This window comes from Chryseobacterium sp. AC405b (assembly GCF_979258685.1).
Genome location: NZ_OZ409877.1, coordinates 1,614,804 through 1,845,489 on the forward strand (window position 1 = coordinate 1,614,804; position 230,686 = coordinate 1,845,489).

General features: G+C 34.6%; 205 protein-coding genes, 5 tRNA genes and 14 pseudogenes (2 of these 224 only partly in view). 102 read left to right on the top strand and 122 right to left on the bottom strand.

Features of this window, described 5'->3' with window-relative positions; translation table 11 throughout:
- From ACZZZA_RS07840 to ACZZZA_RS07860, 5 genes are all read right to left on the bottom strand, one after another.
- Positions 1-403, bottom strand: partial view of a monovalent cation:proton antiporter-2 (CPA2) family protein gene (locus ACZZZA_RS07840; protein ID WP_463430667.1) — the 5' portion only. Its footprint begins 1,484 nt before the window's first position; only the first 403 of its 1,887 coding nucleotides appear in the window; the start codon lies at positions 401-403; its stop codon lies off the left edge, out of view.
- Complete coding sequence (locus ACZZZA_RS07845; RefSeq protein ID WP_463430669.1) at positions 404-925, bottom strand: NAD(P)H-dependent oxidoreductase; 522 nt, start codon at positions 923-925, stop codon at positions 404-406. It abuts the gene before it with no gap.
- 253 nt (positions 926-1,178) lie between these two features.
- Positions 1,179-1,976, bottom strand: coding sequence for a TPM domain-containing protein (locus tag ACZZZA_RS07850; RefSeq protein ID WP_463430671.1), 798 nt, complete (start codon positions 1,974-1,976; stop codon positions 1,179-1,181).
- Entirely contained in the window at positions 1,957-2,385 is a 429-nt protein-coding gene (locus tag ACZZZA_RS07855; RefSeq protein ID WP_463430673.1) for a TPM domain-containing protein, read from the bottom strand. Before ACZZZA_RS07855 ends, ACZZZA_RS07850 begins: the two co-directional genes overlap by 20 nt.
- Positions 2,385-2,993, bottom strand: coding sequence for a LemA family protein (locus ACZZZA_RS07860; protein ID WP_463430675.1), 609 nt, complete (start codon positions 2,991-2,993; stop codon positions 2,385-2,387). Before ACZZZA_RS07860 ends, ACZZZA_RS07855 begins: the two co-directional genes overlap by 1 nt.
- Before the next feature lie 169 nt (positions 2,994-3,162).
- On the opposite strand from ACZZZA_RS07860, the gene ACZZZA_RS07865 reads away from it, so the two are divergent.
- Complete coding sequence (locus tag ACZZZA_RS07865; protein ID WP_463430677.1) at positions 3,163-3,663, top strand: dihydrofolate reductase; 501 nt, start codon at positions 3,163-3,165, stop codon at positions 3,661-3,663.
- Positions 3,664-3,732: 69 nt separating this feature from the next.
- Positions 3,733-4,299, top strand: coding sequence for a DUF2892 domain-containing protein (locus tag ACZZZA_RS07870; RefSeq protein ID WP_463430679.1), 567 nt, complete (start codon positions 3,733-3,735; stop codon positions 4,297-4,299).
- A gap of 62 nt (positions 4,300-4,361) precedes the next feature.
- On the opposite strand, the gene ACZZZA_RS07875 is transcribed toward ACZZZA_RS07870, so the two are convergent.
- The 3 genes from ACZZZA_RS07875 to ACZZZA_RS07885 form a co-directional block, all read right to left on the bottom strand.
- Positions 4,362-4,994 carry a trimeric intracellular cation channel family protein gene (locus tag ACZZZA_RS07875; protein ID WP_463430681.1) on the bottom strand — a complete coding sequence of 211 codons (633 nt, stop codon included), beginning with the start codon at positions 4,992-4,994 and terminating at the stop codon, positions 4,362-4,364.
- Between the two features lie 161 nt (positions 4,995-5,155).
- A complete protein-coding gene (gene coaD / locus ACZZZA_RS07880; RefSeq protein ID WP_463430683.1) occupies positions 5,156-5,623 on the bottom strand; it encodes a pantetheine-phosphate adenylyltransferase in 468 nt (155 codons plus the stop codon).
- 72 nt (positions 5,624-5,695) lie between these two features.
- Positions 5,696-6,685 (bottom strand): D-alanine--D-alanine ligase, encoded by a 990-nt coding sequence (locus tag ACZZZA_RS07885; protein ID WP_463430685.1) that lies wholly within the window; start codon positions 6,683-6,685, stop codon positions 5,696-5,698.
- Between the two features lie 155 nt (positions 6,686-6,840).
- On the opposite strand from ACZZZA_RS07885, the gene ACZZZA_RS07890 reads away from it, so the two are divergent.
- From ACZZZA_RS07890 to murI, 5 genes are all read left to right on the top strand, one after another.
- On the top strand, positions 6,841-7,902 hold the full coding sequence (locus ACZZZA_RS07890) for a PASTA domain-containing protein (protein WP_463430687.1): 1,062 nt from the start codon (positions 6,841-6,843) through the stop codon (positions 7,900-7,902).
- A 70-nt stretch (positions 7,903-7,972) separates the two neighbouring features.
- On the top strand, positions 7,973-9,037 hold the full coding sequence (locus tag ACZZZA_RS07895) for an RluA family pseudouridine synthase (RefSeq protein ID WP_463430689.1): 1,065 nt from the start codon (positions 7,973-7,975) through the stop codon (positions 9,035-9,037).
- 51 nt (positions 9,038-9,088) lie between these two features.
- Complete coding sequence (locus tag ACZZZA_RS07900; protein ID WP_463430691.1) at positions 9,089-10,039, top strand: PorP/SprF family type IX secretion system membrane protein; 951 nt, start codon at positions 9,089-9,091, stop codon at positions 10,037-10,039.
- Positions 10,040-10,090: 51 nt separating this feature from the next.
- Positions 10,091-11,215, top strand: a complete 1,125-nt coding sequence (hemW, locus tag ACZZZA_RS07905; protein WP_463430693.1) for a radical SAM family heme chaperone HemW — start codon at positions 10,091-10,093, stop codon at positions 11,213-11,215.
- 65 nt (positions 11,216-11,280) lie between these two features.
- Positions 11,281-12,111 carry a glutamate racemase gene (gene murI / locus ACZZZA_RS07910; RefSeq protein WP_463430695.1) on the top strand — a complete coding sequence of 277 codons (831 nt, stop codon included), beginning with the start codon at positions 11,281-11,283 and terminating at the stop codon, positions 12,109-12,111.
- A gap of 57 nt (positions 12,112-12,168) precedes the next feature.
- Here the strand turns inward: murI and ACZZZA_RS07915 are convergent, their stop codons facing one another.
- The 4 genes from ACZZZA_RS07915 to ACZZZA_RS07930 all read right to left on the bottom strand — a co-directional run bounded on the left by ACZZZA_RS07915 (position 12,169) and on the right by ACZZZA_RS07930 (position 14,646).
- On the bottom strand, positions 12,169-12,765 hold the full coding sequence (locus ACZZZA_RS07915; protein WP_463430697.1) for an RsmD family RNA methyltransferase: 597 nt from the start codon (positions 12,763-12,765) through the stop codon (positions 12,169-12,171).
- 58 nt (positions 12,766-12,823) lie between these two features.
- Positions 12,824-13,540: a DUF3822 family protein gene (locus ACZZZA_RS07920; protein WP_463430699.1), complete on the bottom strand. Its 717-nt coding sequence runs from the start codon at positions 13,538-13,540 to the stop codon at positions 12,824-12,826.
- A 16-nt stretch (positions 13,541-13,556) separates the two neighbouring features.
- Entirely contained in the window at positions 13,557-14,051 is a 495-nt protein-coding gene (locus ACZZZA_RS07925; RefSeq protein ID WP_463430701.1) for a Smr/MutS family protein, read from the bottom strand.
- A 97-nt stretch (positions 14,052-14,148) separates the two neighbouring features.
- On the bottom strand, positions 14,149-14,646 hold the full coding sequence (locus ACZZZA_RS07930) for a metallophosphoesterase family protein (protein ID WP_463430703.1): 498 nt from the start codon (positions 14,644-14,646) through the stop codon (positions 14,149-14,151).
- 82 nt (positions 14,647-14,728) lie between these two features.
- Here ACZZZA_RS07930 and ACZZZA_RS07935 point away from each other — a divergent pair, with 82 nt between their 5' ends.
- Together ACZZZA_RS07935 and ACZZZA_RS07940 are read left to right on the top strand one after the other, a co-directional pair.
- On the top strand, positions 14,729-16,270 hold the full coding sequence (locus ACZZZA_RS07935; protein ID WP_463430705.1) for a serine hydrolase: 1,542 nt from the start codon (positions 14,729-14,731) through the stop codon (positions 16,268-16,270).
- Between the two features lie 44 nt (positions 16,271-16,314).
- Complete coding sequence (locus tag ACZZZA_RS07940) at positions 16,315-16,809, top strand: hypothetical protein (RefSeq protein ID WP_463430707.1); 495 nt, start codon at positions 16,315-16,317, stop codon at positions 16,807-16,809.
- 55 nt (positions 16,810-16,864) lie between these two features.
- On the opposite strand, the gene ACZZZA_RS07945 is transcribed toward ACZZZA_RS07940, so the two are convergent.
- Positions 16,865-17,347 carry a SixA phosphatase family protein gene (locus ACZZZA_RS07945; RefSeq protein ID WP_463430709.1) on the bottom strand — a complete coding sequence of 161 codons (483 nt, stop codon included), beginning with the start codon at positions 17,345-17,347 and terminating at the stop codon, positions 16,865-16,867.
- A gap of 114 nt (positions 17,348-17,461) precedes the next feature.
- Between ACZZZA_RS07945 and ruvX the strand changes: the two genes are divergently transcribed.
- From ruvX to ACZZZA_RS07970, 5 genes are all read left to right on the top strand, one after another.
- The gene (ruvX, locus tag ACZZZA_RS07950) at positions 17,462-17,878 is read left to right on the top strand and encodes a Holliday junction resolvase RuvX (protein ID WP_463430711.1); all 417 of its coding nucleotides are present in this window, start codon (positions 17,462-17,464) and stop codon (positions 17,876-17,878) included.
- Positions 17,875-18,447: a peptide deformylase gene (gene def / locus ACZZZA_RS07955; RefSeq protein ID WP_463430713.1), complete on the top strand. Its 573-nt coding sequence runs from the start codon at positions 17,875-17,877 to the stop codon at positions 18,445-18,447. Before ruvX ends, def begins: the two co-directional genes overlap by 4 nt.
- 76 nt (positions 18,448-18,523) lie before the next feature.
- Positions 18,524-19,087, top strand: a complete 564-nt coding sequence (locus ACZZZA_RS07960; RefSeq protein ID WP_463430715.1) for a DUF5606 family protein — start codon at positions 18,524-18,526, stop codon at positions 19,085-19,087.
- Between the two features lie 248 nt (positions 19,088-19,335).
- Positions 19,336-20,115, top strand: a complete 780-nt coding sequence (mazG, locus tag ACZZZA_RS07965) for a nucleoside triphosphate pyrophosphohydrolase (protein WP_463430717.1) — start codon at positions 19,336-19,338, stop codon at positions 20,113-20,115.
- Positions 20,112-20,990 (top strand): hypothetical protein, encoded by an 879-nt coding sequence (locus ACZZZA_RS07970; RefSeq protein ID WP_463430719.1) that lies wholly within the window; start codon positions 20,112-20,114, stop codon positions 20,988-20,990. The genes mazG and ACZZZA_RS07970 overlap by 4 nt, the downstream gene beginning before the upstream one ends.
- 122 nt (positions 20,991-21,112) lie before the next feature.
- On the opposite strand, the gene ACZZZA_RS07975 is transcribed toward ACZZZA_RS07970, so the two are convergent.
- Positions 21,113-24,823 carry a metallophosphoesterase gene (locus tag ACZZZA_RS07975; protein ID WP_463430721.1) on the bottom strand — a complete coding sequence of 1,237 codons (3,711 nt, stop codon included), beginning with the start codon at positions 24,821-24,823 and terminating at the stop codon, positions 21,113-21,115.
- Between the two features lie 26 nt (positions 24,824-24,849).
- Between ACZZZA_RS07975 and ACZZZA_RS07980 the strand changes: the two genes are divergently transcribed.
- The gene (locus tag ACZZZA_RS07980; protein ID WP_463430723.1) at positions 24,850-26,022 is read left to right on the top strand and encodes a Pycsar system effector family protein; all 1,173 of its coding nucleotides are present in this window, start codon (positions 24,850-24,852) and stop codon (positions 26,020-26,022) included.
- Here the strand turns inward: ACZZZA_RS07980 and ACZZZA_RS07985 are convergent.
- The gene (locus tag ACZZZA_RS07985) at positions 26,012-26,248 is read right to left on the bottom strand and encodes a helix-turn-helix domain-containing protein (RefSeq protein WP_463430725.1); all 237 of its coding nucleotides are present in this window, start codon (positions 26,246-26,248) and stop codon (positions 26,012-26,014) included. The genes ACZZZA_RS07980 and ACZZZA_RS07985 overlap by 11 nt on opposite strands.
- A gap of 118 nt (positions 26,249-26,366) precedes the next feature.
- On the opposite strand from ACZZZA_RS07985, the gene ACZZZA_RS07990 reads away from it, so the two are divergent.
- Positions 26,367-27,764 carry a hypothetical protein gene (locus ACZZZA_RS07990; RefSeq protein WP_463430727.1) on the top strand — a complete coding sequence of 466 codons (1,398 nt, stop codon included), beginning with the start codon at positions 26,367-26,369 and terminating at the stop codon, positions 27,762-27,764.
- Between the two features lie 35 nt (positions 27,765-27,799).
- A complete protein-coding gene (locus tag ACZZZA_RS07995; RefSeq protein WP_463430729.1) occupies positions 27,800-27,955 on the top strand; it encodes a hypothetical protein in 156 nt (51 codons plus the stop codon).
- Positions 27,956-28,031: 76 nt separating this feature from the next.
- On the opposite strand, the gene ACZZZA_RS08000 is transcribed toward ACZZZA_RS07995, so the two are convergent.
- The gene (locus tag ACZZZA_RS08000) at positions 28,032-28,259 is read right to left on the bottom strand and encodes a hypothetical protein (RefSeq protein ID WP_463430731.1); all 228 of its coding nucleotides are present in this window, start codon (positions 28,257-28,259) and stop codon (positions 28,032-28,034) included.
- A 138-nt stretch (positions 28,260-28,397) separates the two neighbouring features.
- On the opposite strand from ACZZZA_RS08000, the gene ACZZZA_RS08005 reads away from it, so the two are divergent.
- Positions 28,398-28,670, top strand: coding sequence for a hypothetical protein (locus ACZZZA_RS08005; protein WP_463430733.1), 273 nt, complete (start codon positions 28,398-28,400; stop codon positions 28,668-28,670).
- On the opposite strand, the gene ACZZZA_RS08010 is transcribed toward ACZZZA_RS08005, so the two are convergent.
- From ACZZZA_RS08010 to ACZZZA_RS08020, 3 genes are all read right to left on the bottom strand, one after another.
- Entirely contained in the window at positions 28,663-28,806 is a 144-nt protein-coding gene (locus ACZZZA_RS08010) for a hypothetical protein (RefSeq protein WP_463430734.1), read from the bottom strand. The two genes, ACZZZA_RS08005 and ACZZZA_RS08010, sit on opposite strands and share 8 nt — an antisense overlap.
- Before the next feature lie 138 nt (positions 28,807-28,944).
- Positions 28,945-29,577, bottom strand: coding sequence for a hypothetical protein (locus ACZZZA_RS08015; RefSeq protein WP_463430736.1), 633 nt, complete (start codon positions 29,575-29,577; stop codon positions 28,945-28,947).
- Positions 29,577-29,951 carry a hypothetical protein gene (locus ACZZZA_RS08020; RefSeq protein ID WP_463430738.1) on the bottom strand — a complete coding sequence of 125 codons (375 nt, stop codon included), beginning with the start codon at positions 29,949-29,951 and terminating at the stop codon, positions 29,577-29,579. Before ACZZZA_RS08020 ends, ACZZZA_RS08015 begins: the two co-directional genes overlap by 1 nt.
- Before the next feature lie 312 nt (positions 29,952-30,263).
- Here ACZZZA_RS08020 and ACZZZA_RS08025 point away from each other — a divergent pair, with 312 nt between their 5' ends.
- Positions 30,264-31,190 (top strand): IS1595 family transposase, encoded by a 927-nt coding sequence (locus tag ACZZZA_RS08025; protein WP_463430740.1) that lies wholly within the window; start codon positions 30,264-30,266, stop codon positions 31,188-31,190.
- A gap of 32 nt (positions 31,191-31,222) precedes the next feature.
- Positions 31,223-31,414, top strand: a complete 192-nt coding sequence (locus tag ACZZZA_RS08030; protein WP_463430742.1) for a hypothetical protein — start codon at positions 31,223-31,225, stop codon at positions 31,412-31,414.
- Positions 31,415-31,593: 179 nt separating this feature from the next.
- On the opposite strand, the gene ACZZZA_RS08035 is transcribed toward ACZZZA_RS08030, so the two are convergent.
- On the bottom strand, positions 31,594-32,340 hold the full coding sequence (locus ACZZZA_RS08035; RefSeq protein WP_463430744.1) for a DUF3825 domain-containing protein: 747 nt from the start codon (positions 32,338-32,340) through the stop codon (positions 31,594-31,596).
- A 105-nt stretch (positions 32,341-32,445) separates the two neighbouring features.
- Between ACZZZA_RS08035 and ACZZZA_RS08040 the strand changes: the two genes are divergently transcribed.
- Together ACZZZA_RS08040 and ACZZZA_RS08045 are read left to right on the top strand one after the other, a co-directional pair.
- Positions 32,446-32,985, top strand: coding sequence for a DUF6705 family protein (locus ACZZZA_RS08040; RefSeq protein ID WP_463430746.1), 540 nt, complete (start codon positions 32,446-32,448; stop codon positions 32,983-32,985).
- Entirely contained in the window at positions 32,985-33,803 is an 819-nt protein-coding gene (locus tag ACZZZA_RS08045) for a hypothetical protein (RefSeq protein WP_463430748.1), read from the top strand. Before ACZZZA_RS08040 ends, ACZZZA_RS08045 begins: the two co-directional genes overlap by 1 nt.
- A gap of 195 nt (positions 33,804-33,998) precedes the next feature.
- On the opposite strand, the gene ACZZZA_RS08050 is transcribed toward ACZZZA_RS08045, so the two are convergent.
- From ACZZZA_RS08050 to ACZZZA_RS08180, 27 genes and pseudogenes are all read right to left on the bottom strand, one after another.
- The gene (locus ACZZZA_RS08050; RefSeq protein ID WP_463430750.1) at positions 33,999-36,302 is read right to left on the bottom strand and encodes a GAF domain-containing protein; all 2,304 of its coding nucleotides are present in this window, start codon (positions 36,300-36,302) and stop codon (positions 33,999-34,001) included.
- 168 nt (positions 36,303-36,470) lie between these two features.
- Entirely contained in the window at positions 36,471-36,998 is a 528-nt protein-coding gene (locus ACZZZA_RS08055) for a hypothetical protein (RefSeq protein WP_463430752.1), read from the bottom strand.
- Positions 36,999-37,132: 134 nt separating this feature from the next.
- A pseudogene (locus ACZZZA_RS08060) lies at positions 37,133-37,257 on the bottom strand (IS1 family transposase); the annotation flags it as partial.
- A 155-nt stretch (positions 37,258-37,412) separates the two neighbouring features.
- On the bottom strand, positions 37,413-37,862 hold the full coding sequence (locus ACZZZA_RS08065) for a hypothetical protein (protein ID WP_463430754.1): 450 nt from the start codon (positions 37,860-37,862) through the stop codon (positions 37,413-37,415).
- A gap of 2 nt (positions 37,863-37,864) precedes the next feature.
- On the bottom strand, positions 37,865-38,875 hold the full coding sequence (locus tag ACZZZA_RS08070; RefSeq protein WP_463430756.1) for an RHS repeat domain-containing protein: 1,011 nt from the start codon (positions 38,873-38,875) through the stop codon (positions 37,865-37,867).
- Positions 38,876-38,971: 96 nt separating this feature from the next.
- Entirely contained in the window at positions 38,972-39,427 is a 456-nt protein-coding gene (locus tag ACZZZA_RS08075; protein ID WP_463430758.1) for a hypothetical protein, read from the bottom strand.
- An 89-nt stretch (positions 39,428-39,516) separates the two neighbouring features.
- Positions 39,517-42,753: a DUF6443 domain-containing protein gene (locus tag ACZZZA_RS08080; protein ID WP_463430760.1), complete on the bottom strand. Its 3,237-nt coding sequence runs from the start codon at positions 42,751-42,753 to the stop codon at positions 39,517-39,519.
- 6 nt (positions 42,754-42,759) lie between these two features.
- On the bottom strand, positions 42,760-44,265 hold the full coding sequence (locus tag ACZZZA_RS08085; protein WP_463430762.1) for a hypothetical protein: 1,506 nt from the start codon (positions 44,263-44,265) through the stop codon (positions 42,760-42,762).
- Between the two features lie 49 nt (positions 44,266-44,314).
- Positions 44,315-46,192 (bottom strand): hypothetical protein, encoded by a 1,878-nt coding sequence (locus tag ACZZZA_RS08090; protein WP_463430764.1) that lies wholly within the window; start codon positions 46,190-46,192, stop codon positions 44,315-44,317.
- A 5-nt stretch (positions 46,193-46,197) separates the two neighbouring features.
- Positions 46,198-47,754 (bottom strand): T9SS type A sorting domain-containing protein, encoded by a 1,557-nt coding sequence (locus tag ACZZZA_RS08095; protein ID WP_463430766.1) that lies wholly within the window; start codon positions 47,752-47,754, stop codon positions 46,198-46,200.
- A 684-nt stretch (positions 47,755-48,438) separates the two neighbouring features.
- The gene (locus tag ACZZZA_RS08100; RefSeq protein ID WP_463430767.1) at positions 48,439-49,824 is read right to left on the bottom strand and encodes an NADH-quinone oxidoreductase subunit N; all 1,386 of its coding nucleotides are present in this window, start codon (positions 49,822-49,824) and stop codon (positions 48,439-48,441) included.
- A gap of 159 nt (positions 49,825-49,983) precedes the next feature.
- Complete coding sequence (locus ACZZZA_RS08105; RefSeq protein WP_463430768.1) at positions 49,984-51,480, bottom strand: complex I subunit 4 family protein; 1,497 nt, start codon at positions 51,478-51,480, stop codon at positions 49,984-49,986.
- A pseudogene (nuoL, locus tag ACZZZA_RS08110) lies at positions 51,480-53,394 on the bottom strand (NADH-quinone oxidoreductase subunit L). Before nuoL ends, ACZZZA_RS08105 begins: the two are co-directional and overlap by 1 nt.
- A 3-nt stretch (positions 53,395-53,397) precedes the next feature.
- Entirely contained in the window at positions 53,398-53,727 is a 330-nt protein-coding gene (nuoK, locus tag ACZZZA_RS08115) for an NADH-quinone oxidoreductase subunit NuoK (RefSeq protein ID WP_047447237.1), read from the bottom strand.
- 3 nt (positions 53,728-53,730) lie between these two features.
- Positions 53,731-54,228, bottom strand: coding sequence for an NADH-quinone oxidoreductase subunit J family protein (locus tag ACZZZA_RS08120; protein WP_242804485.1), 498 nt, complete (start codon positions 54,226-54,228; stop codon positions 53,731-53,733).
- Complete coding sequence (locus ACZZZA_RS08125) at positions 54,228-54,785, bottom strand: NuoI/complex I 23 kDa subunit family protein (protein ID WP_463430769.1); 558 nt, start codon at positions 54,783-54,785, stop codon at positions 54,228-54,230. Before ACZZZA_RS08125 ends, ACZZZA_RS08120 begins: the two co-directional genes overlap by 1 nt.
- Positions 54,786-54,862: 77 nt before the next feature.
- Positions 54,863-55,924, bottom strand: coding sequence for an NADH-quinone oxidoreductase subunit NuoH (nuoH, locus tag ACZZZA_RS08130; protein ID WP_463430770.1), 1,062 nt, complete (start codon positions 55,922-55,924; stop codon positions 54,863-54,865).
- Between the two features lie 89 nt (positions 55,925-56,013).
- A complete protein-coding gene (locus tag ACZZZA_RS08135) occupies positions 56,014-57,012 on the bottom strand; it encodes an NADH-quinone oxidoreductase subunit G (protein WP_463430771.1) in 999 nt (332 codons plus the stop codon).
- Positions 57,013-57,067: 55 nt separating this feature from the next.
- Positions 57,068-57,889, bottom strand: coding sequence for a hypothetical protein (locus tag ACZZZA_RS08140; protein ID WP_463430773.1), 822 nt, complete (start codon positions 57,887-57,889; stop codon positions 57,068-57,070).
- Between the two features lie 29 nt (positions 57,890-57,918).
- The gene (gene nuoF / locus ACZZZA_RS08145) at positions 57,919-59,274 is read right to left on the bottom strand and encodes an NADH-quinone oxidoreductase subunit NuoF (protein WP_463430775.1); all 1,356 of its coding nucleotides are present in this window, start codon (positions 59,272-59,274) and stop codon (positions 57,919-57,921) included.
- Between the two features lie 86 nt (positions 59,275-59,360).
- Positions 59,361-59,870 carry an NADH-quinone oxidoreductase subunit NuoE family protein gene (locus ACZZZA_RS08150; RefSeq protein ID WP_162087288.1) on the bottom strand — a complete coding sequence of 170 codons (510 nt, stop codon included), beginning with the start codon at positions 59,868-59,870 and terminating at the stop codon, positions 59,361-59,363.
- Positions 59,871-59,992: 122 nt separating this feature from the next.
- Positions 59,993-61,216: an NADH-quinone oxidoreductase subunit D gene (locus ACZZZA_RS08155; protein WP_463430778.1), complete on the bottom strand. Its 1,224-nt coding sequence runs from the start codon at positions 61,214-61,216 to the stop codon at positions 59,993-59,995.
- 60 nt (positions 61,217-61,276) lie between these two features.
- Positions 61,277-61,771: an NADH-quinone oxidoreductase subunit C gene (locus tag ACZZZA_RS08160; protein WP_463430780.1), complete on the bottom strand. Its 495-nt coding sequence runs from the start codon at positions 61,769-61,771 to the stop codon at positions 61,277-61,279.
- A gap of 4 nt (positions 61,772-61,775) precedes the next feature.
- Positions 61,776-62,336: an NADH-quinone oxidoreductase subunit B gene (locus ACZZZA_RS08165; protein ID WP_229985859.1), complete on the bottom strand. Its 561-nt coding sequence runs from the start codon at positions 62,334-62,336 to the stop codon at positions 61,776-61,778.
- A 101-nt stretch (positions 62,337-62,437) separates the two neighbouring features.
- Positions 62,438-62,809: an NADH-quinone oxidoreductase subunit A gene (locus tag ACZZZA_RS08170; RefSeq protein ID WP_047447213.1), complete on the bottom strand. Its 372-nt coding sequence runs from the start codon at positions 62,807-62,809 to the stop codon at positions 62,438-62,440.
- Positions 62,810-62,930: 121 nt separating this feature from the next.
- Positions 62,931-63,107, bottom strand: a complete 177-nt coding sequence (locus ACZZZA_RS08175) for a hypothetical protein (protein ID WP_463430785.1) — start codon at positions 63,105-63,107, stop codon at positions 62,931-62,933.
- A 1-nt stretch (position 63,108) separates the two neighbouring features.
- The gene (locus ACZZZA_RS08180) at positions 63,109-64,233 is read right to left on the bottom strand and encodes a GNAT family N-acetyltransferase (RefSeq protein WP_463430787.1); all 1,125 of its coding nucleotides are present in this window, start codon (positions 64,231-64,233) and stop codon (positions 63,109-63,111) included.
- Positions 64,234-64,338: 105 nt separating this feature from the next.
- Between ACZZZA_RS08180 and ACZZZA_RS08185 the strand changes: the two genes are divergently transcribed.
- Positions 64,339-65,028 (top strand): zinc metallopeptidase, encoded by a 690-nt coding sequence (locus tag ACZZZA_RS08185; RefSeq protein ID WP_463430789.1) that lies wholly within the window; start codon positions 64,339-64,341, stop codon positions 65,026-65,028.
- Position 65,029: 1 nt separating this feature from the next.
- On the opposite strand, the gene ACZZZA_RS08190 is transcribed toward ACZZZA_RS08185, so the two are convergent.
- From ACZZZA_RS08190 to rbfA, 7 genes are all read right to left on the bottom strand, one after another.
- Positions 65,030-65,635: an IMPACT family protein gene (locus tag ACZZZA_RS08190; RefSeq protein ID WP_463430791.1), complete on the bottom strand. Its 606-nt coding sequence runs from the start codon at positions 65,633-65,635 to the stop codon at positions 65,030-65,032.
- Positions 65,636-65,645: 10 nt separating this feature from the next.
- The gene (gene ribD / locus ACZZZA_RS08195) at positions 65,646-66,671 is read right to left on the bottom strand and encodes a bifunctional diaminohydroxyphosphoribosylaminopyrimidine deaminase/5-amino-6-(5-phosphoribosylamino)uracil reductase RibD (protein WP_463430793.1); all 1,026 of its coding nucleotides are present in this window, start codon (positions 66,669-66,671) and stop codon (positions 65,646-65,648) included.
- 59 nt (positions 66,672-66,730) lie between these two features.
- On the bottom strand, positions 66,731-68,536 hold the full coding sequence (locus tag ACZZZA_RS08200; protein WP_463430795.1) for a DUF349 domain-containing protein: 1,806 nt from the start codon (positions 68,534-68,536) through the stop codon (positions 66,731-66,733).
- Positions 68,537-68,607: 71 nt separating this feature from the next.
- On the bottom strand, positions 68,608-69,345 hold the full coding sequence (locus ACZZZA_RS08205; protein WP_463430797.1) for a shikimate dehydrogenase family protein: 738 nt from the start codon (positions 69,343-69,345) through the stop codon (positions 68,608-68,610).
- Between the two features lie 60 nt (positions 69,346-69,405).
- Positions 69,406-71,181 carry an endonuclease gene (locus ACZZZA_RS08210; RefSeq protein ID WP_463430799.1) on the bottom strand — a complete coding sequence of 592 codons (1,776 nt, stop codon included), beginning with the start codon at positions 71,179-71,181 and terminating at the stop codon, positions 69,406-69,408.
- A gap of 49 nt (positions 71,182-71,230) precedes the next feature.
- The gene (locus tag ACZZZA_RS08215; protein ID WP_463430801.1) at positions 71,231-72,436 is read right to left on the bottom strand and encodes an ABC transporter permease; all 1,206 of its coding nucleotides are present in this window, start codon (positions 72,434-72,436) and stop codon (positions 71,231-71,233) included.
- Positions 72,437-72,442: 6 nt separating this feature from the next.
- Entirely contained in the window at positions 72,443-72,802 is a 360-nt protein-coding gene (rbfA, locus tag ACZZZA_RS08220; RefSeq protein ID WP_463430803.1) for a 30S ribosome-binding factor RbfA, read from the bottom strand.
- 92 nt (positions 72,803-72,894) lie between these two features.
- Between rbfA and mce the strand changes: the two genes are divergently transcribed.
- The 18 genes from mce to pelA all read left to right on the top strand — a co-directional run bounded on the left by mce (position 72,895) and on the right by pelA (position 95,045).
- On the top strand, positions 72,895-73,293 hold the full coding sequence (gene mce, locus ACZZZA_RS08225) for a methylmalonyl-CoA epimerase (protein ID WP_463430805.1): 399 nt from the start codon (positions 72,895-72,897) through the stop codon (positions 73,291-73,293).
- A gap of 62 nt (positions 73,294-73,355) precedes the next feature.
- Positions 73,356-73,429, top strand: a tRNA-Ile gene (locus ACZZZA_RS08230).
- Positions 73,430-73,636: 207 nt separating this feature from the next.
- Positions 73,637-75,643: a GmrSD restriction endonuclease domain-containing protein gene (locus tag ACZZZA_RS08235; protein ID WP_463430807.1), complete on the top strand. Its 2,007-nt coding sequence runs from the start codon at positions 73,637-73,639 to the stop codon at positions 75,641-75,643.
- A 154-nt stretch (positions 75,644-75,797) separates the two neighbouring features.
- A complete protein-coding gene (locus tag ACZZZA_RS08240) occupies positions 75,798-76,952 on the top strand; it encodes a tyrosine-type recombinase/integrase (RefSeq protein WP_463430809.1) in 1,155 nt (384 codons plus the stop codon).
- A gap of 268 nt (positions 76,953-77,220) precedes the next feature.
- Positions 77,221-78,174, top strand: a complete 954-nt coding sequence (locus ACZZZA_RS08245) for a TM2 domain-containing protein (RefSeq protein WP_463430811.1) — start codon at positions 77,221-77,223, stop codon at positions 78,172-78,174.
- Between the two features lie 2 nt (positions 78,175-78,176).
- Complete coding sequence (locus ACZZZA_RS08250; RefSeq protein WP_463430813.1) at positions 78,177-79,175, top strand: hypothetical protein; 999 nt, start codon at positions 78,177-78,179, stop codon at positions 79,173-79,175.
- Between the two features lie 166 nt (positions 79,176-79,341).
- A complete protein-coding gene (locus ACZZZA_RS08255; protein WP_463430815.1) occupies positions 79,342-79,629 on the top strand; it encodes a helix-turn-helix domain-containing protein in 288 nt (95 codons plus the stop codon).
- Positions 79,613-80,746 carry a hypothetical protein gene (locus tag ACZZZA_RS08260; RefSeq protein WP_463430817.1) on the top strand — a complete coding sequence of 378 codons (1,134 nt, stop codon included), beginning with the start codon at positions 79,613-79,615 and terminating at the stop codon, positions 80,744-80,746. Before ACZZZA_RS08255 ends, ACZZZA_RS08260 begins: the two co-directional genes overlap by 17 nt.
- Before the next feature lie 274 nt (positions 80,747-81,020).
- Positions 81,021-81,653, top strand: a complete 633-nt coding sequence (locus tag ACZZZA_RS08265) for a hypothetical protein (protein WP_463430819.1) — start codon at positions 81,021-81,023, stop codon at positions 81,651-81,653.
- Between the two features lie 89 nt (positions 81,654-81,742).
- Complete coding sequence (locus ACZZZA_RS08270; protein ID WP_463430821.1) at positions 81,743-83,413, top strand: restriction endonuclease subunit S; 1,671 nt, start codon at positions 81,743-81,745, stop codon at positions 83,411-83,413.
- Positions 83,410-85,017 carry an AAA family ATPase gene (locus ACZZZA_RS08275; protein WP_463430823.1) on the top strand — a complete coding sequence of 536 codons (1,608 nt, stop codon included), beginning with the start codon at positions 83,410-83,412 and terminating at the stop codon, positions 85,015-85,017. Before ACZZZA_RS08270 ends, ACZZZA_RS08275 begins: the two co-directional genes overlap by 4 nt.
- Complete coding sequence (locus ACZZZA_RS08280) at positions 85,014-85,976, top strand: hypothetical protein (RefSeq protein ID WP_463430825.1); 963 nt, start codon at positions 85,014-85,016, stop codon at positions 85,974-85,976. Before ACZZZA_RS08275 ends, ACZZZA_RS08280 begins: the two co-directional genes overlap by 4 nt.
- A gap of 5 nt (positions 85,977-85,981) precedes the next feature.
- Positions 85,982-87,460, top strand: coding sequence for a type I restriction-modification system subunit M (locus ACZZZA_RS08285; protein WP_463430827.1), 1,479 nt, complete (start codon positions 85,982-85,984; stop codon positions 87,458-87,460).
- A gap of 237 nt (positions 87,461-87,697) precedes the next feature.
- Positions 87,698-88,201: a VIT domain-containing protein gene (locus ACZZZA_RS08290; protein ID WP_463430829.1), complete on the top strand. Its 504-nt coding sequence runs from the start codon at positions 87,698-87,700 to the stop codon at positions 88,199-88,201.
- A gap of 38 nt (positions 88,202-88,239) precedes the next feature.
- On the top strand, positions 88,240-90,723 hold the full coding sequence (locus ACZZZA_RS08295; RefSeq protein WP_463430831.1) for a DUF2135 domain-containing protein: 2,484 nt from the start codon (positions 88,240-88,242) through the stop codon (positions 90,721-90,723).
- 189 nt (positions 90,724-90,912) lie between these two features.
- On the top strand, positions 90,913-92,670 hold the full coding sequence (locus ACZZZA_RS08300) for a metallophosphoesterase family protein (RefSeq protein ID WP_463430833.1): 1,758 nt from the start codon (positions 90,913-90,915) through the stop codon (positions 92,668-92,670).
- Positions 92,671-92,827: 157 nt separating this feature from the next.
- A complete protein-coding gene (locus ACZZZA_RS08305; RefSeq protein WP_463430835.1) occupies positions 92,828-94,015 on the top strand; it encodes a DUF4861 domain-containing protein in 1,188 nt (395 codons plus the stop codon).
- 7 nt (positions 94,016-94,022) lie between these two features.
- On the top strand, positions 94,023-95,045 hold the full coding sequence (pelA, locus tag ACZZZA_RS08310) for a pectate lyase (RefSeq protein WP_463430837.1): 1,023 nt from the start codon (positions 94,023-94,025) through the stop codon (positions 95,043-95,045).
- Positions 95,046-95,269: 224 nt separating this feature from the next.
- Here the strand turns inward: pelA and ACZZZA_RS08315 are convergent, their stop codons facing one another.
- The 16 genes from ACZZZA_RS08315 to ACZZZA_RS08390 all read right to left on the bottom strand — a co-directional run bounded on the left by ACZZZA_RS08315 (position 95,270) and on the right by ACZZZA_RS08390 (position 116,132).
- Entirely contained in the window at positions 95,270-97,744 is a 2,475-nt protein-coding gene (locus ACZZZA_RS08315; protein WP_463430839.1) for a glycoside hydrolase family 95 protein, read from the bottom strand.
- Positions 97,745-97,777: 33 nt separating this feature from the next.
- Entirely contained in the window at positions 97,778-98,680 is a 903-nt protein-coding gene (locus ACZZZA_RS08320; protein ID WP_463430841.1) for an alpha/beta hydrolase, read from the bottom strand.
- Between the two features lie 45 nt (positions 98,681-98,725).
- Positions 98,726-99,067 (bottom strand): cupin domain-containing protein, encoded by a 342-nt coding sequence (locus tag ACZZZA_RS08325; RefSeq protein ID WP_463430843.1) that lies wholly within the window; start codon positions 99,065-99,067, stop codon positions 98,726-98,728.
- A 16-nt stretch (positions 99,068-99,083) separates the two neighbouring features.
- Positions 99,084-99,821, bottom strand: coding sequence for a rhamnogalacturonan acetylesterase (locus ACZZZA_RS08330; RefSeq protein WP_463430845.1), 738 nt, complete (start codon positions 99,819-99,821; stop codon positions 99,084-99,086).
- A gap of 207 nt (positions 99,822-100,028) precedes the next feature.
- Positions 100,029-101,006 carry a pectinesterase family protein gene (locus ACZZZA_RS08335; RefSeq protein ID WP_463430847.1) on the bottom strand — a complete coding sequence of 326 codons (978 nt, stop codon included), beginning with the start codon at positions 101,004-101,006 and terminating at the stop codon, positions 100,029-100,031.
- 41 nt (positions 101,007-101,047) lie between these two features.
- Positions 101,048-101,950: an alpha/beta hydrolase gene (locus ACZZZA_RS08340; protein ID WP_463430849.1), complete on the bottom strand. Its 903-nt coding sequence runs from the start codon at positions 101,948-101,950 to the stop codon at positions 101,048-101,050.
- Positions 101,951-101,962: 12 nt separating this feature from the next.
- Entirely contained in the window at positions 101,963-103,624 is a 1,662-nt protein-coding gene (locus tag ACZZZA_RS08345) for a glycoside hydrolase family 28 protein (RefSeq protein ID WP_463430851.1), read from the bottom strand.
- On the bottom strand, positions 103,624-104,457 hold the full coding sequence (locus ACZZZA_RS08350; RefSeq protein WP_463430853.1) for a rhamnogalacturonan acetylesterase: 834 nt from the start codon (positions 104,455-104,457) through the stop codon (positions 103,624-103,626). The genes ACZZZA_RS08345 and ACZZZA_RS08350 overlap by 1 nt, the downstream gene beginning before the upstream one ends.
- A gap of 149 nt (positions 104,458-104,606) precedes the next feature.
- Entirely contained in the window at positions 104,607-106,247 is a 1,641-nt protein-coding gene (locus ACZZZA_RS08355; protein WP_463430855.1) for a glycoside hydrolase family 43 protein, read from the bottom strand.
- A 139-nt stretch (positions 106,248-106,386) separates the two neighbouring features.
- The gene (locus ACZZZA_RS08360) at positions 106,387-107,646 is read right to left on the bottom strand and encodes a glycoside hydrolase family 88/105 protein (protein WP_463430857.1); all 1,260 of its coding nucleotides are present in this window, start codon (positions 107,644-107,646) and stop codon (positions 106,387-106,389) included.
- 11 nt (positions 107,647-107,657) lie between these two features.
- Positions 107,658-108,668: a DUF4861 family protein gene (locus tag ACZZZA_RS08365; protein WP_463430859.1), complete on the bottom strand. Its 1,011-nt coding sequence runs from the start codon at positions 108,666-108,668 to the stop codon at positions 107,658-107,660.
- A 47-nt stretch (positions 108,669-108,715) separates the two neighbouring features.
- Positions 108,716-109,741, bottom strand: coding sequence for a pectate lyase (locus ACZZZA_RS08370; protein WP_463430861.1), 1,026 nt, complete (start codon positions 109,739-109,741; stop codon positions 108,716-108,718).
- A 157-nt stretch (positions 109,742-109,898) separates the two neighbouring features.
- Positions 109,899-110,135 carry a hypothetical protein gene (locus tag ACZZZA_RS08375; protein ID WP_463430863.1) on the bottom strand — a complete coding sequence of 79 codons (237 nt, stop codon included), beginning with the start codon at positions 110,133-110,135 and terminating at the stop codon, positions 109,899-109,901.
- A 28-nt stretch (positions 110,136-110,163) separates the two neighbouring features.
- Positions 110,164-111,189, bottom strand: a complete 1,026-nt coding sequence (locus ACZZZA_RS08380; protein WP_463430865.1) for a pectinesterase family protein — start codon at positions 111,187-111,189, stop codon at positions 110,164-110,166.
- A gap of 85 nt (positions 111,190-111,274) precedes the next feature.
- Positions 111,275-113,113 carry a RagB/SusD family nutrient uptake outer membrane protein gene (locus ACZZZA_RS08385; protein ID WP_463430867.1) on the bottom strand — a complete coding sequence of 613 codons (1,839 nt, stop codon included), beginning with the start codon at positions 113,111-113,113 and terminating at the stop codon, positions 111,275-111,277.
- 10 nt (positions 113,114-113,123) lie between these two features.
- Positions 113,124-116,132: a SusC/RagA family TonB-linked outer membrane protein gene (locus ACZZZA_RS08390; protein ID WP_463430869.1), complete on the bottom strand. Its 3,009-nt coding sequence runs from the start codon at positions 116,130-116,132 to the stop codon at positions 113,124-113,126.
- An 860-nt stretch (positions 116,133-116,992) separates the two neighbouring features.
- Between ACZZZA_RS08390 and kduI the strand changes: the two genes are divergently transcribed.
- From kduI to ACZZZA_RS08430, 8 genes are all read left to right on the top strand, one after another.
- Positions 116,993-117,829: a 5-dehydro-4-deoxy-D-glucuronate isomerase gene (gene kduI, locus ACZZZA_RS08395; RefSeq protein ID WP_463430871.1), complete on the top strand. Its 837-nt coding sequence runs from the start codon at positions 116,993-116,995 to the stop codon at positions 117,827-117,829.
- 10 nt (positions 117,830-117,839) lie between these two features.
- Positions 117,840-118,622 (top strand): gluconate 5-dehydrogenase, encoded by a 783-nt coding sequence (locus ACZZZA_RS08400; RefSeq protein ID WP_463430873.1) that lies wholly within the window; start codon positions 117,840-117,842, stop codon positions 118,620-118,622.
- A gap of 18 nt (positions 118,623-118,640) precedes the next feature.
- On the top strand, positions 118,641-120,038 hold the full coding sequence (gene uxaC / locus ACZZZA_RS08405) for a glucuronate isomerase (protein ID WP_463430875.1): 1,398 nt from the start codon (positions 118,641-118,643) through the stop codon (positions 120,036-120,038).
- A gap of 208 nt (positions 120,039-120,246) precedes the next feature.
- On the top strand, positions 120,247-121,254 hold the full coding sequence (locus ACZZZA_RS08410) for a sugar kinase (protein ID WP_463430877.1): 1,008 nt from the start codon (positions 120,247-120,249) through the stop codon (positions 121,252-121,254).
- 219 nt (positions 121,255-121,473) lie between these two features.
- Complete coding sequence (locus ACZZZA_RS08415) at positions 121,474-122,133, top strand: beta/alpha barrel domain-containing protein (RefSeq protein WP_463430879.1); 660 nt, start codon at positions 121,474-121,476, stop codon at positions 122,131-122,133.
- Between the two features lie 11 nt (positions 122,134-122,144).
- A complete protein-coding gene (locus tag ACZZZA_RS08420) occupies positions 122,145-123,674 on the top strand; it encodes an MFS transporter (RefSeq protein WP_463430881.1) in 1,530 nt (509 codons plus the stop codon).
- Between the two features lie 270 nt (positions 123,675-123,944).
- Entirely contained in the window at positions 123,945-125,408 is a 1,464-nt protein-coding gene (locus tag ACZZZA_RS08425; protein ID WP_463430883.1) for a tagaturonate reductase, read from the top strand.
- Positions 125,409-125,415: 7 nt separating this feature from the next.
- A complete protein-coding gene (locus ACZZZA_RS08430) occupies positions 125,416-127,029 on the top strand; it encodes a UxaA family hydrolase (protein ID WP_463430885.1) in 1,614 nt (537 codons plus the stop codon).
- A 147-nt stretch (positions 127,030-127,176) separates the two neighbouring features.
- On the opposite strand, the gene ACZZZA_RS08435 is transcribed toward ACZZZA_RS08430, so the two are convergent.
- The 4 genes from ACZZZA_RS08435 to ACZZZA_RS08450 form a co-directional block, all read right to left on the bottom strand.
- Entirely contained in the window at positions 127,177-128,157 is a 981-nt protein-coding gene (locus tag ACZZZA_RS08435) for a hypothetical protein (protein WP_463430887.1), read from the bottom strand.
- Between the two features lie 370 nt (positions 128,158-128,527).
- Positions 128,528-129,082 (bottom strand): REP-associated tyrosine transposase, encoded by a 555-nt coding sequence (locus tag ACZZZA_RS08440; RefSeq protein ID WP_463430889.1) that lies wholly within the window; start codon positions 129,080-129,082, stop codon positions 128,528-128,530.
- Between the two features lie 228 nt (positions 129,083-129,310).
- Positions 129,311-129,676 (bottom strand): nuclear transport factor 2 family protein, encoded by a 366-nt coding sequence (locus ACZZZA_RS08445; protein WP_463430891.1) that lies wholly within the window; start codon positions 129,674-129,676, stop codon positions 129,311-129,313.
- Positions 129,677-129,696: 20 nt separating this feature from the next.
- Entirely contained in the window at positions 129,697-130,488 is a 792-nt protein-coding gene (locus tag ACZZZA_RS08450; protein ID WP_463430893.1) for an SDR family oxidoreductase, read from the bottom strand.
- A 128-nt stretch (positions 130,489-130,616) separates the two neighbouring features.
- On the opposite strand from ACZZZA_RS08450, the gene ACZZZA_RS08455 reads away from it, so the two are divergent.
- Positions 130,617-131,003 (top strand): winged helix-turn-helix transcriptional regulator, encoded by a 387-nt coding sequence (locus tag ACZZZA_RS08455; RefSeq protein ID WP_463430895.1) that lies wholly within the window; start codon positions 130,617-130,619, stop codon positions 131,001-131,003.
- Between the two features lie 332 nt (positions 131,004-131,335).
- On the opposite strand, the gene ACZZZA_RS08460 is transcribed toward ACZZZA_RS08455, so the two are convergent.
- From ACZZZA_RS08460 to ACZZZA_RS08485, 6 genes are all read right to left on the bottom strand, one after another.
- The gene (locus tag ACZZZA_RS08460; protein ID WP_463430897.1) at positions 131,336-132,364 is read right to left on the bottom strand and encodes a LacI family DNA-binding transcriptional regulator; all 1,029 of its coding nucleotides are present in this window, start codon (positions 132,362-132,364) and stop codon (positions 131,336-131,338) included.
- Positions 132,365-132,498: 134 nt separating this feature from the next.
- Positions 132,499-133,920 (bottom strand): D-xylose transporter XylE, encoded by a 1,422-nt coding sequence (xylE, locus tag ACZZZA_RS08465; protein ID WP_463430899.1) that lies wholly within the window; start codon positions 133,918-133,920, stop codon positions 132,499-132,501.
- Between the two features lie 27 nt (positions 133,921-133,947).
- Positions 133,948-135,276, bottom strand: a complete 1,329-nt coding sequence (gene xylA, locus ACZZZA_RS08470; RefSeq protein WP_463430901.1) for a xylose isomerase — start codon at positions 135,274-135,276, stop codon at positions 133,948-133,950.
- A 424-nt stretch (positions 135,277-135,700) separates the two neighbouring features.
- Positions 135,701-136,411: a purine-nucleoside phosphorylase gene (gene deoD / locus ACZZZA_RS08475; RefSeq protein ID WP_463430903.1), complete on the bottom strand. Its 711-nt coding sequence runs from the start codon at positions 136,409-136,411 to the stop codon at positions 135,701-135,703.
- Positions 136,412-136,722: 311 nt separating this feature from the next.
- Positions 136,723-137,049 carry a helix-turn-helix domain-containing protein gene (locus ACZZZA_RS08480; protein ID WP_463430905.1) on the bottom strand — a complete coding sequence of 109 codons (327 nt, stop codon included), beginning with the start codon at positions 137,047-137,049 and terminating at the stop codon, positions 136,723-136,725.
- Positions 137,050-137,067: 18 nt separating this feature from the next.
- On the bottom strand, positions 137,068-137,487 hold the full coding sequence (locus ACZZZA_RS08485; protein ID WP_463430907.1) for a transposase: 420 nt from the start codon (positions 137,485-137,487) through the stop codon (positions 137,068-137,070).
- A 937-nt stretch (positions 137,488-138,424) separates the two neighbouring features.
- On the opposite strand from ACZZZA_RS08485, the gene ACZZZA_RS08490 reads away from it, so the two are divergent.
- The 7 genes from ACZZZA_RS08490 to ACZZZA_RS08520 all read left to right on the top strand — a co-directional run bounded on the left by ACZZZA_RS08490 (position 138,425) and on the right by ACZZZA_RS08520 (position 144,435).
- Positions 138,425-139,096 (top strand): HAD family hydrolase, encoded by a 672-nt coding sequence (locus ACZZZA_RS08490; protein ID WP_463430908.1) that lies wholly within the window; start codon positions 138,425-138,427, stop codon positions 139,094-139,096.
- A gap of 1 nt (position 139,097) precedes the next feature.
- A complete protein-coding gene (locus ACZZZA_RS08495; protein ID WP_463430910.1) occupies positions 139,098-139,922 on the top strand; it encodes a phosphoribosyltransferase family protein in 825 nt (274 codons plus the stop codon).
- Positions 139,912-140,466, top strand: coding sequence for a TerD family protein (locus ACZZZA_RS08500; protein WP_463430912.1), 555 nt, complete (start codon positions 139,912-139,914; stop codon positions 140,464-140,466). Before ACZZZA_RS08495 ends, ACZZZA_RS08500 begins: the two co-directional genes overlap by 11 nt.
- Before the next feature lie 6 nt (positions 140,467-140,472).
- Entirely contained in the window at positions 140,473-141,639 is a 1,167-nt protein-coding gene (locus tag ACZZZA_RS08505) for a toxic anion resistance protein (RefSeq protein ID WP_463430914.1), read from the top strand.
- 37 nt (positions 141,640-141,676) lie between these two features.
- Entirely contained in the window at positions 141,677-142,510 is an 834-nt protein-coding gene (locus ACZZZA_RS08510) for a hypothetical protein (RefSeq protein WP_463430916.1), read from the top strand.
- Positions 142,511-142,679: 169 nt separating this feature from the next.
- Positions 142,680-143,291 (top strand): TerD family protein, encoded by a 612-nt coding sequence (locus ACZZZA_RS08515; protein ID WP_463430918.1) that lies wholly within the window; start codon positions 142,680-142,682, stop codon positions 143,289-143,291.
- Between the two features lie 106 nt (positions 143,292-143,397).
- Entirely contained in the window at positions 143,398-144,435 is a 1,038-nt protein-coding gene (locus ACZZZA_RS08520) for a TerC/Alx family metal homeostasis membrane protein (protein ID WP_463430920.1), read from the top strand.
- Positions 144,436-144,522: 87 nt separating this feature from the next.
- Here ACZZZA_RS08520 and ACZZZA_RS08525 read toward each other — a convergent pair whose 3' ends face one another.
- The gene (locus ACZZZA_RS08525; protein WP_463430922.1) at positions 144,523-145,524 is read right to left on the bottom strand and encodes a catalase family protein; all 1,002 of its coding nucleotides are present in this window, start codon (positions 145,522-145,524) and stop codon (positions 144,523-144,525) included.
- 173 nt (positions 145,525-145,697) lie between these two features.
- On the opposite strand from ACZZZA_RS08525, the gene ACZZZA_RS08530 reads away from it, so the two are divergent.
- From ACZZZA_RS08530 to ACZZZA_RS08550, 5 genes are all read left to right on the top strand, one after another.
- Positions 145,698-146,132: an FKBP-type peptidyl-prolyl cis-trans isomerase gene (locus ACZZZA_RS08530; RefSeq protein WP_463430924.1), complete on the top strand. Its 435-nt coding sequence runs from the start codon at positions 145,698-145,700 to the stop codon at positions 146,130-146,132.
- A 101-nt stretch (positions 146,133-146,233) separates the two neighbouring features.
- A complete protein-coding gene (locus tag ACZZZA_RS08535; RefSeq protein ID WP_463430926.1) occupies positions 146,234-146,806 on the top strand; it encodes a helix-turn-helix domain-containing protein in 573 nt (190 codons plus the stop codon).
- A gap of 86 nt (positions 146,807-146,892) precedes the next feature.
- Positions 146,893-147,381: a nuclear transport factor 2 family protein gene (locus ACZZZA_RS08540; protein WP_463430928.1), complete on the top strand. Its 489-nt coding sequence runs from the start codon at positions 146,893-146,895 to the stop codon at positions 147,379-147,381.
- Positions 147,382-147,461: 80 nt separating this feature from the next.
- Positions 147,462-147,872, top strand: coding sequence for an Rrf2 family transcriptional regulator (locus ACZZZA_RS08545; RefSeq protein ID WP_463430930.1), 411 nt, complete (start codon positions 147,462-147,464; stop codon positions 147,870-147,872).
- 62 nt (positions 147,873-147,934) lie between these two features.
- A complete protein-coding gene (locus ACZZZA_RS08550) occupies positions 147,935-148,585 on the top strand; it encodes an NAD(P)-dependent oxidoreductase (protein ID WP_463430932.1) in 651 nt (216 codons plus the stop codon).
- Positions 148,586-148,654: 69 nt separating this feature from the next.
- On the opposite strand, the pseudogene ACZZZA_RS08555 reads toward ACZZZA_RS08550, so the two are convergent.
- Positions 148,655-149,681 (bottom strand): annotated as a pseudogene (locus ACZZZA_RS08555) (peptidoglycan DD-metalloendopeptidase family protein).
- A 223-nt stretch (positions 149,682-149,904) separates the two neighbouring features.
- On the opposite strand from ACZZZA_RS08555, the gene ACZZZA_RS08560 reads away from it, so the two are divergent.
- From ACZZZA_RS08560 to ACZZZA_RS08585, 6 genes are all read left to right on the top strand, one after another.
- Positions 149,905-150,945 carry an NAD(P)H-dependent glycerol-3-phosphate dehydrogenase gene (locus ACZZZA_RS08560; protein ID WP_463430934.1) on the top strand — a complete coding sequence of 347 codons (1,041 nt, stop codon included), beginning with the start codon at positions 149,905-149,907 and terminating at the stop codon, positions 150,943-150,945.
- Positions 150,946-151,476: 531 nt separating this feature from the next.
- Entirely contained in the window at positions 151,477-152,982 is a 1,506-nt protein-coding gene (gene mqo, locus ACZZZA_RS08565; protein ID WP_463430936.1) for a malate dehydrogenase (quinone), read from the top strand.
- Positions 152,983-153,063: 81 nt separating this feature from the next.
- Positions 153,064-153,459 carry a hypothetical protein gene (locus ACZZZA_RS08570; protein WP_463430938.1) on the top strand — a complete coding sequence of 132 codons (396 nt, stop codon included), beginning with the start codon at positions 153,064-153,066 and terminating at the stop codon, positions 153,457-153,459.
- Between the two features lie 4 nt (positions 153,460-153,463).
- Positions 153,464-154,090 (top strand): DUF1684 domain-containing protein, encoded by a 627-nt coding sequence (locus ACZZZA_RS08575; protein WP_463430939.1) that lies wholly within the window; start codon positions 153,464-153,466, stop codon positions 154,088-154,090.
- Positions 154,091-154,095: 5 nt separating this feature from the next.
- Positions 154,096-154,578, top strand: coding sequence for a GNAT family N-acetyltransferase (locus ACZZZA_RS08580; RefSeq protein WP_463430940.1), 483 nt, complete (start codon positions 154,096-154,098; stop codon positions 154,576-154,578).
- A 73-nt stretch (positions 154,579-154,651) separates the two neighbouring features.
- The gene (locus ACZZZA_RS08585; protein ID WP_463430942.1) at positions 154,652-155,461 is read left to right on the top strand and encodes a glucose 1-dehydrogenase; all 810 of its coding nucleotides are present in this window, start codon (positions 154,652-154,654) and stop codon (positions 155,459-155,461) included.
- 4 nt (positions 155,462-155,465) lie between these two features.
- On the opposite strand, the gene recO is transcribed toward ACZZZA_RS08585, so the two are convergent.
- The 4 genes and pseudogenes from recO to ACZZZA_RS08605 all read right to left on the bottom strand — a co-directional run bounded on the left by recO (position 155,466) and on the right by ACZZZA_RS08605 (position 160,151).
- The gene (recO, locus tag ACZZZA_RS08590) at positions 155,466-156,152 is read right to left on the bottom strand and encodes a DNA repair protein RecO (protein ID WP_463430943.1); all 687 of its coding nucleotides are present in this window, start codon (positions 156,150-156,152) and stop codon (positions 155,466-155,468) included.
- Positions 156,152-158,443: a type IX secretion system anionic LPS delivery protein PorZ gene (gene porZ, locus ACZZZA_RS08595; RefSeq protein ID WP_463430945.1), complete on the bottom strand. Its 2,292-nt coding sequence runs from the start codon at positions 158,441-158,443 to the stop codon at positions 156,152-156,154. The genes recO and porZ overlap by 1 nt, the downstream gene beginning before the upstream one ends.
- A gap of 1 nt (position 158,444) precedes the next feature.
- Positions 158,445-159,396 (bottom strand): annotated as a pseudogene (locus ACZZZA_RS08600) (bifunctional metallophosphatase/5'-nucleotidase).
- Positions 159,396-160,151 carry a 5'-nucleotidase C-terminal domain-containing protein gene (locus tag ACZZZA_RS08605; protein WP_463430947.1) on the bottom strand — a complete coding sequence of 252 codons (756 nt, stop codon included), beginning with the start codon at positions 160,149-160,151 and terminating at the stop codon, positions 159,396-159,398. Before ACZZZA_RS08605 ends, ACZZZA_RS08600 begins: the two are co-directional and overlap by 1 nt.
- A 106-nt stretch (positions 160,152-160,257) precedes the next feature.
- Here ACZZZA_RS08605 and dapA point away from each other — a divergent pair, with 106 nt between their 5' ends.
- Both dapA and ACZZZA_RS08615 read left to right on the top strand, forming a co-directional pair.
- Entirely contained in the window at positions 160,258-161,130 is an 873-nt protein-coding gene (dapA, locus tag ACZZZA_RS08610) for a 4-hydroxy-tetrahydrodipicolinate synthase (RefSeq protein WP_463430949.1), read from the top strand.
- A gap of 154 nt (positions 161,131-161,284) precedes the next feature.
- Positions 161,285-161,782, top strand: coding sequence for a GNAT family N-acetyltransferase (locus ACZZZA_RS08615; protein WP_463430951.1), 498 nt, complete (start codon positions 161,285-161,287; stop codon positions 161,780-161,782).
- Between the two features lie 70 nt (positions 161,783-161,852).
- On the opposite strand, the gene recG is transcribed toward ACZZZA_RS08615, so the two are convergent.
- From recG to ACZZZA_RS08640, 5 genes and pseudogenes are all read right to left on the bottom strand, one after another.
- Entirely contained in the window at positions 161,853-163,937 is a 2,085-nt protein-coding gene (recG, locus tag ACZZZA_RS08620) for an ATP-dependent DNA helicase RecG (RefSeq protein ID WP_463430953.1), read from the bottom strand.
- A gap of 124 nt (positions 163,938-164,061) precedes the next feature.
- Positions 164,062-164,595: a thioredoxin family protein gene (locus ACZZZA_RS08625; RefSeq protein ID WP_463430955.1), complete on the bottom strand. Its 534-nt coding sequence runs from the start codon at positions 164,593-164,595 to the stop codon at positions 164,062-164,064.
- A gap of 30 nt (positions 164,596-164,625) precedes the next feature.
- A pseudogene (locus ACZZZA_RS08630) lies at positions 164,626-166,138 on the bottom strand (peptide MFS transporter).
- Positions 166,139-166,345: 207 nt separating this feature from the next.
- The gene (locus ACZZZA_RS08635; RefSeq protein WP_463430957.1) at positions 166,346-167,875 is read right to left on the bottom strand and encodes a peptide MFS transporter; all 1,530 of its coding nucleotides are present in this window, start codon (positions 167,873-167,875) and stop codon (positions 166,346-166,348) included.
- Between the two features lie 134 nt (positions 167,876-168,009).
- On the bottom strand, positions 168,010-169,662 hold the full coding sequence (locus tag ACZZZA_RS08640; RefSeq protein WP_463430959.1) for a peptide MFS transporter: 1,653 nt from the start codon (positions 169,660-169,662) through the stop codon (positions 168,010-168,012).
- An 84-nt stretch (positions 169,663-169,746) separates the two neighbouring features.
- On the opposite strand from ACZZZA_RS08640, the gene ACZZZA_RS08645 reads away from it, so the two are divergent.
- On the top strand, positions 169,747-170,007 hold the full coding sequence (locus ACZZZA_RS08645) for a hypothetical protein (RefSeq protein WP_463430961.1): 261 nt from the start codon (positions 169,747-169,749) through the stop codon (positions 170,005-170,007).
- Positions 170,007-170,285: a hypothetical protein gene (locus ACZZZA_RS08650; protein ID WP_463430963.1), complete on the top strand. Its 279-nt coding sequence runs from the start codon at positions 170,007-170,009 to the stop codon at positions 170,283-170,285. Before ACZZZA_RS08645 ends, ACZZZA_RS08650 begins: the two co-directional genes overlap by 1 nt.
- Positions 170,286-170,355: 70 nt before the next feature.
- Here the strand turns inward: ACZZZA_RS08650 and ACZZZA_RS08655 are convergent, their stop codons facing one another.
- Positions 170,356-172,485: a S9 family peptidase gene (locus ACZZZA_RS08655; RefSeq protein ID WP_463430965.1), complete on the bottom strand. Its 2,130-nt coding sequence runs from the start codon at positions 172,483-172,485 to the stop codon at positions 170,356-170,358.
- A 119-nt stretch (positions 172,486-172,604) separates the two neighbouring features.
- Here ACZZZA_RS08655 and ACZZZA_RS08660 point away from each other — a divergent pair, with 119 nt between their 5' ends.
- Positions 172,605-173,078 carry a hypothetical protein gene (locus tag ACZZZA_RS08660; RefSeq protein WP_463430967.1) on the top strand — a complete coding sequence of 158 codons (474 nt, stop codon included), beginning with the start codon at positions 172,605-172,607 and terminating at the stop codon, positions 173,076-173,078.
- A 62-nt stretch (positions 173,079-173,140) separates the two neighbouring features.
- On the opposite strand, the gene glgP is transcribed toward ACZZZA_RS08660, so the two are convergent.
- Entirely contained in the window at positions 173,141-174,796 is a 1,656-nt protein-coding gene (gene glgP / locus ACZZZA_RS08665; RefSeq protein WP_463430969.1) for an alpha-glucan family phosphorylase, read from the bottom strand.
- A 155-nt stretch (positions 174,797-174,951) separates the two neighbouring features.
- Between glgP and ACZZZA_RS08670 the strand changes: the two genes are divergently transcribed.
- On the top strand, positions 174,952-175,749 hold the full coding sequence (locus tag ACZZZA_RS08670; protein WP_463430971.1) for a hypothetical protein: 798 nt from the start codon (positions 174,952-174,954) through the stop codon (positions 175,747-175,749).
- Between the two features lie 136 nt (positions 175,750-175,885).
- On the top strand, positions 175,886-177,982 hold the full coding sequence (locus ACZZZA_RS08675; RefSeq protein ID WP_463430973.1) for a T9SS type B sorting domain-containing protein: 2,097 nt from the start codon (positions 175,886-175,888) through the stop codon (positions 177,980-177,982).
- A gap of 34 nt (positions 177,983-178,016) precedes the next feature.
- On the opposite strand, the gene ACZZZA_RS08680 is transcribed toward ACZZZA_RS08675, so the two are convergent.
- A complete protein-coding gene (locus ACZZZA_RS08680; RefSeq protein WP_463430975.1) occupies positions 178,017-178,376 on the bottom strand; it encodes a nuclear transport factor 2 family protein in 360 nt (119 codons plus the stop codon).
- A 150-nt stretch (positions 178,377-178,526) separates the two neighbouring features.
- Between ACZZZA_RS08680 and mtaB the strand changes: the two genes are divergently transcribed.
- Both mtaB and ACZZZA_RS08690 read left to right on the top strand, forming a co-directional pair.
- Entirely contained in the window at positions 178,527-179,873 is a 1,347-nt protein-coding gene (mtaB, locus tag ACZZZA_RS08685) for a tRNA (N(6)-L-threonylcarbamoyladenosine(37)-C(2))-methylthiotransferase MtaB (protein ID WP_463430977.1), read from the top strand.
- A 57-nt stretch (positions 179,874-179,930) separates the two neighbouring features.
- The gene (locus ACZZZA_RS08690; protein WP_463430979.1) at positions 179,931-181,433 is read left to right on the top strand and encodes an FMN-binding glutamate synthase family protein; all 1,503 of its coding nucleotides are present in this window, start codon (positions 179,931-179,933) and stop codon (positions 181,431-181,433) included.
- Between the two features lie 56 nt (positions 181,434-181,489).
- Here the strand turns inward: ACZZZA_RS08690 and ACZZZA_RS08695 are convergent, their stop codons facing one another.
- The gene (locus ACZZZA_RS08695; RefSeq protein ID WP_463430981.1) at positions 181,490-182,224 is read right to left on the bottom strand and encodes a hypothetical protein; all 735 of its coding nucleotides are present in this window, start codon (positions 182,222-182,224) and stop codon (positions 181,490-181,492) included.
- Positions 182,225-182,278: 54 nt separating this feature from the next.
- Here ACZZZA_RS08695 and ACZZZA_RS08700 point away from each other — a divergent pair.
- Positions 182,279-182,698: pseudogene (locus ACZZZA_RS08700) on the top strand (RNA-binding S4 domain-containing protein); the annotation flags it as partial.
- A gap of 17 nt (positions 182,699-182,715) precedes the next feature.
- Here the strand turns inward: ACZZZA_RS08700 and ACZZZA_RS08705 are convergent.
- Positions 182,716-183,231 carry a shikimate kinase gene (locus ACZZZA_RS08705; protein ID WP_463430983.1) on the bottom strand — a complete coding sequence of 172 codons (516 nt, stop codon included), beginning with the start codon at positions 183,229-183,231 and terminating at the stop codon, positions 182,716-182,718.
- A 116-nt stretch (positions 183,232-183,347) separates the two neighbouring features.
- Here ACZZZA_RS08705 and ACZZZA_RS08710 point away from each other — a divergent pair.
- The 3 genes from ACZZZA_RS08710 (at position 183,348) to ACZZZA_RS08720 (ending at position 183,674) form a co-directional block, all read left to right on the top strand.
- Positions 183,348-183,420 (top strand) — tRNA-Lys (locus tag ACZZZA_RS08710).
- 34 nt (positions 183,421-183,454) lie between these two features.
- Positions 183,455-183,537: transfer RNA gene (locus tag ACZZZA_RS08715), tRNA-Leu, on the top strand.
- Positions 183,538-183,601: 64 nt separating this feature from the next.
- Positions 183,602-183,674, top strand: a tRNA-Lys gene (locus ACZZZA_RS08720).
- Between the two features lie 97 nt (positions 183,675-183,771).
- Here the strand turns inward: ACZZZA_RS08720 and panC are convergent.
- Positions 183,772-184,620, bottom strand: coding sequence for a pantoate--beta-alanine ligase (gene panC / locus ACZZZA_RS08725; RefSeq protein WP_463430985.1), 849 nt, complete (start codon positions 184,618-184,620; stop codon positions 183,772-183,774).
- A 168-nt stretch (positions 184,621-184,788) separates the two neighbouring features.
- Here panC and ACZZZA_RS08730 point away from each other — a divergent pair, with 168 nt between their 5' ends.
- The 8 genes and pseudogenes from ACZZZA_RS08730 (at position 184,789) to ACZZZA_RS08765 (ending at position 195,006) form a co-directional block, all read left to right on the top strand.
- The gene (locus ACZZZA_RS08730) at positions 184,789-185,559 is read left to right on the top strand and encodes a glycogen/starch synthase (protein WP_463430987.1); all 771 of its coding nucleotides are present in this window, start codon (positions 184,789-184,791) and stop codon (positions 185,557-185,559) included.
- 53 nt (positions 185,560-185,612) lie between these two features.
- Complete coding sequence (locus tag ACZZZA_RS08735) at positions 185,613-187,148, top strand: DUF4270 family protein (protein ID WP_463430989.1); 1,536 nt, start codon at positions 185,613-185,615, stop codon at positions 187,146-187,148.
- Positions 187,149-187,171: 23 nt separating this feature from the next.
- Positions 187,172-189,026: pseudogene (gene glmS / locus ACZZZA_RS08740) on the top strand (glutamine--fructose-6-phosphate transaminase (isomerizing)).
- Positions 189,027-189,133: 107 nt separating this feature from the next.
- Positions 189,134-190,547, top strand: a pseudogene (porK, locus tag ACZZZA_RS08745) (T9SS ring complex lipoprotein PorK/GldK).
- A gap of 64 nt (positions 190,548-190,611) precedes the next feature.
- On the top strand, positions 190,612-191,304 hold the full coding sequence (porL, locus tag ACZZZA_RS08750; protein ID WP_463430991.1) for a type IX secretion system motor protein PorL/GldL: 693 nt from the start codon (positions 190,612-190,614) through the stop codon (positions 191,302-191,304).
- A gap of 40 nt (positions 191,305-191,344) precedes the next feature.
- Positions 191,345-192,938, top strand: a pseudogene (porM, locus tag ACZZZA_RS08755) (type IX secretion system motor protein PorM/GldM).
- Positions 192,939-192,960: 22 nt separating this feature from the next.
- Entirely contained in the window at positions 192,961-193,899 is a 939-nt protein-coding gene (gene porN / locus ACZZZA_RS08760) for a type IX secretion system ring subunit PorN/GldN (RefSeq protein ID WP_463430993.1), read from the top strand.
- 54 nt (positions 193,900-193,953) lie between these two features.
- Entirely contained in the window at positions 193,954-195,006 is a 1,053-nt protein-coding gene (locus tag ACZZZA_RS08765; RefSeq protein WP_463430995.1) for an NAD(P)/FAD-dependent oxidoreductase, read from the top strand.
- Between the two features lie 16 nt (positions 195,007-195,022).
- On the opposite strand, the gene ACZZZA_RS08770 is transcribed toward ACZZZA_RS08765, so the two are convergent.
- Complete coding sequence (locus ACZZZA_RS08770; RefSeq protein ID WP_463430997.1) at positions 195,023-195,400, bottom strand: hypothetical protein; 378 nt, start codon at positions 195,398-195,400, stop codon at positions 195,023-195,025.
- Between the two features lie 388 nt (positions 195,401-195,788).
- Between ACZZZA_RS08770 and ACZZZA_RS08775 the strand changes: the two genes are divergently transcribed.
- Positions 195,789-196,475 (top strand): hypothetical protein, encoded by a 687-nt coding sequence (locus ACZZZA_RS08775; RefSeq protein WP_463430999.1) that lies wholly within the window; start codon positions 195,789-195,791, stop codon positions 196,473-196,475.
- A 215-nt stretch (positions 196,476-196,690) separates the two neighbouring features.
- On the opposite strand, the gene ACZZZA_RS08780 is transcribed toward ACZZZA_RS08775, so the two are convergent.
- A tRNA-Ser gene (locus ACZZZA_RS08780) sits at positions 196,691-196,777 on the bottom strand.
- A gap of 55 nt (positions 196,778-196,832) precedes the next feature.
- Positions 196,833-197,849 (bottom strand): asparaginase, encoded by a 1,017-nt coding sequence (locus ACZZZA_RS08785; RefSeq protein ID WP_463431001.1) that lies wholly within the window; start codon positions 197,847-197,849, stop codon positions 196,833-196,835.
- A gap of 77 nt (positions 197,850-197,926) precedes the next feature.
- Here ACZZZA_RS08785 and ACZZZA_RS08790 point away from each other — a divergent pair, with 77 nt between their 5' ends.
- From ACZZZA_RS08790 to ACZZZA_RS08800, 3 genes are read left to right on the top strand one after another with little or no spacing between them, the layout of a single operon-like run.
- Positions 197,927-198,601, top strand: coding sequence for a TrmH family RNA methyltransferase (locus ACZZZA_RS08790; RefSeq protein ID WP_463431003.1), 675 nt, complete (start codon positions 197,927-197,929; stop codon positions 198,599-198,601).
- Positions 198,598-199,029, top strand: coding sequence for a hypothetical protein (locus ACZZZA_RS08795; RefSeq protein ID WP_463431005.1), 432 nt, complete (start codon positions 198,598-198,600; stop codon positions 199,027-199,029). Before ACZZZA_RS08790 ends, ACZZZA_RS08795 begins: the two co-directional genes overlap by 4 nt.
- Complete coding sequence (locus ACZZZA_RS08800; RefSeq protein ID WP_463431007.1) at positions 199,029-199,886, top strand: hypothetical protein; 858 nt, start codon at positions 199,029-199,031, stop codon at positions 199,884-199,886. Before ACZZZA_RS08795 ends, ACZZZA_RS08800 begins: the two co-directional genes overlap by 1 nt.
- 12 nt (positions 199,887-199,898) lie before the next feature.
- On the opposite strand, the gene ACZZZA_RS08805 is transcribed toward ACZZZA_RS08800, so the two are convergent.
- The 3 genes and pseudogenes from ACZZZA_RS08805 to tsaD form a co-directional block, all read right to left on the bottom strand.
- Positions 199,899-200,594: an RsmE family RNA methyltransferase gene (locus ACZZZA_RS08805; RefSeq protein ID WP_463431009.1), complete on the bottom strand. Its 696-nt coding sequence runs from the start codon at positions 200,592-200,594 to the stop codon at positions 199,899-199,901.
- A gap of 43 nt (positions 200,595-200,637) precedes the next feature.
- Positions 200,638-201,048, bottom strand: coding sequence for a hypothetical protein (locus tag ACZZZA_RS08810; RefSeq protein ID WP_463431011.1), 411 nt, complete (start codon positions 201,046-201,048; stop codon positions 200,638-200,640).
- 57 nt (positions 201,049-201,105) lie between these two features.
- Positions 201,106-202,123, bottom strand: a pseudogene (tsaD, locus tag ACZZZA_RS08815) (tRNA (adenosine(37)-N6)-threonylcarbamoyltransferase complex transferase subunit TsaD).
- A gap of 4 nt (positions 202,124-202,127) precedes the next feature.
- On the opposite strand from tsaD, the gene ACZZZA_RS08820 reads away from it, so the two are divergent.
- The 4 genes from ACZZZA_RS08820 (at position 202,128) to ACZZZA_RS08835 (ending at position 207,979) form a co-directional block, all read left to right on the top strand.
- On the top strand, positions 202,128-205,790 hold the full coding sequence (locus tag ACZZZA_RS08820) for a translocation/assembly module TamB (RefSeq protein WP_463431013.1): 3,663 nt from the start codon (positions 202,128-202,130) through the stop codon (positions 205,788-205,790).
- Positions 205,732-206,916, top strand: coding sequence for a translocation/assembly module TamB domain-containing protein (locus ACZZZA_RS08825; RefSeq protein WP_463431015.1), 1,185 nt, complete (start codon positions 205,732-205,734; stop codon positions 206,914-206,916). Before ACZZZA_RS08820 ends, ACZZZA_RS08825 begins: the two co-directional genes overlap by 59 nt.
- Before the next feature lie 134 nt (positions 206,917-207,050).
- Entirely contained in the window at positions 207,051-207,521 is a 471-nt protein-coding gene (locus tag ACZZZA_RS08830; protein ID WP_047446659.1) for an Lrp/AsnC family transcriptional regulator, read from the top strand.
- A 68-nt stretch (positions 207,522-207,589) separates the two neighbouring features.
- The gene (locus ACZZZA_RS08835; protein ID WP_463431020.1) at positions 207,590-207,979 is read left to right on the top strand and encodes a hypothetical protein; all 390 of its coding nucleotides are present in this window, start codon (positions 207,590-207,592) and stop codon (positions 207,977-207,979) included.
- A gap of 138 nt (positions 207,980-208,117) precedes the next feature.
- Here ACZZZA_RS08835 and ACZZZA_RS08840 read toward each other — a convergent pair.
- The 18 genes and pseudogenes from ACZZZA_RS08840 to ACZZZA_RS08925 form a co-directional block, all read right to left on the bottom strand.
- Positions 208,118-209,067 (bottom strand): annotated as a pseudogene (locus ACZZZA_RS08840) (transketolase family protein).
- An 89-nt stretch (positions 209,068-209,156) separates the two neighbouring features.
- On the bottom strand, positions 209,157-210,008 hold the full coding sequence (locus ACZZZA_RS08845; protein ID WP_463431022.1) for a transketolase: 852 nt from the start codon (positions 210,006-210,008) through the stop codon (positions 209,157-209,159).
- A 205-nt stretch (positions 210,009-210,213) separates the two neighbouring features.
- On the bottom strand, positions 210,214-210,738 hold the full coding sequence (locus tag ACZZZA_RS08850; protein ID WP_463431024.1) for a hypothetical protein: 525 nt from the start codon (positions 210,736-210,738) through the stop codon (positions 210,214-210,216).
- 88 nt (positions 210,739-210,826) lie between these two features.
- Positions 210,827-211,195, bottom strand: a complete 369-nt coding sequence (locus tag ACZZZA_RS08855) for a WG repeat-containing protein (RefSeq protein ID WP_463431026.1) — start codon at positions 211,193-211,195, stop codon at positions 210,827-210,829.
- Positions 211,196-211,228: 33 nt separating this feature from the next.
- Positions 211,229-212,803 carry a sodium:solute symporter gene (locus ACZZZA_RS08860; RefSeq protein WP_463431028.1) on the bottom strand — a complete coding sequence of 525 codons (1,575 nt, stop codon included), beginning with the start codon at positions 212,801-212,803 and terminating at the stop codon, positions 211,229-211,231.
- Positions 212,804-212,916: 113 nt separating this feature from the next.
- Positions 212,917-213,198, bottom strand: coding sequence for a GNAT family N-acetyltransferase (locus ACZZZA_RS08865; RefSeq protein WP_463431030.1), 282 nt, complete (start codon positions 213,196-213,198; stop codon positions 212,917-212,919).
- 1 nt (position 213,199) lies between these two features.
- A complete protein-coding gene (locus ACZZZA_RS08870; RefSeq protein WP_463431032.1) occupies positions 213,200-213,598 on the bottom strand; it encodes an OsmC family protein in 399 nt (132 codons plus the stop codon).
- Positions 213,598-213,816, bottom strand: a complete 219-nt coding sequence (locus tag ACZZZA_RS08875) for a (4Fe-4S)-binding protein (RefSeq protein ID WP_463431034.1) — start codon at positions 213,814-213,816, stop codon at positions 213,598-213,600. The genes ACZZZA_RS08870 and ACZZZA_RS08875 overlap by 1 nt, the downstream gene beginning before the upstream one ends.
- A 5-nt stretch (positions 213,817-213,821) precedes the next feature.
- Complete coding sequence (locus ACZZZA_RS08880; RefSeq protein ID WP_463431036.1) at positions 213,822-214,355, bottom strand: NADPH-dependent FMN reductase; 534 nt, start codon at positions 214,353-214,355, stop codon at positions 213,822-213,824.
- A gap of 24 nt (positions 214,356-214,379) precedes the next feature.
- Positions 214,380-215,252: a subclass B3 metallo-beta-lactamase gene (bla, locus tag ACZZZA_RS08885; protein WP_463431038.1), complete on the bottom strand. Its 873-nt coding sequence runs from the start codon at positions 215,250-215,252 to the stop codon at positions 214,380-214,382.
- A 39-nt stretch (positions 215,253-215,291) separates the two neighbouring features.
- Positions 215,292-216,192: pseudogene (locus ACZZZA_RS08890) on the bottom strand (pirin family protein).
- A gap of 77 nt (positions 216,193-216,269) precedes the next feature.
- Positions 216,270-216,587: a GNAT family N-acetyltransferase gene (locus ACZZZA_RS08895; protein ID WP_463431040.1), complete on the bottom strand. Its 318-nt coding sequence runs from the start codon at positions 216,585-216,587 to the stop codon at positions 216,270-216,272.
- 40 nt (positions 216,588-216,627) lie between these two features.
- A pseudogene (locus ACZZZA_RS08900) lies at positions 216,628-217,504 on the bottom strand (pirin family protein).
- A gap of 121 nt (positions 217,505-217,625) precedes the next feature.
- Positions 217,626-219,029, bottom strand: coding sequence for an MFS transporter (locus ACZZZA_RS08905; RefSeq protein WP_463431042.1), 1,404 nt, complete (start codon positions 219,027-219,029; stop codon positions 217,626-217,628).
- 86 nt (positions 219,030-219,115) lie between these two features.
- Positions 219,116-219,931, bottom strand: coding sequence for a hypothetical protein (locus tag ACZZZA_RS08910; RefSeq protein WP_463431044.1), 816 nt, complete (start codon positions 219,929-219,931; stop codon positions 219,116-219,118).
- Between the two features lie 145 nt (positions 219,932-220,076).
- Complete coding sequence (gene asnB / locus ACZZZA_RS08915; protein WP_463431045.1) at positions 220,077-221,744, bottom strand: asparagine synthase B; 1,668 nt, start codon at positions 221,742-221,744, stop codon at positions 220,077-220,079.
- A gap of 316 nt (positions 221,745-222,060) precedes the next feature.
- Positions 222,061-223,725, bottom strand: coding sequence for a GLPGLI family protein (locus ACZZZA_RS08920; RefSeq protein ID WP_463431047.1), 1,665 nt, complete (start codon positions 223,723-223,725; stop codon positions 222,061-222,063).
- A 102-nt stretch (positions 223,726-223,827) separates the two neighbouring features.
- Complete coding sequence (locus ACZZZA_RS08925; RefSeq protein WP_463431049.1) at positions 223,828-225,033, bottom strand: RsmB/NOP family class I SAM-dependent RNA methyltransferase; 1,206 nt, start codon at positions 225,031-225,033, stop codon at positions 223,828-223,830.
- A 137-nt stretch (positions 225,034-225,170) separates the two neighbouring features.
- Here ACZZZA_RS08925 and ACZZZA_RS08930 point away from each other — a divergent pair, with 137 nt between their 5' ends.
- Positions 225,171-225,515 carry a zinc ribbon domain-containing protein YjdM gene (locus ACZZZA_RS08930; RefSeq protein ID WP_463431052.1) on the top strand — a complete coding sequence of 115 codons (345 nt, stop codon included), beginning with the start codon at positions 225,171-225,173 and terminating at the stop codon, positions 225,513-225,515.
- Positions 225,516-225,779: 264 nt separating this feature from the next.
- Here the strand turns inward: ACZZZA_RS08930 and ACZZZA_RS08935 are convergent, their stop codons facing one another.
- Entirely contained in the window at positions 225,780-226,715 is a 936-nt protein-coding gene (locus tag ACZZZA_RS08935) for a sulfate/molybdate ABC transporter ATP-binding protein (RefSeq protein ID WP_463431054.1), read from the bottom strand.
- Between the two features lie 77 nt (positions 226,716-226,792).
- On the opposite strand from ACZZZA_RS08935, the gene ACZZZA_RS08940 reads away from it, so the two are divergent.
- The 4 genes and pseudogenes from ACZZZA_RS08940 to ACZZZA_RS08955 form a co-directional block, all read left to right on the top strand.
- On the top strand, positions 226,793-227,452 hold the full coding sequence (locus ACZZZA_RS08940) for a YceI family protein (RefSeq protein ID WP_463431056.1): 660 nt from the start codon (positions 226,793-226,795) through the stop codon (positions 227,450-227,452).
- Between the two features lie 124 nt (positions 227,453-227,576).
- Positions 227,577-228,588, top strand: a pseudogene (pheS, locus tag ACZZZA_RS08945) (phenylalanine--tRNA ligase subunit alpha).
- 85 nt (positions 228,589-228,673) lie between these two features.
- Positions 228,674-230,413 (top strand): sensor histidine kinase, encoded by a 1,740-nt coding sequence (locus ACZZZA_RS08950; protein ID WP_463431058.1) that lies wholly within the window; start codon positions 228,674-228,676, stop codon positions 230,411-230,413.
- Positions 230,410-230,686, top strand: partial view of a response regulator gene (locus ACZZZA_RS08955; RefSeq protein ID WP_463431060.1) — the 5' portion only. The gene runs 368 nt beyond the window's last position; only the first 277 of its 645 coding nucleotides appear in the window; its start codon is at positions 230,410-230,412; its stop codon lies off the right edge, out of view. The genes ACZZZA_RS08950 and ACZZZA_RS08955 overlap by 4 nt, the downstream gene beginning before the upstream one ends.

Below are 230,686 nucleotides of genomic sequence, written 5' to 3' on the forward strand. Positions count from 1 at the left end.
AGGTCTGAAGAACAATTGCTGTAGAAGAAAGTGCAAAACACATCGCTATCGCAATCGCTTTATCGGTTTTCCATCCAAAAGTGACAAATATGAGAAAGAGAAGGAGAATTGTCAGCACCATTTGTGTCATTCCGAGGCCAAGAATTTTCTTTCGCATGCCCCAGAATTTTCTGGGTTCTAATTCAAGTCCTACCAAAAATAAAAGCATGATAACACCAAATTCGCTGGCGTGCATAATATCGTCAACGTCTTTTCCTGTGAGTTTAAGAGCATAAGGTCCAATAATAATCCCACCTAAGATATATCCGATAACCGAACTTAACCCCAATTTTCTCGCCAGCGGAACCATAATAATGGCAACGCCCAGAAAAAGAAGGGTATTCATGGCTAAAGTAGGTTCCATTTATTGATCTAAGAGTTTAGCAAATTTTTGTTTGTGTAAAATAATTTCCTTTTTAGAAAGTTTATTGGCTTCATAAACAATGATAATGTCTTTTATGTTGGCTTTGAAAACTTTTAAAGAAACGATTAATCCGCTGATGAGCTCTTCTACGGTGTAATGATAGGTTCCTTCTCTGCTGAAGGATCTTTCTTTTCCGCCAGTCGTCACGACAATATAAACTTCTTTGCCTTCCAAAGGATTTTCTTCTCCTTCGTTCAGCCAGTTTCTGTCGAAAACTTCATCAATCCAAAGTCTAAGCAAAGGTGGCATTCCAAACCAGATAATCGGAAACTGAAAGATAAAACGGTCGTAATTTTTCAGGCGTTTTCGCTCACGAAATGCAGCAATATGAAAATCGGGATATTCTTCGTAAAGATCGCGTAAAGTAAAATGCTGATGACGAACGTAGAAGTTGATTAACTCTACATTGGAGTTTGAGTGTTCCAGATAAGGATGCGCAAAAACTACCAGCGTTTTCTTCATAGACCTGTTTTCAGTAAATATAATGAAAAAATATTAGATGAAAATCGTTCCAAATACGTTTTCATTAACTTTTTAATATAGATAATTGAATTTTATGCCGGATTAAGAGTTTTCAGAGTTTTTAATTTAATTTAAAAAAAATCGGCCTAAAATGACCGATTGTATAATTTGTTTAAATTGATTGATGTTATCTCCATGTGAAAAAAATATTCTTGTTTGTCATTTCTTAGAATGTAGGCGCAGTATTTAAAAACTACCATCCACCAGAAGCACCACCACCTCCAAAACTTCCGCCACCACCGAAGCCTCCAAAACCGCCTCCGCCTCCTGAACTTCCGCCTCCGAAGCCGCCACCTCCAAAACTGCCCGGGAATGGAAAGAATCCGCCGGGGTAATTTCTGCGTCCTCTGCGTCCCAATAGAATGTCGCCATCATCGTCACCACCACCTCTATTTCTAAAGAAGATTATGAGAATAATGAAGATGACAAATCCGATCATCAGTAATTTTGAAACGCTGGTGTCTCCGGATTTTTTTTGTTTGGCTAAAGGTTTGAATTTCCCCTGCACTGCTTCCATGATTGCAGATGTTCCGCCATTAATTCCTTCATACCATTTTCCTTGCTTGAATTTTGGAGTAACAATGTAATCTAAAATCTGTCCGGCAACTGAAGCTGTTAAATATTGTTCAACGGCACGTCCTTGCTGAATCGACATGGTTCTGTCTTGAGTGGCAATCAGGAAAACCACTCCGTTATCAACATCTTTTTGGCCGATTCCCCATTTTTCACCAAACATCGTTGCAAGATAATTGATGTCTTCGCCTTTGGTTGAAGGAATGATGATGACTTCAATCTCCGTTGAGGTAGAATCTGCAAATTTGATGAGTTTATTATTGAGTTCATTTTTCTCCTGGCTCGTCAGCAAATTGCCTTCGTCATAGACAGGATATAAAACTGTAGGTTTTGCAGGAATGGTATATTGCGCCGATACAAAATTGTAAAAGCCAATAAGTAAAAATGATAACAGTATTTTAAGAGAACGTAATCTCATTGGGAAGTTCGTTGTGGTTTTCTCCTTTTACAGGAAAATGTTTTTTGAGTTCGAGACCGGTTTCCAGAATGGCGCTTTTTAAAGCTTTATGATAATTGCCTTTTGCAAATTCTGAAGTGATAAAATCGTGTAGATGATCCCAAAATGACTGCTGCACTTTTGCATGAATGCCTGTGTCACCAATGATCGTAAGATATTTTTGTTCGAAGTTAACATGAAATAACACTGCATTTTTCTCCTTTGTTTGATTCTTACAAAGTTTATTAAAAACCCCGAAAGCAGTTTCTGCATTATTGTTATCTGTGGTAGAGTCTATATGCACTCTGATTTCTCCGGTAGAATGATCTTCTGCCGACTTAATAGCTTCCACGAGGGAAGCTATTTGTTGATCTGTAAGATACTGGCTCATTATTCTGTGAATACGTCCGGTGCTTTTTCAGCTCCTGCCGCTGCTTTAAAGTAAGGTTTCTCTTTAAAATTGGTGAAGTTTGCCAAAATATTATTCGGGAAAGTTTTGATCGATGTGTTGTAATCCTGAGCAGCACTGTTGAAATACACAGTTTCACTTCTGATGCTGTTTTCAATAGCTGTAAATTCTCTTTGGAAATTAATGTATTGCTGATCTGCTTTCAGATTGGGATAAGCTTCCACAACTGCCATCAATCTGCTTAAAGCTCCGGATAATTCTCCCTGAGCTGCCTGGAATTTCGCTAAATCAGCTTCGGTCATATTGGTTGGGTCGATGTTGATTGAGGTGGCTTTTGAACGGGCTTCCACTACTTGTGTTAAAGTTTCCTGTTCGAATTTAGAATAAGATTTTACCGTTCTTTCCAGGTTAGGAATCAAGTTGGCTCTTTTCTGATATACTGTTTCTACGTTAGACCATTTTGTGTTTACATTTTGTTCTTTCGTAACAAAATTGTTGTATCCGCTTTTTCCCCAGAAAAATAATATACCAACGATGATAAGTAAAGCAATACCGATTGTTCCTGCGCTTAGGCAACCTTTGTTTTTCATAAATGAGTTTTTAATTGTTTTAATAGTTTTTTATTTAATCGAACCATTTTTCATCTCTTACTATTAATGAATCAGGTGATTTTATAAATGGTTTGTTATTTATTTTTTAATTTTATTGTGCTAACCCAAATATACAAATTATGTGCTAATTTTGCAGAAAATTATTTGAATGACAACAATTGTGGTTGCAATGGGCGAAAAAAATGAGATTGGTTCTGATAATCAATTGCTTTGGCATCTTCCGAAAGATTTAAAACATTTTAAAGATCTTACATCGGGGCATCCGATCATTATGGGAAGAAAAACCTATGAGAGTATTGGGAAAGCACTCCCGAACCGCACCAATATTGTTATTTCAAAAAAGAAAAACTGGTTTGAGGAAGGAATTTTAATTGTAGGAAGTATAAAAGAAGCGGTAAAATTTGCCAAAAAAATTGATGAAAACGTGTTCATCATCGGTGGCGGAACTATCTATGAACAAACCATGGAAATCGCTGATAAATTGGAAGTTACTTTAGTAAAAGCGAAATTAAATGCAGATACTTTTTTTCCTAAAATTGATTCTAAAATCTGGAAGTTATCTGAAGAAATCTGTTACGAAAAAGATGATAAAAATGAATATGACTTTTGTTTTCAGACTTATGAGAAAATAATGACCGATTCGTTGTGATAATTCTGCCTTCCAACTTCTAGCTTCTAACCTCTAAATTCTATATCTTTGCACTTCTAAATTTTAATAATGAATAAATATATAAAAATCGCAGTTGCAGCACTTCTTATTTTGGGAGGTCTTTATATGATGTTTTTCACAAGAAACTTAGGATGGGGAATTGTTATTTTCCTATTATCTGCGTTACCAATCTTCCTTTTCTTTAAAAATGAGAATATCCTTTTGGCATTCTGGCAATTGAGAAAACAGAATATGGTAAAAGCCTCAAAATTTTTAGATAACATTACCGATTATCAATCTCAGCTTCACAAAAATCAATACGGGTATTATCATTACTTACAAGGTTTAGTTTTGGCTCAGGATCATCCGACGAAAGTTGAACCTCTGATGAAAAAGGCGTTGGAATATGGTTTAAATATGAAGCACGACAGAGCGATGGCAACTTTAAATCTGGCTGCAGGAGCAATCTCTAAAGGCAGAAGACAGGAAGGACAAAGACTTTTGGATGAAGCTAAAGCACTCGACACCGCAGGTATGATGACCGATCAGATTAAAATGATGAAAGATCAGTTGAAAATGCCGACTATGCAGAAACATATACACAATCCTCATATGAGAAACAGAGGGAAGTTTTAAGAAAACAACTCATACAAAAATGCACCAAATTATTTGGTGCATTTTTTATTTTTTAAGCAAATCTACATTTCAGAATTACTTTCATATCCATAAAACTTAGGGATCTGCCAATGGTATTTAACAGCTAAAGTTCTCACGCTTACAATCATTAAAATCGTAAAAACTTGTATAAATGTATAGGAAAGCGTTGTAAAATGGGTGAGTAATAAAAAAGTTGAACCGCCAACAATACAAGCGCTTGCATAAATTTCTTTTCTGAATATTAAAGGAATTCTGTTCAGTAAAATATCCCGGATAATCCCGCCAAAACAGCCGGTTATTGTTCCCAAACCAATACAAATCAAAGGATGAATGTCTGCATTTAAACCTTTCTGTACACCGATAATCGTAAATAATCCCAAACCAAAACTGTCGAAAATAAACAAGGTGACTTTGAAATTTTTCTCCATAGATTTAAATACCATTGAAAAAATACTGGTCGCCAAAATCAACCCGCACATCAAAAGATCATGCATCCAAAAAACCGGAATATCTAAAAGTAAATCTCTCACAGTTCCGCCACCAACCGAAGTAACGAATGCAATAATCAAAACCCCGAACGGATCAAGCCGTTTTTGCATCGCAGCAAAACTCCCCGACATCGCAAATGATATAGTACCGAGAATTTCTATGATGAAGTTGAGCTGTTGATGCATTGGTTATAGAGTCAATTACTTTCAATATTTGTGGTGAATTATTGAAAAATTTTTAAATATAATGTTTAGCTTTTCATTCTATAGAATCTTGGCTAATCTAATAAACTTGCTTAGATTCCTAGGGAATGACAAAATTAGAAATGATAAAATCTATTATTATATTACTTTTTTTCCACTCTTACTGCATCGGGAACCAATAATTCATATTCGCCGCCATGGTTGATGATTTCTCTCACAATGCTGCTGCTGATGAATGATTTTCCTGATGAGGTCAAAAGAAAAACAGTTTCCAGTTTTTTGTGTGCTAAAGTGCGGTTGGTGTGGGCAATAGCTTTTTCAAATTCAAAATCAGCAGGATTTCTAAGACCTCTGAGAATAAACTGAGCATTTTTTTGGAAGCAGTAATCTACCGTTAAGCCTTCAAAAAAATCAACTTCTACGTTAGGAAATTCGGCTACAGAATTTTGTATGAATTCCATTCTTTTTTCAATGGGAAACATATATTTTTTCTGAGAATTTTGCCCAATGGCTATAATCACTTTATCAAATAGTGCCGCAGCTCTTTCAATAATATCGTAATGCCCTAATGTTATCGGATCAAAAGATCCAGGAAAAACAGCAATTTTCATGCGCAAATAAGTTATAAGTTTTGGGTCATCAATTATAAGTTGGTTGTAACTATAATATCTGATTTCTAATATCTAGTTTCTCTTTTGTAAAGCTTTTTCAACTTCATTTCCGCAAAGATCTTTGATAGAAATTCCGTAGATTTTTGCCTGTTGAGGAAGGATGCTTGCTGGTGAAAACCCAGGATTGGTATTCATTTCCAACATATATGGTGTGCCATTCATCAAAATAAATTCACTTCTAGAAAAGCCGCTCATTCCTAAAGAATCGTAAGCTTTTTTTGCAATTTCTTCTACTCTTTTTGTAGTTTCGTCGTCGATTCTTGCAGGCGTAATTTCTTCTGAAGCGCCTTCGTATTTAGCTTCGTAATCGAAAAATTCATTCTGAGGAACAATTTCTGTGATTCCCAAAACGATGGTTTCGCCTTTGAAGTCAATCACACCAACTGAAACTTCCATTCCATCTAAGAAACTTTCAATTAAAATTTCATCATCTTCTTTAAATGCAATTTCGGTTGCTGCTATCAATTCAGACTTTTCTTTTACTTTAGAAATTCCTAAAGACGAACCAGACTGATTTGGTTTTACAAACACAGGAAGACTCAGATTTTCAATGATTTCGTCAATATTAATATCTTCACCTTTTCTTAAATAAACGCTTTTAGCAGAAGGAATTCCGTATTTTGATAAAACCGCTAAAGTGTCTTTTTTATTAAACGTTAAAGCGCTCTGGTAAAAATCACAACCTGTATAGGTTTGTCCTATTGCATCCCAATATGCCTGCAAAATTCCGTTTTCACCGGGAGTTCCATGGATGATATTGAAACAGACATCAAATTTTAAAGTCTCATTATTATTTAAAGTAACCGAAAAATCTCCTTTTTGAATAGGAAATTTATTTTCATTTTCATCTAAAAAATACCATTCGTCTTTCAGAATGACCACTTTGTATACATTATAAAGATCTCTGTCTAAAGAATCATAGATTAATTGTCCGCTTTTCAGAGAAACTTTATATTCATCAGAATAGCCTCCCATCACTACGGCAACATGTTTTTTGCTCATATCGGTTTGTATCAATTAAGGCAAATTTAATGAAATAATATCACGCAGGAATTGAATTTCAGAAAAATTGAAAGCAAATGCTAATTCTGTTAAATAAAAAGTGCATTCAAAAATTATTAGTTATATTTGCCGTTATAATTCAAGTATTTTTAAGTATGCTTAAATCACTTTTCAATTGGAAAGTTTTAGTTAATTTGGCAGTGGCAATCGCACTTTTTGTGGGATTAGTATGGCTTACATTTCGCTGGTTGGAATATCATACCAATCATGGTCAGGAAATTCCTGTTCCTAACGTTGTGAATAAGTCGGTACATGATGCTGTCAAAATATTAGAAGACACAGGGCTAGACTACGAAGTAGACAGTGCTACATATAACCCAAAATACAGACCTTTTCAGGTGCTGCAGGTCTATCCTTCTCCGGGATCTCGTGTGAAAGATGGTAGAGCGATTACCTTAAAAGTAAATCCGAGAAGCTGGGCTCCTGTTGCAGTTCCGGATGTTCTTAATAAATATTCCGGATTGGCATTTCAAAGATTGGATCAGGTGGGTCTGAAAGTTGGCGATACCATCTTTGAACCGAGTATTCAGAAGGATGCTGTTTTAAGAGTTTTATTTAAAGGAACTATTATAAAACCGGGAACTAAAATACCAAGATTTTCTATCATTGATGTCGTAGTAGGTTCAGGGCCTATGAGAAATATTACGATTCCTAATTTGGTTGGATTAACGGTGAAGGATGCAAAAGCTTACATCGCAAGAAATCTTTTTGAGGTAGGAATTGTAGAGCATGAAGATGGAGGAAGTGATGATTCAGATATTGTTTATTACCAAGATCCTGCTTCGGGAGATGTACGAGATCAGGGAATGCAGATCGATCTTTGGGCAAGTAAAAAAACTCCGGCAGAACTCCGTGACAGAATAGAACAGCTGAATTCTACATACAGAATGAAAATTGATACAACGCTGCCTCCGATAAGATATGAAGAAGTTCCTAATTTTGAAGATGCACCAGCGAATGATATTCCACCGCCACCAGTTACTCCAAGAAAGGAAACACCAAAGCCCAGTGTAACATCAACCATAAAACCGACAGCCGTTACCAAAACAACGGATACAAAGCCTAAAACGACTTCAGCTGCGAATGCTGATAAATCTAAGCAGACTGCGACGTCTGCAGCAGATAAGCCAAAAGCTCAGAAAGTAATCATTAATTAAGCGATACTTTATCATAAAAATTTAGGCTTCAACTTTAAAATGTTGGAGCCTTTTACGTAAAAAATGAAGGATGACAGAAGATAACGAAGATTTTTTAGACGAAGAATTACTAGATCCCAACAATGTAGATATTGATGAGGAAAATAAAGGTCTCTATGAGCATGTAAACATCACCGTAGATGGTAAGCAGGAGCCTTTAAGAATCGATAAGTTTCTTTTGAATTTTCGTCAGAATTCTTCAAGAAATAAAATTTCGCAAACCTGCAGAGCCGGAAATGTTGTTGTCAACGGAAACCCGGTAAAGCAAAACTATCGAGTAAAGCCGGGAGATCAGATTTCTCTACTCCTTGCTCATCCTCCTAGACTCAATGTAATTATTCCGCAGGATATTCCCATCAATATTGTGTATGAAGACGATGACTTGGTGGTGGTTGACAAAGACCCTGGAATGGTTGTGCATCCGGGATTCGGAAACTGGGATGGTACTTTAGTGAATGCTTTGGCTTTTCATTTTAATAAAAAAGGTGAAAAATCAGATTTGGATAGAGTAGGGCTTGTTCACAGAATTGATAAAGACACATCGGGTCTTTTGGTAATTGCCAAAAATGAATATGCTTTAAGTTTTCTCGCAAAACAGTTTTTTGAAAGAAAAACAAAAAGATTGTACTGGGCATTTGTCTGGGGAAATGTAAAAGAAGATGAAGGCACCATAACAGGGCATATAGGAAGGCATCCTAAGAATAGAATGCAGATGTATACCTATGTAGACGGAAGCGCTGGTAAGCATGCCGTAACGCATTATAAAGTTTTAGAAAGATTTAAATACATGACTTGGGTAGAATGTAAACTTGAAACTGGAAGAACTCATCAGATTCGTGCACATTTTAAACATATCGGTCATACTCTTTTTAATGATGAAAGATATGAGGGGAATATCGCCCTTCGTGGAGTTAATCTCCCTAAGTATAAGCAGTTTGTGAAAAATGTTTTTGATATTCTGCCAAGACATGCACTTCATGCCCACACTTTGGGTTTTATACATCCCACGACCAAACAGGAATTGTATTTTGAGAGCCCAATGCCCCAAGATATGACGGATGCCGTAAAAAAATGGAGAAATTATTTAGAAAACTAAAAATATATTGAGAATTTTTTTATATTTGTTGAATTGAAATCAAGATTTGTTATGAGAAAACTATATGCTATCGTATGTTTAGCTCTTTTGTCTAATGCGTACAAAGCACAAGAATCATTACCATACTATCAGCAATATCTTTTGGATGGTGAGTTCCTGTTCAACCCTGCACAATATGGTAAAACGGACTATGTACAGCTTAATCTAAACTATCAACAACAATTTTCAAAATTTAGCGAGTCGCCAAACGTTCAGTCGGTGGGGATCAACGCGAATATTTTTGATCGAGTGGGAGCGGGTATTTCCGTTTTCAGAGATAGTAACGGTCCTATATCTGCAGGAGGTATTACAGCGGGAGCTTCTTATTTTATCCCTTTAAGTAGTGAAGGTGATAGAAAAGATCAGTTTTCTTTTGGTACAAGTGTTAATTTTTATAATATGAATTTCGATTATTCTAAAATTAATACGGAAGACGGTTACGATCCTTTATTACAAGGAAATGAAAGTAATATCTTTATGGCGTATGCAAACTTCGGTTTGGCAGCAACCTACAAAGGTTTATTCGGAGGTGTTTCTGTGAACGATATTGCTCTTAGCAATGACGAGTCTATTGTAAACAACTACGAACCATCGCCTATCAAATTCTTCTTAAACTTAGGATACGACTGGAAAATCGCAGATAACATTGCTATTACTCCTTCAGCCTTAATCAATTTAAATACCAATTCTACAAGAATGATGGATTTAAACTTGATGGCGACATTCTCAAATGACATCAACGCATTCTCCTTCGGGGTAAGCTACAGAGGTGTACAAAACAGATTTGATAACCAGCAGTTGAGTATTTCACCAATTGTAAAAGTAAGATTCAACAAATTTATGGTGGGTGCTACTTACAATCTGGGAATGTCTGACATTCAGGAGTACGGTGGAAACAGCTTTATGCTGGGTCTGGGTTACAACTTTGATAACTTTATTAATAATAGAGGATTTAGATATTAATCTGATTTAATTTAAATAAATTTGGGCTCTGATTTTTTCAGAGCTTTTTTTATGATGTACATTCATATACCTTTCTGCAAACAGAAATGCAGCTATTGCAATTTTCACTTTTCAACGTCTTTAAATTTTAAAGATGAAATGATTGCTGCGATGAAAAAAGAGATTTTTCTCCGTAAAGATGAACTCGAAAACAAAAATTTACAGTCACTTTACTTCGGCGGCGGAACACCATCTATCCTTTCCGGTGACGAAATCAAGTCTTTGATTGATGAGGTCTTGAAATATTTTAGTTTTAGTGCTGATATTGAAATTACTTTAGAGGCAAATCCGGATGATTTAGACAAAAATTTTTTAAAACAATTATCAAATTCTCCTGTAAATAGACTCTCTATTGGAACACAGAGTTTCTTTGAGGAAGATTTAAGACTCATGAACAGAGCTCATAATGCTTCCGAAGCAGAAGGTTCTATCAAAAGAGCACAGGATTTAGGCTTCGAAAATTTAAGTATTGATTTAATTTATGGCTCACCAACTTCAAGCTTAGAAATCTGGAAACAGAATTTAAACAAAACAATAGCTCTTGATATTCCTCATATTTCTTCTTATGCATTGACTGTCGAGCCAAAAACTGCTCTTGAAAGTTGGATTGCCAACGGAAAAGTTTCAAAACCGAAGGAAGAAGAACAGAACAGAGAGTTTTATTATATGATCGATTTTCTGAAAGATCATGGTTTTGAGCATTATGAAATTTCTAATTTTGCAAAAAAAGGCTTTCATTCTAAACACAATTCAGCTTATTGGAAGTATAAAGAATACTTAGGAATCGGTCCGTCCGCACATTCTTATAACGGATTTGATGTCAGAAGCTGGAATGTTGCCAATAATCAGCAGTATATTAAAAAATTAAACTCGAATCTTTTAGCTAAAGAGACAGAAATTCTTTCACAGAAAGATCAGTTTAATGAAATGATTATGATTGGGCTGAGAACAATTTGGGGCGTTGATCTCGAAAGTTTAAAGAATAAATTTAAAAATGATATTTTAGATCAGTTTCAAAAAGAAATTCAGCAGAAAATCGCTGATGGAGTTTTGATTAAAGAAAATAATCATCTCAAAATTCCTGAAAAACATTGGTTTATGGCAGATGGAATTGCTTCAGATTTGTTTCAGGTTTAAAAAATTAGAATCTAAAATCTAAAATCTAAAATCTTTAAGTATTTTTGCACTAAATTTCACTCCGTTTGAAAACTAAAAAACAGGACTATTCACACCTTTCCCCTAAACAGCCTATCGGTATTTTTGATAGTGGTGTAGGAGGTTTAACGGTGGCTAAAGAAATCAAAAGACTTCTTCCTCATGAAGATCTTATTTATTTCGGAGATACCAAACATCTGCCGTATGGTGAAAAATCGAAAGAAGCAATTATAGAATATTCTACCAAGATCACCAATTTTTTATTGGAACAGAACTGCAAAGCGATTGTAATTGCCTGCAATACCGCAACAGCAAATGCTTTAAATGATGTGATGCAGTCTGTTGGCGGAAAAGTTCCTGTCGTTGACGTAATCAATCCCGTTGCTGAAAAAGTGGCGTATGAAATCCACAATAATGTAGGGGTAATTGCTACCAAAGCTACGGTGAATTCTGGTTTGTACAAGAAAAGCATCAGAAAGCATAATAAATTTATCAAAGTTGATGAGTTGGCAACTCCGTTATTAGTTCCTGCGATCGAGGAAGGTTTTAAAAATCATCCCATTACGCATTCTATCATTTATAATTATCTGAGCAATGCCAAATTAAAAAATATAGAAACCTTGATTTTGGGCTGTACGCATTATCCGTTGCTGATCGATGAGATCAAGCAATATTACGGAAACCGCGTTCGTGTGATAGATTCGCCCAATATTGTGGCAAATCATCTGAATATTATTTTGGATAAGTATCATCTTCTTAATACGAGTAATCCGAAACCTACTTATAAGTTTTACCTTTCGGATATTACCAAAAACTTTGAGAAAATTTCAAAAAAGTTTTTTGGAAAAAGTATTGATTTGGAATTGAAGGTGTTGTAGAAAAAATGAACCCTTTCTATATTCACTGAATATAATTTAAACAAAAAAAATCAGGAATTAAATTTCCTGATTGTCTGTTATTTCTAAATCTGTTTCTTCCTCCTGATTAGGCTCAAAAAAACTGAAACTTATATTTCCGTATTTTCTGGTATCCATCAGATTGGGATGATCAAACTTCATTCTGCTTTGGTGCTCTACGATGAAAACACCGTTGGGTTTTAGATATTTATTATTCAAAACCAAAGAAATCAATTCCATGTATTTTTTCTCCTCTGTCTCAAATGGTGCATCAGAGAAAACGATTTCATAAGATTTTTTATTTCTGAATTTTTTCAGCCAGTCAAAAACATCGCCACGCTGCACGCTTACATTGAGGCTAAATCCCAATTCCGAAGCAGTTGAATTTAAAAATGACGTGTGTTTCGGATTTAGTTCAACAGAAGTTAAATCTTTGCAGCCTCTTGAAGCAAATTCAAAAGTAATCGAGCCGATTCCTGCAAAAAGATCAAGCACAGAACTCGCCTGCATGTCATATTTATTTTCGATGATGCTGAACAGAGCTTCTTTAGCAAAATCTGTGGTCGGTCTTACATCAAAGTTTTTCGGAGCTGCTATTTTTTTGGCTTTCCACTTGCCGGCAATTATTCTGTACATAGTTGAGTTGTTAAATGATTAGGTTTTGAAAAAGGAATTAAGTCCTGAAATCTGCAACCTAATTGAGAATGAAATTCTTATTCGGTATATTGTCAAAAACAATTTTCAGATTCTTCACAAACTTCTGAAGTTCTGAAATAAAAGTTTCGTTTTCTGTTGTTTCACCGTATACAAAAAAGTTGGTATCATTAATCCCGAAACCGATCTTGCTTAGTGTAAACATCACGAAATAAAGAAAATCTACTTCTGAGTTGACATCAAGATTGTTGTATAAAATTACTTTTTTGTTGGCAATCGCAAAAAACTCACATTGATTATGATAAAGATTGATGTGAATTTCTTTATTGGTTTTATTATGAATCGAGTTTAAAAACTTTTCACCTGAAAAATTAAACCTCACAGGAATCGAAAGATCTTTGATTTTCTTGTAAAAATCCTTCGGAAAAGTATAATAAAACTGAACCTGAAATTTCTTATTCACCGAAAGCATTAATTCTTCGTTTTCCTTATCCACAGGAGCGTTGAACGCAATCAGATCATATCCTGCATCGTGCTCTGCAAAACCTTCCGGCATCAAAGTGAAATGGTTAAGTGCAGAGATGACAGAGATTTCATCATATCTTTGCTTCAGCAAAACTTCTTCCAGTTTATCAGCAATAAAATTTGCAGAAGATTCTTCATTCACGAGATAAGACTTCTCTTCCAAAACATTTTTGTTCTTGGAAATCTGATAAATCAGCCCGTCTTTGGTAAAAAGTAAAGTAAGTAAATTCATATCAATTGCTGCAAATTTAGTGAAATTCTACCATTACCGCACCCGATTGATGATGAAGTATTTCTTTGTTGTAAAAATCCAGACCAGTTTGACTTTCAAGAACGTCCCAGACTAATTTCTGAAGCACGCCGTCGCCGATTCCGTGAACGATTTCTAATCTTTTTAGATGATTTTTTCGACAGAAATTAATGGTATGAATCAATTTTTCTTTCTGCATAAACAATCTTTCGAAACTATCATAATCATTCGGGTTTTTAACCAGATTATGAAAATGTAAGTCAAGAATCAATGGGGTTTTATCATGTTTTTTAGAAGTTACTTTTCTTGGCTCTGCTTTTTGAATCACTTTCATATTATCATAGATAGAAGCATTTTTAGGAACCAGTTTTTCTTTCGGATATTGATAAGTGAAACCATATTCGTCTTTGAAAACTATTATATTTCCATTTACGGAAGTGATCACTCCGCCCAAATCTTCATCAACCACCGAAACTTTATCGCCTATTTTCATATATTCTAAATACTAATTGACACCAATTATATCACAAATTCCACAAACATTTTTAGTGTTATTAGTGAGAATCATGAGTGATCTTTTTGTTTTAAAATTAAACTTTCGGTCCCAATTCAATTACTTCTAAATCTTTTATTTCTTCCCCATCAATCACGAACCGCATCATCGTTCTCGTTTTATGCCAACCTTGCTTTCCACAAGCTCCCGGATTTAAATGCAGCAGATTATTCTTATTGTCATACATCGCTTTCAAAATGTGAGAATGCCCTGAAATAAATAATTTCGGTGCTTTCTCTGAAATTTCTTTGTTAGCCAAAGGGGTGTATTTCCCGGGATAACCACCAATATGAATCATTAAAACTTCTACCTTCTCACAAAAAAAACGGTTCACTTCAGTGAATTCAGAACGTATTTTTGCTCCGTCAATATTTCCCCAGACACCTTTTAAAGGTTTTATTTTTTCTAATTGTTCAATGATTTCAAAACTTCCAAAATCTCCGCAATGCCAAATTTCATCGGCTTGTTTTGCGTAATCTAAAATTCTGTCATCAATATATGAATGGGAATCGGAGAGAAGGAGGATCTTGGTCATTACTGAATGAAATATTTCTTTTAAAGTTCCAAATTTACTCAATAATCCCGAATTGATTAACTTTGAAAAAATTTAAAAAATAATGAAGCATCAATTCTCATTGCTCTTTCTTCTTTTATCTTTAATCTCATTCGGACAGGTTGAAGAAAAAAAGTTAGATGAACTTATTCAAAATACCTTAAAAACTTTCGACGTTCCCGGTATGTCTGTCGGAGTCATCAAAGACGGAAAAATTATATATTCTAAAGGTTTCGGAGTTCGTTCGTTAGCTTCAAAGCAGGCAATGGATGATACGACTTTGGTAGGAATCGCTTCCAACTCAAAAGCATTTACTTGTGTTGCTCTGGCAATTTTAGCAGATGAAGGAAAACTAAACTGGGACGATAAAGTTTCGAAACACATTCCTGAATTTCAGATGAATGATGCTTATGTTTCTCAAAATGTGACCATCAAAGATTTGGTAACGCACAGAGCAGGATTAGGTTTGGGACAAGGCGATTTGATGTTTTTTCCTGAAGGCGGAAGTTTGACGGTGAATGATATTGTTCATAATGTAAGATATTTAAAACCCGAAAATCCTTTCAGAACAACTTTAGACTATAATAATGTAATGTTCATCGTTGCAGGAGAAGTTATTCACAGAGTTTCCGGTTTGACATGGGCAGAATTTATTGAGCAGAGAATTATGAAACCTGTCGGGATGACCTCAAGTTTTGGAAGTTACAACAGAGCAAAAGCTATTGCCAATAAAATAGATGCTCACGCTCCTGCAGACGGAAAAGTAATCGCTGTTCCTCATGATTGGAATGAAACAGCCAACGCAGCAGGTGGAATTATGAGCAACATCAAAGACATGACGACTTGGGCAGATTTTCTTCTGAAGGGATTTACAACGAAAGACGGTAAAAAACTGGTCTCAGACAAACAGATTCAGCAGCTTTGGAATGTACAGATTGCAAGTCCGGTTGCGATGAAGAATCCTTATGATACAGGTTTTTACGGTTACGGATTAGGTTGGTTTTTGAGCGATGTGAAAGGTCATAAACAAGTTCAGCATACAGGAGGTTTGATCGGAACGGTGACTCAGTTTACCTTGATTCCGGATATGAAATTGGGGATTGTAGTTCTTACAAATCAACAGTCTGGTGCAGCTTTCAACACGATTACGAATACTTTGAAAGATTCTTATTTAGGAGTTGCCGATAGAAACTGGCTGAAAACCTACGGCGACAGAATGTCAAAAGCTAACGCTGAATATGAAAAACAGAAAAAAGATGCGTTTGCAAAGTCAGAAATCTTTAAAAAAGATAAAAATCTTCAGCCTAAAGCTGAACAGTTTGTCGGGAAATACAATGATGTCTGGTTTGGTGATGTAGAAATTGGTGAGCAAGGAAACTCGTACAGAATTTCATGCAAAAACTCTCCTAGGTTAAAAGGTGAGTTGTTGCCATATTCAAACAATTCTTTCATCATCAAATGGGATGACAGAAGCTACGATGCCGATGCTTACATTACTTTTAGCTATGACGAAAACGGCAAAGCAGAATCTGCAAAGATGAAAGCAATTTCAGATATTACAGATTTCAGTTTTGATTTTGATGATTTGGATCTAAAGAGAAAATAGATTTTTTGACCATGTAGATTCTATAAGATCATGTCAAATTTAATATGCTTAAAAAAATAAAATACTTCCTGATCTCTGTAATAATCTTAATTTTTGTTACATGTTGTCACAAAATAACTCCCTCTGGTTTTTGGACTGATTTTTACAAAAACTTTATTGTTTCAAAAAGTAGTGATCATGGTTCATGGGGTGGAAAAACCATAGTTTCTTGGAAAAATGTAACTGCTAATACTTTTTCCGATTATGAAATACTTCAATTTGCGAACAAAAATGATTGGAAATTTGTTGACAGCATTTCATTTTCAAATTATTTAAATGACGATAAATTATCTAAACTTAATGTGAATGATTACTCATTAGATATTCTTAAAAAAAATGTCTTACCGAAATTAAAATTGGATGATACAAAAATATTTATTTTTAAAACCAATTGGTTAAACGTTGAACCTGGTAATTCTAGAGAGACTTTTCAAAACGGCTATGTAATATTAAATTCTAACGGTACAGAAATGAAAATGTATCATTTTTGGGGTGAGTAACTATAATCCCCATCTGAAATTCTTTTAAATTTTATCTCATGAGTAAATAAAAAAATTATAATTGAATCTTATTCGGCTCATAATAAAACAAAAACTTTTTGTTTGCGCCGTCAAATTCTGACCAAGATTTGCAATCAATTTCAAAACCTGCGACTCCGCAAGTTGAAAAATGAAAAATGTGATCGGTAATGTAATTGGCAAAATTTGAAATACCATTATTGTGGGAAAATAAGGCTACGGAATTTACCTGATCATCCAGATTATAAATGACAGAAGTGAAATTATTCTCGGAAGGATTGTATAGCTTATCGTTGGTCGTTACATCTAATCGATAAGTCTGGTTGAAAATTTTACACGTATTTAAAGCTCTCACCGCAGGACTGGAAACGAATTGATCGATCAGGATATTTTGATTTTTGAGAAACTTAGACATTTTGAGTGCGTCTTGTAAACCTTTGTCTGCCAACGGTCTGTCAAAATCTTCCATTTCTTCTGGCCAATCGCTTTTTGCATGTCTTACTAAGATGAGTTTCTTCATAGTGATGAGTTTGGAATATTAAAATTATAAAAAAAATAGTGGAATGTAACATCATTTTATAAAAAAAACTGCGTTATGAATAAAATCATTAAAATTTCTTAAATTTGCAGACTTATGGGACAAATCCTTGCGATAGACTACGGAAAAGCGCGTTGCGGCATTGCAGTGACTGATGATATGAGGATTATTGCAAGCGGGCTACCAACTGTAGAGACTAGATTTCTGATGGAATTTTTGAAGAAATATTTCAAAGAAAACAAAGTTGATGAGATTGTAGTAGGTCTTCCGGTCGATTTGCGGGGAAATATTTCTGAAGTGGAAGCAGATATTCTGAAATTTATAGATATTTTTCAAAAAGAATTTCCAGATATTCAGGTTCATCGTTTGGATGAGAGATTTACGTCAAAAATGGCTTCGTTTTTTATCTCCCAAAGCGGGAAAAGTAAAAAACAGAGACAGGAGAAAGGATTAATAGATAAAGTGAGTGCAACTATCATATTGCAGAATTTTTTAGAACAAAGAACAAGATGATTTTACCAATTAGAGCCTTTGGAGATCCTGTTTTGAGAAAAGTAGGAAAAGAGATAGATCAAGATTATCCTGGTTTGCAGGATCTCATAGACAATATGTTTGAGACCATGTACAGTGCCAATGGCATTGGTTTGGCTGCACCACAGATTGGTTTAGATATCCGTTTGTTTATTGTAGATGTGAGTCCTTTGGCGGAAGATGAAGACTATGAAGATATAGCCGAAGATCTGAAAGATTTCAAAAAAGTATTCATCAATGCTCAGATCCTTGAAGAATCGGGCGAAGAATGGAAGTTTAATGAAGGTTGCCTGTCGATTCCTGATGTGAGAGAAGATGTGAAAAGAAAAAGTACAATCGTTATAGAATATTATGACGAAAATTTTGTGAAGCATACAGAAACTTTTTCCGATATTAGAGCCCGCGTAATTCAGCATGAATACGATCATATTGAAGGTACGCTGTTTACCGATCATTTAAGTTCATTAAAGAAAAAACTGGTAAAAGGTAAATTGGTTAAAATATCTCAGGGTGATGTAGCGATCAACTACAAAATGAGATTCCCAAAATAATTAAAAAGAAAAATAATAAATAATAAAACGCAGTTTGCCTTAAACAAATTGCTGAAAAATTAAAAAAAATAAGATTATGCTGTTAGAAAAAATAATTTCGATTTCTGGTAAACCAGGTCTTTACAAATTAGTTTCGCAATTGAAAAACGGATTTATTATTGAAGACGTTACAACAAAAAAGAAAGTAAGCATCGGTAATTCAAGCCAGGTGAGTTTGCTTGATAATATCGCAATGTTCACATTCGACAAAGAAGTTCCATTGTTTGAAGTTTTTGAAAATATTGCAAAAAACTACGAATACAAAGAAACCATTTCTCACAAATCTACTGAAGATGAGCTGAAAGAGTTTATGAGCGCTTCACTTCCAAATTATGATACAGAAAGAGTATATTTTTCTGATATTAAAAAATTGGCTCAGTGGTACAATATTCTTCACAAAGCAGGATATATTACTCCAGAAAGCTTCGTAAAAGCTGAGCCTGAAACTGTAGAAGGTGAAAGTGCTGAAGGTGATATCACTGCAGACAAAGCAGCTCCGAAAAAAGCAGCTCCAAAAGCAGATAAGCCTGCAACTCCGAAAGTGAAAGCTAGTACAGGAGCAAAAGCCGCTACTAAAAGTACACACAGAAAAATGGGATAATTAGTTTATCTTAATGTATACAAAACCTTATCAGCAATGACGAGGTTTTTTTGTTCGAAATTTATAAAACTTCTGTGGGAAAATTTCTTCTAACCCCAACCTTAAACGGAGGAAGAGATTTATTTCAAAAGTATTGCCTAAAAATCAATTTACTCCGTTTAGGGGTGGGGAAATAAATTGATTTTTATTTTGAACAGACATTAATGAAAGTTTATTATAAATTTGTACTACTTTTTAATTCTCAATTTATGAACACCAGACAGGAAAAACTCGAAGCTTTCGGCAGACTTTTGGATATTATGGATGACCTTCGTGAAAAATGTCCGTGGGATCAGAAACAGACGCTCCAGACACTTCGTCATTTGACATTGGAAGAAACATATGAACTTTCTGATGCTCTTTTGCAGGAAGATTTAACAGAAATTAAAAAGGAACTCGGCGATGTGCTTTTGCATCTGGTTTTTTATGCTAAAATAGGTTCAGAAAAAGAAAGTTTTGATATTGCAGATGTCATCAATTCATTAAATGAAAAACTGATCTTCCGTCATCCTCATATTTACGGTGATGTAGAAGTAAAAGATGAAGAAGAAGTAAAACAGAATTGGGAAAAACTGAAACTGAAAGAAGGTAATAAATCGATTTTGGGCGGAGTTCCGAAAGGTTTGCCAAGTATGGTAAAAGCGTATAGAATTCAGGATAAAGTGAAAGGAATTGGCTTTGAATTTCACGATGCCGAAGATGCCTGGAAAAAAGTGGATGAAGAAATTCAGGAATTTCATGATGAAACAGATGTCGATAAAAAAGAACTTGAATTGGGTGACGTGTTTTTCTCATTAATCAATTACGCCAGAATTTCAGGCTTAAATCCGGATTCTGCTTTAGAAAAAACAAATCTGAAATTCATCTCAAGATTTCAGAAAATGGAAAATTTAGCTCTGGAAAGAAATCTCAAATTAGAAAATATGACACTGGAAGAGATGGATGAGCTTTGGGATGAAGTAAAACTTTTTAAAAAAAATAATATATGAAAATGAATATCCTTTCCTCGATCTGTTCGCTACTTTTCATAGGTTGCAATCCAAAAACTGAAAATACACAGGCTAAGGAAGATACCTTAAAAACAGCGTTTTCTCTGCCCAAAAAACTGAAAGAAGTTTCCGGAATTGCTCTTTCTCAGGATCAGAAAACCATTTGGGCAATCGAAGATGCAGGGAATAAAAATGTAGTTTACGGACTCAACCGACAAGGCGAATTAATTACAGATGTATTAATAGAAAATGCTGAAAACAACGACTGGGAAGATATTACAAAAGATGCAGACGGAAATATTTACATCGGAGATTTCGGGAATAACGATAATGACAGGCAGAATTTGGCTATATTTAAATTAGATTTAAAAAGCGATTCTCAGAAATCTGCAAGCGTCATTCAGACCACAAAATTTCATTATGAAGGACAGACAGAATTTCCGCCTAAAAAATCAAATCTGTTGTATGATTGTGAAGCTTTTGTAGAAAAAGACGGCAATTTTTATCTGTTCACCAAAAACAGAAGCAAAGGTTTTGACGGAACGTTTTTGGTTTTTCAAATTCCAAATACAGAAGGCGATTTTGAAGCGAAATTGGTTGGGAAACTGAAACTTGAAGGTGGCTACAGCGATGCAGCAATTACTTCAGCAACGATTAATTCTAAAGGTGAAATTGCTTTGCTGACTCACAAAAATGTTCATATTTTGACAGGATTTACAATGAATGATTTTAATTCAGTAAAAATTAAGAAAATTTCTTTAGAACACAATTCGCAGAAAGAAGCTATTGTTTTTGTTGATGACAGAACATTGCTGATTGCTGATGAAAAGGATAAAAGTGAAGGCGGAAATGTGTATCAGTATTCTTTAAAGTAAATATCTAGTTTGTCATTCCGGAGGAATCTCACCTTAATAAATGTGGTAAGATTCTTTTGGAATGACAAATTCGTTTTAAATACAATTTAGTTTAGAAAGCTTTAAATAAAAATCAATGACTTTTAAAAACTCAATCCCACACCACCGGAAATTCTGCCGCCATCTTCGCCGGTAAAATAATCTACTCTCGCAGAGAACATTTCTAAGATGTTCATCCAGAATCCTCCACCAACACCTTGATGCCATTTGTCAGATTGTTCACCATCCATCCAAACTCTTCCCAAATCATAACCGACTAAAATTCCCATATTGGCAGGTACAATTCTATTTTTTACACGTCCAAAATCCCAACGAATCTCTGAGTTGTTCACAACATAAGATTTCCCTGCAAATCTTTCATTTCTGTAAGCGCGCATTCCGTTTTTTCCTCCGATGGCTGCAGCTTGGTAGAACTCAAAATTATTATTGTTGATCATCATTACATTGCTTGAGTTGGCAAATACAAATTTTCCTCGCTTGTCAATTCTGTGAAACAGATTTAAGGTTCCTTGGAAGCTTGCGAAATTTTGGTTGAATTCTGAAATGTTTGCTTTCCAACCTGCATTTAATTCTAACTCTAAACCTAAAGTAGGGAAGGCTTTATTATCTAAATTTTTAAAACTTAAGGTGTAATTGGCTCCTGCAAACTGCTGTCCGTTAAAAACTTCCGGATTTACATCGGGAGAAACAGCAATGAAACGGTCGTCATTATACTGTACTTTCGAATGCTCAAAATTCAGTTGGAACTGATGTTTGAAATTCAGCCAGCTTGTTTTTGAAATGGATGGCGCCAGTTTAAACTGAGAAATTCGCACTCTGTTGTAATCTCTTTCGTCTTCATCCACATTATTTACACTTTCGTTTCCTAAACCAAAAAATGTTCTTGAAAAAAACGGAGTCGTGAAAGTCGCATCAATTTCGGCATCCCATCCTGCAATGGCTTTTTTGAAAATTCCTTTGTAGCCTACATTAAATCCACCGGTTGATGTGTAATAATTGGCGCTGAACATGTGCTTTTGGGTAAATGGATCTCTTATAAAATTATTAACGGTATAATTCGCTACAAAACCTAAAATCACTCCATCATCAGGATTAAAATTGGCATTGGGATACCCTGCAAAGAAATTGTATTTCGGGTGTTTCCAATTGTAGGTGTTGACATTGTAATCATTGGTAATATGCTTGCTTGCCGATCTTTCGTTGTAGGTGTTTTTTTGAGATTTAAAATCATAAATTTTCACCTTTTTACCGTTTTCTACATTATAGATATCATGATTGTAACCTCCGATCAGACGGATATTTATTTTTGATTTCCCTTCTCCTGAAACTTCATAGATGTCATCGTCTTCCAAACCATAGATCCAAAGTTCTTTGGTTTTGGTGTCTTCATATTTCTTTTCAAAAACCAGTTCTTCACCGTTTTTATTGAATTGATATTGCTTTACTTCTACATAATTGTCAACTTTCGTGATAACAAATTTATCTTTATTAATGGTTCCTGCCAATGGAACTTTTTCCTGTAAAACATCAAAATACCGGGTTGCAAAATCTTTTAGTTTTGTTTTTCTTGTTTTTAATTTCTGCTGAATATCTGTAATAGTTTCATCCTGAACTTCTTTGGGTAAATGATCAAAAGCACGGTCAATATCTGCATCTGTCAAATTTTGCTGAATATAATTTGCCTGATTAATCCAATCTTCCTGATTGGCATTTTTTAGTACAATTAAGTCTAACGGATACGGTTCCATATTCATCCAGCGCACACTTTTAATATCATCTTTGAATGATTTCATATGACGGATTGCCGGAATGTTCATCAGAACTTTAAAAGCTGTTCCGTCGTACCTGCTGAATGCCTGATCGTGATCTCTCGGGATCGGTTTGTAGATGATTTTTTCTCCGTCCTGATATTCTGCCCATTTCCATTGATCTTCGTGTCTGTCCCAATCTCCAATGAGCATATCAAAAATTCTAGCACGAAGGTATGATTCCTGATCTACAGAATATTGATGGTCTTTTCTGAGGTTTTTCAAAACATCATCAGTTGATAAAATATCTTTTGCATTGTCAAGTGATGCCAAAGTTTTAGGATCTGATGAAAAACGCTCTTCAATCATGTACAATTCATCGCCATAATTTTTATTAAATTCACCTAATCCTTTTTGTTTTGGAATAAAATACAATTGGGGATTGCTGTGGAAAAGCCCTATTTTATCAGCCATATTATTAACTGAAAATCCCGTGAACGGATGGCTTGTCGTGTAAAAATCCATTAAAAATCTATCAGGAAAGGTGTTTTCCAGTTCATTTCCGAAAGTATTTTTCTTGAATGCCATATTGTTAAGAAATCGTGTGGCACTTTTCTTCAGACTACGCATCACAAATTCCTGCCCGTCATTCGCTTTGATCCGCAAGCTGTTCGATTGATTTCCACCACCCTCTCTGAAAGGGGTGAATCCACCATTTAAAGTAGAAATATTTGCAGTTTTAGCTTCTACAGGAATTGCATAGTATTTTCTGTAATGATTTCCCCAAAGCCATGAATAAAACTTACCCGCTTTTGCCTGTCTTTCGGTATAAACTGTAGCTTTTACTGTTGACGGAAAAGTTTCAGGAAAGTTATTTTCAAACTGTTTTGGTTTTTCAATCACCGAAATTTGCGTAAGCTTTTCAAGCTTATTGTTCCTGGTAGAGAAAAATTCTACATCTGAACTTAAATCTTTTCTTAGATTTAAAATCCCGAAACCGCTTCCGCCATAAGAGAAGTCTGTTTTTTCAAAAATGGTTGAAGGTTCAGTTTTTGATGCTGCACCGCTTACAATTTGTCTGATATTTCTGTTGGCGTGATATTGCAGATTATGATCGTGACCGGAAACAAGAATTACATTTTCTTTATCCTGAATAATGCTTTTTATTCTGCCGGCAAATTCTGTGTAATGGTTGTTGCTAAGATCTTCCATGCTTACTCCGGATGTAGTTCGCAAGATATTGACTAAGCTTGCAATCCCCGGAAGTGGAATTTTACCTCCGAAAAGAAAAAGATGCGATCTAGCAGAGGTAAAACCTGCATGCGTTCCGGAGCTAATCACAGGATGGTGCAACGCTACAATAATTCTTTTGTCTTGATTTTTCAGGATTAAATCTTTAAACTCTGCATAAAAATCTTCTTTGGTTTTGATGTTACAGCCTTTGTTGATTCCCGGATGTTTATCCCAATTGATTAAAGCCCATTCAGAATCTATAACAATAAGTTTTATATCTTTGGTAAGATTAATATCATCAATCGGACAGGAATTTTTGGGCAGAAATGCTTTTTTATCATTCAGATAAGATTTTACAAATTCTTCCTGTGCCTTCAAGCCCTCCAAACCGTGATACCAGTCATGATTTCCGGGAATGACCAATGTTTTTCCTTTGAAGTTTTTAGTGATTGCCAACTGATTTTCCAGCTTCTCTTTGGCTAAAGGATAATCTTTATCACTTTCTCCGGGCATACCAAGAGGATAAATATTGTCTCCCAAAAACACAAGCAAGGAGTTTTTATCTGCGGAATCCAGTTTGTTTTTAATGAAATTTAAAGTCTGCTGTGCTTGAGGTTCATCTGCGTTTCCGGCATCACCAACCAGAAATATTTTAAAATCATTTTCAGTTTTTATATCAGAATTTTGTGTTTCATGTAAGTTTTTTCCTTTTTGTAAGTTATAGGTTGCACACGAAAATAGAAATCCCGAAAGCAATAAAGTTCTTGCCGTTACGGAGCATATTTTTAGAAAAGATTTTGAGGATAAATTCATACATTTACATTAAGAAAAATTCAGCAATGACCATTTTAGAACGCGCTAAAAATCATGTAGAAAACTTATTCAAAGATAAGTTATCTTCTGTATATTTTTATCATAATTTTATTCATACCACTTTTGCAGTTCAGAAAGCAGAGGAAATTATGAATCATACCAATGTTTCTGATGAAGAGCGGGAGAAAGTTCTACTTGCACTGTGGTTTCATGATGTAGGTTTCACCGATTGCAAAGCTGAAGGTCATGAGGATAGAGGGGTGGTTCTTGTGAAAGAATTTCTTGCCTCCGAAAATGTTTCTGGCCAATATATTGAAGATGTTTCTCAACTGATTCTTTCTACGGAAAAATATTACAAGCCTCAAAACCTTCTGGAAGAAATAATGAAAGATGCGGATTTTAGTCATTTTTCGAGTCCGTTTTACAATGACACTGCAGAAGCTTTACGAAAAGAGTGGGAACTTACCGGTGGAATGTGTTTTTCAAATGAAGAATGGCATAAAATGAATGTAGATTTTCTGAAAAACAAGCACCGTTATTTTACAGAATATGCTCAGAAAAATTGGGAACCTTTGAAGATGAAAAACATAAAAAAACTGGAAAAAAGTTTCGATAAAGAAGAAAAACCTAAAAAAGAAAATTCTGATTCCAAAAAAGATAAAGACTCAAAATCCGACAGAAGCGTAGACACACTTTTTCGAGTAACACTGAATAATCATACCAGATTAAGTGATATTGCAGACAGCAAAGCAAATATTTTATTGTCTGTGAACGCAATTATTATTTCAGTTTGTCTTTCTGTTTTGGTTCCTAAATTAGATACGCCGAAAAATGCCCATTTGATTATCCCGACATTTTTCCTTCTGATTTCGAGTGTTTTAACGATTATTTTTGCCATTCTTTCTACAAAACCGAATGTCACCAAAACAACATTTACCAATAAAGATATTGCAGATCGAAAAGTTAACCTTCTGTTCTTCGGAAATTTTCATCAGATGGAATTTGGCAAATACCTCAGTGCGATGCACGATTTGATCAAAGACAGAGATTATATTTACGATTCTATGGTAAAAGATCTTTACTTTTTGGGGAAAGTTTTAGACCGAAAATACAAGCTTCTGTCGATTACCTACAAAATTTTCATGGCAGGAATTATTACTTCTGTGCTTTCTTTTGCTTATGCTTTTCTTAGATTGTAGTTTCTAAATCTTTGAAAAAATCGCTTAATGATATTTCTAAAGCATCGGTGATTCTCATGAGGTTAAGCACAGAAGTGTTGATAATGCCTCTTTCTATTCTTGTAATCTGAGAGATTTCTACATCAACTAAAAATGCCAGTTCTTTTTGGGTGAGATTTTTTTGCAGACGCAATTCTTGGAGTCGTCTTCCAATGTTTTGCAATCTTATAAAATCCAAATCTCTCACAAAGTAAAATTTGGATTTTGCAATAAATTAAGAGTAAGCAAATTTGCCTACTTTTAATTTTGTTTTTCTTCCTATGTTTGTGAAAATTTTATATATTTAACCTTTAAATTTACACAAGATGAAGAAAAATTTATTTCTCAGGCTCTGTCTGATCATGGCAGTTATGCTGTCGACTTATTCTTGTCGACAGGATATTCTCCCCGAACAGGAAACCTACCACAACACGAGCGCATTTCAGCTTACCTCCAAAAGAATTTCTTTAAATGAATCTAAGCATAAAGGAAAACTTCTTTCTGAGATTAAACAGGCAGAGGATAAGCTGAAGACATTTTCTAATCCCAACGCACTAGGGAAAATAGTAAACTACGGAAACGGAGTTTCTATAGACACAGAAAGTGTGATCTACATAGAAAACGGACCGAATTACCATACCTACACTTTTCATATTATCAAAGCCGATGCGCCTGCAGATGCTCCGGTAGAAAATCTTGTGCTGACACCGCTTCCCGATGGTACATACAAAGAACTTTTGTTCACCTACAACCTGACTCCTGTTGAAAAGCAACAGGCTGAAAACGGAGTAGCGATCAATACGCATGGCAAAGTACAGATCACCGAGTTGGTAAAAGGAACTTATAATAACGGCAATCTGCAGGGTAAAACAATTACGGGCGTTACCTGCGGATGGACAGAAGAAGTGCAGTTCACCGTTTGTGATGGGAATGATCATCATTCTAATGGTGAGGCTACCGATGATATGGGTGGTCCCTGCACAGCAGTCAACCCTTCTCTGCCATACTTAGTCGCTGTGTACAAATGTGACTGGATTTATGGAACAGATCCTTTCAGCTCTACAGGTCCGGGAACTACTATAGGTCAAACTCCGGGAACTCCGGGAGGAGGAGCTCCGATTTCAGGAACATGTCCTGACAACGGAATTCTTATTTCACCAATAGATCCTACCTCAAGCACCAATATGGAATGTGAGAGCGGTGTGCCGACGCAGATAATTGTTGTTTCTCCTGAGTTAAAAAACAAATGTGATAAAGCTAAAGAAGCATATGAAAATCCGACAGTGAAATCACAGTATGATATACTGAAAAACAAAACTTCTGCAATAAAAGAATCAGGCTATGGATTTAAAACCGTCACCGTTTCCGATGGTACAAAATCTACCGAAGCTACACCATTGAACCCAGATGCCACGAGTCCGGATAAAATGACTATGGGAATATTTCCTACCACATTTGGATATGCCCACACGCATCTCAATAAGTTTGACGGCAATATGGCCATAAAAATACATTCTCCGAAAGATATCAATACCTTTATCAATATATTACGCAGTGCAAAGAACAATGGCATACCCCTTGCGAATGTTTTTGGAGGATTGATAGCTTCAGACCTGATACACAGTATAATGTTTACCAGCTCTTATATACAGGTAAAGGGTCGGATCTGCCGCCTGTGTTTTCTGAAGATCAACTTACAAATCTTAAAAATTGGTATAAATTAGAAGCACAAAAAATTAATCTTGAAACAGGAGAACCATTGACTCATTATGAAATGCAGGGATTGCTTTACAAGACCTTGAAAAAGATGAATGTGAAAAATGTAGTGCTTTCTAAACGGGAATATAATTCCGGAAAATATTATATTGTAGAATTTGATGAATATGGAAATCCATCAGAAAAATTATGCCCTTAAATTTATTAAGGTAAGTATATACTAGTTTACACAAAGGTAAAAAATATATCCCCATCTTTATAATGGGGATTATTTTTTAGAAAATAATAATTTTATCATCATCACGAATGGATAATTTAAAATTTTTTAAAATTTCCGTATTTAAATCTACTACAAATGATAACATATTAATACTTACTTTATCTATGCTTCCATTTTTACATTCTTGTATTTCTTTGTAAAGTTCCGTAGCCTCTTCTAAATTTTCCTTTTTAAATTTAATTTCATGATTCTCAAAATCATTTTGAATTGTAATAATATGCATTTTTCTCTATTTAATGAGCGAAATAGTTTCCCCTCATAGTTAAAGATAGTGAAAATGAATGTAATAAGAAAGTCTTTGTAGATATTAGCAACTTCACAAAAAATAAAATCTGCCGTAACTTCGTTTAAAAATAAAGCTATGGCAGACACTAAATATCCTTTAGTTTATATTGAATGGGAAGACGCTTATTCTGTACCTCAGGAATGGCATACGGAAGACCAAATGACTGGTATTTTAGCAGATGAATGCTTTACGGTAAAACAAACAGGATTTATTATAAAAGAAACAGATAAATTTATAGTTTTAGCAAACATATTAAATGAACTAAATCTATCTGAAAACCAATTTTCGGGACTCCATAGAATCCCGAAAGGTTGTTTGTTAAAGCAAATTATCTTACAATTTAGCTAGGTTTATTTACTGTTATTGTTTCTTTAACCGTAGTTTTAGGATGCTTTTCTGCATATTCTTTCGTTACAATTTTTCCATCTTCGGCACTTCTATAGATTGTTCTTTTTGTGGTAGTTGTAGTTTTTTTCTGAGCCATGATTTTAAGTATTTTAAGTTTAAATAAAGCTACAAAAAACATTTGAATCATTATAAAAAACTTTCCCCATATAGAGAAAAGTTTGTAAATTTGATAATCCGGTTATTAAACCGTTTAGAATTCTCATGGGTCTGCTTATTAAAGTGGACTCATTTTAATTATTCTATCTTTTAATTCTAAATATTTTTTGTAATATTTCTTATAATCCTCGGGTTTGTCCTTATAAGCAACATAAAGATTTTGATTTTCATTATGAAAATTATTAATAGTTGTTTCAACTATATTTTTATGCGTATTTTTTTTCTGCATACGTTCATTTAAATTATCTATTTCTTTGATTATCTCGGTTGTTTTCTCGTTTATAATTCGTTTTAAGACTTCATTATTCTTATTTCTTTCAAGTGATTTATTATCTTTTTTAATTCTTTTTTTCGCATAATAATTTGCCCACATTTCACGAGATAAATTCGGATCTATATTTAAATCCATATCTGAGATTGATGGTCTTAATTGCCCCTGAACACTACCTGTATTATTAGAACTTTTTTGGGAAATTTGATCTTGCTGACCTTTTACGAAACCATTATTATATCCTGTTTGATAATCGTTTTTTATATCTCTAAATCCTATAGGGGCGACAGGTGCAACACATCCTAAAATATTATAACAGTAACCTGATCTATAACCCGCAGAAAATCCATTTTGATAGACATCTTGAGAATATAAAATAGTTGACACGATAATACTAACAACTGTAATTGTTTTTTTCATTATTTAAGATTTTTAATTTCTTTGTTTAATATTTGACGTCCGTAGATAGCTAGGATAATCCCATTTAATCCAATGGCTGTATTTTTATAAAGTGAATTATCTAAGAGAAGAAATAAAAACACTACAAACGTTGAAATGATTAAGTAATGACAAACTGTAAATGCTATTTTAATATCAGATTCAGATCTTTTGTCTCCGGAACTAAATGTCAAATAATAGATTAAGGCATAAGCTAAAAAAGTAGCTGTAAAACTCCCTAAAGCAGAAATTATAGAAAAGCTAATTTCAGAGTTTTTCCCTAAAAATAAATAGCATGATACAATTTGTAGAACAATAGAAATAAAGAATAGAACAGGAATACTTATGTTTTTCATGGATAATTTTTTACTCCACTCAGTCCCAAAATGAAAGGTTTATAAATGCGAAAGCGTGGAACTATTACTTTATTTGCTGAAAGAGGTTCTGACAAAACCCACACTACAAACAAGAATAGCCCACGCCATTGGCATGAGCATCGACTGTTTATTCTGTAGTGTTGTTTTGAATTGTCAGATTCCTTTCAACAGAATAAAAGCAAACGCTTTATTTTTTCGATAAATATTGCAGCAAAAATAGGAGTTTAAAGTGTTAAAAAACAATATGTAATGAAAAATATTTTGTAATTTAGTGTTGCTATTTTACAAGAAATGATAAACACGAATATTAAATCGGTATTACAGCTTCTTAATACCTTTTCTACAGAGGAAAAATGCATTGAACATTTAGAACAAATGAGATGGGGCGGGATTGTTGTCAGTCCTTTTGATTCATCATCGGCTGTTTATAAATGCAAAGGAAATAGATATAGATGCAAAAATACTGGTAAATATTTCAATGTTAAAACCGGATCAATGTTTGAAAATACAAAGATCAGTTTACGTAAATGGTTTTTAGCAATATGGCTTGTAACTTCACATAAAAAAGGAATCAGCTCAATTCAACTATCTAAAGATATTGACGTAACGCAGAAGACAGCCTGGTTTGTATTGCAAAGAATAAGAGCTTGTTTCGGAATCGAAAACAACAATGAACTTGAAGGAATAGTAGAATGTGACGAAACTTTTATCGGAGGCAAAAATAAAAACAGGCACAAGGATAAGAAAGTACATAATTCTCAAGGTAGAAGCTTTAAAGATAAAACACCTGTAATGGGAATGCTGCAGAGGGATGGAAAGATGAACGCATTTGTAGTTCCGGACACAAAGAGAATTAGTATACAGCCGTTAATTTGTAGGTTGGTAAATCCTGAAACTACAATACTTATCAGTGATGAATGGCATGGATATACTGGATTAAACAAATATTACGACCATAAGATAATCGATCATTCCAAAAAAGAATACGTAAGTTTACAGGATAGTAATATTCACACAAACAATATAGAGGGAAGTTGGAATATTTTAAAGAAGAGCGTTTCCGGAATGTATAATCACGTTTCTCGAAAACACCTTCAAAAATATGTTGACGAGTTTGTTTACAGATTCAATTTGAGAAAGACTCCTGATAATGAAAAGTTCAAACATCTATTAGTAAATAGTGATGTAAGAACAAAATATAAAGACTTAGCAGCTTAGATATGTTATTAGAAGAACTAAAACAAAAAGGCGTGAAAAGCGTAATAATGAACGGCATCGAATACTTTGACGTTGCCGACATAAAAGAAAATCATCCTGATTTAAAGATAGACATTAAGAAGATTCTTATCGTCGGAAGGAAATCGTACATAATCGCAGAATACATAGAACAGCTTACAGATTTCGATAAATTTATGAAAAGTTTGTTCAACGTTAAAAACTAAAATATCTTCTAGAATATAATAAAAATGCCCTCTCGAGGAGGGCTATCTGTTTTTGTTCTAATCTTGTAAGTTTTTAATCTTGGTGTCTTTGAAAAAATAATCTGTTCTTTGAAGTTTTTCTAGTCTCATAAATTTCTACTACAAATTTGAGAATTTAAATTCATATATGCAAATTAATTTTATACTTTCAACCATTCATCATCTGGTTTAGCAATTAATCTAGCATTATTTATTGCCATGTCTAATGTAAGGCATGTCGAAGCACGATAAACACCGTTTTCTTTTTCAATTACTAATGCTAAGTCCGCATTTGCTGGATTATCTAAACATAAAGGTAATAGTAATTGGAGTTTTCCTTTATAGTATTGCGGAATAGCAGTTTTATAGTTTCTTTTAACCCTTCTTTTTGCGTCCTCAATAGTTCCAGATAAAATATTTGATAGAACATGATCTGAATAACTATTAAATGGATCGGGAAATCTAGATTTATTATCCTGTATTATGTGGTCTATGTTGGTTCTTAATTCTAGAGAAATATTGTATATTAGATCAGCAGGATCATCAATATATGTTGCTATTTCAGCTAGTTTACTAAATTTTGATAAATCTCTATCACTAGATTTTCTCCAGCCAACAAAATAAAAAGGCACACCAGTTTCTGCCCTTCTATTCTTTTGAAAATAACCATATATTTCTTCCTGATTATTCGTTACTAATCCTGTATTAAAACAGCAATAATCTCCTTCATATTCAATTTTATTTTCATTAGAAATTTTCTCAAAAGTATGATTAACATAATTTGATAGAATAGGATAAGATCCAGTTGGATGTGTATTATAATCCCAGTTTTCATGCATAGACAAATTATTCAATTCTTCAATACATTGATTAAAATTGGGGATATATGCGAATTTGTATAAATTCATAAGTAATTAGTTTTTACAAATATACAAAATCATTATTGTAATTTTCAACTTCCATTTCTATTTCCTAACTTTGTGTAAAGTGGTATGTAGTTACCTTTATTAATTATGAAAAAATTATTTATATTATTAATCTCATGCTTTATCAGTTGTAAAGCACAGCAACCTATTCTTTCAATGAATACCAAAGGATGGTCTATCGAAGGAACCTATTATAAAGACCTTGATAATGAGCTTGATCCTTATCAAGGAATCTGGAGAGGGACATTTGAAAATAAGATTTTTGAAATTACTTTTACTAAAATTAAATTTCATGAACCAATAGGAAATTACGACCAAGATATACTTGTAGGTAAATATAAAATGATGAACAATAACGGAAATATTTTGTACTCTACGTATAATTTGGCAGATGAAGATGCTAAAGTCAGCAGTCTAGGCTTTGTAGAGCAGACTAACCACACAAAACTAAGATTTCAGTTTTCTGATTTATGTATTGATGGCGAAATCCACCTCAGTTTTACAAATCCTCAGAAAACACAGCTTTACTGGAAGTATTTTACTAACCAGACGTTGGTAACAGATGATTCGGGATGTGCACCTTATAATGAAATGCCAAGGGGTGAGTTTAATTTGACGAAACAGTAATGAGAATAAACATCACCAATCCCTGCCCCGAAAACTGGGACAATATGCAAGATTCTCCGAAAGGCAAATTTTGTGAAGTCTGCTCCAGATGTGTGATAGATTTTACTGACAAAACGGATCAGGAAATAAAAAATATTACTGGTAACCCTATCGGTGAAAGTATCTGCGGAAGAATTGCTTCAAAATCTTTTTCTAAAATTGCAACAGGGATGATTTTAGTTACCAATCTTACTTTTATTCAGGCGCAAACTCAAAACAATTTTGCAATTGAAACCGAGCAGAAAGTAATAAGCACAACACAATTATCAGGGAAACTCATTTTCAAGAAAACCAAAAAAGCTATAGAAAGGGCAGATGTATTTTTTATTTGCAAATCCCGATACATCAAAACAAAAACTGATGAAAACGGTAATTTCACTTTGGAAATCCCTAACGAACTGATTGATAAAAAGAATCTTTTATATTTTAGTTTCGATAAGCTTAATCAAGAAACAGAAGATCAGCCTAAAAGGAATATTCCTAATGTAATGAACGGAGATATTTATGAAAACACATCTTTTGTTTTTATTCAGAAGGAAAATATAAAAGATAGAGAATTCGAAATAGATGTTAAGCAATATTATATTGGAGGTCTTTCAATAAACTCTTTAGACATTGATCATTATTATTATCAGGGCAAAAGAATCAGCCAAAATAAATTTGAGAAAATAAGAAAAGAAAATCCTCATTATCAATCTTTCTATTTCGACGGTGAAGAGGCTAAGATTGTTTCCGGCAAAGGATTCGTAACAACAATCTCATTATTATATTCAAAATAAAACTAAAATCCTCTCGAAAAATTCAGGAGAATTATTCACATTTTAATAGTCTAATTAGAATTTTGTGAGGTAGAGTGCCCAAGTACTTGTAAAACAACTATCCCTAAAAAAAAATATTTATCTGACGAAACAATAATGACAGAACCTCTGAAAAGAGGTTTTTTTATTATAAGATTTTCATGATAGAGACATTGTTCAAACAAAAGAAACCCTCAACGCCAACAAACCTGTAATTCCCTGCAGATCTTCAACTCTTAGAAATTCAACATCAGCTTTCAGTACATTTTGCTTTTGAAGTCGGTTGATGTATTGCAAGTATTCACGTTGATTTTCCATCCCGAAATAAACGATGGTGATTTTTCCGGGGCAGGTAATTCTTTCTGTAGAATCTTTGATATGGGCTTTCTCCAGCCTTTTTTTGATGATTTCAAAATTTGAATTAAAAGCTCCGTCTACATCAAAACGTTTTTCATCCATTCGGAAACGGATATCTATTTTTTCATTATAAACAAAAATCAGTGAAGCGATATCAAGCGAAATCGGGAGGTCTTTTTTAAATAAATGAAATTCCTGTTCCATCGTGCAAATGGTTTCCAGCTGCCAATATCTCAACTCATGAACAACTTTTGCAGAATAAGGTAATTCCGGAGCGATATTGTGACCGATGTAAAGATTGTGCTCTACGCCATCAGATTTAAACCTTTCAAAATAATGCGGAAAAATCTCCTGAGCAATAACCTGTTTTTGGTCTAAAATATCTGCCAGTTTGCGATTGAGAAGCGTAATAGAATCATCTAAATTTTTCCTGTTGGCATAAAAAAGATCATTTTGAGTAAAAACTTGACTGAAATATTTTTTGATGTTATCTTTAATAATTTCATCACTTTTTATTTCAAGCTGACCTTGCAGAAATGGATGGATCTCTTCGCGCAAAAGTCTTTGAAAACGCTGTTCTGTATCTGCTTTTATTTCGTTATTCAATTCGTTTTCAAAAATATCCAAAGCTAAAGAATACTTTTCTGCATCTGACGAACTCAGTAACGACATTACTTCCTGGAGTCCGTCCATTTGCTGGTTAATATCTTCAAGCATCAGTTTGAAACGTTTGTCTGATGACGAACGAATATCTGAAAAACTGAACAAAGGAGTGAGATTTTTAAAAGAAATCTCTTTTAAAGTATATATTTTTTTCGATAAATACGCATTAAAATAACGTTCAGCTTCATTTCTGAACTTCCAGATTACGCTGTCGTGAATCGTAGTGTATTCGCGCTGAATAATGGCTTCAATCTGATTATTTCTTTCGTAAGAAAATCTACTGAGAGAGAAAATGATCATGTCTGCAACGAACTCCAGTTTTTTAAGTTTCAGCCCATTCAAGCTATTGGCTATCGGTGAAGTAAACTCCATCATCGCAAGAAGTTCGTTGTCTTTCATTATCGGAATGACCATGAAGCTGTTGATGTTGTGATCTTTTAAAATGCTGAAAGAGGGCAATTTTTTGATCTCATCATCAAGTTTATCTACATTGGAAACGACAACAGGTTTTGAGTTATAACTGATGTTCTCAAAAGCAGTTTTTCGTACTTCCTCGTCGAAAGTATTGATCCAGAAATCAAGAAGGTAATTGGTGAAAATACTCTCGTAAATGGGAAGTTTTTCAAGCCTTTTATTTTTAGTATTAAAAAGCATTAAACCGAAATTAAGGTCGGCAACGTCGAAGTAGGATTTGAAAATTTCTTTCAGATTTTCGTCAGGAGTAGGATTTTCAAGATCTATTTTAATCATACTCGATTTCAGATCAGACAATGCAACTTCTGAGGTGCAGTCGACCAGTGAAATTATGCTGAATCCGTTTAAAATCCATGATTCTGATGGGAAATATTTTTTCCAAAGCGGTAAATCGTCTAAATTTTCCAGAAGCATATCCAAAACTTCATCAGACGGTATTTTTGTGCCTTCTGCAGGATAAACGTCACTGAAATCTGAATTGACTGTAATTTTATAATGCTTCATGATCCCCTGTTTGTCGGGAATGTCATAATAGAATGGTATGGTAAGTTTAACTTCTTTTTTCAGATAAGTCTGCAAAATCAGGCAACAGCAGAAAACGTAATATTCGTCGTCGCTGATGTCCCGGAATTCAATTTCGAAATTTTTTCCGGCATCATTTAAAATACTTTGAAACCTTTCGGTATAATTGAAGGTAAGATTGGTCAACGGAACTCCTGCAGCTTTTATTTCATTTTTCGTCAATCCGGTAGGGAATAGATCTGCCAAAAGTAGTCTGATGAGATCTTTATGTTTTTCAAACACCAAAAGATCCTGAAAACCATCTCGTAATTCTTTAAAATTCTTGGTTTTTTCAATAAGAGATTCTGCATAGTTTGCACGGTATTCTAAACGGTCATTGTAGCGAATATGCTCCAGCACATCCAAATATTTTCTGAACGATATAAAAACCTGAAACGGACTTTCTTTCTTGTAAAAATTCGACAAAATCTGAAAAAAATTGTGTAGGTAAAGGTATGAAAACGGTAAGTTATTTTAGGTGTTTGGCAGATGGAAATTTTGGCGAATTATTTTTAGGTCAGACTTCAAAAATAAATATCTTTATAAAATGAAATCGTAAACATTCGTGCGGCAGCGAGAAATACATAGTAAAAATTATTTATCTATATTAATTTTTTTATTAATTTTTCCTTTAGCATCATAATATAACCATACTCCGACTTCTTTATTTTTCTTATAATTACCTTTTACTCTAATTTGACCGTTTCTATAGTATTCATAATATTTTCCACATTTTTGTTCATCTATTTCGCCCTCATCATCTACATCAACACAAATAAAATATCTTCTCTTTACCTTTTTTACATTATAATCATAAAATTCAAGCTCCTCTAAACAGTTGCGATAATTGTTACAATAAAGTACTCTTTTTATAATATTATCGTTAAAATCTCTAAAATCTAGATACACTAATTTATTATTTTCATAATATCTGTACTCCATACCATCATAGGATTTATATTTTCCCCATCCTGTAAAATCATTACCTGTTTTTTTTTCCACAACTCTAAAAAGATCATTATTAGTATTATAATATAATGATAACAGGTTGTTCTCAATTGTATCCTTTTTCTGACTAAAGAAAAACATGGGATAAAAAGTCATTATTAGTAAAAATCTCATTTTCATTGTTTATCTAAATTAACTTATCCCCTTGTCACTGTGTACTTGTTCCGTGTGCTTCTACTATATTTAAAAATCAAACATTATATTTTTATAAAGATAAAAAATATGTTTAATCTTTTTCAGGGGAGGGAGTTATTAAAGAGATCTTGTTGTTTTTTAGTTTTGGTTGTACCATTTTAAATGATATTTTTGAATAACAATTCCTGCAAATTTTCTCATCACTAACTCTGATACACGAGGAATGATCTTCAGTCATTTAGATATGTTTTTTTCTGCAAAAATAAACAAGAGTAGGGAATGCCTACTCTTGTTTTGATTGTTTTGTTTTTAATAAGTGTTGAATTTCAATGAGTTAATCTATTGAAAATGCTCATCGCTAACTTTGATACATTACCACAATCGGTAGCGAGATTATCTTTTTATAGAGTTATATTGCTCTTTTGTAATTATTTTTTTATCCAACATTTTCTTAAGCCAATCTTCCGCTCGCTTTTTAGAAGAAGATTCCATTTTTGACATATTTATTATCGAGTAATTGCTATAATCAACATCTACATTATATTTTTCGCACAAAGCTTTAAAATAATCATAGTATGCTTTTTCATTACTGTATTTCTCTGCCATTATTTTGGAATAATACATCAGTGTATCTGTTCTTGAGATCTCATCAGAATCCATTAAATGATAAAAAAGTTCATCATAAGCTAAAGTGTCGCCTTTAAATTTTACTCTATTGGTAAGAGTGTCATAATCCATGCTTATTTGATTCATTGTAACTAATTCCTCATTGTCTTTTAATTGAGGTGAATTTTTCTTTTGGCAAGAAAATAAAAGCAAAAATATTAAAATTATATATCTCATAATTAATTGAATATTCTGTCCCACAAACTTCTCTGATCTTTCCCGTCAGGTTTGGTATTTCCTGGTTGTTGATTTGTTCTTTGACCATTCTGAAAAGAGTTCCAAGAACCAAATGTCTTTGAGAAATTGGGTTTATCTCCTCTTTTAACATCTCCGTTGTGATTCGTATTTGTCGCTACAACAGGACCAATTTCTTTGCCACCACCAAAACCATCTCGTTCATCAGGAGCAATTATTGTAACTCCTTTCATTTCTTTTGATTCAGATATTTTAGATGCAACAGGATCTACAACATTTCCTTCGTTATCAAGTGTATATCTTCCTACTCTACAAGAGTGCAAAACAACGGTAAATCCTTCTTTACTTTCAGAGTTTTTCCATAAATCACTATTGTTATTGAGAATGTCGTTCAGTCCCTTTCCTGTGTTCACAGTTCCAAAACCAGCTTTTTTTTCACTTGCACTAACATTTTCATTATAAAACGCTGAAGGATTTCCATGAGCAAAAACATGAACTGTTTTGGTATTAGGATTGTCTTTATAGAGACCATTATTTGCTGCTTTGATAATTGGTTCATTCTTCTTAATGTCTTTAACTAAAACAACTTCCAATCCTTCTAGCTCTACACCATCAACAACTCTGTTTTCAGAAAAATTATAGTGCGATTGATAAGCATACTTTTCAGAAAGTGGATCAATATTAAAGAACCTTCCCACATCGGGCATGTAATTTCTCCACTTAAAGCTGTACCAACCTGTTTCATCCTGTTTCTCTTGAGATTGGAATGAATATTTATACACCGGATTTCCCGTTAAGAAATTATATCCTTCATGCTTCAACCCAAAAGGATAATAATTGTTTTCTTCAAGAACTTCTATGCTGCTATTATCATTTTTAAAATAGCTTAAGCGAACATTTCCCAAATGGTCTGTATAATTGTAAATATACTTATTATTTTCGAAATTAAAATACCCTTCGAATGTGGTGCAAATTTGAGTTCGGACTTCTCGCATAGGAAAAGGTAACGCTTTTTTCGTACTGAAAAACCTCGCATTTTGCGAGGTTTTTTTATTTATCTGCCACACGATAAAATCGTGCGGGAGCATGGATCAATCAGGGATATTTTGTCTTTCGATTTTAAATACTTTATTATTTTCAATATAAATATTAATAAAGTATGGCTCACTAATATTAGGAAAATAATTTTCACTCCTAAAATAAATGGAATCGTTCGCCACCTGCAAAACTTCTGTTTTAAAGTATTTTTTTGAAATATTTTTTTCTATCAATAAAACTTTTTCATTATCTATTTTTTTTAAAAAATATTTATCTTTTTCATATATAGGTAGACCATATGCTAAGCCAATGATTGAATCTTTACCTTTAATATCATTATAACTATAAATTACATTTTTACTATTTCTATCAATCGTTTTCGCAATCATTCCATTAGCTTCTTTTACCATTGTTAGATTGATCTCATTTTTCTTTTCACATGAAAGGAAAGTAAACAAGCAAAAAATAATAGTTGTTATTTTATTTGACTTCAAAATTATATGAATCATATCTTATAGTTTTATTAGAATTTGGAATGACAATATTAAAATTATTAGGAATTCTGTTTTTATAGAACTCACTCTCAAAATGAATTCTATTACCTCTGTCGCCTTCTGTTGGATGGGCCATATCCATTAAAACCCGAAGGAACCATAGTGCCACCAGGATGCAAATGAGTAAATTCTGTCATTTTAACATTCTTATCATTAAGCATCATCCATGCAAAATATCCTCCTACACCTTCTTGAGATTTTTTAAACTCAGTAGACATTACAAACATCTCTTTTCCTCCTTCTTTTACACTTTTATAGCCGGCTAAGCTGAATTCGTTACTTACATTATCCTTAATGAAATTAAAAAAACTCTTCATAGATTTTTCATTCGAGGATAAATAAATATTAAATGCTGTTACTCTTTTATCATCACCTTCTCTAATCTCAGCTTTTCCTCTTACTCTTTTGTCAATTATATTTTTATCTACTGTTACAGATTTATCTCCTTTCTCATTATAAATGGTGTGGACACCTTTGGTTTCATCGCTGTCTGTTTTTCTAAGAAGTTCAAGACTACCGTTCTTTTTCATTTTATAATCATCAGTCGGTTTTCTTCCATCCGGATCAATAAATCTAATCGGGTTATTAAACGCATAGTTATAAGGGCTATGTCTCGTCATCTTTTCACTTAAAGGATCTACCACTCCCCACCTTCCAATATCCGGCATATAAAATCTTGCTCCGTAATCATACATTCCTGATTCCTTTTGCAATTCTTTGTTATTATATTTATAATTATATGCTGTGTTTCCTGCAAGCAGGTTATACCCTTCATGCTTCAACCCAAACGGATAATAATTATTTTCTTCAAGAACTTCTGTGCTCGTCCCATTGTTGAAATAACTCAATCTCACATTCCCCAAATGGTCACTGTAATTGTAAATATACTTATTATTTTCGAAATTAAAATACCCTTCCGAGGTAGGAACAAATTTTATGGCAAATACATTATTGGTTAATGCTTCATATTGAAAGCCATCCAGATAATCGACCGTTTTTTTGATGTAAACTAAGTTTTCACTGTATTTGTGCTCCTTTCTAAGCTTGATTCCGTCTGCTCTGTAGATGTTGTACACATTTTCATTCTGTTGAGTGGTTCTGGTATAATAATACCTGTCAAAAATCACAAATCTTGGTAGATTCAAAAAATTGTATTGAATATCAAGTATTCCTTTGTCTTTCTGATCTTTCATATTGCCATTGGCATCATAAGAAATAGTCATTCCCGATACATCGGGATAACCTTTGTAGTTCTGGGAAGTGTCTGTAACAGTATTGAGCTTATTTCCTGTGTACGAATAATCAAGATAATCGATCTGTTCTGCAAAGCCAGATGCACCTTTGCTTGTCCTTTGAAGAAAGGTGATATTGCCATTCAGGTCATACTGTAGTTCCTCATTGTAGAAATTATTCTGCGGAACGGAAGATTGGGGTTCCTGATAAATCCCCTGCAGCAATCTGTTGAGCGAATCATATTGGTATCCGTATCTTCTCATGACTCCGTCATTAGCGGTTTTCCAGTCGATCTCTGCGATATTTCCGTTGTATTTTGCAGGTGAAAGCGAATTATTTACAGGATTTTGATATTTTATTTCATAACCGAAAAGTTTATTGTTTAAATTATTAGGATCATTTATTTTCGTCATCCAGCCACGAATGTTGTATGCATAATCAATACTTTGCAAAGGTGTTGCAGGGTTGGTTCCGCCTACTTTTTTGTTTTGTAACTGCGATAGTTCATTGTAGGTATTCTGAGCCAAAATTTCTTCCGTATTATTATCGATTTTATGTTGATGAGTCAGCAATCGGTTTTGATGATCATAGGTAAAAGTTTCCGTGATTATTCTTTCGTTATCTGTGGCGAGTCTTTTGTGGTAGGTTTTGGTCTGCAAAACTGTTCCTGCAAAATCAAGCTCAGATTCTGTCTTGGTGTAGCCTCCGAGATGATTGATGGCGTAACCCCCGATGGGTCTTCCTTTGGTATCGTAATACGAGTAGCTTTTCGTCCAGTTATCATCTTCAATGTTCTTTACCAACGTCATTACGGGAAGGCTTTTGGTGCTTTTTCCCAGTGTTGCTGCATTATCGGTTAAGATTGTTTTTCCATAGATCGTTGAGGGAAAAGCAGGATTGAAGCTGTAAGAAGGATAGGTGTCATAATAGTTAACTGATAATAAAGTCGTTATCTCATTAAACAGGATATTGGTGTAATACACCTGCATTCCGTTTTTTGTGAAACCTACTGCGTCTCTCGAATCGACAACTACGTAATTGTTGGCGACATTCTGTAAGGATTCTCTGGGTGCTGCAAGGATAATCCCAGTATATGCGACTCTTCCAAATGGATCATATTTTGTGAAGAGCCATTTCCCTTCTGTACGTAGATTAGCATCCTGCGTGAAAATGAGCCTGTCTGCTTTATCATACACCATGTGTTCCCATCCTTTGCCGGGAAGTTTCTTTTCTGCCAATCTGCCATCACCGTCATATCGGTATTGGTAGCATAGATTATCTAAAGCGGTCTGGTCAATCGTTCCTGTTGTAGCCAAAGGCGGCACTACAAAAGCCAGCTGATTGTATTTGTTGTACACATAATACGTGTCGGCATTTTCTGTGGCAGAGATTACTTTTCTCAATAAGATGGTCTGTCCTTTACTGTTTTTAAATTCAATGGTCTTGTTGCCGTCTTCATCGGTGACGGTGTTTTTGTAAAGCTGCCCCTGAGAATAGTTTCCGCTTTCACCAAGATCAGATTTGGTGGCTCCGTTTTCCCAAATCGTTGGGGAGGTATATTTTTTAACTTCTCCATTGATGTTGACATCGTAATCAAATTTCACGGGTTTATTGCTCCAGTCGTTTCCTACCTGTTTCTGCTCAAAAACCCTGTCGAGAGGTGAGCTTTCTAATATCTTCTCTGCATAGATTTTTTCCGAAGCGTATTGAGTGGAAGCACTCGAGAGTGGGGAAGTGTAGATTCCGCCGGTTTGAGTCCCGGATTGCGGAACGGGAAGGAAGTCTTTCACCTGTCTTCCAAACTGGTCATATTCGATGTGCGTCACGACATCTTTTCCGGCAGGTGATGCTTTTACATTCACCATCTGCTTCGGTCTTCCCAGACCGTCGATATACTGAACGGTCTGAATCTGTTTAGCAGTAGAACTCGAGGTTGTTACAGGTTCCAGATATACTCTGGTCTGTACGTAGTTTTCTGTATTTGTTGCCTGTGCTTGGTATAAACCCGCTACAAACAGCATACTGATAGGGATGATTATTTTTTTCATGTGTTTTTATGGTTTGTAGTTGTACGTGTTTTCCTTTAAGATCTTTCCTTCTTCATCAATGATTTTTTCCAGCCTGTTGGCAGCATCATATTTATAGATTTCTCTGATTCCTGATGGTGGTGTAAGTGTTGTCACTCCAATCAATGGATCATAAGTGACGGTTGCCATCTGGAAATCTTTAAAATTAACATTGTTTCTCAGTGCATCCAGTGCAGCAATCAGGCTGCTTTCTGAAGCAGGATTTCCAGCATCTGCATCGGAAGCATTGATGATTGCCGTGATCAGAGGATCGTTTTTGATGTTGTCATATGCTGCTCCTTCAATTTTAGCAATAGGCTGGGTTCCGTTATATCCCCAAATTATGGATGTGGGAATTCCGTCTTTCCCTGTGTACTGAAGAATGTTTCCTTTGCTGTCGTATTTGTTAAATGTTACCTGTGTAGAAGCATTTCCGCTTTGAAGGTTATACGATAATGCCGAACTTGGGAACAGATGCAATGCATCGTCATATTTGGTTTCAGATTTTGAGATCAGCGTTCCGGTAGCAAGCGGACTTTCTTTTTCTGTCACCGAAACTTCCAGAGGAACGGCAATCATGTTGGCGTTGATCAATCTCGTGTTACCTTTCTCATGAGCGTATTGGTAACTGGTTTCTGTAATACTATTATCGGTAGATGTTGCAATTTTTTTTGTCAGGTAATCTCTTAAATTGTATTCATTATTGGTAGTTATGATAGCAGAACGCTGATCGGGATAATAGCTGATTGATCTTTCTTGTATTAAATGAGAAGTCCCTATTCTTTCAGCATGAAAATTTAAAGTTAAAAAAGCAAAAGGATCATTACCCACAAAAGGTCTTATCCCGCCACCGGCTGAGTCTATATAAAACACTTCATAATTTGGATATTTTCCACCGTGAAGATAGAATCCGACCCCCGGAAAGGAAATAGGTTGAACTGTACTACCAATTGTTGTATCAAAACCGTTATAAGCATAGGTATATTGGTCTTCGGTAAGAAGAATGTTGCTGTTATCATATATTTTTTTATTCAACAGATTCCCTCTGGTATAATCATAATTGGCAACTTCATTGAACGGAGGAATTGTAGGAATGGTATAAGGATTAGGCTGGTCTACAGGAGAAGTATATTGATATACAGTCTTTCCACGACCTGTCTCATTTACTGTTACAAACTGATAGCCTATATCCGAGCCTTTGGTTTTCTGCGTTGGGAGGAAGTTTCTGTCAGAATTATACGTAATATCGGCAATAAATGTTGCCGTGCAGGCCTGATTACTATGAATGGCACATACATATTCCATTCCCGCCATGTAAGGTACTGTATAGGAATAAAGCGGTTTCGGAAAAACAAGTGCACCTGTACTTTTTTTATGATCGGATAAATTTTGGTAATTAAAGCTGATGGATTTATTGGGAGTAGTACTGTTTTGTTCTCCATAATAATTGATATTTTTGATACGTACGTTTCTGTAATCAAATAAATATTTCAAATTATTAGAGTTTCGAACTTTGAATGTAGTATTATATGATGTGTTAAAATTAAGAGAAGAAGGTCCCTTGCTGAATACTGGACAGTTCAAGATAATAATCTCCTGCATCTAAGGTCCTACTGTACTCTGTAGGAACTGGATCACCCTGATTTAATAATGCTGTACCCAATGCACCCGCATGTACATAATTATTTCCTTCTTTTCTATAAAGACTTAAAACCCATGCATACTGATTAATTGCTGATGTTTCTAAATAAGTGGTTACTAAAGTATTGTTCTCTGAGACTGTGAACGCATAATTTTTCCCGCTTGTAAAATTATTTATTGCAGTTGAATGACTGGTAGTATCCCAATTGAGAGGATTTTCATCATAATTATTAAGTTCTGTAGCACCTGTAATAGGCGCTGGAGAATTTGTCTCAGGGACAAAAGAAAAAGTTCCTGTCTCGTACACAAACTCAGACCTTCCTTTCGTAGGATAGGTTACAGATTTTAAAAGTTCTACGTCAGCACATCCTACCGGTATATCTCCGGAGCATTTGAAAAATGTTTCTTTACCGCTTATGAGGGGTGGTGCAAATCTGTTCTTACTGTAATAATCAAGTTGATAATCAAAATCCTGAATATAATTTCCGTTATTTTTACTCATCTTTTGTAGAGATGTTAAAAAAAGTCTTTTATAGGGTCCGTTTTCTTTATAAACATAATTAAAATTATATTTTTCATCGTATCTATTATCAGATCCCAGAAGTATGATGTTTTTCAGTTTTGAAAGTTTTGTTGCATTCAGTCCCCCTACATAATTTGTATCTTCTCTTCCATTTTCATATTCGAACAATACTTTACCTTTTCCGACGAGTTGTATTTCTTTTACCCTTCGTATATCCGTAACAGTTATATTGGTAGAAGTCTCGGAAATTTTTGGCAACAGACTTTTGTTCTGATTTACAATATCTGAAAGTGTCGGTGAATCGGAATAATTAATAAAATTATTATTGTGAGTTGTTTCTATAGATTGTATAGTAATGGGTTCGTTATCATATTCAAGAATTACCTTTGTCTGATTATTTGCATCTTGTATTGTACTTAAATGAAAAGCACTGTTGAAACTTAAGTTCATCACCGACGAAGAAGTTTCAATATAAGATTCCAGCCCCAAGCTGTGTGTTAATGAGGAAGTAGAAGATGTTTCTAAAACATTAAAAACAAATTTATTTCCTGACTCATCAACGATACCGAAAGATACTGGAGTAAAGTCCGGTAATGCATTTACGGTAATTATCAGATTGTTTTTATCCAACTTCACTACTTGTAATTCCCCATTTACCTTTTTTATTATAAATCTTCCCGTATAATTCAGAAAATTATATTGGTAAAGATCGTATTGCGTATCATATCTGTTCTTGTAATGCGCTTCAAAAACGCTTTTCATCGCATTGGAATGCTGGCTCGCCACATTAGGGTTTTCAATCATTGCGCCAAAATAGTTCTTGATTACGTTGACGTTAGTTGTTTCATCTAAATAGATTCCTAATTTAAAGCTTGTTCCTCCGCCGATAGAATAAGCTACTGATTTTTCATCAGGACTTCCCATAATCGTTCTGGAAATTGTACCTCCAGCGAAAAGACTCCAGCCCAATCCTGTCTCACTGGCTTTTGATTCTGATGCGGCATTACCGACATGATATTTTAATGCCAAATTAATGGAGACATTACTTAATCCGGTAGGTAAATTCGCAATCGGGATTGTGATATCAGGAATCCCTGTATAATTGCTCACCGGTACTTCCTCAAATTTCATTAAACTGTTGACAGTTGGTGATGGAGGGATAATGTTGGGACTATTTTTATTTTCATCACTACCGCTTTGTGCAAGTGCACAATTGGTAATAAATATAGATGAAATTAATATCAGATTTTTTCTCATGTGTTTTATTTCTTAATGATTTTAGCATTCGCCGTTTTATTCGTATCCGTTTTTATCGTCACTAAATAAGCACCCTGAATGAGGTTTTGCGTATTGATCTTCGTGATTTTGTTTTTGGTTTTTAGTGTTTGGAGCTGTCTTCCGCCCATATCATAGACGGTGATATCAGCTTCTTTAAAGTCAAATCCAATCTCCACATAACAGTAATCAGACACAGGATTCGGATAGATCTTAATATCCTGCTTTTCAATCAACTGATCCAGCTGTTTGTCACCTAACTTCACGATCTTCCAGTTTTCCTTGCCCAATTCTTCTGCGCTCGTACCCGCCAACACAATAGATCCGTCTCTGTTTAATTTTATATCAGATAAACGTTCTTCTTTCTTGCGGGATTCTCCTTTTACATGCTTTCTCCACTGTTCATTGCCATCAGAATTTAAATACAACATCCAGAAGGTTTCGTCATCTGTCTCAATTCTGCCTTCTGCTTGTGTGTAACCGCCGAGTAAAATGCCTTTGGTTAGGTCTTTATTCTTTTCTCTTTCATCTTTCCTCTGAATCACATTCATCCCCATCAGAACATCCCTGTTTTTAAAATTGTAGGATTTTTGCCAAAGTTCTTCGCCTCTTTCGTTCAAAGAAATCAACCAGATATCGGTTCCTTCTTCAATTCCTGTTGTTTTATTTCCTGATCTTTCGGATCTTGATTCTCCGCCAATGATAAATCCTGTAGAAGTCATTGCCAAAGTTCGCAGATGGTCATCGCCTTTCCCTCCGAAGTTTTTTTCCCATTCTACTTTTCCTTCTTTATTCAGCTTGACAATCCAAAAATCACCTTCACCGAAGTTTTCGGTTTTCTTGGAACCACCAACAGTACTTCGTGAGTAAATTCCGAGCAAAGCACCACCATCCAGAGTAGGAATCATTTTCTCCACTTCATCCAATCCTTTTCCACCTATAATGATTTGTGACAATTCTTTTCCGTTTTTATCGAGTTTTGAAACAATGACATCTTTAGACCCGTAACCCTTGGAAGCATTTTGAACATTTCCGGCTACAAAAAAACCGAAATCTGTGGTCTGGATCACTGCTTTCGCTTCTTCATCCTGAGAAGTTCCCAGGGTTTTCTGCCACAGCTCGTCTCCAAATTCGTTAATTCTGATCAGCCAAATATCCGAACCGCCTTTTGTATTGTCTTTTTTGTCTAATCCTGCATTGGAGTACGAAGTTCCTGCCAATAAAAATCCGCCTTCCTGAGTAGCAACTGTTGCCGAAAGAAAATCATGATTTTGTCCTGAGAAATATTTTTCCCATACTTCTTCACCCTGTTGGTTGAGCTTAACGAGATGAAAATCGTAACCGTTATTTTGCTTATTGCCTACAGCTTCAAGCTTACTGCTTTGTATGGAGCTTCCTGTAATCAAATATTGCTGATCGATCGTGGTGGTCACCTGCGAGAGAAAATCCTGAGTCGAGGATTTAATGTCTTTCTGCCATACCACATCCTGAGCATACAATACCGCAGTAGCGCATAGAAATGCACTTGTGTAGAGTTTTTTCATCATAGAGTTTTTTAATTGTTATTAATTTTTGCTAATATAAAAATATTTTTAATTCTTAAAATAAGGAAACCCTTAATCATTGTTAATTATTGTTCATCAATTAATGCAGAATTCTTTTTTCATCTTTATTTTTCTTAGTATTAATGATATATTCTGTAAAGATCAACATCAAATGCGACAGAAGCTGTCGTGTTATATAATTGCATTTTTTTTAGTTGGCTTTGTGATTATTGAAAATAAGAAAGGCGCAGGACAGAAGTCGATCCGTATTAGAGGTACCGCGAAGAACCCAAAGACCAGAAAGACTACGCCTGCGCCAGCAGTAGACACAGGCGTAAGTCTATCAAAATTTGGTTGTCATAGAAGATTCGCAGTTTTCTAATACCAATATGATAGCTTACGCGTTAATTTTTTTCGTTAAAATCTGTTTTGAAGATAAAAATATTTTTTAAATCCGAAAAACAAATTTTAATTGTCAGGCAGAACTGTCTAAACTTTGTTCTTTCACCCTACAAAAGAAATAAAGTGGTATATGAAAAGTATTTTAGGTATAACAAATCAACAATACAAACAAATTAACGAGATAAGTATCGTAACCGTTATTTGAATAAATACGAATATTGATTCATAAAAAAACCTTCCAGTTAATTGGAAGGTTTTATAGTATTTGATTTAAATCTTATTTTATAAACCGAACTGCCTAGCAAACAAATCAGGATAAACTCCTAACACTACTAATGATGCAATAATCACAACAGCAACAATATTGTACGTAATCGTTACTTTTTCTGCAGTTTTGAACGTTGTTTCTTTAAAGAAAAACATTGCAATAATTAATCTTAAGTAGTATGCAATTGAAATAGCCGAACCTAAAACTGCTACAATGACTAGGAATGTATTGTCATCTTTCTTCAAAGCCTGAGCAAATAATGAGAATTTACCCATAAACCCTGCCGTCAAAGGAATTCCCGCCATTGACAGTAAAGAGATGGTTGCCACAACTGCCAATAAAGGTTCTGTTTTTGCCAACCCTTTGAATGCTCCGAAAGATGTTTCTCTTTTGATCTTTTCTACCCAGATTAGACACATAAAAACTCCAACTGTTGAAAGTGAATAGGCGAATAAATAAAATGCTAATGTATATGGAGAAAGCGCATTCATTCCGAAGAAAACCAAACCGATATATCCTGCGTGAGAAACTGAAGAGTACGCCAACATTCTTTTCGCATTGGTCTGTGCAAGTCCCATAACGTTAGCAAGAACCAAAGTGATGATCAGGAATACCCCAAGAATATTGATCCATTCAGCAGTTACACCGGAGAATCCGATGGTCATTAATCTGAACAATGCGAAGAATCCTGAGATTTTCACGACACTTGCCATGAACGCTGTAATCAGTGAAGGCGAACCTGCATAAACATCAGGACTCCACATATGAAACGGTGCCAAAGCTACTTTGAATGACATTGCGCAGAGCATTAAGATCACTCCTAAAATCAACATAATATTTTTAGGATTGGTTTCCGTAAATTCCTGAATTTTATATAAATCGAAAGTTCCTGTACTTCCATAGATAAATGCGATACCAAACAACAAGAAACCTGTTGCGAATGCACCCATCAGGAAATATTTAATTGAAGCTTCGTTTGATCTTAAATCTGTTTTGTTCGCTCCCGCCATTACATACAATGGAATCGAAAGAATCTCAACACCTAAGAATAAAGTCACTAAGTTTTGGAAACCGAAAAGGATAATTCCGCCACAAAGAGCAAAAAGCATCAAAGCATACAATTCTGACTGATGGCTTCTGTGATTGCTGAATGCAAAACCTCCTAAGAAGAACAACAGCAAAGTCGTTACAATAGAAATCTTTGTGAATAAAGCTGCATTTGCACTGAATTCATACATGTGTCTGTATTGCTCGAAAAATGATGCTTCCGGCAAAAAGCTCACATACAAGGCAATGATTAATCCAAAAACACCTATGTATCTTGCGAGTTTTCCTTGCTCAAAAACTCCTGAAAATAACGCAGCAACTGCAGTTAGGAAAACAATAATTAAAACACTCATAATTTATATTTGAGATTGGAGATCGAAAGGTTTAAAGGTAAAGTTGTTTGTTTAAGTTTAAAGTTTGTTAAATACAGTCTTCAAAATCTTTAATCTATTATCTTTTCTCTTTAATCTATACGCTCTCTGAATAATTCTTAATCTTTTACTATTTAAATTTTAGTTAATCATTGAAGTATAAATAAACTTCAGTGAACTACTTACCATATCAATCACCGGCTGAGGAAAAACTCCCAATACAATTACAAATACTGCAATACTTGCCAATACCGAGAATTCTACTGCCGATAAATCTTTTGCTGTACTTAAAACCGCTTCGTCGCCTTGTCCAAACATTGCTTTCCCGTAGAATCTCAATAAGTAAACAGCACAGAGAATAACTGTAAGACCGGCGATTACTGAAGCCAATACATTAAAATCAAAGATCGATTTAATCAAAATAAATTCCCCAATAAAACCATTCGTTAACGGAACTCCCATTGAACCTAATATGATAATTAAAAACAATACAGCAAATTTAGGAGCGACTTTCGCCAAACCTCCCATCTGTCTGATGTCTCTTGATTTAAATCTTTTGTATAAAATATCAGCACAGAAAAACAAACCTGCCACGTTCATACCATGAGCAAATGTCTGTACCAAAGCTCCTTCAGCTCCTTCAATCGTAAATGTTCCTCTTAAAGTAAGAACTGCTGATGAGAAAATACCAGCCACCATCAATCCAACGTGAGAGAAAGAAGAATACGCAATGATTCTCTTCATATCGGTCTGGATAATTGCGATTAATGCTCCGTGCACAATTCCTACAATCGCCAGGATAATTACAATCTGTCCGGAAATCCCGAAGATTGCCGTTGGCGTAATAGGAATCAGATAACGAAGTACACCATAGATCGCCATTTTAAGCATAATCCCTGATAACAACATCGATCCCTGAGTAGGAGAGTAAGTATAAGTGTCCGGCTGCCAAGTGTGGAATGGGAAAACCGGAAGTTTAACTGCAAATGCAAAGAAGATAAACCAGAAAATAACAATTTGTTGAGTTTCACCGAGGTCTGCGTTATATAAATCTGTTAAAGCAAATGATGCTGAATGAGTGTAAACGTAAATTAAACCTGCCAACATAAACAATGATCCTACGAAAGTATACACGAAGAATTTTGTAGTGAACTCCAGTCTTTTGTTTTCCTGACCCCAAAGTGCAGCGATAAACCAGATCGGAATCAAAGTTACTTCCCAGAAAATGTAAAACAACAATCCGTCTAATGCAGTGAAAACACCAACCAGTCCGAATTGCATCAGCAAAATAAGACCGTAAAAAGAATTTTTATAGCTTACATTTTCGTTAAAAGACGAAAGGATAATGATCGGCATCAAAATATTGGTCAACAATAAAAGAAGCAAACTCATCCCGTCTATTCCGAAATGCAGACTACTTTTTATAAACTGTGACCAAGGATAGTTGATCTCGTACTGCAATACGCTGTCTACGGTCGGATTAAAATCAAAATCCGAAACTACGTAAAAGGTAAGCAGCATTTGAATTAAAGCAATTCCTAATGCCAGGTATTTGCTGGAAGTATTCCTCCACGCAAAGACCAATCCCGAACCTACAAGAGGTAATAGTAATAATGTTAATAGTAAATAATCAGACATTATTGTAATATAAAGTTAACAATTAATATAATTCCCACAGCTAAAGACATGATCAGAATGTAGTTTTCTACATTTCCGTTCTGTATACGCTTCATCGATCTTCCGCTGTCTTCAGCGCCTTCTCCGATGTAGTCTACAAAACGATCCAGAACGCCTTTGTCAAACATTTTTCCGCCACGTCCCAGTCCTTCGACAGTTTTTACAATCAAAGCGTTGTAAAGTTCGTCAACATATAGTTTCTTAGCAGATAGTTTTTCCCATCCTGTATAATCGTCTTCAGCGATAGCTCTTTTTTTCTTATTTACATAAGTATTTTTCACCAGAAACCAAACTGCAAAAAACATGGCAACAGTTGCTCCTAAAAGAATAAATTCGGTACTTTCTGCTACTCCTGTAAGCGTAGCTTCCATTTGCTTAAAGCTTTCTTCTGTCAATACCGGTTTTAGCCATTCCATTAATTTAGCATAATGACCGTGACCGATGAAGTGAGGAAGGTTAATAAAACCTCCGACTACTGAAAGGATAGCCAAAACGATTAATGGTAAAGTCATGTTTAATGGACTTTCGTGTAAATGATGTTTCTGTTCTTCTGTTCCTCTGAAATCTCCGTGGAAAGTCAGATAATATAATCTGAACATATATGTTGCAGTAACAGCCGCTAAAATAAATAGCATTACCCAGTAAATCGGGTTTTTAGCATAAGCCGCTACTAAAATTTCGTCTTTTGAAATCATCCCTGATAATAAAGGAAATCCTGAGATCGCCAATGTACCGATCAAGAAAGTTGCATGAGTGATTGGAATATACTTTTTCAAACCTCCCATGAAACGCATATCCTGTTCGTTGCTCATTGCGTGAATGACAGAACCTGCACCCAAGAATAACAAAGCTTTAAAGAAAGCATGCGTCATTACGTGGAACATTGCCGTTGTATAAGCTCCCAAACCTAAAGCGATAAACATAAAGCCTAGTTGTGAAACCGTAGAATACGCCAATACTTTTTTGATATCGTTCTGACGAAGTGCATAGAAACCTGCCATTGCTGCGGTTAAGAATCCGATTAATAAAATTCCGTCCTGAACGGTTGGTGCTAAAGTAAATAAGAAGTTTGATCTTACCACCAAATAAATACCTGCAGTTACCATCGTCGCTGCGTGAATCAATGCAGAAACCGGAGTACGAACCAGCCATCGCATCAGGTAACCATGTATATAAAGGAACCTGAGCAGATTTTCCGGTAGCACCAATAAATAAACTTGAAGTAATAAATATAATGATTGTACCGTCTAATTCAAATTTTCCTGCATTTTGAGCGACCGTTAAATAATCAACTGCATTTGTTTGAGAAGCAATCATAAAGATTCCAATCAACAAAGCAAGGTCACCAATTCTGTTCATGATGAAAGCTTTTCTTGCTGCTTTCCCATATTCTTCGTTCGTGTACCAGAAGCCAATCAGTAAGTAAGAACATAAACCTACCCCTTCCCATCCGATGAATAAGATTAAGTAGTTGCTTCCCATGACCAAAAGTAACATGGAGAAGATAAATAAATTTAAATAAGTGAAAAACTTATAGAAACCTTTATCATGACTCATATATCCGATAGAGTAGAGGTGAATCAAAGACCCGATTCCTGTGATGATCATTACCATCATTAATGACAGCTGATCGATCTGAAAACCGAAGTTGATTTGAATTCCGTTGACTCTAAACCATTCAAAAGCTTTTACGATCACGGGCTGGCTTTCAGAATCGAAATTCATAAAAATGCTTACTGCAATACAGAACGGAATAAAAACCATTGCCGTAGCCAGAGAACCAACCACTATCTTTGGAAGATTTTTCCCGAATAAACCGTTGATCAGAAAACCTAAAAGTGGTAAAAGTATTATTGCATAGACTAAATTCTCCATTCTTTATCCTCTTAATTTATTAAATATACTTACATCCACAGAACGGGTATTTCTGTAGAGCATCGCAATAATTGCCAAACCTACCGCTACTTCTGCAGCAGCAACCACCATAATGAAGAAAACTAAAAGTTGCCCGTCACTGTTCCCGTTGTACGCTGAAAATGCAGCCAGCAAAAGGTTTACAGAATTCAGCATAAGCTCCACACAACCCAAAATTACAATTGCGTTTTTTCTCAGCAACACTCCTAAAACTCCAAGACAGAACAATACTGACGAAAGGATGATGAAATATTCCAGAGGGACGCTTTGCATAAAAGTATTTACTTCTCCCATAATTTATAAATCTTTTTTACCGATTAATACCGCACCTACAATACCTGCTAAAATCAGGATGGAAGCAAGCTCAAACGGCAAAACATATTCGTTGAATAAAAGTCTTCCGAGATTCTTGGTAAGACCAACGCCTTTGTCTACGTTTTCTACGACCAAATGTTTTTCCTGAACTCCTCTGAAAACACCTAAAACCCCAATTAATAAAAGACCTGCTGTAAAAACTCCAACAAACTTTAAAGTATTGTTCTTCTTACTTTCGTCTTCTTTATTAAGGTTAAGCATCATTAAGATGTATAGGAATAAAACCATGATCGCACCTGCATAAACGATGATCTGTATAATGGCCAAAAACTGTGCATTCAGAAGAATGTACATTCCGGCGATTGAAAACATTGTAACAATTAATGACAGAATAGCGTAGAGAGGATTTCTCGCAAATACGAAATAAACCGCACTTGACACTGCTAAAAACGCCACTAAGAAAAATAAAAACTGATCCATTATTTTACCGCATTTTTTTGTTTCTCGGACTGTCTTTCTGTGATGTCAATCCTTTCATTAATTTTTTCAACTAATTTATCTTTTCCGTAAATGAAAGAACCTCTGTTGGTTTCTACATCCACCAAACGGTCTGTAAGATAAATGGCAGATTTCGGACAAGCTTCTTCACACATTCCGCAGAAAATACATCTCAACATATTGATTTCATATACGGATGCATATTTTTCTTCCCTGTAAAGATCTTTTTCTTCTTTAGTTCTTTCTGCAGCAGTCATGGTGATTGCTTCAGCAGGACATGCCACTGCGCACAATCCACAAGCTGTACATCTTTCTCTGCCTTCCTCATCTCTTTTCAAAACATGCTGACCTCTCCAGATATCTGCTCTCGGTTTTTGTACTTCCGGATAAGAATATACTGCAGGTGCGCCTTTTATAACGGTTCTCACAGCATGCTTAAAAGTAATCCCCATTCCTTTAAAAATCGCCGGAAGGTAGATTTTCTCAGAAAAGGTCATTTCTTTATTTGAAACAACTTTTGATCTGTTTGTAAGTTTCATTTATTTATAGATATTAGATGTTAGACATTAGATTTTAGACCAATCTTGTCTGTTATCTTAATTTATATTCAATTTTTTTAATTTCCAAAAGCTAAAATTACTGCTCCTGTAATCATCAGATTAACCAATGCTAACGGAATCAAAGTTTTCCATCCTAAGTGCATCAACTGATCGTATCTGAATCTTGGTAACGTCCATCTGATCCACATAAAGATCAAAATTCCGACAATCGTTTTTGTTAAAAATGCTACAATGCTTAAAATTCCAGCTGCATTTTCTCCCCAATTCTGAGTGACCCACTCAATTCCCGGGTAATTGTACCCTCCGAAGAAAAGAACTACGATAAATGCGTTTGAAATAAACATGTTCACATATTCACCAAACATATACAATCCTAACTTCATTGAAGAATATTCTGTAGAATATCCTGTAACCAATTCAGATTCACATTCAGGTAAATCGAAAGGGTGACGGTTGGTTTCTGCCAAAGCCGCAACAAAGAAAATTAAAAATGCTAAAGGCTGGTAAAGTATATTCCAGTTTAATCCGTCTATTTCAAAAAGTCCCCAGATTTTACCTGAAGTCTGAGTTTCGGTAATCACTTTTAAATCTAAACTTCCCGTCATCATGATGATAGAAAGTAAAGCAAGACCCATCGCCAATTCGTAAGAAATCATCTGCGAAGAAGCACGGATTGCACCTAATAATGAATATTTATTATTGGAAGCCCAACCTCCGATCATAATTCCGTAAACTCCGATAGAAGCCATACCGATGATGAATAGTACACCCACATCAATATTAGCCACTTGTAAATCGAAAGATTCACCACCAATATTCAAAGTTTTTCCCCAAGGGATAACGGCTCCGGTAATCAATGAAATAAACATCACCAATGCAGGTCCCAATACAAAAAGAAATCTTTCTGCATTTTGCGGAGTAAAATCTTCTTTAAAGAAAAATTTTCCACCATCGGCAAGAGGCTGCAGCAAACCGAATGGCCCAGATCTGTTAGGCCCGATTCTGTCCTGCATAATAGCCGCCACTTTTCTTTCTGCCCAGGTAGAGTAGGCCGCTATCGTTAATGATAACAGGAAAAGTGCCAGTACAAGTATTAATTTAAATGTAAGTAAATCCATTTTTTATTTTGATATTAGATATTAGAAGTTAGAAATTAGAGGTTAGATTAAATCTGTTATCTAATGTCTGAAATCTGATGTCTTTAAAATTATTTTTCGTCTTTTTCGCTGATTTCTTTCGCCATAGGATTGTCTAAAACTCTCAATTCGTCTTTAGGCTTCTCGTAATGGTTCAATGAAATTACTGAATGTCTGTCGATATGTCTTGGACCTTCAATGTTCCAGTCGCTAAGGCTCTTTCTTTCGAAACGACAAGTGTCACAGATGAATTCTTCGACTTCTCCCCACTGATCTTTTCTTGCAGTAACTCTTACCACTTCGTCACCTTTCAAATATACAGTAGTTTTACCAGAACACTTATCACATTCACAAGAAGCATTCATTGGTTTTGTAAACCAAACTCTGCTTGTAAAACGTGCTGTTCTGTCTGTTAATGCTCCAACCGGACAAACGTCGATTACGTTTCCGATGAAATCATTATCTAATGCTTTATTTAAATAAGTTGAAATTTCAGCATGATCTCCTCTGAACAGAATTCCGTGTTCACGCTCACCAGTCAGTTGATTTGCTGCCAAAACGCATCTTGCACACAAGATACAACGGTTCATATTCAGTTTGATATTCGGACCTAAGTCATCTGCATCATACGTATTTCTTTCAAAATCAGTTCTGGTGTCAGGATCTCCATATTCATATCCTAAATCCTGAAGATGACATTCTCCTGCCTGATCGCAAACCGGGCAATCTAACGGGTGATTCACCAATAAAAATTCGGTAACAGCTTTACGACCTTCCTGTGCTTTATCAGAAGAAAGATTTTTCACTTCCATTCCGTCCATTACATTGGTTCTGCAACTTGCTACCAATTTCGGCATCGGTCGCGGATCTGCTTCCGAACCTTTAGAAACTTCCACCAAACACGTTCTGCATCTTCCTCCACTTGCTTCTAATTTGCTGTAATAGCACATTGCAGGTGGTACAGATTTTCCTCCTATTTGTCTGGCTGCTTCTAAAATAGAAGTTCCGGGCAAAACTTCGGCAGTCTGTCCGTCTATCGTTATTTTAAATTTCTTAACCTCTTCGCTCATATTTTTTCGCTTTATATGCGGTAAGCAATAGTTCTATTTATTAATTAAAATCAAATTAATTTGACTTTTTTGTTGTATTAAAAGTATATCCGATTCCAAAATTGAATTGTGCATATACAAAATCCTGAGAAGCTTTATCTGGCTTGTTGTTCAGTGTCGTTTTAATATCCGGCATATTGATATATCCAAACTTTCCTTCTGCCTGAAGTACAATATGTTTAATGACTACCATACTTAAACCTGCTCTTGCATCCAGTCCAAACCCGGCCAAATGAAATCTGTCACTTCTTTCATTTCCCATCAGTCTAACATTAGATTTAGGTAATAAAGCACCTAATCCAGCTCCATAACTCAGGAAGATATCAAGATGTTTTTTATCTAAAACGTTATGATACTTTTGAGCCCCAATATTGATGTAATTCAGACCATCAGTGTGTTCGAATGTTAAAAACTCTTCACTGCTTAAGTCTACTTTATCATCATTCACCATTCCTGCATATTTAGGATCGTTGATGTATCCCTTTAAATTTACACTCTGGTTTTGATCCATCACATATTTCATATGATCCATTCCCAAGGTAATTCCAAAATTATCTTTCGGAAAATAGGTAATTCTATAATTAACCTGAGGAATCGTTATACTTCCCGGATTAAAATAGGTTCCCCAATCAAATTTGGTCTGTCTGTCATTTGCAACTACATTATCTAATTGAAAATCATACCCGTCGCCTTTAAAGCGAATATCTGATTTTGAATATTTTGCATTATTCCATCCCCAGAACACCATAAAGCTTCCTTTTTTGAAAACTCTGCTGTTTTCCTCCTGTTGTTGTCCTTTTAAATTAATAGAATTAAATCCTATTAATAATAAAAGCACGAATATATTTTTCAATTTGTGTTTGTATCTTAATTACTTACTACTACCGGAATGGGGTCTGCATAATTTGCCAATCCGTAGTTTTGTGTTTGACTTAATTCAGGATTTTTCACGTGCCATTCAAATTCATCTCTGAAGTGACGAATCGCTGCTGCAACGGGCCATGCTGCCGCATCACCTAAAGGACAAATAGTGTTTCCTTCAATTTTTCTCTGGATGTCCCAAAGTAAATCGATGTCTTCCATTTTTCCTTCTCCTTTTTCTATCTTCTTTAAAATCTTGTGCATCCATCCTGTTCCTTCACGGCATGGAGTACATTGTCCGCAACTTTCGTGGTGATAAAACCTTGCCAAAGTCATGGTGTGTTCTACAACACACTGGTCTTCGTCTAAGACAATAAAACCTCCTGAACCCATCATCGTTCCTGTAGCAAAACCACCGTCAGCAAGAGATTCATAGTTCATATATCTTGGTTCACCGTTTACGGTTTTCAATAATAAGTTTGCCGGAACAATCGGAACCGAACTTCCTCCTGGAATACAAGCTTTTAGCTTTTTCCCGTTTGGAATTCCACCACAATATTCATCAGAGTATATGAATTCTTCAACAGTAATGGTCATGTCGATTTCGTAAACTCCTGGCTTATTGATATTTCCGCAGGCCGAAATCAATTTTGTACCTGTAGATCTTCCAACACCTATTTTAGCATACTCTGCTCCTGTAATGTCGATAATCGGAACAATTGCTGCGATAGATTCAACGTTATTTACAACCGTTGGTCTTTCCCAAAGTCCTTTTACAGCCGGGAAAGGTGGTTTTAATCTTGGGTTTCCTCTTTTTCCTTCAAGGGATTCAAGTAAAGCAGTTTCTTCACCGCAGATATAAGCGCCGCCACCTCTCTGAACATAAATTTCACAATCGAAACCAGTTCCTAAGATGTTTTTACCTAAAAATCCTGCTGCTTTAGCTTCTTCAATAGCTTCTTCTAAAATATCAGGAATCCATGAATATTCTCCACGGATGTAGATGTAAGAAACATTTGACCCTAAACAATACGATGAAATCAACATTCCCTCGATCAAAAGATGAGGAAGAAATTCCATTAAATATCGGTCTTTGAAAGTTCCCGGTTCAGATTCATCTGCATTTACGACCAAGTGTCTCGGCACGCCTTCCGGTTTTGCCAGAAAGCTCCACTTCATCCCTGTTGGGAAACCTGCGCCACCACGACCACGAAGACCTGAAACTTTTACTTCTTCAAGAATTTCATCGGGTGTCATTTTTAAGGCTTTTTCTGCTGCTCCATAACCTCCCTGTTTGCGGTAAGTTTTCAGATAGCGGATGCCTTCAATATGTGCGTCTTTAAGTAAAAGTTTTTTACTCATTTTTAATATGCTTTTAGCGAATGGCTTCTACACGTCGACAAGCTAAGTGTGAAAGCTCTACTTTTTTTAATTAGTTTAAAATTTATTTAGCCCAAATCAACTTGTCCTTCTCTGCAAAGATCAAGGATTTCGTCTACTTTTTCTATGGTTAAATTTTCGTGATAAAACTTTCCTAGCTGTAACATTGGAGCATATCCGCAAGCTCCCAGACATTCAGCAGGTTTCAATGTAAACATTCCGTCTGCAGTTGTTTCGCCGTCTTTAATGTTAAGCTTTGTTCTGATATGATCTAATATTTTTTCACTTCCAGATACCATACAAGGTCCGGTTCTGCATACTTCTAAAACATATTTACCGACAGGCTTCATATTGAACATGGTGTAGAAAGTTGCCACTTCATATACTTCAATTGGCTTAATACTCAATAATTCAGCAACATAATCCATTACAGGGACGTCTAACCAACCTCCAAATTCTTTCTGTGCTATATGAAGAACAGGAAGAAGAGCAGATTTTTGTTTTCCTTCAGGGTATCTAGCGATAATTTTATGTACCTGCTGTAAACTTTCCGGTTTAAAAGCTATTGTTTCGCTCATTTTTTTATCTAAGATTAAAGAGTAAGGAACAAAGAAAAAAGATTCTGAAGGTCCGATTATTCTAAATTCGTATTTATATTGTTTGAAGAAAGTCTTTTGTCTTTCTTCTTTTATCTAATGTATTATGCGTCTAATTCTCCTGCAATAATATTCATGCTGCACATCGTAACGATTGCATCAGAAATCACAGCACCTGTAATCATTTCAGGATAAGCCTGATAATAGATGAAACATGGTCTTCTAAAGTGAAGTCTATAAGGTGTTCTTCCACCATCACTTACCAAATAGAATCCTAGTTCTCCGTTTCCACCTTCAACAGCGTGGTATACTTCTCCTTTCGGAACATCTGTTTCACCCATTACAATTTTAAAGTGATAGATGAGCGCTTCCATTTTTTGATAAACATCTGCTTTTTCAGGAAGATAGAAGTCAGGAACATCCGCATGGAAATCTCCTTCCGGAAGATTATCGTAAGCCTGATTGATTATTTTTAATGATTCCCAGATTTCTTGCTGACGAACCATAAATCTGTCATAAGTATCACCTGCTGTTCCTACAGGAATGATAAAATCAAAATCTTCGTAAGATGAATAAGGTTCTGCAACTCTTACATCATAATCTACACCGGCTGCACGTAAATTCGGACCTGTAAAACCATAGCTTAAGGCACGTTCAGCAGAAATTGCTCCTGCGCCAATAGTTCTGTCCATAAAGATTCTATTTCTCTCCAGCAATTGTCCGAATTCAGCAAATCTTGCCGGGAAAGTTTTTAAGAAATCTTTTAATAATTCATGGAATTTTGGAGTGAAATCTCTTTCAAAGCCTCCGATTCTACCCATATTCGTAGTCATTCTAGCACCACAAATCTGCTCGTACATGTCGTAGATACGCTCTCTTTCGATAAACATATAAGTAAGACCTGTAATTGCACCCGCATCCATCCCGGTTACTCCGTTACAAATCAAATGGTCACCGATTCTTGCCAGTTCCATTAAAATAACACGCATGTAATCTACACGTTTGGGAACTTTTATACCTAATAATTTTTCTACTGTCATGTGCCATCCTATGTTATTGATAGGGGCAGAACAGTAGTTCATACGGTCTGTAAGGGTTGTAATCTGAGCGTAGTTTCTTCTTTCAGAAATTTTCTCAAAAGCTCTGTGAATGTAACCAACCGTTTGCTCGGCATGAAGAATTCTTTCTCCATCCATCGTCAACACATTCTGGAAAATACCGTGTGTTGCAGGGTGCGTAGGACCCAGATTCAAGGTGTATAACTGCCCGTCAATCTGTTCTTTACTTTCGTGTTGGTTAAGTATATTAGATAATGAGTTATCTTTCATATTTTAAATGCTTTAGGCTTTAGGCTTTAAGCTTATTGCTTACTGCTTACTGCATTATTTTTATCTTCCGAACATTGCGTCGTCCTTGTCGGTTCTTGTACCGTCTTCAAGACGATATTCTTTCAACATTGGGTGGTAACCCAGATCTTCCATATTTAAAATAGGTCTTAAATCAGGGTGTCCTTTGAATTTAATTCCGTAGAAATCAAAAGTTTCTCTTTCCATCCAGTTTGCTCCAGCATATAATTCTGTGAGAGAATCAACTTCGATATTTTCTCTTGACATGAAAATCTTCAAACGCAGTCTGAAGTTGGTCATCATATTTTGTACATGATACACGACACCAATTTCTTTCTCAGGAAATTCCGGGTAATGGATTCCACAAACATCTGTAAGGAAATTAATTTCTAAAGATGAATCTTTCAAATAATGAATGATTTTTTTGATGTCTTCTTTTTTAACTTCAATGGTCAGCATTCCGTAAGGTTCTGAACTAGAAATTACAGTGTCTGGAAATTCTCTTGTAATGGCTTCTAATACAAATTCGTTCGTCATTCTCTTAGTTGCTAATATTATAAGAGTCTAGTAAATGCTGATATTCCGGTGCATCTCTTCTTCGCAGGCTTTCACTTTCTGCCAATGCCTGAACCTGCATTACCCCTTCGATGATCTGCTCTGGTCTTGGCGGGCATCCGGGAACGTAAACGTCTACCGGGATAATTTTGTCAATTCCCTGCAAAACAGAATAACTGTCGAAAATACCACCGCTTGAAGCACATGCTCCCACAGCTACAACCCATTTTGGCTCAGCCATCTGAGTGTAAACTTCTTTCAAAACAGGTCCTAATTTTTTAGAAATAGTTCCGCAAACCATCAGCATATCTGCTTGTCTTGGTGAGAAAGAGTTTCTTTCCATACCAAATCTTGAAGCATCATAAGTTGGGTTTAGGGTTGCCATGAATTCGATGCCACAACAAGAAGTTGCAAAAGGTAAGGGCCAAAGTGAAAACTTTCTTGCCATTCCGATTACGCTGCTCAGTTTTGTTGCGAAAAAACCTTCTCCTTCAAATCCTTCGGGAGCCGGTGCATCTGTTCTTATAATTGGTTTTTGATCTGACATTTTGTTGATTTTAAGATTTTAATTTAGATTTAAAATTACGGTTAATGTTAACTTTAATTCAATTGTGTTTATCTAAATCTCTTATTTAAAATTATAATTAATTATTTATCCCAATCTAATGCTCCGCGTTTCCAGACATAAAAAAATGCCAGAAAGAAAATTGCTACAAACATTAGAACTGCGAAAAAACCTTCAACTCCGAATTCTCTAAAGTTGACAGCGTATGGATAAAAGAATACGATTTCGATATCAAACAATACAAAAAGCACTGCTGTTAAGAAATATTTAATAGAAAACGGAGTTCTCGCATTTCCTTCAACAGGAATACCACATTCCCAGCTTGAGTTTTTTACAGAATTCCCTTTTTTCTGCTGTGGTCCCAAAAAATGAGCTCCAAGCAAAGAAATGGCAACAAAACCAATGGCTACACCGGCTTGTATGAGTATCGGAATATAACTTTCGGGTAAATTCATTTTTACATTATTATCTCAAGTTGCAAATTTAGACAATAAACAATAAAGCATGAAATTAATCAACTTAAAAGTCTGATGAAAATGGAGAAAACCGATAATTTAGAATCAATAAAAATAGGAGTTACTTTTTCATTTTCTTAAGCAGAGCAAATGCCATGAAAGAGATGTAAGCAAAAAGTATACTTGCATACAAGATGTTGAAAATAGTGTTTATTCTGTCGTCTTCTATCTTAAAAAAAACATTATATGAGATGAATCCTGCGATGAGAATGGCAAAAAAAATCAGATGTATTTTCATATTAAAATTTTAAAGAATACGTTCTTCTTCTTTTGTGATTAACGGGATTGTAATCCTGCCAAAGTACCTGTACGCTTTTGTTTTCCTCCAATTCCGGGTTAGTTTCTGCAAAATCGATCCCCATATTGTTGAAACGAACAAAAATTTCTTTGAAAATAATTGCAGTTACACCACGTCTCTGATATTCCGGATGAATTCCGATGAGATAAAAGTTAGCGCGGTCGTTTTTCTTTTGAGCCTGAAGAAAATGCCACCATCCAAACGGGAAAAGCTTGCCCTTAGCTTTTTGCAATGCTCTCGAATAAGAAGGCATCGTCACAGCGAAAGAAACCAATTCATCATGTTCATCCACTACACAGATTACGTAGTTTTTAGCAATCATGGGAAAGAACTTCTCTTTATAAGTTTTAATCTGTTCTTCGGAGATAGGAGTGTAGGTGGAAAGATGTTTGTACGTCTCGTCAAGCAACTTAAACATCGGTTTTACGTAAGGTAAAATCTCTTCTTTACTATTAAAATCTAAAACTCTTAAATTGTATTTTTCAGCAATCAGTTTACTGAATTTTTCAACTTTAGGAGGCAGGATTTTAGGGAAATTCATTTCAAATTCTACCCATTCTTTTTCTTTTACCAGGCCGAGACTTTCAATATGCTTAGGATAATATTCATGGTTGTAAATTCCGATCATCGTGGCAATTTTTTCAAATCCGAAAGTCAGCATTCCTGCCTTATCGAGATTTGTAAAACCCATCGGTCCTTCAATACGGTCAATCTGATGCGATTTTGCATAATCAATGACTGTATTAATCAGAGCTTTTGAAACTTCCTGATCATCAATAAAATCAATCCATCCGAAACGAACTTTTCTGATGCCGAGCTCTTTTTCTTCCTTATGATTAATAATTACCGCAATTCTACCAACAATTTTATTGTTTTTCCAAGCTAAAAACTGCTTCGCCTCACAATATTGCAACGCAGGATTTTCCTGAGAATTCCAGGCATTCAATTCATCTTTAATTAATGAAGGCACATAATATGGATTGTTTTTATACAAATCCATCGGGAATTTTACAAATTGTTTTAATTCGTTAGGTGTTTTTATTTCAAAAACTGAAACTGCTGACATAGTATTTGAGGGTAATTTCTATTACAAATATAAATAAATATTGTCAAACCTTTGGCACAGTTTTTACATGATCTTTTGTTATAAAATGATTTAAAAAAAACAATTATGACAGGTTATTACCTTATTATAGGAATCTCAATGCTTGTAAGCTGGCTGGTTTGTGCAAGATTGAAATCCAAATTCGAATACTATTCTAAAGTACACCTTAGAAATGGACTTTCAGGTAAAGAAGTAGCAGAAAAAATGTTGAGAGACAACGGAATTAATGACGTACAGGTAATTTCAGTTCCGGGACAGTTGACAGATCATTATAATCCTGCAGATAAAACAGTAAATCTTTCTGAAGGAGTTTATATGCAGAGAAATGCTGCAGCGGCAGCGGTCGCAGCTCATGAGTGCGGTCACGCTGTACAGCATGCTGTAGGATATTCTATGCTGCAACTGAGATCAAAACTTGTTCCGGTTGTTAGTATCAGTTCAAATTTAATGCAGTTCGTCATCATGGGTGGTGTTATACTGATGGTAGCAAGCGGGAATAAAATTGTTTTATTGATTGGTGTTATCATGTTTGCATTAACTACACTTTTTGCATTTATAACACTTCCTGTAGAATACGACGCCAGTAACAGAGCAATGAAATGGTTGAAAGATACAGGAACTGTAACTACAGAAGAATTTGTTGGTGTAAAAGACAGTTTGACTTGGGCGGCGAGAACCTATCTTGTTGCAGCAATCGGTTCTTTAGCTCAACTGCTTTATTTTGCATCCCTGTTAATGGGAGGTCGCAGAGATTAATCTAATCTTGAAAATCAAAAGAAATATGTTGCATCTCAGAAAGTTTTTCTGAGATGTTTTCTTTATGGGCAATTTTTAATACAGCTTTCAAAATACAGTTTTCATTAGCATCAAAATTCACAACTTTAGCATCAAACTTTGATAGCAAAGTGAAGATAATATTTTGCTGATCAAATTGAAACTTAATTTCAATCTCAGTTTCCAGTTCTTTTGTAATGATGTTTGCTTCTTCTAAAGTAATTTTAGCAGATTCTTTATAAGCTTTTACCAAACCTGAAACGCCTAGTTTGGTTCCGCCGTAATATCGGACACTGATGACTAAAACATTGGTGATTTCGTTTGCCAAAAGCTGATTGTATATTGGTAAACCTGCACTTCCAGAAGGTTCTCCATCGTCATTAGCACGGTAATTTTCTCCACGTAAACCCATTCTGAAAGCATAGCAGTGATGGGTTGCTTTTGGATGTTCTGATTTTACTTTTTCCAGAGCATTTTTTAGTTCGGCTTCATTGTTTACAGGGAAAGCAAAACCGATAAATTTGCTTCCTTTTTCTTTAAGAAATACATTTTCAACAGGTTCTTCTATAGTTTTATATTCGTGCTGCATTTCTTAATTTCTAATGAGAATTTTTATGAAATTCTACCAGATTATCTCTGAATTGTTTGGTCTCGAAAGGTTCATGCAGAAATTTAGGAGCTTTAGTTCCGTTTCCTACGAAGAGTTCTTTATTTTTTATAACAATGGTTTCATCCCATAAATCAGCATCAATAAACTGCTGCAAAACCATACCGCCACCTTCAACAATAACAGATTGTATCTGTAACTCGTGTAATTTTTTTAAAAGCTTTTCGATAAAATTTTCTCTTTCGGTTTTGATGAATTTAAGATGTCCTTCATCTGAATTTTTCACCGAGTTAAATATCAAAGTTTCTGCTTCATGATTATAAATATGATAATCATCTGGAACTTTCAAATCTATATCAATCAGAATTCTAACTGGGTTTCTGCCTGTAACTTCTCTCGTTGTCAGACTAGGGTTATCGCGAAGAGCAGTCATCGTTCCAATTAAAATAGCGTGTTCATTATTTCTCAATTCGTGCACATACTGTTTCGTAAGCGAATTGCTGATCTGATAAGGTTTAAAATCTTTATCCATAAATCCGTCAGCGGATTGTGCCCATTTTAAAACAATGAAAGGACGTTTTTTCTGATGATAAGTAAAGAATCTTTTATTTAGATCAATACACTCATTTTCCAAAATTCCGGATACTACTTCGATTCCTGCATCCTGAATAATTTTTTTTCCTTTTCCATTTACTTTATCATGAGAATCCATGGCGCCGATAACTACTTTTTTGAATCCCAATTCTACGATTTTCAAAGCACAAGGCGGAGTTTTGCCAAAATGAGCACAAGGTTCCAGCGAAACATAGATGGTAGATTCCGGAATTAGACTCTTATTTTCAACCGAGTTGATAGCATTTATTTCTGCATGATTTTCTCCTGCTTGGTGATGATAACCTTCACCAATAATTTTCCCATGATGAACAATCACGCTTCCCACCAAAGGATTTGGATAAGTATCTCCCAGAGCTTTTTTTGCCAGCTCGATGCATCTTTTTATATAAAATTTGTCCTGCATAATATGAAAAAGGCGAAGACAAATTTCTTTGCTTCGCCTGTATAATTGTAATTTCTATTTTAATCTCCTGAAATGATGCTGTGCAGATTCTGCTTCAAAGTCTCCAGGTGAGCTTTCTTGTTATCGATCGTGTTGTACGTATCTGCAAGCATAGGATTGTCTCTTGACGGTTTTTTGAAGAATGCCAGATTGTTTTCCAATTTTACGATTTCAGCCTCAAGATCAGAGATTTGGCTCTTGATTTTTCTTGCTTTGTCAGTTAATTGGTTTTCAGATAGACCTTCTTCTTTCAGCTCAAGTTCGTTGATTTTATTCAGCTTTAATTTTTCTCTTAAAGTCTTGTTAAATTCAGAATTGATTCCGATTTTATCTCTTGGAACTTTACCGATGTTGTTCCAGGAAGTTTTTATATTTTCAATTTTCTCAATACTTCCTTCTTCATCAGAAATGGTTTTCAATTCTTCAAGAATTTCTTTTTTCTGCTTGTAATTTTCTTTCCAGTTATCGGTAGAAGCATTGCTTTTTTCACGGAAATTATTAAAGAATGTATTACAGGCTTCACGGAACTCATCCCAAATCTTATTGGTCATGCTTTTCGGTACGTGACCTATTTTTTTCCAGTCGTCCTGAAGTTTTTTGAAAAGTGCCACTGCCATTTCCCAGTCTTCCGAAAGCATATTGTCTTTCGCAGTCTGGATGAGTTTTAATTTCTCATCTAAATTCTCCTGCTGAGAACCTTTTAAAGACTTGTAATAATTATTTTTAGTCGTATTGAAATTTCTTAAGGTAGCTTTAAAATCATTCCAGTTGTTGTTGGATAATTTTCTCGGGACATTTCCTGTTTTTAAGAATTCAGAACGAAGTTCTTCAACTCTTTTGATAGCGTTCTGCCAGTAATTATGGTTTGGAGTGTCTGTTGGTTCAGATAATTTTTTAATCTCACCAATAATCTCATTTTTCTTTTCAAGATTGGCATTCTGCTCGGTTTCAATAGCGGCAGAAAGTTCAGATTTTCTTTCGTGAATTTTATTTGAGATTTCCTTAAATTCATCCCATGTTTTTTCACGAAATTCTTCAGCTACAGGTTCTGCCTCTTCTTTCCAAAGTTTGTGAAGATATTGTAATTCATTTAAAGCTTTTTGTACAACCGGCTCATTTTCAAGCTCTTTTGCACGGGCAATAATGTGCTGTCTTTTTTCAAGATTATGGCTGTACTCCTGCTCAAGAAATTCTTTATTCAGATCCAGCATTTGATAAAACTGATTCAAATGGTGGAAATAATTATTGTTGAGGATTTTAAATTCAGATTTTGCAACCTGTCCGGCTTTTGACCATTCTTCTTTAATCTCACGAATTGATTTAAAAAGATTAACTCCGGGTTCAGAATTGGTATACAAATTTTTCAGTCTGTCGATCAATGCTTGACGATGATCAAGATTTTTTTTCTGCTCTTCTTCCTGACCTTTCTGGAAGGTGTCGTGTTTTTCTTTGAAAATGTGAATCAGCGCAGAAAGTTTAGATTGTGCAGGATGCTCGAAACTGAAATTTTCAGGTGCGTTTCCTGCATCAGTATATTCGTGCTTTTTATCTTCAATCTCATCATGAATGGCGTGACTTGCTTTTTCTTTTAGTAAATTGAACTGTCTGAAATTTTCCCCTGCAGCCGTAGAATTGATGATTTTTTCCATTTCTTTGAGAGCATCAGCTAAAGAAATAGCTTCGTCTACATGCTCTTCTGCATGCTCAGTTTCCTCTTCATGTGCAGTTTCTTCAGAAGAAACTGTGTTTTCTTGTATTTCCTGTTGAGTTTCCTCGGTAGAAATTGTATTTTCTTCGTTTTCAGAAAGATTGTTTTCTGTAATCATAGCAAATCTTTTGTGTGAGTGGTGTTTATTTCTCTTTATAGAGTAAAAACCAAATAAAGTACTAATTTATGTTATTTTTTTTTATTATTCCAAATTTCCCATGCTTTTTCTGCCTGCTGTTCAAACATATAATATCCGTTCACGGTTTTGGCTTCCTGTTCTGCTGATTTAAGAATAAATTTCGAATAATTTGGGTTATAAATCAAATCCATCACCAGATGATCTTTTGATAGCCCGTCGAAAGGAAAGTTTAAACAATCATCAGTATTTGGGAAAGTTCCTACAGGGGTACACTGCACGATAATTTTGTGATCTTCGACCGTTTTTTTATCTAAATTTTCGAAATTTAAATCTGAGTTTCTGGAAACGATCTGATTTGAAATTCCATTTTTACTTAAAATATACTGTATTGCTTTTGCAGCACCGCCATTTCCTAAAATTAATGCTGTATTCTGATGAGATTTTCTATGGATTTTGAGCGTTTTTTCAAATCCAAAAGCATCGGTGTTGTAGCCTGTACTTTTACCGTTTTCAATCAAAACACAATTTACGGCACCTATTTCTCTGGCTTCATCGCTTAGATTATCCAGATAATCAATGATTTTTTCTTTATACGGAATAGTGACGTTGAAACCTAATAGTTCGGGATCTTTAAATAAATTTTCCACCTCATCAATTTCCTGCAGATCGAAAATGTTGTACGAAAACTCATTAAGCATGAGTTTCTGAAATTTATCTTCAAAAAATTTCTTAGAAAAAGAATAAGAAATGTTTCTCCCGATGAGACCTAGTTTTTTATTAGCATTCATAGATCAAAAATAAAAAAAAGACCGAAAAAATCGGTCTTTAAATTAGAATATATTTTTTAATTATTCAACAATGAATTTTGAAGAAGTATGGTCTGTTTTGAGAATGTAAATTCCTTTTGTAATTCCGTTGAGATTGATTTTGTTCGAATTTTTGAAAGGATTTGAAACTGACATGATTAATTTTCCGGATACATCATAAATGTCAGCTTTTGAAATTTTAATTAAATTTTCACCTTTTACAAAAAGTTCGTTATTCTTCACAGGATTAGGGTAAATGCTGAAAGATTTTGCTTTTGTAGTTTCTGCTGTGCTTAGAGTATTGAAACAAGTCCAGCTCAGGTCATCAATTGCCACTCTGTTTGAGGAAACAGGATTAATGAGTTTGATGATGATGTTACCTGAAACATTGATATTATTGATGGTTGTAGTAACTACATTATCTCCGTAAGGAACTGTACCTACAGTTACGCCATTGATTTGCAAATTCAAACTGTTTGAAGTACCACTAAATTTACGGTGCGTTGTTACCGTTAAACTTTGAATACCGCCAGAAAGTGAGCTGCTTGTAAGATCACCATTCTGAATCGTGATTGCTTTTCCTGTAATGGTTTGATCTGTTCGTGCATCTGTGGCAGTCCATGTAATGTTATTACTAGTCCATGTTCTTGTTGTATAGTTCGTTGCACTTGCCGGGATATTTGTAAAATCTTCGGTTCCACAACTTCCGCCTCCGGGTTGTCCTGCTAAAGTTGTTGCGGTTGAAGTATTGCTTTGTGGCGATGGGTTTCCGGCAGCATCTGTGGCAATGATATAGAATGTATATGTTGTGAGTGGGTTTAATCCCTGAACTGTTGCAGTAGTTCCTGTTACGGTTGAATTGAATGTTCCGTTAACATAAATTGCATATCCTGCAACACCTACATTGTCAGTAGAAGCTGTCCAGCTTAATGAAACTGAATTGGAAGTAGGATTGTTTGCGACAAGATTGGTTGGAGTTGTCGGAGCCTGAGTGTCTACTACAGGAGTTCCCCAAACCGCATTTACAAATTGCGGGTTGTCAATATATGGATTTCTATTTCCCTGGAAAGAATATGTAGCGTTGTTTCTACCAATCTCAGCTAGTGAAACAGGATCCTGAGCATGCCAAGCAAGCAATTGATTAAGTTCCCATGTTTGTAATCCCGGGAATGCTGTGCTTCCAAGCATGTCTCCCGAAGAAAACCCTGAAAGTTGTGTTTCGTATCTTGTAACGAAGTAAAATATCATTCTTGCAACATCGCCTTTGAATTCATTGATTGGTTCAAAAACAGTTCCTGAATATCCTGCTGATGCTGAAGTTCCCAATTTTGAACCATTTAAAGATATAAATGATGACGTCTGCACGACACCGAACGGATAATTAGATCTCATACCGTTTACTTTTCCATCTGTTGCCCTTACGAAATGTGCATCTGATTTCATAGGAAATGCTTCGTTGAATAAGCTTTGTGGTACGATATGTTCTCTGTTGTAGCAGTTTCCCTCTACAGTATAATTTCCACATTGGTTGGTAACTACGGTAAAGTTGTACGGATCTGCAGCGGTTGGTCTTTCAGAATAGATATCTAAAATAGAACCGTCGTTTTCGTAATAATAATCACGATCTGTAGTTTGATATGCGGTCCACAATCCGCCATATCCATTATCTGTGTGACCATTGGTAATAATAGTTTTCAGTTGGCTTTTCAGAGCTGCACCCGTAAGAGTAGCTGTCCCATTATAATATCCCGCAGGAATCTGTGCAAAAGCATTGATGAACACAATACTTAATATTAAAGAATATAAAATTCGCTTCATTTTTTTTTAATTGGATGGCAAATCTACGAAAAAATTGAAGTGTAATATATTAATTTTTAGTAATATAATCTTTACTGATTTTAGAGAAGAACCAAGAAATGGAAATTCCGAATAAAGATGCCGTTGCTGCTACAATGAGATAATTTTCTGCAACAATCTTTACTGGAAAAGGAAGAGTTTCAACTGCTTTAAAAAACTCAGTTTCCAGTTGGAAAAAACATAACGCTGTTCCCAAAATCAAGCCTGAGATAACACCCAGAACAACAATCAGAATACCAGTGTAAAAATATGTTTTTCTTAAATGACTTAAAGGAAATCCTAAAGAGACTAATGATTTTGCCTGTTGTTTTTTATCAAGCTGCAAGATAATAATTGCTCCTGCCAAGTTGAATGTGGTAATGAAAATTACCAAAGCGAATATTAAATAAATGAAAAGTTTTTCTGTATTGATCATCTTCCAGAAAGCGGCATTTTCTTCCTGTTTGGTTTTTATTTCAATTCCTTTCCCGATTGATGAAAGCAAATCTTTTTTTACTTTATCTATTTTGTCAGGATTTTTGAGCTTAATAACAATTTGGTATGCTGAATTTTTTGGAAGATCAAGTAATTCTTCAGATAACTCAATCGGTGCGATGATATAATTGTTTAGTTGATCATTTCCCGGAAAAATACCAGTAACCAGAATGTTTTTTTTATTGTAAATATCTTCTTCTTTATTGATAATTCCTGTTCCGGATTTTGGCATAAAAACGGTAGCAAAATTATTTAAAGTGTCTACCGGTATTGAGAGGCGCATTTCTAAAGAATGCTCCATAATGACCTCATTCGAATATTGAAAACCGGGATATTTTCCGAAGAAAATAGTTTTATCAATAGGATTTACTTTAATATATGAAGAATCTACCCCTCTTAGATATCCGATGTCACCTTTTCCGTTGTAATTCAGATATACTTTCTCTTCAATAACACGAGAAAAATCCTGAATTTCTTTATTTTTATGTAAGATATCTTTTATCTTATCAAAATCTTTAATTGTTTTGCCTGAAGTACTTTTTACCGTTAAATCGGCATGCAGATTTGAAATAAGATTCTGATTAAAAACCTCTAATCCGGAGAATACGGAGATGATGACAAACATTGCTGCAACAGCAACCATCATAGCGCCTACAGCCAACCACGTAATAAACGTGACAGCTGTACTTCCTTTTTTAGATAAAAGGTAGCGTGATGCGATATAAAATGCAATGTTCTTCAAAATAGTTTACAATACAGGATTGTCTCCTTCACCTCTGAGTTCTTTTTCCAGCTTTTCTACATCATCAAGTGCTGTATCCAGATAAAAGTTAAGCTGGGGGATTACGCGCACTTGTTTAGCCATCTTCTGACCAAGGAAATTTCTGTATTGTGCTTTATTAAGCTCAATTTCTTTCATGATCGAAGCTCTGAACTCTTGCGGAAATATGCTTAAATAAATTTTTGCCACTCCCAAATCGGGTGAAATTTTCACATCAGAAACCGAAACTAAAAAACTCTGTTTGCTTTCAGCTGATTGTTTTCGGAAAAGTTCTGCGAAATCTTCCTGTATTATTTGTGCTACTTTTCTTTGTCTGTTGCTTTCCATAAGTTCTGCAAATTTACTATTTTTGTTTGAATTGCCTGTTTGAAAATGTAGACAACATTCAAAACTATGATTAATCATTGTAAAATTATTTTATGAAACTAGAACATATCGGTATTGCCGTAAAAACTTTAGGCTTTTCTGACGAACTTTTTGAAAAGCTTTTAGGAAAAAAATCATATAAAAATGAAACCGTGGAGAGGGAAGGAGTCACAACATCTTTTTACCAGACAGGCGAAAGCAAAATTGAGTTGCTGGAGGCAACGCATGCAGATAGTCCGATTTCTAAATTCATAGAAAAAAGAGGTGAAGGAATCCATCATTTGGCATTTGGGGTAGAAAACATAGTTGAGGAAGTGGAAAGGTTAAAAAATGAAGGTTTTGAATTTATCTCTGAACAACCCAAAGAAGGAGCTGATAATAAATTAGTTGTCTTCCTGCACCCCAAATCTACGAATGGAGTGCTGATAGAACTTTGCCAAGAAAAGCGATAAAAAATTTTGTAATGAAAGAAATTTTACTATTTTTGCAATCACAAAATTTAACCAAATTTTGAGGTCCTATAGCTCAGTTGGTTAGAGCACCTGACTCATAATCAGGTGGTCCCTGGTTCGAGCCCAGGTGGGACCACAGATGTGAAGAACGATTTTCTTCCAAATTTTTGAAAACCCCTATTTTAGGGGTTTTTTTGTGAAGTTATCTCGTCATTGTTCTCCATCATTCGTCACCAAAGCGTCCCCCTTTCTGACCCCTTGTTAAATAATATATTTACACAATGTAATTTTTATGATCAGATTATTTGCCTTTTGATATATTTGGTAAACATAAACCATGAATATGTCTGAGAACAAATTTTACAACTTAGAAGAAATAGCTAAATGGCAGTTAGAAGGTGATGAAAAAATAAAATTGCCAATTTTACAAAGATCTTTCGTTTGGAAGCCTAATCAAATTGAAACAGTTTGGGATTCTATCTTACGAGGTTTTCCGATAGGATCTTTTCTTTTAGGAGAAACTAACGATAAAACATTTGAGCTTTTAGATGGTCAACAGCGTTCAACCTCAATTTCATTAGGTTTTTTTAATCCTTGGGAAGAAAAACATGCTGAATTTTTTGATGTGAAAAATAAGGATTATCATCATGTTCCTACAGTTTGGATTGATTTAAATCCTGAAAAAGTAAGTAATACCAATAAGTATTTAATAAGAGTTCTTACAAGATCACATCCTTGGGGTTATCAGGCTAAAAATAATAACTCTATTTTATCAGTTTCTGATAGAAAAAAAGCTTTGGAGATTTTTAAGATAGGGAAAGATACACTTAATTACACTGAGTTAAAGAATACTGAAGTCTACCCATTTGATGCAAATCTTCCTGTACCTTTATCTTTTCTTCTTGATCTTGTATCATCAGGATCTGTAAATCAGGCAAGGAAGGATGATTTCTTTGCACGAATTATGAAAATTTCTCTGGATAAATCAAAAGAAAGTTCTTACTTGGAGTTTATAAAATCTCAAGAGTTTGATGGTTTTATTGAAGCCTTTAGAAAGCATCTAATGAACTACTCTATACCAGCAATAGTGATTAATAAGTCATTGTTGAAAGAAGATATACAGGGAGACAGAGAAGATCCAACATTATTTGTAAGATTAAATTCTGAGGGAACTCCTCTAAATGGAGAGGAACTAATTTATTCAATTTATAAAGCTGAATTTCCTAAAAGTAAAAAATTAGTTGAGTCTCTTAGTGCTGATTTCATAAAACCTTCACGATTGCTGTCATTTGTCAATAGGTTAGTTTGGTCTGCCTTAAATCAAAGTAGTTATCCAAATTCTTTTAGTGTAAATCAATTTAGAGATAGATTAAATGATCCCGATTTTTTACAAAATTTAGAGAGCTTTATTGGTAACGATATTGAAAGTGTAGCAAGTAATGTTTTAACAAAGTCATTTGATATTTTACTATCTGAAGATGGAACTAAATTACCTGCTATTTTAGTGAAAAGTCTAATAAATGATTATCCTGAACTCTATCTTTTTTATTTAAATTGGATTTACATAAATTATAGTAAAATCGCATTTGAAAATTTTTTAGATATAAAAAAAGGATTTGTTTATTTAACATTTTTTGCTTTAGATAAGAATAAAATATCAAAAATAATATGGAATGAGTCTTTGGACTTTTCTTTATGGAGTAGTAAGAACTTTAAAAAACTTATCAACGGTAATGCTTTAATTGTTGCAATGCCTCAACTTCTCGATTTAGAAATCGTTTATAAAAATGTAGTTGAAAAAAAAATAAGGTGGAATGATTTTTATCCTTCAGATGAGCAGTATTTAAAACTTTTTGATAATACATGGGAAGAAAATGAAAATGAAGAGACTTACAAAATACATTGGAATCACCTTGCAAATCAATTAGCGTGGAATCGCAATGTCTTAATATTTTGTCAAAGGGATTATTTTAATCAAAATTTTCAGGAGTTTAATAATCTTGAAGTTTTGAGCGATACTAATAGACCATGGGATTATGATCATATCTATCCAAGAAGTTGGGTTTATCAACAACATAAAGTAAATCCACTGATAAGAGATTGGCATAATATGAATGCGAATTTTAGAGCTATATCATTAGAAGAAAACCGTAGTGATGGTAATCGGGAAAATCCTAAATCAAAGGCTATGGATAAAAATGCTCATGATTATTTTATTAGTAACGATAAAGATTTTTGGATAAAGATAGAAAAACCTATCAATAACCAAGCTGATGCAGAGCATTTGTTAAATGCATTTATAACAAGGACTGTAAATTTCTACAAAGAAATACATGATTTTCTCAATTAAAAATCACTTTAACATGAATTTAACTATTTTAACATGATTGCAACTATTTGATTTTCAATAATTTATTGATTAATTGCAATATTTTATCTATCTTCGCTAATTTTTTAATTGTTACCGATCTATGGTATAAGAAGAACAATTAAATATATTAAAAATGAGAAAGCCTATTATTAAAGCAATAATCAGAACAGATAAAGCTGATAGAAAAACTGGTGAATGCCCAATTTGTATTCAAATAAGAATGAATGGTGATAAAAAAAGAATTTCAATTGGAGAAAAAATTCATCCTTCAAATTGGGACACTGACTCAGGTAGAGCAAAAAGCAGAGGTTTTGCAATACTTAATAAGATTATTGATAAGCGAAAGAATGATTTGGAAGAATTCTGTACTGATACTCTTCTAGCAGGTCAACAATTGTCCTTTTCTGATATTGATAAATTTTTAAGTGGTTTAAAAAATGGTAATTTCTACGACGTTTTTGACTACATTGTAGAGTTTAAAAGAAAAAAGATCTGTGAAGATACCCTCTATAAGTATTCAACATTAAGAACTAGATTAAAAGCATTTCAGCCAAAAATATTTACTTCCAATATTGATGTTGCTTTTATAACAAGATTTGATACCTATTTAAAAAGTTTAGAAATTGGAGATGGAGGAATATTTAATCATCACAAATGTTTAAAAGCAATAATTAATGCTGCAAATAAACTAACAGACGTAAAAATTGAAAAGCCATATGGGAAAGATCTTTTTGAAATTAAAGCTCCCAAGCATAAAACAATCTTTTTGGATGAGGAGGAAGTTGTTAGGTTTAAGAACTTTAAAAGTTCAGATTTGATTTCAAAAAATGTTAGAGATATGTTTTTATTAGCTTGTTATTCGGGATTAAGATATTCAGATTTGTTTTCGCTAAAAGTATCAGACGTTGATTTTAAAAAAGGAATGATCTCCAAAAATATGTTAAAAACAAAGTATGATATTGACATACCTATAAATGATCAAATGAAAAGTTTATTAGCTGGATATATGCTTGGTAAAAAATCAAATGAAAAAATTTTTAGAGATGTGAGTAATCAAGTTGGTAATTCTCTTTTAAAAGAAATAGCAAAGGAATGTAAAATCTATAAAAACATAACTTTCCATGTTGGTCGTCATACTTTTGCTTCATTTTTAATAAATAAGTACAATGTTTCTTTACCTATCGTAAGTAAATTGTTAGGTCATATAAATATTGCAAATACATTGATTTATACGAATTCAAATATTACTAATCTTAAAAGCGTTATGAATAACGTACATTTCGGATAAATTGATAAATTTGTAATTCAAAAATATAATAAAATAAAGTAAAAGCGTCGCTTTTATTCTGTTAGGGGGAATCTGGTAAATTCAATACACTACAGGGTAAATAAGTTGATGCTCACGCTACGGCGTGGGCTATCCTTGTTTATGGTGTATAGGTTTACCAGAGCCTCCCCCTTAATAGACAAAGGTTTAGTTCCACGCTTTTTCTATGAATTTAAGCGACTGTATGGAACTTTGCAGTCATATAATAATCATGGGAAACTTTTCTTTTATGGTTCAGAAAAAATATCTAGATCTGAATTCTGAACAACAACGTATTTTTACTGGAGAATTTGAAAGACGCAAAAAATCCGTAGGAGTAGCTTATCTACTTTGGATTTTAGGAGGTTGGTATTACGCCTATCTCAAAAAACTAGCGTGGCTTATATTATTCTTGCTTACGGCAGGTGGATTATTTATTTGGGCAATAATTGATCTATTCAGAATCCCAAAATTAGTAGAAGATTATAACAATGATCTTGCTTTAGAGATATTACGAGATATTTCAATTATGTTTCCTGCTCACGAGAATCAAAGCTTAGATCAAACTGCTTCGGAAAAGAGTGTAAACGCTCATTACATAGGTCGGAAAACGCAATCGGGAGAAAGTTATTCATTTTTTATTATCCTTGGCATAATCGTCTTATTGAGCTTTTCTGCGTTTTACTTTAAACCTGACCGAACTCAAATGCAAAATAAGGTTGTGGATGAAATGATGACTAATCAACCTCAGCTTTTAAAAATGATGAAAGACTTTTTCATTGGAGAAAAGCTAAATGATGAATATTCGCAAAATTTTATTTTAAATACATTATCAAAAAATGGATATACTAATGTAGTTAGCTACGAAGAAGATTTTGTCTTGTTAAGGAAACTTAATTTTAGAGATGAAAATTCTAATGAAGATGTAATCACTGCCTATGGACTTTTTGGATTTACCAATGTGTTTTTTAATGATAAAAATTTAAAAGAAGATAATTTTCTCAATAATAATATTCCCAAAGAGCAAAAAAACCATCAGTATAGAAATACCAGTTTTGATTTAAAAGAAAGTAAGCCTGATTTGGAAAAGAGATCTTCAACTAAAGATGAATTAAAGACGATAGATGATCCGTTAAACGGAGCTGAAGTTCCAAGTCAAACTAAAAAGAAAACTGAGCCTGAAGAAGATTCCATTAAAATTTGAAAATGAAAAAACTATTTTTAATCACAACTTTATTAATGTTTTCAATCATCTATTCACAATCTTCAGATTACGAAAGTAAGGTAAAGGAAACAAAAATCTATATAGAAAGTATTTACAAGAGCGATTCTAGTAAAATTAAATCTTATGTAAAAAACTCACAAAATGGAAAAATTTATTCGTTAAAATCACTTGATGTTTATGAGGAATACGGATATATGGTTTACGATAATATTTATCAGATTTTGGAAAAAGATAACAGTATTGTTTTTGTTAAAAAACTACCATATTATTGGGCTGAAGGAATGGCATTCAATGAATCTTTTTACGAGTATTATTTTGATGAAAGTAAAAGATTAATCGGAGCTAAAAAATCAGCACACACATCCTATTATGAAAATCCAAAAAATGTAAGTTACAATATAGAATATACCCTGAATAAAATAACGGATAAACTAGAAAGAACTAATGAATATTACGCTGATATAAATCAAAGGAAACTAGATTCACAATCAAAAATAATTAAACTTGCAGATAAAGACGGATTAACAAAAAACTCAGTGAAACTTATGGATAAAATTACTTTCAGTGATTTGGAAGGCTTTATGAAAACGGAAAAAATTAAATATTATCGTACTGACAAAAAAGAACGAGAATTAGTTTTTTCTGCACCAAAAAGTAATATTGGAAAGGGAAATAACGACGATCCTTTAGGTGGCGATGAAAACGGTGACAGTAAAATAGGAATTGGCAGGAAATTGCTAAATTATATTCCTGGAACTATGGGGCGAGGCGGAACTCCCCCCGCACACAATTGCTCACTTAATGGAGTTATAAATATCACTTATACTGTAGATAAATTTGGACGTGTTACTTATGCACGTAGAATTTCTGGTATTTCTGATGCCTGTGTTGTTTCTACTTCTATTTCTTGGGTGAAAAAATATGTTAAGGCTGAAGAATCTACTACTTCATCTTCTGGAACATATACGATCAAATTTTAATAATTATAAAAAATCTTAAATTTTACGAACATTTTCCATGTAATTAGACGGTATGTACCGTCTTTTTTTTGTATTTTATACTTTTTAACTAATTTAACAAAACTTTAACTTTCATGAATAGGAAATCGTGATTTTCCTAGAGTTAATAATAGTATAAATAATTTTTATGAGACCATTACAAGCAAGAAGATTTGTCTTTATGATAAATCAAAACAAAAAACAGAAAAGAAGAATAGATGCTTTAGAATCAATTGTTCGAGCTTCATTAAAACAGAAAGACATTTTAACCTTTGAAGAAATAAAGGTGGAATTTAACATGAGCAGATCTACTTTTGATAGGTACAGAGCAAATGGTTTAAAGTACAGCAAGCCGAATGGCGGTAAGATTTATGTGAGAAGAATTGACTTGGAAGAATTTTTAAAAAGAAAAAATAGTTATGGTCGATTTAATTAAATTTTATCTTGAAAAAATCAAAATCAGTGAGTATATCCTAGCAACAAAATTTATTAAAATAAAGGAAGAAAAGGAAGAAGATGGATTCGAGTATTTTAGAGCTGATCCTGATTCTATTTCTTTTTTGTCTAAAAAAATAAAGGATAGAAAATCTATTGAACAATTACAATCTGAAATCGTACTTCAGCAAGCAAATAAAATTAAGAAGCTGTCTTACTTACATAAATTTATCAGTTTTAAGCGAAGAAAAAACGAAGAATTTGGGAGATTCTCAGTTTGTCAAAACATTAGAAAAGATCTCATTAGAATTAAAAAATTAGATCCTTTTAAAGATTTAAGTAGTTATGATTTTGTTGAAATAATTAATTTATATGCAGATGAGTTTAATATTGAAAGAGATGAGTTTTGGAAAGCGAAAGTCACATACATTGAGCTAGGAGTAAATATTCGCTTTAATATGAATATAACTTCTATTATCAGCAGTATTTCAAGAATGAAAGGAATGGAAGATACTCTAAGGATTAGCGATAAAACAATCAACTTTAAAAATCAAAAATATGAGGTGGCGATTTACGATAAACTTGAAAGGGAGGCTCAGCAAGGTGAGGTTTTTAAAGATTCAAGTCAGGTACGAAGAAAACAGTTGGTTAAAAAAATTGCCAATCATAACAGCTTTGTTAGAATTGAATTGAGGGTGAAAACTGTAAGTCAATTTAATCGATCTGCAATAAAGAAAAACATTCAGTACTTAGAATCTATTAGAGAGGAGAATGAATCTATTGGTAAAGAATTATACAAGCTTTTCGCTAATATATCTTTTGTAAATAAAATTTCACCAGATCTTGATCAACGTCTTGTCAAGTCTCAGTTGAAAAGTAAAAGCGAAAAAGCTTTTGATAATTATTTAAAATTCCAAGGATTAAAATATTTTGGGATAACAAAATTTGTTGATTTCGCTTCTCCTATTTTAAATACCAATATTAGAAATAAATATATTGAAGAAGCTGAAAATCTCTATAACAGCTACAAGAAAAATAACGATTTTGTCAAAAAAGAATTTCAAAGAAAAGTTTCTGCAAAAATTAGTAAACTGACTGCATCGAGTATTTCCGAGTAGTAACTAAGGTTAATATATCTCTCTAAACTTTTAAACTATACAAGTTAAATAGAAGTAGATCAATAGAGAGGAATCCAAGTAAATTGGAGTAATTGAACATATCAAAACCACTGAAGAAACAAGTAACTGTGATTTCTACCACCTCATTAATTAAGCAAAAATTTTAGATAGAGCTAAAGTCTTATAACAAGTAAGGACTGCTGGAAATGTGTCTCTTTATGGTGGATAAAGTTTTCGAAAGGTTTTCTTCAGTTTAATAATTTAAATCAAAAAAATGACTAAAATAACGAGTAAAAATAATATTAAGTATAAGAATGTTGCAACCAAGGAGTGTGAAGCATTCAAATTTATGTATTCCTTGCAGGAAGCTATGGGTTCTAAAATGACGTACTTCAACTTCGTAAAAGGAAAGAATGGAAGGTATGCAAGTAAGTATGTCCCAAACATTAGCTTAGAATTTAAATCTAGTACATATGCTGATAAAGAAGGTCTGGTGCTTCTCATTTATGATGAAGTAAATAAAACGACTGCTATGTCTAAATTTGTAAAAAGAATTATTGATTACTGTCTTGAAGATAAACCTCTTACTCTACCTTTTTCTTTCAGTGATCTAAATAATGACTTGGGGTTTACAAATTATTCAAATAACCCTAGTAAAAAGTTTTCCAATAAATATTTACTGATGAAGTTTAAGGATGTAAACCGAGTGCTTCAGTTGAAATTTCAATATAAGGAAGAAAACGAGAAGAATAAATTGTCTTTTGAATATGTAAATGATGAGAAGAGAAAATGGAGAGATCTTAAAATGATTGATAAAATCCTTGTAAAGACTAGATTTAAGACCTTATATAAAGAATTTTGGGGTATGTCTTTGGATTTAAAAAACAGTGATTACTGTAATTTTTAAAAGGTATTTAATTAGAAAACAATGAGATTTTTTCTCGTTGTTTTTTTTTATTTTTAAGTATGGTAATTTATTTAGATTAATTTTGTAAAATGGAGAACGTATTTTATGATATTCCCAGTTCTTGGAAATGGGTAACTTTAGATGAGATTTCTGTAACAAGTAGTGGAGGTACTCCTGATAGAAAGAATTCTAATTATTTTGGAGGTAATATTCCTTGGGTAAAATCTGGGGAACTGAATTATAATACTATAACTGAAACGGAAGAATCTATAACACAAGAGGCAGTAGATTATTCGAGCGCAAAGATTTTTCCAAAAGGTTCATTACTGATCGCATTATATGGTACTACTGTAGGCAGAATGGCTTTTTTAGGTATTGATGCGTCTACAAATCAAGCAATAGCATCAATAACTCCCTTTTTAATAAATACAAAATATTTATATTATTATTTAATGTCTTCTAAAGAAGAATTATTAAATAAAAGAGAAGGAAGCGCACAGCCTAACATTAGTCAAAAAGTATTAAATAATTTTTTATTTCCTCTAGCACCAAGTCAAGTACAAAATAAAATAGTCGAAAAGATTGAAGAATTATTTAGTGAATTAGATTCAATTTTACTCAATTTTGAATCACTAAATACAAAATCAAAAATTTATTGGTTTTCAGAAATAAATTCTTTTTTTAGAGGCAAAAAAAGATATGTTGTGCTAAGTAATGTTAGTATGCCTCAAAAAAAGTTAGAAGAAATTGATAAGAAAAGAGCATCACTAAAAAAAATATATAAAGGAAAGAATAATCTTGATAATAAAGATATTATCAGTTATGATTTACCATCCCATTGGAGATTAGCAAAACTTTCAGACTTATTTATTAATCCAGTAGAATCTATAACAGATGGGCCATTTGGCTCTAATTTAAAATCAGATGATTTTCAAGAGACTGGTCTTCCTATTTTGAAAATACAAAACATAGATAGAAATAAATTTATTTCGAAGGATATATCTTATATTTCAGAAGAAAAGTTTAATCAATTAGAAAAACATCAATTTAAGAGTGGAGATATTGTTATTACAAAGTTAGGCAGTCCTTTAGGTAAGGCTTGTCTGGTGCCTAATAACTTTAATAAAGGAGTCATTGTTGCAGATTTAATCCGTATAAAAGAAACCGATTATATTAATTCAAAGTTTTTAATGCATTCATTAAATTCCCCTTATATAATTTCTCAAATAGAAAAACTTTCGAAAGGTACGACAAGACAAAGAGTTACATTAAGTGATGTTAGAAACTTAGTCATTATTTTCCCAAGTTTAGAAGAACAAGAGTTAATTGTTAATAGCATCGAAGAATTATACGATGAAATTAATGGATTATCCGAAATCATCAATCACTCATCTTCGAGTGTTCAAGCATTAAAACAAAAAATTTTACAAGAAGCTTTTAGTGGAAAACTAATAAATGAAACGCCAAATGATGAGAATGTAAAAGATTATTTAGAACAGATTCTTCAAAAAAAAGAAGACTATTTAGCTAAACTTAAAGAACGGCAAAAGAACATTGTAAAAACAAAAAGAAATAGTATAGATATGGATTTATTGGAGATTTTAGAAAAAGAGGACAATCCCATAAGTTCTTATAATTTATGGCAAAAGTCTATTTATAAAAATGATATTGAGGAATTTTATAAAAGACTTAAAGGGTTAGAATCTAAGATTAGAGAATATAAGGAGGGACATTTGTCATTTATAGAATTAATAAAATGAGAATAGACTATATACACATAAAAACAAGATTTAAAAATCTTGAGGATTTTAAAATTGACATTGACCAAAGTTCAATGAAAACAGTTTTGATTGGTCTAAATGCTACAGGAAAATCAAACTTTCTTGAAAGTTTACTTATTATCTTTGGAACATTGGAGCTAGAGCATAAAGATAAATCCGATTTAACTTTTAGCTACTTTATAAAATACCAATGTTATGGAAAAGATATTGAAATTGACTATGACCATGTAAATGATGAATACAAATTTTCAATATTACAAAAAACTAGTAATGAGGAAAAATTGGTTATTGAACATAAAAATAGAAGGAAATTTTTCAATAGCAAAAGAAATTATTTACCTAAACATGTATTTATATATTATTCAGGCATAAGTAATAGGTTAGGGAAATACTATGACAAGTATATAAAAGATTATTATGAGGAAATCATTAAAGAGGATGCCAAATATGAAGAATTTAATGATATACAGCCCATTTTTTTGGTTCAAAATGTACATGGTTCATTAGCACTTTTATCATTCTTTTTAAAATCTGAAGAAGACGAAAAGACAATAAATTTTTTAAATAAGGAGCTTAATATACATGATATTGTTTCAACACTATTTATTATTAAAAATCCTGAATGGAGCAAGATTAAAAAAGAGGATGACTTTCTTTGGGGAGCAAAAGGATTGGTTCGGAGATTTTTAACTGATTTATTTATGTTTTCTCTTGCCCCTATTTATGAAAAGTCAAGAAGAGCTGTCAGCTATAATAAAGTGGAGACAAATGAATTGCTCTATTTATTTATCAAAGATAAAAAAACATTTGATGATTTTATTTCTCTAAAAGATTTTACACGGAATCAGTTATTCAATGCTTTAATAAGTCCTGATTTATCAAATATGTTATCAGGTATAAAGATTAAGGTAAAAAAGGAAGATATAAATGGAGAGCTATCAATGTCTGAATTCAGCGAGGGAGAACAACAATTATTAACTGTATTGGGGCTTTTGAAATTTACGAAAGACGAGGAATCACTTATACTTCTTGATGAACCAGATACACATCTAAATCCTCAATGGAAATGGAAATATTTAGATTTCCTTGAAGAAGTTGTCGATAATCCCGAAACAACTCAGATTATATTTTGTACACATGACCCTTTGGTTATAGGAGGTCTGGATAAAAAGCAAGTTGTTATCTTCAAAAAAGAGGGTGATAAAACAATAACTGTTAATCCTCATATTAGTCCAAAAGAGATGAGTGTTGATAAAATCCTCACAAGTGAATTATTCGGAATACCTTCTATTATGAGTAAAGAATTAGAAGACAAACTTAATGCAAAAAGATTCTTACAAAGTAAACTTGTCAATGGAACTATTTCAAATGAAGAAAAGGCAAAATTTAACGAATTAGAAGCATACTTTGAAAACATTAAATTTTATGAAACTTTTGTTGATTCAAGATTTGAACAATTTGTGAAATTAACCAGTGAGCATGAGGAATTTAGCAATAGAAATTATTCTGATGAAGAGAAAGAAATGCTAGATAAAATTGCGAAAGAAGTATTAGAAAGTATTTTAAATTCTGATGAAAAATGAGATACATAGATTTATCAATCATTGAAAATAAAGTAAAAAAAATTCGATGGACTGTCAAGTTAAGTAAGAAATATAAACATTTAAACCACCTAACTTTTGAGGAAAACGGAATCGATTTTATTGACTGGTACAAAATTGAAGAATTTCATCTTTTACAGCTTGAAGGAAAATCTTCAACAGAACGGAAGGATTATATTAAAAAATACATTGATTGGAATATATTAAAATCTATATTTGTAAATGAATATGGAAATAAGTGTTGGTATTCAGAGGCACCTTTGGATAATGGTTCTATTGATCATTTCAGACCAAAAAATAAAGCAATAAATTTTTGTTTGGATGAAGATAATCCACAGCATAGATTTATTTTTAAAAAGGAAGGATATTGGCGATTAGCTTACAATCTGCAAAATTTTCGATTAGCTTCAAATACTTCGAACACAAGATTTGACGATATGGAAGCTGAAGATATTGAAATTGGAGGTAAATCAATATTCTTTCCTTTAAAGTGTGAATCAGATGGCAGTTATATTATTGCAGATAATTATAGCGAAATTATTTCTGAAAAATCACTTTTACTAGATCCATTAAATTCTTCCGATTCTGGTAATATTAACTTTGATAAAGATGGTAAACCGTACGTTTTTGCCTTTACAGAGACGCAAAAACTTAAAGCAGAAATCTCAATAAAACTATTCAATTTAGGAAACACATTAAATTTTGTGAACGAGCGCCAAAAAATATGGGTAACTGTTGAAAAAGTGATCGAAGAAACAAAAACCTATTTTGGAAATACAAATATTACCGATGAAATTAAATTAGAAAAACAAAATAATTGTTTTAAGAAGATAAGAGAGCATGTAGATAAAAAAGCTTTTTTTTCATCTGTCGCTGATACTTGTTTGAAAACTTATCAGATAAAGCCAGGATATGAGTTCCTAGCACAATTCAAACCCTAAATATAATGACAACAAATAACTTAGTAGCCAAAATTTGGTCATTTTGTGATACATTAAGAGATGATGGAGTAAGTTACAGTGACTATGTAGAGCAACTTACATTTTTGTTATTTCTAAAGATGGCTGATGAATACTCTCAGCCTCCTTATAATAGAAATTTCAACATTCCAAATAGATGCAGTTGGCAATTTCTATCTTCTCATGAAGAAGATAATTTAACAACAGACTATTTCAATCTACTAACTACACTTTCAGAGCAAGGAGGAATGTTAGGCAAGATATTTTACGGTGCACAAAATAAAATACATGACCATAAAAAACTAAGAAAGCTAATAGATTTAATTAATGAGGAAACTTGGGTATCTGAGTCTGTAGATATAAAAGGAGATATTTACGAATCGCTTTTACAAAAAAGCGCTGAAAGTAGTGGAGCGGGGCAATACTTTACTCCTAGAGCTGTGATTAAAGCCATGGTGGAATGTATTAGACCACAACCTAAAGAAACTATTTGGGATCCAAGTTGTGGTACAGGAGGTTTTTTTCTAGGTGCAATTGAATATTTAAACAATAATTTTAAGAAAGAATTAGAGGAAAAAGACCAAAAAATTTTTTTCCAATTCGATACTTTTAAAGGTTGGGAAATTGTTCCATCAACGGCAAGATTATGTTTAATGAATTTGTTTTTACATGATATTGGAGACCTAATAAAAACACCTGATATTAATATAGAAGATAGTTTAATCAATCCTATCGAAAAAAAAACAAATATTGTATTAGCCAATCCTCCTTTCGGAAAAAGTAGTAGTTACTATATAACTAGTGATAAAAAATTAGCAGAATTTGATGAATATTTTTATAGAAGTGATTTTTGGACAACTACTAGTAATAAGCAATTAGCTTTCATTCAACATATTGTTTCTATGCTTGATGAAAATGGAAGAGCTGCAATTGTATTACCAGACAATGTATTGTTTGAAGGAGGAGCAGGTGAAATAATTAGAAAAAAACTATTAGAAGAAACAAACTTGCATACAATTTTAAGATTACCAACAGGAATTTTTTATGCAAATGGTGTTAAATCTAATGTACTGTTTTTAGAAAAGAAAAAGATTGATAAAAAACCATCAACAAAAGAAGTCTGGTTTTATGATTACAGAACAAATATACACCACACTCTGAAAAAGCAAGTTTTAAAATATGAAAATTTAATACCATTTGTGGAATGTTACCTTTCAGAAGATAAAGATAATACATTAGAAACATGGAGTAGAGATAATCCTAATGGACGTTTTAGGAAGTATAGTTACAATGAAATCATGCTAAGGGATAAAATTAATTTTGATATTTTTTGGCTCAAAGATGATAATTATATTGACTTAGATAGTTTGCCCGAGCCTGAAATATTAGCACAAGAAATAATTGATAGTTTAGAAAGCACATTAAATAGTTTTAAAGAGGTTGTTAAAAGTCTATCCAAAAGTTAAAATAATCCCTAAATCGCCCCCTTTTAAAATCACAATGCTTGAAAGCCCCATAAATAAAGGAAAAAATAAAAAATATTCGAGCCCAGGTGGAACCACTTTTTAAATCAAGCACTTACAGAAATGTAGGTGTTTTTTTTGGGTTTCTATTGATAAATAAAATTCTTTATTTCCAACCTTCTTCCTAATTGCTGCATCAATATATATAATTACATTTGTTAAACTTCAAGCGTTGATGATATGAAAAATTTATGGCTTTTACTTCTAATATGGTTTCCGATGGTATGCTGGGCACAGATTCCAGTGATAGAGACTCCAGACGCAAAGGGTGGTTTTGGAAAAAATAATCAAGTTGTTCTCCAAAAACTGAATATTGAAACTAAAATTATTGGAAACATTTCGACGAATACCATCACGATGGTTTATAGAAATAACTCCAACAGATTGATGGAAGGAAGATTAACTTTTCCGCTTCCGGAAGGGGTAAATGTGAGCGGTTATGCGATTGATATCAATGGTAAATTACGAAATGCAGTTCCTGTAGAAAAGGAAAAAGCAAAAGAAGTCTTTGAAACCATCCAAAAAAGAAATGTCGATCCCGGAATTTTAGAAAAAGTGGAAGGCAATAATTTCAGAACCAGAATTTATCCCATCAATGGCAATGGTGGCGAGAGAACAGTTCAGATTTCCTACAATTATGAATTGAAAAAATCTGGGAATCAGTATCAGTCTTCTTGCCACTGAATTTTGATTATCAAATTCCTGATTTTAAATTGAAGACGATGATTTTTCAAACTCAGATTTCTCCAAAATTAGAAGAAAAACCTGATGGAAGCTTTCAGTTTGTGAATAACGGAAATGTATGGACTGCCGAAACACATAAAACCAATTATAAACCTTCACAAAATCTTAAAATTAGTTTTCCACAGAATGATAGAAGTGAGAATATTTTAATTCAGAAAGCATCAGATAACTCATCTTATTTCTTTGCTAATATTGGAATTAATCCTGATGAAAGAACTAAAAAACTGTCTACTAAAATTGCAATAGTTTGGGATAATTCTTTAAGCGGTTTCAAAGGAGACCATGACAAGGAGTTTGCCCTGTTGGATGAATATTTTAAAGTTAATAAAAATCTCTCTGTCAAAGTATACTTCATCAACAATACATTTGATGAAGGGAAAAGTTTTAAAATAAATAATGGAAATTGGATAGATTTAAAAAGCTATCTATCTCAAACAATTTACGATGGCGGAACCGATTTCAGTCAGTTAAAACAAATAAAAGGAGATGAAATTTTATTTTTCACAGATGGAATGTCATCTTTTGGAGATTTGCAGTTACCTTGGGAAAAGCCCGTTTACACCATTGCCGCATCCAATAAATCGAATTTTAATCAATTAAAATTTATTAGTACCAAAACAGGCGGAGAATTTTTAAATTTAAATGAAAATGATCCCAAAAAAGAGATTCGCAAAATCTTGTACCAAACTTTGAAGTTTTTGGGTGTAGAAAACAATGCTTCTATATCTGAGATTTATCCGGCTTTGCCACAAAGTATTTCTCGGGATTTTGTGTTAACGGGAATTTTGAAAGGAAATCAATCGACTGTAAAAATTTTATTTGGATATGGGAATGAAGTTACGGAAACCAAAATTATTTCTCTAAATACAGAAAAGCAATCGGTAAAAGATTGGGAAATTTCAAAATTTTGGGCGCAGAAAAAACTGAACGAACTGGAAATTTTTGATAAAAAGAATAAAGAAGAAATTAAAAATATCAGCAGACAATTTGGTTTGGTAAGCAACAATATGAGCTTAATGGTTTTGGAAGATGTAAACGATTATGTATGTTACCATATTCCTCCGCCGGCTGAATTGCAAACTGAATATAACGAAATTGTAAAAAATAATAGAAAAGAGCGAGAAGAACGAGTGCAGGATATAATGACGGATTCCGAAGAAATGGCGGAGCGTCTAAAAAATTGGTGGAAGACAGATTTTAGCGTGATAGCAAAATCTTATCCAAAACCGAATTCCGCAAACGCAGATGCAGGCTTCAATAATGTCCCGGATGAAAGCATTGAGATTATTCAAAATGTAATTTCCGAACCGGTGGCTGCTCCAAAAGTTGAAGCTAGTCCGCCAGCATCATCAATGGCAACGAGAGAAGGTCAGGCTTCTCAGGCTATATCCGCAAGAGCGTTGGCAAGTGCCGAAAGAAGTATGCCTACAGTTCAGGCGCTTCAGGGGCAGGCGGCAGGAGTGCAGGTTTCAGTGCGGGGTATACAATCAATTTCCAAAGAAACACAAATTGAAGAAGTAGTAAACAGCGGAAGGATTATTGCAGTCGATGTAAAATCTGATGCAGAATATATGAAGTTTTTTGAATCTTTAAAAAAGTCTGCAGATATATATCAAACCTATTTAAAATACAGAAAAGATTACGAGGAGACCCCTCAATTTTATTTTGATATTGCTCAATTGCTGTTTAAAAATAATGATAAAAAATTACGATTAAAAGTATTGAGTTCTATTGCAGATTTGGATATTGAAAATGAAGAATTATATAAATTATTAGCTTACAAACTGAAACAGTCAGAGGTCTTTGATAAACAGCTTTGGGTTACCCAAAAAGTTTTAGAATGGAGACCTTTTGACCCGCAAAGTTACAGAGATTATGCATTGGCATTAGAAGATAATAAGCAGTATCAGTCAGCTTTAGAAAATTTGTACAAAGTTCTTACGCAGTCTTACACCCAAGAATTGGCAGACAGAGATGACGGTATTGAGGAAATTATTTTAATGGAAATCAATCAGTTGATTACAAATCATAAAAATCAATTGAATGTAAAAAACATCAATCCCAAGATTATTGCAGAGTTGCCTGTGAATATTCGTGTTGTTATCAATTGGAATAAAGACAATACTGATATTGATCTTTGGGTAACAGATCCTAACGGCGAGCGCTGTATGTATTCTAACAACGAAACAAAAATCGGTGGAAGATTGAGTAACGATTTTACCAGTGGCTTCGGTCCGGAGCAATTTTTACTGAAAAAAGCAATCAAAGGAAAATATAAAATTGAAACCAATTTCTTTGGCGAAAATCAAGTAAGTATCTCTGGATCAACAGCGATTATGGCAGAGGTTTTCATCAATTATGCAACCGGAAAGCAGGAGAGAAAAGTGGTGGTTTTCCAAAATAAAACTGACTCAGATCGTGGTGATAAGGAAGGGATCCTGATTGGTGAATTTGAGTTTTAAACTGAATCAAATTTATATTTAACACTCTCAGTAATGGTAGTGTTCTTATTTTACAGACGTTGTAAACTTAAAACAAAAATAAACTTGCGGCAACATTCAATTGATACGAAAACGCTACTTTTCAAGAATTAAAATTTTCAGTTTTGGCGAAACATTTCAAATGCTTTTTTCTTTCTTTTTTTATTTTTTTTGGAAACGTTAAATGCTCAGCAAAAACCTATTCAGATTGCTTTTCTTGCGGATGTCCATTTTCAGGATTTGTACGGTGATTTTTCAGATAACTCTTTCAAAGGAGTTGAAAATCCTCAAACCAAAAAGAAAACTCTGCTGAGAACGATGGATTCACAGCTGCATTCTACAAGAATTTTTAATGAAAATTATTTTGCATTTTTAGCGGCATTGGATGACGTTGCAAAAAGAGGGATTAAGTTAGTCGCTCTTCCCGGAGATTACACAGATGACGGACAAGCCTATAATCTGCGAGGACTTAAGCATATCCTCAATGAATATCAGCACAAATATGGGATGAGGTTTTTTATCACAACAGGAAACCATGATCCGGTAAGCCCATTTTTGAAAAATGGAGGTAAATCTGATTTTTTAGGCGAAAATGGAAGTCCGTTCAATATTTTTAGTGATAAGAATTTAGTTCAAAATAAGAATGTGGAAACCATTATAACGAAAGATATCGCTATGTCCGGTTATCTTGAAATTATGAACGAGTTAAAAGAATTCGGATTTTTACCTTCCAGAAATGATGTATTCTGGCAGACCCCTTTTGATAAAGACTTTTATGAGAATTATAATTTTGAAAATGCTTTAAAAAGTTCAGATTATACCAAACGGATGTACGAAGTCAGTCCGGGTTTTGTGATACCAGATCTAAGTTATGTTGTAGAGCCAGTTGATGGAATCTGGCTTTTGGCGATTGACGGAAACACGTATTTACCCAAAAACATCAAAGGAAATCCTAAAGATCCGGATAATTTTCAAGGCGCATCTGTTGGGTACAACAAGGTCTTATCAAATAAAAAGCACCTCATTGAATGGGTTAAGAATATTTCTCAGGAAGCAGAGAAAAAAGGTAAAGTATTGATAGCTTTTACACATTATCCGATGTTGGATTTTAATGACGGAGCTTCTGCTGATATTAAGAATTTATTAGGCAAAAATAAATGGCAGCTGGAGAGAGTTCCAATCAACGAAGTTGCTGAGGTTTTTTCTGAAGCTGGTATAAAATTGCATTTTGCTGGTCATATGCACATCAATGATACCGGAGTGAAAAAATTTGAAAACGGGAAAATGCTGGTCAATATTCAGGTTCCGTCATTGGCGGCTTATCTTCCGGGATATACAATTCTGACTGTAAATTCGAAGGGTCAGTTTGAGGTAAAAACGGTTTCTATCACCCATGTTCCAAGGTTTGATGAACTTTTCCCGTTGTATAAAAAGGAATTCGAAGCCTTAAAAAGCGGGGATACAAAAGATATTTGGAACGCTGATATTCTAAAGACTAAAAATTATCACGATTTCACTTTATTTCATTTAAAAGAATTGGTGCGAATGAGATTTGTTCCTTCAGACTGGCCAAAAGATTTTATAGAAAAGGCTCAAAAACTTTCCGGCGAATATTTACTTTTTTTAAGTCTAAACAATAAAAAGTCAACCCTTAAAGATTCAAAAAAATATAGAAATTGGAATTTTGAAGACGCCTTACTGAATTTGTATCAATTGCAATCAGCAGATGAACTGGCAAAAAAGGACATTCCTAAAGAAAGACTTTTACAGTTTGAAATTTTGAATAAAAACTTCGAAAAATTGAATACCAAAGATGATTTTCTTCTTCAGCTTACCACTTTTTTTAATATCTTAAATAAGCTTTCTTCCGGAGAACCGGCACATCATTTTAGAATAAATTTTAAAACGAATGAAATTAAAAGGCTGTAAAATGTCTTTAGGAACAAATTAAAATCAATATTTATCTGAAATTCCACTTAACATTTACATCAAAATAGAATCAAACTTAAAATTATTTAACAAAATTTACAATACTTTCATCAACGGATATTCGATAATTTTGTTATTTTTACAAAAACTATATAAGATGTATGTAAGCAAAAAATCAGTTTTCGGATTGATATGCGCAATCGATTGCATTGTTGGTGTTAATCTCGCATCAGCTCAATCTTCAATTCAGGTGAAAAATACTCAGGATTTTTCAAGAAATGAAGTAGTTTCAATTTCTGTCAGTCAATTGAAATCTTTTTTAAATCAAAATAAAGAATCAGAGTTAAGAATAAAAAATGCTCAGAATCAGTATCTTCCGATACAGTGGGTGGATTTTGATGGCGACGGTAGAAGTGACGATCTTCTTTTTCAGACAAAAATTGATGCAAAAAAAACCGCAAAATATACGATTGTTGCAGATTCAAAAACGCCAGTTCCCAAAAGTGAATTGACAACTTATTCAAGACTGGTTCCGGAAAGAGTTGACGATTATACCTGGGAAAATGATAAAATTGCGTTCCGGGTTTATGGCCCGAAAGGTCAGGCAGAAGCTTTGGCTAAAGTAAAAGGAAGTACATTGTCCAGCGGAGTTGATATTTGGTTAAAAAGAACCGAAAAATCTGTTATTAATGATTGGTACAAAGGTTATTTAACTGATCCGATGTATTACCACAAAGACACGAGAGGTGAAGGTTACGACCCGTATCACGTAGGAGACAGCCGTGGAACAGGCGGAATCGGAATATGGAAAGATGAAAAATTACAGGTCTCACAAAATTTCGTGACTTCAAGAACCATTGCAGAAGGTCCGCTAAGAACGGTTTTCGAATTAACTTATGCTCCATGGAGTGAATTTGGAGTGAAAGAAACAAAAAGAATTTCTCTTGATCTCGGCTCAAATTTTTCTAAGTTTGAATCAACTTTTGAATCTGAAAGATCTGCCCCGAATTACACGATCGGAATCACACTTCACAAAAACGAAGGAGAAAGCAAACTCAATGATAAAAACGGATATTACCTGCATTGGGAAAAAATTGACGATGCTTTTGTAGGTGAAGGTATTGTAGTTGATCCGAAAATTATTGAAAAATCAATAGCTTTCAAATCTGAAACTCCTGATCAGAGTAATTTGCTGGTTGTAACAAAACCTCAGAAAAAACTGACGTATTACGCAGGATTTGCATGGCAGAAAAGCAGACAGATAAAAACACAAAAAGATTGGGAAAGCTTATTGAAAAAACAAGCTCAGCTTATTGCCAATCCGTTACTAATTTCTATTAAATAAATTTAAAATGATAAATATAAAATTGACGATAGCTTCATTCTGTCTGATAACAACTGCATCTTTTGCACAGGTAAAAGATACTTTAGCCGAAAAAATGATGGTTTATCAGCTGCCAAATGGTGGTTGGGGAAAACATACCAGTGATAAACAAAATGTAGATTATACTAAAAAGATTGATCCTAAACTTTTAAAAATAATCAAAACGGCTGACAATGATTTTGCAACCATTGATAATAATGCAACTACAAAAGAAATTAATGGTTTAATCAAAGCCTATCAATCGACAAAAAATCCTGCCTATCTAAAATCAGCAGAAAAAGGAATTGAATATCTGCTTTCTATGCAATATGATAATGGTGGTTTTCCTCAGTATTTTCCCAACTCATCGATTTACAGAAAGCAGGTGACGTATAATGATAATGCGATGATTAATGTATTGACGATTTTTAACAAAATTTCTGAAGGAAAAGATGGTTTTGACACTGTAAATTCTCAATTAAAAGAAAAGTCAAAAACCGCTTTGCAAAAAGGAATTGGATGTATTTTGAAAACTCAGATTATACAAAACGGTAAATTGTCTATATGGGCAGATCAGTATAATGAAATTACTTTAAAACCTGAAAAAGCCAGATCTTTTGAACCGATGTCACTAGCCACCGGAGAATCGGTAAATATTGTAAAGTTTCTGATGATGCAACCTGTAAATCCTGAGATCGAAAAATCAATAAAATGTGCAGTACAATGGTTTAAAGAAAGAAAAATCGATGGCTATATGTATGAGGTTTCAAATGTAAACGGAAAAGCAGTGCGTACTCTAAGTAAAAAAGAAGGATCAACAGTCTGGGCGAGATTTTATGATATTCCTACCAACAAACCGGTCTTTGGCGACCGTGACGGAAGTGTGAAGTTCAACTACGAAGAAGTATCAGAAGAACGCAGAATGGGCTACAGCTGGTACAACGAATCGGGAACGAAACTGATTAACAACGAATATCAAAAGTGGCTGAAGAAAAATAATTTGACACAATAACAAAAGAAACCTCATAGTTTTTAAACTTATAAGGTTTGATATAAGACGAAATCCTGACGCAGAAAAGTGTCAGGATTTTTTGTGCAGTTTTTTATGCAGATTTTGTGATTTAAAGAATCTCCTGAATGCGCAAAATTCGGGAGAGCCTAAAATATAATGCTCCCGCAGATCCCAAAGATTTTAAATATAAACATCAGTGAATCCGTGCCATCTTAGGGAAAAAATTATTTCGCTTTAAAGATATAAACACCACCTTTTTCAGTTTTAAAATCAAAAAGCTGAGTTTGCTTCACAGCGAATTCCTTCAAAGCTGATCCCGTAGATTTTAAAGGTGTTTTAATAGCATTTACCTGATAATATTCGTTCAGATTTTCGCCGGTCGCAGGATTTAACTGGGTTTTGGATTGAAGCTGCACATCGTTTCCTAATCTGATTCTCGCATTGCCTCCCAAAGAAGATTTCACAGTCAGTTTCGTTAATGTAGAATTTTTCCATTCCAGATCAACTTCAAAACCACCTCTCGCTTTCAAACCTTTTACAGAACCTTGTGGTAAAGCATCCGGAAGTGCCGGCAAAATATATAAATAACCATCGTAGCTTTGCAAAAGCATCTCTGCAATCCCTGAAGTACAGCCAAAATTTCCATCAATCTGGAACGGCGGATGCGCATCTAGTAAATTAGGATACGTACCGCCGGATTCTCCTTTGTTGTCAACAGGAGCAGGTGATAATTGGTCTGAAATAAGCTTAAAAGCCCGGTTTCCGTCTAATAGTCTTGCCCACCAATTAACTTTCCACCCCATCGACCAGCCTGTAGATTTATCACCACGGTAAATCATTGAATTTTTTGCTGCTTCAGCTAACTCTGCGTTTCTGAAAGGCGAAATCTGTCCCGAAGGAAACAATCCATATAAATGCGAAATATGCCTGTGTTTATCATTGGTTCTGTCCATATCGGTCAGCCATTCCTGCAACTGATTGTGCTGCCCGATTTGCATAGGGGGAAGTTTGCTTAAAGCTGTTTTTATTTCATCCGAAAGGCTTTTATCCTGATTTAAAATTGTTGAAGCATTAATAAAATTATTAAACACATCAAAAATCAACTGATTATCCATCGTTGTTCCTGCTGTGATGCTTACATTTTTGAAATATTTATTTTCGGGAGACATTGATGGTGAAACGACCAGATATTTTTTTGAAGGATCCTGCTGCAGAACATCTAAATAAAACACAGAACAGCCTTTTAAAGCTTCATAATATTTTTTCAAAAATTTCTTATCTCCGGTGTATAAATAATGATTCCAAATGTGCTGGGTAAGCCATGCTCCACCCATGGGCCACATTCCGTAGAAACCGCCGTCAACAATTCCTGTGATTCTCCAGAGATCAGTGTTGTGATGCATGTTCCAGCCTCTTGCATGGTACATTTCTTTAGCAGATTCCTTTCCGGTCACCGACAAATCCTGAATCATATCAAACAAAGGCTCGTGCATTTCGCTGAGGTTGGTGTTTTCGGCAGGCCAATAATTCATTTCTGTATTGATATTAACCGTGTATTTGCTATCCCATGCAGGATTCAACTGATAATTCCAGATTCCCTGCAAATTGGCTGGCTGAGTTCCCTGTTGTGATGACGAAATTAAAAGATAGCGGCCAAACTGAAAATACAGAGCTACCAAATCAGGATCATTTGAGTTCCGGAATTCTTTTATCCTGATATCAGTTGTCTTTTTTACCTGTTCAGTTGTTCCTAAATATAAACGTACCCGGTTAAAATATTTTTGATATTTTTCAACATGAGCTTTCAATTCATCATCGAACTTTTTGCTTGTAGTTTTATTTAAATATTCTGAAACTCTTTCATCAGGATTTCCGGAAAGGTCATTGTATTTTTTGAAATTGGTTGCAATGGAAACATAAATTATGACTTCATCAGCGTCTGTTATTTCAAGTTGATCTTGTATAGACGTCAGTTTCCCTCCTTTCAGAACAGGAAATATCACCGTTTTGAAATTAATTTTTCCGATTTTATTATCAACCGAACTGCTTGTTCCGTTGATGATCAAGTTATTTTTCTCTGTGAAAATAGATTTTTTCAAATGGGGAGTAGACGCATTGATGTTGAAATGTAAGCTTCCTTTTTTACTGGAAGATAATCTGATCATGATCACATTATGGGCAAATGAGGAGAAAATTTCACGCCTAAAAGTCACTCCATTCACTTCATAAGAAACAGTGCTGATTGCTTTTTCAATATCTAAAGTGCGGTTGTAGTTTTTATAATTTTCATGACCTTTAAAATCTAAGAACAAATCTCCCATCGTCTGATACGGCATTCCGTAATTTAAATTTTTTGGTGCTTGTCTTGGATAGGTTTTGTTTGTTAAATCCTGTGCGGCTTCATATTTTCCTTCATTAATGAGTTGTCTGACTTTCTGAATGCTGTCAAAAGTATTTTTCGGAACATTATTTCCGGGTTCACCTGCCCAGATCGTTTCCTCATTCAATTGAAGGTGTTCCTGAGTTGCAACCCCAAAAACCATTGCACCCAATTTTCCGTTTCCGATGGGAAGAGCTTCATTCCAGTTTTCTGCAGGTGTGTTGTAAGTTAATTTTAAATTCTGTTGTGCAAATGTGAAAACTGAAATCAATAATCCACAAGCCAGTAAAAAGTTTTTATGTTGAATGTTTTTACGCATGATTTCATTTAATTGTTATAATTTTTTAAATTATCATTTATTAATGAGCGTTTTAAGCCAGTCTGAGCATAGTTTTTTCCAGTTGTCTGTCAGTTCAGATTTGTTTGTAATACCTATTTTATGTTCACCTTCAGGAAAAATAAACATCGCGCCTTTTACTTTGTTTTTTGTCATTGCCTGATAATAAAGAATGCTGTTGGTAACCTGAACTGTACGGTCATTTTGTGCATGAAATAAAATGGTAGGAGGTGTTTTTTCTGTTACCCGGTTTTGCATAGAATATTCGCTGATTTTTTCCGGTGAAGCATTTTCGCCAAGTAAACTGTTGCGGCTTCCTACGTGTGCAAATTCTCCCAGATCAATAACAGGAGACACCAGAATAGCAAAATTAGGAATGGTAGAAATACCTTCCCAATCGCCTTTTAATTCTGTGTAATCTGTAGAAATATTACTCACTGTCGCAGCAAGATGTCCTCCTGCAGAAGTACCTATCACACCAATCTGATCGGGCGAAATACCATATTGTGAAGCGTTTTTTCTGATGTATTTGATCGCCGCCTGAATATCCTGTAAAGGAGCGATTTCTTTCTGTTTTAAATCGGGCGAAGTGGGGAGTCTGTAATTTAGAACAAAAGCAGAAATTCCCAACGTATTAAACCATTTTGCAATTTGGTAACCCCCAAGATCGTAAGTAAGTTTATAATATCCGCCACCAGGAATTACGATTACTGCCATCTGTTTTCTGTCTTCTTTAGGTGGTAAGAATGCGAAAAGTTCAGTTTCCTTTAATTGTACAATTCTGCCGTCTTTTTCTTCTGTCTTCAATTGCAGCCCTTTGGAATTGGGCATCTGACCTTTTGGCCAGACGATGATTTTTTCCTGAGCTGAGAACTGATTAAAAAGTAAAATCATAAGTAAGAAAACCGTTTTTTTCATGGCTGGTAATTTTAGATATTAAAAAAAATCCTCGAATGATTAGAATTAATCTTTTAGAAAATCTTCTCTGAAAGGTGTAAAAGAATCAATTAACTGACCTGCTTCCAAACATTTTACCCCATGAAAAATATTGGGCTGGGCAAAAAATCCGTCGCCTTGATGTAAGATTTTTGTTTCACCGTCCACAGTTACTTCAAATTGACCTGAAGCAACATATGTGATCTGCGAGTGAAAATGCTGATGTAAAACTCCGATTGCGTCTTTCTCAAATTTTACGATGACCATCATAATCTGAGAATTGTATCCTACAAATTGTCGTGAAACACCGTTTCCTAAATTTTCCCATTCGGAATTACCATCGAAGAATGATTCTTTTTTGAAATTCATTTTATTTTGTGTTAGACTATTTTATATATTTTTCTAAACCGGTCTTTAGACCTTTCAAAGACTTCAAAGCCAGTTTTGCAACCGTCTCTGCACCTAGTTTTGATAAATGCGTGTCATCAGCTTTATCTTTAGTGTAATATGCATTTTCACCTTCTTTAAAGTATAAATGAAGTTTTTTTGAATTCTCCGGACCGTAAGAAATTTCCATCTGCTCGGTCAGTAATTGCATATCTACAAAATCCACCTTCATATTATCGGCAACCATTCTTACCATCAAAGGATAATCTGTGTGAGTATCAATCAAAACTCCATTTTCATTAAAATTTCTTCTTGTGATGGATGTCATCAGGATGGGTGTTGCTCCTTTTGCCCTGGTTTCATTCACATATCTTTCGAGATTGGCTCTGTATTGGGTATGAGGATTTGTAAATTTTGTTGAGTCTTTCAGTTTCTGATCATTATGTCCAAACTGAATGATGACAAAATCGCCTTTTTTAAGCTGTTTCTCCACTTTGTCCCATCTGCCTTCTGTTCGGAAACTTTTTGAGCTTCGTCCGTTCATTGCGTGATTTTGAATTTCAATACCTGTTGTTAAAAATTGTGGTAAAACTTGTCCCCAACCGTGTTCAGGATTTTTATCGGGATTATCTTTATTTGACATGGTAGAATCGCCAATTAAAAATAAAGTAGGCTTTTTCTGTGCTGACGATACTACTGAAATTACGAAACTTAGAATTAAAAGTATTTTTTTCATTGTATAAATTGATTTTTTAGCTCTGACAAGCTCAGCATGACATTTCTAATACTAAACGCTTTAAAAATTTGAATAAGTATTGTTGAATTGATTTTATAATTTGTGTCGCGCTTCAAACAATAGATTTTTCTTAACGTTCACAGAATTAATTTTCTTAACGCTCCATTTTCCTATGTCGTTATTGCAGTAATAATGATTCATTACCCATTACTTATTACTCATATTAGGATTCCAATCGCTGAAAATATTTTTGATGGTGTATTTTTTTGCTTCTTTTTTTGTCAATTGATGTGACCAGGCAACTCTTTGAGAGATATTTCCCCCTTCACCTTTACTTTTGAATTCTGCGTAATATGCGGTTTTATCTTTATCAGGAAACATTTTGTCACCTTTCCAGGAATTCCAGCCTTCGGGAAGGATGTGTTTTCCCATTTCTGTATTGATGAAGACTGTTTTTGCATACGGTCTCCAGGGTCTTCCGAGGAATACTTTTGTAATGTCATCTTTTGCAATCAATCTGCAATCAAAAAATACATAACCAAATTGCTTAGACTGATCTGTTGAAGCAGCAGTAATAAAAGAATTGGCTAAACTTTTAATGATACAATTTTTAAAAACAACTGTTGCTGAACCGAAAATAAAGTCCGTTGTTCCTTCAATATAACAGTTTTCGTAATACTGTCTGCTGTGATTTCCTCCTGTATAAATGGTATCCTGACAACCCAAAATTTTAGAATCTTTCATCACAAACCGGTCACCTTCTACATGTAGGGCAACTGCCTGTCCCTGATTGCAAGAACTATTTTGAATGGTTAAATTAAAAATTTTAATATCATCCGACATGATCAAAAGCGTGTACGAATTGAACGTAGTCATTTTCTCGTTTAAAGCATCCGGTTTTCCGGAATAATCATCGTTTGTGATAATGGTGTTTTCTTTATTTTCGCCTTGTAAAGTTATCTTATGTTTTGAGGACGGAATAACAATTTTTTCGTGATAAGTGCCTGCTTTTATCTTTACCAAAGCTTCTCCGGGACCCAAATCCCGAATTGAAGTAATGGCTTTCTGAATGGATGTAAATTCTCCGCTTCCGTCTTTGGCAACAGTGATCGTGATATACGGATCTGTTCCGGCAAAAAGAAAGTTGGCTGCAGAAATGAACCATATTAAAATTAATTTCTTCATAAATTTCTCATCTTTATTTAAACTTAACTTCAGTTTCAGTCTTATTTTAATGTTTTATCTAAAAAGTTAACCGTCAAATTGAATGTTTCTGTAAACCAGGGTTCAGCAGACCAGAATGAGTGGGGCGTATCTTTTATTTCGTGAAACTCTGTCGGAATATTAAAACTCCTCAATTTTTTCATCATATCATCCCGTCCGGCGTGAAAGCGGGGCTGTGAACTGTTGATGAAAAGGGTAGGAGGTGTATTTTTATTTACAAATTCCAAAGGTGAGGCATCTGTCCAGTTTTTGAGATTCACATTTCTGTCGCCATCCAGCCAGAATGCTGCATAAGTGCTTTCTTCGGCTTCTGGATGAATGAACGAGACAATTCCGTCTATGTTCACAATAGCTTTTATTTTACCTTTAGATTTTACCCCAACCAACGTAGCAATTTGTGCTCCTGCTGATTCTCCCAAAACTGCGATTTTCTTCGGGTCTAAAAAATATTTTTTTTTATTTTTCTTTAAAAACTGAAGGGCACTTTCCACATCATCTATTGCTGCCGGATATTTTGCCACTTCACTCAGACGATAACCGACTGCAATGGCAACATACCCTTTTGCAGCCAATTCCTGAGCCATATATTTTTCGTTTTCTTTACTTCCGGAAATCCAGCCGCCCCCATGAACCAAAGCAATTCCGGGATGCCTGTTTGATTGATCAAGAGGATAATAGATATCTGCTTTTAATGACAATCCGTTGATATTGGCGTATTCCACGTCTTTATCGATCCGGATATTTTGCGGAACAGGTCTGTTCAAAGGAGTGATGAAAGGATGTTTCTTTTTTAGTTTTTCGTAGGTTGCTTCGTTGGTGTAAGGAGAAGCATTCGGCTTTATCTGTCCGAATGCTTTTGCTCCTACAAAAAAAACAAAAAGAAAATATAGTTTGTGAAAACTCATATTCAAATAAAATTATTTAACTGCATTTTTTGCAATCTCTTTCGAAATCTGCAATTGCTCGCCTTTTACTTCTTTCGGAAGTTTTACTGCCGAAGTTTTAGCACCTAAAACCTTAATGGTTGGCTTTTGAGATGATGTCAACTGCAAAGTTGAAAGATCTATATTTTTACTGTTGTAAATCACTGCACCAGTACCTTCAGTATAATTTAATTTTACATTTTTTAATGTAATACCGTCTGCATCAACTATTGTTAAAGCTTTTTTGGTGTCAAACTGAGAGTCTTCAATCACAATGTTTTTAATATTCATTTCAGCCAAACCGTTGATGGTAAGTGCTTCATAAGAATTTACCGCATTGATATTTTTAAAATAAATATTTCTGAAAACCGGTGTTTCTTCTGTTACCGGAAATACTTTTTCAGGAACTTTATTGCCTTCAGATTTTTGTCCGTCTTCCAAAACAGGAGAAGCTCCTTCGTAGAACATATTAAAGCCAATCGTCTGTGTAGGGATATCAATCATATCAATATTTTTAATATAAATATTTTCTACCACACCACCTCTTCCCCGAGTAGTTTTGAAACGGAGACCAATGTCTGTGCCGATAAAGGTACAATCTGAAACATGGATGTTTCTTGCGCCTCCCGACATTTCGCTGCCGATAACGAAACCTCCGTGACCGTGGTACACTACATTGTTTTTAATGATTACATTTTCGGTAGGCATTCCTCTTTTTCTTCCGTCCAGATCTTTTCCGGATTTTATACAGATCGCATCATCACCCACATCAAAAGTATTGTCATAGATCAAAACATTTTTACAAGATTCTAAATCTACACCGTCACCGTTCTGAGAATACCAAGGATTTCTTACCGTAAGATTTCTTAAAATAACATTCGAGCACATCAACGGATGAAGATTCCATGCGGGAGAATTCTGGAAAGTAGGGCCGTCTAAAAGAACCTGATCACATCCTACCAAACTTACCATTACCGGACGTAGAAAATCTTTTACAGATTCTAAATCTGATTTTGAAATTTTGTCCGGAACATTAAAATTTGAGCTGCTTTCAAATCCTTTTTTATAACTTTCTGATGGAAACCAAGTTTTTCCGTCTGCAGATAGAACACCGCCGGATGATACAAATTTTTTCCACTCACCTTCTGCCAGTTTACTTTTTTTAACGGCTCTCCATGCATCACCACTGCCATCAATCACACCTTTTCCGGTGATGGCTATGTTTTTGGCATTTTTGGCATTGATAGGAGAGGTACAACGGATCGTTTCTAAACCTTCAAAACTTACATCCACCAAAGGATAATCATTTTTATCTTTACTGAAAACCAAAAAAGAGCCCTTTTCTACATGAAGATTGATATTGCTTTTTAATTCGATAGGACCAGTCAGCCACATTCCTCTGGGAACAACCAGTTTGCCGCCACCTTTTTTTACCAATGCATCGATTGCTTTTTTGAAAGCTTCTGTATTTTTAACTTTTCCACCAGAAATACCACCATAATCTTTAATGGAAACTGTGTTTGCAGGAAAAGATGTTTCCGCAACCTGCGGCATTTTAAATTCAATATTTTTGTAAATGTCTACGTTTTGTGCGTATGTCTGTCCCGAAAACATCATCGCTGCAATGAGAGCAACTATTTTGAATGACTTCTTCATTATTTATTATTTAGTTTAATTATATTTTTCAATTCGGTGAACACCATCTGTGCGGTTACTTTTGCTCCTTCGGTCTGAAAGTGCGTGTTGTCTTTCTGTCCTTTAGGATAAGCTTCATAAATTCCTTCCGGAAAATTCATAAAATAATGACTGGTTACATAGTCTTGACCTTTTCTGGTGAAAAAATTCATTGATAATTTATTTAAATCGATGTAAGGAACATTCATTTCCTTCGCAATATCGATCGGAGCCTGCCAGTATTCTCCGTGAATATTTTCTAATTTTCCTTCTTTCCAGGGATAGTTTCTTGCAACCGGAGTGAGAATTATCGGTTTTCCGCCTTTCTGCAGAGTCTGGGTTACGAATAATCTTAAAAATTCTTTGTAGCCCTGAATATTCACATACCGTTCTGTATGTTTTTCTGAACCATCGTTGTGACCAAACTGCATGATGACGTAATCATTTGGTTGCAGATTTTCATAAACATATCGCCATCTTCCTTCCTGAAAAAAAGTCCTCGTACTTCTTCCGCCATGTGCCCGGTTGATAATTTGTACTGAATCTTTTAATGCTGTTAAACCTTTTAAACTGTCTTTTACAAAAAAAGACTGAAAAACCTGTCCCCATCCTGTAATGGGATATCGCACTTTCATGTAATCTTTTCCAGGCTCATAATCTCCGGTGTAATCTGCCATTGTAGAATCGCCGATGAGGTAAATATGAGTGACTTTCTTATCGACTTTATTTTTGGTTACTACATTTTGAGACTGACATGAAGCCAGAAGAAATGCTGTAACTAAAAATGAAATGATATGAAAGACTTTTTTGTTCATACTTATATATTGTGGGTAATCGAAAAGGCAGAGTTTATGTAGACTCTTTCACAGTTTTTTGTCATTCCGGAGGAATCTAAATTATTAAATGAAGCTACTCTGTAGATTCCTCCGGAATGACAAACTTTACGGTTTCTTTAATATTCCTATTAATTTTTTGTTATTCTAAAATATTCAAAATCTGCATATCCACCTCGGTTTGCTTTCTGTGTGCTAACAGAATATAATCCTACTTTAGCCCCGATCCATTTTCCGGGCTTTGCCTGAAATGGCTCGCCTGCTTTGATGAAATTTTTACCGTTTTCGCTGTAGCTGAATGTGCAAATTCCGTTTGGTTCACTAACGTTGACTTTAAAATAAGCTTCGTTTCCTTTTAACTTTGTCTCAAATAATAATTTTTCTACACCCATTTTATCAGCTTTTTCAGCTTTTCGTAACTGAACATAATATCCGTCTGGTTTGTTGGTAATTACAATTGAAGCATGATCCAATCCCATGACCAAAAGTCCGGCAGTTTTTCCTTCTTTGGCGTCTTCGGGAGTTAATTTAACTTTAGTGGAAGCTACAAAATTAGGAGCCGGAAATTTCTGAGTCAACAAATTCGGAACATTCCAAAGGTTTACTTCACCTTCAGGAACTTTCATTGAGAATAATCTCAGGAATTTCTGTCCGGGAAGTTTAGATGACCAGACGATGTTTTCGTTGGCGCTCCATTGCCATTGTAAGCCTAATTTTTCACCATCAAATTCATCCGTTTCAGTTGGAGTAACGATGGGGTATGTCTTACCAACGTTCGGTTTTTTATAATTTAAAACAGGCTCTCCGATTCCGTTTTTATCGTTGTCGATTCCCATTACAGGCCAGTCTTTTTCCCATTTCATTGGCTGCAAATGCACGATTCTTCCTCCTGCATCTACATCCTGAAAATGATAGAACCAGTCTTCTCCGGAAGGTGTATCAACCCAAGCTCCCTGATGCGGACCGTTGATTTTTGTTTTTCCCTGCTCAAGAACAATTTTCTCTTCGTAAGGACCGTAAATGTTTTTTGATCTTAAAACCAATTGCCATCCTGTCGCTACACCTCCCGCCGGAGCGAAGATATAGTAGTAGCCATTTCTCTTGTACATTTTCGGACCTTCAACCGTAGGATGAGCCTCGTGACCATCAAAAATATGAACACCTTTATCTAAAACTTTTGTTCCTTCGGGATTCATCTTATTCAATGACAAAATACTTTTAACTCCTGCACGGCTTCCTGCCCAACCGTGAACCAAATAGGCCTGTCCGTTTTCATCCCAGAAAGGGCAAGAATCAATTAAACCTTTTCCTTCCATCACCAAAACAGGTTCGTCCCATTTTCCAAGCGGATCTTTTGTTTTCACCATGTAAATTCCGTAATCCGGGTCGCCCCAGTAGATGTAGAATTCACCTTTGTGAAAACGGATACTCGGCGCCCAGACTGCATCTCCTCTTCTTGGAACAGAAAAATGTTCTTTTGGCAAAACATCCTGAATGGCGTAATTAACCAGTTTCCAGTTGACCATATCTTTTGAATGAAGAATTGGCAATCCCGGAGCTTCGTTGAAACTTGAAGCGGTCATGTAATAATCATCACCAACTCGGATAACGTCGGGATCTGAATAATCTGCATATAAAATAGGATTTCTAAAGTTTTTTCCCTGATCAGCAGTCCAGACTTCTGATACGTATGGTTTTTCCTGTGCATTCAGATAAGTTGATGCAATTGAAAATGCGGTGATTGAAAGTATATTTAAAAATTTGTTTGTCATAAAATCAGATTTTTAATCTGGGTTTAAACGCAATAGGCGAAAAGTTTTCTTGTTCCCCTAATATTTTTCGTTCGGAAAGGTGTTTGACTTCTTCGAATTTTCGATTTCACTTAGCAAAGGCTAAATTCTTAGCTTTTAATTATTTTTCAAATTCTAAGCTTGCCAGAATGAAAGGTCCCGTTCCTTTTCCGTCGTTTGAACGGATTTCTTCATTCACATAATATTCATAAGAGCCGTCTCTGTAAGGTTTTCCGCCTAAACCGGCAACCGCACAACATTTATTTAAATTCACCACTCCGTTTTCGTCTACTGTGATTAAGTTTTTGATGATTCCGTCGTAGCCTTTTTTAGCAGCAGCTTTGTATGATTTTGGAAGATATCCTTTGTTCACCGATTTAATCATTGTATAGACAAACATTGCCGAAGCCGTTGCCTCTTCATAGTTACCGTTAGCCAAAGGCTTATCCAAAACCTGATACCAAAGTCCTGATTTTTGATCCTGATATTTAATAACAGCATCAGAATAGGATTTGATGTAAGATATAATCCTCGCTCTTCCCGGATGATTTTCAGGTAAATAATCAAGAACGTCTACCATTGCCATTCCGTACCATCCCATTGCTCTTCCCCAGAAATTAGGTGAAAGTCCGGTTTTTTTGTCTGCCCATGCTTGTTCTTTGCTTTCGTCCCAAGCATGATACAGCAATCCTGTTTTTTTGTCTAAAAGGTTTTTCTGAACCGAATCAAACTGGAAAACAATATCGTCATATGCTTTTGCAGCAGCATCACCTTTTACGAAATCTTTTGTATAATGCGTATAGAAAGGCATTCCCATGTAAAGACCGTCTAGCCAAACTTGGTAAGGGTATATTTTTTTATGCCAGAAAGAACCTTCGTTGGTTCTCGGTTGACCATCGATTTGTAAACGAAGTGTCTGAAGGGCTTTCAGGTATTTCTCTTTTTTCTCTTTTTCATAAAGATAAAGCAACACATTTCCGCTGTTCAGCATATCAATGTTGTACTTGTCGAGGTCGTAAGTAAGAATAGTACCGTCTTCTTTGATCAGTTTTTCTCCAAAATCGCTGATATATGTATAGTATTCTTTTTTACCTGTTTTCATATAAAGTTGCTCTGCACCGTCTAAAACGATGGCTGAAGGATATGTCCATTTCGGGCTTTTGCTAAAATCAAGCATCCATGCTTCAGGAAATCTCTGCATTTCTGAAAGCATCATTCTTTCTGACCATTTTAGATTGGTGGGAACTACTTTTCCTGATTGTAAGGTTTCGGAAGAAGGTTTCGAAGCAGTTGCAGTTTTTGTCTGTGCACAAGCTAAGAATATTCCTGAACCTAAAACAGCAACAGAATATATTTTTAATTTTTGACGAATAAAATTCATTGTATTCAATTTTAAAGTTGATTGTTATTATCTAGAATTTCTAATTTTTTATCTAAATCTTTGTAAAATTCTGTTTCGGTTTTAATTCCGTTCGGTTCCTGCGACCATGCTCCCATAAAATAATACGAAACATTTTTAGTCTTTTTAAAAATTACCGTGTGCGTAGATTTTGTTTTCACATATTTGTCGAAACTTTCGATAGGGTAGAAGATCACCATTCCTAAATTATCGTCTTTTTTGGCTAAAGTCTGCGTTCCGTAAGTAGCAATGTAGCCCCATTTTTTATTTTTGCTGACCGCCTGTTTCATCGGAATGTCTTTAAATGCAACAATCCCCGTACACAAACCTGAAAGTGTTTCATTTAAACTTAAATCAACTTTTACAAAACGGTCTTTATTGAAAATTGTCAGCTTAGACTGAAGGTCAACTGCTTTTCCCCATGTTTTCCAGCCTTTGTAATCGATGGTTGCAAAAGATTTGTCACTTTCGTTTACGACTTTTGCAGTGGTGCTTTTTACAGTTTTAAAAGTTTCCACAAAATCATTCTGCTCATCATATCTACCGTAAGAACCAACGCCAATGGTACGACCTGATTTCAAAATATCCTGCCCCCAAGTTGAATCGTGGTGATAAGATTCAAAACCGTCTTGCCCAACTTCTGGTAAAACTAAAGTATTTACTTTTTTACCAAAAATATCTGTCGCATTTCTCCAGTCTAAATACAGTCTGTAGCCGATTTGATTGTTTTCTAAACCGATTCCTTCATATCGGATGTAGTAGGAATGGTCAGTATGTTCTGCGGGAAGTGTTAATTCATTAACGTTTTTAAAACTTCCTCCGATATATTCGTTTTCCTGCCATTTTCCGCCTTCTTTTACGGATAATTCAGCGTAAGAAAAAGGAGCTTTTGGATTTTTACGGATTTTTTCGATCACATTTTTCTGTGCGAAAGAGGAACCGCCGGCGAAAACGGCTGCCGCTAAAAATATTCTGAATACGTTTGATGTTATTTGTACTGACATTATTTTTTAATTTGGATCATTTGATTGGTCTGAAAGTTAAGTGAGTATCATTGATGATCGGTTATTTTTTTAACGAGGCTATTCATATACACCTCAATATTATCATAATTTTTATCTAAATCTTTTCCGTTGGTACTGGTAGTTTTCGGGTCAAGATTATTTTTGATTTCCCATTCATCGGGCATTCCGTCATTGTCTGAATCTAAAAGAATTTTTCCTGATTTCAAATCGGGAAATCCTCCTACATCTTCCTGCGAATCGATGATTCCGTTGTTGCTTCCGAGCGAACCTTGATGAGAAAAAGTTCCGTTTTTTACATTTTTTACAATTCTTGTATCTACAGCGTCTCTCACTAAACTCGCTCCGCCGATTTTTAATATTTTTTCGTAAGCTTCTTTTGGAGAATGTGTTCTAATATTATTCTGAATATCGTGTGGATGATTGATTTTGATAGAATTTTTATCTGAATCTGTTAGATTGTATGAAGTTTTCATTTGATTAAAAACGCCTAAATTCCAGTTGTCTTTTGTGACTTCCGGACTTCCTTCAACTACATTTCCGTTGATGTAATATTTCCCCCAGATATTGTAAACTTCAGTTTCAGGTTTTTCATTTTTATCGATAGCAACAATTCTTTTCTTGTTCATTGTAGCGGGACCGGGTTTGTAGTAATTGTTGATGAGGTTTACATTCATTCCTTCTCCACCATAGATGCTGTTGTGTCCCCAATTATAGATTACATTGTTTCTAAAATCCGTCAAATCAGTCAGTGCAAATTTACTTCCTGCATATTCTCCCAATCTCGGATTTCTGCTATCGTGATTGGCATACAGATTATGATGAAAAGATGCAGATTTACCACCAGCAATTCCGCCATATCCGTGAGCGCCTTTCTGATGGGCAGAATTTCTCAGACTTTCTGCAATCAAACACCATTGCAGCGTGGTGTTTTCATTAACGTACATTGAAACCGTTTCGTCTGTTGACCAACTCATTGAACAATGATCGACCATCAGATTTTTGATAAATCGTGCCCCAAAAGCATCACCTTCAAACTTTTTGTTGTCACCCATTCTGAATCTTATGTAACGGATGATGACATTATCTGCTGCTACAAAAGTTTCGTAATTGGCAACGGTAATTCCGTCTCCGGGAGCAGTTTGTCCGGCAATAGTAACGTTGCCTTCTTTTATTTTTAATGGAGATTCAAGAAAAATAGTTCCGGCAATTTTAAAAATGATATATCTCGGTTACTTCCTGGTTTAAGGCAAATCTTAAAGTTCCTTCAGATCCATCATCATTTATTTTGGTTACTATAAAAACTTTTCCGCCTCTTCCGCCTGTCGTATATCTCCCAAAACCTTCTGCACCCGGAAAACTTATAACCTTTTCCTGTGCGGAAAGGGTTGCCGAGAGACTTATTAGAATTCCTGCGTAAGAGATTATATTTTTAAGATTTAATTTCATTTAAAAAATTAGGTGAAGGTTATGGTTGTTATTTTAAACTTTCTTTAAAATTCCAATTATCATTTCCTTTTAAAATATTTTTTGCCTTATATTTCTTGCTTTGCTTTTTTGTTAATTGATGCGACCAGGAAACTCTTTTTGAAACATCAGCTCCAACTCCTTGAGATTTGTATTCTGCATAGAAAGTAGTCTGTTCAGCTTCTGGTTTTGACCAATTATGCCAACCTTCTTTTTTTATTGTGGAATCGATTGCACAGTTGATATAAACTGTTTTTGCAAATGGCCTCCAAGGTCTTCCCAAATATACGGAATTTGGTTCGGCATCACCTGTTAAAGTACAGTTAAAAAATACATAACCAAACTCATTTCCCTGTGGAGTAGATGCAGCGGTAATATAAGACGCATTTTTTTTAGAATAAATTGTGCAATTTTCAAAAACGGCAGTTCCAGCTCCGAAAATATAGTCGGTAGTTCCTTCGATATAGCAGTTTTTAAAATAATTTCGTGAAGTTTTGCTTTTATCAGGATTATCCTGAGTTCCTTTTGTATAAAGTGTATCCTGAAATCCTAAAAATCTACAGTTTTCAAAAGATATTTTGTCACCTGTTGTCAAAACTGCAACTGCCTGTCCAACGGGACCTGCATCGTTCTGAAAGGTGATATTTTTAGCTGAAAAATTATTTGAGAAAATAAAAATAGTTGACGAACCTGTTGTGCCGATGTTTTTACCTTCAGCATCCTGTTTTGAAGCGTGGTCGCCGTACACTAAAATGGTGCTTTCTGCATTTTCTCCCATTAAACTTATGGGGCTTTTTGTAGCAGATACTGTGATCTTTTCTCTGTAGGTTCCGGGTTTTACAATGATTTTTGTTCTTAGTGTTTTTCCATCTTGAACAGAATTTATTGCCTGCTGAATGTTAGTGAAATCACCTTTTCCGTCTTTCGAAACAATGATGGTTTTATCATCATCAACCTTGAAAGAAAGAATACTGATTACAACTGCTGATAACAGGGATAAAAATTTTATTTTTCTGTTAAAACTTGAAATCTTCATAGATTAAATTTCATTAGGAAAATACAGACTTTGCTCCAATGAAGGAGAAAGTCTGTATCAAAATTAATATGAATGTATCTTTGTTCTAATAACCGTAATCTTGTGTAAGATTGTAGTTAGAGTTGATAACGTCTAGTGCAATTGGCAGCAATTCTTTTTTATTTGGCTGAAAGAAATGTGCATAACTTTTTACAGGATCTCCACTGATGTATGGTTGTGTTACTGCAAGTCTCCAGTTAACCTTTGTATAACCCGAAGGGGTAGCAACTGATTGATTAGGGCTGTAGAAAATATCAGCTTTAGCAACGCCGCCGGTTGTATAAAAATCGATATCTAAAACGTTTTGCTGCGCGGTTTTTGAAGGAACATAGTTAACGATTGTAGACGCAGGTTTTTTATAGAAGATATATTCCGGAACGTTAGCATAAATACCCGTACCGTTCATGAATTGGGTAAGTTTTTGTCTTGTTTCGTTGATTTTAGTTTCCAGCAAGTTCCAACGGATCAGGTCGTACTTTCTAAGACCTTCTCCACCAAATTCCAGTGATCTTTCTTTTACAATATAATTGAAAAAACCTGTTTTGTCTGTAGGAATTGTTCCCACTTGTCCCAAATTACCGGCATAAGCTCTTTGTCTTACCGATAAAACGGCATTGATAGCTTCCTGAGAAGGACCGTTGTTTAATTCGTTATCAGCTTCAGCAAACATTAAAAGAATGTCAGCATATCTGAGTAAAGGCCAGTCAATTCCAAGATTTTGGGATGTTCCGCTAATACTTGTCCATGATTTTCTGAACTTTCCGTCATTCCAATTGACGGATGTTTGAAGATCTTCCTGTTTTGTAGTACTTACTCTGTAGATGGCAACGTTAACATCTCTTCTTAAATCGAATTTTGTAAATTCATAAAAATATACAGGTATTGCATTGATACCTCCTGAAGATTTCCAGTCTGTATCATCATGTCTCAACCCATTGTAATAACCAATTTTACTGTCAGTTCTGGAGTTTCCTCCGAAAGCTCCGATTGCATAAATCACTTCATTGGTAGCATCCTGTGTGTTGGTATGTAAATTTCTGAACATCCCTTCGTAACTTGGATTTAAACCATGTTGACCGGAAGTCATAATAGATTTACACTCATCGTAAGCAATCTGATAGTATTTTTGAGGATTTGAACCCTGCATCATTAGTTGAGGATTTCTTCTTAAAGAATATCCTGCACGGGCTAAAGCGATTCTTGCTCTTAAACCTTTTACCGCTCCCTTGGAAATTCTTTGTGCGGTAGTACCTGCTTCAGATTTCCATGGAACTAAGCTTTCTGCTTTCAGTAAATCGTCAAGCATCTTGTCGTATATAACATCTCTGTCTGTTTTTTGAAGATACAGCGAAGGAAGATCAGCAGAAGGTACATCCTGAAAAGGCACATCACCCCAATTTTTAATCAAATCATGATAGAAATGGGCTCTTAGCGTTAAAGCTTCCCCCAAATAACGATCCATTAGCTTTTTATCTGCTTCAGATCCTGTTTTGTAAACCGGTGAAATCGGAATGTTTTTAATAACAAGATTTGCTCTTTCAATCCCGGCATAGGTATCTAAGAACGGTCTGAGAAGTTCTGTATTTGTAGGAATTGCTCCGAAACAGCTGATACCTCTTCTGTCATTGGCATTGTAATCGCCTGAAGTTCTAAAGTCATCACCAGACTGTGTAAGGATAAGATTCATTCTTTGACCATAGGTATTATCTCCCATGGTACTGTTGTAAACACCGACTAATGCAGAAAATGTATCTGAAGCAGAGTCAAACTGTTGTTGTTCTGCTGTATTGGATAAACTTTCTACCTCAAGATAGTCACTGCAAGAGCTTAGAGTTAAAACTCCCGCAACAGAAAATAAAAGCTTTAGATATTTATATTTTTTCATAATATTAGGTTTAAAAAGTGATATCAATTCCTGATAAGATAAATCTGCTTCGTGGATATGCAGCATAATCTACACCAGGTGTTAAAGGGTTTCTTCTTGTATTTGCCTCAGGATCATATCCAGAATATCCTGTGATGGTAAATACGTTGTTCATCGTGAAATACATTCTGAAATTTGAAAGACCAAGCTGCTTGGTAAAGTCTTTTCCAAGTGAATAACCCAGTGTTAAGTTGTTTAATCTTAAGAAAGATCCGTCTTCAATACCGTACGAATGTAAGAAGTATGCTCCAGCTGGAGGTGTCCATCCTGTAGTATTTGCATTTAATGCTGCTAAAGCCGTAGGATCATTTACTTTAACACCGTTATCATCAAACCATCTCCATCTGTCTGCTACTTCTGCCAACATATTGTTGTCTCTGTATAGATACTGGGTAGAATATTCAAGTTTATTGGCATTGTATACTTTATTTCCGACAGAAAAATTAAACATTAAACTCATATCCCAGTTTTTGTAACGGAAAGTCTGATTAAATCCTCCATAGAATTTAGGTTGAGCATTTCCTAAATCAGTCATGTCATTGTTATCAATAGCACCGTCACCATTCAAATCCTGAAGTTTAAGATCTCCCGGCTGTATTGCTCTTGCTCCGTTTGCAGCAGAGGCAGCACTTGGGACACCTGCTTTCAATGTGTAAACTTGTGTTGCTGCATTATAATCAAAGTCGCTTAACTCATATCTTCCTGCTGTAACATAGCCCCAATAAGTACCTACCGGTTTGCCTACCTGTACCAAGAAGTCATTTAAATTATTCTGCCACCCAGAAGGATACAGATAATAATTGGCACTTGCAGATGCATTGTTTCCTAAGCTTTTGATTGTGTTTTCGTTAGATGATATATTGGCATCAATTTTCCAGGTGAAGTTTTCTTTGTCGATGATTGTACTTCCAACAGTGAATTCAATTCCTTTATTGGTAGTACTTCCAGAGTTTTGGTATTGAAACTCATATCCTGTGGTTTGAGGAATTTTAGCTAAAAGCAATAAATCTTTTGTATCGGTCTGATAATAATCAATATTACCATAAACTCTTCCATTAAATAAACCAAAGTCTAAACCGATATTTTTGGATGTTGCCGATTCCCATTTTACACCTTTATTAGCCAGAATATTTCCGGTAGTAGCACCGGGAGTTACATTGGTTCCGAAAGCATATCCGTAATCAGATGAGGTAGTAAAAAATGTATCATATAAGAAAGAACCGATTCTGTTGTTTCCGGATAAACCGTATCCTGCACGAAGCTTTAACTCACTGATTGTTCTACTGTCCTTTAAGAAATTTTCTTCAGCGATTTTCCATGCTACAGAAGCAGCAGGAAAGTATCCCCATTTGTTTCCTGGTCCGAATACACTGGAGCCGTCTGCTCTCATCGAAGCGGTAAAGATATATTTGTTATTATAAATGTAGTTGGCTCTACCAAAAAAGGACGCTAATCGATCAGGTACTCTTCCTGCTCTTGGAGCATCCTGTACCAATCCCGATGGAGGTGAAGCAGACTGAATGTTGGCAAATGCCTCTTCAGCACTTATCGATTTTGGAAACCATTTGATATTCATTGTCAATGATTCTCCATCTGTTTTTACAATTTCCTGTCCTGCTAATAAGTCCAGCTTATGCTTTCCAAATGTCTTTTTAAAATTTATAGTATTGGTATTCGTAATTCTTCTTGTTTGAGCTTTACTTAGGAAAACAACAGGTTGATCATTGTTTTGTCTTGCAAGGCTTGTGATCGTCCCGGAAAACTGATTAACAGACTCATCTCTCTGCACATAACCAATAACACTTCTGAAGGTGAAATTTTTGTTGAATTTATATTCTATCGTTCCATTAAGCAACAAGTCATTTCTGCTGTTTTCTCTAACTTCGTTATTAGCTAATAACACTGGATTAACAAGATTTGTCTGATCTGCAAATAATGGGTCAAACTCATCCACGTTTACGGTAGAACCTCCCTCAAATGGCTGATATCTTACAGCATTTCTTAGTCTGTTAGAACTTTGAGAGCCTGTAGATGACGTTCCTGCACCATAAATTGTCTGTCTGCTGTATCTGGTATTCAGACCGATACTTAATTTCTTTGAAATGTCATAGTCATATTTAAAATTAGCCATGTTTCTTTTGAAACCGGAACCAATCATAATACCATCTTCCTGTACATTATTGAGAGTTAATGAGAAAGCAGAATTCTCAGATCCACCCGTAACTCCTACATTATGAGTAAAGTTAAAAGCTTCTCTGCCGAAAACTTCATCCTGCCAGTCTCTTTTTTTGATGTCTTTATATTTCCCCAGTTGGTCGTACGTACCGTATCTTGTCTTAAAAGCATCAATATCTGTCTGCACGCCAGCTTTGTTGTACAATTCGTATTGATAAAGAACATACTGGTAAGGATCCAATACATCAATCGTATTTTGTATTTTTCTTACTCCCAAAAATCCGTTATAATTAATCGATGTTTTTGCTTTTTTACGACCTCCTTTTGTTGTAATCAAAACTACTCCGTTAGCTCCTCGTGCTCCATAGATATTGGTGGATGATGCGTCTTTCAGAACTTCAATAGATTCAATTTCTTTTGGGGATAAAATAGATAAGGCGTTATCCATCTGCACTCCGTCTACGATATAGAGAGGTGCATTACTGCCCGTAATGGAGTTACCACCCCTTATTACGATATCAACATCAGCACCCGGTGAGCCTTCACTTAGCGAAACCCGTACTCCGGCCAATCTTCCCTGTATTGCTTCTGCTGCGTTGTTTGATGGCATATCTTTAATAGCTTCGGCTTTTACAGATGATACCGCATTGGTTACATCTTTTTTAGAAACCTTAGTGTAACCAACTAAAACAACTTCGTCAATGTTGGTTTCTTTTTCTTTATCCTTCTCCTGCGCAAAGCCAAGTACCGGAAGTAAAAAAACAGTTAAATATAACCACTTTATTGAATGTACTTTCTTATTCATTATTATATCCTTATATAGTTTAATGTGGGTTGGAAAGGTTATCTTTCCAATTAGTTTTTGTGGATTTTTAAGTACTTCTGTCTGTTTTTATGTTTTACGCTATTCTTGTGCAATCGATTGCGTAATTTTTACAACAGATAATTATCTGTGGCTTCTAAACTAATATTATTTTCCAATACACAAAGCATAAAATATTATTTTTTTATGAATTGAAAGTGTCTAATTTGTTAAAATTATTAAATTATTAAGGTGTAATTTTTATTAAACAATTGATTTTTAATATTTTATGAATTTTGTTTGTATGTGTTTGAATGATAAAAAAAATTAAAAAATGAATCATTTTTCACATATAAATCCAACATTTTTAATTAAAAAATGAGATTTTTTGTACAAAAAAATTCCCGAAACAGACACTCAGGGATGGTTTATTGAAAAATTATGTGATTTTTATCAGTTTTCAAGAGTAGAATAAAATGTGTATTTTCTAATTGTTGCCAAATTGCCATAATTTAACATTCTTGTTTTATTTTTTTTGAAATATCATTATATATATTATATAACAGCAATCAGAATCGTTTTTTGTGGCATGATTTTTATTTCTTTAAGCTTTACTACTCAATTTCGTTAAAAATTCGAGCTGTACATTCTTAAAACTTCCTGAAAATTTTTAAAATATTAATTTTATTGACTTGAAAATCAGTTTAATAAAAATTTAAATGAATTTTTTGTTAACGGAATACATATTATCTATATATTTATCGACAAGTATTTCTGTACAATTCAGTGTAATTTAATGCAATCGATTACACAATGTTTAAAAGGTTTTTTAGAAACCATAATTTAAGTTTAAAATCTAGAGTATGACAAAATCAGAATTTCGATACGCCCATCATCCTGAAGATGTAAAAAAATATACAACTGAAGACTTGAGAAGGGAGTTTCTTATCAATGATTTATTTAATGAAGATCAAATCAATGTAGTGTATTCTATGTACGACAGAATGATCGTAGGGGGTGCAATGCCTGTAACAAGTGCGTTGAAACTGGAACCTACTGATGATCTGAAGGCAGAAAACTTCTTAGACAGAAGAGAATTGGGAATCATCAACGTTGGCGCTGCCGGAAAGGTAACCGTTGACGGAGAAGTTTTCGAACTTGGAAATAAAGAAGCTTTATACATCGGAAAAGGGGCAAAAGAGGTTGTTTTTGAAAACGGAAATGAAGGTCAGACTTTATTCTATTTCAATTCTGCACCTGCGCATCACACTTTCCCTACAAAGAAAATTACTAAAAGTGAGGCCGAAATCGTAGAATTAGGTGAAACAAAATACGCCAACAGACGTACCATTAACAAACTGATCGTCAACAGCGTTTTGGAAACCTGTCAGCTACAAATGGGAATGACCGAGCTGCACGAAGGAAGTGTTTGGAACACGATGCCTTCTCACACACATACCCGAAGAATGGAAGCTTATTTTTATTTTGATCTTGAAGAAGGACAAGCGTTAAGTCATTTTCTTGGACAGCCGAATGAAACCCGTCATATCTTTATGAAAAACAATGAAGCTGTCTTGTCTCCGGAATGGTCTATTCACTCAGGAGTTGGTACTTCCAACTACACTTTTATCTGGGGAATGGCAGGAGAAAATATGGATTATGGCGACATGGACGCTGTTAAAACTAACGAATTAAAGTAATTTTTTCTACATGAATTTATTCGATTTATCCGGAAAAGTAGCTGTTGTAACAGGCGGTACTCACGGATTAGGAATGGCAATGGCTGAAGGTCTTGCCTCTGCAGGTGCTGAATTGGCAATCACAAGTACGACTCCTTCAAAATTAGAAGAAGCATTAGAATATTATCGCAGTAAAGGATATAATGCTACAGGTTATCTTTTTGATGTGACAGACGAGCGTGAAGCCGCTCAGAAAGTAGCATTAATGCTTGCAACGCATGGAAAAATAGACATCTTGGTTAATAATGCAGGAATCATCAAACGTGTTCCGGCTATTGAGATGGAGGTGGAAGACTTTAGAAAAGTAATCGATGTAGATCTTACCGGTTCTTTCATCATGTCTCAACTGGTTGGGAAACACATGATCAAAAGACAATCCGGTAAAATCATCAATATTTGCTCTATGATGAGTGAGCTTGGCCGTGACAATGTAGTAGCGTATGCTTCTGCAAAAGGCGGACTTAAAATGCTGACTAAAAATTTAGCAACAGAATGGGCAAAACACAATATTCAGGTAAACGGTATTGGCCCGGGATATTTTGCGACAACCCAAACAGAACCAATCAGAGTAGACGGGCATCCGTTTAACGATTTTATCATCAGCAGAACTCCGGAAGGCAGATGGGGAAATCCCGAAGATCTTGCAGGTACAGCTATTTTCTTAGCTTCAGATGCAAGCAGATTTATCAACGGACACATTATTTATGTGGATGGAGGTATTTTGGCGACCATCGGGAAACCTGCTAATGAATAACACAAGAATTTTACAGAAATGAAATCTTTTATTACAGATAACTTTTTATTACAAAATAAATACGCAGAAGAACTATACTTCAATTTTGCAGAAAAGCAGCCGATCATCGATTATCATAATCATTTGATTCCAAAAGATATCGCTGAAGATACGGTTTTCGAAAATATTTCTAAAGTTTGGATTGCGGGCGATCATTACAAATGGCGTGCAATGCGTACGATGGGAGTGAACGAAAAATTCATCACTGGCGATGCTTCAGACAAAGAAAAATTCGAAGCCTGGGCCAAAACGGTTCCTTACACGTTGAGAAATCCTTTGTACCACTGGACGCATTTAGAATTAAAGCGTTATTTCGGTATTGATGAATTATTAAACGAAAAAAACGCTTCAGATATTTACGACAACATCACATCACAGCTTCAGACTCCTGAAAAGTCGACAAGAGGTTTGCTGAAAATGATGAACGTAGAATCTTTATGTACAACAGAAGATCCGATTGATGTTTTAAACTACCATCAGGATTTGGCGAAAAGTGATTTCAGTATTAAAGTAAGTACAGCTTTCCGTCCTGATAAGGCAATTTTAATTGAAAATCACAACTTCGCAGATTATATTTCTAAATTAGGCGAATCAGCAGGAATTGAGATCAATTCTTACCAGACTTTGTGCGATGCTTTACTAAAAAGAGTAGAGTATTTCCATGAAAACGGATGCAGACTGTGCGACCACGGACTGAACAATATTTCGTTCGAGGAAGCTTCCGAAGAAGAAGTAAGCGCCATTTTCAATGATAAAATTTCAGGAAAAGTAATTGCTGAAAAGCAGGTCAATCAGTTCAAAACTGCCATTTTATTATTCTTAGGCGAGACATATCATCAATTTGGATGGGTTCAGCAGTTCCACTTGGGAGCTTTGAGAAACAACAACGAAAGAATGCACAGAATTTTGGGTCCGGATACAGGATGGGATTCTATCGGTGACTTCGTACAGGCTGAAACTTTGTCTAAATTATTAAACGCTTTAGACGGAAAAGATAAATTAACCAAAACAATTCTATATAACTTAAATCCTGCCGACAACGAAATTTTCGCTACAATGATCGGGAATTTCAATGACGGAAGTATCAAAGGAAAGGTGCAGTTCGGTTCAGGATGGTGGTTTTTGGATCAAAAAGATGGAATGATTAAGCAGATGAATGCCCTTTCAAATATGGGATTAATCAGCTGTTTCGTTGGAATGTTGACAGATTCCAGAAGTTTCTTATCTTATCCGAGACACGAATACTTCAGAAGAGTATTGTGTAATCTTTTCGGAGAAGAAATGAAAAACGGCGAATTACCTGATGATATGGCACTCATTGGAAAAACCATTTCCGACATTTGTTATCATAATGCTAAAAATTATTTCGATTTTTAAATAATTAAAATAGGAACTCGCGAAATGCCTCGACAAGCTCAGCATGACAGCGTTGAAATGAACAGTTGGTATTAGGAATGTCACACTGAGCTTGTCGAAGTGTTTTATGTCTTAAAAAATATTAAACTTAAAAAACCTTTGTGCTTTTGTGATTCCAAAAAGAAATGTCAAAATTAAAAATAGAATAAAGTCTATTTAAATTAAGAAAATGAATAATAAAATAGTCACTTTCGGTGAAGTAATCATGAGGCTTTCACCTCCCGGAAACAAAACAATGAAACAGAGTCACGAAATGGAATTCTTTTTCGGCGGAACTGAGCTCAACGTAGCTTCTTCATTGGCGACAATGGGTTGCGATGTGACGCACATCAGCAATGTTTCTGACGATTTTGTGGGAGAATCTGCATTGTCTTTCATCAAAAGTTTTGGGATTGATACGACTTTCATTCATAAAAATGAACATCCTTTAGGGTTATATTTCCTCGAAGTAGGTGCATCCGTCCGTGCAAGCAGAATTGCTTACAACAGACTGAACGGTTCTTTTGCCAACATTAAACCCGAACAGATAGACTGGAAAAAAGCTCTGGAAGGTTGTCAATATTTCCACTGGACAGGCATCAGTCCGGGAATTTCTGAGGGTGCTTACAAAACTTTGAAAGAAGGTTTACTGACAGCCCGTGAAATGGGAATTGAAGTGACAACAGATCCTGCATACCGTTCCAACCTTTGGAAATATGGCAAAAAAGGAAATGAAGTTTTAAAAGAATTGGTTTCTTATTCAACGATTTTCATCGGTGGGGTAAATGAGATTAATGAAATTTTGGGAACTCAGTTTTCATCAGATCAGCATGGTTTCATGGAAGCTTGTGAAGAATTAAAAAAACAATGTCCTTCTATTCATAAAATTTTCGATAAAATAAGAATCGGGGTTACAGCGAGTTCTCAGCAAACGCAGGGAAGAGCTTTGGTTGAAGGAAAGTATTTTGAAACTAAATTTTTAGAAATAGACAATGTTGTCGACAGGATCGGAACAGGTGATGCGTTTGCAGCAGGTTTGATTTATGGTTTATTAAATTTCGATGACGAAAAAGCTTTAAATTTTGCCAATGCAGCCTGTGCAATAAAGCACACCATTTTAGGGGATATCAATTATTGCAGCGCTGAAGATATTGAAGAAGTAATGAACGGAAATTCCGGAGGGCGCATCAAAAGATAGTTTTTGCTGTTAGCTTTTGGTAATTGGCTCATTGCTTAAACAAAACATTGCGGACTTCGCTGAGTCAAACGCCTTTGTGAACTTAAAAATATACATCAAGTTTTAAAAAGAAAATCTTTGCGCCCTTTGCGATAAAAAAAGGAAGTGTTGAAGTTACAGCATACCAAAGGATGGATAAAACTCCATCAAAGATTATTTTAACAAAATAATTCAACAAAAATGACAAAAATTCAATTGGTTACAAACACCATCATCAATCAGGGAGCTTTGCCTCTTTATTACAATGCTGATGAGACGGTAACTTTAGAAATATTGAGATCGCTTTACAAAGCCGGGATCCGTGCGGTAGAATATACAAGCCGTGGAGAAGCTGCGTTGAGTAATTTCACAAAAATGGTAGAAGTTCGTAATGCCGAAATGCCTGAAATGCTTCTCGGAATCGGGACCATCAAAAATGTAAAACAAGCTGAAGAATATTACAAAGCAAGTGCAGATTTCTTTATCAGTCCGGGTTTTGTGGCAGAAGTTGCAGCATTTTTAATTCCAAAAGACTTATTGTACTGTCCGGGTTGTATGACTCCTACAGAAATTATCGCTGCTGAAACCGCAGGCGTAACTTTTATTAAATTATTCCCCGGTAATGCTTTGGGACCGGGATTTATGAGTGCCATTAAAGATGTTTTCCCGAATCTGAAATTTATGCCGACAGGAGGTGTTGATACCACCAAAGAAAGCATTGACAGCTGGTTCAAAGCAGGAGTTTCTGCAGTAGGAATGGGAAGCAAGTTGGTAAGCAAAGAATTGATGCTTGCAAAAGACTATGCGACAATAGAAAGTGAAACCAAAAAAGTGCTGGATATTATTCAGACTTTAAAATAAATAAATTGACTATGAGTTCAGTTAAATCTCTTAAGCCGACACAATACAGATGGACGATCTGTCTGCTGTTATTTCTTGCCACCACAATCAATTATCTGGACCGTCAGGTTTTATCTTTGACGTGGAAAGACTTCATCGCACCAGAATTTCACTGGAATAACAACGATTACGGAAACATCACCGCATTATTTTCTATTTTTTATGCAGTGGGAATGTTATTCGCAGGAAAATTTGTTGACTGGATGGATACCAAAAAAGGTTTCCTTTGGGCAATCGGAGTTTGGTCTGTGGGTGCAGTTTTACATGCGTTTTGTGGAATCGCAACTTCAGGAATCCTTACCGGAGAATGGGCAGCCGGTTTTCATGGTTCTAAAGAATTAATCGGTACGGTTTCCAACACATCTGCAATCATCAGTACGAGTGTAACTTTATTTGTTTTTGCGCGTTTCGTACTGGCAATTGGTGAAGCAGGAAATTTTCCGGCGGCGATCAAAACAACTGCAGAATACTTCCCTAAAAAAGACAGAGCATTTTCTACGAGTATATGGAATGCAGGAGCAACAGTCGGAGCTTTGGCTGCGCCGCTTACGATTCCGTTTATTGCAAGATCAATGGGCTGGGAATGGGCATTTATCATTATTGGTGCTTTAGGATTTGTCTGGATGGGACTTTGGGTATTTGTTTACAAAAAGCCGCATTTGCATAAGAGAGTCAATGGAGAAGAATTAACATATATCAACCAGGATCAGGATGATCTTCCCAACGAAGATACTTCAGTTCCTGAAAAAGTTTTTACGTTCAAAGAATGTTTCAGCTACAGACAGACTTGGGCTTTTGCTTTCGGTAAGTTTATGACAGACGGCGTTTGGTGGTTCTTTTTATTCTGGACTCCGGCTTATTTAAGTTCAGTCTACGGAATGGATTCCACAGAAAGTGCATTGCCGTTATTTGTATTATACATGATTACTTTATTGTCAATTATTGGTGGATGGCTTCCAAAATATTTTGTTGAAAAGAAAGGAATGAACGCTTATAACGGAAGAATGAAAGCGATGTTGATTTTCGCATTTTTCCCTTTGTTAGCACTTTTAGCACAACCTTTAGGAAAAGCAACGTATTGGATTCCGGTTTTAATTATCGGGATTGCAGGAGCGGCTCATCAGGCTTGGTCGGCAAATATTTTCTCAACAGTAGGCGACATGTTCCCTAAAAAAGCCATTGCAACCATCACAGGAATTGGCGGAATGGCTGGAGGAATCGGTTCTTTTATCATTAATAAATCTTCCGGAGTTTTATTTGACCACGCTCACAAAGCCTGGTCGACCGTTGATGGAGTTCCTTTGCTGGAAAAATATCCTCAGTATATCAATGACCGTTTACCGGATGATTTTTTCAAACAATTAGAAAAATCAGGAGCAGTAGTTTCAGATGGTATCGACAAAGGATACATGATTATTTTCTCAATCTGTGCAGTCGCTTATTTGATTGCATGGGTAGTAATGAAAACATTGGTTCCAAAATATAAAGTGATCAGTAAATAAATTTAAGATTTAAAAAACTAAAATTTTCAAAGCATTTTTCTTTTCCCCAAACCCTAAAGGGCGGAAAATGCCTTGAAAATTTCATCAAATTAACTCACTTTAGGGTCGGGGTAAATTAATTTTGATGAATTTTAAGCAGACTCTTAACAGTCCAAATAAAAACATGGAGTTCTTCGCTAAGTAGAACGCCTTTGCGAACTTAAAAATATACAGCATTTTGTCCAAAAAAATCTTTGCGGACTTTGCGTTAAAAAAATCATCAACAAGAAGATGGAAAATCAGACAAAACAACAGTTAAACCGTCAAAACAGCGGATTAGATACAAAACTACCAGTCAAAATCGTACAGTTCGGCGGAGGAAACTTCATGCGAGGATTTACAGATTATGTGATAGATAAACTTAATAAAGAAGCAGATTTCAACGCAGGAATTGTCAACGTACAGCCTACGCCAAACGGTTCAGTTCACAAACTTGAAGAACAGGGGAATTTGTATACTTTATTTTCAAGAGGAATTAAAAAAGGTGAAATCATCGATGAAAAATATGTGATATCGGCGATTCAGAAGTCAGTAAATCCTTACACAGATTACAACAGTTTCTTAGAATTAGCAAAAGAAGAAGAACTTGAATTTGTTTTTTCAAATACTACCGAAACCGGAATTGCTTACGACGAAGCTGAAAATACTTACGAAGGTCCGCACAAAAATTTCCCGGCGAAAGTGGCGGTTTTACTTTATGAAAGATTCAGACATTTCAATGGAGCGACCGATAAAGGTTTGAGAATTATCCCTTGCGAACTGATTGAAGATAATGCTTTTGTTTTAAAAAATATTATTTTAAAATATGCCCAACTTTGGAATTTAGACGAAGATTTTGCGCAATGGATTGAACAAAGCAATCACTTCCACAATACATTGGTAGACAGAATTGTCCCGGGTTATCCGAAAGATGATGCGGCAACTTATGAAGACCAGCTGGATTATGAAGATCCGATGATGGTGGTTTCTGAAACGTTCCTTTTATGGGTGATTCAGGGAGGTGAAGATTTAAAACAGAGAATTCCTTTCGATCAGATCAATGAACAGATCTTGGTGGTGGATGATATTCAGCCATACCGTTTAAGAAAAGTAAGAATTCTGAATGGCGGACATACATTGATGTTAGCTCCGGCAATTTTAGCAGGAAAAGAAATCGTAAAAGAAGCGATTGATGACCAGTTTATCGGAACTTTTTTAAATGAAACAATTTTTAACGAAGTCAACCAGACTTTAGGTTTAGATGAAACTGAATTGAAAGAATTTTCCGAAGAAGTTTTCGACAGATTCAGAAATCCGTTCATCAAGCATCATTTGGCAAGCATCGCTTTATATTTTGTATCTAAATTTAAAGTGAGAGTCATTCCGAGTTTACTGACGTATGTTGAAAGAAATAACAAACTTCCGTTAAATTTAACGTTCTCTCTGGCAAGTTTAATCAGATTCTATCAGGGAAGTTTTGGTGAAAAATCTCTTCCTTTGAATGATGAAGAAGCCATCGTGAACAGATTCAAAGAAATCTGGAAAAACGAAGATTATGAAGTCATTTCAGAACAGGCATTGAGCGAAAAATTGTTCTGGGATACCGACCTTACTCAGGTTGAAGGTCTGAAAGCCGCAGTGGCAAAAGCATTGTACGAAATCGACCACAATGATATGGAAACTGCCTACAAAAATTTTATTCAATTTTATTCTTAAAAAAATCATGCAAAAGAAAGTACTGAAAGTAAATCCCAAAGACAACGTTATTGTAGCGTTGATGGATTTGCCTGCCGGAGAATCGGTACATTTAGACGGTACAGATTATACGATTCTTAAAGATATTAAAGCAAAACATAAATTCGCTGCTGTAAATTTTGAGGATGGCGACCATATTTTGATGTATGGTGTAATCGTTGGAAAAGCCAACCAATCTATCAGACAGGGCGAAGTGATTACGACTGAAAACGTAAAGCACCAAAGTGCAAAAGTGGTCGGGAAAACCGGAACTTTGGGATGGACTCCACCCAATGTTGACAAATGGAAAGACCGTACTTTTATGGGTTACCACCGTGAAGACGGACAGGTGGGTACAGAAAACATCTGGCTGTTTTTCCCATTAGTATTCTGCGAAAACAAGAATATCGAAACACTGAAGGATATTTTTGAAAAAGAATTGCTTCACGATAAAGCCAGCAAGCATCAATTATTATTGCGTTCTTTATTGAACGGTGGTGCAACTGTTGAGGTGGAAGAAGAAGAACCGGATACAAGAATATTTAAAAATATTGATGCAAGATTCATCACGCACCAAGGCGGTTGTGGCGGGATTCGTCAGGATGCTGAAGCGTTGGGAAGACTGTTCGCAGGATACGTCAACAACCCGAATGTTGCGGGAGCTACCGTTCTCAGCTTAGGATGTCAGAATCTTCAGGTACAGATTTTTATGGATTCAATTCATGCATTGGCTCCGGATAACAAAAAACCGATTGTGGTTTACGAACAGCAAAAATCGGGAACCATCGATGAAATGCTGACCGGCGTTATCAAAGATTCTTATGAAGGCATTAAAAAAGCCAACGAAATAGAAAGAAAACCAGCCTCCATTACCAAACTGAACATTGGTTTAGAATGTGGTGGCTCAGACGGTTTCTCAGGAATTTCTGCGAACCCTGTTTTGGGAGAGGTTTCAGATATTATGGTGGCAGTTGGCGGAACAACCATGTTGGCCGAGTTCCCAGAATTGTGTGGAGTAGAGCAGGAGTTGGTGAACCGTTGCATCAATGATGAAGACGGTGTAAAGTTCCTGAAACTGATGAAAGATTTTGAAGCCTCTGTGGTTGCGGCAGGATCAGGATTTGATATGAATCCGTCTCCCGGAAATATTAAGGATGGCTTAATTACCGATGCCATGAAATCTGCAGGAGCCTCTAAAAAAGGCGGAGCAGCACCCATCGTGGAAGTTCTCGATTTTACAGAATACGCCACAAAACCAGGTCTGAATCTTCTGTGTACTCCCGGAAATGATGCCGAATGTACAACGGCTTTAGTCGGTTCAGGTGCTACAGTCGTACTTTTCACCACAGGTCTTGGAACTCCGATGGGAAATCCTATTACGCCGGTTGTGAAGATTTCTTCCAACACGGTTTTGGCAGAAAAGATGTCAGACATTATTGATTTCAATGCAGGTACCGTGATCAGCGGAGAAAAAACAATTCCCGAAGCCGCAGACGAACTTCTGGAACTCATCATCAACGTAGCCAGCGGCGCAGTAAAAACCAAGGCAGACGTTCTTAATCAGAATGATTTCATTCCATGGAGACGAGGAGTCTCTCTGTAATGGGTTAATTATATTAAATATTAGGGTTGAAAATGCTTCTTGCTTCGGTAGGGAGCATTTTCTTTTTGGGTAATAGTGCGGATTTGGAATTCGTGCCTATAATAATTATGATGAAAGTCACGGATTGCAAATCCGCAATATCTGGTTTTAGTGTTTAATTAATTCGAAGGTCGTATTGTCACTTATTAAAATCGTATCACCTCCAATATGAGATAATCCACCTCTAATCTCTCCACTATTATATTTTAGAACAATAGGATCTACGAAAGTATAAGATATAGAATTATAATTATCTGAGTATAATCCATCTTTACTTATAGGATATTTTTTAAACATTTCACTATTATATGATGGTTCTATAGCTTTTATCAAAGCTTTTTCTGCATCTAAAAAAACTCTTTCTTGGTCAGGATAATTGTGACCTAAAAAGCTATCAACCATATCTTCTATATTAGACATAGAATTAAAAGATTGTATTTGTAAATTATCTTGAAATTCAAAAGGTAAAATTACTATTTCATTTGCAGGTAGTTGTTTTTCAGTAACTGGAGTTTGTAATGAAAGTATATTTTGAAGTGTTGAATGGCCTGTCAGTCTTTTTAGAATACTCTGTTTAGTAGCTTTTCCAACATAATGTACATGATATGATAAATATGAATTCCAATCTCCTTCAATAGTACAATTAATTAAACCTTTCCACCAATTTTGCAATAGTTTTTCAGGAGAAAACCATACGATAAACTCTTTTTTATCATCTCTAATATTAACTAAAGAAAAACCATGAATGTTATTAAAAGGATTTTCTTTTTCTAAATTATCATTAAGATAATTTATGGCAATTTCAACTTTATCCTCTTCAATTAATCCAAATATTTCTTGGTCAAAAGGAAGTTCGCATTTTAAAATATTTGGGTTCCCTTGCTGATGTATTTCAAAATTTAATTTAAAGTCTTTATTATCAGGATATAAGTTTTCGAATGTTATTGCAGGCCTTTGAGCAATAACATATAAACTTGACTTTTCTAAAGCCCTTTCAATTAGTTTGTCATTCTTTACAACTGCGAATTCATAAGCCGTTAAAGGAGAATACGCTAATTCTAATTGATTTAATAGAATTTTTCTGTCCATAGTGGTTTAAAATTGAACATATTTGTTGAATAAAAGTATAGTGCCAATCAAAAAACAATCTAATTAAAAATAATTAAAATAAAAAATAAGTTAACCTGAAAAACAAAAAAACCTCCCATTCGATGTCGTGGATTTGCAATCCGTGACGACGACACACAAAAATCATCCCACACTAGAGCGTGCGTTCCGCTCGTGCCCATTTATTTCTCTGCGACATCGATGTTTTATTTGTAGTTTATTTTGTGATTTAAATCAATTGGATTATTTTCTTGCAAAATACTATTCTGTATTTCTTTAACCTTTATAGAAATATCCATTGTATTAACCCGATGTCGCGGATTTGCAATCCGTGACTACAACATACAAGAAGTCACCCCATAAAAACCACAAAAACATCTAAAGCATTATCTAAATCTGCATAATTTCTGGCACTGCTGAAATAGTAATGCTCGGGCTCTGTCACTATTTTCTGTTTTACGGGATTTTGATGAATATAATTTATCTTTTCCTTAATCCATTTATTTGAAAAAACTTCTTCAGCATGGTAGCCATCTTGCCAAACTTTAAACTTTTGTTCTCTAGACAAATGCTCACATGATTTTTGAAAATATTGTAGCATCCATTCTTTTCTGCTTTCAGGTTCAGATTGTAAAGTTTCAATTATTTTTTTTGAAGTAAATTTTTTAAAATCTCTCATGATTTCAGATACTGTGTATGTACCGTCTGCACGACAAAATAAATGCAGATGGTTTGACATCAGGCAGTAGGCAAAAATGGAAAGGCCTTTATGGGTTTGACAATATTTCAACGAATCTGTAATGACCATTTTTTGCGATAATCTTGTAAATATATCAACCCATCCTACAGTTGTAATTGTAATAAAGTAAGCTTGATCGATATCTAAAGCTTTGTATTTTGTAGACATCTGTGTTTTTATTTAAAAGTACAAAATTTTATTAATGAAAAGTCACGGATTGCAAATCCGCGACATCGTGTCTTATGCACCACAGTAATTCCTACCCCTCGAATTATTGTTTCATATTAAAAACAGCCAGAGCTGAAACTGGTAAATGTTTCAATAAGATTAAAGAAAAAAAGGGCTGAAATTTCACTTCAGCCCTGCGTATTAAACATTGGGTTTCATACAGAATTTTTACTCTGTCACTTTTAAGGACTGAATTTTTCCGTCATCAATTTTAAAATGAAATTTCAAAGTTAATGGACTGCCCGGAAATAATCCTGAAATTTTGGCCGATAATATATCTTCTTTTTCATCATAATCTACAGGCTCCATGGTGGCTTTATAGTCCTTGTTGGATTTGTCGATCCACTTTTCAATTTCTGCCTTTCCGTTATGTGTTTTGCCTTCATCAAATACCTGAGCATTTTCGGCGAAACAATCTGCATAAGCAGCACTGTCAAATTCATTTTGGGTCTTTACTAATTCTGAGATGATGTTTGGTAATTTACTCATTGGGTTAATGTTGTTTTTATTGTGTTCGTGAATCTTCGATTTCATTGTATTGTATTTTAAAATGATTAAATAGTAGGTACGGTACCACCGTCGATGACGTATTCGGTTCCTGTTAAATAGCTGGCTCTTGGAGATACAAGAAAACCAACAAATTCAGCGATCTCTCTCGGTTCGGCAGGTCTGCCAAAAGGAATTCCGCCCAATGCATCCATCACGCCCTGCTGCGCCTCTTTTACAGTGCTGTTTGCGTTTCTTGCAATCTCGCCCAACCATGCTTCAGACGCTGAGGTATTGATCCATCCTGGTGAAACTGCCAGAACACGAACACCTTTTGGAGTTACTTCATTCGACAGACTTTTACTGTAATTTCTCAATGCTGCTTTTGAAGCGGCGTAAGGCAGAGTAGAATCGTATAAAGGAAGCTTGCCCTGAATGGAAGCAATGTGGATAATAACACCACTTTTTCGCTCAATCATTTGGGGCAAAAATCCTCTGTCCAATCGTACCGGAGCAAATAAATTAGCATTGAACGTAGATTCCCAGTCTTCATCAGATAATGCGTTAAAGCCACCGGCAGGTGTTGTTGAAGACCCAAGATTGTTGATCAGAATATCCAGTCGGCCATACGCAGACATTATTTCGCTGATTACTTTCTGTGTTCCTTCCGAAGTACTCAAATCAGCAGCTATGAAATGCAGCCTGCTGTTTTCTTCTTCCGGTGCATTTCTTGCGGAAATGATTACTGTTGCACCGGCTTGCAATAGTCTTTCTGCAATAGCTTTTCCGGCTCCTTTTGTACCTCCTGTTACCAAAGCAATTTTGCCTGATAACTCATTGTTGAAATTAAATTGTTCCATTTTTATAATTTTTTTATAGGACAAAATTGGGGTATAAAAGCAGTTTATACAAGTACGGAATTACGATTCAGATAGGGATAAATTATTCCCCTATTGTGCAAATCGGAACATAGGTTTAATTTTGCAGTATGTATGAGAGAAAAATAATTCCGAACCTAAATTGCGGTCTTGATCTGATCGGCGAAGTGTTTTACGGCAAGTGGAAAATACGTCTGCTCTGGTTTATAGATCAGGGACATCAAAGACCGAGTGAATTGCAGCGCAAAATCCCTGATGCCACAAGACGAGTTTTGAATATTCAGTTAAAAGAACTGGAGGAGCATGAATTGATTACCAAGAAAATTTATCCTGTAGTGCCACCCAAAGTAGAATACAGTCTTACGGAATTAGGTAAAAGCGTTATTCCGGTAATTTTGCAGTTGGGAATTTGGGGCGACAACAACGAAACGCATTTACGTACGGTTATTTTAAAGCGCCTGAACGCAGAAAGCGAGTCGCTTCGCCTGGAAGAATGAAGAGTGAAAGTTGAGTAGTTATCATTTAAATAACGAATTAAAATGATTACCCACACAGGTGCGATCATCCCGCACCAGCAAAAAAAAATTCTACAATCCTGCGAAAACAAACCACCCCGTCAAAAATTCTTTCGAATTTTCGCCACCCCTCCATGGGAGGGGAATTTTTCATGGGTAGATTTTTGTTGAAAATTGTCTTACATTTTCTAATTTCAATTAAAGTCTTGTTTTTCTGATGCAGACTATAATTCTCCTTCCTTGGAGGGGTGGATTTTTCCGAAAGGAAAAAGACGGGGTGGTTTAAAGGGTATTTAAAAAGTTTTAAGGTAAAACTATTTCCTCTTCGAAGACTTCCTCACACAAATTTTCGGCGTCAAAACTACTTTCTTCTCAACAGAAACTCCGGAAGAATTATCTTTTACGTGATCAATAAAAACCTGTCCGGCCATATTTCCCATTAACAAAGGAGTCTGATCAATCGAACTCATTGGAAGTTCCATGAATTGGGTGAAAGGTTCGTTAGAAAAACCGATCACGGCAACTTCCTGTGGTATTTTTATCTTTCGCTTTTTTAGTTCCTGGCAAGCTCCTAACGCTGCAAAATCACTGGCAGAAAATATTGCATCCGGAATAGATTTTCTGTCCCATAAAGTTTTGATGGCTTCAATTCCTTCATCGATAGAACTTCCTGTGAAGATGATGTTTTCTTCTTTTACCTGAAACTGATGGTCGATCAAAGCCTGTTTGTAACCATTCAGACGGTTCTGGTAAATCTCAAGATTCTGATCTCCGGAAAAATGACAGATATTTTTATAACCTTCATTGATCAGGTGTTCGGTCGCCATATATCCACCACGGTAATCATCAACAGTCACCGTATTGATCCCCGGAATATCTTTTTTTCTGTCAAAAAATATAATGGGAGTATTGGTGGTATTTAAAATATGTTGAATATGTTCGGTATCAACGGTAGTTCGGGAAACAGACATGAAAATTCCGTCTACCTGAGCATTTAATAAGGTATTCATGTGTTTTTTTTCGGTTAAAACATCTTCATGACTTTGGCAGATAATCACATGGTAACCGTGAAGAGAAAGTTCTTCTTCAATTCCACGAATTACTGATGAGAAAAAGTTGGTATTGATGTATGGAACGATGATTCCTACATTTTTGGTTTCGCCGCTTTTTAATGCTTTGGCAAGATTATTCTGCTTGTAATTCATTTCCTTAGCAGTTTTAATCACCAGATCTTTTGTTGCCTGACTAATTCTCGGGTTGTCATTCAATGCTCGTGAAACCGTTGCCACACTTACGTTTAGCTTTCGTGAAATATCATAAATAGTGGCATTTTTCTTTGTCATAAATGGTATGGAATAGCGTTATTCTCTATTTTAAGTAGAATCGTAAATTTAATCAAATTATAGCTATTGAATAAAAAAAAGAGCACCGAAAAATTCGATGCCCTTAATGAACTAATTTTAATACTTAATATTTTTTATTTTTCCCAAATCTTTTCGATTTCCTCCAAAGATTTTCCTTTAGTTTCTGGCACCCATTTCCAAACAAAGAACAGGGATAGAACACTCATGACGCCGTAAAACCCGTACGTGAAAGCTCCACTGAATTCCATCATAAAAGGGTAAGTTGAAGAAATCAAATAGTTGGCTGCCCATTGTGCTGCAACAGCAATGGCAATTGCACTTCCTCTGATTTTATTAGGGAAAATTTCTGAGATCAAAACCCAGCAAATCGGTCCCCAAGACATCATAAATGAAGCGGTGTAAACGATGATAAATACTAAAGTGGCAATCCCGATAATCTGATAATACGATAAAATCGCAATCGCAAACATACCAATTGCCATCCCTACTGAACCTACGATCAGCAGTGGTTTTCTTCCCCATTTATCCACCGTGAAAATTGCAATGATAGTAAATACAACATTCACCACTCCCATCACAACGGTTTGTAACATTGATGAATCTTTGTGAACACCCATACTTTCGAAAATTCTGGGAGCATAATATAATGCCACATTAATTCCTACAAATTGCTGGAAAACAGAGAGTAAAATTCCAATTACAATCACCGTTTTCCCAAAGGCAAAAATTTCGCTTTTATGTTCAACAACGGTGCTTTTGATTTCAGAGAAAATTTCTTTTCCGCGGGCTTCACCATTGATTTTGGTTAAAATCTTCAACGCTTCCGCATCTTTATTCACAAACGTCAGATAACGCGGTGTTTCAGGAACAAAAAACAGTAAAATTCCGAACAGAGCAGAAGGAATCGTCAATGATAAAAACATATATCTCCATCCGATTTCGTTGATCCATTCTACGGTTTGTCCGCTTGCAATGCCCCAGTTCACAAAGTAAACCACGAGCATCCCGAAAATAATGGCAAACTGATTCAGAGAAACCAGTTTTCCACGTATTTCGGCAGGTGCAATCTCACCAATGTACATCGGGCAGACTGCCGAAGCGAGTCCTACACCGATTCCACCAATGATCCTATAAAAATTGAATGCCAGCAAAACACCCATCGAATGTTCACCGTGTTTAAAAAATAAAAATTCAGGATACGCCGCTCCCAAAGCACTGATGAAGAACAGAAATGCAGAAAGCATCAATGATTTTTTTCTTCCCAGTTTTGTGGAAATCATTCCGGAAATTGCACCACCGATGATACAGCCGATCAATGCACTGGAAATGGTCGCTCCGTGAGCCAGTGAACTCAATCCCAAAGGAATAATCAGATATTCCTGAATTGATTTTTCGGCTCCGGAAATCACTGCGGTGTCGTATCCAAACAAAAGTCCTCCCAAAGTGGCAACCAATGTGAGTACAGTGACGTACAGCATATTGATCTTTGCCTTTGTTCCTGAAGAATATTTTGGACCAGAATCAATTATTTGCATAGTTTGATTGAGTTTTAATTGTTAAATCTATAAATACTGGTTAATGATGCTCTCAAGATATTCCTGTTTTCCGCTTTCTCTGCCCACTTCACCAAGCCCTTGAGCGTAAGTCGCAAGATCGGTTAAGGATAAATTTCCGTTTTCGAAATCTTTACCTTTTCCGGTGTCGAATGATGAGTATCTGTTGGTTCTGATCTCTGAGTATTTTGATTTTTCTAAAATTTTATCCGCAGCCATAAACGATCTTGCAAAATTGTCCATTCCGCTGATGTGTGCGATGAAAATATCTTCAAGATCTGTAGAATTTCTTCTGATTTTAGCATCAAAATTAACGCCTCCACCTTGTAAACCTCCGGCTTGGATAATAACCAACATCGCCTGAGTCATTTCGTACAAATCAACCGGGAACTGGTCTGTGTCCCAACCGTTCTGGTAATCTCCTCTGTTTGCATCGATGCTTCCCAAAACATTGTTGTCAGCAGCTACCTGAAGTTCGTGCTCGAAAGTATGTTGTGCTAAAGTAGCGTGATTAACTTCCAGATTTAATTTAAAATCATTTAATAAATCGTACTGACGAAGAAAATTCAAACATGTTGCCGCATCAAAATCGTACTGGTGTTTTGTAGGTTCCATTGGTTTCGGCTCGATAAAGAAAGTCCCTTTGAAACCTTGAGCTCTTGCATAATCTTTCGCCAAATGTAAAAACTTCGCCATATGTTCCTGCTCACGTTTCATATTGGTGTTTAATAAAGACATATAACCTTCACGACCGCCCCAAAATACATAGTTTTCTCCGTTTAATTTAATCGTTGCATCCAGAGCATTCTTCACCTGTCCGCCTGCGTAAGCCAAAACATCAAATGAAGGATTGGTTGCTGCACCATTCATAAATCTTGGGTTTGAGAAACAGTTGGACGTTCCCCAAAGTAATTTTACCCCGGAAGCTGCCTGCTTTTCTTTAGCATAATCGGTAATGAATTCTAATCTTTTTGTAGATTCTAAGAAATTATCTGCCTCATCAATCAAATCATAATCGTGAAAACAGTAGTAAGGAACCCCTAGTTTTGTGAAAAATTCGAAAGCAGCATCCATTTTTTCTGTCGCTCTTTGTTTTGCTTCAGAAGCTGTTAACCAGTCGAATTGCTGAGTTCCTGCACCAAATGGATCTCCACCTGTTGCGCAGAATGTATGCCAGTAAGCGGAAGCAAACTTGAAATATTCTTTCATCGTTTTTCCGCGAATGACCAAATTTTCATCATAAAATTTGAATGCTAACGGATTGTCTGATTCTTTTCCTTCAAACTGAATTTTATCTATTCCTTTAAAATACTCTTTGTTTCCTGTTGTAATTGCCATTATTTTAAAATTATATATTATTTAAAAATTGTAGTATGATTAAAAATTGTAATCGATTGCACAAGATCTCATTTTAGGAAATAATTTCTCATGTCAAGTTTTTAAATGTAATAATTTTATAATAAAACAGATTAAATTTTATTAATAGTGATTTTTTTATGATAATAATCTGATGTAAGTCTTTAATTTTCATTTGAAAACTAAACTCATGTTATCGTTGTATTGATGATAAGGTATGCTTGTATATCAGTTTTTCACTCTCATAACTTCCCCTAAAAACAACACGAAACCTTAATATTTGGTTAATTCATACATTTTTAGTGATTGATGATACATGCAGGTAAAAAGATATTGAGTATTTATCAAAAATAAAAAAGAGTCTTATCAATTCGATAAAACTCTTTCTTTATATATGTAAATTATCTTAACACATTTTCCAGGCAGCTTCTAAAGCCAATTCAATCATAGGTTTTAAAGCTGTTTCTCTTTGGTCTGCCGAAATTTTTTCATGAGTAGGAATAATATCAGAAACCGTAAGAATGGTCGCTGCATTTTTCCCTAGATGTTTTGCATTGGCAAATAATCCGAATGCTTCCATTTCCACTGCCGGGCAATTGTATTTCGTTGCAATGACAGGAACTTCAGGATTTTTTCTGTAAAAAATATCACTGCTGTGTATATTGGTTGATATAGTCTTTAAAGCCAATTCTTCCGCAGTTTGTTTAATGATCTCAAAAACATTTCCCTGGTGAGAAATAATATCTTCATCAATTTCCCAGGCAAATTTTGCGTAAGTACTTTCGCTTGCAGCATTTTCAATGTTTAATAAATCAAAAATTTTCAAATCTGTAGTGTAAGCTCCACAAGTTCCGATTCTGATGATGGTCTCTACTTCATACTCTGTATACAATTCAAAAGAATAAATACCGATACTCGGGAAGCCCATTCCGCTTGCTCCTACAGAGATTTCTTTACCCTTATAAAGACCTGTGTAATATAAAATTCCTCTGGTCTGACTTACCAATTTTGCATTTTCAAGAAAATTTTCTGCTATATATTTTGCGCGAAGCGGATCTCCCGGTTGTAACACCACTTTTGCTATATCGCCTTTTTTTGCACTGATGTGAATACTCATAATTTTATTTTGAATGTGCAAAGATAGAAAATATGTGAAAAGTCAATAGTCGATTTGTAATACATGAGTTTTTTTTCAGTAGCTATTCCCGCTTTCCGCTGTATCTTTTTTGTCACGACCTCCGCTTCGCTCCGGTCGCAACAAAAAAGAATGCCGCTTCAATCGGGGCTATGGTTTTCGTTATTCTTTTAAATGATCACATGATCCACAAAGTCGATCATTCCGCAGGAATTTTCAATGAGGATAAAATAAAACTGCCCCAAAAAAAGTGTCTAACTATTTGGGGCAGTTTAAAGTCGCAGCTTTTTGTTTTATTGAATTTCATCTTCGCAGATTTTCTTCCATTTTGCTATAGTCGTTCTGCTGATTTTATATTTTTTTGAAATATAATTGCTGGAGAATCCGTGTTGTTTTTGATAGGTCAATATCTTAAGCATCGTTGCTTTGTCATATGTTCTGAGTTTCTGATTGTTTTCAGAACTTTCTTTGGATTGTTTGAAAATCTTATCGTTAAATCTAATCACCTCTTCACTGGTATTAAGATTCTTGAGAAGCTCTTTTACTTTTGCATCTTTTAGTTTTTCAGGATGTTCTGCAAGCAAAAGATCGTGGTATATTTTACTGTAGTTCGGTTTCATTTTTACGATATTTTGCAATTAGGGTTGGTTTTTCTGAAGCCATCTATGAAGTGTGCTTTTCGGTATGGAATATTCCTTAATCACATCAGCCTGTGTCATCTCACCAGAACCAATTTTTTTGAGAATGAAATCTTTAATTTCCTGGGTATAAATATTTTTTCTAAACTGTGGCGCTTTTTCCGACTTTGTATTGGTTTTGTTGACAGCCGATGGTGGTGCATACAAAATCAAATGAGAGCTGTAAAGCCTAAAAAAATCGTATTCCAGTAATTTAGCCCATCTTAAGAGAATATCGGTGTCAATAGATTTACTTTCATAAACACTCTCTACAAATTCTTCATCTTTATTCAGGAAATTACAGATTCTTTCGATCGGAATTTCTTTCTGATCCACAAGCTCTTTAATAGATTGGCCGATATGTATTACTTTGTATAACATTTATAAATAATGATTTATTTTTAAATATTTTTCATTAATCCGTCATTGGTAAGCATTTGTGTTTTTGGCTTCTTTTTGAAATCTAAAGAAAGGTATACTTCTTATTTTGTAATGATATTTAACATTTAGATCTTCATTCTACACATCAATTATCTGTAATAAATTGATTGATTCTAGATTCTCCGGAATACCATTTTTTTAACTATTTAAAGGCGAGGGGAGTTCTTTGTATAGTTGTTAAATACAATTTAATAAAATATTTTATTCATTTATTTTTTTCTCTTCGGAATGAATAATAAATCTTACTTTGCTCGAGCAGAAATAGAAATCTGTTGGTAATATTTCATTAAAATTAATAAAGCAACTGGTCAAATTTAAAAAAAATTATCTAATAAATGTTATAATTATTTTTAATTAAAGTTAATAATAATTGATTTATATTGACAATTAAATGATGATAAAAGCAATTGCATTTAGCATTAAACAATATATTGGTTTTGTTTAGACGATTCAGTAAGTTAAATGATATTGGTTGAGAAAAATTTGTTTTTTTTAACAGATGATGGAGGTGACAAGAAACTTCATCATTTTAGCTTTAAAATACACAAAAAGTTTCGTGATTTTTTTTGTTATCAGTTACCATAATGATTTACTATAATATAATAAATTGTATTCTAATTAAATGTAAAAGAATATTATTGATGAATTAATAAGTCCTGAATAATAAAAGCGATTTCTCTAAGAGGAATTTTTGTAGTTTTTCATTACGTTTTGCGAAAGTTAAACTCTTAAATAATCTTAAAAAAAATACAGATTAAAAGAAAAATTTTATCTTTGGGTAGAATTGAAATTCATACACAATTGATATAAAAAATAATCATGGCGCACTTTAAAAATCTTTTTCAATACAAGCTAAATAATTTAACTTAAAAACATTTTGAAAACAGATATTGACATCCAAAACCACACTCATTTTTCGTTTGATCTGTGGTTAACCTTAATAAAATCTCATCCGGAATTTAAAGCGAAAAGGGTCGAGCTTTTTGGCTCATTCTTTACCATTGACAAACCTTTAGAAGAAATTACAGGAAAGGTAAAATATTACGATGATTTATGTAATACCATCAATGAAGTCAGTGGCAGGAATATTGATACTTACGAGATTTATCTTTTGATTTTAGGATCTTTAAATATTGATGTAAAAACAATTGATAAAGAAAAATTAAACCGATTTTATCTTGAAAGTGAAGCCTTGTTTTTAGAATATAAACCCGTTGTTATTTTCGAAAATCTGCATCAGTTTTTTGAGGAAATTAAAACTCAGGGAAAAACAATTAATATTTTAAGCAATACAGGTTTTATTAAAGGAACGACGATGAGAAAATTTCTGATTGCGGAAAATCTTGATCAGTACATTGATTTTCACATTTATTCTGACGAGATCAATTGCTCAAAACCCAATCCGCTTGTTTTTCAGGAAGTAAAAAATAATCTGAAGCCGGAAATTCTGATGAACCAGATTTTGCATATTGGTGATAATGCAATTGCAGATTATAAAGGAGCAAAAGATTTCGGATTCAACGCACATTTAATAACACACCAAATCTAATATGAATACACGCTATAGTTTGCACAAAATAGACTCTGCCCAAGAATTTACTTTTTCCCCGGCAGAATACAGCTATTTTAAGTATGGTGATAAATTGTATGCTGAGAAATTTGCCAAAGAATTATTTGAAGGATTTCTCGCAAGTCACCAGGAAATTTTAAACACAGATCAGGAAATTGTGGTGTTGCCAAGTCCATACATGGCGATTCCCACGGCTTCTAATTTCTTATGCTTTTATTTTAAGAAGCAGCTGGATTTTTACCTTTTTCAAAGAGGAAAACGTTCCAGCATCATTTCAAAAATCAACAGAAATCATACCTACACAACAGATTACGGTAATCTTAGTTTTGAAGATCGTAAAAATTTGATTGCCAATGATACTTATTATTTGGATAAAGATTTTCTGAAAGGTAAACTTTGCATATTTATTGATGATATAAAGATTACGGGAAGTCATGAATTTACAGTCAATAAAATATTGAATGAGTACAATGTAAATGCAGATTTTCTATTTTTATATTATGCAGAACTGATAAATTTTGAAATAGATCCGAAAATTGAAAACTTCTTCAATTATTATACGGTAAAAGATGTGCAAGACGTTGCAGAAGTAATGCTGAAACCGAGTTTTCAGTTTAACACAAGGATTGTAAAATACATTTTAGGTTTAGAATCAAGTAATTTTGATTATCTTACGTCTAAAATAAAAAAAGAGCAGATGGATCATCTTCTTGAGCTGGCAATCAGCAACAATTATCATTTGATAAAAGAATACGAAACCAATATAAACACTTTAACACAAACAGAACTTAATTATGGCTATTAACTTACAGAAAGGACAAAGAGAAAATATAAATGCTCCAAAATTTACAATCGGTTTAGGATGGGACATCAACAATACATCTACCGGTGGAGCATTTGATCTGGATGCATCACTATTTCTTTTAGATGACAATAAAAAGCTGGTTTCAGATAACCATTTTATTTTTTACAACAATCTGGAATCGCCTGATAAAGCAGTGATTCATTCTGGCGATAACTTAACAGGTGACGGAGACGGCGATGATGAGCAAGTAAAAATAGATTTAACAAAAATTGATGCTGCCGTAAAAGAAATTACAGTGGTAGTAACCATTCACGATGCTGATGCAAGAAAGCAGAACTTCGGACAGGTAAGAAATTCTTTCATCAGAATCTTCAATACAGATACGAATGAAGAAATCTTAAAATATGAATTAGACGAAGATTTTTCTATCGAAACTGCCGTAGAATTTGGAAGAATCTACAACAGAAACGGTGAATGGAAATTTGAAGCTGTAGGTGCAGGTCAGAGAGACGGTTTAGATAAATTTGTATCAATGTATCAATAATTAATTATGGATAATCAACCCAATCAAAATACAGATCCGCTTCAATCGATCGAACCTTTAAAAACATTTGAACCTACACCAATGGCTCCGGCTCAGCCTGCTCAAAGTTCGGCTCCTGCCGTTCTGATGGATAGAGACGGAAACGTAAATTTAAGTCAGATTGAAGATGCAGAACGTCATAAATATGAATTGATGGCCAATGCAATTGATGAGACAAATCCTGGTTCTATCGTCAATTTCGGTTCAGATTTGCAGAAAACTTTAGCGAATCAGAGTGATAGTTTCTTAGGAAATGTAAGAAGGTCAAATTCCGGCGAAGTAGGAGAGCTCATCAATAATTTGTTGATAGAATTAAATTATGTAGACGTAGACGAAATTCAGGGAAGTAAGGTAAAAGGTTTCCTGAGCAGACTTCCTTTCATGAAAAAAATGATGACTCAGGTTGATAATCTTTTTGCAAAATACGACAAGATTACCAGTAATATTGATCAAATTTCTCATAAAGTAAACGCAGGAATCATTACTTCTACGAAAGATAATGCAGTTCTGCAGACGATTTTCGACAGCAATGTCAATTCAATCAAAGCGATTGAAGAGCTCGTGATTGCCGGAAATCTGAGAATGGAAAAGGCCGCTGCAGAATTGGCAAACATGGAAACGAATGTTCAGAATTTTGCAGATTATCAAATTGCAGACAAAAGAGATTTCATCAACAGACTAGACAGAAGACTGGCAGATTTGAAAGTGGTGCGTCTGATTATGATGCAGTCGCTTCCGCAAATCAGATTAGTACAGAATAACAACGTGTCAATTGCTGAAAAAGCGCAAACAATTTTGACCACAACTTTACCGGTTTGGAAAAATCAGCTTTCGCTTGCTGTTGCCATGCACAGACAGCAGCAGAATATTGAAGTTCAGCAGAAAGTATCTGCCACAACAGAAGATATTTTGAGAAAAAATGCAGAACGTTTGGGTCAGAATTCAATTAATGTAGCGAAAGCAAACGAACAGACAATCGTTTCAGCTGAAACACTGAAAGAAACCACTGCCATGCTGATCAATACTCTGAATGAAGTGAAGCAAATTCAAAAACAGGGTACAGAAAGCAGAAGAAAACTAGATCAGGATCTACAGACTTTAGAATCTGAACTGAAAGCAAATATAAGAGGGTAAATAGGGCAAAAACGTGGATGGTGAGGTTGCAAACATAATGTCCCAGAGTAGAAGAAGATTAACTAAGCTTAAACTTCTCTCTAATTTCTATGAAAATATCGACGTAATATCGGTCTATATCAAAACAGATATTATTCATAAATTATTCGAAGAAAACAAGACATTAGATTATAACAAACTTGAGCTTTTTCACCTGCAATATACTGACAGTCTAATCGAACTTCTGACTAAAATTAAAAAGAAGAAGGAAAATGATCTGTTGGCAGTAATCAACGAAATCAACATTAATAATCAATATATTGAGAATTTTGAAGAGAAGAAAGTTGATCATTTTGAAACAGACAGGAAAATATACAGCGGAGTTTTTTCTGAACATCTAAGGAAGCTTTATAAAGATCTTACCGAAGATAAATTTTCTCTGAACTGGAATGATGTTTTATATTTTCATAAAAAATATGCAGTAGAATTTTACCGGACAAATGCGGATGAAACGAAACTCAAGCACAGTCAGGTTTCTTCTTATCAGTATCAGGATTATTCGATTGAAAGAAAATTATTAGGCAAGCTCAATATTCAGAATTTTAAAGTTCGTTTTGTTTGTGGGTACAGAATTGGAAGAGATGAGTATGAATTGTTTAAAATTTTCCAGTCTGATGAGCATTTTATTTTTAATGTTGAGGAAAAAAGACTGTACCTGATTGATGATGAATTGTCTTATTTGGATACTTCTGAAAATGAATCAAATCAGGCTTCCGTCATGAATCAATTGATAAAAAGGAATGAAGATCTCGAAGAAACCATTCATGAGAAGAAAAAGAATTTTGCCGGAAGGTGTAGATGCTGTTTTAAAAGATTATCTGAAGAATCTTGAAAACGTAGATATTATGAGCAAAATATTTGACGTCAACGAAGAAACCAATATTCTTCGTGCGATGCTCAATTTAAATTTAAATAATTAATAAAAATTAAAAATCAGAATGAATTAATAAAAATTCAAATCTATTTTTACATTTCAAAAAATAACTAAAAACAAAAACAATATGGCTATTAACTTACAAAAAGGTCAAAGAATAAACCTGACAAAAGAAAACGGAGCGACACTTTCTCAAGCGTGTGTGGGAATTAACTGGGGAGCAATCGAGAAAAAAAGTTTTTTTGGCGGAGTTTCAAAAGAAGCAGTTGACTTAGACGGAAGCTGTATTTTATATGATACAAACAAAAATGCGACAGAAATTATCTATTTCGGAAACCTTAAATCTAAAAACGGCTCTGTAAAGCACAGCGGTGATGATTTAACAGGAGACGTTAGTGGTGATGACGGTTTAGATAATGAAGTAATCACGATTGATTTTGCTAATTTAGATCCGTCAGTTGAGCATGTTGCCTTAGTTTTAAACAGCTACAAAGGTCAGGATTTCGGGACGATTCCTTTTGCGTCTATCCGTATCTATGAAGGAACTCCTACAAGCGTGAGAGAAGTTTTTGCTAAATATGATATTGCAAACGATAAATCTTTCAGTGGTCATGTTGCCATGGTAATGGGAGTTTTCTACAAGAAAAATGGTGAGTGGAAATTCAATGCAATCGGAGATCCTACAGCTGATAAAAAACTGGAACAAACAATTCAGACCGTTCAGCAAAAGTATTTGTAAAATGCAAATGAAAATCTGTCTGAAATTGTATGATTTTAGGCTCATAAATTAAGCAATATCTGTATCTTTACGGCTATTGCTTTTATCATATAATAACATTAATAAAGTGGAACAATATAATATTTTAGAACTGCACCCCGGGTTGGTATGGGGATTTGCGATAACCGTAGTTATCATGTTACTCTTAGATTTAGGAGTTTTCAACAAAAAAAGTCATGAGGTTTCTTCAAAAGAAGCAACGATCTGGTCAATAGTCTGGATCTCTCTTTCAATGATTTTTTCTGGAGTTGTGTATTGGGTTTTTAATACCGACGGAACGGCCGGAAGCCATGCAGTGGCCGTGGAGAAATTTACACAATATCAAGCAGCATACTGGATTGAGAAAGCGCTTTCCGTAGATAATTTATTTGTGTTTATCCTGGTTTTTGGTTTCTTTAAAGTGCCAAAATTTCTTCATCACAAAGTTTTATTCTGGGGCATCATCGGTGCATTGATCTTTAGAGCAATCTTTATCTTTGCAGGAGTTGAACTCATTGAATTAACCTATTTACCCGAAATGAATATTTTCGGTCATACCGTAAAGATCAATGTAGTGATGACGCTTTTCGGATTGTTCCTTATTTATGCAGGAATTAAATCCTGGGGTGATGATGGCGATGATGATAATGAGAATTATGGAGATACGGCAGGTGCAAAACTGATCAAAAGTTTCTGGAAAGTTTCTGATAACTATGATGGAGATAAATTCTTCACGGTACAAAACGGAATCAGAATGGCAACGCCGCTTTTGGTAGTCGTTGCAGTAATTGAGTTTACAGACGTATTGTTTGCAGTAGATTCTATTCCGGCAATTTTTGCGATTTCAAATGATCCTTTTATTTTGTATACATCCAATATCTTTGCGATTTTGGGATTAAGATCATTGTATTTCCTGTTGGCAAATTTCATTCACATGTTCAGCAAATTACCTTATGGTTTGGCAATTATTTTAGCATTTATCGGTGTTAAAATGTTGATTGCACCATGGTATCATATTTCCTCACCAGTTTCATTAGGAATTGTAGGAGGTGTATTGGTAATCTCGGTTCTGCTTTCCATCATGTTTCCTGATAAAAAGGAAGACGAAAAAGAACAATTAGATTAATAATAAATTTTGAAAGGCTTTACAATTTGTAAAGCCTTTTTTATTGAGAAATTCATTATTCCTTGCGAAGCAAAATTCACTATCACCTTATTTGTATTTCAAAAGCTTATTAATTTTCCTCCTTGTCTGTAGTGATACCTTATATGCTTCATCCCGTAATTTTTGGATTTTTCCCACCGGCTGAAAGATTTCCGCACTTTCAAAAGGATTGAAAGACAGCAATTCATTATCACAGGTATTAGGAGTAACTAAAGAGTCTTTCTCAATTTTTACTTCACCTATTTTTATAAAAGGTGAATTTTTCCATTCCCTGTTCAGTATATTGATTGGCTGATCCTGCAAATCATAGCAAAATTGAATCATCACATCAGCATTATAATTCTCCTGATGACAAAAAAGTTGGATAGATTCTTTTGTAGTTAAATTTTTTCCGAATTTTTTCTTCGGATTTTGAGGGCTCAGTTTAATTTTAATCATATAATCTCCCAAACGATATGCGCCGACAGAATGATAATCGAATGACAGCATAAAGTCATTTTTTTTCATCAAAAATTCTAAACTTTTCTTCAAAAAAGATGAGGTGAAAATACTCGGTAAAATCTGATAAATCTGCGATACCAAAGGAAAAATATTTCCCCATTTTTTAATGAAAAACCGATTGACAGCGGTGAATAATTTTAAAAATTTTGAAACAGAATTTACAGGAAACAAAGGGAAATTTACCAAAGGATAATTGGCAATCGTGCGGTCTGCATCATCTTTAATTTTTATCGCAAAACCATATGCGGGAGTGTCTTTCCTGCTTTTATTGATTTTCAGATGAGCATTTGAAATTCTCACAACAATATTGTATTTTTCTTTGTCAAAAAGATATAATAAGTCAGAAGGAATTTTCGGACTGATCATAAATTCACCTCTCAAAACGACATATGTTTTAGCGTGAGCGTTTCTCGTGGCATAATTTACATCACTTAAGGACGATGAATGTTCTACAAAGTCGGCAATACTTTTTTTATTTTCCTCAAGAAGTTGCCTTTCTTCATAAGTAAGCTTGTCAAAATTCTTATTATATTTTAATGGATTTAGCATATAGTTTTAAAAACTCAATTATAACGCCAAGTTTTTAATTCTGCGTTAAGAGAATATTAAAATTGTTTGAAGTTTGAGGTGCAGACTCACAAGACAATAATTTTCCTCTCCAAAAACTTCCCGCTTCCGGCTTCTTTCTTCCCACTTCAAAACCTTATCTTTGTAAAAAAATTATGGGAGTAGCAGATATGTTATTTAAGCGTAAAAAAGAGCAGGCTGAAAAAAATCTGAAAGACGGTCAGGAATACATGATTGAATACGGAAAAAGAGAAAGCGTTGTTGAATTACCAAGCGGTTTACAGTATGAAATCATAACTGAAGGTGACGGGCCAAAACCAGGTCCGAAATCGATGGTAAAATGCCATTATCACGGTACAACAATAAGTGGAAAAGTTTTCGACAGTTCTGTAAAAAGAGGAACTCCGGCTTCATTTCCTTTAAACAAGGTAATCAAAGGATGGACGGAAGCATTACAATTAATGCATGTAGGAAGCAAATGGAGATTGATTATTCCACCTCATTTGGCTTACGGGGATCAGCAAATCAGCAAAGAAATCGGACCAAACAGCACACTTGTTTTCCAGGTTGAATTGCTGGATATTAAATAATTTCTTTTTTAATATATTTAATTTAAATTACCTGCTTTCGGGTAATTTTTTATTTAACAGAATAATGGAAGCAGTAAATTTGCTACAGCAGAATTTTACTTATGTCGGAATTAAAAAAAATTAGAGAAGAAAAAAATCTCACACAGGAGGAATTGGCTGGGAGATCGGGTCTTTCAGTGAGAACTATTCAGCGAATTGAAGCAGGAACACCACCGAAAGGGTACACACTAAAAACATTAGCTTCAAGTCTTGATATTTCCGAAAAAGATTTATCAGCTTCGCATACGCTAAAAAAGAAAATTACTTTCGAAGAACCTGTTATAAATATAGAAAGTGACCAGATTTTCAATTCCGGTTTAATCAAAATGATTAATCTTTCTTCACTTCCTTTTGCATGGTTTCCGATTGCTAATTTTTTACCACCACTATTCATCATGCTTTTTACCAAAGAGAAATCTCGAATTGTGAAACAGATTATTTCTCTCCAGATATTTTTAGCCATCATTTCGCCTATCATTTTCATGATTATTGCTTTGCTTAAACTAGGTTCAGCGTCTGTAATAATTACCATGATTAGTTTAACGCTTGCCAATGTTTACATCATTCTGAGAAATGCATCCGAAATTGATAAACAAAAACGTATGTATTATAAACTGAATTTCAATTTGTTATGATTCTGACAGGTAACTGTCGGGTTTTTGTCAGGTATATTTTTTGAACTAGATCTAATTTATTCTGAATCTTTGTCAAAAATAATCCTATGGCAAAAAAAATCTACAGCAGTATGATGATTCTCTTCCTATTCATTGGAAATGTAAAAGCTCAAATTGATAAAAATTCATCATTATTTTTAGAATTAAAGAGAGAAGACAGTATTTTCTTCGAACGTGGATTTAATAGTTGTGATATAGCATATTTAGAAAAAAAAGTGGATAAAGATTTGAAATTTTATCATGATAAAGGTGGTTTTCAGGACAAAAAATTGTTTTTGGAGAGAACAAAACAAAATATATGTTCGAATCTAAATCAAAAGCCAATTCGAAAAGTGATCGAAAGCAGTCTTGAGGTTTTCCCTTTGTACAACAACGGAAATTTATACGGAGCAATACAAACCGGAGATCACCAATTTTACATTAGGGAAAAAAATAAAGAAGATGTTTTAGGCGGTCAGGCAAAATTCACGACAGTCTGGTTAAAAAAAGATGGAGGTTGGGTGATGAGTGATGTTCTTAGTTACGACCATCAATAACTATAAATTAATTACAATTGAATTTAATTGTAATTAATTTTGTTACAATTAAAATTTTTATATCTTTGCAGTATAAATTTATGGGCAACACACGATTTGCTACGGCAATACATATCATGACCTTACTGGCAAAATTTCCTCAGGAGTGGCTCACTTCTGACTGGATTGCAGGAAGCATCAATGTGAATCCTGTAATTGTCCGTAAAGAATTGAGCGAATTACGAGAAGCCGGATTGATAACAAGCCGTTTGGGAAAAGACGGCGGAACAAGACTCTCAAAAAATGCTGAAGAGATTAAGATTTCTGAGATTTATGCAGCTGTAAAAAACAATGAAGTTTTAGGAAAGAAAAATCAAAAACCAAATCCTGACTGTCCCGTAGGGAAGGAAATTAACAGCCATTTGTGTATGCTTTTTGAAGAGACAGATCAATTGGTAAAAGGTTTTTTGGGAGACAAATCTCTTCAGGAATTTGCGGACCAATTTGAGTAATTTTTTTTTGAATATAAATGTAACAAAATATATTACAATTAATAAAATAAATAATATTAAAAATGAAAAAAGTAGCAGTAATCGGAGCCACAGGTTTTGTAGGAACGCAGGTCGTAAAAGAATTGGAAAACAGAGGATATTCTGTAGAAGCCATTGTGAGAGATGCTTCAAAAGTTGAGCAGAAAGAAAATGTGATTGCTAAAAGTATTGATGTCAATAACATTGATGATCTTGCTGAAGGTTTAAAAGGAAATGACGCAGTTATCAACACGTTCAATGCAGGATGGACAAACCCGAATCTTTATAACGATTTTTTAAACGGAAGCAAAAATATTGAAAAAGCGGTAGAAAAGTCAGGAATTAAAAGATTTATCACTGTTGGAGGTGCTGGAAGTTTGTTTATCAACGGAAATCAATTGGTTGACGGTCCGGATTTTCCTGCGGATATCAAACCGGGAGCAACCGCAGCAAGAGATTATTTAAACGAAATCAAGAAAAATGAAACTTTAGACTGGACGTTTTTCAGTCCGGCAATCGAAATGCACCAAGGAACAGCAGGAATCAGAACGGGGAAGTACAGAACGTCTTTAGAATCGCCTGTTTTTGATGAAAACGGTAGAAGTGTGCTCTCTGTAGAAGATGTAGCGGTAGCTCTTGTAGATGAGCTGGAGCAGAGTAACCATATTCGTGAGCGTTTTACAGCAGGATATTAATTTTTTGGTTTTTATTAAAATTTTCGGCGGCACCAAAGGTGCCGCCGAAAATTTATTTGTAGTTAGTATTTACAAATTCATGAATAACTTAGGATTTACCGGAGTATTATTTTTATGAACTTCATAATGCAAATGTGGTCCGTGTAGAACGTCCGGAATTTCCTGATTTTGCAATCACCTGTCCCACTTTTACTTTGTCATTAGTTTTCGCAACCAATTGAGATAAATGTCCGTAAAGTGTTGCCAAACCGTTTCCGTGAGAAACAATGACACAGTTTCCGTAACCTCCTTTTTGCCCTGCAAATATCACCTTTCCTGCAGCAGTAGCAATGACATCAGACCCGAACGCAACCGCAATGTCCAGACCTTTGTGAAACTGCATCTGATCAGCTTCGGCAGGCGGATTGTTTTTTTCAACGGCAGCTTTTGAAGTTGCGGTAACAGAATTTCCTGAGGAATTTGGTGTTGCAGAAGCAACGGTCTCACTTTTTGCTTTCGGTGTTATCATTACTTTTACCTCACGTTTATTTCCGTAGCTGTCTGTAACTTCAATGATTTTTTCATAAGGTTCTGCTTTAACTTCAGCTTTTGGTGTGGTTGCAGCAATTACTGCGGGTTTTGATTCTGCGGTTGATTTTGCAGATGCATAAACTGTTTTAAATGGAATAGGATTTTTTCTGATCCCGAAATTAGATGAAATATAACCTTCGCTCGGCATTCCCAAAGGAACCTGCATTAGTTTTTTCTGCAAATCCATCAGATATTGGCTGTATCTGTTGGATTGTTTTGCCAGATAAATAGAGTTTGAAATACTGTCGTTATCAAGAACCATCAATTTTTCGTTCTTAATGTCTTTAGATTTTAGAAATGAGTTCAATTGTCCTACTGTTTGGTCTACTAAACTAAGATCTGTCTTTATTTTCAGGTAATCTACACTGTCTTTTTCAGTGTTTATTTTTACAAGATTGACTTCGTAATTTTTATCATCTTTTTTTGAAAATAAGTTGGCGATCAAAATACTTTGTGCAAAAACTATCAGTAAAAGTCCTGCAACCAGGATGTTTACCTTCTTTTTGCTTCTTAAAAATTTCTTCATTTTCTGTTTCTTGGAATTTAAAAACCGTTTTAAGGGTGCAAATTTAATTAAAATAATTTTTTGAGGAATACCTTTAATTTAAATTAATAATAATTTGTATTTAACGGATTTTTAGATATTTAATTGTATGCTAATGTTAAATTTTTCAAAAAATGAGGTTTATCCTTCATATAAAGACCGGTTATTTCTTTGTTTTAATATATTTGCAGTTCACACTTTTATTATGGCGAAAAAGAAAACAGTTTCAGAATCTGCAAACACAAAAAAGGCTAAGAAAGACATTTCTGTAGGAGTTGTCGGCAGCGGAAGTTTTGCTACGGCGATTGTGAAAATGCTTGTTGAAAACTGTAAAACCGTGCATTGGTGCGTAAGAAGTGAGTTTGTAAAAGGTGCAATCGAGCTTCGTGGTCATAACCCGACTTATCTTACTGCGGTAAATTTTAACCTTAAAAATTTAAAACTGACCACAGATGTAAACGAATTGGTTTCAGCCTGTGATGTTGTAGTTTTGGCAACTCCTTCGATTTATTTGTCTGACACAATGGATAAAATGACGTGTGACTACAAAGACAAAATTTTTGTTTCAGCCATTAAAGGAATTATTCCTAAAGTAAATGATGTTGTTGCGCATTATCTGAAGGAAGAATTTCAAATCGGTTTCAGAAACCAGGCTGTGATTGCAGGACCTTGTCACGCAGAAGAGGTTGCGATGGAAAGACTTTCTTATCTCACTGTTGCTACGGTAGAAGATGAAACTTCTGACAAGTTGGTTGATATTTTCAGTTCAGAATTTATCAAAGTTAATTCAAGTAAAGATATTTTAGGAAATGAATACAGCGCCATCCTAAAAAATATTTTCGCCATCGGAGCGGGTATTGCAAGCGGATTGGGTTATGGAGACAACTTTACAGCCGTTTTTGTATCAAATGCTATCCGAGAGATGGAAACTTTCCTTGAAGCGATTTATGAAGCGCCCAGAGATGTGAATGAAAGTGCGTATTTAGGAGACTTACTTGTAACAGCTTATTCATTATTCTCTAGAAACAGAAATTTAGGAAACCTGATTGGAAAAGGATACACTGTAAAATCTGCCATTCAATCCATGAACATGGTTGCTGAAGGATATTACGCCGCAGATTCTATTTATAAAACAGCAAGACAAAAAAATCTTGAACTTCCTATTATTGATACCATTTATGCGATTTTGTATGAAGGTAAAAACGCAGAAAAACAATTCAAAAAACTGACTGCAAAACTGAATTAAGTTTAAAAAATATAAAATAGAACATCAGTATATTATTTACTGATGTTTTTTTATGGCAGCCATTTCCGCCCCTTAACTCCCGCTTTTTTCGCCTCAACTTCGCACCCGCAAAAAGTCTGTTTAAAGTCGGGCTGCAACAATTCGATGTTTAGAATCTAAGAAAGAATAAAATAAACTTTTACAAACATGTCGCTCCTACGGAGCTCCCATTCTGCTTTATATAAGTTTCCACAAATATTTGCTTCTACTGAGCCACTATTTGTTTGATATACTTTATTTGGCTCCAAAATTTTAAATACCAATCAAAAAATACAAAATCAGTTCAAATCACGAGAGAAAAGTAAAATATTTTTAAATTTCATCTGTGAAAATCTGAGTAATCTGTGGGATTATTTTCTCAACCCAAAAAATCTACTGTATATGCGAGAATATAAATATTCATATTCTTAAATTAAAAATTACCGTGTTAAAAATGATTAATCGCATATTTAATAAAAAACTTTTCCCGAAATTCGTAGTAAATTTACAAGAATGTCCAATTCAATTTTAAGCAGAACACCAAAACCAAAATACGATGTTGTTTTAATTGGTGGCGGAATTATGAGTGCTACGTTAGCAACTTTGCTTCATGAGTTTGATCCAAGTTTAAATATAGCCATTTTTGAGAGACTCGGAAGGTTTGCGAAAGAAAGCACCGCTGCATGGAATAACGCGGGAACGGGTCATTCAGCATTCTGCGAATTAAATTACACTCCAGAAAATGAAGACGGAACAGTAGATATTTCAAAAGCTGAAAGTATTGCCGAGCAATTTGAAATTTCAAAACAGTTTTGGTCTTATCTTATTGATAAAAAGTACATCAATACGCCTTCAGATTTTATCAATTCTTGTGCACATATGAGTTTGGTATTTGGCGAAAAAGATGCTGAATATCTGAAAAAACGCCATACAGCAATGAAAAATTCGCCATTGTTTTCTGCAATGGAATTTTCTACTGACCACAACCGATTAAGAGAATGGATTCCTTTGGTAATGAGCAAAAGAAATGAAAATGAAATACTTGCGGCTACAAAAATGGATTTGGGAACCGATGTCAATTTTGGAAGTTTAACCCGAAAAATGGGAAGACATTTATTAGAAGATTCAAATGTTGAAGTTTTCCTGTATCATGAAGTGAAAGATATCGATCCTAAAGAAGACGGAAAATGGGAAATGAAAGTGAAAGACAGAATCCACAGTCATAAGCAGGAAGTTGTTGCAGATTTTGTGTTTATTGGAGCTGGAGGTTATGCTCTACCGTTGCTGGAAAGTTCAGATATTAAAGAAAGTGAAGGGTACGGAGGTTTTCCTGTATCGGGAGAATGGCTGGTTACGCACAATCCTGAATTGGTAGAACAGCATCAGGCAAAAGTATACACTCAGGCGACTGTAGATGCACCACCAATGTCTGTTCCGCATTTGGATTTAAGGATTATTGACGGGAAGAAAGCATTACTGTTTGGTCCTTTCGCTGGTTTTTCAACTAAATTTTTGAAAGAAGGTAATTATCTTGATTTACCCGCAAGTGTTAATACAAAAAATATAAAATCCCTTTTCGGGGCTTGGTGGCACAATATTCCGCTGACAAAATATTTGGTTCAGCAGGTTGCGATGACCAAAGCTCAGAGAATTCAGCATTTAAGAGAATTTGTGAAAGATGCAAAAGAAGAAGACTGGGAATTGAAAGTCGCCGGACAACGTGTTCAAATCATAAAAAAAGATGGAAAACAAGGCGGTAAACTGGAGTTCGGGACAGAAGTCGTTGTCAATCAGCAAGGAACAATCGCTTCTTTATTAGGAGCTTCTCCGGGAGCTTCTACGGCGGTATTTGCGATGATCAATGTTTTGGAAAAATGTTTTCCTGAAAAGCTGAATGGCGAATGGAGAGAAAAATTATTGGAAATGATTCCGTCATACGGACAAAAACTAGCTGATAATCGTGAACTTACCGATAAAATAAGAGCATACAGCAAAGAAAAATTAGAACTCAAACATTAAATATAAGTAATGAGTAATAGGCAATAAGTATTTTGAACGCTTTAAAATTACCCGTTATCTATTACTCATTACCCATAAACTATGGAAGAAGTCATTGTAAAACCCGTTATTGCAAAAGAATTGCTGGAATCTCTTCAGACTAAAATTGATGAAGAGAAGCAGGTAATTGTGCATTGTTGTTTTCCTGCTTCACCGTTTTTGGGAAACCTCATCAGAATCTGGAATACTACCTATCTTATGGATACCACTTCAGGTCACCAGAGTAAATTGATTCATGCTGAAAACATTACGATTTATCCCAACTGGACAGCTGTGCCTTTTATGAAAGATTTTTGGTTTACATTAGTGTTTTCCGGACTTCCGAAAGATTGTAAAAGTTTTGACTTCAAAGAAATTATTCCCGAAGAAGGTGGTTTTTTTGTGAAATCAATTAAAAGAAATTCTTCAGATATTTACAGAATTAAAATTTCAGAATAATTCAATGAAAAATTACATCCTATTTTTATTTTTACTATTTCCGGTATTTGGATTTTCTCAGAGTAATAAACAAAGATCACAAGAAATTGAAGAGATCAAAAAATTTCAGCAAGATCTGAATAAAGAATACTCAGATCCGAAAGAGACCCCTTTGAGAGGCGATAATTTTACGAAATTTAAACAACATCCTTTCTTTCCGATTGATTTGAAATACAGAATTACTGCAAAATTTATCAAAACTGAAAACCCACAACCTTTCGATTTGCCAACATCTTCCGGCAAATCAAAATTGTATCAGGAATTTGGTAAAGCAACATTTGATTTAGATGGAAAACCGTATTCCTTATCGATTTACCAAAGTTTAGATTTAATGAAAATGGAGGAGTATAAAGATCATCTTTTTCTGCCTTTTCGTGATGAAACCAACAACAAAGAAACGTATGGCGGAGGAAAATATATGGATCTGAAAATCCCAGACGGAAATACGATTGTATTAGATTTTAATCAGTCTTATCAGCCTTTCTGCGCTTACAATGCTTATGATTACCATTGCCCGATTGTTCCTGAAGAAAACAAACTGGAAGTTGAAATAAAAGCAGGAGTGATGTACGAAGATATTTATCATCATTAAAAAATATGACTGAATTAAAGTTTTATCAGCCTGAAGACTTTCCTCAACTTGATTATGTTCTGGATGATATTCAGTCGCAGTATACGGCAACGGCAAGGCAATCTTTAGAAAGAATAGAAGCAAGAAATCTCAAAGGAGACTTTTTTGCTTACCCGATTACCATTTTCTATGAGGAAAAAGTTGCAGGATTTTTTGTACTTGATTTTGGAGACGATAAATTTGATCTCACAGAGAATCCGGATTCTGTTTTGCTTCGTTCGTTATCTGTAAACCCGGATTTTCAGGGAAAAGGTATTGGGAAATCAGCAATGATTGAAGTAGATTATTTCATAAGAGAGCATTTTGCAGACTGCAATGAAATTGTTTTAGCGGTGAACGAAAAAAATACCTTAGCTTTTCAATTATATGTCAAAAGCGGATATGACTTTGAAGGAAAGACAAGAGAAGGCAGAAGCGGACCACAATTTTTGATGTTTAAAAAGCTTTAAAATAATTTAAAATAAAATTCTAAGTTTGGCGTGATACTTTCAATGGTTTTTAAACATTATTGAAATACTGATCATGGAAATATCACTAAAAAATCAAGTCGCCATTATCACAGGTGCATCCAGCGGAATAGGAACAGGAATTGCAAAATCTATCGCAGAAGCGGGAGCTATGGTAATCATCAATCATTCTTCAGAAAAATCTTACGAAAATGCTCAGGAAGTTTTAAAAGAAATCACTGACTCCGGTGGAAACGGAATGACTTATCAATGTGATGTTTCTAGAGAAGATGAAGTGATTGAAATGTTTAAAGAGGTCATCGAAAAATTCGGAACAGTTGATATTTTGATTAATAATGCCGGAATTCAGAAAGATGCAAAGTTCACGGAAATGACATTAGACGATTGGAATGCAGTAATGGGAGTCAATCTTACGGGACATTTTCTCTGTTCACGAGAAGCCATTAAAGAATTTCTCCGCCGCGGAATAGATACTTCGCGTTCTGTTGCGTGTGGAAAAATTATTCATATCAGTTCAGTTCACGAAGTCATTCCTTGGGCAGGTCACGCTAATTATGCAGCAAGTAAAGGGGCGATTAAAATGCTGATGCAGACGTTAGCACAGGAATACGGAGCAGATAAAATACGGGTGAACTCCATTGGTCCGGGAGCAATTCAGACTCCGATTAATAAAGACGCATGGGAAACCAAAGACGCCTTAAATTCTTTGCTGGAACTTATTCCTTACAACAGAATCGGTCAACCGAAAGATATTGGTAATCTGGCGGCGTTTTTAGCCAGTGATTTGGCAGATTATATTTCGGGAGCAACTATTTTCGCAGATGGCGGAATGACCAGTCTTGAAAGTTTTTCAGACAATGGTTAAACATCTATTCAAATATCTGCTGTAGGATTTCTAGAGAATTTGGGGTTTTAAAATCTGAAATATGGTAATGATAATACACCAGAATACTGTCTAAGAATTTTTTTCTTTTGGCAGATAAAATCTTGATTTCATAAGGATTGGATGACAAAATAATGTTTTTCCAAAACAGCGAAATCTCTTCATCAAAGAGGGGATGGCTTGAAAAAGGAGAAAATGTTCCGGTTTCCGGATCAAGAAAATTTCCTTCACCTAAAAGAGGTGCAACTCCTTGAATTTTTAATATTTTAATTAAAAAAATAAGATGAGCCTGGTAATTTTTGCTGCTAAGCTGATCTATGAATTCATCGATCACATAAAAAACGACAGGATTTTTATTTTCATTTCTTAAAATTTGGTTTAAAAAATCTGAAATAAAAAATACAACAGCGTTGGCTTTGATATCTGTGTAAACATCATGCAGATGCAGCATCTCCAGAGTTGATATCGTTTGCATACTGCCCGTTTTACCAATACGGATTGAAAAATTGAGCTTATTTAATGGCAAAAGAAAGGCTTTCTTCTTATTTTTCTTGGTATAAATACCTCTTAGAAAATAAGTCTGAAAGCCTTCCTCTTCGGTAAAACAATGCAGAATTGCATCGTTCTCGCCATATTTTATAAATGAAAGTAAAAAACCGTTTTGAGAATTCATTAATTAACAACAGCTATTTTTGCAGTTGCTTTGTCGCTTGCATCTTCGTTAGTCATCAAAACAAAATAAATTCCTGATGCTACTCTTTTCCCTTTCTGGTTATTAAGATCCCATTCGTAATATCCTGATCTTGCAACCGCAGAATGTACAATATTTCCGGCTGCATCGGTAATTCTGATGTTTGTTTTTTCTGCCAATCCTTTTATGGTAACGTTTCCTTTAAACTGAGCATAAACTACAGGATTTGGATATACCAAAACATTCCCGAAACCTGAATTGACATCAGCTACATCACCTTGATAGGTGACAATCCCTTGGTAGGTGACAAAATACACCTTTCCTGTTTTTTTATCAACCTTAATGTCTGTAACTGAGTTGGTAGGCAATGGCGAATTTTCTTTTGTAAAACGCTTGATGATCTGCTCACCGGAAGCGGAAAGATAATACACTCCGCCACCATCAATGGATATCCATTTTTGGTTTCCTCCATCTACTTCGATCTGTAAAATCTGAGAATCTCTGAATAACTCTTCTGCAAGACCGCCCTGTTCGATCACTATTGGTTCTACTGTGGGATCATTTTTTATTTCTGCTGCAGCATTGGGAAGTATTCGCAGTCCCGAATCGCTTCCTATCCATGCATCACCAGATTTATCGATTGCTATGGACAGTGTTCCGCCAGAATTAGAAGGTAATCCGTTTGATTCACTTAGAAAAGTTGTTGTGTCATCTCCTAAGCTTTGCGTTTTTTTTGTGTCGTACACAAGAAAATTATTTGATCTTGGCAACGGTGTCCAGAATAAATTTTCATAATATATTGGCTGTTGTATACCATTACTGGTAATTCCTGTAATATATTTTATCAGAAAATCATCTGTTGTCCTGTCATAATATGTAAATGCAGGTGATGCAGCGTTAGCAGTGGCAAATGCCATACTGCAAAAAAGATTATTTTGATCGTCTAAAACAAATCCTACGGGTCTGTTTAAAAAGTTATTTAAAGGTAATGAAGGGTCAATAGCATCTAAGCCATATCTTTTTACAAATTCAAAATCTTTACTTCCCGCATTGTACTTCATTTTGTAAATACCATGACCGGGCGCATTATTATAATTGCTAAAGAAAAAGTCGTTGGGATTCACAGGATCTGCAATAACATCTAAAATATTGAAAGTAGTGGTGCTTCCTACAAAGTATGAAGAATATATCCATTGCATTCCGTCGAAATAATAGAATCCGGGATTTTTTGCATTGAATAAATTAATGTTAAATCCATCTGCTCTTCCTCCTGAAGAAACCAGAAGCTTATTATCATTGAATAGTCTTATTTTATAAGCATAATTAAAATAAGGTCCGTCGGGTTTAAAAATTACATTATCTTCACTTTTTAAACCGGATAAAATAGTTCCGCAATATATTTTTGAGCCGACTTTTGTTGCAGTATTACATTCTTCTCCAACGGTAACAGATCCTGCAAAAGTTCCATTGATGTTGTAATTATAAATTCTGCTCGCATCTGTAACAATAATATTGTCAGGATTAACGACCACATCACTCACATTTCCAAATGTTTGTGATAGAGAGGTAGAAACTCCATTATTGTATATATAAGTTGTAGTCGGGGAAGAGAAAGCCAATGTGTTTTCCGAATCTATATCCGTAAAATTGCCTGCCAATTCTGTAGCCCATGTAGAGAAAACAGGAAATGTTGTATTTAATTCATGAGTTTTTAAACCGGTATTCGTTACAGAAAAAACTTTGTTGTCTTTTATCGTCGCTTCATTACTCGCCTGGTAAATTCCACCACTTACAAAAAACGCAGAGTCATCAAATTCCTTATCATTTAAATTAAATATAGAAACTCCATAGCCTACAGAAACTACAGCTCTGTCGCCTGTAATTGAGATATGGTTAATTTTTTTACTTGCATTATATCCCGTTGCAATAGGAATATCCACTACATAGGTAATTCCTTGTGGAGTAATAACATCCAAAGATCCGTTTTCGTATCCCACAAGACCAATTTTTGTTTGTGGATTATAATCAAAAGCAGAAATTTTAACTTCATGAAGACCGTTTGCCTTAGAAAGTTTCGCAATCTCACCTGTTGAAACAGTATAATAGAAAATTCCATTTTCTGTGGCAGCGATGATTTTTCCGTTATCTTCTTTTAATGCCAGAACATTGTTGTAAGAAAACAGATCTTGCCATTTTTTAGATGAAATATTCTGAGCCTTCACCATCTGGAAAGTCGTCAGAATACCAAGAGAAATTATAGAGAATTTTTTCATATTATGCTGTTATACTGCTGTCGATTGCCTGATTATTCCAGGAAATCTGTTGTACATTTTTATTTTTATCAAAAAAGAAATCTATTCTACCCAAAAGAAAGACCTGCCCAGCCTACTTGGTTTACCAGAACATTTTTCCCCTGCCTATTTTTAAAAGTCTGAGGCTCTGGCAAAAAAGTATGGGTGTGACCGCCCAAAATTAAGTCGATATTTTCTGTTTTTGAAGCTAAAATTTTATCACTTATTTTTTCCTGATCATCTTTATAATCATATCCGATGTGCGAAAGACAGATCACAAGATCACATTTTTTCTCGTTTTTCAGGAAATTAGAATAATGCTGTGCTACATCGATGGGGTCAGACCAAACCGTTTCCTGAAATTGCTTTTTCCCGACCAAACCGTCAAGCTGAATCCCAACGCCGAAAATTCCGACTTTGATTCCGTTTTTATTAAAAATTTTATAAGGAGAAGTTTTTCCGTCTAAAATAGTATTTTTAAAATCATAATTAGAACAGATAAAAGGAAATTTTGCATTCGGTAAAACATTCAAAAATCCATCTAAACCATTGTCAAAGTCATGATTTCCCATTGTGGAAGCATCATATTTCATCATCGACATCAGTTTAAATTCCAATTCGCCTCCGAAAAAATTAAAATAAGGAGTTCCCTGAAAAATATCACCGGAATCCAGCAATAAAAGATTATTTTCTTCGCTTCTGATTTTCTGAATTAGACTTGCTCTCCTCGCAAAACCACCCTGATTAGGATTTCTTGTGTAACTTTCATCAAAAGGTTCTATTCTGCTGTGCTGGTCGTTGGTATGAAGAATCGTCAATTTATTAGCAGATTTGAAAGAATTTAAACTGAATTCTTCTGCCATGATCAGATTTGGAGCTAAAGTCATTGCTAAAGTTCCGCCAGTTACCGTTTTTAAAAAACTTTTTCTATCCATTATTTCTTCCCGATAAATTGTAAACGAACTTCTGCTTTAGGATCAATTTCCTGATTTTTCTTAAAATATTCAATAAATAAATCTCTGAGCTTAATCCCGGTTGCAATATATTCTCCTTTACTGAAAAACTTCATATTATCTCCTCCCAAAGCTAAATAATCAGACGTTGCAATATAATAATTATGAGCAGGATTGACTACATTTCCATTGATTAAACTTTTTGAAAGAGTACCGTTATTTGTTTCAATATACAAATGAGATACAGGATTATTGACCTGGTTTTTGGCATAATAGTCAAAAAGACCCTGCAGATCCGAACCTTTCATTTTTACAATGATTACCTCATTTTCAAAAGGCATTACTTCAAAAACATTTTTGAGCAGAATGTCACCCTTCCCAATCGTAGTACGGATTCCTCCGATATTGATTAAAGCTGCATCAACGTTTTTGTTAAGATTTTTTTTTGCCCAGATATCTGCTCCGTCAAAAGTATAATCTGCCAAAAGATTCCCCAGATTGCTGTTATCGCCTTCTTTTGTTAAATCAACATTGGTATGAGAGATTTTTTGGTTCATCTCTTTGTTGAGTTTCAAAGTATACGGTTCGATAAACTGATCAAATTCCGAATTACTTTTCAGTTCATTATTAATAGGAATATTCTTCTGTGTCTGCACATTGGCAACCTGCAACGATGTCGTTTTACAGGCTGTGAGCGAAAACAAGGCAAATCCTAATAATAAGAATTTATTTTGCATAATATCTTTAGTATATGCAAATATAATTATATGTATAATAAAACAGGATTAAATATTGTAAATTCTTGTATGAAATTGTTAAATTTGGAGAAAATAATTCGAACAGATGAGCATTTTAAAAGGAGTAGGTGTTGCTTTGGTAACGCCCTTTAATGAAGATTTATCCGTAGATTTCGAAAGTTTGACAAAACTTGTTGAGTACAACATCGAAAACGGAACCAACTATTTGGTAGTATTGGGAACTACAGCAGAAGCTGCCACACTTTCTTCAGACGAGAAGAAACAGGTTGTTGAGCATATCATTAAGGTCAATAATAAACGCCTTCCTCTGGTTTTAGGAATTGGCGGAAATAATACTCTTGAAGTCAAACAGCAAATTGAAGAAACAGATTTATCTGATTTTACAGCGGTTTTATCGGTGTCTCCATATTACAATAAACCTAATCAGGAAGGTCTTTACCAGCATTATAAATTTTTGGCTTCTACCGGAAAAAATATCATCATCTATAACGTTCCTTCAAGAACAGGACAGAATGTTGAGGCGGAAACAACTTTACGTTTGGCAAAAGAATTTCCGAATTTATTTTTAATAAAAGAAGCTTCGCCAAATATTCTTCAGTATTTTGATATATTAAGAAAAAAGCCGGAAGGTTTTGATTTGGTTTCAGGAGATGATGAATTTACGCTTCCTGTTACTTTGGCTGGTGGAAACGGAGTGATTTCTGTGATCGGACAAGGTTATCCGAAAGAATTTTCTACAATGGTTCAGTTGGCTTTCGATAAAAAAGTGGATGAAGCTTATGAGATTCACAATAAACTGGTTGAAATTACAAGATTGATTTTTGCAGAAGGAAACCCTTCCGGAATTAAAGTTGTTTTAGCAGAAAAAGGATTAATTAAAAATTATTTAAGACTTCCATTAGTTCCGGCTTCAGAAGGGCTATATGCGAAAATTAAAGCTGAAATGGCGAAAATTTAATTATATTAAAAGTCAATTTATATAAAATATTAAAAGTGAAAGGCTTAATGCTTTTCACTTTTTTAATCTCAAGTCTTTGCTGAATCAAAAGCATTTGCGAACGAAAATGTACATTTTGTTTTAGCAAACTTAGCGTAAACATTATTGATCACCTATGAAGCTAATCAAAGCAACAGAAAAAGATATTCCCCTGATTCAGGATTTAGCAAAAAGATCTTGGGAGCATGCTTATGCAGACATTCTTTCAAAAGAACAAATGGAATATATGCTCGACACCATGTATTCTGAAGCTGCAATTTCAGAACATTTAAAAAATCCTAGCTATCATTATTATCTTGTTTTTGATGAGAATTTGAATTTATATGATGGCTTTTTAGGTTACGAAAATCATTATGAAGATCAAACAACTAAACTTCATCGGATTTATCTCGTCCCTGAAAGCAAAGGAAAAGGTTTGGGTAAAAAAACATTGGGATTTTTAAATGAAAAAGTAAAAGAAAGCGGTGATGACAGGATTATCTTAAATGTGAATAAATACAATTCTGCACAGAAATTTTATGAATCTCAAGGCTACAAAGTGTTTGATGAAGGTGTTTTTGAGATAGGAAATGGTTTTGTAATGGATGATTATTTGATGGAAAAAACGTTTTAAAATCAATAGAAATGGGCTTTAGCCCTTTTGTTTTAAAGAAAAATCCATTGGCTTTAGCCCAAATTGAAAATCACGATATCTTACTCCATTTATTTTTCCCTTTATAATATTGTAGATAATAGTTTTTAATAATCTGATGATCCGTTCTTGTAAGCAAAGGATCTACTTCTAGAATCTTTTCAACGATATTTTTGGTATTTTTAATAATTTCTGCATCATTTACCAGATCTAGCTTTTTAAAATCTACAACACCGCTTTGCTGTGTTCCCAAAATGTCACCGGGACCCCGCAACTGCATATCAACCTCAGAAATTTTAAAACCGTCGTTGGTTTCCGTCATGGTTTTAATTCTCGTGCGGCTTTCTGTGGATAATTTATCCGAAGTCATCAGAATACAGTAGCTCTGTTCGGCTCCTCTTCCCACACGACCACGTAACTGATGAAGCTGCGATAGCCCAAATCTTTCTGCACTTTCAATAACCATCACGGATGCATTCGGAACATTAACGCCCACTTCAATAACCGTTGTTGCAACCATAATCTGAGATTTTCCGGATGCAAAATAATTCATTGCAGCATCTTTTTCGTCAGGCTTCATTTTCCCGTGGAGCATGGTTACATGATAATTGGAGAAATTTTCCATGACATGTTCCAGTCCTTCCATCAGATTTTTGTAATCCAGCGTTTCAGATTCTTCGATTAGTGGATAAACGAAATAAATCTGTCTGCCTTTTCTGATTTCTTCATGACAGAAATTATATACATACGCACGATCTTTTTCTCTTCTGTGAGCAGTAATAATCGGTTTTCTGCCAACCGGCATTTCGTCAATTACAGAAACATCGAGATCAGAATAAAAACTCATCGCCAAAGTTCTGGGAATCGGTGTTGCAGTCATTACCAGAATATGCGGCGGGATTTTATTTTTTGCCCAAAGTTTTGCCCGTTGTGCTACCCCAAATCTGTGCTGCTCATCAATGATGGCAAGACCAAGATTTTTAAATTTCACCTTATCTTCCAAAACCGCATGAGTTCCTACTAAAATTGAAAGTTCACCATTTTCCAGCTCTTCATGAATGATCTTTCGGGCAGAAGCTTTTACCGAACCTGTGAGAATGTTTACTTTAATTTCGGTGTCTATCAGTAAATCTTTGATGCCGTTATAATGTTGCTGTGCGAGAATTTCAGTGGGAGCCATCAAACAGCTTTGGAAGCCATTATCAAGCGCAATCAGCATCGTCAAAAGGGCAACCATCGTTTTTCCTGAACCCACATCGCCCTGCAAAAGTCTGTTCATTTGGATGGGTTTTCTCATGTCAGACCTTATTTCCTTCAAAACTCTTTTTTGTGCATTGGTCAGTTCAAAAGGCAGATGATTTTCGTAAAAACTGGTGAAATAATCTCCCACAATCGGAAAAGGATTTCCTTGTGATTTTGTTTTGTGATGTGCTTTTTTTAAGCCAAATCCCAACTGAAAAAAAAAGGATTCCTCAAATTTTAATCTAAGATTGGCTTTTTCAAAAGATTCTAAATTTTCTGGGAAATGAATATTCAGATATGTTTGTTGTCTGGAAAGAAATTTCATAGAGTTCATTAGATATTCAGGAAGATTATCCTGAATTAAATTCGGAATTTCTTTACAAATATTTCTCAAAATTACCTGAAAAAACTTTTGATTCAGACCTCTTTTCGTAAGCTTCTCAGAACTTGAATAAATCGGACGAAGTCGGTTGTCTTTTTCTTTGTTTTCATCCAATTCAATTTCCGGATGCGGCATCGAAAACTGATTGTTGAACGCATTTATTTTCCCAAAAACAAAAACCTCACGATTCACAGGAAGCTGTTCTTTCAGCCATTTTGAATACTGAAACCAAACCAGATCCATACTTCCTGTATCATCATTGAATTTTGCGGTCAGTCTCTTGATTTTTCCGTTGTGAATTTCCTGAACATTAGAGATTTTACCTTTCAGCTGAATTTCAATATTGCTTTCCTGAAGGTTTCCGATTTTATAAACTTTATTTTTGTCGATGTACCGAATCGGATAAAAGTGTAAAAGGTCTTCTACGGTAGAAATTCCAATCACATTTTTGATGAGTTTGGCTCGTTCAGGACCGATTCCTTTGATGAATTCTATGGATGTATCTAAAGTCAAGGGTAAGAAAGATGCGAATTTCGGTAAAATTTAGAAATAAAAAAAGCTTTCGGATTTGAAAGCTTTCGGTATCATTTATTTTGTTATCGCAGATTAAACATATTTATTTAGTCAAAAAAGTATATTAATCTTTTATATTCGATTTAAATTTTTTCTGATAATCTTCCCACTCTTCACGGGTCTTTATCTTTTTAAATAAATCGTTTGACATTAAGGTGAGATAAGGTTCAAGTTCTTTAGCCGAAAGTTCTCCCTGTAAAATAGTAATCGGCGCTCCGTTTTCATCTAAGAATACCGTGCTTGGTACTGCTCCTACATTCATAAACTGCGTAAATTCATGTAAAGAATTTCTTCCTTTCTTTTTTGTGGTATTTTCATTTGAAAATGTTCTTCCAAATATTGTGATTGCTTTTTTATCTTCTGCATCGAACTTCACAGGATAAAAATTCTGATTCAAAAACTCGGAAATTACAGCATGTCCGTACGTTTTCTTATCCATAATCTTGCACGGACCGCACCAATCTGCGTAGAAATCAATCAGGATTTTTTTTGGCTGAACCTTTTGTGCATTGAGAGCTTCTTCAATGGTCATCCATTTTACCTGCGCAAAATTCAGACTGATAAAAGAAAGGAAAAGTATGATGAATGTTTTTTTCATGATTTGATATTTATGCAAGTTACGGAGACTTTATTTTACCTCCTGCATCAATTTTTTAATTAAAGGAGATATCAAAATCAGTACCACTCCGGCAACTATTGCATAAATCGCCAATTGTTTGTAACCTTCTGTGTAAGTTATCAATGCTTCATAGTTGGATGCTTCTTCTTTTGTGGAAACCAAACCTGCACCTATGATTCCGGCGACATATTGACCGTAAGCAGATGCCAAAAACCACATTCCCATCATCATTCCCTGTAGGTTTTTGGTGGAAAGTTTTGTCATGATCGATAATCCGATAGGAGAGAGGCAAAGTTCTCCCAAAGTGATAACCAATAAGGCGATTGTAAAGAAATTCAATGAGGTGATTCCTCGTAAATCTGCAAAAAACCTAGTTGCAAAAAGTACATAATAACCCAATCCGAGGAAAATAAATCCTAAACCAAACTTAATAATGGTATTGGGTTCTATTTTTCTTTTGCTCATCCAAATCCATAAAAGACCTAGAAGTGGAGCCAAGAAAATAATAAAAAATGCACCTCCGGAATTATTGACACCATTCGGGTCTAATCCTAAAAGGTCTTTATTTAAATTTTTTGCAGCGAAAATACTCAAAGAACCACCGCTTTGTTCATAAATTCCCCAAAATAGAATAGAAAATAATATGAAAACCAATGCTGCCCAAAGTTTCCTGCGCTCGGCTGAAGTTACTTTAGACATTTCATAAAATAAATAAATCAATGTTAAAGGTTCATACTGTCCACATAAAATAATCGGTGTATTCCGGAACGGAAACCATCCTCATGATAATCGGAATAAATATTAATGATAAAACGTACACTCCATACTCTTTGTATTTGGGCATAGGTGCAGATTTGATTTCGTTATCAGGATTTCCTGGCTGAAGCCCGATTGGACCCAAGCTTTTTTGTGTAAATACGAAATTAATTAAACTGATAACCATTACAACGGCAGCTAAACCGAAAGCCACATTCCATCTCATACTTTCGGAAATAATGCTTCCGAAAAGCTCGCCTTTACCGATTGCGATACATAAGTAACCGCCCAATAATGCGCCTAAATTTATTCCTGCATAAAAAAGTGAAAATCCCGCATCTGCTCTTGAATCATTTGGTTTATACAACTGACCGACCATTGAAGAGATATTTGGTTTAAAAAAACCTGTTCCTACAACAGTAAATGCGATTCCTAAAAAGAAAAATTTATGCGGATCTGCGGCTAAAATTAAACTTCCGACAATCATGAGCAATCCACCCCAGAAAAGTGATTTCCTGAACCCTAAAATTTTATCAGCAAAAAGTCCGCCCACAAATGTAAATGCATAAACGAAAGCCTGCGTTGCTCCGTATTGGAGATTGGCTTCTTTTTCATGAAAATTAAGTTGTGAAATCATAAAGAAAACCAGCATTCCGCGCATTCCGTAGAAGCAAAATCGTTCCCACATTTCGGAGAAAAATAATGACCAGATTTGCTTGGGGTATTTTCCTTTGAAATTTTGTATCTCGTCTAAAGTTAAGTTCATAATTAATGAAATGATTGTTAATGAATGTTTTTCAATTTGCGACTCATTATGTCGAGTTTATTTTTGATTATTTTAAAATTCTTAGCTTATTTAGAATTATAATGAGTCGGATTCAATGATTGAGATGCGCAGTTGAAATTCTATCTTACGAATGTAAAAAAAACCTCTGAAAAATCAGAGGTTTATAATTAAAAAAGAAATTAAAAATTATTTAGCTAATTCTTCTGCCATGCCCAATTTATCATTGTGCATCATTTTCTGTAGCCAAGAACTTAACATAAATAAAATTGCAGCGGCTGCACCAGTCATAACGATGAAAACCATAAAGAATTCATAAAGATTAGTAATTTGATAACCTAAAAATGATGGATTTACTACAGGACCTGTGGTAGCTTCAGCTCCAGCAGTCGGAGGAATTAAAGCGCTTAAAGTACCTGCAAATTTATTAGCAGCTGCATTAGCAAGAAACCAAGTTCCCATCAGCAAAGATGAAAGCCTTAGAGGTGCTAGTTTTGACACCATTGACAAACCAATAGGTGATAAACATAGTTCACCCATAGTATGGATGATATAAAGTGAAATTAACCACCACATTGAAACTTTGTCTTCTATTCCTAATCCTTTTACAGCAATTGCAATAACAACATATCCTAAAGCAACTAAAGCTAAACCTATAGCCATTTTTTTAGGAGAAGATGGTTCAAGTTTTCTAATGTATAGAAAGCCCCAGATAATTGAGAATATAGGAGCCAATATGATAACAGCTAAAGGATTAACAGACTGAAAATATGAAGCAGGCATTTCCCAGCCGAATAAACTTCTCTCAGTCTGACGATCTGCAAATAATGTTAATGATGCTCCAGCTTGTTCAAAAGCTCCCCAAAAAAAGATTACAAAAAATGCCAAAATGAAAACAACAATAATTCTCTGCATTTCAACTTTTGTAAGACTTTTATCGGTTAAAATCAAGATAGGCATTGCTACCATTGCCCCGTAAATAAAATAGCTTATTATATCTATGTCGCTTTTAAACATCTGTTTGAAGTTTAACATAAAGAATATGATCGCTATTGAACCGATGATCATTCCGATACTTTTAGCATCTAATTTTTTAACGGGCAAACCTATTGCTTTTCCGTCTTCAGATACGAGATATTTTTTTTGTCCTAGAACGAAAGCTACTAACCCGAGTAACATACCTACACCTGCAGCTAAAAATCCCCATTTGAAATCCATTGATCCGCAAACTAGTGGTGAGAAAAATGCTCCTAAATTGATACCCATGTAGAAAATAGTAAATGCACTGTCAATTCTTCTGTCGTTTGCAGGATATAATTGCCCTACCATGGTCGAGATATTTGGTTTAAAAAAGCCATTTCCGATAATGATAGAAGTCAAACCAATCCACATTAAAGTAATCCCTCCATTTGTTCCGGCAGATGCACTGAAAAACATAAAAAACTGACCAATTGCCATCAAAAAACCACCGATAACAATACTTCTTCTGTTTCCTAAGAATTTATCACATAGATATCCTCCCAAAAGTGGTGTCAAATAAACTAATCCTGTGTAACTTCCATAAATTTCAGATGCATCTGCATCTTTCATTAATAATACTTTTGTCATAAATAGAATGAAGATTGCTCTCATTCCATAATAACTGAATCTTTCCCACATTTCTGTGAAAAATAGAAAGTAAAGACCTTTAGGATGACCCTTCTTTTGTACTGTATCCATATCTATTTGTTAATTTTTTGTTAAGACCCACAAATATAGTTTTTTTTGGGTTTTTGACAAGGTTTTAATTTTTATTTTAAACAAAAAAGCTGCAGAATAATCTACAGCTTTGGTTATGTTAAAGAATAAAAGAATTAATTAACTCCTTTTTCTTTCATTATTTTATTTAATCTTTTTAAAATGGATAATCCTAAAAGTGTTGCTAAAAGTAGCAATCCAAAGTTTACGATAAAGAAATTAGCTTTGTTATCGTAATCATACCAAAAACTTGCTAAAACTCCTGAAAGTTTGTTCCCGATTGAGGTCGAAAGGAAGAAGCCTCCCATCATCAGAGCGGTTAATCTTGGGGGTGAAAGCTTTGAAACTAAAGATAATCCCATTGGCGAAAGGCAAAGTTCACCTACTGTTATCACTCCATACGCAGCAATCAGCCATAAGGCAGATACTTTTACCAAACCGTTCTGTCCGGCGTACACTGCTCCCACCATGACCAAACATGACAATGCAGAAATAAATAATCCCAATACAATTTTTGAAGGTGTACTCGGTTCTTTTCCTTTCCTGCGAAGCATCATGAAAAATGCTACCACTACCGGCGTGAGTACAATCACCCAACCCGGATTAATCGACTGGAATAACTCTGTATTGTATAAATTAACATCTTTTGCAGGATCTTTTTCTAATTTTGAACGCTCAGTTTCAGAGATATTTCTGAAGTAAACATCTTTCCCCTGTTCTTTTAAAGGTTTTCCAGCTTTATCTTTTTGAGCTTGATACTGATTGTCATAAACAGAAACTTCCTGATCCTGGAAATCTTTTTTATCCACCAAATAAATTGCTTCTAAAGGTTTTTCCAGAGGAGCAGGAACAGTTCTGTCGGTGTAATAATTTGCCCAACGAGTTAATGCAGTTCCGTTTTGTTTGAAAACTGCCCAGAACATTAAACTTACTGCAAAAATGGCAAGCAAGGCACCAATTGGTTTTTTATCTTCTGCATTGGCTTTTACATAGAGCATTACATAAAAATAAATCACGGGAACACATGCAAAAATAAACGCATCTGTACTGTCACTTCCAAAAATATTATTAGGGATGAACCATCCGATCAATCCAAAAATAACGGCAGGTAAGAATACTTTTACCAATACGTCAGAAATCTTCGTGTCGCCTTCCTGTACAGGTTTTAAAATATTAGCCTGAAGAATATGTTGTCTCCCGATTGTGAAAACCAATAATCCGACAAACATTCCTACACCTGCAGTCATGAAGGCAGGACCCCATCCGTATTTATTACGCATAAAAGCTGCGATAATGTTGCAGACAAAAGCTCCGATGTTGATTCCCATATAGAAAATGTTGTAACCAGCATCTTTATTGGCTTTGTAGGGTTCTTCGTTATACAAGTTTCCTAAAAGTGTGGAGATACTTGGTTTAAAAAAACCATTTCCTATAATAATTAAGGCTAAAGACGCATAAAAAAGCGGAAGTTCTTTAAAAAGTCCCACTCCGATATAACCTAAGCCCATCAAAAATCCTCCGATGTAGATGGCTTTGATATATCCTAAAACCCTGTCAGCTAAAAACCCACCCAGAAAAGGTGTCAAATATGTCAGTGCGATAAAAGTTCCGAAAATATCATCGGCGTTTTTATCGTCAAAAGCCAATCCGCCTTTTTCGCTGTCGATCATGTACAGAACGAAAATTCCGAGGATAAGGTAATAGCCGAAACGCTCCCACATTTCTGTGAAGAATAAATAGGGAAGGCCTTTTGGGTGTTTGGTTTTCATGAATTAAGATTTTTACAATTTCACAAATATAAAATTTTTAATATAATAATTGAATTTTATTAACTTTGAGTAAAATTTAGTGAGATGGATGTTACCATTAAAGAAATAGAGAAAAATCTAAAGTCGCTGCCAAAAGAATTTTTTGGACAGGTAAATGATTATATCGATTTTTTGAAGTCTAAATATTCAGAAAAAAAATCTGATATAGATTGGGCAGAAAATTTAACTGATTCTCAAAAAAAATCAATTGAAAAAGGAATTGATGATATTGAAAATGGTAAAACATATTCTCACGAAGAAGCTAAACTAAAAATCAAACAATATCTTGCGGAAAAATCAAAATAATGGAAGTTGTTTGGTCTGAAGAAATTTTGGAAAACTATTTTCGTGTTTTAGACTATTTATTAGAAAGTTGGACTGTAAGAGAAATTGAAATCTTTGAAAATAAATTTGATAGTTTACTTACAAAAATTCAAACTCATAAGGAAATTTGTCCCAAATCTCTATTACTTAATTATAGAAAATGTTTGATTGATAAAAATAATTCTTTAATTTATCAGGAAGTTAATCATGTAATTTTCTTGGTTGCAATCATTGATAATAAAAGTTCACACCAATATTAAATGAAAAAATCACTCAAACTCTGAGTGATTTTTTTTACTTCCAGCATCCGTCTTCTAACTTCCAGCATCATTAAAGATTCTGCAAAATAAAATCTGTCATTTTCTGATATAACTGTGGTCTCGTCTGTCCGCCATAAATTCCGTGGTTTTTGTCGGGATAAGCCATGAATTCAAATTGTTTTTTGTTTTGAATCAAAGCTTCAGAAAATTCCATAGAATTTTGAAAATGTACATTATCATCGGCAGTTCCGTGGATTAATAAGAATTTACCTTTCAATAAATTGGCGTAAGTTGTCGGTGAATTGTCATCATATCCGGCAGGATTTTCCTGTGGTGTCAGCAAAAATCTTTCGGTGTACACAGAATCATAGTATCTCCAGTTGGTCACCGGTGCAACTGCAATTCCTGTTTTGAAAATATCAGCACCTTTGGTCATCGCCAAACTTGCCATATAACCTCCAAAACTCCATCCAAAAATTCCGATTCTTGTTTTGTCAATGTATTTTTGAGTTCCGAACCATTTTGCAGCGGTAATCTGATCTTCAATTTCGTATTTCCCTAAATTTTTATACGTTACTTTTTTGAATTTGGCACCTTTGAAACCTGTTCCTCTTCCGTCAACACAAGCAATGATATACCCCTTTTGTGCAAGCATTTCAAACCAAAGTGCATTTCCGTTATCCCAAGAATTTGCTACCTGCTGCGATCCAGGACCGGAATATTGGAACATAAATAGTGGATATTTCTTGTTCGGATCAAAATTTTTGGGCTTAATAATCCAAGCATTCATCTGATCTCCTGCTGCATTTGGAATCGTAATAAATTCTTTTACAGCAAAATTATCTGCCTGCAATTTTTTCAGCTGATCATCATTGTTTTGAAGCTCTTTTAATTGTTTTCCGTTTCCATCTTTCAAAACATAAGAATAGGGCTTAGAAGCGGTAGATGAAGTTTCAATAAAATAATTAAAATTCTTACTAAAATTAGCCGAGTTGTTTCCTTCAGTATTAGAAATCAACTGCATTTTTCCATTTTCAATATTGATTTTAGAAACCACTTTATTGATGCTTCCTTTTTCCGTTGTCTGAACAAATATTTCTTTAGATTTCGGGTTGTAACCATAATAATCTGTCACTTCCCAATTTCCTTTGGTAACCTGTTTTTTCAGCTTTCCGTCTTTGTCAAACCAATACAAATGACGGAAGCCATCCCTTTCAGAAGCCCAGAGAAATGAGTTGTCTTCCAAAAATTCTAATGTCACATTATCTGTATCGATCCACTTCTCGTCAGTTTCTGTGAATAGTTTTGTTGCTACTCCAGTTTTTGTATTCACTTTCAGAACATCTGAAGCGTTTTGTGTTCTTTGTGAAGTAATCAGAACAATTTCATCCGCATTTGAAGTTTGTATCACATTTGGAATATAATAATTCTTGAATTGATCTAAATTGACTTTTGTCTTTTTTCCATCTGCCAAATGATAGATGTGTGCCGTTGCAATAGAGTTTTTTTCTCCTGCTTTCGGATATTTGTAACGCATTTCGCTTGGGTAAAGTGATTTTCCGTAAACCGGAATGAAGATTTCCGGAACATCAGTTTCTACCAATTTTACAAACAAAATATCAGCTGAATTTTTCGTCCATTCATATAATCTTGCGTGCCCGAATTCTTCTTCATACACCCAGTCTGCAAGACCATTCAATACTTTGTTTTTAACGCCGTGCTCCGTAATCTGCGTTATTTTTCCTGAATTAAAGTCCTGATAAAATAAATTATTATCAACAATGAAAGAAATCTTTGAAGCATCAGGAGAAAATCTTGGTTCCTGAACAAATTTTCCTTCATTCAGACTTATCGTTTTTCCTGTTTTTAAATCTTTAATGTCAAATTTTCCTAAAAAAGAATGTCTGTAAATAGGCTGACTTTCTTTTAACAGAAGGATTTTAGATTCATCAGAAGAGAATTCATAGCTCTCAAAACTGCCGTCAACCAAATTTCCTTCTTTCTGAGAGGTTTTATAAGAATATTTTGCAATTCCGCCTTGTTCGATGACGAGGTAATTTTCACCGTTTTTCATAGAGGTAATTCCCGCAATGCCTTTTCCACGGTAATATCCTGAATATATTTTATCTAAAGTAATTTCCTGCGCAGCTACATTTTGAAGTACCATAGCAAGACTAAGGGTAAGTAAGAGTTTTTTCATTTTTTAAAAATAAAGGAATCCAAAGATAACAATTTTATCAATTTGCACTGAAAAGCTTTTGGGGAATGTAATTTGGCAGTAAAATTGAATGTATTCTTTTACATTAAAAATAAATAATTATGGAAACGAATGCGCACGATCAGAAAATCAATAAATATGAACTTGAAGACCAAATTCTTTATACGGGTTTCTCAAGTTATGAAGATGCAGTAAGACATTCAGAAGAGCATAACGGTAAAGTAGTGGAAGTAGCATTTAGAGACGGAAACGACAATCCTCAAATAACTTCAGAGGCTGGTTTGGTAGAAAAAAAACTGCATTATCATGTTGAAGCGGGCGATGAATACAAATTTATTCATTCATCTGACGAAGGATTCAGAAACTATGCAGATGAATTACAGAAAATTAAGGCAAAGCTTACACAATCTCCACCAGATGAGAGATATTTAGCAAGTTTTGAGATCGAAAATAGCGAAGATCCTATTATTGTTTTAAAAAATGGTGAGTTTGAGTCGGTTACTTCAAGAGAACGTTCTAAGTATTTGAAAAATGCTAACGTTTACGAAATCGGAGTTTCAGTTACAAAATCTTAAATCTTAAAAATAAATTTTACTTTAATAAAAACCCGTCCGTGATTTCACGGACGGGTTTTGTTTTATTTGTAAAGAATTTGGTAATATTCATCAGCCATTCGGTCGCTGTTGAATTGATCTTTTACGTCATTCATTGCATTTTGCTGTATTTTTCTCCACTTATTGGTGTCGTCGTAATAGGTTGGCAAAATTTCGTTTTCAAGAATTTCGTATAATTTATTCAGATCATAATTATCTTGCTCATAAATACTCATGTTTTCGTAATCACATTTTGGTACTACGAAAGAATTTTCACCATGTTTCGCAAACTCGGGAATCCAGCCGTCATCTGTTGAAAGATTAACAGAACCGTTCATAGCAGCAGACATTCCGGAAGTTCCAGATGCTTCTCTTGGTACTCTCGGATTATTCAGCCATAAATCTGAACCCTGCTTTAAAGATTTGCTTAAAGCCAATTCATAACCGGTTAAAACTGCCATGGTTTTATGGTTTTTACTCTCTTCAACCAGCGTATTAAAGGTAGAAACCGAAGAATAATCCATCGGATAAGGTTTTCCTGCCCATATAATCTGCACAGGATATTTTGGGTTATTTAATAATCTGTAAAATCGGTCTTTGTCGTGCAATAATAAGTCTGCACGTTTGTATCCTGCAAATCTTCTTGCCCAAACAATTGTGAAAACATTAGGATCAAATAAATTCCCGGTTTGATCGGCAACGATTTTAAATAGTCTCTTCTTTAAAAGTTTTTTACGATAATCAAAAATGATGTCGTTATTTTCGTCTTTACCGTTATAAAGTTCTTTATCGCCCCAATATTTGAATTCCTGAGCATTTGTAATTGATTTGATTTCGCAAATACCGGGATATTTACTCCACATCGCTCTCGAAACTACGCCGTGAAGCTGAGAAACACCGTTTGCCACTCTTGCCATTTTTAATGCGCAGAGAGAATGATTAAACAATTCACCATCTGAACCTTCTAATTGTTTTACTTCTTTCATGCTCAATCCGGAAAAATAAGACATATCATAGCATAATTTCAGATTGTGCTTTTCGTTTCCGGCCTCTTCAGGAGTGTGTGTGGTAAAAACTAACTTCTCTTTTACCTTCTGAAGATTTCCGTTGTATTTTTTTAACAGATGAAATGCAGCAGGAAGTCCGTGAGCTTCATTCAAATGATAGATTTCTCTTTCAATATTCAGTTCATCCAGCAATTTTGCACCGCCTTTTCCAAGCAAAATATATTGAGCCAGTTTTGTAGATTCGTTGGCGTCATACAGTTTATGACTGATTGTTTTCGAAATATGATCGTTTTCAGGTACATCGGTAGAAAGGAAAAACATCGGTGCGGTATGAAAAATTTCCGGATCTAAATACCAGACTTTTACCCAAACCGGTGCGCTGTGAATTTCGATCTGAAATTTAATTCCTGTGTCTTCAAGAAAGCTGTACATTTTCTTCGTCCAGGTTGGCTGTAAAGTTTGATCGTGGTTTCTTGCCTGATCATAATATCCGAATTTCCATAGAATCCCGATTCCTACAAGATCCTGTTTCAGATTGTAGGCACTTCTCATATGAGAACCCGCAAGAAATCCCAGTCCGCCGGAATATATTTTTAAAACTTGCTCAATTGCAAATTCCATAGAAAAGTAGGCAACTTTCTGAGTGTATTTTTCATTGATGCCGTAAGGTATTTTAAAATTTTTAAAATCCATAAAAAAATCAGTTTTGTGTTTAAAGATTCAAAGGTATTGAATAAGAAAATAAACTGAACATTAATTCTATAATAAATATTTTTAAATCTTGCTGTAGATTGGTTTTTTGTATTTACCTTTAAGTGTATATTTTTGATAATCAAAAACTTCCAAAAATGAAAAAGGTTTTTTCTGATGAAGATTTAATCAAGAATCTGAGCCTGTACCACCTGAATCGGCATCTTACAAAGAAGCCGATGGAGAAATATCACCGCACGATAGACGAATCCCAGCTTCACGACCGGGAAAAATATAAGAAGAAAGCAGAAATTTTGTTGCTGAATTCTTTTATGCATCATTTTCCGGAAATTACTTTTGAGAATCTTACCTGCGAAAGTCCTGACTTTATCGCAAAATTACACAATAAAAAAATTGGAATAGAATTAACAGAGGTTATTAATCATCTTGAAATGAAGAAGGTTGAGAGCAATTTGAATAAAATATTCCGCCAGGCAGAAATATTATTAGAAAATGAAGACACTACGAAATATCGTGGTGTTTATTTTTTATCGTTCCATGGACATTTAAAATTTGATAATCTCGAGCAACAACAGGAAATCGTCTTAAGTATTTATAAAAGTATCAAAAAAAATAAAGCTTCCGGATGTGTGAAAAGCATCAGGAAATCTTCTCACCGCAGAAATGTTTTTATTACCCATGAGTACAATATGAATCTTTTTGATGAGTTGTGTTCTGAAAAAATTTTAGAATTAATAGAAAAGAAAAATGAGAAATTTCCATATTATGATCGCTCAGTTGACGAATGTTGGCTTGTGATAGTTTCTGATATGAATTCTCTGGCGTCTCGATATACTTTTATTCAGGATAAAGAACATTTGAATGAGGTTAAGAGTCCGTTTCATAAAATTTTCCATCTTGAGAATCTTTGTGGGAATATGACAAGTATTAAATAGATTGCAGATTATGGTATTTATAATTCATTTAAAATTATTAATTATTGTGAATTATTTTGTTTTATTCGTTATCTGGTGATTATTATTAAAAATTCATTATATTTGGTACAGCTTAAACACTCATAACCAAATTAATATGAAAAAAACTCTACTCTTTTTTCTTTGCTGCATTTTTCAGATATACAATGCTCAAGCAGATTGTTCGACCGCATTATCGGTATGTGGAAATTCAAGTATTACATATAGTCCTACGGGAATTGGCTCCGTGAATGAGTCTTTGGGAGGCTGTCTTACCACGGGTGAGCATAATTCGATATGGTATAAATTAACCATTGCAACAAGCGGAACCCTTACTTTCAATCTGGTTCCTAATGATCCTGATGCAGACTACGACTGGGCGGTTTATGGACCGAATGTTACCTGTGGAAACTTAGGATCACCAATTCGCTGTAATGCAGCCACTGTAATTGGTGTAGGAGCAGCTACAGGTTTGAATATGACGAGTACAATTGTAAGTGCGGCAGGAGGATCTACAACACCCTATTGCCAATATATGGATGTTCTGGCAGGACAAACTTATTATCTATACATAGATAATTGGGTGGGCGCCGGAGCAGGAACAACAGCTCCTTTTTCCTTAACTTGGGGAGGAACAGCAACATTGGCTTCGCCTTTTACAGATCCTGCGTTGCAGCCTAATCCTTTTGTTCTACCGGGATTACCGGCAGCAAATCCGGCAGATCCAAGAGAAATATTGATATGTGTAAGTCCTGCAGTGTTTGATTTTTCTTCACTGTCTTCAGGAATTTTAAATGGAAATCCTAATTTTGTGATTTCTTATCATACCACTCAAAATGATGCATTAGAGGGAACCAGCCCTATTACAGTTCCTATTACGGTAAATACGACAACGATATATTATTACAGTATTCGTTATCAGGATCCTGCTAATCCGAATAATCCACTTAATTTTTGTCGACAAATAAGTCCGTTTAAATTTAAACAAGGAAATATTACAGCTCTTGATAAAACATTAATGGCGTGTAACAATAACAAAGCAGGTACGGCAACATTCAATCTTACCACGGCAGGCGTTTTTACAGGTTCTAATGTGACGATAAAATATTATCCTACAATGGCAAATCTGAATGCAGGAACGGCAGAGATTACAAACCCGGCTCAATATGTTTCGGCAGGTGGAGTCGTATATGCACTCGTGACAACATCAGAAGGGTGTACTGATACTGCTGCTATCACGTTGAGTTTCTATCCTGAAGTAATTGTCAATGATGCCACTTTGCGTTTTTGCGCATTACAGGAAAATTTAGTCACCGCATCTTTTAACCTTACTACAGCGAATGTGACCTCACAAACAGGCACTACAAAAAAATATTACAAATCTTTACAGGATGCTGTAAGTGGAACAAATGAAATATCAACTCCCGCAGCGTACATCGCTCCAAACGGAGTGGTATACGTAAAAGTAATTGACGCAAACGGATGTTATGGTGTTGCAAAAATTACTTTACAGGTAATTCCTCCAGTGTATTCCTCTATTTTAAAAGATAAAATTATCTGTATTGAAGATAAGACAGTTTTGGATGCAGGTGCAGGATTTGACGGATACGAATGGAGTACCGGTGCAACTACACAAACGATTACCAATGTAGCGGTAGGGTCATATTGGGTGAAATTAAAAACCGGAGAATGTATTTCTTACCAGACTGTAAAAGTCTACGCATCTGAACAACCTATAATTTCAAGTATTGAAATTTCTAATACCACTGTTACAGTGAATGCAAATGGTGGTAAAGCACCGTATCGATATTCGATGGATAATGTCAATTGGCAGGAATCTAATGTCTTTACAAATGTCAGAAGAGGCGATCATGTGGTTTATATAAAAGATTCTTATGATTGTGAGCCTGTAAGTGTTGGTATTGTTGTGCCTAATTTAGTCAACGTTATCACGCCAAACGGAGACGGCATCAATGATGTTATTGATTATTCTGCATTAGCCAACAAGCAGAATTTGGTATTTACTATTTTTGACAGATATGGAAATAAAATTTTTCAAGCAGATCGCTTTAATAAGTATAAATGGGACGGAACAGCAGGTGGTAAAAATGTGCCCACAGGAAATTATTGGTATTCTGTAATCTGGAATGAAAATGATAAAAACAGCACCTTATTCAAATATACAGGTTGGGTATTGGTGAAGAACAGAGAATAATAAAATTAGAAAGCCATCTCGCTAGAGATGGCTTTTAATTAAATGTTTCAGTATCCTTAAAATAATCTGATAGGTAAAGAATTTTTCCTGACTCTGAAAACTGGATGATGGTACAAATTTGGTTTCTGTAAGCGTCTCTTCCCAACAAATTCCCCAAAGAATCGGTTTGGTAAAAATATTTGTTGTTTCCCAAATGGAAAATTTCAGAAACACTCCATTCAATTTTTTCATATCGTCTGAAGATAGCTCTGAACAAAGCTAAAATTCGGGTTTTCCCTGAAATTTCTTTTGCTGGTGGAATCCAAATTACAGTTTCATCAGTAAACCATTTTTCAAGATTTTGAATGTTCAAAGAATTTAAATCCTGCATAAAATGGCTGATCTTACAATTCATAGGCTGCAATTTACGTTTATATACGTGAAAAATACCAAATTGGTTTTATTTAGCAATCGCAAATATAGGTAATCAATGAGGCAAAACGAATCAATATATAATTTATATTTAAATCATTATCTTTGCACCTACTAAATTCAGGAAAAATAAATGTCTCATTTTCACAGAACAGCCGCATTTCATACGCTTGGCTGCAAATTAAATTTTGCGGAAACATCTACCATTGCTCGTCAGCTGACAGATGCAGGATATGATAAGGTAAGTTTTGATGATAAAGCTGATGTTTATGTGATCAATACCTGTTCAGTAACTGAAAATGCAGACCGAGAGTGTAAACTTCACGTAAAAAGAGCGATGAAAGCCAATCCTGAAGGTTTAGTGGTGATTGTCGGTTGTTATGCACAGCTAAAACCTGAAGAAATTTCGCAGATTACAGGCGTAGATCTGGTTCTTGGAGCCAAAGAAAAATTCAATATTTTAAGTTATTTAGATGATTTAGAAAAATCTGAAAGTGAAGGTGTTGTACATTCCTGCGAAATTGAAGAAACAGATTTCTTTATCGGAAGCTATTCTATAGGAGACAGAACCAGAGCTTTTTTGAAGGTTCAGGATGGTTGTGATTATAAATGTACTTACTGTACCATTCCTTTGGCAAGAGGGATTTCTCGATCCGATACGATCGAAAATGTACTGCAAAATGCAAAAGAAATTGCTGCGAGAGACATCAAAGAGATTGTTCTTACAGGTGTAAATATTGGTGATTACGGAAAAGGCGAGTTTGGGAACAAAAGACATGAGCATACTTTTTTAGATTTGATTAAAGAATTAGATCAGGTTGAAGGTATCGAAAGAATCCGCATTTCATCAATTGAGCCTAATCTTTTGAAAGACGAAAGCATCGAATTGGTTTCTAAAAGCAAAAGTTTTGTCCCGCATTTTCATATTCCTTTGCAATCCGGAAGCGATGATTTATTGAAAAAAATGAAACGCCGTTATTCAACCAAATTGTACAGTGACAGAGTCCAGAAAATTCGCGAGGTTATGCCTCATGCAGCGATTGGTGTTGATGTGATTGTTGGTTTTCCGGGAGAAACGGAAGAATTGTTTATGGAAACTTATAATTTTCTGAATGAGCTTCCAATTAGTTACTTACACGTTTTCACCTATTCTGAAAGAGAAAATACCGAAGCAGCCGAAATGGATGGTGCAGTGCCGATTCCTGAAAGAAAAAGACGCAACAAAATGCTGAGGATTCTTTCTGAAAAGAAGAAAATGTCTTTCTACCAAACTCAGCTTGGGCAAACACTTCCAGTTCTTTGGGAACACGAAAATAAAGACGGAAAAATGTACGGCTTTACAGAAAATTATGTAAGAGTACAAAAAGATTTTGATCAGGCATCGGTCAATCAAATTGAATTTCTGAATTTAGAAAAAATCCTGTCAGATGGCACGGTTTCTGTGCAATCGTCTTACGAAAGTTTCTTAGCAAAAGCATAGTCTGTTTGCTTTATTTCAACTAAATTTATTCTTTTAACGTTACTAAATCTACATTTTATGAGAGATAAGTTTTTATCTTGGGGGTTCGTATTGGTACTTGCTACATGGGTTGTCGCATTGCTGATTAAGGCGCATTACTGGATTCCTACACTTTTAACAGCAATATATGTGTTGGGAGTTTACAATGCCTATCAAACGAAACATGCAATCTTGAGAAATTTTCCGGTCTTAGGATATTTCAGATATTTTTTTGAAGGAATTTCTCCCGAAATGCAACAATATTTCATTGAAAGAGAAACAGATGGAAAACCTTTTCCAAGAAATCAGCGTTCTGCAGTGTACAGACGTTCAAAAAATCTCAGTGATACGGTTCCTTTTGGAACTCAGTTAGAAATCAACCATAGAAAGTATGAAGGAATCAAACATTCTATTTATGCTAAATCTCCAAAAGAAGAATTGCCAAGAGTCTGGGTAGGAGGTGAGCAATGTACACAGCCTTATCACGCTTCATTATTTAATATTTCAGCAATGAGTTTTGGTGCATTAAGTGACAGAGCTCAGATTTCATTAAACAGAGGTGCAAAAAAAGGAAATTTCTATCATAATACAGGAGAAGGCGGAATTTCGCCACATCATTTGGAAGGAGGAGATCTTTGCTGGCAAATAGGTACAGGATATTTTGGGTGTAGAGATGATGAAGGAAAATTTAATCCGGAATTGTTTACAAAATATTCAACAATTGCTAATGTAAAAATGATTGAGATTAAATTATCTCAAGGTGCAAAACCCGGTCACGGCGGAGTTTTACCGGGTGTTAAAAACACTCCTGAGATTGCGAAAATCCGTCATGTACAACCGGGTATAACTATTATTTCTCCACCATCGCACTCATCATTTTCGGATGCCGCAGGTTTGTTGAAATTTGTGCAACATTTAAGAGAACTTTCGGGCGGAAAACCGGTGGGCTTTAAATTGTGTATCGGCGATACCAAAGAGTTTGAAGATATTTGTGTTCAGATGAATGTTTTGAAAATTTATCCTGATTTTATTACTGTTGATGGAGCAGAAGGAGGAACGGGAGCTGCACCGCCAGAATTTTCAGATGGTGTAGGAATGCCTTTGGAACCTGCTTTAATATTTGTAAATCGTACCTTAAAAAACTATAATTTAAGAGATAAATTAAGAGTCATTGCCAGCGGAAAAGTGTTGACGAGTCTAGATATTCTGAGAGCGGTCGCAATGGGAGCAGATATGTGCAATAATGCGAGAGGATTTATGTTTTCTCTAGGCTGCATTCAGGCGTTGAGATGTAATAATAACAATTGCCCAACCGGTGTTGCAACACAGGATAAAATGCTGATTAAAGGTCTTGATGTGACTGATAAAGCTGAAAGAGTATATCATTTCCATAAGAATACTTTACATACTTGTAATGAATTAATCGCTGCTGCTGGAAGAAGTTCTTACGAAAAAGTAGATGCTTCAATGTTTATGCGAGGTGATGAATTCGAGCATCTGTCGGATAAATATTTCCCGGATATTTTGGGAAATGTGAGATAGTTTAATTTTTAAACTAAAAAAAATCCGCTTCAAAATTTTGAAGCGGATTTTTTATTTTATTGTTGACCAACAGGTCTTATTTCTGTATGATAAATCTGAAAGTTAAAAACGAAACATGCATTTTGAAGGTTATAAAAATTAGCGTCTCTTGCATAAGCTGCTTTAGATGGTACAATAATTACACCTTGTAAATTTGGCAATGTGCTGTTTGGAAGATTTTCAAAGCCATTAAAATATTTTAGACCTTCCTGAAGACCTTCTATTTCATAAAAGCTTCGAGGTTTTGCATCTGTTACGATGTTTTTTTTAGCGTAGTAGAAAGTGGGGTCTGTGATGGGAGAACCAGTCAAATCTATTGTATTTTGAAGAGAACCTGCAGAAGTTAAAGCAATATTTCCTTCATTATTTGTAGCTAGATAATAGGTAGCTCTCATCATTGTTTTGATCAGACTTGCGGTAGATGGAACATTTGAATCGGTGTTTATTGCAACTCCAGGATTCGGTTGTGCTCCTTCTCTTTTAATGTAAATAACACCGGATGGAAGTTTTACAGGACTTAATTCTGATAATTTCTTAAAGTTATCATCAGCAGCATCTGTACTGCTGAATGCTTTGATGTTTCCTTGTGTGTCTAAGTAGTTATTATCCATGAATTTTTGGATAGCCTGCTCATCATATGTGTTTCTTACCTCAATGTTTTCTGGCTCCACGAATGTTTCCACTTCATCATCTTTCTTACAAGCTGAAAAACACAAAGATCCAGCAAGGATATAAAAAAATATTTTTTTCATTTCAAAAACTTTAATTACTTTACAAATAATATAACGGCAAAAGTATAAAAAAATATGAGAATAGATAAATTTTTATGGAGTATTCGTTTTTACAAAACAAGAAGTATTGCTACAGATGAGATAAAAAAGAACAGAGTAGCAATAGGAGAGTCTGTGGTAAAGTCGTCTAAAGAGGTAAAAGAAGGAGATGTAATTAAAATCCGTAAAAATCAAATTGACTATAAAATTAAAGTCATACAAATCCCCAAAAGCAGAATAGGAGCCAAATTAGTTTCATTGCATATAAAAGATGTTACCGATAAGGAACAATATGAGCTGCTTAAGCTGAGAAAATTGTCGCAAAGTTATTACCGAGACCGTGGTGAAGGAAGACCTACAAAAAAAGACCGAAGAGAAATTGATGGTTATGTAGAAAATGATGTAGATTCGGATTTTACAGACTGGGACGATTTTTTTGGAGAAAGTAGTTCGGAGAAGGAGAAGAAAAAGATCTATAAATACAGCTTCTCAATGATTTCGTTCATGATTTCTTCAGGTTCTTTAGAATCTGTTGAGACGATAAATTGGGCTTTGCTGTAGAATTCATTCCGTTCAAATAAATGTTTGGCAATAAATTCAGGAAGGTTTTCTTCTGAGATATGAGCAATTAAAGGTCTTTTTTCTTTTTGTTTTGAAATTCTTTCTATTAAAGTAGGGATAGAGGTTCGCAGAAAAACACTTTTAGAATTATGATTGATGATTTCCATATTGTTGTAATATACCGGTGTGCCTCCGCCAAGACTTAGAACTATGTTTTCTTCTGTAGCCAATATTTCTTCCAATATTTCTCTTTCAAGCTTTCTAAAATAGATTTCGCCTTTTTTTTCGAAGATTTCAGGGATTGTTAGTTTGTTTCTCCTTGAAATTTCTTTGTCAAGGTCGACAAGTCTAAAATTGATTTTATCGCTTAAAATTTTGGAAATGTGCGATTTGCCACTTCCCATGTATCCGACCAGTGAAATTATCATGAATTTATTTTTAACAAATGTGCGAAAAAGTTTTGAGAAATTAAAAAAAGTCCTATCTTTGCACCACTAAAAACAAGGGACATTGGTAACGATGAAAACTTGCTTAGATAGTGACCGACTCGGTAGCTCAGCTGGTAGAGCAATACACTTTTAATGTATGGGTCCTGGGTTCGAATCCCAGCCGGGTCACTAGCAAAAATATTATATTTTTTTATAATTTTTTGCCTGCGTGGTGAAATTGGTAGACACGCCATCTTGAGGGGGTGGTTTCCTAAGGATGTGCTGGTTCGAGTCCAGTCGCAGGCACTGCAAAAAAAAATTTGGTAATTCTAAAATTTATTTTAAATTTAACAAATCTAAAAACAAGACCGACTCGGTAGCTCAGCTGGTAGAGCAATACACTTTTAATGTATGGGTCCTGGGTTCGAATCCCAGCCGGGTCACTAGTTTACTGAAAAGTAAATTTTTTTCATATTAATATTTTGTGATTTGGTGTTCAAAGGCTTCCTCAGGAAGCCTTTGATTTTTTACAGAAGGTGATTAATCCAGATGCATATTATCAATCAATCTCACACCGTCTACCATTACCACGATAAATGCTCTGTATGATTTATCTTTATAAAAAAAATCAGTTTCTTTTAAAGTATTTTCATCACCAATCAAAAAGTATTCCAATTGCATTCCTTTTTGATCATCAAAAATATCTTTCACTCTGTTTTTAATTTCAGGGATTGATATTACTCGGAACCAATCATTCACTTTTACAAGCGTTTCATAAATCACTTTAGATACTTCTCTTCGTTCTTCAGTAAGCCTTTGGTTTCTCGAACTTAATGCAAGACCATTTTCGGCTCTGTAAATATCAACTCCGATGATGTTGATATGAAGTTTCTTTTTCTCGGTCATTTTTCTGATAATTGCCAACTGCTGAAAGTCTTTCTCACCAAAATATGCATTATCAGGTTTTACCTGTCTGAAAAGCTCTTCAACTACAGTTCCTACACCATCAAAATGTCCTGGTCGGGATTTTCCTTCCATTTCATTTTCCAAGCCATCAAAATCATAGTGTTGACTTTCTGCTTTTTCAGGATAAATATCTTTTACTTCAGGAATATAAACGGCGTCTACTATACCAGATTTTTCAAGGATTTTAAGATCTCTATTGATGTCTCTGGGATATTTTTTCAGATCTTCAGGATTGTTGAATTGAGTAGGGTTTACAAATATTGATGAAATGACCAAGTCGTTTTCTGCTCTTGCTGCCTTATATAGAGAAAGATGACCATCATGCAATGCCCCCATTGTCGGGGCAAAGCCAATTTTCTTTCCCATTTCTCTCTGTCTTTCAATAAAATCCTGAAGCGTTTTTTTATTTTTTAGAACTTCCATAAATTATTTTAATAGCAATTCAAAAATACTAAAATATCTTGTATTAATTTTTAAGATTTGATACCCTGAATGAGCGAACTATCGTAAAAAAATGTTAATTACGATAATGTTGGATGTTTTTTTGTAATTTTGCAACTTATAGCATTATTTAAAATTATACAAAATTATATGCCCAATCAGAAAATACTGTACATTACCACAGAGATGTACCCTTATCAGGAAGATACAAATTTAGGAACAGTGGTAAACAAAATGGCACTTAAAATGCACAACGCAGGCAATGATGTAAGAGTTTTTATGCCACGATTTGGACAGATTAGTGAGAGAAAATTCCAGCTTCATGAGGTAATACGCCTTTCTGGGATGAATATTATCATCAACGATTTAGATCAGCCTCTTATCATTAAAGTTGCATCTCTTCCGGGAGAAAGACTTCAGGTATACTTTATTGATAACGAAGAATATTTTAAAAGAAAACAATACTATTTTGATGACGAAGGCGTTGCTTTCCCAGATAACGACGAGCGTGCAATCTTTTTTGCAAGAGGGGTTATAGAGACCATCAAGAAACTCAACTGGGTACCGGATGTGATTCACCTTAACGGATGGATGGCTTCATTTATTCCAGTTTATCTGAAAACTTTTTATCAATCTGATACGTATTTCAAAGATGCTAAAATCGTTCTATCTTTATACAATGAAAAAGATGCACCTTTGGATAAAAGTATTGTTGAAAAATTACAATTCGATAATATTTCAGGATTAGAAGCGTTAAATACTCCAAGCTTTCAAAGCTTTGTGATCGAAAGCATGAAGTATGTGGATGAGGTGGTAAAAGGAGACGAGTTTCTGGAAGGAGATTTAGATAAAGCATTTAACGAAACTTCTACTTCAAAATCAGAATATTTAGACTTAGATTCTATCAATAAACTATATTAATAAAGAACATTTTGATGATTTATAATTTGAAAAAAGCCTTCACAATACTTTCAATGGCAATTGCTGGAGGGATGTTGGTGTATAATTGCGAACCGGAACCAGATTCTTTGGGTGAACAATTATTTTTAGACGGAGCAGCGAATGGTACTGAAGTGTCTTATGATGTCATTGCATATAATATTAATAATAATGACAGTATCAGAAGTGATGCTTCAAAAATAGGATTGGCAACTATTGGTGCCTTTTCTGAAGGTCAGTTTGGAAAACAACAAGCTGCATATTACACACAGTTGAGGTTACCCTCTTATGATCCTGATTTCGGTACAAATGCGGTTGTAGATTCTGTAGTTTTGGTTATAAAACCTACTTATGCATCAGATAGTCTTACAACTACAACAGACGAGAACTATGTTTATCCTGACGGAGCGGTACCTGCAAAAAAGGTGATCAATAGATATCCGGCTGTAAAATATGGTAAAGCGAAAGCTAATGGCGGAAAGCTTACTGTAAAAGTTCATGAAGTAACAGAATTTTTAGACGGTTTTAATGATATTGCTTATTCAAATAAAATTTATGAATTTAATCAATTAAATCCTATCGGATCTAAAGATTTTGATGGTTTCGTTAGATCTATTGCCATCACAAAAGATTCTGATAATGCTTCATTATTTTCATCTGAAGTTGGTTTCAGAATGCCGTTGGATCCTACTTTATTTCAAAATAAGATTATTGCTAAAAAAGGGCAACCAGAATTAAAAGATGTTGCAAGCTTTATCAGACATTTCAGAGGTTTGAGAATTTCTGTCGAACAACAAGATGGTTATTTGGTGCAGTTCTCGCCTTCAACAGTTGAGTTGATAATGTATTATAAATCTGATAAATTAGAAAGTGGTAATACAACAAGACCTCAGACAAAATATACTTTTTCTATAGGAAACGGAAACGTGCATATTGCAAATTATGCGTATGACAGAAATGGTTCTGCATTACAGTCGGCTTCTACAGGAAATACTACAATAGGAGATTTAAAACTATTTGCTCAGGGAATGGGTGGTAATTCTATCGGAATTAAATTTCCTCAGGCTACTATTAATAAACTGAAAACATTGTATCAAGATAATAAAGCAGCAATCATCAGTGCAAAAATCAGAATGTACACTGATCCAACTGCCTGGAATAACAAGTATTCTAAGCCTTCTCTAATGACTATTGTACAGAAAGATATTGTTGACGGTAAGGCAACTACAAATTTTACGGAAGATTTACTTAAATTGTCGGGTACACCTGGTTTTACTTATATCAGAACTTATGATTTAGATAAAAACCCTGCATACTATGACTTTACGGTTACCCAATCGTTAAAAAATATTGTAGAAACGGGGGCAGACTATACCAATAAATATTTCAAAATAGATATGGGTAATTTCCTGCAGTCTTCGACAGGAAGTACGCTTGCGGGATATCAGTTTACTACAAGACCGTTTTCTGTAGACAGAGCTGTTTTTGTAGGAACAGATCCTACCAATCCTGATAATGATCCAAGTAAGCCTTATGAGATTAAATTAAGGGTGACTTACGGTAAAAAATAAATAAAAAAACACGATATTAAATTATGTGCGGAATAGTTGGTTATACTGGGTTTCAAGATGCCTATGATATAGTTGTTAATGGTCTTAGAAGACTAGAATACAGAGGTTATGATAGTGCCGGAATTGTATTGGAAGGTGAAAACAATAGTTTTAACGTAGAAAAAACAAAAGGTAAAGTTGATGATCTGGTTGAAATTTCAGAACATTTAAAAGGAATTGCAAAAGTAGGAATGGGGCATACTCGTTGGGCTACACATGGTGTTCCTAGTGATAGAAATTCTCATCCACATGTTTCTAATAACGGTAAAATAGCAATCGTTCATAATGGTATTATAGAGAACTATGATACGATTAAAATAATGCTTTCTGATAAAGGATATACTTTTAAATCTGAAACAGATACTGAAATTTTAGTTAATCTTATACAATATTTTACAGAACTAAACACAGAAACAGATTTTCCTACTGCAGTAAGATATGCTTTGAATGAAGTATATGGTGCTTATGCCATTACTGTAATGCATGAAGACTATCCTGGAGTTTTGGTTGTAGGAAGATTGGGCTCACCTTTAGCAATAGGTATTGGTGAAAAAGAATATTTTATTGCTTCAGATGCTTCACCATTTGTAGAGTTTACCAAAGAAGCTATTTATTTGGAAGAAGGTCACATGGCAATTCTTTCTTTAGAAAATGGTGTGGATATTAGAACTATTAATGATAACTCTAAAATAGTACCTGAAATTCAGGAGCTAAAGATGAATTTGGAGCAGATCGAAAAAGGCGGATATGAGCATTTTATGCTTAAAGAAATTTTCGAACAGCCAAAATCAATTCATGACACCATGAGAGGGAGACTTATTGTAGAAGAAGGTATTATTAAAATGGCAGGAATCTGGGATCATCTTGAAAGATTCAAAAATGCTAACAGAATCATTATTATCGCTTGCGGTACTTCATGGCACGCAGGTCTTATTGGTGAATATTTAATTGAAGAATTCGCGAGAATTCCTGTTGAAGTAGAATACGCTTCAGAATTCAGATATAGAAATCCTATTATTACAGATAAAGATGTAGTTATTGCTATTTCTCAATCCGGCGAAACTGCCGATACGATGGCTGCTTTAAAATTAGCTAAAGAAAAAGGTGCGTTTATTTACGGGATTTGTAATGTAGTTGATTCATCAATTGCAAGAATTACAGATGCAGGATCTTACACTCACGCAGGTCCAGGAGATTGGTGTAGCTTCTACCAAAGCATTTACTGCACAGCTAACTATTCTTTCACTTATTGCATTGAAATTAGGAAAGCATAACGGAAATTTAGGAAACGCAGAATTTATGAGCTTAATTGCTGAATTAAACGCAATTCCTAAAAAAATTGAAGAGGTTCTGGAAGCTACTCATGAGTTAACTCAAAGTATTGCCAAAGATTTCATCAATGCAACTAATTTCCTTTATTTAGGAAGAGGTTACAATTATCCTGCAGCTCTTGAAGGTGCATTAAAACTGAAAGAAATTTCTTACATTCACGCAGAAGGATATCCAGCAGCAGAAATGAAGCACGGTCCTATTGCACTAATTGACGAAAATATGCCAATTGTTATCATCGCTCCTAAAAAAGGGCATTATGACAAGATTGTAAGTAATGTACAGGAAATTAAAGCCAGAAAAGGAAAAGTGATTGCCGTTGTGAATAAAGGTGATACTCAGGTAAAAGCAATGGCAGATTATGTGATTGAGATTCCTGAGACTTCAGAGTGTTTTTCACCAATTGTTGCTTCAGTTCCATTACAGTTACTGGCTTATTACATAGCAGTTTACAGGGGAGCGAACGTCGATCAGCCTAGAAACCTTGCGAAATCTGTAACTGTAGAGTAAAAATACTTGCAAATAAAATAAATTTAGATTTTTTTCGTTATTCTAAAAAAAATCTTAAAAGTTTCTTAAAAAAATTATATATTTACGGCTTAATTATAAAAATTAACATGAAAAGGATATTTCTTTTATTATTGTCTGCGTCGGTAGCATCGGTATCTTGTTCAGGTGGTGGATCTTCTTCTGTAGGGAAGCCCGGAACAAAAGGGGAATTGATACCTAGAGAAAAAACGAAATCATTTGTTGCTGAAAGACCGTTTGGTATGGTTGCCATTCCTGGTGGATCTTTCGTTGCAGGTTTAGCTGATGTGGACTTCACAGGCAGCCCTGAAAAAGCAGCACTGAAAACAGTAACTGTATCATCTTTCTTTATGGATGAAGCAGAAACTACTAATGCAGAATACAGGGTGTTCATCAATTATGTTAGAGACTCTATTGCAAGAACCATGTTAGCTGAAGCTGCCGGAGAAGGCGGTGAAGGTGGTGGTAAAGGCACAGGGATCGGTGATTATGCATACCTTGCCAAAAAAGAAGAGAATCTTACAGCTTATCAGGAATATCTTGAAGGAGCTGGTGGAAGAGACGGTTACGATGATACTAAAAAATTAGACTGGAAAATTCCTTTACATTGGAATACTTCAAAATATCCTGATGTAGAATATGCTGAAGTTTTAGAATCTATGTACTTACCGGCTTCTTCTAGAGTTGGTAGCGAAAGACTTCTTGACGTTAGTAAATTAAAATATAATTACAAGTGGGGAGATATGGATGTAGCTCTTGCTGAAAACGAAAGAGGTGTTAACTTCTTGAGAAGCGAAAGTATTGCCATCTACCCGGATACAACCGTTTGGGTAAAAGATTTCCACTATACGTACAACGAACCTTTATTTGAACAATATTTTTGGCATAAGGCTTACAAAGATTATCCTGTTGTTGGGGTAACTTGGGATCAGGCTAGAGCATACTGTAATTTCAGATCAAAACTAAAGTCTGATTATAACGAAAGTTTAAAAAGAAGAAAACAAAGACCAATTGATTTCCGTCTTCCAACTGAAGTAGAGTGGGAATATGCAGCAAGAGGAGGTAAGCAAAATGCTACTTATCCTTGGGGAGGTCACTTATTTGATGGATGACAGAGGTTGTTATCTTGCAAACTTCAAGCCAAAAAGAGGTGACTACATGGAAGATGCTAAAAAAGGAACATACATGTATGCAGCTCCTGTAAGAAAATTCAAGAAAAACGGATTTGGATTATTTGATATGGCAGGAAACGTTTCTGAATGGACAGAATCTGCTTACAATAACTCATCTTATGGTTTTTCTTCTACTTTAAACCCTTCTACAAAAAATACAGAAGATGCTAAGAGATCTGTAAGAGGTGGTTCTTGGAAAGATGTAGGATATATGTTGATGACAGGAAACAGAGATTATGAAAGTAAAGACTCTGCCAGAAGTTACATCGGATTCAGAACGGTACAGGATATTCCTGAAGCAGCTGTTAAGGTAAAAAGAGTTACCAGATAAGAATCTCAACAGTATAAATTATTTCAGAAACTATTTTATTTAACATTAAAAAAAACTAACTTATATGTTTAAGACTAAAGATGCTTGGATGAATTTCTTCTATTCATTCGGTGCTGCAATTGTAATTCTTGGAGCTTGGCTTAAAATTACTCACATTTCATTTGGCCCAATTAATGGTAACATTGCACTTACTGTAGGACTTGTTACAGAGGCAATTATCTTTATTATTTTCGCATTTGACCCTCCAGCAGCTGAAGAGTCTTACCACTGGGAAAATGTTTATCCTGAATTATTAGATAAGCATGCAAACCCAAATCCTTTACACTCTAATGTATCAGCAAAAAATACAATAGATCATTTCGCAGAATTAGAAAATTCTTTATCTGGAAAATTAGATAAGATGCTTCAGGATGCAAAATTAGATGTACAGTTATTCGACAGATTGAGAACTGGTATTGATAAATTTTCAAGTTCTGTAGATCAGATCAACCAAACAGTTGATGTATCTGCTTCTACACACAAATATAACGATCAGCTTAATAAAGCCGCTCAACACATGGAAAGCATGAATGCTCTATATGCATTACAATTAGAAAATGGTCAGAGACAATCTGATTTTGCTAAGAAATATGTTGAAGATATGCAAAAATCTGCTGAGCATTCTGAGAAGTTTAACCAAGAATTACAAGGTTTAACAACAAACTTAAACAGCTTAAACAGAGTTTACGGTGGTATGTTAACAGCAATGAAGTCATAATCCCGAACCATTAATTTATTAAAAAACTAAAGAAAAGAGAATGGCAAAAGGAAAACAGACTCCACGTCAGAAGATGATCAACCTAATGTATTTGGTGTTCATCGCAATGATGGCCCTAAATATTGATGTTGAAATTATTAGATCATATTATGATTCTACAAAAGCCCTTAAAGAGACAAGGTTTTTGACAGAGCAGAAAAATGAAGATATTTTTGAAAAAACTTTGGAAGCTAAGGCACAGCAGGTACCAGATACATATGCGCAGCCTTGGGAAGACTATAAAGGTCTGAAAAGTAAGCTAGATATTTTAGTAGCCTCTACAGAAGAAATCAAAGTAAAGCTTAAAAAACAAGCAGAGTTTGTTGATTTAGATCCTAAAACCGGTAAGGATATGGATGTAAGCGAGAATTTTTCTGCATTGAATAATAACGAAGCTACGACAGAATATTTTTTCAAGGAAGGTGATGAAAACAGTCCGTCAGCAAATGCTTTAGAGCTTAAAAAGAAAGATGGATGATGTAAAAAGTTACATCAATGCTAAATTCGGAAGTAACCAACAGCTTAAAAAGTTAGTTGACAGAGCCAATGCTTCTTTATCTGCAGAATATGCTAATGGGAAATCTCCAAACGGAAAAAATTGGTTCCAGAATAAATTTTACAACCAACCTCTTATTGCTGCGATTTCTAATTTAGAAATTATTCAGAACGATGCAAGAAACGTACAGTCTGATGCATTAGCATTAATGCTTCAGGAGAAAGTTGATGCAAGTATTAAGTTTAATCAGTATGAAGCTATTGTTTCTGCTCCTTCAGATATTCAGTCTGGTAAAAAAGCTGAAGCTATTATTATGTTAGGTTCTTATTCTAACAGCAATAAAATAAGCATTAGTGGAGTAAGCAGACAGGAAAATGGTAAAGGATATCTTCCTTTAAATACTGGTGGATTAGGAGAACGTAAGATTGGTGGTGTAATTACATTAACAGATGCATCAGGTAAAGCTCAAACTTTCCCTTTCACGCATACTTACAACGTAATCGCAGGTCCTCAACAAGTGAAATTGGAACAAGGTCTGTTGCTTTCTGCTGATAAGATGAATGTAATGTACAGAGGATTAGAAAACCCTGTTACTGGATCTATTCTTGGTGCTGATAATTCTAAATTATCTTTATCTGCTCCAGGTGCTGTTGTTAAAAACACAGGTAAAGGTAAATGGAATGTTATTCCTTCCACTGGAACTACTGTTAAATTAACATTATCCGGTACGGATCCTACAGGAAAATCTGTTTCTCAGGTATTTGAATATAGAATTAAAGGTGTTCCAAGACCGCAAGGGCAAATCAGAGGTAAAGCTGTGAATTTTATGCCAGTAGGTTCAATTCCTAACCAGATTGTAGCGGCTGCATTACCTGATTTTGACTTCCCTGTTTCATTTACTGTTAATAGCTTTATATTGAAGCTTCCAGGAAGAGCAGGTACACTAATCCAGGGTAGTTCTCTATCTTCTGCAGAAGGGTTATTAAGAAACCTTAGACCAGGTGATGTTGTTCAAATATATGATATCCAAGCTAAAGCTACAGGACTTGGAAATCAAACATTGAAAGAAATTTCACCAGTTATTATCAATGTTCAATAAGATTAATTTGTAAATTCATATTATGAAAAAATATATTAGCAGTCTTTTAGTTTTAGTTACTGGGTTTGCATTCTCCCAAACTATTCTAAATGCTTCTTCTCCGGAAGAGTTCAGACAGATGAGAGCTGAAAATATGAGAAAAGTGGGAGATACTGTTATTAGCAATAAAGTAAAACCACTAGAATACGGTTTTGTAGATGATAAAGACATCTTGAAAAGTATGATGGTATGGGAGATAATAGACATGAATGATAAAATTAATCAACCATTTTATTATGATGATCCTAATGGTTTATTATCAAAAACTACAAGGTCCCTATATCAAATTTTGTTGGATGCTGCATTAGAAGGAAAAATTGAAGAAGTTTATGAAGATGAAAATTTTTCAACTAAATCAACTCCAGATGGTATCAAGAAAAAATTGGAAAGTGTAAGAGTTGATGATGAATTAATTGAAATCATTAATTCAGGTGTTACGCCTACTGAAGCTCAAAAACAACAATATACAGATTTAATAAGAACTACAACTGATAAAGTTAAAGTCCTTAAAATTATGGGAATGTGGTTTATTGACAAAAGAGATGGTCAAATGAAATACAGACCACTTGGAATTGCTGCTATGGGACCAGATCCATCTTCAATTGGAAGAATAGGACCGGATGGTCAGCCATTAGCTGGTGCTGACGAATTAGTTGACTTATTCTGGGTATATTATCCTAAAGCAAGAGAGATCTTAGCAAACAACTATGTTTTTAACAAAAGCAATTCATCTGCAGATTTATCTTTTGATGATATAATTAATGCGAGAAGATTTTCTTCAATTATTTACAAGTCTTCAAGCGGTTTAGGTGATGGTGTTATCAAAGACTATATCCCTAGAAATGCTGAAGAGCAATTGGAAGAAAGCCAAAAGATCAAAGATCAAATTCTTCAAATGGAGAATGATATGTGGAATTACTAAATTTCACTTGATATTTATAAAAAACCTGAGTATTTTTACTCAGGTTTTTTTATTATGCAGAATGTAGATTATATAATTGTAGGAGATGGTTATGCAGCAATGTTTTTTGCGCATCAGCTTACAAAAAACAACAAATCTTTTGTTATTTTTTCTGAAGGAAAAAAAAGTGCTTCCCAAATATCAGCAGGTATTGTAAATCCTGTTGTTTTAAAAAAATTCACCACATTTTGGCTGGCTCAGCAACAATTGGATTTTCTTAAAATCTCACTTGATGAAATTGAGAAATATACAGGGGTGAATTATTTGATTAACGCTTCCATTCACAGGATTTTCCATGATGAGAACGAACAGAAGCTATGGCTTAAAAAATCACAGACTGAAGAACTTTCAAGCTTTCTAGATGAAAATTTTGAACATTTAAAAGGCGTTAAAAACATTTTTGATACAGGAATTGTAAATCAGTCTGCTAGATTAGACGTTCATGGATTTTTCAGTGGGTTATTGAAGTTTCACGGCAATAATTCGCAATTAGTAGATGAGAAGTTCAATTATACTGAAGTTGATATTGAAAATTCCACGTATCATAATTTTAAATATAAAAATATAATTTTCTGTGAAGGAATGGGCGTGAAAACCAATCCTTACTTTTCAAATATTCAGGTGATTCCCAATAAAGGTCATCATATCAGAGTAAAACTTTCTGAAGCAATCCCGAAAGAAATTACCATCAAAAAGAAGCATTTTTTGTTTCCGTTAAATGATGAATTGTATTTTTATGGAGGAACTTACGACAGAGAACAATTACATGAAAATATAGATGATTCTGCAGTGGAGCAGCTGAAAAACGGGTTATCTGAATTTTATCCGAATGATTTTGAGGTGAAAGAAGTTTACTTTGGCTTCAGACCTACTGTCAAAGATCGCAGACCAATCTTAGGCAGACATACGGAGTACACCAATTTTTATGTCTTTAATGGCTTAGGAGCGAGAGGAATTCTGAATGGATGTTACTTCTCAAAAAGTCTTTATGATTTTATTGAAAATGCAATAGAATTGCCCGAAGAAATTTCTTTAAATAGATTTATGAAAACAAAAGACACTGAATAAAGTGCCTTGTGTTTTTTTATTGTGATGCTATTTTCTTTTCTATATTGTTTCTTTTCCCGTGAAACAGAACCATATCCATTTCTTTTTTCAGAAAAGTTACTTCATATTTTGTTTCAGTGTAAAGATATCTATTATCTTCTGTAGAAAACCCGGTTGAAGATTGGTTTTTCTTAAGTTCGTATGTTTTTCCGTTAAGGTGAATAGTTATTCTGTCTTTGGTATGGTTGGTAATTATTTCGATTTCATCACCATGACGATCAGAAATGGTTTCTTTGGTTATTTCGTCTGTCGATACTTTTTCGGTCTTTTCCACTATCAGATCAGCATCTTTTGGGGTATTCTTACACGCTGAAAGAGTGAAGATTATTAGAAGAGTTAGTAAATATTTTTTCATTGGTATCTGCTATTTGATGGTTTGGTTGTATTGATTTAGTGATGCAAAAATACAATTATTTTTCTTTAAAATATGTTAATTTTTGATAATTAAATAATTTTGAGTTTATTTTTAGGTGATAATTTTATATTTAATGTAATTTATTGTTTCTGTCATTCATTTTTAAGATATAATCAATTGAAGTTACATTTTGTTAATAATGAAAAAATATGAAAACCTGAACTTTACATTTAAAAAAATTATATCGTTTTACTTTTTCTCGGAAAGACCTGAAGGCTTGAAGTTTTGTTTTTTTTCAGAATTGGTTTTTTAATATTTTACATCAAATAAAACACGTCAAGTTTTGTCGCATTACAGCTATAGCTTTGCATTATAAAATCTTAAGGCTATGGAATTACCGTTTTATTTAGGTTTCAGAGAATTTGAAAAAAATTATTACCACAATCTCGAACTTTGGTTCGAGCAATATCATAATACAAGCGAAATTGACTTTCTTAAAGGTCTTGCAACACTTTACAAACCTTATTTGAGTTACAGTTTTGCAGACGATAAATTGCAGGCTGATCCTACAATTCAGGTGAGAAATTGTTTTTTTTCTGCACTTGAAAATTATGGGATTTCATTTAATATTGATAAAAATTCGAAAACTAAACCCAATCAGGTTTCAGAATCAAAAACCATTTCGATGATGGAATATGCACAATGTGTTCTGGATAAAATAAATGCTTATTTTCAGCAAAATAAGATTTCTATAAAAGAAAATGAATCTGTGTTGGATTATATCAATCACTACGAAATCATCACCTTAAAAGAAAAAAACGGCTATTGCCTGGATTATGACCGGCATCAAAAAACCTTACCTTTTCTCAATGTATATTTACCTCGCTTCGGAAGTACGGTCGATATCTCACATTACAGAAATTTTTATTTTTCAGTTGTGAAAATTGCAGATTTTATCGACCAAAAGTTGAAAGCCGTTGAAGTGTTCGATCAGAGTATTTACAGCGAACTAAAATCTGAAGCCATGATAAAAATTCATATGAGAGATCACAGTTTTCTAACGATTTGTAACTGATTTTTTAGGAGCTTGATCCCGCTTTCCACTCTATCTTTTTCGCCAACGCTTTTTAAGCCCTTTCAGAAAAAGGATGCCGTTGCAATCGGGGCTAGGAAGTAGTCCAAATTCAACCAGGTAAACACCAACATTCATACTTCATTATATTGTAGAAATGCATTTAGAAGTGTATTTCAAGCAAAAAACCAGATCGATTGATCTGGTTTTTGTTTTTGTAGAGAAGATGGGATTCGAACCCACGATACAGTTACCCGTATACTACCTTTCCAGGGTAGCTCCTTCAACCACTCGGACACCTCTCTGTTTTGAAGACTGCAAAAATAGGTTATTTTATTGAATTTACAAATTCTAAATCTCCTATTCACTGATTTCTCCACAAATATTTCTTGAGAAATTATCTGCAAAACTGCCCTCATAATTAGGGTTGTCAATCAAATGCATTGCTTTTGTGATCGCAGATTCGGCGGTCATGTCTTTTCCGCTGATCGCTCCTATTTTAACAAAAATATTGCTGTTTTCATACTTTCCAAAAGAGATTCCTCCTGAAATACACTGACTTACTACCACGATTTCTGTTCCGCTATTTCTAATTTGCTGCAGTGTTTTCAAAGTTTTTTCATTGCTGAAAATCGTTCCCGAACCAAACACCTGAAGAATCAAAACTTTCATCTTCGGGATTTCTTTAAAATGATTGAGTTTCATCCCGGGAAAAATCCTCCAGAACAAAACATCTTCCGAAATATGTTCATCCACGTGAAACTCAATATTTTTATTACAACGGAATAAATTATCCTTATCAATTTTTAAATGCACTCCTGATTGCCCAAGAATAGGGTAGTTCGGACTGGAATATGCATCAAAATATTCTGCTGAATATTTCAAAGTACGATTTCCTCTCAATAATTTGTATTCAAAATAAATCGCAACTTCCTGAATCACCGCCTCATTGTCTTCGTAATAACTTGCGTAATACAAACTGGTTAAAAGATTCTCCTTTGCATCGGTTCTTAAGTCTCCGATAGGAAGCTGAGAACCTGTTAAGATCACGGGCTTTTTTAGACCTTTTAGCATGAAACTCAAGGCCGAAGCAGTGTAAGACATCGTGTCTGTACCGTGAAGCACTAAAAAACCATCGTATTCTTTGTAATTCTTTAAAATATAATTGGCGATAATTCTCCATTCTTCAGGTCCCATATCAGAAGAATCCAGGGGTTTTGCAAAAGGATGCACGAAAACCTCGCACTCCATCAGCTTCATTTCGGGCATTTTTTCAAAAATATTTCCGAAGTCAAAAGCACGGAGACTGTTTGTTTCGTAATCTTTTTCCATACCAATTGTTCCACCGGTATAAATGAGAAGGACTTTTCTTTTCATACTTTTATTAAAGAATTTTAACCTGAATCAGGTTCAGAATTTCAAAATTACGTTAATTTGCAAAGATTTGAAAATAGATGGAAGATTTAGCAAAAACTTACGAATACCTGAAGCAGTTTCTCACGGAAGAGCGGTTGAGAAAAATAGAATATTTTGCTCCCGAAAGTTCAGATTTTGTCTTGCCGGTTTTAGAAGATGTCTATCAGTTTCGTAATGCTGCAGCCATCGTAAGATCTGTGGAAGCCTGTGGCTTTCATAAAGTGGTAGCTTTGCAGGAAGAAAATAATTTTGAGCCCAATCTGAAAGTAACGAAAGGTGCGGATACCTGGGTTGAAGTAGAAAAACTTCCAAGAAATATGGAATCTTTTCGCAAGATTAGAAATGAAGGTTATAAGATCGTTGCAGTTTCGTTAGAAAATAATGCAAAAATGCTCCCCGAATACGAAATTACAGAACCCATTGCATTGGTTTTCGGAACTGAAATGGAAGGCGTTTCTCAGGAAATTTTAGATTTCGCAGATGAAACTTTAGCGATCCCGATGTTTGGTTTCACGAGAAGCTTTAATGTTTCCGTTGCAGCCTCAATTTGTATGTACGAATTGAAGCAGAAGTTGATAAAATCGGATATTCAGTATAAATTAAACGAAGAAAAACTGCTGAAAATGAAAATCCGTTGGGCGGTAAATTCAATGAAAAGTGGTGAAGGAATTCTAAATAGATATCTGAAAATGAATAATCTCAGTATTTTATGAAAAAATATACAAAACACTTATTTGTTTTTTCTTTCTGTATGTCTCTGGTAAGTCTTGTTTTAATTGAAAAAGGATATAAAGAAATATACCCATTTGCCAGCTGGAAGCTATTTACAGTTCCTAGCGGCGGAGCTTTGAAAGAAGAAAGATATATTTTGTATGGAATAAAAAATTCCGATACCGTCAAAATCAGGTATACTCCTTCAGAAAATTATGAAGTCAATGATCAGGCTTTAATTATAGATATATATGGAAGCAATATAGAAAACGATAAAGACAGAGATGTAAGCAATAAAAAACTATTGATTTTTGCAAAAGATATCCAGCCTCGCTATCAAAGTTATCTTCTTTATAAAGAAATTTATAACCCAAAGGAAATCGGTGAAAAAAAAATGAATACCTCTAAAAAATTAATTACAAAACTGTAATGACGTATCCACAGCTGACCATTTTTAATTATAAAGTTTCTTATTATGTAATGAGAATCTTCGGTATTTATTGGCTGGTTGTACAATATCTGAAATTTCAGGCACTTAAAGAAAGACCTGCCGAAATCAATGAGCCTGTTTTCTGGTTACAGAAAATAATGTTTCCTGAATATCCTTCTAACCTATTATTTATAGCCCTTTTGATTGTCTGCGGGTTGCTTTTTATTTATACTTTTCTAAAACCTTCTTACATTCTCAATGTTTGCATATTTTTATTGACAGCAATAATCAGTCTTCCGATTTCTGCAAATTACGGTGTACATCACGATAATCATCTCATTATTCTTGGTTTTTTCCTGAGTATTTTTCTTGTTCCAAAAAATCTTGAAAGTAATGATTACAAATGGGTTCAATATTTTTATCTTGGAATTTTGTCAACCTATACAATGGCAGGATTCTGGAAAATTTTAGGAACTGCAAAAAATTTAATTAAACAGACCGATAAAGTAATTTGGATTGATAAGAACGCTGCAAAACTAAATACCTATGATAGTTACTACAGAGCAGATGCCGTAATTCCTGAATGGATACAGAATATCTATGCCTATGAAAATGTTTGGGTCATTCTTACCATAATGGGAATTCTTACCCAATTTCTTTGCTTTTTGGGAGCGTTTAACAGAAAACTGCTCACATTTTTTATGGTATTTTTATTTGTTTTTCATTGGTACACGATGGAATTTGTACTTGCCAATTTTGAAGCTGCTAATTATTTTATTCTGGTCGTTTTATTTCCTTATCATATTTTTTCTTTCGCCTTAAAAGGAAATTTCTTTGAAAAAGTTTTGAAGGTGTAAAAGAGAATTGAATCAAATCATTTTGTTATAATTCCAGGCGGCTACAAAGATTCCCGCAGTTTCTGTCCGCAGTCTCTGGCTTCCGAGAGACACCGCTTTAATTCCTTTTTCGGCTAAAAACTGAATTTCTTTATCTGAAAAATCACCTTCAGGACCAATCAGGAAAGTATAGTTTTCTAATTTGGGGATTTCATTTAAATTAATTCTTTCCAAATTTTCGTTACAGTGCGCCACAAAAATGTTTTCAGAATTTATGTTTTTTAGAAAATCCGGTAATTTAATGAAATCATGAATAACGGGAAAATGAAACCTCAGACTTTGTTTCGAAGCAGCAATTGCCTGCTTTCTGATTTTATCAATATTTAAATTTTTTCGCTCAGTTTTTTCAGTCTGAAGAATCGTTATCTCATTAATCCCCATTTCTACGGCTTTTTCAACAAAAAATTCAATACGGTCAATATTTTTAGTCGCAGCAATGGCAATGTGAAGTTTTGGGCTAAAATCTGGTGTATCAGTTTGAATTTCTGAAACCTCAATTCCTGCTTTTTTACCTTCAATCATTAATTTTCCGGACGCAACATTGCCTTTTCCGTCGGTTACATGAATTTCTTCGCCATCTTTCATGCGAAGAACTTTTACGATGTGCTGCTGCTCTTCATCGTTGATGATTGCTTTTCTGTTATTGATTTCTCCAAAAAAAAGTTTCATATAGAATATTTAGAATCCCTGAAATTTATTTATTCTTAATTATTTAAAACGTAATCTCATTATCGCTTAAAAATGCCACTCCGGTTTTTATTGTGGTATAAATATCGCCTTCACAATCTCTGTATGAACAAGCGTAAATTTCCTCAATCCATTTATTATTCATAAAAATCAAATTCAGATATTCGTTTTTTCTTAAATTATTTTTGATGGATAAATAATCTCCTTCTTTAGGTTCGTAAGGAAAACTAAATACATTTTCTGAATTGATTTTCTCAATAATCTCTTCCTTTACATTTTGAACATATCCGATTTCTGAACTCGTCATTAAATAATCTTCGTCTCCAGATTTATCTGTTACTTCATTTTTTCCGGTAATCGTTTCTAAAACCCAATAGTATTTTGAGTTCTTTTTAGAATGCGTCACCAGTACTTTTTCTTCTAATAATACTTTCATCTGTAGATGTTTATTTTAAGTCGTATATTTAATAAGTTTTCCTTCCTTTAGGATTGGTTATAGATTGTATTTTGACGTTGCTCTGGTTCTCAGATCTGTAAATTCTCCTCTTTCAAATTTCAGCTGGGCAACCATCGCAATCATTGCTGCATTATCAGTAGTATACTCAAATTTCGGAATGTAAATATTCCAGCCTAATTTCTCATGATTGTGCTGCATTGCTTTTCTTAAAGCAGAATTGGCAGAAACCCCACCTGCGATGGCAACTTCGTTTATGTGTAAATCTTTCGCCGCTTTCTCCAATTTATTCATTAAAATTTCGATGATGCATCTTTGTACGGAAGCACAAAGGTCATTCATATTTTCTTTAATGAAGTCAGGATTTTTCTTCACTTCTTTTTGGATGAAATATAAAACTGAGGTTTTAATTCCGCTGAAAGAATAATCGTAATTTTCAAGTCTTGGTTTATTGAATTGAAAAGCATCAGGATTTCCTTCTTTTGCCAAACGGTCAATAATTGGTCCTGCCGGATAATCCAGATCGAAAATTTTACCGATTTTATCAAATGCTTCACCTGCTGCATCATCAATTGTTTTCCCGATAATCTCCATTTCGAAATAATCTTTTACCAAAACAATCATGGTATGTCCTCCGCTTACGGTAAGACACAGGAATGGGAATTTTGGCGGCACAGGATTTGCATCGTCGATGAAGTGCGCCAAAATATGAGCCTGAAGATGATTGACTTCTATCAAAGGAACATTTAAGCTCATAGCCAAAGACTTAGCGAAAGAAGTGCCTACAAGAAGAGAACCCAAAAGTCCTGGACCGGCGGGTAAAGCCTATGGCAGAGATTGCATTTTGTTGTATATTTGCTTTGGTTAAGGATTTTTCTACTACAGGGATAATATTTTGCTGATGAGCTCGTGACGCCAGCTCAGGAACAACACCTCCATATTCTTTATGGATTTCCTGGTTTGCGGCAATGTTTGAAAGAATAGAATTTCCTTTAATAATGGCTGCTGAAGTATCGTCACAAGACGATTCGATACCTAAAATTATAGAGTCACTCATAGTAATGGCAAAGTTAGAGAATAATAACGAAAATGAGCATAAAAAATCAGTAGCTGAGAACTTAGGAGATCAGGTACAAAAGACCGTAGACAATGTTCAGGAGACGGTGAAAGAAGCTTCCGAGTTAGCCTCCGATGCCATTCGTCATCCCATAGATACTGCTCAGGAATTCGGTAAACAGGCTGCAAAAGATGTTACAAGCTATTCTTGGTGGGCAAAACTTTTACTGATATTATTCTGGTCAGTACTTTCTCTTGTAGTTATTATTCTTATCGCAATCAATCTTCCGGTAACAAAAAGATGGGCAGCAGATCAGGCGTTACAGATTGTCAACAGAGACTTTAAAGCAAAAATGTCTACAGAAAGTGTAGAGGTAGATTTCTTTGGTGACGTCACCATAAAAGGTTTAAGAATAAAAGACTATAAAAATTTAGATTTCATCAAAGCAAGAGAATTTAAAGCCAATTCAGACTGGTTTTCTCTGGCAACAAATATTGGTAAGAACAACTCTTTGAGCTTCAATGGATTGACCCTAAGAGACGCTGATATCAAAGTGATTACTTATAAAGGCGACAGTATTTCGAATTTTATACGGTTCACAAAACTTTTTGACAGCGGGAAAAAAGCAGATCCTGCAAAACCTCCTTTTCAATTAAATTCAAGATTGGAAATTTTAGACTCTAAAGTTTCAATCATTAATGAGAATTCTCCGGGAGAAGCCGGGAAATGGCTGACTGCCACGAATGTTAATCTGATAGCACCCCTGCTTAAAGTAAACGGTGCCAATGTTTCTGCACAAATCAATAATTTTACCTTTACCACCAAAAGATGGGGGAAATCTCATTTTGTAGACACTTTTTCTACTGATTTTTCAATGACCGAAGATTTTCTTTATCTGAAAGATCTGACTTTAAACACCGATCATTCGCTTCTGCAGGGTGATATAAAATTTAACTTAAATAAAGGTTCTTGGGCAGATTTTACCAACAAAGTAAAATGGGATATGAATCTCAAGCTGGGAAGTCAGTTGAGTGGGTATGACATCAGCTATTTTGTAACCAATTGGGATAACTACATTCCGTTTAATGTCAGCGGAAAAATGTCCGGACCGCTGAATAAATTCACGCTTGATAATTTTCTTATCAGAAATCCTTCTGTGAACATTGCCACGCAGAAAATGAACATTACCAATTTGCTTAAAGGTAATTTTTTAATTGAAACCAATAATCTCTCTGCAGATTTCACTTACAAAGATCTGAAAGCGATGATGCCGAAATTTATTTCATCTAAAATGAAAAACTTCGCAGATGATTTTGGCAAATTAAAATATAATGGTGATGTAAAAGTAAATCCTAAACAGGTTTACGTTTCTTCCGGAAATCTGATGACCGGAATAGGACAAGCGAAGATTTCCAACTTTTCATTGACAGATTTCAGCACTGCAATGCCTAAATACAAAGGCTATGCGGAAGTAAGAGATTTAAATACTTCAGTGATTACGAAAAGTAAAACGGTTGGGTTAATTTCCGGAAAATTCAATATCGACGGGCAGAGTTTTGATGTGAATACAATGCGTATCAGAACCAGATCTCAGATTTCAAGCATCGATATCATGAATAAAGAGATCAATAACCTGAGCTTGGACGGTTTGCTTGATCATAAAAAATATAACGGTTTGATTACCGTAAATGATGAGCAGGCAAAAGCTACCGTAAAAGGGCTTATTGATTTTAGTACTGCCAGAATTTCTGCCAATGTGGATGCGAATGTGACGCATTTGAATATGAATTATTTCACCGGTAAACCAGGAAACCAAATCGTAAGTGGCCAGGTAAACGGAAAAATGTCGATGACCAATCTGAACGATTTAAATCTTGATGTTGAGGCAAATAATATCAATTTTGCAACCGTTACACAGCGTTATCAAATTCCAAATGCAAAGATAAAAACGTTTATTGAAAACGGAAACAGAGTAATTGATGTAAATGCACCGGGAGCAGTAGAAGGTAAAATTTCAGGAAAATATAATCTTGCTGATTTAGCGGGAATGGTGGAGAATGGTTTAGGAAAAATCTTAGTGGGTCCACAGCCAAGAAAATTATATCACGGACAGAATTTCACAATGAATTTTGATGTTCAGCAGGGTTTGGTGAGCTATTTTATGCCCGATCTGAAGCTTCCTCAAGGCGCAACAGTAGAAGGAGAATATGACGGAAATTCGAATAATTTGATTTTGAATCTTGATGCCGCTTCCCTAAAGTATGTGATGACCAAAAAAGAAGAAATCACAGATGCAGATATGGCTTTGGCAAATGCAAATCCTGATTATAAGATCAATGAAAGAGAAACAATTACCAGAGACAGTGCTTTGGTGGATAGTGTAATGGTGAGAATTAATACAGCGAATCTTGATCAGCAGCTTTATGCGAAAATAAAAAGGGTAGAATACAATAAAAATATTCTGAAAGACATACTTCTCACAGGGAAAAATGAAAATAACTCCACACTTCGTATTGCGACCAGCTTTAAGCACGGAAGTCCTGAAGATGAGCTTGATGATAATCTGAAAAACTATGCAATAAATTTCAATCAATCGACCAATCCTTCGGGAGATTATATTTTTAGGTTTGAACCTACAGAAGTCAGCTTTAATAATGTGACCTGGGCAATCGATACGAGTGCAGATTTGGATCACTACATAAGTTACCGCAAAAGCACACAGGATTTTGAAGTTAAAAATCTTAAAATTTATTCTGATAAAAGTTCCATCTTGATCAATGAATCGATATTCAAATCTGCAAAAGATTTCTACGTTGATGCAGAAGTACAGGATTTTGCTATCGAGAAACTTTTAGAAATGCAAGCCGGAGGAAATCCGATGGATATTAAAGGTTTAGCCAATGGAAGTGTGAAAATAAAAATGGATAAAAGCACATTGCAGCCATTGGTTGATTTGACGGTTGATGATATCATGATGAATGGAAATGATATGGGTGATCTTACCATATCTGCAGTTAACGGCTACTCTTTAAATGTTTATGATGTTGATGTAAAAGTAACTTCGTCGGGAATCATTGGGAATAATAATCTGCATTTGACAGGAACCGTTAATAACAATACACCTTCGCCAACCATCGATCTGACGGCGCAATTGGATGAGTTTGATCTGGCATTTACACAACAGTTTGTTCAGACAATTTTTGGGAATTTAAGAGGAAAAGCAACAGGAGATTTGAAGATTAACGGAACTTTGAAAAACCTAGATTACAGTGGAGATATAGCTTTGAAACAGTTTGGATTAAAACTTTTATTCACAGGAGTTGATTATTCATTTGATGATACGGTAATTCCTCTTTCTAAAGGTTTGGCAATTCTGAACAATATCGGAGTACATGATGGAAGATCAAATTCTCAGGGAACAATTTCCGGGGCGATACAGTTTGAAACGATATCGTCAATGGGAGTCAACCTTGTTATGAGAGCAGATAATCTGCTAATGCTAAGTACTACGCAGAAAGAATATGACCTTTTCTGGGGAAGAGTTTACGGTCAGGGAGATTTATATGTTGATGGTGCCTGTTTCGGCTTTAAATTTATCAACTCCGAATATGAAAGCATTGAATGGAAGTACCTTTACTTTCAATTCAAGTTCTACTTCAAATGTTGAAGAATTTAAAATGCTAAGGTTTTTGCAGGAAGGAAAAGACGGTCTGGTCACTTTAGAAGAAAAGAAAAAATCAGGATCGAATATGAATATTGATTTCAGTCTTGATGTGGATAAAGGAACCACGGTGAATGTTTTGGTAGGGGATGATGTCGGAAATATTACAGTGAAAGGAGTCGCTGAAGACTTGAGATTCCAGATGGGAAGACAGGGTGCGATAGCGATGAATGGCTCCTATATGGTAGACAGCGGAACTTTTGTATCTAAGGCAATATTAAACAGAACCTTCCAGATTCAAAAAAACAGCAGTATTCGTTGGGATGGTGATGCAATGAAGCCTGCATTAGATATATCGGCAAACTATGTAAGAATGGTTTCAAATGCCGGAGAATATCTGAATATGGGTCAATTGCAGCCGATCAGTATTTTGTTGCAAGCCAATATTACCAATACTTTGAATGATCCCAAAATAGCGCTGAATGTTACCGCTTTGGATGTTTCCAGTCAGGTAAAAGAAACTTTGGCAGCGAAAATCAATCAAACAGAAGGAGAGAATGTTCTTCAATTCGGATCTATTCTTTTGCTGAATATGTTTAATGTGACAAACACGGGAGGATTAGTGTTTGATGCAGTGGGTGTTGCAGAATCTTCGGGATATAATATGCTTCTGAAACAGTTGGGTTCGGTTCTTAATACGATGAGCAGTGAATTTCAGATTGATTTAAATTACGTTAAAGCAGATCAGAATTCTAACGTGGGAGATCGTGCAAATGCAGGAGTGAGCTTTGACCTTTCACCAAGAGTCACTGTAAAGACAGGTTTGGGAATTCCGTTGAATAAAACAGATGCTACAGATGCCAATTATCTATCCGGAGAGGGAAGTATTGAATATGATATTTCTAAAAAGAATGACGGAACTTTAATTTTAAGAGGCTATTCTAAACCTACCAATATAGGAATGGGAGTGGGGACAGTGGGTACAAACGGCTCTGCGAATCAGGCATATGGAGGCGGTATCGTATGGAGTAAAAGCTTCAATTCTTTGTTCAAAAAGAAGAGAAAAGATAAAAAACAGGTACCTTCTACTACTGAAATAAAAACAGATTCCGTAAAATCAGAGGTTAAATAATCTGAATCCTTGAATGATTTTTGTCATATGTGTTAATTATTGTTAATCTTTGATATATATTCCTTAGTTAATTTATTTTTCTTAATTTTGTAAAAAATTTATCGATTTTTTAGGAAAAATATAATTTCACTAATATGAACTATCAACTGGACGAAATAGACAAGAAAATTCTTGATTTCTTAGTAGAAAACACAAGAATGCCTTTTACAGAAATTGCTAAGCAGATGGATGTATCTGCCGGAACAATCCACGTAAGGGTGAAGAAAATGGAAGATGCAGGTATTATTTTAGGATCATCTCTTAATTTAGATTATGGTAAACTAGATTACCACTTTACAGCTTTTATCGGAATTCTTTTAACAAAATCAAACCGTACGCAAGAGGTTTTGAAAGAGTTGGGAACAATTCCAAACGTTGTAGAAGCGAGCGTTATCTCAGGAAAGTATAATATTTTCTGCAAGGTAAAAGCTAAAAATACTGAAGACGCTAAAAAAATTATTTATCAGATCGACGACATCCAGGATGTGATGAGAACTGAAAGTATGATCTCTATGGAAGAGTTTTTAAGCGATAAAAACAGATTGATCAACGCAATCTCAATTTAATCAAATTTTAGACGATATAAATACCAAAGAACTTATGAAGTAATTCATAAGTTCTTTATTTTTGCAGTATGGAAAAGGAATACAAAGAATACAGTTACTTTGATGAAGATCCAAAGAAAGGATGGGGTTTTATTTTGGCATTAGCTTCTTTGCTTTTGTTTACCTTTATGGGAATAGGGTTAGATTTTGATGAGTATTTACAGCATGAGACCTTAAATATTCCGTCAGGCTATTTCTACTTCATTTTCTCAATAGATTTTCTGATGATTGCAGGAATTGTACTGATATACTTTTACCGGAAAATAGGCATCATTCTGTTTCCTGTGATGTTGGTTTTGCACTTCTTTATGCACAACTACTATTTGTCTACATTCTTATATTCAGACGTTACCAATCTTTTCCTTTTTACAGGTTTTGGGATGTTGGCAATTATTCCGAAGTGGAAGTTTTTCAGATAATAAGATTTTCGCACAATTAAGTTTATTATTAAGCTTTTAAAAAATATTCAGTTGAGTTTTGATTAAGAATCTCACGATTTTTTTTATAAATAAAAAAAGCATCCAGATATGGATGCTTTTATCAATTTCAGATGAAATTTATGATGCTAAAATTCTCTTCACAGCTTCTTTTACAGCTGCTGCGTCGATTTTATATTTTTTCATTAATTCAGCTGGTGTCGCAGATTCTCCGAACGTATCGTTTACGGCAACAAATTCTTGTCTTGTAGGTCTTTTTCTAGCCAACATTCCCGCAACAGATTCACCTAAACCTCCAAGGTAGTTATGTTCTTCAGCAGTTACAATCTTCCCAGTTTTCTCAACAGACTTTAAGATGATCTCTTCATCCAAAGGTTTAATCGTATGGATGTTAATTACCTCACAAGATATACCTTCTTTCTCAAGTTCATCTGCGGCAACCAAAGATTCCCAAACCAAGTGACCTGTTGCAACAATCGTCACATCAGTTCCTTCCTGCAAAAGAATACCTTTTCCGATCTCGAAAGGCATATCTTCAGGAATAAACACAGGAACGGTAGGCCTTCCGAATCTTAAATAAACAGGCACCTTCGTGATCTGCAATTGCTAAGGTTGCTGCTTTAGTCTGGTTGTAGTCACAAGGATTGATAACCGTCATTCCCGGAAGCATTTTCATCATTCCGATATCTTCCAGAACCTGATGCGTTGCACCGTCCTCACCTAAAGTAAGACCTGCGTGAGAAGCACATATTTTAACATTCTTTCCGGAATAAGCGATAGACTGACGAATCTGGTCATACACTCTTGATGTAGAAAAGTTAGCAAACGTTCCCGTAAAAGGAATTTTTCCTGTAATGCTTAAACCTGCAGCCAATCCCATCATGTTTGCTTCAGCAATACCCACCTGGTAAAATCTTTCAGGAGCTTTTTCGATGAATTTTTCCATTTTCAAAGAACCGATAAGGTCTGCACATAATGCTACTACATTAGGGTTTTTGTCCGCTAATTCGGCTAAACCAGCCCCAAATCCTGAACGTGTATCTTTTTTTTTCTGTATATGTATATTTCATGTGAATTTCTAAGTTTATAAATGATTAATGATGCTTGATAATTGATTTAAAATACGAAATCATTCATCGCTTATCAATTATCATTGATGTTAATAATCTGCCGGAGCTTCCAGATATAATTGTTTGAATGCGGTATCCAACTGCTCATCATTAGGAGCTTTACCATGCCAAGCATGACTTCCCATCATATAATCTACACCATTACCCATTTCAGTATGAAGAATAATTACCACTGGTTTTCCTTTTCCGGTTTCGGTTTTTGCTCTCTCAAGAATTCCGATTACGGCTTCAAGATCGTTACCGTTTTTCTCTTCTAAAACAATCCATCCGAAAGCTTCTAATTTTGCATGAAGATTTCCTAAAGAAAGTACATTTTCTGTGCTTCCGTCAATTTGTTGTCCGTTATAATCAATGGTTGAGATGATGTTGTCTACTTTTTTTGCTGCAGCATACATCAAAGCTTCCCAAACCTGACCTTCCTGCAATTCTCCGTCTCCGTGAAGTGTGTATACCAACGAATCGTCACCGTCTAATTTTTTACCCTGAGCAACACCCAGAGCAACAGAAAGTCCCTGACCTAAAGATCCTGAAGCAATTCTGATTCCCGGCAAACCTTCGTGAGTCGTCGGGTGGCCCTGTAATCTTGAATCTAATTTTCTGAAAGTCTTCAATTCAGCTACCGGAAAGAAATCAAATCTTGCCAAAGTAGAATAGAAAACCGGCGAAATATGTCCGTTTGAAAGATAGAAGTGATCTTCGTTTTTACCTTCCATGGTGAATGGCAGGTTGTAGTTCATCACTTTACCGTAAAGTGCAGCGAAATACTCTGTACAGCCTAAACTTCCACCAGGATGTCCTGAATTTACAGCATGAACCATTCTTAAAATGTCTCTTCTGATTTGCGTAGTAAGAGATTTCAGCTCTTCAATACTTTTACTCATTGTATAGGATTTATTTGCACGCAAATCTACAATTTTTTACTGGCTTACGGAAATGGAAAAATCAGGGCATTTAGCTGGGTTTTGTCTATTGAATTTTACTTTAGTATGATTAACCTTTTCAGGTGTTATTTCTTCGGTATCCTTCGATTGCTTTTCATTGGATTTTAATGAGAAGTATTTAAAAACAAAGACTTTAACAGGTTATTTATTTTTTATAAAAAACATAAAAATCAGCTTTTGAATTAAAAATCATTACAGCATTATTCTTAATTCCAAAAGTGCCTTCTTCACTAATATAATCGAATTGCTGAGATAAATTTTCGCCGTTGGTTTTTAATATATTATATTTTTTATCTTTTAAATATACACCAATAGTATTGCTTTGATAAGTAGGACTAAAACACTGAAATTCTGAAGAAACAATTAAATTTAACCTGTTATTTTCTAATAAGAAGTATTTCCACACTTGATCTTCAAATAACATGATATACTTTCCTAAGAATTGAATTTTTTCATATTTAATTTTCAGGATTTCTTTACCATTAGAAAGAGATAAACCATATTTATCTTTATTTTTCAAAATAAGTAAATTAGGGTTACTATCATACATTAAGAAATTCTGTGAAACAATTGAATCCATTTCAGTTCTAAAAACAGACTTTTCATCTTTTTTATAAACTAATTTGTATTTTTCTGATTCTGTTTTAGAAATGAAATAATCTGGACTCATGGGCTCCGCACAATAGATGAATCCGGATTGTTTTGTACCACTTCTTAAATTATATATAATTCCTCCATTATCAAAAATTCCGTATTTTTCATAAGAAAGATAACTTTATTGGAAAAGGAGATTGTGAATGATAAATAAATTCACCAAGATGATTGATAAGCCCCCAAGTGCCATTGTTTTTAACAATTGCTGATTTCCCTGTAAATGGATAAGCTGATTCGTAACCCATTTCAATTACTTTATTTCCATTCTTATCATAAAAATAAAAAAGGTCATCTTTTGATAAATTATTTTTATTACTTACGTAAAGTGTATCATCAGATATTTTGACGATCTCATTAAGAATATTAAAATCTATTTTGTCAGAAAATTGAATTAGTTGATTTTGTGCAGAAATATTGTTTACAATTAATAATGTAATTATTGAGATATATAATTTTACTTTATTTAATGACATTTTAAGTTGTATAGTTTTAATAATAATCAGATTTTAAACCAACTTCAAATAATTTTTATTCTTCACCAGCCACAAACCAATAAAGGTCAGCAAACCATTTAGAATAATCAGTTCCACACCAATTCTATAATCTGTGTAAGTTGTCACAGAATAATTAATCAAATAAGTAAGAACCGGTGCCAAAAGTGTAACGGCAAGTATTGAGTATTTTCTAGAAATTTTAAATTTAGTAAAGATCCCGAAAGCGAAAAGTCCCAGAAGAGGGCCATACGTGTAGCCTGCGATTTCCATGATTAAATACACAATTGATTTGTCGTTCATCGCTTTGAAAACCATTATCAATATGAAAAAAACGATGGTAAAAGTTAAATGAATCTTCATACGAAGATGTTTCTTCTGCTTTTCAGTTCTGGTTTTATCTTCATTTAAATTTAATAAATCTACACAGTAAGAACTCGTAACTGCCGTCAAAGCGCCATCCGCAGAAGGGAACAGTGCTGAGATTAAACCGATAATAAAAATAACAGAAATTGCCAGTGGGAAATATCCGTTCAGTGATAATGCAGGAAACAAATCGTCTCCCATAATGTTTTTCACGTTTCCAGCAGCATCTTTAAATCCGAAAACATTAGAAACTACTTCTTTTCCTTCTACAATACTGGTGATTTGAGAATATCCTGCACCATTTTGTAAAGCAAAAAGATAAAGCAATCCACCCAAAAACAGGAACGCAAGATTTACAAAAAGCAATGTTCCTGCAAAAGTCAGCATATTTTTTTTCGAATTCTGAAGGTTGTCTACAGAAATGTTTTTCTGCATCATTTCCTGATCCAATCCGGTCATTGCTATCGTAATAAAAATACCTCCCAGAATGGTTTTCAGGAAAAATGTTTTGGAATTGGGATCAAAATTGATCAAATGGGTATAGTTTTTCTCTCCTAAAATAGTATATGCTTCTCCAAAAGACAGATTCAAATTAGATAAAATATAGACGATACAAGCAATCAAACTGATAATCATAAATGAGGTCTGCAAAGTATCGGTAATCACAATGGTTTTTACACCACCCTCGAAAGTGTATAAAAGTACCATTAATAAAAGAACCATTGCCGTTACCCAAAACGGAACGCCCAAATCTTGTAATAAAAAGATCTGTAAAACATTAACCACTAAATATAATCTTGCCGTTGCGCCAATTGCTCTCGAAATAATGAAAAATATAGACCCTATTTTATGCGCTTCTACGTTAAATCTTTTTCCTAAGTAGGTATAAATCGAAGTCAGATTCATCTTATAGTAGAGTGGAAGTAAAATTGCCGCCACGATAAAATACCCGATGAAAAATCCGATCACCATCATGTAATATTCGAAACCTCCGAAAATGTATTCGCTTCCGGTCATTTTCCCGACGGTTCCGGGTACGGAAATGAATGTTACTCCGCTTAAGCTGGTTCCGATCATCCCGAAAGCAACAAGCCACCATTTACTTTTTTTATTACCGATGAAAAACGACTGATTGTCAGAATTTCGGCTGGTAAAATACGAGATCACCAATAGACCTACAAAATAAACGAAAACAAACAGCAAAAGGATAGTTCCGGGATTCATGCTTAGATTTTAAATTTTAGCAAATATAGTTTTTTTTGTTTCTGCTAAAAAAGAAAAACCTTTCAGAGAAATTTTCTGAAAGGTTTTGTAAATTTTACTATTAATTTAAAAGACTAAAGCACGTCTTGCAAATCTTTGTTTTTCTGGAAAGTTGCTTTCGCAAACGGACAAAGCGGAATGATTTTTTTACCTTTTTCCCTTGCAAATTCTACGGCTTTAATAAGCATTTCTTTTCCGACACCTTTTCCATTGTATTCTTCCTCAACTTCGGTATGATCAATGATGAAACGCTCTTCACCTGCCCAAGTGTAGGTCATTAATCCTGCTTTTTTTCCTTCAACTGAAGCTTCAAAGCTTCCGTGTTTTTCGTCGTTGTTTTGTTTTACTTCTATCATATTATGAAATTTTGGTTTGAATTTGAATCTCATTCATTAAAATCTTGTGAATAGGACAGGCATCTGCGATTGTTTCCAGTCTTTTAAATTGATCATCGCTCAGCTGGTGTCCTTCAAAACTAATATTTCTTTTAAAAACTGCCAGTTTTGTGAGCGGAAAATTTTCCAGTTCTACTTCTACATCTATTTTTTCTACATTCCATTCTTTTCGGTCGATATACATTCTTAAAGTGGCTGCGGTACAGCTTGCCAAAGATGTTGCCAGTATTTCAAAAGGATTGAAACCTTTGTTTTGCCCGCCCTTGTCCACGGGTTCATCTGTGATTAACTGATTTTCCCCGGCAATAACTTCTGTATAATATTTTATTTTGCCTAAACTTGCTTTTACGGTTACAGCCATTACTTTTCAGTTTTTAATTCATAGGTTAATGCACCGGAAGGACATTGCTTGATCTGATTTATTAGTTGATCAGAAGCTGTATTTTCTGCCTTGATCCAGGGTCGTGCTTTCGGATCATACACATCAGGAAGTAATTTTACGCAAATTCCGGCGTGAACACACTTTTGAGGCTGCCATATTACATGAATGTTGCCATTAGAATATTGGTGTTTTTCCATAATGTTTAAGATTTAATTTGATTTTTAAAACTTTCAATGGTATCACTTAGCTCTTTCAATACTTCAGGATTGGTGACACCGGTTTCTAAATCGAAGTTTTCATAAAATTTAGATAATGAAAAAGTCTCTTTCACATCTGCTCCAAATTGAGGAAGGAACGTTTTTGCCGTATTCATTACATTTCCTCCTCCATAACCTCCCGGAGAAGTACTCATCAAAAGCATTGGTTTGTTTTGAAATACTTTTACATTAATTCTTGATGCCCAGTCGAATACGTTTTTGAAGGCGGCACTGTATGATCTGTTGTGTTCTGCAAGCGAGCAAATGATCACATCACATTCTTCTATCTGCTTTAAAAAGTTGTGAGCTTCATCAGGAAAACCTTTCTTTTCGAGATCTACAGAGAAAACAGGCATGTTGAAATCATTGAGGTCGATTAAGTTAATATCCTCTTCCTGAAAACTTTTCAGAACAAATTTTACCAGTTCTCTGTTGATAGATGTGGAAGAAGTACTTCCTGCAAATGCTAATATTTTCATTATTTATATTTTAAATACTCTTCGTTATTTTTTCTTTGAATCCTCTTTTACTTTTTCCAGGTAATTATTTTCCAGATTTTTGAGTTTTTTGAAAAAATTTGCTTTATCCATAAATATTTCTGGGTTGTAAGAATCTCCTGCTTTTCTTTTCTGATGAAGATCAAACTGACTTGCATGGGAAGCAACCCATAGATCAAAGTTTATTTTTTTCATCGCTTCAAAAGTTTCTGCATAGTCCTTTTGAATAGTTTTATAGGTCAAGACTTCAGAAAACTTACCGTCAATAATAACTGAAGGTAAATTAGCGATCAGAACTTTATAGTTTTTGTTTCCTTCTTTTGTCTCGAATATAAAACTGCAAGATCCTTTTGTATGACCGGGATGATGGAGCAGGGTTAAAACTGTAGTTCCGAGCTTTATTTTATCATTGTTTTTCAAAACAAAATCTGGTTGTACGGGTTTGAAAGTGACCCCGTATTTTCCCATTTCGTAATCAGTTTTGCCTCCACTTTTCAGTTCTTCGGCATCTTTTTCATCAATATAAAGCTTGGCGCCCGTTTCTTTTTTTATTTCTGCCATTGCTCCCATGTGATCGTAATGAGCTTGCGTTAAAGTGAGGATTTTTATATCATTATAATTAAAACCGAGTTGTTTTATATTTTTTTTAATGATAGGAAGAGAATCAGCCAGACCCGTATTAATTAATATGTTTCCCTTATTCGTGACGATCAGATAAGATGCCAAATCATAGGTTCCCACATAATATAAATTTCCTGCAATTTTGAAAGGTGCATAATTCTGCGACCATTCTGCAGGGTTGTTTTTTGGTTCTGTCACGGTTTGTGCATCACCTAAAAAAGATATAATTGCAAAGATTACAAGCAGGATTTTTTTCATTGGATAAAAATATTGGTGTCGTAGGATGTAGATTTACATTTATTTTCTGTTTAAAATCGCTTTAGGAAGCGGAACATATTCGTTCTCATCACCCGGAACTAAAGGAAAAGCATCGTGATTTTGATCATTCCAGTCTATTTTTGCTTTATCAATCAGTTCTTTATCTGAGTTTACAAAATTCCAGAATATGAAACGTTCTTCACCAAATGGCTCACCACCAAAAAGATAAACCGTTGCATTGTCACTCATTTCGAATTCACAAAGTTGGGTGTTTTTAGCTATCAAAAGTTGTTTAGAGCCATAATTATTACCTTCAATATTTACAGTTCCGTCTAAAACATACATGGCAGCTTCTCCGTAAAGATCTTGCCCGATGCTGATTTTCTGTGCGATTTTGGTTTTAATTTCGATAAAAAATAATTTGCTGTGAACAGGAACCGGAGACTTCTTTCCGAAAGCTTCACCTGCAATTAATTTATACTGAACTTCATTTTCTTCCCAAACAGGGAGTTCGTTTGCTTCAATGTGGCTGAAAGTTGGCTCACTTTGCTCAAGATGTTTCGGGAGACCTACCCAGATTTGAAAGCCATGGAGTTTTTTATCTGTTGTTCTTAAATACTCAGGAGTTCTTTCTGAATGTACAACACCTTTTCCGGCGGTCATCCAATTAACAGCTCCCGGTTTTATTTCAAGAGCACTCCCGATGCTGTCTCTGTGAAAAATAGATCCTTCCAATAAATAGGTTAAAGTTGAAAGACCGATATGCGGATGCGGCGGTACGTCAAGATTCTGAAAATCTTTCAATTCTGCAGGCCCCATGTGATCGATAAATACAAAAGGTCCGTACCGCTCTTTTTTCACGAAAAGGCAATAATCTTCCGACTAAAAAGTTTCCTATATCTGCTGATTTTTCCTCTAATATAAGTCCGATGTTTGACATGATGAGTTTCGTTTTGGTTTTTTGTTTAAGGCTAATTTAATCAAATATTTCTAATGTTGATGCTTGATGAATATTATTTAAAGTTTGTTATATCCTTCAAATCTCTCATCAACAATACGTTTCCATTCCGGGTGTTTTTTAATGAATGCAAAAACGTACGGACAGAAGGGCAGCAATTTTTTTCCACTTTCTTCTATGTAGAGCAATGTTTTTTCTACAACGGCTGCAGCAGCTCCGGTTCCTGCTAATTCCGGTTCTGCTTCGGTATGTATTAAGGCAATTTGCTGACTGGTTTCTTTACAGTCGATAAATGCAAAATGACCGTTAAACTCGATTTCAAATCTCTTTTTTTCCTCGTTTTTTACTAATGGAATGTTTTCAAATTCTGGTTTCATGATTGTATAATTTAGTAGTTAATGTTGATTTTAAATGAAATTAATCCTCCAAATATCCGAATTTTCCAGTATTGAAATCTTCAAAAGCCTGCATAATTTCTTCTCTTGAATTCATAACAAAAGGTCCATGAGAAAAAATAGGTTCATTGATTGGCTCACCGCTGATTATCAATATAATTGATTCTTCGGTTGCTTCAATACTGAAATTTTCACCTTTGTTTTCAAATAAAATAAAATGATTAGCTGATACTTTTTCTTCGCCATTTACAATGATGTTTCCTTCAATAACTAAAGCAGCCGTAGTAAACTGAGCAGGAAAATTAAAGTTGGCTTTTCCTCCTGATTTTAATTTGGCATTCATCATGTTTAACGGTGTGAATGTAGATGCGGGCACCTTTGTTTTCTTCAAATTCTCCGGCAATGATTTCAATAAATCCGTTTTCACCCAAATCTGCTTTTTTCATTTCTGAATTGGAAATCGCCTGATATTTTGGTTTGCTCATCTTGTCTTTTGCAGGAAGATTCACCCAAAGTTGAACCATCTGGAAAATTCCACCTTGTTTAGACCATTCTTTTTCGTGATATTCTTTATGGAGAACTCCACTTGCTGCAGTCATCCATTGTACATCTCCTTCGGCAATGATCCCACCACCACCTGCGCTGTCGTGATGTTCAACTTTACCCTGATAAGCAATGGTGACTGTTTCAAAACCTCTGTGCGGATGTACACCAACACCTTTTGGAGTTCCGGATGGATTAAAATGAAATTTAGAATTATAATCTAACATGAGGAATGGATCCATTCTTTTCATATCTAATCTCTGAGCACTGGGAATAAAATTATGCACCCTAAAACCATCACCTACAAAATGGGCAGGCTTTGGGGGAATTACAATTTCTACTTTTTTAGTTGTCATAATATGCTTGTTTTACTTGTAAACAAAATTATGACAGTCAGAAGAGAATTACATTGATGTGTGGTAATTAGTGAGTTTTGGGTTGGAGAGTTTTAACTCAGAGGAGTTCTAGTATTTGAGTTTATTCTTCTGAATTCATGTTTCTGCCATCCGACACGTGAAGTCTTCTGAAGACCAAACTTGATAAAATGGTTAAAATTCCCACCGTAAGAAAGGTAAAACGGAAAGCGTTGTGAGTTTCATACCTGATGAGTTCAGGACTGTTTTCGTAGATTTTTAAAACAATCAGACCAAAAGCAATTCCAAATCCGATGGCTAATTGCTGATTGACAGAAATCAAAGAATTTCCGCTGCTCGTTTGGAAGTTACGTAAATCTGCAATCGAAATGGTATTCATGGATGTGAATTGTATCGAATTGAAAAATCCTAAAATGGCAATAATCGGAATAAACCAAAATAGCGAAGAGTTGATATTCGGAATAGCAAGACAACAGATTAAAGTACCGATAATGAATGTATTGACCATCAAAGTTCTTTTGTAACCGAATTTATTTAAAATTTTAATAACAGATGATTTTCCAAACATGGCAGTTAATGCCATTGGAGCAATGATCCAGCCTGATGTAACTGCCGATTCGCCATAAGCAATCTGAATCATCAACGGAAGCAAAAGCGGAACAGAGCTGATTCCCAATCTTGTCGCAAGATTTCCCACAATTCCTACCCGGAAAGTTCGAACCTGAAATAAATTCAGAGGAAAAATCGGATTATTGCCTCTTTTTGCGTGTCGGTAATAATAATACAGGAATAAAAATCCTAATATGAAAACCAATAAAACCGGTGTGATATTCTGCATATCTCCAAAAAGCTCAAGCGAAACAGAAAGTAGGAGCGAGGCTGCAGCAAAGATCATAAAACCTTTAAGGTCAAAATCTGTATCTCTTGAATTATAATTGGGCATATATTTTAAACCTAAGACAATTCCTAAAACTCCGATTGGAATATTGATAAGAAAGATCCAGTGCCAAGAAAGATAATCTACCATATAACCTCCGACCAGCGGACCTAAAACAGGACCGATCAAAGCAGGAACAATGGCAAAATTCATCGCTTTGAGCAATTCGTTTCTGTTGAAAGTTTTAATTAAAGCTAATTTTCCGACAGGTGTCATCAAGCTTCCGCCAACTCCCTGAATCACTCGGGAAATCACCAGATGAGTAAGATTTTGAGAAAGCGCACAAAAAACCGAACCTAAACTAAAAAGTGCCAAAGCAAAAATAAAAACTCTTCTGGTTCCAAAACGATCTGCCAAAAATCCGCTTGCAGGCATGAAAACAGCTAAAGTCAGAACATAACTGATGATGGCGTTTTGCATATTCAGAGGAGATTCTTTTAAATCTCTTGCAATCGAGGGTAGGGAAGTGTTGAGGATTGTTGAATCGAGCATCTGCATGAAAATGGCAGTTGCTAAGATTAAAGGAAGAACTTTTTTTACGGTCTGGCGTGGGGATGTAGTTGTCGGCATAAATAAGAAATGATTTTAAAAAAGCAATTTTAAAACCATTTTATAATATTAAAAAAGTCCTGCGATTTCTCACAGGACTTATGGGTTTATTTTCTAGGCTTTTCTACTCCTATCCACGCTTCACCTTCTCTTTTGACCTGGCTTAGTGTGAAAGTTTTAAAATCGTCAGTTTTGTATTCTATGTTGTCTACGTTTTGCTCAAACGGCATAATGTAGAAGAAGTCTTTATCTGTTTTATCAGCTTTAGTTCCTTTCTTTACCGTAGGCATATATTTTCTGTTGAATTTATATTTTGGTAAGTACTGTTTCAATGAAGCGTAGAATTTCTTGTCTTCCTTTTCGTTAGGAACAATATCTACAATATTAAATTCGTCTTTTTTCTTATCAACCCAAAGATAATAAATGGTTTCCTCCATTGTCTTTTTATTCAGAGAAGCAAAGCCGAAAAATTCTTTTGGTACCAATTCTTTTATCCTTTCTGCATCAACCTTTGTGAAATATTCACCTTGAGAAGGATCTACATACGTTTCCAGATTATACAATAAAACCTGATTATTCTGGAAATTTTTGTTTTTGAAATACTGATCCAAAGATAATTCTGCAGTTTTTCTCAATTCTTTTCCTCTGTCATCCAGTTTTTTTGTGGGATTTTGAGGATTTACTTTTTTTACGAAGTTGTAAAGAACTACAGGCTTAATATCCGCAAGGTGAGGGAAGGTTTTTAGCTGTTCAGCTTTTACCAACCAATAATATTGCTGATAATAATCGTCTTTTTCGGCAGGTTTTACACTTTTATAGGTAAGAGCCAGCTTTTTAGAATTAAGATATTTTCCATATTTACCTTGTCCAAAAGCAAAGCTTACAGATAGTAAAGCAAATAAAATAGTAATGTTTCTTTTCATTTTACAGCAAAGATTTTTTTGATTTTTCAAATATAATTATTTATTAGATAATAAGTTTAATACTTAGTTAAATTATACAAATATTATTGATTTTATTCAAGAAAAAATCCTGTAAGGATACAGGATTAATAAATTTCAATATTTTTTAATAAGAGGTTTCGTGTACTTTCACTGCTCTTCCGCTTGGGTCGTTCATTTTTTTAAATGCTTCATCCCATTCTAATGCAATAGGTGTAGAGCAGGCTACAGAAGGTACTGAAGGTACAGTTGCAGCCGCAGTTTCACTAGGGAAATGCTCTTCAAAAATCGTTCGGTAACGGTACTCTTCTTTGTTTTGAGGGGTATTTAAGGGAAATCTGAATTTTGCATTCACCATCATTTCATCAGTTACATATTTTTCAGCCACTTCTTTCAATGTGTCAATCCATGAATAACCTACGCCGTCTGAGAACTGTTCTTTCTGTCTCCACGCAATAGATTCCGGTAAGATATCTTCAAAGGCTTTCCTTAAAACCCATTTTTCAATCTTTCCTTCTTCTTTATTAATCATTTTATCTTGTGGATTTACATTCATTGCAATATCCATAAATTCTTTATCCAAAAACGGAACCCTGCCTTCGATTCCCCAGCTCATCAAAGCTTTATTGGCTCTCAGACAATCATAAAGATGTAATTTTCCTAATTTCCTCACCGTTTCATCATGGAATTCTTTCGCATTCGGAGCTTTGTGAAAATACAAATAACCACCAAATAATTCATCTGCACCTTCTCCTGAAAGAACCATTTTAATTCCCATCGATTTGATGACCCTTGCTAAAAGATACATCGGCGTAGAAGCCCTGATTGTTGTAACGTCATAGGTTTCCAGATGATAAATCACATCCCGAATTGCGTCTAAACCTTCCTGTACGGTGAAATTTACTTCATGGTGAACCGATCCGATATGTTCCGCTGCTTTTTTTGCTGCCGCCAAATCCGGAGAACCTACCAGTCCAACTGCAAAACTATGGAGTCTGGGATACCAGGCTTCCTGCGTATCTCCACTTTCAATTCTCTGTCTTGCATATTTTGCTGTAACAGCAGAAATTATCGATGAATCTAAACCTCCCGAAAGTAAAACTCCATAAGGAACATCGCTCATCAACTGTCTGTGAACCGCATCTTCTAATCCTTTTCGGATTGCCTGAATGTCTGTCACGTTGTCTTTTACTGCTTCAAAGCTTTCCCACTCTCTTTTGTACCATTGCTGAAGTTCACTGCCTTCAATACTATAGACATAATGTCCAGGAAGAAATGTGTCGATTTTTTTACAGACGCCTTCCAAAGCTTTCAGTTCGGAGGCAATGTAATAGTTTCCGTTTTTGTCCCAACCTTGATATAAAGGGCATATTCCCATGTGGTCACGGGCAATCAGATAAATGTTGTTCTCAATATCATATAAAGCAAAAGCAAATATTCCGTTGAGTTTTTCGATAAAATCTTTTCCGTATTTTTGATATAAAGCTAAAATAACTTCGCAGTCAGATTTGGTTTGAAACTCATAGTTCGGAAATTCTTCCTTCAGCTCACGGTGATTGTAAATTTCGCCGTTTACAGCCAAAACTATTTTGCCGTCTTTAGAAAATAAGGGTTGCTTTCCTGAAGTAGGATCTACAATGGCGAGTCTTTCATGAGAAAATAAGATTTTATCATTTTGAAAAACACCACTCCAGTCCGGACCTCTATGACGAATTTTTTTAGACATTTCCAAGACCTGTGGTCTTAATATTTCGGTTGGTTGTTTGGCATCAAACAAGCATACAATTCCACACATATTATTTTTATTTAAAGCAAAAATACTTATTAAGTATAAATTATAAAATAAAAATCATTATAAAGTTGATATTTTACATTAATTAAATATTATTGATTAATTTTTTAATTTTTAAAGTAGAGTTTGCTTGTTTAAACTTAATTTTTTCTATAAGAAATAAGAAGTTGATTTTAAAAAAAATAAAAAAAGTTGCAAAACATTGATGTATGATAATTAATAATCCAAATATTTTTCATTCCTTTGTGGCTCGAAATAATTTTTTTTCATCATTTGTGTTTTTACCTCCTTGTAATAATATTGCAAGGAGGTTTTGTTTTCACTCAACTCCCAGTAAAGCGCCCGAAATATTCCATGCACTGAAGCTTGTTCCTTCGGGTTCTCCCTGAGGGATTTTCACCTGAATGGTGTGTTTTCCGGCTTTTAAATTTCCAAGCTGAATGTAGTTAGGATTGGTAATCGTTCCCGGACACCAATTGGATCTGCTGAGGTCTGAAGACGATAGTCCGTCCGGAAAATTTCCCGATGCTGGATTGTACAAACGGTAAGAGCCGCAATCTGTTCTCCAGGGAATGAATGAGAATATCATTTTTCCATCAAAGTAAATGGAATTTTCTTTTGGAATAAATTCATCACCGTTTTCCCAACCACCATGACCGGTTGTTATATATCTTAATTGAGCGTTTTTTAAATCCTTTTCTAAATTGAATTCCACAAAAAGCCCTTTTTCATTGTTGAACATTGTGGCATAATCCTGTCCCGCCATTTCCATAATATTTGTGGTATTGAAAAGCGGAATTATTTTGTTGTTTTTATGAACAATCTGATCACTTTTGTGAATGGTAATATCCAGACTTACCTTGTGACCGCCTTTATCATAATTTCCGATGAAAGTTCCAACCCAGATTTCTTTTTCAGAAAGTGATGGTTTCAGCTCTGTAATATCCTGACGAAACGGACTTACCGTTTGCCAGGTTTTACCTTTTAATTCTAAATTGTTAAACTTATCGATACCGAATGCGGTAAAAAATCTCATTAGTTCTACCGTTGGCTGATAATTTTCGTTGGAAATAATTCCAAAATATTGTTTCCCATTTCCGTTTTCGTAAGCGGGAAGAGTTTTTACTCCTTTTTCCAATCCGTCAAAAAAAGACTGCGATTTATCTTCGGGAATAAAAAATACGGTTCCGGTTCTGTCGTAAGCATCACCATTCGATTGTTGTTTTAATTCGGCAAAAACATTTTCGCCCTGAGAAATCTTTGGAAATTTAATTTTCTTTAAAAGAATAGTTCCGTTGGCAAATCTTTTTATATTTTTGTCAGATTTTGACTGATCCGAGAAATTAATGATTTCGTTTTCAAAAACTTTTAATGTGGTAAATCTGCTTTTCCAAAGTAAATCTCTATAGCTCAATAAATCTGTTACAGGAATGGGCTTATCAATAATTTTGTCAATACTTGTTTGTTTGATTTTCTTTATAGAAATGGCTGTCGTTGCGGAATTTCCGTTTCTTTCAATCTGTAAAACCAAACCTAAATTCTGTCCCAAACTTGATGGCCCGCCTTTTATTTTTAAATCATTGGTGTACCAGACTTCGATGGTGTTTGAGTTGATTTTGGTAACCGCTTTTTTACAATTGTAGCCTAAAATCTTTTTAGTTTGTGTAGTTAACTCAAATTCCTGCTTTGCTATCGATTCTTTATCCGAAGTGGAAATTGCTTCATTCGACCTTAAAAATGCATAAGAAACAATTGTGTTGGAAGGTTTTTCAATCTTGCTGATTTCAAACGGATAATCGCTTTTCTGTTCTTTTATTTTTGTATTTAAAATAAAGTTTTCATTCTCATTGACCCAAACAATCGTAGGGTTTTGATTAGGCTGAACTTTTCCGTTGTAAGAACTCGTGTACTGAATTTCGTAAGTCTGCGCAAAATTTAAAATAGATAATAGTGTGAAAAAACTGAGTAGTAATGATCTGATCATGATGAAGTGATGGTTTTTACAAAGGTAAAGTTTTGAATTAATTTAATAAAAAAAACTACTCTAGGAAAAATAGAGTAGTTTATATATTTATGTGAGATAAATTTAAGCCAATCTCTCAATCAATGCCATATAGAATCCGTCATAACCTTGACTAGGCATTATCTTTTCGTCTTTAATTAATTTGTAATCAGGGTTGTTTTTCAAGAATTCTGCAACCTGTTCGTTATTTTCGGAAGGAAGAATTGAGCAAGTAGCATATACCATTTTTCCGCCTTTTTTAAGGATTTTAGAATAATCCTGGATAATTTGCTGCTGTTCTTTTTTAATTCTGTCGATGAAAGCCTGGTCGATTTTCCATTTGCTGTCCGGGTTTCTTTTTAAAACTCCCAAACCTGAACATGGCGCATCAATCAATAATCTGTCAGCAGTTTCGTGAAGACGTTTGATTACTTTGTTATCAGAAATCATACGGGTTTCGATATTGTGAGCTCCGGCTCTTTTAGCACGGCGTTTTAGTTCAGCCAGTTTCCATTCGTAGATATCTAAAGCAATGATCTGACCTTTGTTGCCCATCAATGCGGCAAGGTGAAGTGTTTTTCCACCCGCTCCGGCACAAACATCGACCACTCTCTGGCCTTCTTTTACATCAAGGAAATATCCGATTTTTTGAGATGTGGCATCCTGAACTTCAAATAATCCGTCTTTGAATGCTGTGGTAAGAAAAACGTTCTTTTTTTCTTCTAATTGTACTGCATCCGGATAATTTTTCACCGTATAAGCCACTACATTTTCAACGGCAAGGTCTGAAATCAGTTCTTTGGCTGAAGTTTTCAAAGAATTGGCTCTTAAAACTGTTGGAGCCTGCTCATTCAGAGCTTTCATTTCTTTTTCCCAGATCGGGCCTAGTTCTTTTTCTAAAGTTTCAACCAGCCATTCAGGAATTGAATATTCAATAGACTTTGTCGGAACTGTCCCTTTCTTCAGTTTAGTAGTGATGTCGGCGATTTTAATGCCTTCAAATTCTTCAAATCTTTTGTAGTTGGTTTTGCTCCAAAGACAATACGCAACAATCAATTTATAAATATTGTCAGGTTTCACACCTTCACCCATGTAATATTCAAGACGTTTTTTCCAACGGATGATATTGTAGAAAATCTCGGAAACAACTGCTCTGTCCTGGCTTCCCCACTTTCTGTGAGCTTTTAAAAGTCTTTCTATTACTTTATCGGCGTATTTATTTTTCTCAAAAAAAGTTTCTTGTAAAGCATCGTGAATTCCGATTGCTAAGTTTCTGTGTATCAATTCCATTGTTGCAGTATGCTGTTTGAACTTGCAAAAATACAATTTTTTAATGATAAGTAATAAGTAATTGGCAATGAGTAATATCACTGAAATCTTAATTTTTAAATTTTCTATTTAATCATACATTTGCAAAAATTAAAATTATGAGTGACTCTTTAGTTTGTCCGAAATGCGGTTCAGAATTCACCTATCCAAGTGATAACATGACGGTTTGTTCTCAATGTTTCTACGAATGGAATCCAGAAGAAACAAGTGCAGATGAAAACGGTTCGGGAAAAATTTTGGATGCAAACGGAAATGAATTGCAGGACGGAGATTCTGTAGTAGTTGTAAAAGATTTGCCTGTAAAAGGTGCTCCGAAACCTGTAAAAGCAGGAACTAAAGTTAAAAATATAAGATTGAGACCGGAAAGTGATCACAACATCGATTGTAAAATTGACGGTTTTGGCTCGATGGCTTTGAAATCTGAATTTGTGAAAAAAGCGTAATCAGCATCTCGCGTTTGGCTTTTGGGAATTAGCTAAAAGCTGTAGGCAGAATACCAATAAAAAAGGAAAAGATTGGACAGTGTAAACTTCCGAGACTTCATTGCTGGAGAAAGCTAATTGCAGTCTATTTACTGGAAGAGAATTGAACCAAAAGTTTCCTTATATTGTTGATGATTCAAATTTAGTAATTATGTTGAACATCAGATAGATAAATATATTTGATTTATCCACTAACTAACATTAAGGGTGCTAAAGAATTGTTAATTATTTGAATGAAATTTTCACTAAACCTTTGATCTTTTCATGGGTATGCATGATGAGCTCTTTATTTTTTGAAATAATTTTGTTCCAGTAATGATTTCCTGCAAATCTGCTTTCAAGAACTTGTGTATCATAACCGCTTTCTGAAATTTGAATCTGTTGCGGATAATAGGCGAAATTTGAAAGTCCAAAATCTTTCATTTCAGATTCAGTAAAAATATTGACCTCGCCGAAAAGTTTCGCAACGTAAGTATTGTAAGGATTTTTGTATGTTTCTTCCGGATTATCATTCTGTATCAATCTTCCGCTTTCCAGAATAACAATCTGGTCAAGCCAAGGGATGATATCTTGCAGCTCATGTGTAGAAATAATCAGGGAAATATTTTTTTCCTTTACATATCTGAAAAGTTTCTCACGAAGTTCAATTTTTCTTGCGTAATCGAGATGGCTGAAAGGTTCATCCAATAAAAGTAGTTTAGGTAAAACAGAAAGTGCTCTTGCGATGGCAACTCTTTGCTGTTGCCCTCCACTAAGATTTTTGGGCAGCACATGGGCGAATTCTACCAATCCTACAACCTCCAAAAGTTCATGAATAGTTTCTTTTTTCTTGGCTAAATTGATATTTGAAATAAATTTTCCGACATTATCCGCAACGGTTGCATAAGGCATTAAGTCAAAATTCTGTGCTACGAATTTCATTTCAGGTTCTCCGGGAACGAGATTTCCTTTGGGTCCCATCAATTTTTTGTTTTCAAAAACAATTTCGCCCTGCTCCCAGTTCAGAAGTCCGTAGATGAGACTTAATAAGGTAGACTTTCCGCAACCGCTTTCGCCTGCCAATGCAATTATTTTTCCTTCTCCCAATTTTAGATTAAAGTTTTGGAATAAAGGATTTTCCTGAGTATGTGAAAAATATAAGTTGTTTATCTCTAACAGCATGAGGCAAAAATACGGTTTTTAGTAAACACTGGCATATTTTTAGTAATTTTGGAATGACTTAAAAAATTTAGTTCATCATGCAAAGAAAATTATTCTCTCTCACTGTTCCTGCACTTTTTGCCGCAGCTGTTTTTGTTTCATGTCAAAAAGAAAAACCGGTTACAGGTAATGGTAATGAGGTCACCACTACAAAAGATGGAAATAAATATGTTCTTGATACTTTAAACAGTAAAGTAGAGTGGAAAGGTTACAAAGTTTTCAAGTCTGAAAATACCAGTCATTTCGGAACAATAACTTTTGAAAGCGGCGACGTTACCGTGAAAGAAGGGAAATTAGAAAGCGGAAAATTCGTAGCAGATATGACTTCTCTTACTTCTGTTGATTTAAAAGATGATACAGAACAACTATCTAAATTAAACGGTCATCTAAAAAGCGGAGATTTCTTTGAGACAGAAAAATTTCCGACTGCTTCTTACGAAATTACAAAAGTAACTCCAACTGCTGAAGGCGATTATAATACACTTTTAGATGGGAATTTGACGATAAAAGGCATTTCAAAACCTGTGCAGTTCAACGCCAACGTTTCGGTAAAAGAAAGTGTGGTGAGCATTGCAACAGAACCGAAAGATATCATGAGACAAGAATTTGGAGTCAAATTTCAAAGTCCTGTCGAGAACGGAGTGATTAAAGATGAGGTAAGTCTTCAGATTAATGTGAAAGCTTTAGAAAAGAAATAATTTTATAGAACTTAAATAAACTTAAACCTGTCTTTACAAAGAGACAGGTTTTTTATGATAAAATCAAAACTTTTTTAATTGGAAAACCTTATTTTTGCAGATAGATTTTGAAAGGGTTAATAGAATGACAGAAAAGATAGAAGAATTATTGCTCGAAGTAAACAGCTTCAGCGCAACATCCAAAGATGAGATTGAAAACTTCAGAATTAAGTTTAATGGTAAAAAAGGAGTTTTAAATGATTTTTATGAATCATTGAAGACCATTCCCAACGACCAGAAAAAAGATTTCGGACAGAAAATCAATTCTTTGAAGCAAGCGGTCGCTGCCAAATTGGAAGATTTTAAAGCGTCTTCCGAATCTTCTGTTATCCTTGAAAAAGAAAGATCTTACAAGACCTGCTTTTCCTTTAGAATTAGGTTCCAGACATCCGATTAATTTAGTGAAAAACAGAATTATCGATATTTTCAAATCTATCGGTTTTGCTGTTGCAGACGGACCTGAGATTGAAGATGACTGGCACAACTTTACGGCACTGAATTTACCGGAATATCATCCTGCGAGAGACATGCAGGATACTTTCTTTATTGAACAGAATCCGGATATTCTTTTAAGAACGCATACTTCTTCGGTACAGATTCGTTATATGGAAGAAAATCAGCCGCCGATCAGGATTTTGTCTCCGGGAAGAGTGTTCAGAAATGAAGCGGTTTCTTCGCGTTCGCACTGTATTTTCCATCAGATTGAGGGTTTATACATTGACGAAAAAGTGAGTTTTGCGGATTTAAAACAAACGATTCAGTTTTTTACCACAGAACTTTTCGGAAAGTCAAAAATCAGAATGAGACCTTCTTATTTCCCTTTCACTGAGCCGAGTGCAGAGATTGATGTATATTGGGGATTAAATTCCGAAACGGATTACAGAATCACAAAAGGAACCGGTTGGTTAGAAATTATGGGTTGCGGAATGGTAGATCCTGCTGTTTTGAAGAATGTCAATATTGATTCTGAAAAATATTCCGGTTATGCTTTTGGGATGGGAATTGAAAGAATTACAATGCTTTTATACCAAATGAGCGATATCAGAATGTTCTTTGAAAATGATATCCGAACTTTGGAACAATTTAAATCATTATAGTTACTTATAAATAAATATATTCAAAATCCTGTAAATTAAGTTTTCACAGGATTTTTTATTAAATTTATACAATAATACACAAGAAATGTCTAAAAAATCTTTGAGTTTTAAATGGAGGAAAATTGTACAGTATTCACTTATTGTTTGCATTCTTCTCATACAAACTATCATAGCCGGATTTTTTTACAATGAGTTTGTCAATAATAAAAATTTAAATTTCATTGAAAAACAAATCAATGAGGTTCGCCAGCTGGAGAATCTAACTGATGATTCCCGAAAAGAGCTCAATAATGCACAAAATTATTTTCAGGAATATGTAATCAGTCAAGATGATCAGTATTTGACGTCTTACTTTAATTCTGTGAATAAACTCACCAAAAACCTTGATAGCATCAATCATTTTAAATATCAAAATCCCAAATTAAAAAGTATTGTAACATCACACACACGCAAAGAGGTCAACGGCGAAACTGAAAATTTGAAACAATTGCTGGATTCTACTTATCAGTATTCTGCTAATTCAAATCTGAAAATGCCGGATAAGTTGCCAAAACTACAGCAATATACATTCGATTATAACTTTGATAAGTTTGAAGTACAGACAAAAACCTATTCAGATACTTTAAAAAAGAAGGGTCTTTTTGGTCGGTTGGGTGATGCAATAGCCGGAAAAGAGAATGTGAGAAAAGATAGTGTAGTAGTGACTGTAAAAGGAGGTAAAATTCTGGATATTCCTACTATAAAAAATGAATTTGATAGTATCGTAAATTCGATCAATAAGCATTATACCAAAGAAGTTAAAAGAATTCAAGTCAATGTTGTCAAAAATAAAGATGAGGGTAAAAATGAAACAAGTAAATTCTACTCGACATTCAACTCTTTGTTGGTTTACAGCAATGAATTGATGAATATCTACGAATTTGCCGTGAAAGATTCTAAATCTGAACTTGAAAAGGAATTAGCGATACAAAATTCTGAAAGTAATAAAGTAAGAAAAAATCTAGTAATAGGTCTCATGATTTTAATGTTCATCGTTTCTATCCTGATTATGTACTTTACCAAAATTGCCTTCGTTTATGAGCGCAGACTCAATTCTGCCAATGTACAGATTAGAGAAAATCTTAATTTTAAGAACAGAATTTTAGGAATGCTGAGCCATGAATTGCGATCACCGCTGAAAATTATAGGAATTTTTATCAACAGAATTAATAAAAAAACGAATGATGAAAGCATCAAAGAATATTTGAAATCAATTAGCTTTACCAATAATACATTATTGATGCAGGCCAATCAGATTTTGGAATATACTAAAAATCAACACGTTGAAAATAAATTAATTCCTGTAGTTTTTAATCTTAAAAATGAGATCAAATCAATCTTAACTTCCATAGAACCTTATATAGAAACAAGAAATAACAGGTTTATCATTCATGAAAATATTGATCCCGATATTGTGGTTTATTCAGACAATACAAAAATAAACCAGATTTTTATGAATATTTTGGGTAACGCCAACAAGTTTACAGAAAACGGACAAATAACCGTAAAAACCGCTGCTGAAAAGACAGGTGAAAATAATGTTACTTTAACCACTGAAATAAGCGATACAGGTGCCGGGATTTCTAAGTCTGATCTAAAAAAAATATTTGAACCTTATTATCAGGGAGTTTTATCAAATGAAGTTGAAAACCTCGGTGCTGGTTTGGGCTTGAGTTTATGCAAAGAAATTGTAGAATTATATGCAGGTAATATCTCTGTAATGAGCGAACAAAATGAAGGAACAACAGTTTCTTTTGCTATTAATTTAAAGGTACATCAAAAATGAATCAGGTAGATCAAAAACCATTTACGATTTTGCTTGCAGATGATCATAGCTTAATCAGGCAGGGCCTTCTATTTGTTATAGAAGAAATTTCGCCTGACAGTAAAGTTTTTCAGGCATCTAATCTGCAACAGGCATTAGAATCTGTGAAAACAAATAATATTGATATAGCAATTATTGATGCTCATTTTCCTGATGGAAATAGCCTCAGTATTTTACCTGAGCTTAGAAAAATAAAACCCGAAATCAAGATTTTGGTTTTTACCGGGATCGATG

Bases quoted from the DNA above. Each gene is read 5' to 3' on its own strand.
- ACZZZA_RS08930 (WP_463431052.1), top strand. From the start codon at position 225,171: ATGAGTGACTCTTTAGTTTGTCCGAAATGCGGTTCAGAATTCACCTAT.
- ACZZZA_RS08770 (WP_463430997.1), bottom strand. From the start codon at position 195,400: ATGAAAAAATATTTACTAACTCTTCTAATAATCTTCACTCTTTCAGCG.
- ACZZZA_RS07855 (WP_463430673.1), bottom strand. From the start codon at position 2,385: ATGAGCCAGTATCTTACAGATCAACAAATAGCTTCCCTCGTGGAAGCT.
- panC (WP_463430985.1), bottom strand. From the start codon at position 184,620: ATGGAAGTTCTAAAAAATAAAAAAACGCTTCAGGATTTTATTGAAAGA.
- ACZZZA_RS08210 (WP_463430799.1), bottom strand. From the start codon at position 71,181: ATGAAGCGAATTTTATATTCTTTAATATTAAGTATTGTGTTCATCAAT.
- ACZZZA_RS07860 (WP_463430675.1), bottom strand. From the start codon at position 2,993: ATGAAAAACAAAGGTTGCCTAAGCGCAGGAACAATCGGTATTGCTTTA.
- ACZZZA_RS08260 (WP_463430817.1), top strand. From the start codon at position 79,613: ATGGTCGATTTAATTAAATTTTATCTTGAAAAAATCAAAATCAGTGAG.
- ACZZZA_RS08275 (WP_463430823.1), top strand. From the start codon at position 83,410: ATGAGAATAGACTATATACACATAAAAACAAGATTTAAAAATCTTGAG.
- mazG (WP_463430717.1), top strand. From the start codon at position 19,336: ATGAACACCAGACAGGAAAAACTCGAAGCTTTCGGCAGACTTTTGGAT.
- ACZZZA_RS07895 (WP_463430689.1), top strand. From the start codon at position 7,973: ATGACAGAAGATAACGAAGATTTTTTAGACGAAGAATTACTAGATCCC.
- ACZZZA_RS08865 (WP_463431030.1), bottom strand. From the start codon at position 213,198: ATGATAGAAGTAAAACAAAACAACGACGAAAAACACGGAAGCTTTGAA.
- ACZZZA_RS08645 (WP_463430961.1), top strand. From the start codon at position 169,747: ATGGATGTTACCATTAAAGAAATAGAGAAAAATCTAAAGTCGCTGCCA.
- ACZZZA_RS08530 (WP_463430924.1), top strand. From the start codon at position 145,698: ATGGGAGTAGCAGATATGTTATTTAAGCGTAAAAAAGAGCAGGCTGAA.
- ACZZZA_RS08415 (WP_463430879.1), top strand. From the start codon at position 121,474: ATGACAAAAATTCAATTGGTTACAAACACCATCATCAATCAGGGAGCT.
- ACZZZA_RS08510 (WP_463430916.1), top strand. From the start codon at position 141,677: ATGTCCCAGAGTAGAAGAAGATTAACTAAGCTTAAACTTCTCTCTAAT.
- ACZZZA_RS07940 (WP_463430707.1), top strand. From the start codon at position 16,315: ATGCTTAAAAAAATAAAATACTTCCTGATCTCTGTAATAATCTTAATT.
- ACZZZA_RS08350 (WP_463430853.1), bottom strand. From the start codon at position 104,457: ATGAACAAAAAAGTCTTTCATATCATTTCATTTTTAGTTACAGCATTT.
- ACZZZA_RS08080 (WP_463430760.1), bottom strand. From the start codon at position 42,753: ATGAAAAAAATAATCATCCCTATCAGTATGCTGTTTGTAGCGGGTTTA.
- mce (WP_463430805.1), top strand. From the start codon at position 72,895: ATGAAACTAGAACATATCGGTATTGCCGTAAAAACTTTAGGCTTTTCT.
- ACZZZA_RS08625 (WP_463430955.1), bottom strand. From the start codon at position 164,595: ATGAAAAAAACATTCATCATACTTTTCCTTTCTTTTATCAGTCTGAAT.
- ACZZZA_RS07875 (WP_463430681.1), bottom strand. From the start codon at position 4,994: ATGCATCAACAGCTCAACTTCATCATAGAAATTCTCGGTACTATATCA.
- ACZZZA_RS08375 (WP_463430863.1), bottom strand. From the start codon at position 110,135: ATGAAATTAAATCTTAAAAATATAATCTCTTACGCAGGAATTCTAATA.
- ACZZZA_RS08505 (WP_463430914.1), top strand. From the start codon at position 140,473: ATGGATAATCAACCCAATCAAAATACAGATCCGCTTCAATCGATCGAA.
- ACZZZA_RS08695 (WP_463430981.1), bottom strand. From the start codon at position 182,224: ATGAAAAAAATATTTTTTTATATCCTTGCTGGATCTTTGTGTTTTTCA.
- ACZZZA_RS08295 (WP_463430831.1), top strand. From the start codon at position 88,240: ATGATTTTTCAAACTCAGATTTCTCCAAAATTAGAAGAAAAACCTGAT.
- ruvX (WP_463430711.1), top strand. From the start codon at position 17,462: ATGGGACAAATCCTTGCGATAGACTACGGAAAAGCGCGTTGCGGCATT.
- xylA (WP_463430901.1), bottom strand. From the start codon at position 135,276: ATGGCAATTACAACAGGAAACAAAGAGTATTTTAAAGGAATAGATAAA.
- hemW (WP_463430693.1), top strand. From the start codon at position 10,091: ATGATGTACATTCATATACCTTTCTGCAAACAGAAATGCAGCTATTGC.
- ACZZZA_RS08000 (WP_463430731.1), bottom strand. From the start codon at position 28,259: ATGCATATTATTACAATTCAAAATGATTTTGAGAATCATGAAATTAAA.
- ACZZZA_RS08820 (WP_463431013.1), top strand. From the start codon at position 202,128: ATGGCAAAGTTAGAGAATAATAACGAAAATGAGCATAAAAAATCAGTA.
- ACZZZA_RS08795 (WP_463431005.1), top strand. From the start codon at position 198,598: ATGAAAAAATATACAAAACACTTATTTGTTTTTTCTTTCTGTATGTCT.
- ACZZZA_RS08180 (WP_463430787.1), bottom strand. From the start codon at position 64,233: ATGTCAGCAGTTTCAGTTTTTGAAATAAAAACACCTAACGAATTAAAA.
- ACZZZA_RS08175 (WP_463430785.1), bottom strand. From the start codon at position 63,107: ATGAAAATACATCTGATTTTTTTTGCCATTCTCATCGCAGGATTCATC.
- ACZZZA_RS08425 (WP_463430883.1), top strand. From the start codon at position 123,945: ATGGAAAATCAGACAAAACAACAGTTAAACCGTCAAAACAGCGGATTA.
- ACZZZA_RS08705 (WP_463430983.1), bottom strand. From the start codon at position 183,231: ATGATAATTTCACTGGTCGGATACATGGGAAGTGGCAAATCGCACATT.
- ACZZZA_RS07890 (WP_463430687.1), top strand. From the start codon at position 6,841: ATGCTTAAATCACTTTTCAATTGGAAAGTTTTAGTTAATTTGGCAGTG.
- uxaC (WP_463430875.1), top strand. From the start codon at position 118,641: ATGAAATCTTTTATTACAGATAACTTTTTATTACAAAATAAATACGCA.
- ACZZZA_RS08535 (WP_463430926.1), top strand. From the start codon at position 146,234: ATGTCGGAATTAAAAAAAATTAGAGAAGAAAAAAATCTCACACAGGAG.
- coaD (WP_463430683.1), bottom strand. From the start codon at position 5,623: ATGAAAATTGCTGTTTTTCCTGGATCTTTTGATCCGATAACATTAGGG.
- ACZZZA_RS08935 (WP_463431054.1), bottom strand. From the start codon at position 226,715: ATGCTGTTAGAGATAAACAACTTATATTTTTCACATACTCAGGAAAAT.
- ACZZZA_RS08940 (WP_463431056.1), top strand. From the start codon at position 226,793: ATGCAAAGAAAATTATTCTCTCTCACTGTTCCTGCACTTTTTGCCGCA.
- ACZZZA_RS08430 (WP_463430885.1), top strand. From the start codon at position 125,416: ATGCAAAAGAAAGTACTGAAAGTAAATCCCAAAGACAACGTTATTGTA.
- ACZZZA_RS07930 (WP_463430703.1), bottom strand. From the start codon at position 14,646: ATGACCAAGATCCTCCTTCTCTCCGATTCCCATTCATATATTGATGAC.
- ACZZZA_RS07900 (WP_463430691.1), top strand. From the start codon at position 9,089: ATGAGAAAACTATATGCTATCGTATGTTTAGCTCTTTTGTCTAATGCG.
- ACZZZA_RS08250 (WP_463430813.1), top strand. From the start codon at position 78,177: ATGAAAAAACTATTTTTAATCACAACTTTATTAATGTTTTCAATCATC.
- ACZZZA_RS08365 (WP_463430859.1), bottom strand. From the start codon at position 108,668: ATGTCAGTACAAATAACATCAAACGTATTCAGAATATTTTTAGCGGCA.
- bla (WP_463431038.1), bottom strand. From the start codon at position 215,252: ATGAAAAAAATCCTGCTTGTAATCTTTGCAATTATATCTTTTTTAGGT.
- ACZZZA_RS08525 (WP_463430922.1), bottom strand. From the start codon at position 145,524: ATGCTAAATCCATTAAAATATAATAAGAATTTTGACAAGCTTACTTAT.
- rbfA (WP_463430803.1), bottom strand. From the start codon at position 72,802: ATGGAAAGCAACAGACAAAGAAAAGTAGCACAAATAATACAGGAAGAT.
- ACZZZA_RS08950 (WP_463431058.1), top strand. From the start codon at position 228,674: ATGTCTAAAAAATCTTTGAGTTTTAAATGGAGGAAAATTGTACAGTAT.
- ACZZZA_RS08850 (WP_463431024.1), bottom strand. From the start codon at position 210,738: ATGAGTCCAGATTATTTCATTTCTAAAACAGAATCAGAAAAATACAAA.
- ACZZZA_RS08320 (WP_463430841.1), bottom strand. From the start codon at position 98,680: ATGAAAAAAACGGTTTTCTTACTTATGATTTTACTTTTTAATCAGTTC.
- ACZZZA_RS08045 (WP_463430748.1), top strand. From the start codon at position 32,985: ATGAGAATAAACATCACCAATCCCTGCCCCGAAAACTGGGACAATATG.
- porL (WP_463430991.1), top strand. From the start codon at position 190,612: ATGTTTAAGACTAAAGATGCTTGGATGAATTTCTTCTATTCATTCGGT.
- ACZZZA_RS08920 (WP_463431047.1), bottom strand. From the start codon at position 223,725: ATGATCAGATCATTACTACTCAGTTTTTTCACACTATTATCTATTTTA.
- ACZZZA_RS08580 (WP_463430940.1), top strand. From the start codon at position 154,096: ATGACTGAATTAAAGTTTTATCAGCCTGAAGACTTTCCTCAACTTGAT.
- ACZZZA_RS08660 (WP_463430967.1), top strand. From the start codon at position 172,605: ATGGAAACGAATGCGCACGATCAGAAAATCAATAAATATGAACTTGAA.
- ACZZZA_RS07885 (WP_463430685.1), bottom strand. From the start codon at position 6,685: ATGAGCAAAAAACATGTTGCCGTAGTGATGGGAGGCTATTCTGATGAA.
- ACZZZA_RS07960 (WP_463430715.1), top strand. From the start codon at position 18,524: ATGCTGTTAGAAAAAATAATTTCGATTTCTGGTAAACCAGGTCTTTAC.
- ACZZZA_RS08105 (WP_463430768.1), bottom strand. From the start codon at position 51,480: ATGTCTGATTATTTACTATTAACATTATTACTATTACCTCTTGTAGGT.
- kduI (WP_463430871.1), top strand. From the start codon at position 116,993: ATGACAAAATCAGAATTTCGATACGCCCATCATCCTGAAGATGTAAAA.
- ACZZZA_RS08150 (WP_162087288.1), bottom strand. From the start codon at position 59,870: ATGAGCGAAACAATAGCTTTTAAACCGGAAAGTTTACAGCAGGTACAT.
- ACZZZA_RS08785 (WP_463431001.1), bottom strand. From the start codon at position 197,849: ATGAAAAGAAAAGTCCTTCTCATTTATACCGGTGGAACAATTGGTATG.
- asnB (WP_463431045.1), bottom strand. From the start codon at position 221,744: ATGTGTGGAATTGTATGCTTGTTTGATGCCAAACAACCAACCGAAATA.
- ACZZZA_RS08305 (WP_463430835.1), top strand. From the start codon at position 92,828: ATGTATGTAAGCAAAAAATCAGTTTTCGGATTGATATGCGCAATCGAT.
- ACZZZA_RS08435 (WP_463430887.1), bottom strand. From the start codon at position 128,157: ATGGACAGAAAAATTCTATTAAATCAATTAGAATTAGCGTATTCTCCT.
- ACZZZA_RS07915 (WP_463430697.1), bottom strand. From the start codon at position 12,765: ATGTACAGAATAATTGCCGGCAAGTGGAAAGCCAAAAAAATAGCAGCT.
- ACZZZA_RS08010 (WP_463430734.1), bottom strand. From the start codon at position 28,806: ATGGCTCAGAAAAAAACTACAACTACCACAAAAAGAACAATCTATAGA.
- ACZZZA_RS08835 (WP_463431020.1), top strand. From the start codon at position 207,590: ATGGAAAAGGAATACAAAGAATACAGTTACTTTGATGAAGATCCAAAG.
- ACZZZA_RS08515 (WP_463430918.1), top strand. From the start codon at position 142,680: ATGGCTATTAACTTACAAAAAGGTCAAAGAATAAACCTGACAAAAGAA.
- ACZZZA_RS08330 (WP_463430845.1), bottom strand. From the start codon at position 99,821: ATGAAAAAAATACTTTTAATTCTAAGTTTCGTAATTTCAGTAGTATCG.
- ACZZZA_RS08055 (WP_463430752.1), bottom strand. From the start codon at position 36,998: ATGAGATTTTTACTAATAATGACTTTTTATCCCATGTTTTTCTTTAGT.
- ACZZZA_RS08675 (WP_463430973.1), top strand. From the start codon at position 175,886: ATGAAAAAAACTCTACTCTTTTTTCTTTGCTGCATTTTTCAGATATAC.
- ACZZZA_RS08640 (WP_463430959.1), bottom strand. From the start codon at position 169,662: ATGAAAACCAAACACCCAAAAGGCCTTCCCTATTTATTCTTCACAGAA.
- ACZZZA_RS08875 (WP_463431034.1), bottom strand. From the start codon at position 213,816: ATGGAAAAACACCAATATTCTAATGGCAACATTCATGTAATATGGCAG.
- nuoH (WP_463430770.1), bottom strand. From the start codon at position 55,924: ATGGATTTACTTACATTTAAATTAATACTTGTACTGGCACTTTTCCTG.
- ACZZZA_RS07865 (WP_463430677.1), top strand. From the start codon at position 3,163: ATGACAACAATTGTGGTTGCAATGGGCGAAAAAAATGAGATTGGTTCT.
- ACZZZA_RS08070 (WP_463430756.1), bottom strand. From the start codon at position 38,875: ATGCGAGAAGTCCGAACTCAAATTTGCACCACATTCGAAGGGTATTTT.
- ACZZZA_RS07975 (WP_463430721.1), bottom strand. From the start codon at position 24,823: ATGAATTTATCCTCAAAATCTTTTCTAAAAATATGCTCCGTAACGGCA.
- ACZZZA_RS08285 (WP_463430827.1), top strand. From the start codon at position 85,982: ATGACAACAAATAACTTAGTAGCCAAAATTTGGTCATTTTGTGATACA.
- ACZZZA_RS08670 (WP_463430971.1), top strand. From the start codon at position 174,952: ATGAAAAAGGTTTTTTCTGATGAAGATTTAATCAAGAATCTGAGCCTG.
- recO (WP_463430943.1), bottom strand. From the start codon at position 156,152: ATGAATTCTCAAAACGGTTTTTTACTTTCATTTATAAAATATGGCGAG.
- ACZZZA_RS07980 (WP_463430723.1), top strand. From the start codon at position 24,850: ATGACCATTTTAGAACGCGCTAAAAATCATGTAGAAAACTTATTCAAA.
- ACZZZA_RS08340 (WP_463430849.1), bottom strand. From the start codon at position 101,950: ATGAGTTTTCACAAACTATATTTTCTTTTTGTTTTTTTTGTAGGAGCA.
- ACZZZA_RS07920 (WP_463430699.1), bottom strand. From the start codon at position 13,540: ATGAATTTACTTACTTTACTTTTTACCAAAGACGGGCTGATTTATCAG.
- ACZZZA_RS08270 (WP_463430821.1), top strand. From the start codon at position 81,743: ATGGAGAACGTATTTTATGATATTCCCAGTTCTTGGAAATGGGTAACT.
- ACZZZA_RS08170 (WP_047447213.1), bottom strand. From the start codon at position 62,809: ATGAATTTACCCGAAAGTTATATTCCGATACTCATACAAGCCGGTGTA.
- mqo (WP_463430936.1), top strand. From the start codon at position 151,477: ATGTCCAATTCAATTTTAAGCAGAACACCAAAACCAAAATACGATGTT.
- ACZZZA_RS08880 (WP_463431036.1), bottom strand. From the start codon at position 214,355: ATGAAAATATTAGCATTTGCAGGAAGTACTTCTTCCACATCTATCAAC.
- ACZZZA_RS08025 (WP_463430740.1), top strand. From the start codon at position 30,264: ATGATAAACACGAATATTAAATCGGTATTACAGCTTCTTAATACCTTT.
- ACZZZA_RS08805 (WP_463431009.1), bottom strand. From the start codon at position 200,594: ATGAAACTTTTTTTTGGAGAAATCAATAACAGAAAAGCAATCATCAAC.
- porN (WP_463430993.1), top strand. From the start codon at position 192,961: ATGAAAAAATATATTAGCAGTCTTTTAGTTTTAGTTACTGGGTTTGCA.
- ACZZZA_RS08280 (WP_463430825.1), top strand. From the start codon at position 85,014: ATGAGATACATAGATTTATCAATCATTGAAAATAAAGTAAAAAAAATT.
- ACZZZA_RS08440 (WP_463430889.1), bottom strand. From the start codon at position 129,082: ATGTCTACAAAATACAAAGCTTTAGATATCGATCAAGCTTACTTTATT.
- ACZZZA_RS08090 (WP_463430764.1), bottom strand. From the start codon at position 46,192: ATGAGAAAAAATCTGATATTAATTTCATCTATATTTATTACCAATTGT.
- ACZZZA_RS08095 (WP_463430766.1), bottom strand. From the start codon at position 47,754: ATGAAAAAACTCTACACAAGTGCATTTCTATGCGCTACTGCGGTATTG.
- ACZZZA_RS08445 (WP_463430891.1), bottom strand. From the start codon at position 129,676: ATGAAATCGAAGATTCACGAACACAATAAAAACAACATTAACCCAATG.
- ACZZZA_RS08825 (WP_463431015.1), top strand. From the start codon at position 205,732: ATGAAAGCATTGAATGGAAGTACCTTTACTTTCAATTCAAGTTCTACT.
- ACZZZA_RS08040 (WP_463430746.1), top strand. From the start codon at position 32,446: ATGAAAAAATTATTTATATTATTAATCTCATGCTTTATCAGTTGTAAA.
- ACZZZA_RS08480 (WP_463430905.1), bottom strand. From the start codon at position 137,049: ATGAAACCGAACTACAGTAAAATATACCACGATCTTTTGCTTGCAGAA.
- ACZZZA_RS08015 (WP_463430736.1), bottom strand. From the start codon at position 29,577: ATGAAAAAAACAATTACAGTTGTTAGTATTATCGTGTCAACTATTTTA.
- ACZZZA_RS07945 (WP_463430709.1), bottom strand. From the start codon at position 17,347: ATGAAGAAACTCATCTTAGTAAGACATGCAAAAAGCGATTGGCCAGAA.
- ACZZZA_RS08545 (WP_463430930.1), top strand. From the start codon at position 147,462: ATGGGCAACACACGATTTGCTACGGCAATACATATCATGACCTTACTG.
- ACZZZA_RS08495 (WP_463430910.1), top strand. From the start codon at position 139,098: ATGAATACACGCTATAGTTTGCACAAAATAGACTCTGCCCAAGAATTT.
- ACZZZA_RS08460 (WP_463430897.1), bottom strand. From the start codon at position 132,364: ATGACAAAGAAAAATGCCACTATTTATGATATTTCACGAAAGCTAAAC.
- ACZZZA_RS08290 (WP_463430829.1), top strand. From the start codon at position 87,698: ATGAAAAATTTATGGCTTTTACTTCTAATATGGTTTCCGATGGTATGC.
- ACZZZA_RS08385 (WP_463430867.1), bottom strand. From the start codon at position 113,113: ATGAAAAAATATAAATATCTAAAGCTTTTATTTTCTGTTGCGGGAGTT.
- mtaB (WP_463430977.1), top strand. From the start codon at position 178,527: ATGTCTCATTTTCACAGAACAGCCGCATTTCATACGCTTGGCTGCAAA.
- ACZZZA_RS07935 (WP_463430705.1), top strand. From the start codon at position 14,729: ATGAAGCATCAATTCTCATTGCTCTTTCTTCTTTTATCTTTAATCTCA.
- ACZZZA_RS08100 (WP_463430767.1), bottom strand. From the start codon at position 49,824: ATGAGTGTTTTAATTATTGTTTTCCTAACTGCAGTTGCTGCGTTATTT.
- ACZZZA_RS08325 (WP_463430843.1), bottom strand. From the start codon at position 99,067: ATGAATTTCAAAAAAGAATCATTCTTCGATGGTAATTCCGAATGGGAA.
- ACZZZA_RS08690 (WP_463430979.1), top strand. From the start codon at position 179,931: ATGAGAGATAAGTTTTTATCTTGGGGGTTCGTATTGGTACTTGCTACA.
- ACZZZA_RS08240 (WP_463430809.1), top strand. From the start codon at position 75,798: ATGAGAAAGCCTATTATTAAAGCAATAATCAGAACAGATAAAGCTGAT.
- ACZZZA_RS08005 (WP_463430733.1), top strand. From the start codon at position 28,398: ATGGCAGACACTAAATATCCTTTAGTTTATATTGAATGGGAAGACGCT.
- ACZZZA_RS08765 (WP_463430995.1), top strand. From the start codon at position 193,954: ATGCAGAATGTAGATTATATAATTGTAGGAGATGGTTATGCAGCAATG.
- ACZZZA_RS08560 (WP_463430934.1), top strand. From the start codon at position 149,905: ATGGCGAAAAAGAAAACAGTTTCAGAATCTGCAAACACAAAAAAGGCT.
- ACZZZA_RS08845 (WP_463431022.1), bottom strand. From the start codon at position 210,008: ATGAGTAAAAGTATTGAAGAGCTGAAATCTCTTACTACGCAAATCAGA.
- ACZZZA_RS08410 (WP_463430877.1), top strand. From the start codon at position 120,247: ATGAATAATAAAATAGTCACTTTCGGTGAAGTAATCATGAGGCTTTCA.
- deoD (WP_463430903.1), bottom strand. From the start codon at position 136,411: ATGAGTATTCACATCAGTGCAAAAAAAGGCGATATAGCAAAAGTGGTG.
- ACZZZA_RS08800 (WP_463431007.1), top strand. From the start codon at position 199,029: ATGACGTATCCACAGCTGACCATTTTTAATTATAAAGTTTCTTATTAT.
- ACZZZA_RS08360 (WP_463430857.1), bottom strand. From the start codon at position 107,646: ATGAATTTTATTCGTCAAAAATTAAAAATATATTCTGTTGCTGTTTTA.
- ACZZZA_RS08420 (WP_463430881.1), top strand. From the start codon at position 122,145: ATGAGTTCAGTTAAATCTCTTAAGCCGACACAATACAGATGGACGATC.
- ACZZZA_RS08455 (WP_463430895.1), top strand. From the start codon at position 130,617: ATGTATGAGAGAAAAATAATTCCGAACCTAAATTGCGGTCTTGATCTG.
- ACZZZA_RS08485 (WP_463430907.1), bottom strand. From the start codon at position 137,487: ATGTTATACAAAGTAATACATATCGGCCAATCTATTAAAGAGCTTGTG.
- ACZZZA_RS08065 (WP_463430754.1), bottom strand. From the start codon at position 37,862: ATGAGATATATAATTTTAATATTTTTGCTTTTATTTTCTTGCCAAAAG.
- ACZZZA_RS08315 (WP_463430839.1), bottom strand. From the start codon at position 97,744: ATGCGTAAAAACATTCAACATAAAAACTTTTTACTGGCTTGTGGATTA.
- ACZZZA_RS08570 (WP_463430938.1), top strand. From the start codon at position 153,064: ATGGAAGAAGTCATTGTAAAACCCGTTATTGCAAAAGAATTGCTGGAA.
- ACZZZA_RS07970 (WP_463430719.1), top strand. From the start codon at position 20,112: ATGAAAATGAATATCCTTTCCTCGATCTGTTCGCTACTTTTCATAGGT.
- ACZZZA_RS08860 (WP_463431028.1), bottom strand. From the start codon at position 212,803: ATGAATCCCGGAACTATCCTTTTGCTGTTTGTTTTCGTTTATTTTGTA.
- ACZZZA_RS07850 (WP_463430671.1), bottom strand. From the start codon at position 1,976: ATGAGATTACGTTCTCTTAAAATACTGTTATCATTTTTACTTATTGGC.
- ACZZZA_RS08160 (WP_463430780.1), bottom strand. From the start codon at position 61,771: ATGACGAACGAATTTGTATTAGAAGCCATTACAAGAGAATTTCCAGAC.
- ACZZZA_RS08680 (WP_463430975.1), bottom strand. From the start codon at position 178,376: ATGAATTGTAAGATCAGCCATTTTATGCAGGATTTAAATTCTTTGAAC.
- ACZZZA_RS08120 (WP_242804485.1), bottom strand. From the start codon at position 54,228: ATGGATCAGTTTTTATTTTTCTTAGTGGCGTTTTTAGCAGTGTCAAGT.
- ACZZZA_RS08185 (WP_463430789.1), top strand. From the start codon at position 64,339: ATGACAGGTTATTACCTTATTATAGGAATCTCAATGCTTGTAAGCTGG.
- ACZZZA_RS08255 (WP_463430815.1), top strand. From the start codon at position 79,342: ATGAGACCATTACAAGCAAGAAGATTTGTCTTTATGATAAATCAAAAC.
- xylE (WP_463430899.1), bottom strand. From the start codon at position 133,920: ATGCAAATAATTGATTCTGGTCCAAAATATTCTTCAGGAACAAAGGCA.
- ACZZZA_RS08390 (WP_463430869.1), bottom strand. From the start codon at position 116,132: ATGAATAAGAAAGTACATTCAATAAAGTGGTTATATTTAACTGTTTTT.
- ACZZZA_RS08135 (WP_463430771.1), bottom strand. From the start codon at position 57,012: ATGAGCGAAGAGGTTAAGAAATTTAAAATAACGATAGACGGACAGACT.
- ACZZZA_RS08450 (WP_463430893.1), bottom strand. From the start codon at position 130,488: ATGGAACAATTTAATTTCAACAATGAGTTATCAGGCAAAATTGCTTTG.
- ACZZZA_RS08245 (WP_463430811.1), top strand. From the start codon at position 77,221: ATGGTTCAGAAAAAATATCTAGATCTGAATTCTGAACAACAACGTATT.
- dapA (WP_463430949.1), top strand. From the start codon at position 160,258: ATGAGCATTTTAAAAGGAGTAGGTGTTGCTTTGGTAACGCCCTTTAAT.
- ACZZZA_RS08190 (WP_463430791.1), bottom strand. From the start codon at position 65,635: ATGCAGCACGAATATAAAACTATAGAAGAACCTGTTGAAAATGTATTT.
- ACZZZA_RS08075 (WP_463430758.1), bottom strand. From the start codon at position 39,427: ATGATTCATATAATTTTGAAGTCAAATAAAATAACAACTATTATTTTT.
- ACZZZA_RS08895 (WP_463431040.1), bottom strand. From the start codon at position 216,587: ATGAAACCAGAATTTGAAAACATTCCATTAGTAAAAAACGAGGAAAAA.
- ACZZZA_RS08575 (WP_463430939.1), top strand. From the start codon at position 153,464: ATGAAAAATTACATCCTATTTTTATTTTTACTATTTCCGGTATTTGGA.
- ribD (WP_463430793.1), bottom strand. From the start codon at position 66,671: ATGCAGGACAAATTTTATATAAAAAGATGCATCGAGCTGGCAAAAAAA.
- ACZZZA_RS08200 (WP_463430795.1), bottom strand. From the start codon at position 68,536: ATGATTACAGAAAACAATCTTTCTGAAAACGAAGAAAATACAATTTCT.
- ACZZZA_RS08380 (WP_463430865.1), bottom strand. From the start codon at position 111,189: ATGAAGATTTCAAGTTTTAACAGAAAAATAAAATTTTTATCCCTGTTA.
- ACZZZA_RS08855 (WP_463431026.1), bottom strand. From the start codon at position 211,195: ATGTCATTAAATAAAGTAAAATTATATATCTCAATAATTACATTATTA.
- def (WP_463430713.1), top strand. From the start codon at position 17,875: ATGATTTTACCAATTAGAGCCTTTGGAGATCCTGTTTTGAGAAAAGTA.
- ACZZZA_RS07870 (WP_463430679.1), top strand. From the start codon at position 3,733: ATGAATAAATATATAAAAATCGCAGTTGCAGCACTTCTTATTTTGGGA.
- ACZZZA_RS08735 (WP_463430989.1), top strand. From the start codon at position 185,613: ATGGCAATTGCTGGAGGGATGTTGGTGTATAATTGCGAACCGGAACCA.
- ACZZZA_RS08550 (WP_463430932.1), top strand. From the start codon at position 147,935: ATGAAAAAAGTAGCAGTAATCGGAGCCACAGGTTTTGTAGGAACGCAG.
- ACZZZA_RS08335 (WP_463430847.1), bottom strand. From the start codon at position 101,006: ATGAAGAAATTAATTTTAATATGGTTCATTTCTGCAGCCAACTTTCTT.
- ACZZZA_RS08870 (WP_463431032.1), bottom strand. From the start codon at position 213,598: ATGGCTGTAACCGTAAAAGCAAGTTTAGGCAAAATAAAATATTATACA.
- ACZZZA_RS08905 (WP_463431042.1), bottom strand. From the start codon at position 219,029: ATGCCGACAACTACATCCCCACGCCAGACCGTAAAAAAAGTTCTTCCT.
- ACZZZA_RS08585 (WP_463430942.1), top strand. From the start codon at position 154,652: ATGGAAATATCACTAAAAAATCAAGTCGCCATTATCACAGGTGCATCC.
- ACZZZA_RS08035 (WP_463430744.1), bottom strand. From the start codon at position 32,340: ATGAATTTATACAAATTCGCATATATCCCCAATTTTAATCAATGTATT.
- ACZZZA_RS08265 (WP_463430819.1), top strand. From the start codon at position 81,021: ATGACTAAAATAACGAGTAAAAATAATATTAAGTATAAGAATGTTGCA.
- ACZZZA_RS07845 (WP_463430669.1), bottom strand. From the start codon at position 925: ATGAAGAAAACGCTGGTAGTTTTTGCGCATCCTTATCTGGAACACTCA.
- ACZZZA_RS08775 (WP_463430999.1), top strand. From the start codon at position 195,789: ATGGAATTACCGTTTTATTTAGGTTTCAGAGAATTTGAAAAAAATTAT.
- ACZZZA_RS08020 (WP_463430738.1), bottom strand. From the start codon at position 29,951: ATGAAAAACATAAGTATTCCTGTTCTATTCTTTATTTCTATTGTTCTA.
- ACZZZA_RS08810 (WP_463431011.1), bottom strand. From the start codon at position 201,048: ATGAAAGTATTATTAGAAGAAAAAGTACTGGTGACGCATTCTAAAAAG.
- ACZZZA_RS08830 (WP_047446659.1), top strand. From the start codon at position 207,051: ATGAACTATCAACTGGACGAAATAGACAAGAAAATTCTTGATTTCTTA.
- ACZZZA_RS08500 (WP_463430912.1), top strand. From the start codon at position 139,912: ATGGCTATTAACTTACAGAAAGGACAAAGAGAAAATATAAATGCTCCA.
- ACZZZA_RS08925 (WP_463431049.1), bottom strand. From the start codon at position 225,033: ATGGAATTGATACACAGAAACTTAGCAATCGGAATTCACGATGCTTTA.
- ACZZZA_RS07925 (WP_463430701.1), bottom strand. From the start codon at position 14,051: ATGAAAATAGGCGATAAAGTTTCGGTGGTTGATGAAGATTTGGGCGGA.
- nuoK (WP_047447237.1), bottom strand. From the start codon at position 53,727: ATGGGAGAAGTAAATACTTTTATGCAAAGCGTCCCTCTGGAATATTTC.
- porZ (WP_463430945.1), bottom strand. From the start codon at position 158,443: ATGAAAAAATTCTCTATAATTTCTCTTGGTATTCTGACGACTTTCCAG.
- ACZZZA_RS08655 (WP_463430965.1), bottom strand. From the start codon at position 172,485: ATGAAAAAACTCTTACTTACCCTTAGTCTTGCTATGGTACTTCAAAAT.
- ACZZZA_RS08355 (WP_463430855.1), bottom strand. From the start codon at position 106,247: ATGACAAACAAATTTTTAAATATACTTTCAATCACCGCATTTTCAATT.
- ACZZZA_RS08730 (WP_463430987.1), top strand. From the start codon at position 184,789: ATGCCCAATCAGAAAATACTGTACATTACCACAGAGATGTACCCTTAT.
- ACZZZA_RS08910 (WP_463431044.1), bottom strand. From the start codon at position 219,931: ATGAAAAGAAACATTACTATTTTATTTGCTTTACTATCTGTAAGCTTT.
- ACZZZA_RS07990 (WP_463430727.1), top strand. From the start codon at position 26,367: ATGAAGAAAAATTTATTTCTCAGGCTCTGTCTGATCATGGCAGTTATG.
- ACZZZA_RS08635 (WP_463430957.1), bottom strand. From the start codon at position 167,875: ATGGATACAGTACAAAAGAAGGGTCATCCTAAAGGTCTTTACTTTCTA.
- ACZZZA_RS08235 (WP_463430807.1), top strand. From the start codon at position 73,637: ATGTCTGAGAACAAATTTTACAACTTAGAAGAAATAGCTAAATGGCAG.
- ACZZZA_RS08205 (WP_463430797.1), bottom strand. From the start codon at position 69,345: ATGAATGCTAATAAAAAACTAGGTCTCATCGGGAGAAACATTTCTTAT.
- ACZZZA_RS08790 (WP_463431003.1), top strand. From the start codon at position 197,927: ATGGAAGATTTAGCAAAAACTTACGAATACCTGAAGCAGTTTCTCACG.
- ACZZZA_RS08165 (WP_229985859.1), bottom strand. From the start codon at position 62,336: ATGTCAGATCAAAAACCAATTATAAGAACAGATGCACCGGCTCCCGAA.
- ACZZZA_RS08605 (WP_463430947.1), bottom strand. From the start codon at position 160,151: ATGCAAAATAAATTCTTATTATTAGGATTTGCCTTGTTTTCGCTCACA.
- ACZZZA_RS08615 (WP_463430951.1), top strand. From the start codon at position 161,285: ATGAAGCTAATCAAAGCAACAGAAAAAGATATTCCCCTGATTCAGGAT.
- ACZZZA_RS08125 (WP_463430769.1), bottom strand. From the start codon at position 54,785: ATGAAACTTACAAACAGATCAAAAGTTGTTTCAAATAAAGAAATGACC.
- ACZZZA_RS08400 (WP_463430873.1), top strand. From the start codon at position 117,840: ATGAATTTATTCGATTTATCCGGAAAAGTAGCTGTTGTAACAGGCGGT.
- ACZZZA_RS08540 (WP_463430928.1), top strand. From the start codon at position 146,893: ATGGCAAAAAAAATCTACAGCAGTATGATGATTCTCTTCCTATTCATT.
- ACZZZA_RS08155 (WP_463430778.1), bottom strand. From the start codon at position 61,216: ATGAAAGATAACTCATTATCTAATATACTTAACCAACACGAAAGTAAA.
- nuoF (WP_463430775.1), bottom strand. From the start codon at position 59,274: ATGAGTAAAAAACTTTTACTTAAAGACGCACATATTGAAGGCATCCGC.
- ACZZZA_RS08650 (WP_463430963.1), top strand. From the start codon at position 170,007: ATGGAAGTTGTTTGGTCTGAAGAAATTTTGGAAAACTATTTTCGTGTT.
- pelA (WP_463430837.1), top strand. From the start codon at position 94,023: ATGATAAATATAAAATTGACGATAGCTTCATTCTGTCTGATAACAACT.
- ACZZZA_RS08370 (WP_463430861.1), bottom strand. From the start codon at position 109,741: ATGGGTGACAACAAAAAGTTTGAAGGTGATGCTTTTGGGGCACGATTT.
- glgP (WP_463430969.1), bottom strand. From the start codon at position 174,796: ATGGATTTTAAAAATTTTAAAATACCTTACGGCATCAATGAAAAATAC.
- ACZZZA_RS08345 (WP_463430851.1), bottom strand. From the start codon at position 103,624: ATGAAGAAGTCATTCAAAATAGTTGCTCTCATTGCAGCGATGATGTTT.